Annotated in this window: 203 protein-coding genes, 13 pseudogenes and 1 riboswitch (2 of these 217 running past the window's edge); of the genes and pseudogenes, 94 read left to right on the forward strand and 122 right to left on the reverse strand. The window is 45.6% G+C overall.

Annotation, left to right across the window (positions count from 1 at the left end):
- Both pdeM and MADE_RS18135 read right to left on the reverse strand, forming a co-directional pair.
- A protein-coding gene (gene pdeM, locus MADE_RS18130) for a ligase-associated DNA damage response endonuclease PdeM (protein ID WP_023559953.1) crosses the window boundary here: on the reverse strand, positions 1-375 show its 5' portion. The gene continues 330 nt to the left of window position 1, outside the view; the window shows 375 of its 705 coding nt (coding positions 1-375); its start codon is at positions 373-375; the stop codon falls past the left edge of the window.
- Positions 376-559: 184 nt separating this feature from the next.
- The gene (locus MADE_RS18135; protein WP_023559954.1) at positions 560-3166 is read right to left on the reverse strand and encodes a ligase-associated DNA damage response DEXH box helicase; all 2607 of its coding nucleotides are present in this window, start codon (positions 3164-3166) and stop codon (positions 560-562) included.
- Positions 3167-3326: 160 nt separating this feature from the next.
- Here MADE_RS18135 and MADE_RS18140 point away from each other — a divergent pair, with 160 nt between their 5' ends.
- The 3 genes from MADE_RS18140 to efpL all read left to right on the forward strand — a co-directional run bounded on the left by MADE_RS18140 (position 3327) and on the right by efpL (position 6746).
- Positions 3327-4343 carry a ligase-associated DNA damage response exonuclease gene (locus tag MADE_RS18140; protein ID WP_041912781.1) on the forward strand — a complete coding sequence of 339 codons (1017 nt, stop codon included), beginning with the start codon at positions 3327-3329 and terminating at the stop codon, positions 4341-4343.
- A complete protein-coding gene (locus MADE_RS18145; RefSeq protein WP_023559956.1) occupies positions 4343-6073 on the forward strand; it encodes a cisplatin damage response ATP-dependent DNA ligase in 1731 nt (576 codons plus the stop codon). Before MADE_RS18140 ends, MADE_RS18145 begins: the two co-directional genes overlap by 1 nt.
- 97 nt (positions 6074-6170) lie before the next feature.
- Positions 6171-6746: an elongation factor P-like protein EfpL gene (gene efpL, locus MADE_RS18150; protein ID WP_015068333.1), complete on the forward strand. Its 576-nt coding sequence runs from the start codon at positions 6171-6173 to the stop codon at positions 6744-6746.
- Between the two features lie 188 nt (positions 6747-6934).
- Here efpL and MADE_RS18155 read toward each other — a convergent pair whose 3' ends face one another.
- Positions 6935-7903, reverse strand: a complete 969-nt coding sequence (locus tag MADE_RS18155; protein ID WP_020746740.1) for a carbohydrate kinase family protein — start codon at positions 7901-7903, stop codon at positions 6935-6937.
- Positions 7904-8188: 285 nt separating this feature from the next.
- Here MADE_RS18155 and MADE_RS18160 point away from each other — a divergent pair, with 285 nt between their 5' ends.
- Both MADE_RS18160 and MADE_RS18165 read left to right on the forward strand, forming a co-directional pair.
- Complete coding sequence (locus MADE_RS18160; RefSeq protein WP_023559957.1) at positions 8189-9361, forward strand: ROK family transcriptional regulator; 1173 nt, start codon at positions 8189-8191, stop codon at positions 9359-9361.
- 33 nt (positions 9362-9394) lie between these two features.
- Entirely contained in the window at positions 9395-10312 is a 918-nt protein-coding gene (locus tag MADE_RS18165; RefSeq protein ID WP_023559958.1) for a homocysteine S-methyltransferase family protein, read from the forward strand.
- Between the two features lie 52 nt (positions 10313-10364).
- Here the strand turns inward: MADE_RS18165 and MADE_RS18170 are convergent, their stop codons facing one another.
- The 5 genes from MADE_RS18170 to ubiG form a co-directional block, all read right to left on the reverse strand.
- Positions 10365-11024: a glutathione S-transferase family protein gene (locus MADE_RS18170; protein WP_020744459.1), complete on the reverse strand. Its 660-nt coding sequence runs from the start codon at positions 11022-11024 to the stop codon at positions 10365-10367.
- Positions 11024-11632, reverse strand: a complete 609-nt coding sequence (locus MADE_RS18175; protein ID WP_020744460.1) for a glutathione S-transferase family protein — start codon at positions 11630-11632, stop codon at positions 11024-11026. The genes MADE_RS18170 and MADE_RS18175 overlap by 1 nt, the downstream gene beginning before the upstream one ends.
- A 130-nt stretch (positions 11633-11762) precedes the next feature.
- Positions 11763-12752 (reverse strand): lipase secretion chaperone, encoded by a 990-nt coding sequence (locus MADE_RS18180; RefSeq protein ID WP_023559959.1) that lies wholly within the window; start codon positions 12750-12752, stop codon positions 11763-11765.
- Entirely contained in the window at positions 12752-13726 is a 975-nt protein-coding gene (locus tag MADE_RS18185) for an esterase/lipase family protein (protein WP_023559960.1), read from the reverse strand. The genes MADE_RS18180 and MADE_RS18185 overlap by 1 nt, the downstream gene beginning before the upstream one ends.
- Before the next feature lie 248 nt (positions 13727-13974).
- Entirely contained in the window at positions 13975-14727 is a 753-nt protein-coding gene (gene ubiG / locus MADE_RS18190) for a bifunctional 2-polyprenyl-6-hydroxyphenol methylase/3-demethylubiquinol 3-O-methyltransferase UbiG (protein ID WP_023559961.1), read from the reverse strand.
- 144 nt (positions 14728-14871) lie between these two features.
- Here ubiG and MADE_RS18195 point away from each other — a divergent pair, with 144 nt between their 5' ends.
- Positions 14872-15231, forward strand: coding sequence for a DUF2237 family protein (locus MADE_RS18195; protein WP_015068342.1), 360 nt, complete (start codon positions 14872-14874; stop codon positions 15229-15231).
- Positions 15232-15333: 102 nt separating this feature from the next.
- On the opposite strand, the gene MADE_RS18200 is transcribed toward MADE_RS18195, so the two are convergent.
- The 14 genes from MADE_RS18200 to MADE_RS18265 form a co-directional block, all read right to left on the reverse strand.
- Positions 15334-16761 carry an aldehyde dehydrogenase family protein gene (locus tag MADE_RS18200; protein ID WP_015068343.1) on the reverse strand — a complete coding sequence of 476 codons (1428 nt, stop codon included), beginning with the start codon at positions 16759-16761 and terminating at the stop codon, positions 15334-15336.
- A 32-nt stretch (positions 16762-16793) separates the two neighbouring features.
- Complete coding sequence (locus tag MADE_RS18205; RefSeq protein ID WP_020744464.1) at positions 16794-18434, reverse strand: acetolactate synthase large subunit; 1641 nt, start codon at positions 18432-18434, stop codon at positions 16794-16796.
- Positions 18435-18667: 233 nt separating this feature from the next.
- Positions 18668-19075, reverse strand: a complete 408-nt coding sequence (locus MADE_RS18210) for a DUF4112 domain-containing protein (protein WP_015068345.1) — start codon at positions 19073-19075, stop codon at positions 18668-18670.
- Between the two features lie 93 nt (positions 19076-19168).
- Positions 19169-20248 carry a ferrochelatase gene (hemH, locus tag MADE_RS18215; RefSeq protein WP_023559963.1) on the reverse strand — a complete coding sequence of 360 codons (1080 nt, stop codon included), beginning with the start codon at positions 20246-20248 and terminating at the stop codon, positions 19169-19171.
- 232 nt (positions 20249-20480) lie between these two features.
- The gene (locus MADE_RS18220) at positions 20481-22082 is read right to left on the reverse strand and encodes an AbgT family transporter (RefSeq protein ID WP_015068347.1); all 1602 of its coding nucleotides are present in this window, start codon (positions 22080-22082) and stop codon (positions 20481-20483) included.
- Between the two features lie 295 nt (positions 22083-22377).
- Entirely contained in the window at positions 22378-23259 is an 882-nt protein-coding gene (gene hflC, locus MADE_RS18225; RefSeq protein ID WP_015068348.1) for a protease modulator HflC, read from the reverse strand.
- Positions 23260-23264: 5 nt separating this feature from the next.
- The gene (gene hflK, locus MADE_RS18230) at positions 23265-24416 is read right to left on the reverse strand and encodes an FtsH protease activity modulator HflK (RefSeq protein ID WP_020744468.1); all 1152 of its coding nucleotides are present in this window, start codon (positions 24414-24416) and stop codon (positions 23265-23267) included.
- A gap of 67 nt (positions 24417-24483) precedes the next feature.
- The gene (hflX, locus tag MADE_RS18235; protein WP_015068350.1) at positions 24484-25773 is read right to left on the reverse strand and encodes a ribosome rescue GTPase HflX; all 1290 of its coding nucleotides are present in this window, start codon (positions 25771-25773) and stop codon (positions 24484-24486) included.
- A 17-nt stretch (positions 25774-25790) separates the two neighbouring features.
- Positions 25791-26039, reverse strand: coding sequence for an RNA chaperone Hfq (gene hfq, locus MADE_RS18240; protein ID WP_014951092.1), 249 nt, complete (start codon positions 26037-26039; stop codon positions 25791-25793).
- A 78-nt stretch (positions 26040-26117) separates the two neighbouring features.
- On the reverse strand, positions 26118-27071 hold the full coding sequence (gene miaA, locus MADE_RS18245) for a tRNA (adenosine(37)-N6)-dimethylallyltransferase MiaA (protein WP_023559964.1): 954 nt from the start codon (positions 27069-27071) through the stop codon (positions 26118-26120).
- A complete protein-coding gene (gene mutL / locus MADE_RS18250; RefSeq protein ID WP_023559965.1) occupies positions 27055-28881 on the reverse strand; it encodes a DNA mismatch repair endonuclease MutL in 1827 nt (608 codons plus the stop codon). The genes miaA and mutL overlap by 17 nt, the downstream gene beginning before the upstream one ends.
- Positions 28882-28981: 100 nt before the next feature.
- Positions 28982-30325, reverse strand: a complete 1344-nt coding sequence (locus MADE_RS18255; RefSeq protein WP_041703639.1) for an N-acetylmuramoyl-L-alanine amidase — start codon at positions 30323-30325, stop codon at positions 28982-28984.
- A 74-nt stretch (positions 30326-30399) separates the two neighbouring features.
- The gene (gene tsaE / locus MADE_RS18260) at positions 30400-30882 is read right to left on the reverse strand and encodes a tRNA (adenosine(37)-N6)-threonylcarbamoyltransferase complex ATPase subunit type 1 TsaE (RefSeq protein WP_015068354.1); all 483 of its coding nucleotides are present in this window, start codon (positions 30880-30882) and stop codon (positions 30400-30402) included.
- Positions 30883-30956: 74 nt separating this feature from the next.
- The gene (locus tag MADE_RS18265) at positions 30957-32456 is read right to left on the reverse strand and encodes a bifunctional ADP-dependent NAD(P)H-hydrate dehydratase/NAD(P)H-hydrate epimerase (RefSeq protein ID WP_020744471.1); all 1500 of its coding nucleotides are present in this window, start codon (positions 32454-32456) and stop codon (positions 30957-30959) included.
- A 6-nt stretch (positions 32457-32462) separates the two neighbouring features.
- On the opposite strand from MADE_RS18265, the gene queG reads away from it, so the two are divergent.
- Positions 32463-33605, forward strand: a complete 1143-nt coding sequence (queG, locus tag MADE_RS18270; protein WP_015068356.1) for a tRNA epoxyqueuosine(34) reductase QueG — start codon at positions 32463-32465, stop codon at positions 33603-33605.
- A gap of 43 nt (positions 33606-33648) precedes the next feature.
- On the opposite strand, the gene MADE_RS18275 is transcribed toward queG, so the two are convergent.
- The 3 genes from MADE_RS18275 to nudC form a co-directional block, all read right to left on the reverse strand.
- Positions 33649-34293: a hypothetical protein gene (locus tag MADE_RS18275; protein WP_023559966.1), complete on the reverse strand. Its 645-nt coding sequence runs from the start codon at positions 34291-34293 to the stop codon at positions 33649-33651.
- Between the two features lie 24 nt (positions 34294-34317).
- Positions 34318-35409, reverse strand: a complete 1092-nt coding sequence (hemE, locus tag MADE_RS18280) for a uroporphyrinogen decarboxylase (protein WP_015068358.1) — start codon at positions 35407-35409, stop codon at positions 34318-34320.
- Between the two features lie 279 nt (positions 35410-35688).
- On the reverse strand, positions 35689-36522 hold the full coding sequence (nudC, locus tag MADE_RS18285; protein WP_015068359.1) for an NAD(+) diphosphatase: 834 nt from the start codon (positions 36520-36522) through the stop codon (positions 35689-35691).
- A gap of 163 nt (positions 36523-36685) precedes the next feature.
- Here nudC and MADE_RS18290 point away from each other — a divergent pair, with 163 nt between their 5' ends.
- The 5 genes from MADE_RS18290 to MADE_RS18310 all read left to right on the forward strand — a co-directional run bounded on the left by MADE_RS18290 (position 36686) and on the right by MADE_RS18310 (position 39838).
- Complete coding sequence (locus MADE_RS18290; protein WP_015068360.1) at positions 36686-37150, forward strand: Rsd/AlgQ family anti-sigma factor; 465 nt, start codon at positions 36686-36688, stop codon at positions 37148-37150.
- A 35-nt stretch (positions 37151-37185) separates the two neighbouring features.
- Entirely contained in the window at positions 37186-37659 is a 474-nt protein-coding gene (locus tag MADE_RS18295; protein WP_015068361.1) for a transcriptional repressor, read from the forward strand.
- Entirely contained in the window at positions 37649-38113 is a 465-nt protein-coding gene (locus MADE_RS18300; protein ID WP_015068362.1) for a chemotaxis protein CheX, read from the forward strand. The genes MADE_RS18295 and MADE_RS18300 overlap by 11 nt, the downstream gene beginning before the upstream one ends.
- A complete protein-coding gene (locus MADE_RS18305; RefSeq protein ID WP_015068363.1) occupies positions 38103-38540 on the forward strand; it encodes a secondary thiamine-phosphate synthase enzyme YjbQ in 438 nt (145 codons plus the stop codon). Before MADE_RS18300 ends, MADE_RS18305 begins: the two co-directional genes overlap by 11 nt.
- A gap of 101 nt (positions 38541-38641) precedes the next feature.
- Positions 38642-39838, forward strand: coding sequence for an OmpA family protein (locus MADE_RS18310; protein WP_020744472.1), 1197 nt, complete (start codon positions 38642-38644; stop codon positions 39836-39838).
- 151 nt (positions 39839-39989) lie between these two features.
- Here the strand turns inward: MADE_RS18310 and dnaB are convergent, their stop codons facing one another.
- The 5 genes from dnaB to MADE_RS18335 all read right to left on the reverse strand — a co-directional run bounded on the left by dnaB (position 39990) and on the right by MADE_RS18335 (position 44335).
- Complete coding sequence (dnaB, locus tag MADE_RS18315) at positions 39990-41375, reverse strand: replicative DNA helicase (RefSeq protein WP_015068365.1); 1386 nt, start codon at positions 41373-41375, stop codon at positions 39990-39992.
- 115 nt (positions 41376-41490) lie between these two features.
- A complete protein-coding gene (locus MADE_RS18320) occupies positions 41491-41961 on the reverse strand; it encodes a hypothetical protein (RefSeq protein ID WP_015068366.1) in 471 nt (156 codons plus the stop codon).
- Between the two features lie 266 nt (positions 41962-42227).
- Positions 42228-43241 carry a DUF4097 family beta strand repeat-containing protein gene (locus MADE_RS18325; RefSeq protein WP_012519947.1) on the reverse strand — a complete coding sequence of 338 codons (1014 nt, stop codon included), beginning with the start codon at positions 43239-43241 and terminating at the stop codon, positions 42228-42230.
- Positions 43242-43254: 13 nt separating this feature from the next.
- On the reverse strand, positions 43255-43767 hold the full coding sequence (locus MADE_RS18330; protein WP_012519948.1) for a hypothetical protein: 513 nt from the start codon (positions 43765-43767) through the stop codon (positions 43255-43257).
- Positions 43760-44335, reverse strand: a complete 576-nt coding sequence (locus MADE_RS18335; RefSeq protein WP_012519949.1) for an RNA polymerase sigma factor — start codon at positions 44333-44335, stop codon at positions 43760-43762. The genes MADE_RS18330 and MADE_RS18335 overlap by 8 nt, the downstream gene beginning before the upstream one ends.
- 112 nt (positions 44336-44447) lie before the next feature.
- On the opposite strand from MADE_RS18335, the gene MADE_RS18340 reads away from it, so the two are divergent.
- On the forward strand, positions 44448-45092 hold the full coding sequence (locus MADE_RS18340; RefSeq protein ID WP_012519950.1) for an MOSC domain-containing protein: 645 nt from the start codon (positions 44448-44450) through the stop codon (positions 45090-45092).
- Here the strand turns inward: MADE_RS18340 and MADE_RS18345 are convergent.
- The 6 genes from MADE_RS18345 to MADE_RS18370 all read right to left on the reverse strand — a co-directional run bounded on the left by MADE_RS18345 (position 45079) and on the right by MADE_RS18370 (position 49496).
- Positions 45079-45519: a hypothetical protein gene (locus MADE_RS18345; RefSeq protein WP_020744473.1), complete on the reverse strand. Its 441-nt coding sequence runs from the start codon at positions 45517-45519 to the stop codon at positions 45079-45081. The genes MADE_RS18340 and MADE_RS18345 overlap by 14 nt on opposite strands.
- Before the next feature lie 86 nt (positions 45520-45605).
- Positions 45606-46658 (reverse strand): MBL fold metallo-hydrolase, encoded by a 1053-nt coding sequence (locus MADE_RS18350; RefSeq protein ID WP_041912978.1) that lies wholly within the window; start codon positions 46656-46658, stop codon positions 45606-45608.
- A gap of 350 nt (positions 46659-47008) precedes the next feature.
- Positions 47009-47461: a 50S ribosomal protein L9 gene (gene rplI / locus MADE_RS18355; protein WP_012519953.1), complete on the reverse strand. Its 453-nt coding sequence runs from the start codon at positions 47459-47461 to the stop codon at positions 47009-47011.
- A gap of 26 nt (positions 47462-47487) precedes the next feature.
- Entirely contained in the window at positions 47488-47715 is a 228-nt protein-coding gene (rpsR, locus tag MADE_RS18360) for a 30S ribosomal protein S18 (RefSeq protein ID WP_012519954.1), read from the reverse strand.
- A gap of 11 nt (positions 47716-47726) precedes the next feature.
- Positions 47727-48128, reverse strand: coding sequence for a 30S ribosomal protein S6 (gene rpsF, locus MADE_RS18365; protein ID WP_012519955.1), 402 nt, complete (start codon positions 48126-48128; stop codon positions 47727-47729).
- Positions 48129-48269: 141 nt separating this feature from the next.
- Positions 48270-49496 (reverse strand): GAF domain-containing sensor histidine kinase, encoded by a 1227-nt coding sequence (locus MADE_RS18370; protein ID WP_012519956.1) that lies wholly within the window; start codon positions 49494-49496, stop codon positions 48270-48272.
- 255 nt (positions 49497-49751) lie between these two features.
- Here MADE_RS18370 and MADE_RS18375 point away from each other — a divergent pair, with 255 nt between their 5' ends.
- The 3 genes from MADE_RS18375 (at position 49752) to MADE_RS18385 (ending at position 52340) form a co-directional block, all read left to right on the forward strand.
- Positions 49752-50039, forward strand: coding sequence for a YebG family protein (locus tag MADE_RS18375; protein ID WP_012519957.1), 288 nt, complete (start codon positions 49752-49754; stop codon positions 50037-50039).
- A gap of 196 nt (positions 50040-50235) precedes the next feature.
- Positions 50236-51000 carry an ABC transporter ATP-binding protein gene (locus MADE_RS18380; RefSeq protein WP_012519958.1) on the forward strand — a complete coding sequence of 255 codons (765 nt, stop codon included), beginning with the start codon at positions 50236-50238 and terminating at the stop codon, positions 50998-51000.
- Positions 51000-52340 carry an ABC transporter permease gene (locus MADE_RS18385; RefSeq protein ID WP_012519959.1) on the forward strand — a complete coding sequence of 447 codons (1341 nt, stop codon included), beginning with the start codon at positions 51000-51002 and terminating at the stop codon, positions 52338-52340. Before MADE_RS18380 ends, MADE_RS18385 begins: the two co-directional genes overlap by 1 nt.
- Positions 52341-52363: 23 nt before the next feature.
- Here MADE_RS18385 and MADE_RS18390 read toward each other — a convergent pair whose 3' ends face one another.
- The 3 genes from MADE_RS18390 to MADE_RS18400 form a co-directional block, all read right to left on the reverse strand.
- Complete coding sequence (locus tag MADE_RS18390; RefSeq protein WP_012519960.1) at positions 52364-53947, reverse strand: methyl-accepting chemotaxis protein; 1584 nt, start codon at positions 53945-53947, stop codon at positions 52364-52366.
- A gap of 155 nt (positions 53948-54102) precedes the next feature.
- Positions 54103-55608, reverse strand: coding sequence for a sensor histidine kinase (locus MADE_RS18395; RefSeq protein WP_012519961.1), 1506 nt, complete (start codon positions 55606-55608; stop codon positions 54103-54105).
- A gap of 79 nt (positions 55609-55687) precedes the next feature.
- Positions 55688-56770: a methyl-accepting chemotaxis protein gene (locus MADE_RS18400; RefSeq protein WP_012519962.1), complete on the reverse strand. Its 1083-nt coding sequence runs from the start codon at positions 56768-56770 to the stop codon at positions 55688-55690.
- Positions 56771-57065: 295 nt separating this feature from the next.
- On the opposite strand from MADE_RS18400, the gene MADE_RS18405 reads away from it, so the two are divergent.
- Positions 57066-57818 (forward strand): sulfite exporter TauE/SafE family protein, encoded by a 753-nt coding sequence (locus MADE_RS18405; protein WP_012519963.1) that lies wholly within the window; start codon positions 57066-57068, stop codon positions 57816-57818.
- A gap of 46 nt (positions 57819-57864) precedes the next feature.
- On the opposite strand, the gene MADE_RS18410 is transcribed toward MADE_RS18405, so the two are convergent.
- Positions 57865-58827 (reverse strand): cation diffusion facilitator family transporter, encoded by a 963-nt coding sequence (locus tag MADE_RS18410; RefSeq protein ID WP_012519964.1) that lies wholly within the window; start codon positions 58825-58827, stop codon positions 57865-57867.
- A 393-nt stretch (positions 58828-59220) separates the two neighbouring features.
- Between MADE_RS18410 and MADE_RS18415 the strand changes: the two genes are divergently transcribed.
- Both MADE_RS18415 and MADE_RS18420 read left to right on the forward strand, forming a co-directional pair.
- Positions 59221-61902, forward strand: a complete 2682-nt coding sequence (locus MADE_RS18415; RefSeq protein ID WP_023559968.1) for a glycoside hydrolase family 16 protein — start codon at positions 59221-59223, stop codon at positions 61900-61902.
- Positions 61903-61969: 67 nt separating this feature from the next.
- Entirely contained in the window at positions 61970-64918 is a 2949-nt protein-coding gene (locus MADE_RS18420; protein WP_012519965.1) for a TonB-dependent receptor, read from the forward strand.
- Between the two features lie 176 nt (positions 64919-65094).
- On the opposite strand, the gene nhaC is transcribed toward MADE_RS18420, so the two are convergent.
- The 3 genes from nhaC to MADE_RS18435 form a co-directional block, all read right to left on the reverse strand.
- Positions 65095-66582, reverse strand: coding sequence for a Na+/H+ antiporter NhaC (gene nhaC, locus MADE_RS18425; protein WP_012519967.1), 1488 nt, complete (start codon positions 66580-66582; stop codon positions 65095-65097).
- Between the two features lie 245 nt (positions 66583-66827).
- A complete protein-coding gene (locus MADE_RS18430; RefSeq protein WP_012519968.1) occupies positions 66828-69380 on the reverse strand; it encodes a glycoside hydrolase family 3 protein in 2553 nt (850 codons plus the stop codon).
- Positions 69381-69392: 12 nt separating this feature from the next.
- Positions 69393-70655 (reverse strand): sugar MFS transporter, encoded by a 1263-nt coding sequence (locus MADE_RS18435; protein ID WP_012519969.1) that lies wholly within the window; start codon positions 70653-70655, stop codon positions 69393-69395.
- Positions 70656-70860: 205 nt separating this feature from the next.
- Here MADE_RS18435 and MADE_RS18440 point away from each other — a divergent pair, with 205 nt between their 5' ends.
- Genes MADE_RS18440 through MADE_RS18450 form a run of 3 tightly spaced genes read left to right on the forward strand, consistent with a single transcriptional unit; the run spans position 70861 to position 74817 of the window.
- A complete protein-coding gene (locus tag MADE_RS18440; protein ID WP_012519970.1) occupies positions 70861-72219 on the forward strand; it encodes a GH1 family beta-glucosidase in 1359 nt (452 codons plus the stop codon).
- Between the two features lie 20 nt (positions 72220-72239).
- On the forward strand, positions 72240-73241 hold the full coding sequence (locus MADE_RS18445; RefSeq protein ID WP_012519971.1) for a LacI family DNA-binding transcriptional regulator: 1002 nt from the start codon (positions 72240-72242) through the stop codon (positions 73239-73241).
- A 1-nt stretch (position 73242) separates the two neighbouring features.
- The gene (locus tag MADE_RS18450) at positions 73243-74817 is read left to right on the forward strand and encodes a sugar porter family MFS transporter (RefSeq protein ID WP_012519972.1); all 1575 of its coding nucleotides are present in this window, start codon (positions 73243-73245) and stop codon (positions 74815-74817) included.
- On the opposite strand, the gene MADE_RS18455 is transcribed toward MADE_RS18450, so the two are convergent.
- The 6 genes from MADE_RS18455 to MADE_RS18480 all read right to left on the reverse strand — a co-directional run bounded on the left by MADE_RS18455 (position 74807) and on the right by MADE_RS18480 (position 82262).
- Positions 74807-76474, reverse strand: a complete 1668-nt coding sequence (locus MADE_RS18455) for an ATP-binding cassette domain-containing protein (protein ID WP_012519973.1) — start codon at positions 76472-76474, stop codon at positions 74807-74809. The genes MADE_RS18450 and MADE_RS18455 overlap by 11 nt on opposite strands.
- Positions 76467-78167, reverse strand: coding sequence for an ABC transporter transmembrane domain-containing protein (locus tag MADE_RS18460; RefSeq protein ID WP_012519974.1), 1701 nt, complete (start codon positions 78165-78167; stop codon positions 76467-76469). Before MADE_RS18460 ends, MADE_RS18455 begins: the two co-directional genes overlap by 8 nt.
- Before the next feature lie 284 nt (positions 78168-78451).
- Positions 78452-78565, reverse strand: coding sequence for a cytochrome bd-I oxidase subunit CydX (cydX, locus tag MADE_RS20390; protein ID WP_012519975.1), 114 nt, complete (start codon positions 78563-78565; stop codon positions 78452-78454).
- A gap of 10 nt (positions 78566-78575) precedes the next feature.
- Positions 78576-79712 (reverse strand): cytochrome d ubiquinol oxidase subunit II, encoded by a 1137-nt coding sequence (gene cydB / locus MADE_RS18470; protein WP_012519976.1) that lies wholly within the window; start codon positions 79710-79712, stop codon positions 78576-78578.
- The gene (locus tag MADE_RS18475; RefSeq protein WP_012519977.1) at positions 79709-81289 is read right to left on the reverse strand and encodes a cytochrome ubiquinol oxidase subunit I; all 1581 of its coding nucleotides are present in this window, start codon (positions 81287-81289) and stop codon (positions 79709-79711) included. The genes cydB and MADE_RS18475 overlap by 4 nt, the downstream gene beginning before the upstream one ends.
- Before the next feature lie 370 nt (positions 81290-81659).
- Positions 81660-82262, reverse strand: coding sequence for a Tll0287-like domain-containing protein (locus MADE_RS18480; protein WP_012519978.1), 603 nt, complete (start codon positions 82260-82262; stop codon positions 81660-81662).
- A gap of 151 nt (positions 82263-82413) precedes the next feature.
- Between MADE_RS18480 and MADE_RS18485 the strand changes: the two genes are divergently transcribed.
- From MADE_RS18485 to MADE_RS18495, 3 genes are all read left to right on the forward strand, one after another.
- Positions 82414-83736, forward strand: a complete 1323-nt coding sequence (locus tag MADE_RS18485) for a sigma-54 interaction domain-containing protein (protein ID WP_041912980.1) — start codon at positions 82414-82416, stop codon at positions 83734-83736.
- Between the two features lie 62 nt (positions 83737-83798).
- On the forward strand, positions 83799-84209 hold the full coding sequence (locus MADE_RS18490; RefSeq protein ID WP_012519980.1) for a hypothetical protein: 411 nt from the start codon (positions 83799-83801) through the stop codon (positions 84207-84209).
- Positions 84210-84279: 70 nt separating this feature from the next.
- A complete protein-coding gene (locus MADE_RS18495; protein ID WP_012519981.1) occupies positions 84280-86397 on the forward strand; it encodes a TonB-dependent receptor in 2118 nt (705 codons plus the stop codon).
- A gap of 83 nt (positions 86398-86480) precedes the next feature.
- On the opposite strand, the gene MADE_RS18500 is transcribed toward MADE_RS18495, so the two are convergent.
- Positions 86481-87251: a sulfite exporter TauE/SafE family protein gene (locus MADE_RS18500; RefSeq protein ID WP_012519982.1), complete on the reverse strand. Its 771-nt coding sequence runs from the start codon at positions 87249-87251 to the stop codon at positions 86481-86483.
- 115 nt (positions 87252-87366) lie between these two features.
- On the opposite strand from MADE_RS18500, the gene MADE_RS20745 reads away from it, so the two are divergent.
- From MADE_RS20745 to MADE_RS18535, 8 genes and pseudogenes are all read left to right on the forward strand, one after another.
- A complete protein-coding gene (locus MADE_RS20745; RefSeq protein WP_167539669.1) occupies positions 87367-87543 on the forward strand; it encodes a hypothetical protein in 177 nt (58 codons plus the stop codon).
- 320 nt (positions 87544-87863) lie between these two features.
- Positions 87864-88271 (forward strand): YybH family protein, encoded by a 408-nt coding sequence (locus MADE_RS18510; protein WP_012519984.1) that lies wholly within the window; start codon positions 87864-87866, stop codon positions 88269-88271.
- Between the two features lie 63 nt (positions 88272-88334).
- Positions 88335-88421 (forward strand): annotated as a pseudogene (locus MADE_RS21020) (hypothetical protein); the annotation flags it as partial.
- 63 nt (positions 88422-88484) lie between these two features.
- Positions 88485-89282 carry an HAD family acid phosphatase gene (locus MADE_RS18515; RefSeq protein ID WP_012519985.1) on the forward strand — a complete coding sequence of 266 codons (798 nt, stop codon included), beginning with the start codon at positions 88485-88487 and terminating at the stop codon, positions 89280-89282.
- 259 nt (positions 89283-89541) lie between these two features.
- Positions 89542-90012, forward strand: coding sequence for a GGDEF domain-containing protein (locus MADE_RS18520; protein ID WP_232362949.1), 471 nt, complete (start codon positions 89542-89544; stop codon positions 90010-90012).
- Positions 90013-90737: 725 nt separating this feature from the next.
- Positions 90738-91958: an MFS transporter gene (locus MADE_RS18525; protein WP_012519987.1), complete on the forward strand. Its 1221-nt coding sequence runs from the start codon at positions 90738-90740 to the stop codon at positions 91956-91958.
- A gap of 370 nt (positions 91959-92328) precedes the next feature.
- Complete coding sequence (locus MADE_RS18530) at positions 92329-93102, forward strand: siderophore-interacting protein (RefSeq protein WP_012519988.1); 774 nt, start codon at positions 92329-92331, stop codon at positions 93100-93102.
- 194 nt (positions 93103-93296) lie between these two features.
- Positions 93297-93488 carry a CsbD family protein gene (locus MADE_RS18535; RefSeq protein ID WP_012519989.1) on the forward strand — a complete coding sequence of 64 codons (192 nt, stop codon included), beginning with the start codon at positions 93297-93299 and terminating at the stop codon, positions 93486-93488.
- Between the two features lie 200 nt (positions 93489-93688).
- Here MADE_RS18535 and MADE_RS18540 read toward each other — a convergent pair.
- The 4 genes and pseudogenes from MADE_RS18540 to arfB form a co-directional block, all read right to left on the reverse strand.
- Positions 93689-93883: pseudogene (locus MADE_RS18540) on the reverse strand (CC0125/CC1285 family lipoprotein); the annotation flags it as partial.
- 296 nt (positions 93884-94179) lie between these two features.
- On the reverse strand, positions 94180-94896 hold the full coding sequence (locus MADE_RS18545) for a hypothetical protein (protein WP_012519991.1): 717 nt from the start codon (positions 94894-94896) through the stop codon (positions 94180-94182).
- Between the two features lie 125 nt (positions 94897-95021).
- Positions 95022-95699 (reverse strand): hypothetical protein, encoded by a 678-nt coding sequence (locus MADE_RS18550; RefSeq protein ID WP_012519992.1) that lies wholly within the window; start codon positions 95697-95699, stop codon positions 95022-95024.
- 126 nt (positions 95700-95825) lie between these two features.
- Positions 95826-96242 carry an alternative ribosome rescue aminoacyl-tRNA hydrolase ArfB gene (gene arfB, locus MADE_RS18555; protein ID WP_012519993.1) on the reverse strand — a complete coding sequence of 139 codons (417 nt, stop codon included), beginning with the start codon at positions 96240-96242 and terminating at the stop codon, positions 95826-95828.
- A gap of 207 nt (positions 96243-96449) precedes the next feature.
- Here arfB and MADE_RS21065 point away from each other — a divergent pair, with 207 nt between their 5' ends.
- Positions 96450-96674 (forward strand): alpha/beta fold hydrolase, encoded by a 225-nt coding sequence (locus MADE_RS21065; protein WP_470207101.1) that lies wholly within the window; start codon positions 96450-96452, stop codon positions 96672-96674.
- A gap of 34 nt (positions 96675-96708) precedes the next feature.
- Positions 96709-97320 carry an alpha/beta fold hydrolase gene (locus MADE_RS18560; RefSeq protein WP_250635970.1) on the forward strand — a complete coding sequence of 204 codons (612 nt, stop codon included), beginning with the start codon at positions 96709-96711 and terminating at the stop codon, positions 97318-97320.
- 17 nt (positions 97321-97337) lie between these two features.
- Here MADE_RS18560 and MADE_RS18565 read toward each other — a convergent pair whose 3' ends face one another.
- The 3 genes from MADE_RS18565 to MADE_RS18575 form a co-directional block, all read right to left on the reverse strand.
- Positions 97338-97772 (reverse strand): hypothetical protein, encoded by a 435-nt coding sequence (locus MADE_RS18565; protein WP_041912983.1) that lies wholly within the window; start codon positions 97770-97772, stop codon positions 97338-97340.
- 241 nt (positions 97773-98013) lie between these two features.
- Positions 98014-98577: a CBS domain-containing protein gene (locus MADE_RS18570; RefSeq protein ID WP_012519996.1), complete on the reverse strand. Its 564-nt coding sequence runs from the start codon at positions 98575-98577 to the stop codon at positions 98014-98016.
- Between the two features lie 44 nt (positions 98578-98621).
- Positions 98622-98945 carry a hypothetical protein gene (locus MADE_RS18575; protein WP_012519997.1) on the reverse strand — a complete coding sequence of 108 codons (324 nt, stop codon included), beginning with the start codon at positions 98943-98945 and terminating at the stop codon, positions 98622-98624.
- A gap of 273 nt (positions 98946-99218) precedes the next feature.
- Here MADE_RS18575 and MADE_RS18580 point away from each other — a divergent pair, with 273 nt between their 5' ends.
- Both MADE_RS18580 and MADE_RS18585 read left to right on the forward strand, forming a co-directional pair.
- Entirely contained in the window at positions 99219-99746 is a 528-nt protein-coding gene (locus MADE_RS18580; protein WP_080663276.1) for a cytochrome b, read from the forward strand.
- A 23-nt stretch (positions 99747-99769) separates the two neighbouring features.
- The gene (locus MADE_RS18585) at positions 99770-100336 is read left to right on the forward strand and encodes a YceI family protein (RefSeq protein WP_012519999.1); all 567 of its coding nucleotides are present in this window, start codon (positions 99770-99772) and stop codon (positions 100334-100336) included.
- Positions 100337-100402: 66 nt separating this feature from the next.
- On the opposite strand, the pseudogene MADE_RS18590 reads toward MADE_RS18585, so the two are convergent.
- Positions 100403-101696: pseudogene (locus MADE_RS18590) on the reverse strand (NAD(P)/FAD-dependent oxidoreductase).
- Positions 101697-101876: 180 nt separating this feature from the next.
- A complete protein-coding gene (locus MADE_RS18595; protein WP_023559970.1) occupies positions 101877-103946 on the reverse strand; it encodes a TonB-dependent receptor in 2070 nt (689 codons plus the stop codon).
- A 279-nt stretch (positions 103947-104225) separates the two neighbouring features.
- Here MADE_RS18595 and MADE_RS18600 point away from each other — a divergent pair, with 279 nt between their 5' ends.
- The 3 genes from MADE_RS18600 to MADE_RS18605 all read left to right on the forward strand — a co-directional run bounded on the left by MADE_RS18600 (position 104226) and on the right by MADE_RS18605 (position 105763).
- The gene (locus tag MADE_RS18600; protein ID WP_012520003.1) at positions 104226-104669 is read left to right on the forward strand and encodes a DUF2721 domain-containing protein; all 444 of its coding nucleotides are present in this window, start codon (positions 104226-104228) and stop codon (positions 104667-104669) included.
- A gap of 208 nt (positions 104670-104877) precedes the next feature.
- The gene (locus MADE_RS21025; RefSeq protein ID WP_232363076.1) at positions 104878-105162 is read left to right on the forward strand and encodes a LysR family transcriptional regulator; all 285 of its coding nucleotides are present in this window, start codon (positions 104878-104880) and stop codon (positions 105160-105162) included.
- Complete coding sequence (locus MADE_RS18605; protein WP_232363077.1) at positions 105146-105763, forward strand: LysR substrate-binding domain-containing protein; 618 nt, start codon at positions 105146-105148, stop codon at positions 105761-105763. The genes MADE_RS21025 and MADE_RS18605 overlap by 17 nt, the downstream gene beginning before the upstream one ends.
- A gap of 126 nt (positions 105764-105889) precedes the next feature.
- Here the strand turns inward: MADE_RS18605 and MADE_RS18610 are convergent, their stop codons facing one another.
- On the reverse strand, positions 105890-107245 hold the full coding sequence (locus MADE_RS18610) for an OmpP1/FadL family transporter (protein WP_012520005.1): 1356 nt from the start codon (positions 107243-107245) through the stop codon (positions 105890-105892).
- 391 nt (positions 107246-107636) lie between these two features.
- Between MADE_RS18610 and MADE_RS18615 the strand changes: the two genes are divergently transcribed.
- The gene (locus tag MADE_RS18615) at positions 107637-108635 is read left to right on the forward strand and encodes an NADP-dependent oxidoreductase (RefSeq protein ID WP_012520006.1); all 999 of its coding nucleotides are present in this window, start codon (positions 107637-107639) and stop codon (positions 108633-108635) included.
- A gap of 78 nt (positions 108636-108713) precedes the next feature.
- Here MADE_RS18615 and MADE_RS18620 read toward each other — a convergent pair whose 3' ends face one another.
- The 12 genes and pseudogenes from MADE_RS18620 to MADE_RS18670 form a co-directional block, all read right to left on the reverse strand.
- The gene (locus tag MADE_RS18620; protein WP_012520007.1) at positions 108714-109778 is read right to left on the reverse strand and encodes a GGDEF domain-containing protein; all 1065 of its coding nucleotides are present in this window, start codon (positions 109776-109778) and stop codon (positions 108714-108716) included.
- A gap of 72 nt (positions 109779-109850) precedes the next feature.
- On the reverse strand, positions 109851-111776 hold the full coding sequence (locus MADE_RS18625) for an ATP-binding protein (RefSeq protein ID WP_012520008.1): 1926 nt from the start codon (positions 111774-111776) through the stop codon (positions 109851-109853).
- A 19-nt stretch (positions 111777-111795) separates the two neighbouring features.
- A complete protein-coding gene (locus MADE_RS18630) occupies positions 111796-112818 on the reverse strand; it encodes an ABC transporter substrate-binding protein (protein ID WP_023559972.1) in 1023 nt (340 codons plus the stop codon).
- Positions 112819-112941: 123 nt separating this feature from the next.
- Positions 112942-113929 (reverse strand): annotated as a pseudogene (locus MADE_RS18635) (LLM class flavin-dependent oxidoreductase).
- A 556-nt stretch (positions 113930-114485) separates the two neighbouring features.
- Positions 114486-115004 (reverse strand): CBS domain-containing protein, encoded by a 519-nt coding sequence (locus tag MADE_RS18640; protein WP_012520011.1) that lies wholly within the window; start codon positions 115002-115004, stop codon positions 114486-114488.
- 18 nt (positions 115005-115022) lie between these two features.
- Complete coding sequence (locus tag MADE_RS20785) at positions 115023-115238, reverse strand: hypothetical protein (RefSeq protein ID WP_201767778.1); 216 nt, start codon at positions 115236-115238, stop codon at positions 115023-115025.
- A gap of 155 nt (positions 115239-115393) precedes the next feature.
- On the reverse strand, positions 115394-116188 hold the full coding sequence (locus MADE_RS18650; RefSeq protein ID WP_012520013.1) for a peptidylprolyl isomerase: 795 nt from the start codon (positions 116186-116188) through the stop codon (positions 115394-115396).
- Between the two features lie 55 nt (positions 116189-116243).
- Positions 116244-116927 (reverse strand): respiratory nitrate reductase subunit gamma, encoded by a 684-nt coding sequence (gene narI / locus MADE_RS18655; protein WP_012520014.1) that lies wholly within the window; start codon positions 116925-116927, stop codon positions 116244-116246.
- Positions 116928-116929: 2 nt separating this feature from the next.
- The gene (narJ, locus tag MADE_RS18660) at positions 116930-117670 is read right to left on the reverse strand and encodes a nitrate reductase molybdenum cofactor assembly chaperone (protein ID WP_012520015.1); all 741 of its coding nucleotides are present in this window, start codon (positions 117668-117670) and stop codon (positions 116930-116932) included.
- Positions 117670-117792 carry a hypothetical protein gene (locus tag MADE_RS21265; RefSeq protein WP_470207095.1) on the reverse strand — a complete coding sequence of 41 codons (123 nt, stop codon included), beginning with the start codon at positions 117790-117792 and terminating at the stop codon, positions 117670-117672. The genes narJ and MADE_RS21265 overlap by 1 nt, the downstream gene beginning before the upstream one ends.
- 10 nt (positions 117793-117802) lie before the next feature.
- Complete coding sequence (gene narH / locus MADE_RS18665) at positions 117803-119203, reverse strand: nitrate reductase subunit beta (protein WP_470207096.1); 1401 nt, start codon at positions 119201-119203, stop codon at positions 117803-117805.
- Between the two features lie 2 nt (positions 119204-119205).
- Entirely contained in the window at positions 119206-122982 is a 3777-nt protein-coding gene (locus MADE_RS18670) for a nitrate reductase subunit alpha (protein WP_012520017.1), read from the reverse strand.
- 332 nt (positions 122983-123314) lie between these two features.
- Between MADE_RS18670 and MADE_RS18675 the strand changes: the two genes are divergently transcribed.
- Positions 123315-125105: a histidine kinase gene (locus MADE_RS18675; protein ID WP_232363078.1), complete on the forward strand. Its 1791-nt coding sequence runs from the start codon at positions 123315-123317 to the stop codon at positions 125103-125105.
- Between the two features lie 24 nt (positions 125106-125129).
- Here MADE_RS18675 and modC read toward each other — a convergent pair whose 3' ends face one another.
- The 4 genes from modC to MADE_RS18695 form a co-directional block, all read right to left on the reverse strand.
- Positions 125130-126239 (reverse strand): molybdenum ABC transporter ATP-binding protein, encoded by a 1110-nt coding sequence (gene modC, locus MADE_RS18680; RefSeq protein WP_080663251.1) that lies wholly within the window; start codon positions 126237-126239, stop codon positions 125130-125132.
- Positions 126191-126880 carry a molybdate ABC transporter permease subunit gene (gene modB / locus MADE_RS18685; RefSeq protein WP_012520020.1) on the reverse strand — a complete coding sequence of 230 codons (690 nt, stop codon included), beginning with the start codon at positions 126878-126880 and terminating at the stop codon, positions 126191-126193. The genes modC and modB overlap by 49 nt, the downstream gene beginning before the upstream one ends.
- Entirely contained in the window at positions 126867-127646 is a 780-nt protein-coding gene (gene modA, locus MADE_RS18690; protein WP_012520021.1) for a molybdate ABC transporter substrate-binding protein, read from the reverse strand. The genes modB and modA overlap by 14 nt, the downstream gene beginning before the upstream one ends.
- Before the next feature lie 70 nt (positions 127647-127716).
- On the reverse strand, positions 127717-129330 hold the full coding sequence (locus tag MADE_RS18695) for an MFS transporter (RefSeq protein WP_012520022.1): 1614 nt from the start codon (positions 129328-129330) through the stop codon (positions 127717-127719).
- Between the two features lie 308 nt (positions 129331-129638).
- On the opposite strand from MADE_RS18695, the gene narL reads away from it, so the two are divergent.
- From narL to MADE_RS18715, 4 genes are read left to right on the forward strand one after another with little or no spacing between them, the layout of a single operon-like run.
- A complete protein-coding gene (gene narL, locus MADE_RS18700; protein WP_023559973.1) occupies positions 129639-130274 on the forward strand; it encodes a two-component system response regulator NarL in 636 nt (211 codons plus the stop codon).
- Positions 130275-130295: 21 nt separating this feature from the next.
- Entirely contained in the window at positions 130296-131531 is a 1236-nt protein-coding gene (gene moeA / locus MADE_RS18705; protein ID WP_012520024.1) for a molybdopterin molybdotransferase MoeA, read from the forward strand.
- Between the two features lie 37 nt (positions 131532-131568).
- Positions 131569-131913 (forward strand): YbaN family protein, encoded by a 345-nt coding sequence (locus MADE_RS18710; protein WP_158318457.1) that lies wholly within the window; start codon positions 131569-131571, stop codon positions 131911-131913.
- A 39-nt stretch (positions 131914-131952) separates the two neighbouring features.
- On the forward strand, positions 131953-132366 hold the full coding sequence (locus MADE_RS18715; protein ID WP_226431874.1) for a copper resistance protein CopD: 414 nt from the start codon (positions 131953-131955) through the stop codon (positions 132364-132366).
- Here the strand turns inward: MADE_RS18715 and moaE are convergent.
- The 7 genes and pseudogenes from moaE to MADE_RS18745 all read right to left on the reverse strand — a co-directional run bounded on the left by moaE (position 132344) and on the right by MADE_RS18745 (position 137094).
- Positions 132344-132808 (reverse strand): molybdopterin synthase catalytic subunit MoaE, encoded by a 465-nt coding sequence (gene moaE / locus MADE_RS18720; protein ID WP_012520027.1) that lies wholly within the window; start codon positions 132806-132808, stop codon positions 132344-132346. The two genes, MADE_RS18715 and moaE, sit on opposite strands and share 23 nt — an antisense overlap.
- Positions 132809-132810: 2 nt before the next feature.
- Positions 132811-133056 carry a molybdopterin converting factor subunit 1 gene (gene moaD / locus MADE_RS18725; protein ID WP_012520028.1) on the reverse strand — a complete coding sequence of 82 codons (246 nt, stop codon included), beginning with the start codon at positions 133054-133056 and terminating at the stop codon, positions 132811-132813.
- Positions 133053-133527: pseudogene (gene moaC / locus MADE_RS18730) on the reverse strand (cyclic pyranopterin monophosphate synthase MoaC). The gene moaD and the pseudogene moaC overlap by 4 nt, the downstream one beginning before the upstream one ends.
- A 17-nt stretch (positions 133528-133544) precedes the next feature.
- A pseudogene (moaB, locus tag MADE_RS20395) lies at positions 133545-134092 on the reverse strand (molybdenum cofactor biosynthesis protein B).
- Entirely contained in the window at positions 134079-134672 is a 594-nt protein-coding gene (locus MADE_RS20065) for an NTP transferase domain-containing protein (RefSeq protein ID WP_012520031.1), read from the reverse strand. The pseudogene moaB and the gene MADE_RS20065 overlap by 14 nt, the downstream one beginning before the upstream one ends.
- 1 nt (position 134673) lies before the next feature.
- Positions 134674-135648 (reverse strand): GTP 3',8-cyclase MoaA, encoded by a 975-nt coding sequence (gene moaA / locus MADE_RS18740; protein WP_023559974.1) that lies wholly within the window; start codon positions 135646-135648, stop codon positions 134674-134676.
- A riboswitch (molybdenum cofactor riboswitch) is annotated at positions 135637-135789 on the reverse strand. It overlaps the preceding gene by 12 nt.
- Before the next feature lie 108 nt (positions 135790-135897).
- Complete coding sequence (locus MADE_RS18745; protein WP_012520033.1) at positions 135898-137094, reverse strand: alginate export family protein; 1197 nt, start codon at positions 137092-137094, stop codon at positions 135898-135900.
- A 190-nt stretch (positions 137095-137284) separates the two neighbouring features.
- Between MADE_RS18745 and moeB the strand changes: the two genes are divergently transcribed.
- The gene (gene moeB / locus MADE_RS18750; RefSeq protein WP_012520034.1) at positions 137285-138046 is read left to right on the forward strand and encodes a molybdopterin-synthase adenylyltransferase MoeB; all 762 of its coding nucleotides are present in this window, start codon (positions 137285-137287) and stop codon (positions 138044-138046) included.
- 38 nt (positions 138047-138084) lie between these two features.
- Here moeB and ubiT read toward each other — a convergent pair whose 3' ends face one another.
- The gene (gene ubiT / locus MADE_RS18755; RefSeq protein ID WP_012520035.1) at positions 138085-138669 is read right to left on the reverse strand and encodes a ubiquinone anaerobic biosynthesis accessory factor UbiT; all 585 of its coding nucleotides are present in this window, start codon (positions 138667-138669) and stop codon (positions 138085-138087) included.
- Positions 138670-138719: 50 nt separating this feature from the next.
- On the reverse strand, positions 138720-140522 hold the full coding sequence (locus MADE_RS18760; protein WP_012520036.1) for a thiamine pyrophosphate-dependent enzyme: 1803 nt from the start codon (positions 140520-140522) through the stop codon (positions 138720-138722).
- Positions 140523-140706: 184 nt separating this feature from the next.
- Between MADE_RS18760 and ubiU the strand changes: the two genes are divergently transcribed.
- The 3 genes and pseudogenes from ubiU to MADE_RS20465 form a co-directional block, all read left to right on the forward strand.
- The gene (gene ubiU / locus MADE_RS18765) at positions 140707-141705 is read left to right on the forward strand and encodes a ubiquinone anaerobic biosynthesis protein UbiU (RefSeq protein ID WP_012520037.1); all 999 of its coding nucleotides are present in this window, start codon (positions 140707-140709) and stop codon (positions 141703-141705) included.
- 46 nt (positions 141706-141751) lie between these two features.
- Positions 141752-142645, forward strand: coding sequence for a U32 family peptidase (locus MADE_RS18770; RefSeq protein ID WP_012520038.1), 894 nt, complete (start codon positions 141752-141754; stop codon positions 142643-142645).
- 209 nt (positions 142646-142854) lie between these two features.
- Positions 142855-142983, forward strand: a pseudogene (locus MADE_RS20465) (acyl-CoA dehydrogenase); the annotation flags it as partial.
- 591 nt (positions 142984-143574) lie between these two features.
- Here MADE_RS20465 and ytfE read toward each other — a convergent pair.
- Positions 143575-144264, reverse strand: a complete 690-nt coding sequence (ytfE, locus tag MADE_RS18780; RefSeq protein WP_012520041.1) for an iron-sulfur cluster repair protein YtfE — start codon at positions 144262-144264, stop codon at positions 143575-143577.
- A gap of 150 nt (positions 144265-144414) precedes the next feature.
- On the opposite strand from ytfE, the gene norR reads away from it, so the two are divergent.
- Positions 144415-145935, forward strand: coding sequence for a nitric oxide reductase transcriptional regulator NorR (norR, locus tag MADE_RS18785; RefSeq protein WP_012520042.1), 1521 nt, complete (start codon positions 144415-144417; stop codon positions 145933-145935).
- A gap of 17 nt (positions 145936-145952) precedes the next feature.
- Entirely contained in the window at positions 145953-146324 is a 372-nt protein-coding gene (locus tag MADE_RS18790) for a SirB2 family protein (RefSeq protein ID WP_012520043.1), read from the forward strand.
- A gap of 6 nt (positions 146325-146330) precedes the next feature.
- Here the strand turns inward: MADE_RS18790 and MADE_RS18795 are convergent, their stop codons facing one another.
- Together MADE_RS18795 and MADE_RS18800 are read right to left on the reverse strand one after the other, a co-directional pair.
- Positions 146331-147533 (reverse strand): NnrS family protein, encoded by a 1203-nt coding sequence (locus MADE_RS18795; protein ID WP_012520044.1) that lies wholly within the window; start codon positions 147531-147533, stop codon positions 146331-146333.
- Positions 147534-147538: 5 nt separating this feature from the next.
- Entirely contained in the window at positions 147539-148720 is a 1182-nt protein-coding gene (locus tag MADE_RS18800; RefSeq protein WP_470207102.1) for an MFS transporter, read from the reverse strand.
- Positions 148721-149291: 571 nt separating this feature from the next.
- On the opposite strand from MADE_RS18800, the pseudogene MADE_RS18805 reads away from it, so the two are divergent.
- The 4 genes and pseudogenes from MADE_RS18805 (at position 149292) to MADE_RS18820 (ending at position 153896) form a co-directional block, all read left to right on the forward strand.
- Positions 149292-150759: pseudogene (locus MADE_RS18805) on the forward strand (NarK family nitrate/nitrite MFS transporter).
- A 67-nt stretch (positions 150760-150826) separates the two neighbouring features.
- The gene (locus tag MADE_RS18810; protein WP_012520047.1) at positions 150827-152587 is read left to right on the forward strand and encodes a bifunctional protein-serine/threonine kinase/phosphatase; all 1761 of its coding nucleotides are present in this window, start codon (positions 150827-150829) and stop codon (positions 152585-152587) included.
- A 5-nt stretch (positions 152588-152592) separates the two neighbouring features.
- Positions 152593-153033 carry a hemerythrin domain-containing protein gene (locus MADE_RS18815; protein WP_012520048.1) on the forward strand — a complete coding sequence of 147 codons (441 nt, stop codon included), beginning with the start codon at positions 152593-152595 and terminating at the stop codon, positions 153031-153033.
- 494 nt (positions 153034-153527) lie between these two features.
- Positions 153528-153896: an ATP-binding cassette domain-containing protein gene (locus tag MADE_RS18820; RefSeq protein WP_232363079.1), complete on the forward strand. Its 369-nt coding sequence runs from the start codon at positions 153528-153530 to the stop codon at positions 153894-153896.
- Positions 153897-154238: 342 nt separating this feature from the next.
- Here the strand turns inward: MADE_RS18820 and MADE_RS18825 are convergent, their stop codons facing one another.
- The 7 genes and pseudogenes from MADE_RS18825 to glmU all read right to left on the reverse strand — a co-directional run bounded on the left by MADE_RS18825 (position 154239) and on the right by glmU (position 162804).
- Positions 154239-154631 carry a hypothetical protein gene (locus tag MADE_RS18825; RefSeq protein ID WP_012520050.1) on the reverse strand — a complete coding sequence of 131 codons (393 nt, stop codon included), beginning with the start codon at positions 154629-154631 and terminating at the stop codon, positions 154239-154241.
- Positions 154632-154750: 119 nt separating this feature from the next.
- Positions 154751-156542 (reverse strand): annotated as a pseudogene (gene nrdD, locus MADE_RS18830) (anaerobic ribonucleoside-triphosphate reductase).
- Positions 156526-157005 carry an anaerobic ribonucleoside-triphosphate reductase activating protein gene (gene nrdG / locus MADE_RS18835; RefSeq protein WP_020746809.1) on the reverse strand — a complete coding sequence of 160 codons (480 nt, stop codon included), beginning with the start codon at positions 157003-157005 and terminating at the stop codon, positions 156526-156528. The pseudogene nrdD and the gene nrdG overlap by 17 nt, the downstream one beginning before the upstream one ends.
- Positions 157006-157368: 363 nt before the next feature.
- Positions 157369-159201 carry a glutamine--fructose-6-phosphate transaminase (isomerizing) gene (glmS, locus tag MADE_RS18840; protein ID WP_012520053.1) on the reverse strand — a complete coding sequence of 611 codons (1833 nt, stop codon included), beginning with the start codon at positions 159199-159201 and terminating at the stop codon, positions 157369-157371.
- A 2-nt stretch (positions 159202-159203) separates the two neighbouring features.
- Positions 159204-160013, reverse strand: a complete 810-nt coding sequence (locus tag MADE_RS18845; RefSeq protein ID WP_012520054.1) for a DeoR/GlpR family DNA-binding transcription regulator — start codon at positions 160011-160013, stop codon at positions 159204-159206.
- A 165-nt stretch (positions 160014-160178) separates the two neighbouring features.
- Positions 160179-161219 carry a Gfo/Idh/MocA family oxidoreductase gene (locus MADE_RS18850; RefSeq protein ID WP_012520055.1) on the reverse strand — a complete coding sequence of 347 codons (1041 nt, stop codon included), beginning with the start codon at positions 161217-161219 and terminating at the stop codon, positions 160179-160181.
- Positions 161220-161445: 226 nt separating this feature from the next.
- On the reverse strand, positions 161446-162804 hold the full coding sequence (gene glmU, locus MADE_RS18855; protein WP_012520056.1) for a bifunctional UDP-N-acetylglucosamine diphosphorylase/glucosamine-1-phosphate N-acetyltransferase GlmU: 1359 nt from the start codon (positions 162802-162804) through the stop codon (positions 161446-161448).
- Positions 162805-163035: 231 nt separating this feature from the next.
- On the opposite strand from glmU, the pseudogene MADE_RS21245 reads away from it, so the two are divergent.
- Positions 163036-164462: pseudogene (locus tag MADE_RS21245) on the forward strand (sensor domain-containing diguanylate cyclase).
- Positions 164463-164465: 3 nt separating this feature from the next.
- Here MADE_RS21245 and MADE_RS18865 read toward each other — a convergent pair.
- The 4 genes from MADE_RS18865 to MADE_RS18875 all read right to left on the reverse strand — a co-directional run bounded on the left by MADE_RS18865 (position 164466) and on the right by MADE_RS18875 (position 167282).
- Positions 164466-165350 carry a DMT family transporter gene (locus MADE_RS18865; protein ID WP_012520058.1) on the reverse strand — a complete coding sequence of 295 codons (885 nt, stop codon included), beginning with the start codon at positions 165348-165350 and terminating at the stop codon, positions 164466-164468.
- 7 nt (positions 165351-165357) lie between these two features.
- On the reverse strand, positions 165358-165852 hold the full coding sequence (locus tag MADE_RS18870) for a methylated-DNA--[protein]-cysteine S-methyltransferase (protein WP_012520059.1): 495 nt from the start codon (positions 165850-165852) through the stop codon (positions 165358-165360).
- A gap of 1 nt (position 165853) precedes the next feature.
- Entirely contained in the window at positions 165854-166138 is a 285-nt protein-coding gene (locus MADE_RS21035) for a DNA glycosylase family protein (RefSeq protein WP_020746814.1), read from the reverse strand.
- 187 nt (positions 166139-166325) lie between these two features.
- The gene (locus MADE_RS18875) at positions 166326-167282 is read right to left on the reverse strand and encodes a DNA-3-methyladenine glycosylase 2 family protein (RefSeq protein ID WP_232363080.1); all 957 of its coding nucleotides are present in this window, start codon (positions 167280-167282) and stop codon (positions 166326-166328) included.
- A 221-nt stretch (positions 167283-167503) separates the two neighbouring features.
- Between MADE_RS18875 and MADE_RS18880 the strand changes: the two genes are divergently transcribed.
- Positions 167504-168652, forward strand: coding sequence for a serine hydrolase domain-containing protein (locus MADE_RS18880; RefSeq protein WP_012520061.1), 1149 nt, complete (start codon positions 167504-167506; stop codon positions 168650-168652).
- 40 nt (positions 168653-168692) lie between these two features.
- On the opposite strand, the gene speA is transcribed toward MADE_RS18880, so the two are convergent.
- The 5 genes from speA to MADE_RS18905 form a co-directional block, all read right to left on the reverse strand.
- Positions 168693-170603, reverse strand: coding sequence for a biosynthetic arginine decarboxylase (gene speA, locus MADE_RS18885; RefSeq protein WP_015068415.1), 1911 nt, complete (start codon positions 170601-170603; stop codon positions 168693-168695).
- A 158-nt stretch (positions 170604-170761) separates the two neighbouring features.
- Entirely contained in the window at positions 170762-171190 is a 429-nt protein-coding gene (locus MADE_RS18890; RefSeq protein WP_012520063.1) for a hypothetical protein, read from the reverse strand.
- A 199-nt stretch (positions 171191-171389) separates the two neighbouring features.
- Positions 171390-172778 (reverse strand): NAD(P)(+) transhydrogenase (Re/Si-specific) subunit beta, encoded by a 1389-nt coding sequence (locus tag MADE_RS18895; protein ID WP_012520064.1) that lies wholly within the window; start codon positions 172776-172778, stop codon positions 171390-171392.
- An 11-nt stretch (positions 172779-172789) separates the two neighbouring features.
- Positions 172790-173071, reverse strand: coding sequence for an NAD(P) transhydrogenase subunit alpha part 2 (locus tag MADE_RS18900; protein ID WP_012520065.1), 282 nt, complete (start codon positions 173069-173071; stop codon positions 172790-172792).
- A 2-nt stretch (positions 173072-173073) separates the two neighbouring features.
- Positions 173074-174231: an NAD(P) transhydrogenase subunit alpha gene (locus MADE_RS18905; RefSeq protein ID WP_012520066.1), complete on the reverse strand. Its 1158-nt coding sequence runs from the start codon at positions 174229-174231 to the stop codon at positions 173074-173076.
- A gap of 542 nt (positions 174232-174773) precedes the next feature.
- Here MADE_RS18905 and MADE_RS18910 point away from each other — a divergent pair.
- From MADE_RS18910 to MADE_RS18925, 4 genes are all read left to right on the forward strand, one after another.
- Positions 174774-177680, forward strand: coding sequence for a TonB-dependent receptor (locus tag MADE_RS18910; RefSeq protein ID WP_023559982.1), 2907 nt, complete (start codon positions 174774-174776; stop codon positions 177678-177680).
- 84 nt (positions 177681-177764) lie between these two features.
- Entirely contained in the window at positions 177765-179333 is a 1569-nt protein-coding gene (locus MADE_RS18915; RefSeq protein WP_012520068.1) for a tryptophan halogenase family protein, read from the forward strand.
- Between the two features lie 27 nt (positions 179334-179360).
- Positions 179361-180104: a SapC family protein gene (locus MADE_RS18920; RefSeq protein ID WP_012520069.1), complete on the forward strand. Its 744-nt coding sequence runs from the start codon at positions 179361-179363 to the stop codon at positions 180102-180104.
- The gene (locus MADE_RS18925; protein WP_012520070.1) at positions 180083-180784 is read left to right on the forward strand and encodes a DUF6445 family protein; all 702 of its coding nucleotides are present in this window, start codon (positions 180083-180085) and stop codon (positions 180782-180784) included. The genes MADE_RS18920 and MADE_RS18925 overlap by 22 nt, the downstream gene beginning before the upstream one ends.
- Before the next feature lie 218 nt (positions 180785-181002).
- On the opposite strand, the gene MADE_RS18930 is transcribed toward MADE_RS18925, so the two are convergent.
- A complete protein-coding gene (locus tag MADE_RS18930; RefSeq protein WP_232363081.1) occupies positions 181003-184167 on the reverse strand; it encodes a TonB-dependent receptor in 3165 nt (1054 codons plus the stop codon).
- 212 nt (positions 184168-184379) lie between these two features.
- Here MADE_RS18930 and MADE_RS18935 point away from each other — a divergent pair, with 212 nt between their 5' ends.
- The 3 genes from MADE_RS18935 (at position 184380) to MADE_RS18945 (ending at position 186992) form a co-directional block, all read left to right on the forward strand.
- Complete coding sequence (locus MADE_RS18935; RefSeq protein WP_012520072.1) at positions 184380-184970, forward strand: sigma-70 family RNA polymerase sigma factor; 591 nt, start codon at positions 184380-184382, stop codon at positions 184968-184970.
- Complete coding sequence (locus MADE_RS18940) at positions 184963-186069, forward strand: FecR family protein (protein WP_012520073.1); 1107 nt, start codon at positions 184963-184965, stop codon at positions 186067-186069. The genes MADE_RS18935 and MADE_RS18940 overlap by 8 nt, the downstream gene beginning before the upstream one ends.
- 176 nt (positions 186070-186245) lie before the next feature.
- A complete protein-coding gene (locus MADE_RS18945; RefSeq protein ID WP_012520074.1) occupies positions 186246-186992 on the forward strand; it encodes a hypothetical protein in 747 nt (248 codons plus the stop codon).
- 108 nt (positions 186993-187100) lie between these two features.
- On the opposite strand, the gene ppiC is transcribed toward MADE_RS18945, so the two are convergent.
- The 7 genes from ppiC to MADE_RS18980 form a co-directional block, all read right to left on the reverse strand.
- The gene (gene ppiC / locus MADE_RS18950; RefSeq protein WP_012520075.1) at positions 187101-187382 is read right to left on the reverse strand and encodes a peptidylprolyl isomerase PpiC; all 282 of its coding nucleotides are present in this window, start codon (positions 187380-187382) and stop codon (positions 187101-187103) included.
- 83 nt (positions 187383-187465) lie between these two features.
- Positions 187466-188362, reverse strand: coding sequence for a heme o synthase (gene cyoE, locus MADE_RS18955; protein WP_012520076.1), 897 nt, complete (start codon positions 188360-188362; stop codon positions 187466-187468).
- A gap of 197 nt (positions 188363-188559) precedes the next feature.
- Positions 188560-188931: a cytochrome o ubiquinol oxidase subunit IV gene (gene cyoD / locus MADE_RS18960; RefSeq protein ID WP_012520077.1), complete on the reverse strand. Its 372-nt coding sequence runs from the start codon at positions 188929-188931 to the stop codon at positions 188560-188562.
- A complete protein-coding gene (gene cyoC, locus MADE_RS18965) occupies positions 188931-189548 on the reverse strand; it encodes a cytochrome o ubiquinol oxidase subunit III (RefSeq protein ID WP_014977735.1) in 618 nt (205 codons plus the stop codon). Before cyoC ends, cyoD begins: the two co-directional genes overlap by 1 nt.
- Positions 189545-191533, reverse strand: coding sequence for a cytochrome o ubiquinol oxidase subunit I (cyoB, locus tag MADE_RS18970; protein ID WP_012520079.1), 1989 nt, complete (start codon positions 191531-191533; stop codon positions 189545-189547). The genes cyoC and cyoB overlap by 4 nt, the downstream gene beginning before the upstream one ends.
- 2 nt (positions 191534-191535) lie before the next feature.
- Positions 191536-192477 (reverse strand): ubiquinol oxidase subunit II, encoded by a 942-nt coding sequence (cyoA, locus tag MADE_RS18975; protein ID WP_012520080.1) that lies wholly within the window; start codon positions 192475-192477, stop codon positions 191536-191538.
- A 149-nt stretch (positions 192478-192626) separates the two neighbouring features.
- Positions 192627-193034, reverse strand: a complete 408-nt coding sequence (locus MADE_RS18980; RefSeq protein WP_012520081.1) for a hypothetical protein — start codon at positions 193032-193034, stop codon at positions 192627-192629.
- 495 nt (positions 193035-193529) lie between these two features.
- Here MADE_RS18980 and vapB point away from each other — a divergent pair, with 495 nt between their 5' ends.
- Genes vapB through MADE_RS18995 form a run of 3 tightly spaced genes read left to right on the forward strand, consistent with a single transcriptional unit; the run spans position 193530 to position 194533 of the window.
- Positions 193530-193769 carry a type II toxin-antitoxin system VapB family antitoxin gene (gene vapB, locus MADE_RS18985; protein WP_012520082.1) on the forward strand — a complete coding sequence of 80 codons (240 nt, stop codon included), beginning with the start codon at positions 193530-193532 and terminating at the stop codon, positions 193767-193769.
- The gene (gene vapC, locus MADE_RS18990) at positions 193762-194163 is read left to right on the forward strand and encodes a type II toxin-antitoxin system tRNA(fMet)-specific endonuclease VapC (RefSeq protein ID WP_012520083.1); all 402 of its coding nucleotides are present in this window, start codon (positions 193762-193764) and stop codon (positions 194161-194163) included. Before vapB ends, vapC begins: the two co-directional genes overlap by 8 nt.
- A 1-nt stretch (position 194164) precedes the next feature.
- Positions 194165-194533, forward strand: a complete 369-nt coding sequence (locus MADE_RS18995; RefSeq protein ID WP_012520084.1) for a site-specific integrase — start codon at positions 194165-194167, stop codon at positions 194531-194533.
- Positions 194534-194782: 249 nt separating this feature from the next.
- Here the strand turns inward: MADE_RS18995 and MADE_RS19000 are convergent, their stop codons facing one another.
- The gene (locus MADE_RS19000; RefSeq protein ID WP_012520085.1) at positions 194783-195592 is read right to left on the reverse strand and encodes a DUF2971 domain-containing protein; all 810 of its coding nucleotides are present in this window, start codon (positions 195590-195592) and stop codon (positions 194783-194785) included.
- 402 nt (positions 195593-195994) lie between these two features.
- Between MADE_RS19000 and MADE_RS19005 the strand changes: the two genes are divergently transcribed.
- Positions 195995-196723, forward strand: a complete 729-nt coding sequence (locus tag MADE_RS19005) for a DUF4136 domain-containing protein (protein ID WP_012520086.1) — start codon at positions 195995-195997, stop codon at positions 196721-196723.
- Between the two features lie 380 nt (positions 196724-197103).
- On the opposite strand, the gene groL is transcribed toward MADE_RS19005, so the two are convergent.
- From groL to MADE_RS19020, 3 genes are all read right to left on the reverse strand, one after another.
- The gene (groL, locus tag MADE_RS19010) at positions 197104-198744 is read right to left on the reverse strand and encodes a chaperonin GroEL (protein ID WP_012520087.1); all 1641 of its coding nucleotides are present in this window, start codon (positions 198742-198744) and stop codon (positions 197104-197106) included.
- Between the two features lie 40 nt (positions 198745-198784).
- Positions 198785-199075: a co-chaperone GroES gene (locus MADE_RS19015; RefSeq protein ID WP_012520088.1), complete on the reverse strand. Its 291-nt coding sequence runs from the start codon at positions 199073-199075 to the stop codon at positions 198785-198787.
- Positions 199076-199365: 290 nt separating this feature from the next.
- On the reverse strand, positions 199366-199902 hold the full coding sequence (locus MADE_RS19020) for an FxsA family protein (protein WP_012520089.1): 537 nt from the start codon (positions 199900-199902) through the stop codon (positions 199366-199368).
- Positions 199903-200115: 213 nt separating this feature from the next.
- Between MADE_RS19020 and cutA the strand changes: the two genes are divergently transcribed.
- The 9 genes from cutA (at position 200116) to MADE_RS19065 (ending at position 207882) form a co-directional block, all read left to right on the forward strand.
- The gene (gene cutA, locus MADE_RS19025; protein ID WP_012520090.1) at positions 200116-200430 is read left to right on the forward strand and encodes a divalent-cation tolerance protein CutA; all 315 of its coding nucleotides are present in this window, start codon (positions 200116-200118) and stop codon (positions 200428-200430) included.
- 38 nt (positions 200431-200468) lie between these two features.
- Positions 200469-202349 (forward strand): protein-disulfide reductase DsbD, encoded by a 1881-nt coding sequence (locus MADE_RS19030; protein WP_012520091.1) that lies wholly within the window; start codon positions 200469-200471, stop codon positions 202347-202349.
- A complete protein-coding gene (locus tag MADE_RS19035) occupies positions 202333-203232 on the forward strand; it encodes a M23 family metallopeptidase (RefSeq protein ID WP_012520092.1) in 900 nt (299 codons plus the stop codon). Before MADE_RS19030 ends, MADE_RS19035 begins: the two co-directional genes overlap by 17 nt.
- A gap of 218 nt (positions 203233-203450) precedes the next feature.
- Positions 203451-203891: a type II 3-dehydroquinate dehydratase gene (gene aroQ / locus MADE_RS19040; protein WP_012520093.1), complete on the forward strand. Its 441-nt coding sequence runs from the start codon at positions 203451-203453 to the stop codon at positions 203889-203891.
- 14 nt (positions 203892-203905) lie between these two features.
- Complete coding sequence (gene accB, locus MADE_RS19045) at positions 203906-204367, forward strand: acetyl-CoA carboxylase biotin carboxyl carrier protein (protein WP_012520094.1); 462 nt, start codon at positions 203906-203908, stop codon at positions 204365-204367.
- A gap of 14 nt (positions 204368-204381) precedes the next feature.
- Complete coding sequence (accC, locus tag MADE_RS19050) at positions 204382-205725, forward strand: acetyl-CoA carboxylase biotin carboxylase subunit (protein ID WP_012520095.1); 1344 nt, start codon at positions 204382-204384, stop codon at positions 205723-205725.
- A 26-nt stretch (positions 205726-205751) separates the two neighbouring features.
- The gene (locus tag MADE_RS19055) at positions 205752-206039 is read left to right on the forward strand and encodes a hypothetical protein (protein ID WP_012520096.1); all 288 of its coding nucleotides are present in this window, start codon (positions 205752-205754) and stop codon (positions 206037-206039) included.
- Positions 206040-206264: 225 nt separating this feature from the next.
- Complete coding sequence (locus MADE_RS19060; RefSeq protein WP_012520097.1) at positions 206265-207203, forward strand: hypothetical protein; 939 nt, start codon at positions 206265-206267, stop codon at positions 207201-207203.
- A gap of 238 nt (positions 207204-207441) precedes the next feature.
- On the forward strand, positions 207442-207882 hold the full coding sequence (locus tag MADE_RS19065; protein ID WP_012520098.1) for a hypothetical protein: 441 nt from the start codon (positions 207442-207444) through the stop codon (positions 207880-207882).
- A gap of 70 nt (positions 207883-207952) precedes the next feature.
- Here MADE_RS19065 and MADE_RS19070 read toward each other — a convergent pair whose 3' ends face one another.
- Both MADE_RS19070 and MADE_RS19075 read right to left on the reverse strand, forming a co-directional pair.
- Entirely contained in the window at positions 207953-208216 is a 264-nt protein-coding gene (locus tag MADE_RS19070) for a TIGR03643 family protein (protein WP_041703668.1), read from the reverse strand.
- 95 nt (positions 208217-208311) lie between these two features.
- The gene (locus MADE_RS19075) at positions 208312-210459 is read right to left on the reverse strand and encodes an exonuclease domain-containing protein (RefSeq protein ID WP_012520100.1); all 2148 of its coding nucleotides are present in this window, start codon (positions 210457-210459) and stop codon (positions 208312-208314) included.
- A 15-nt stretch (positions 210460-210474) separates the two neighbouring features.
- Here MADE_RS19075 and MADE_RS20625 point away from each other — a divergent pair, with 15 nt between their 5' ends.
- The 4 genes from MADE_RS20625 (at position 210475) to MADE_RS19095 (ending at position 212350) form a co-directional block, all read left to right on the forward strand.
- The gene (locus tag MADE_RS20625; protein WP_023559983.1) at positions 210475-210729 is read left to right on the forward strand and encodes a hypothetical protein; all 255 of its coding nucleotides are present in this window, start codon (positions 210475-210477) and stop codon (positions 210727-210729) included.
- A 278-nt stretch (positions 210730-211007) separates the two neighbouring features.
- A complete protein-coding gene (locus MADE_RS19085; protein WP_012520102.1) occupies positions 211008-211199 on the forward strand; it encodes a zinc ribbon domain-containing protein in 192 nt (63 codons plus the stop codon).
- The gene (locus tag MADE_RS19090) at positions 211192-211821 is read left to right on the forward strand and encodes a flavin reductase family protein (protein ID WP_012520103.1); all 630 of its coding nucleotides are present in this window, start codon (positions 211192-211194) and stop codon (positions 211819-211821) included. The genes MADE_RS19085 and MADE_RS19090 overlap by 8 nt, the downstream gene beginning before the upstream one ends.
- Positions 211822-212056: 235 nt before the next feature.
- A complete protein-coding gene (locus MADE_RS19095) occupies positions 212057-212350 on the forward strand; it encodes a high-potential iron-sulfur protein (RefSeq protein WP_012520104.1) in 294 nt (97 codons plus the stop codon).
- A gap of 96 nt (positions 212351-212446) precedes the next feature.
- On the opposite strand, the gene MADE_RS19100 is transcribed toward MADE_RS19095, so the two are convergent.
- Complete coding sequence (locus tag MADE_RS19100; RefSeq protein ID WP_012520105.1) at positions 212447-214081, reverse strand: amidase; 1635 nt, start codon at positions 214079-214081, stop codon at positions 212447-212449.
- Between the two features lie 140 nt (positions 214082-214221).
- Entirely contained in the window at positions 214222-214977 is a 756-nt protein-coding gene (locus MADE_RS19105; protein WP_023559984.1) for a substrate-binding periplasmic protein, read from the reverse strand.
- 219 nt (positions 214978-215196) lie between these two features.
- Here MADE_RS19105 and prmA point away from each other — a divergent pair, with 219 nt between their 5' ends.
- The 7 genes and pseudogenes from prmA to MADE_RS19140 all read left to right on the forward strand — a co-directional run bounded on the left by prmA (position 215197) and on the right by MADE_RS19140 (position 223043).
- A complete protein-coding gene (gene prmA / locus MADE_RS19110; RefSeq protein WP_012520107.1) occupies positions 215197-216075 on the forward strand; it encodes a 50S ribosomal protein L11 methyltransferase in 879 nt (292 codons plus the stop codon).
- 330 nt (positions 216076-216405) lie between these two features.
- The gene (dusB, locus tag MADE_RS19115) at positions 216406-217404 is read left to right on the forward strand and encodes a tRNA dihydrouridine synthase DusB (protein WP_012520108.1); all 999 of its coding nucleotides are present in this window, start codon (positions 216406-216408) and stop codon (positions 217402-217404) included.
- A 30-nt stretch (positions 217405-217434) separates the two neighbouring features.
- On the forward strand, positions 217435-217728 hold the full coding sequence (gene fis, locus MADE_RS19120; RefSeq protein ID WP_012520109.1) for a DNA-binding transcriptional regulator Fis: 294 nt from the start codon (positions 217435-217437) through the stop codon (positions 217726-217728).
- Positions 217729-217810: 82 nt separating this feature from the next.
- A pseudogene (gene purH / locus MADE_RS19125) lies at positions 217811-219410 on the forward strand (bifunctional phosphoribosylaminoimidazolecarboxamide formyltransferase/IMP cyclohydrolase).
- Between the two features lie 285 nt (positions 219411-219695).
- Positions 219696-220511, forward strand: a complete 816-nt coding sequence (locus tag MADE_RS19130) for a class I SAM-dependent methyltransferase (protein WP_012520111.1) — start codon at positions 219696-219698, stop codon at positions 220509-220511.
- Positions 220512-220538: 27 nt separating this feature from the next.
- Positions 220539-221832, forward strand: a pseudogene (purD, locus tag MADE_RS19135) (phosphoribosylamine--glycine ligase).
- A gap of 626 nt (positions 221833-222458) precedes the next feature.
- A complete protein-coding gene (locus tag MADE_RS19140) occupies positions 222459-223043 on the forward strand; it encodes a glucosaminidase domain-containing protein (RefSeq protein WP_232363082.1) in 585 nt (194 codons plus the stop codon).
- A 170-nt stretch (positions 223044-223213) separates the two neighbouring features.
- On the opposite strand, the gene MADE_RS19145 is transcribed toward MADE_RS19140, so the two are convergent.
- On the reverse strand, positions 223214-223975 hold the full coding sequence (locus MADE_RS19145) for a sugar-binding protein (protein WP_012520114.1): 762 nt from the start codon (positions 223973-223975) through the stop codon (positions 223214-223216).
- Between the two features lie 157 nt (positions 223976-224132).
- Here MADE_RS19145 and MADE_RS19150 point away from each other — a divergent pair, with 157 nt between their 5' ends.
- The 5 genes and pseudogenes from MADE_RS19150 to envZ all read left to right on the forward strand — a co-directional run bounded on the left by MADE_RS19150 (position 224133) and on the right by envZ (position 229712).
- The gene (locus MADE_RS19150; RefSeq protein WP_012520115.1) at positions 224133-225068 is read left to right on the forward strand and encodes an ion transporter; all 936 of its coding nucleotides are present in this window, start codon (positions 224133-224135) and stop codon (positions 225066-225068) included.
- 110 nt (positions 225069-225178) lie between these two features.
- Positions 225179-226084, forward strand: a complete 906-nt coding sequence (locus tag MADE_RS19155) for a phosphoribulokinase (RefSeq protein WP_012520116.1) — start codon at positions 225179-225181, stop codon at positions 226082-226084.
- A 138-nt stretch (positions 226085-226222) separates the two neighbouring features.
- Positions 226223-227342, forward strand: a pseudogene (locus tag MADE_RS19160) (DUF2855 family protein).
- Between the two features lie 213 nt (positions 227343-227555).
- On the forward strand, positions 227556-228278 hold the full coding sequence (gene ompR, locus MADE_RS19165; RefSeq protein ID WP_012520118.1) for an osmolarity response regulator transcription factor OmpR: 723 nt from the start codon (positions 227556-227558) through the stop codon (positions 228276-228278).
- Between the two features lie 99 nt (positions 228279-228377).
- Positions 228378-229712, forward strand: a complete 1335-nt coding sequence (gene envZ / locus MADE_RS19170) for a two-component system sensor histidine kinase EnvZ (RefSeq protein ID WP_012520120.1) — start codon at positions 228378-228380, stop codon at positions 229710-229712.
- Positions 229713-229746: 34 nt separating this feature from the next.
- Here envZ and MADE_RS19175 read toward each other — a convergent pair whose 3' ends face one another.
- A protein-coding gene (locus MADE_RS19175; RefSeq protein WP_012520121.1) for an MFS transporter crosses the window boundary here: on the reverse strand, positions 229747-230686 show its 3' portion. 239 nt of this gene lie beyond the right edge of the window; 940 of the gene's 1179 nt are visible here — the last part of the coding sequence; its start codon lies off the right edge, out of view; the stop codon is at positions 229747-229749.

The following is a 230686-nucleotide window of genomic DNA, read 5'->3' on the forward strand; positions in this document are numbered from 1 at the left end:
TTCTACCCACATCCACTCGTTCACACTATCAACTAATCTGCATAAGTGCTGACGGTCATCAAAGGTCATGCGCGACATGCTGTGTTTATCGTGAAAACTGTCACCTAAGCTGATTACTTGCGATGGCTTATAATCATCGATGATGCTTTCTAGACGCGTCAACGTGGCGGTGGAATCTAAACTCGGCAACGGGTTCGCATAGCTGCGTAAATAACTGCCTTTTTCTAAATGCAGATCGGATACCACCAGCCAATCACATGCGGGTAAATATGCCACACCGCGCGCGTCTAACAGCCACAGGTAGTCTGCATATTTTGTAATAGTGATATGGCGCTGGCTTACTTTTTCGGTCAGCCATGTATCGCTTATTGCCAAAATTTCCTCTTTTGATCTTTGTTTGTGAGTTTTTATTACTGGTTTGAAGCTGCTCGTTCATTTAGCGGGACGAGGCTTCGAGCTTCCGCATTCTGACCGCTCTTATTGGTTGTGCAAGATGACAGGTGTTAACTGCGTTGCCAAGATATGAAAGCGAAGCTTAATGGTCGTGTTTATCTCTACCTTAGTCGACGCTAGCCCCTGATAGCAATGCACGAACTTCATCTAACATAGTTTCAGCTTCGGCATATAAATTAGCTTGCTCAATAATAGCCTGCGCCCCTGCGCCTTTCACTTGTTCGCTACGTACATCTAGTACAATGGGTATGGCCATAGGCGACGGTTTTTCAAGGTTCACTAACGTCGCTGAATCTACGTAGCGAATAAGTAAATTAGCGAGTCGTCGTAAATCCAGTAGCTCACGCTCTGCATCAGCTCGGGCCACTTTAAGTAAAATATGGTCGCGGTCGTGCTCACGCAATGTATCGTAAATAAGGTCGGTAGAAAACGTTACCTGCTTCATGGTTTTTTGGCTGGCGTGATAACGCTGCTCTGTCAGGCCGCTTACCACCGCCACTTGCCTAAAAGAGCGCTTGAGCATAGGTGCTTGTAGCATCCAATCTTCTAATTCATCACCTAAAATATCAGGCTGAAATAGCTGCTGCAGTTGCACTTGAGATATTGGATTTACCGATGCCACCGACAAGCCATAATCGGTCACGCTGAAGCTTAAAGGCTTGATACCCATTTTCTCCATTCGTCGCGTTAGCAACATACCTAAGGTTTGATTCGCTTTGCGACCGTCGAAGGTGTAGTACAAGGTGTAGTGCGCCTGTCTGAATGGAAATTGCTCCACTAGCACCTTTTCAGGGCTAGGTAACTGAGAAAACGCCTGCTGAAGTTTAAGCCATTCTTGAACTTGCGCGGGCAGTGTCTTCCACAACGTTTGCGTCGCTAAAATAGCGCGAACTCCTTCAGCCAAATAAGTAGACAAAGGCATCTGCCCACCTGCGTAGCTGGGTATTTTTGGCTCTTTGGCTTTTGCAGGCTTCGCATGAAGCTGCATGTCGCGAATAGCTTCAAAGCGCAGCACTTCTCCGCCAAAATAAAAGGTGTCTCCCGGCGTTAATTGCTGAGCGAAATACTCTTCTACTTCGCCGATAATCTTACCTTGGTTTCCCCTACGAATACGCTTTACTTTAAGTCGCCCCGCTTCAACAATAGTACCTATGTTCTGCCTGTGCCGTTGAATAACGCGGCGATTAGCTGGCGAGAAAGTGCCATCATCATTTCTTGCCAGGCGCTGATACCGCTCATAAGCATTAAGGGCACTACCGCCGTCTTGGGTAAACTGCCATAGCTTATCGAAATCATCTCTATCTAGCCCTTGATAAGGCGTGGCGGTAAGTATCTCCTGGTACAGGGTATCAGGGCTATCAGCTTTGCTACACAAACAGTTCAAGATGAATTGTGGAATAATATCTAGTGCGCCCGGCTGTGGGCTTTCACCATCTAGCTCGCCTTTTTCAATAGCGGTGATTGCTGCCTGGCATTCCAGCGCTTCAAAGCGATTTGCGGGTACTAGTAGCGCTTCGCTCGGTTCGTCGAGCCTGTGGTTAGCCCGCCCTATTCTTTGCAACAGCCTGCTCACACCTTTCGGCGCGCCCACCTGAATGACCTTATCTACGTCCCCCCAGTCGATACCGAGCTCTAGCGCCGAGGTACATACAATGGCCCGCAGCATGCCGCTGGCCATCATGGCTTCGGTTTTGCGTCTTTGCTCTTTACTCAAACTGCCGTGATACAGCGCAATGGGCAGCGCTGCTTTATTTGCCTCCCACAGCATTTGAAATAGCAGTTCAGACTGGGCACGGGTATTAACAAAAACCAATGTGGTTTGGGCATTTTCAATAGCTTGGTAGATATCGTCGATAGCATAGCGTGCCATAAATCCGCCAAAGGGCATGCGTGATTTGGAATGCAGCATTTCGACTTTCGGCTTCTCCCCCGCTTTTACTTTGATGATATTGGCAACACTGTCACTACCAGCCAGCCACGCTCCCAACGTTTCGGGAAAGGCTACGGTGGCAGACAGACCAATGCGTTTACAATGGGGAGAGAATACGCTTAATCGGGCAAGGGCTAACGATAAAAAGTCACCGCGCTTGTTTGCCATTAAGCTATGGGTTTCGTCGATAATAACCCGTTTGAGTTTACCAAATAGTTTATCAGCATCGGCGTAGCTTAACATGAGCATGAGCGATTCAGGGGTAGTGAGCAGGATGTTTGGCGGCTTTTTACGTTGACGCTGGCGCTTGTGCGAAGGCGTATCGCCAGTACGTGTTTCAGCCGTTATCGGGAGCCCCATTTCTTCAATAGGCTGTAACAAATTACGATGGATATCTTGCGTGAGTGCTTTAAGTGGCGAGATGTAAAGGGTATGTAGGCCGTTGAAACCACCTTTTTCTTTTCCTTTCTTTGCCTGTCTATCTGTAGCCTTTGTTTCGACGTGTTCGTCAGTTTCTCTCGAGCCAGAAAGCTGTCTCGTTTCAGAGACCTCAATTGGCGCCCCGTCATCTACCGTCTCGGCAAGCTCACTCATACCATATGTCTCAGCAAGTTCGATTAGGCTAGGCAAAAAGCCGGACAGGGTTTTGCCCGCTCCAGTTGGCGCTATTAATAATGTACAGTCGTGCTGGTCTTTTTCTGTCAGCATGGTTTGCTGATAGTCGCGTAATTGCCAGCCCTTTTGCTTAAACCATTTCGAAAAGGCCGCGGGAAGTGATGTCATTTACAGTTCTTGTTCACATTTTTAGCGTTTATACGACCAACCCTTAGTTAGGTTTACTCATGATCTCTTTAGTTTTTAGCGTTTGAGCGGCGTTAAGTGGTCGTTTTGGGGCCGTAAATACGTAGTAACAACAAACTTTTGTTAACGGATACGATTGATAGTGCATCCATCAACCTGGCTGAAAGCTGACGATACCGGCCTTTATTGTGAGCCTGGTGAGTTTTACATTGACCCAATGAATGAAGTGGCGACAGCGCTTGTCACACACGGCCACGCTGATCACGCAAGAGCTGGCCATAACAGTGTGTACGCAAGTTCAGAAACACTGGCCATTATGCAAACCCGCTACGGTGAAGATATGGCGATTCACCAGCACACTGTAGCAATGGGTGAAACCATTAATTTTAATGATGTAAAAGCCACTTTTTATCCCGCTGGACATATTCTAGGATCAACACAAATTTTAATTGAATACGGCGGTTACCGCGTTGTGGTCTCTGGCGATTACAAGCGCCGTCACGACCCCACATGCCCTCCGTTTGAAGTTGTCCCTTGCGATGTATTGATTACCGAAGCTACTTTTGGGCTTCCTGTCTTTAAACACCCACCTATTGAACATGAAATTGAAAAGCTGCTTCATTCATTACGCGTGTTTCCCGAGCGATGCCATCTAGTAGGCGCTTATGCACTAGGTAAATGCCAACGGGTTATATTAGCGCTACGTGAGGCGGGTTACACCAAGCCAATCTACTTACATGGTGCGCAGCTCAAGCTGTGCGATTTATACAAGCAATTAGGAATAGACTTGGGTGAGTTAATTCCGGTATCTGAGGTTGCAGATAAGAAAACACTAACCGGTGAGATAGTCATTGCGCCCCCTTCGGCACTCGCCGACAGGTGGTCACGAAGCTTGCCTAACGTGCGCCCGGTTGTGGCGTCTGGTTGGATGCAAATTCGCGCTCGCGCGAAACAAAAAAATGCCGAACTACCACTTATTATCTCTGATCATTGCGACTGGCCCGAATTGCTGCAAACCATTGAAGAAGTCAATCCGAAAGAAGTGTGGGTGACCCACGGCAGAGAAGACGCTTTAATGTATCAGGCAGAAAAAATGGGGTTTAAAGCCAGAGCATTATCGCTAGTTGGTTATGATGAAGAAGAGCAAGGAGGCGACTAGTGGAGGCATTCAGTAACTTACTTGAACAGCTTTATTACACCGCTGGAACCAAGGCAAAAGCGCAGCTTATCGCTGACTACATTACCAATACGCCAGACCCTGACCGCGGCTGGGCCACTGCCGCTATGGCAGGCACGCTGCGCTTCGATTTTTTCAAGCGCAATACGGTAAAGAAGCTTATTACCGAACACACCGACCCCGCCCTTTTTGCCATGAGCTACGATTATGTCGGTGAAGTGAGCGAAACCGTGGCCCATTTATGGCCGCATAGCGAGCCTACAGACTCGCTTCCAAGCCTTACGGAAGTGGTAGAAACGTTTGCGTCGGTGAGTAAGCAAAAGGTGTCTGACACCTTGGCCCATTATCTAACCATAATGACCCCTGCCCAGCGCTGGGCGTTACTGAAACTAGGGACGCGCGGTCTGCGCATAGGCGTGTCGGCTCGCTCTATTAAACAAATACTCGCAGATTACGGCAATAAAGATATCAAGGACATTGAAACCTTATGGCACGCGGTAACCCCGCCCTACGTGGATATGCTTTCATGGCTAGAAGGCAAAGCCGATAAACCCGATATTGAAAACGCGGTTACTTTTCACCCGGTGATGCTTTCCCACCCTATTGAAGATAGCAACATTGACGCATTCACTAAAGACACATGGCAAATTGAAAACAAGTACGACGGCATTCGTGTACAGCTCGTTGTTAAGTCAAATACAACCTTTGATGATAGACACAATAACAACCGTGCGCCCGATGAAGATCAGCCCGAAAAGGCGCTCTTCTCTCGGACTGGCGATGACATCAGCCACTCATTCCCAGACTTACTTGAAACCATAAATGGCAACATGGTGCTAGACGGTGAATTGCTTGTTATCCATAACGTGGAGGATAGCTATGACTCAACCGAAGGCTCAGCTAAAACAAGTGCAAATAATGAGAAAACGCTGAGTGATAAAAGCGGCTCACAGGTTTCGCTCGCCACACAGCCGGATGTGGACACCTTCAACGCGCTTCAGCAGCGCCTTAATAAGAAAAAACCAAGCAAAGCGCTACAGTCTTCCGCTCCTGTAGGGCTCATTGTGTACGACGCCTTAGTGCTTAATGGTGAGGATCTCACTGAAAAAACGTTGAAAGCTCGGCGCCAAGCCCTTGAAGAGTGGTTTAGCGAAAATAGTAACAACCGTTTGTTTCTATCAGAAACCCTTACCGCTACCTCCCCTCAAAGCCTTCGCAAGCTTCACACCCAAGTTTGCCAAAACCGTGCGGTTGAAGGGCTGATGATAAAGCGCCTTGATAGTAAGTACATTCCCGGCCGGCCGAAGGGCAAGTGGTTTAAGTGGAAGCGCGATCCGCTGGTTGTTGACGCGGTTATGATGTACGCGCAGCGGGGGCACGGAAAACGTTCAAGCTTCTATTCTGATTACACCTTTGGCGCATGGGAAGACAACCAGCTACTGCCTATTGGAAAAGCGTACTCCGGGTTCACTGACGAAGAGCTTAAGAAGCTTGATAATTGGGTAAGACGCAATGCCGTCGGCCGCTTTGGGCCAGTAAGAGAAGTAAAAAAAGAACTGGTGCTTGAAGTGGCCTTCGACGCTGCTCACCCTTCATCAAGACATAAATCGGGCGTCGCGCTGCGCTTTCCTCGCATTCACCGTATTCGCTGGGACAAGCCCGCTGATGAAGCTGACACGCTAGCCAACGTGAAAGCCTTGATAGAGCAATGACACTAAAAAGCTTTCTAAGTAGCGCAAAATCGCAGAGAATGGCTTAAGCAATAGAATCAGGCTTGGACCTGAAAAAACAAAACAATAGGAAGTCGCCATGCCTAAGGCCAGTGAAATTAAAAAGAATAACACCGTGGTATTTGACGGAAAAACTTGCATTGTTCGCGACATTGAACGCTCTGTTCCTCAAGGCCGCGCGGGTGGCAGTATTTATCGTATGCGTATGTACGACGTGGTCACCGGTGCAAAATACGACGAAACATTTAAAGACTCAGACACGCTGGATATGGCCGACTTAATACGTCGCCCTGCAATGTTTTCTTATATTGACGGCGAAGAGTATGTGTTCATGGATAAAGAAGACTATACACCTTACCACCTGAACAAAGACAGCATTGAAAACGAGGCGCTGTTTATCAACGAAGATACCGATGGCATTCAGGTTGTCATCGTTAGCGAAGTACCGGTTGCCTTAGACTTGCCCATGAGCGTTGAGCTTGAAGTGGTTGAAACCGACCCTTCCATCAAAGGCGCGTCGGCAACATCACGTACCAAACCGGCCACGCTTTCAACAGGGTTGGTTGTGCAGGTACCTGAATATATCAGCACCGGAGAGTGGATTAAGGTAAACACCGAAGAGCGTAAATTCCAAAGCAGAGCGGATAAGCACTAAGCTAGACTCAAACGGTGAGCGCGATAGCCTACCGCTCTTCGTGCCGTCAGCACGTGTTGTTAGAAGCAAAAGCGCGGTCTTTTGTTACTAGAAAAAATAAACCCCTCCGAAAAAAGAGGGGTTTACCATCAATCTGAAGGGTTCAAATTTGAACCCTCTTTTTATTGTGCAACCGTTTATTAAATAACTTATTTAGCGATATTCGCTTGGGTCGGCAATGCACTGAAGGCACCGTACTGGGTTACCGTGTAAGCCCCACAGCGAATGGCAAATTCGGTAGCTTCGCTTACATTTTCAAAGTTTTCTGCCCAAGCGTCGAACTCATCTGCGTTTTTCACTTTCGTTGAAAGGAAATACAGGAAACCACCAATGAACGAGTCACCCGCTGCGGTGGTGTCTTTTACATCCATTTTTGGCGATGCTAGCGTGCCGCTGAACGATTTAGTGATGTAGTGAATTGGCTCGCCGCCATCGGTAACCAGTACAACTTTAACGCCGCTATCTAGCCACTGCTGCACTTTTGTATCTGCATTTTCTTCACCATAAAGTTCAGCCAGTTCTTCACGGCTTGCCTTTAGAATAGACACTTTCTTAGCGGCTTCGTCAATGCGGCTTGGCGCGTTCGCTGTATCATCCCAAAACGCAGGGCGGTAGTTGATATCCAAACACACCATCATGCCGTTATCCTTCGCCTTGTTTAGAATAAACTCGGTACCAGGAATAAGTTCTGGTCCAGAAATTGAGCCTGAGCAGAAGTGAAGCACGGTATTTTTGTCGCAATCAATAGTCGACAGGTCTTGCTCTGAAATGTGCTTATGCGCGGCATTATCAACGTAAAAGTCGAACGAGCGCTCTCCGTCTTCATCAAGGTTTACAAACGCAAGCGCGGTATTGCCTTCTTGGGTGGTCCATACAAAGTCAGTGTTTACTTTGTAGTGCTCAAGCATCTCTTTAAGAAACGCGCCAAAAGTATCGTCGCCTACTTTCGATACCATTGCACTTTCACCGCCCAGCTGCGCTACCGCTACCGCTACATTAGCAGGTGCACCACCAGCATAGGGTTGAAAAGGTTTCATGGCTGGTATGTTGCCATCTTTGGGCGCCGCACCTTGGCTTAACATATCAATAAGCACTTCACCTAAACATAAAATTTTCATACCAGCCTCGCTTACAAAATTCAAAAAATGGGCATTTAACGTTGCGCGAAAAGCACAAGGTTAACGAATCGTTAATTAATTGGGGCATAGTATTGTCGAAAGAAACAATTAAATCAACCCAATTGATTTAACATTTTGCGCAAGAATTGTAGGATGTGATAGTGTTTGTGTTTACTTAATAAAGAAAGTTATTTCTGAACAACCACCTACACCACTTCTTATATTTGATACACGACTAGGTTGTTATTAAACTCTAACTTCACTTAACGAAAGATTGTAATTACATTGAATATTGAACCGGCTTTTCACTTGCCATCCCAAAAAACGCCATTGCTACTCGATAATCGCTCTGCAAATGAACGAGAGATTCTCACTCTTATTCGTCAACGTGCCGCACTGCCAAAAGCAGAAATTGCGCAATTAACGGGGTTGTCTGCACAATCTGCTACCGTGATTATTAAAAAGTTAGAAGCTGATGGCCTAGTTAAGAGACTAAAGCCGATTAAAGGCGGAGTTGGCCAGCCCAAAGTGCCATTTGGCCTTAATGAAAATGGGGCGTTTGGTATTGGGCTTAAGGTTGGTCGCCGTAGCTTCGATATGACGTTGCTCGATTTAAAAGGTAGCGTAAGGGCAACGCTTCACGAAAAGTTTGCGTATCCAACGGTAGGTAATTTACTCACTTTTGCTCAGCGTGCCTTTAATGTTTTGGTTAAAAATTTAAGCGATGAGCAACAAGGGCTGATCAGAGGTTTGGGCGTTGCCATGCCTTTTGAAATTTGGAGCTGGGCAGAAGAAGCCGGCGCACCTCAAAAAGAGCTAGAAGAGTGGAAAGAGTTCAACCCGCAAACCGCACTTGAAGATTTATTAACCCTACCCGTATTTATTAAAAATGATGCTGGGGCCGCGTGCAGTGCCGAGATGTCCTTTGGAAACCCTGAAAACTACAGTAGCTTTTTATATATCTTTGTTGGTACCTTTTTAGGCGGCGGGCTTGTTCTTAACAGTCAATTGGTAAATGGGAAAACGGGTAACGCGGGAGCAATAGGCTCGCTACCTTTTTTCAACGGCAGCGAACAGCGCCAGTTAATTACCCAATCTTCACTCTATTTATTGGAACGAAAACTGATAGATGCAGGCCTAAATGGCAAGCATATCTATGAATCTCCCTCTCATTGGCTTTGCGACGAAGATATTGTAAACCGTTGGATTAGCGAGACCGCTAAAGGGCTAGCATTTGCAACACAGTGCGCAATGAGCCTTTTAGATTTAGACGGCGTAATTATTGACGGCGCAGTGCCTAGCGACGTAAAACGCTTACTGGTTAAGCAAACACATGAAACTATGCAGCAGTTGGATATGCGGGGCATAGCAGAGGCTCAAATTAGCCCGGGCTACGTGGGCGGCAAGGCGCAATCTATTGGAAGCGCAAATTTGGCACTTCAAGCTAACTATTATTAATCATTCAGTAACACACATACAGTTAAGGTTTTCATGACGGCAGGTGATAAAGCAATTCAAATTTTAGACGGTGGAATGGGCCGGGAACTTAAAAAAATTGGCGCGCCTTTTAGACAACCAGAATGGTCTGCACTGGCGTTAATGCAAAGCCCTGAGTTAGTCAGTGACGTCCATACCCACTTTTTGAATGCAGGTGCCACCGTTATTACGACCAATACCTACGCATTGGTGCCGTTTCACATTGGTGAGCAAACCTTTAATGAGCAAGCATTCAAGCTTGCCGAAACAGCAGCTAAGCTAGCAAGAGATGCCGTTAACGCCCAGCAAGATAAACAAGAAGGTAATTTATCGGTGGCGGGCTGTATTCCCCCCGCTTTTGGCTCTTACCGCCCAGATCTATTTGACGCGAGCAGGGTAAGTGAGATTCTGATGCCTCTTATCGAAGCCCAAGCGCCTTATATCGACGTATGGTTAATTGAAACTGCTAGTTCAATTGAAGAGGCCGAAGCCGTAGTTTCACTGATTAAAACGCTTTCTTCCCGCCCCATCTGGCTGTCGTTTTCTCTGCACAATAGAGCGTCAACAGATGAGCCTGTTACCCTTCGCTCTGGCGAGCCTTTAGAAAAAATAGTGCCCGTGCTGCGCGATGTTGAACGTGTACTTTTCAACTGCTCACAGCCAGAAGAAATGGAAAGTGCGATTACCATTACACGCAAATTAAACCCCAACATTGCTATTGGCGCCTATGCGAATAGCTTTTCAGAGAGAAAACGTAGCCACCAAGCTAACGCACTTTTATCTGAACTACGTGATGACGTTACCCCCGCGCGCTATCTTGATTACGTTAAATCTTGGATAGCGGCAGGCGCGAGCACCGTTGGGGGCTGCTGTGGTATTGGGCCAGAGCATATCAAAGCAATTAGCGAGTTTCTTGAAACGCAAACGAACTAATTGCTATCGGCATCAGCACCGCTTAAAGGGGCGGAACATCATGATGTAAACGCTATTTCGTAACAACGTTTTTCGCCCCTTTTATCAACGCTTCTTTATCGATTTTGTTCGGCACTTCCACACCTCTGCGTGCTGCAGGCCTCGCTTCAATACTGTTCTTCCAGCGAATAAGATTGTCTAGCCCTTCGATGCTAACACCAGACCACTCGTACGTGCGCACCCAGCACCAGTTAGCCATATCAGCAATGCTGTAGTCATCGACTAAGTATGCTTTGTTTTCAAGATGGCCATCGAGCACCGTAAATAAACGCCGCACTTCGTTTTGATATCGGGCGATAGCAACGGGTATCTTCTCTTCCAAGTAGCGATGAAAGACATTCGCCTGGCCCATCATGGGGCCAATACCGCCCATTTGAAACATGAGCCATTGAATAACTTGACTCTTGCGCTTGGCGTCACGCGGTAAAAACATGCCCGTCTTTTCTGCCAGATATATCATGATAGCGCCCGATTCGAAGACTACATGCCCATCCTCTTCTCTATCAACAATGACAGGAATGCGACCGTTGGGGTTCATGGCTAAAAACTCAGGGGTTTTCTGCTCCCCTTTCATTAAGTTGACGCCATGTGCGGTGTATTTGAGGCCCATTTCTTCTAAAGCCACCGAGGCTTTCCACCCATTCGGTGTCGCTGCTGTGTATAAATCTATCATTAGGCGTTTGCACTCGCTCTGCTGCTTACCGCCTCGTACCAGCGCGTTAAGTTTACGTGCTCGTCCTTCATACGAATTTTAACCACTCGCGCAAAATCCATAGCACACAAGGCGGTAATGTCGGCTATAGAGAACCTATCGCCCGCTATAAACTCTTTAACGCCAAGTCGGCGCTCGAGAATATTGAGATATTTCGACGCATTAATACCCGCCTCTTTACCAAACTCTGGTACTGGGGTCATGCGATCTTTAAAATAGCCCGTTGTATGCTGAAAGCACATGCCAACTTGCATCATAAACGCCAACTCTACTTGTCGCTGCCACATAGAGATGGTTGCCTTTTCTACTGGCGTCGTCCCCATTAGTGGTGGTTCTGGTTGGAGTGCTTCAAAATAGGTACAAATCGCATCCGTTTCGGCAATACAGGTACCGTCATCAAGCTCTAAAATAGGTATTTTCCCTAAAGGGTTTTTAGCTCGCATTTCAGCACTTAGGTTTTCGCCTTTTTGGATATCGACCTGAACGTAATCAACATCAATGCCCTTTTCGGCTAAAAACATGCGTACTCGACGGGGATTCGGCGCGGTTTTCGTTTCGTAAATTTTCATAGTTTTTGTCTCGAGGCTTATTCACGCGTTATAGGGTGTAACAGCAAAGCTTAGAGTAGTAACTGAACTACTTGGTTTCAAATCACTCTGTATCTCAGTAAAACTATTCAGCACCTTTATGGTTATACCTCTAAAGCGACGTCAGTACTTTCAAGCGTTTTATCTCGTTTACACTAAACTTTTGGCTTTGATAGTCGGCTAATGCTTCTTCAAACGCCTGCGCCGTCAGCGACTGCTGCTTTAACGTGTCTCGGTAGCGCTCAAATTCTGCCACACGACTTTTCCATTCAGCCTGCTGCTTCCACGTCTGCGTTAATCGCTCTGCTACCTCAGGGCCAAATTCCGCTGCTACTGCATTATAGCGGTCGTTTAAACTCCCATGCGCCCGCTTTATCTCGTTAATGCGATGCATATTAAGCGTAGGCTGAAACACTGTCCTTTCTTCGCTATTGCCTGCTTTAATCGACTCGACAATCAGCCCCTTGCGCACCTCTTTGGATAAATGACTTTCCTGCGCTAGAGCAAGTCGGGCAAGGGCCGCTTCGTCTACTTTCGCATCTCGGCTAAATAAATAGTGATATTCGTTTTCTGAAAAATATGCGCGCCGAAGGTCTTCCCGCTCATCTAATTTATATGAAATATCTCGCAGGCTGTGCGTGGCTAGATCAATGTCTAATTCTGTTGACGACAACGCCACTTTATAATCGACATAGCGAGAAAACAAATCAGTGGCCACCTGCCGCGACGATACCGTAAAAGACACCTTAGCGTGCGATACATAGGCACGCTTAATAACGTCAGGTACATCACTGGTTCTTTGGAATATGAAGCGGTCAAAAAGATCTTTGGTTGTATAGCTTAGTTCAAAAGCAATAAGCCCTACATCGTCTTGCGAAACGGGGGGTCGACGAGTGCTAGTTTGCTGCTTTGCTTCAGTTTGGATAGCTGGTTGCTCACTGTCAAAAGTACTTTTGGCAAGCGAACTTTCTTTGACCGCGCGGTTTATTTGATTGCCCCTTACTTCTGGCGAACCGTCAAAATAAAAGGTATAGCTTAACGTGACAAGGAGAGCACTAAGCCCTCCTATAGCCACTATATAACGCTTACGTAAAAGCTTCACTACAGCCCTAACGCTTTTAGTCTATTTGCCTGACGAACAAACACATCTACAGGGTTGGTTTCAAACCAATGGGTGATGCCAAAGCTCTGATTCACCTCATCTAGATGATTCATTTTATAATTGTCTTTAAGCACCTTTCCTAAATGCGAACTACAGGTTGATACTAAGCCGTCGTTTGGCTCCTTAAACGCTGTGCCGGTAATAGCTAGAAAAGGGTCAACGACGTCGAGAGCATTAGTATAAGTTCTACCGCCACTCCACGAGAAATAATACACACCATTGTCTGCCAACATCTTACCGTCGTTGCGACAATACGCTGTCGGCATGCCTTCTGGATACTTTTGGTTAAACGCCACTGAACCTGATGTAGACAAAGAGTTTAACGCAGCAATTGAATCGGTTGGCTTGTCTCTTGGGTCTGAGCCTGAAGCAATTTCTATAATGTTGGCAAACGCGTCAACAACGACCCCTACGGCGCCTTCGCCCACGGAATCTTCTGCAAAAGCGTCTCTAAGCTGGTCAGCGACCTTACTTCCCCAATTTACACCCGCTACCGAGCTTACAGAGGCCACTTTATTCGGCGCAACACTCGCTGCATAGCGCGCAGTAGGACCGCCGTGACTATGGCCTATCAAATTGACTTTTTCAGCACCGGAGAGCGCTAATACTTCATCGATATATTCTAGAAGCTGCTCCCCACGTACTTCTGTAGAATTTGCCGGTGAAACTTCAGCGATGTAAACCATTGCACCGTTTCGACTGAGCTTGTGAGGCACTTTGTAAAAGTAGTCAACAAACAGGACATCTTCGAAACCGAAAAGGCCATGAACAAGGACAATCGGATGTTTTGTTTTAGCGTATGTATTCGCTTGTGCTTGCCCCGAATAGCCCGTGGCAAGAGTAAACAGTGCAATGACGCTGACCAAGGTAACAGCAAGTGTCTGTCTTGCGTGATTATAGTTATTGCGTTGCATGGTGTGTGCTCCATAATTATGTTTAGGAATGGTCTGTGGTCAGACCATTGTTATTATTATGTTAACACAGTGTAAAGATCAACCATCGTATTGCAATTTTAATATTCGGTGAGGATAGCTGGGTAAGCCGCTTGTCCTTTTTCGGTTAATAATACTTAGCAAATTCAAAAAGCTAGATTCGTTTCTAGCTATGACTTTCTATACTATTTCTTAAGGCAATAGAGGGAATAAATAGAACTAATAACCTATTATTCATGCTTAGAATACGCTTGGATAAAATTGACCGACAGGCTTGGCGTTGTTAACCATTCACCTTTAAAGGGATTGAGGCGCATACCCGTTTGGTGTTTTAGCGCAAACCTGTCACCCACCCACGCTTGTAACTCTTGGGGTTTTACAAATTTACGCCAGTCGTGAGTGCCCACAGGCAAATAGCGCATCACATATTCAGCGCCCACTATTGCAATTACATAACTTTTAATTGTTCTGTTAAGCGTTGCTAGGATGAGTAAACCACCCGGTTTAACTAGGCTTGCACACTCATTAATTAACTGACGCTGGTCAGGTACATGCTCTACCACCTCGGCGTTGATCACAACGTCATATTGCTGGCCAGTCATTACCGCTTCACTTGACAGCATATGTTTATACTCGACGTCTACGCCACTTTTTAGCGCATGACGTTTCGCAACTTCAACACTTACTGAACTGGCATCAATACCCGTCACCTTTGCCCCTAACGCGGCCAAAGGTTCACTGATGAGACCACCGCCACTGCCGATATCAATGATGGATAACGCAGAATAGTCTGGAGGAAGATTGCCTTTACCAAAGTGGTTCTCTATTTGGGTTTTAATTACAGTCAATCTTGCTCGATTAAATTCTAGCGCCGTTTTGTATTTCCCGCTTGGGTCCCACCAAGAGTCTGCAAGGGCATCAAAGCGCGTAATTTCTTCTTCGGAAAAATTACTATTACCTGTTTTTTTGCTTTTATCGAGCACGATTTTTTACCTTTAACCGTAATGACATATACACATACCTGTTGACCCTAAGTACCCAGGGCAATAAGGTAAAGCAGTGAGTACTAGCGCGTATATGACGTTGCTTTTATGCATAATTATACGTAGTTAAAGAGGGTTTTGATTTTGGCGAATGCAAAAAATGTTTATGGCCGTCCACTACAATTGTGTTGTGGCAATACGGGTTATACCCGAGAGGGTTTTTGTTACGTACCTGACGCAGATGTAGGGAATCATAGCGTGTGCGCTGTTGTTACCGATGAGTTTCTACAGTTTTCACTGCGCCAAGGAAATGACCTTATCACGCCTTGGCCTAGTATGTCGTTCCCAGGATTGTTAGACGGCGATAGATGGTGTTTGTGTGCGGCGCGCTGGCTGCAAGCTTACGAGGCCGGCGTTGCGCCCAAAGTACGGTTAGAAGCCACCCACGAGAAAGCGCTCGATATCATTCCTCTGGCCCTGCTAGAAGACTTTGCCGCCGAATAAGGATGCCGCGTATGGCGCGCCAGATTTAGCGCGCCACTCTTCATTTAATGATTATGGTCGTTTAATGATTATGGTCACTTAATTATCATGGTCGCTTAATTATTAAGGCGTGCGGATCACCATGAGACGGGTTTCTGACATATCTTCTATAGCATAGCGAATACCTTCGCGACCAAGCCCTGAATCTTTAACACCGCCATAAGGCATGTTATCTACGCGCCAGCTTGGTACATCGCCAATAACAACGCCGCCTACTTCAAGCTCATTCCACGCTTGGTGTGCTTTGTAGATATCGCGGGTGAAAACCCCTGCCTGCAGACCATAACGACTGTTATTCACTTCTTTCAGTGCTTCATCGAAGTCATCAAAAGGTACTAGAATAGACAAGGGGCCAAAAGCCTCTTCGGCGCTGGCATCGCAATCTTTCGGGACATTTTCCATCACGGTAGCGTCTAGCATAGCGCCATTTCGCGTACCGCCACAAAGAACTGCCGCCCCTTTGTCTTTCGCTTCTTCAATCCAGCTGTGAAGCCGCTCAGCTTCCCCTTCAGAAATCATAGGGCCAATGAAGGTATCTTCATTCGACGGGTCACCCGACACTAAACCTTTCACTTTCTCAACGTAGCGCGTTTTAAACTCGTCATAAATGTTGCGGTGAACGAGCAGTCGCTGAACACTAATACAGCTTTGCCCTGACTGGTAATAAGCCCCTACAATCACGCGCTCAATAGCGTCTTCGATATCGGCGTCTTCATCAACCACACACGCAGCGTTTCCGCCCAGCTCTAATACTACCGGCTTCTTACCCGCTTTAGCTTTAAGCGCCCAGCCTACATCTGGAGACCCAGTAAAGCTGAGCAGCTTCAGGCGTTCATCTGTAGTGAATAAATCTGCTCCGTCGCGGCTACACGGTAAAATGGAAAATGCACCTTTCGGTAGGTCGGTTTCGGCCAGTACTTCACCAATGATAAGCGCACCAATAGGTGTACGCGAAGCCGGTTTAAGTACAAAGGTACAGCCGGCGGCTATAGCCGGTGCAACCTTGTGGGCGGCTAAATTAAGCGGAAAGTTAAATGGCGATATAAACGAACATGGGCCGATAGGCACTTTTTTCGTCATACCTTGATAACCCTTGGCGCGAGCAGATATTTCTAAGTTGACCGTTTCACCATTTATGCGAACCGACTCTTCTGCTGCTATTTTGAAAGTATCAATAAGACGGGTAACTTCGCCTTTCGCGTCTTTAATGGGTTTACCCGCTTCAATGCAAAGGGCTTTCGCAAGCTCATCAGCGCGTTCGGTAAAGCGCTTAACACAGTGCTCTAACACCGCTTGTCTCTCATAAGGGGCCAGGGCGGCCATGGCAGGTTGCGCCTGCTGCGCAGCAGCAATCGCTTTATCAATAGTGTCAGCATCGGCCATGGCGACTTTAGTGGCTACCTCGCCGGTATATTTGTTTGTTACCTCTAAATCGGTGTTCGCGTACTCAGGCTCACTGGCTAAATAATAGGGATAGCTTTCCTTCAACATCTTTTGACTCCTTACCGTTTCAATACTGTTGCTTAAAGCTTGGCGCTAAGCTCTTTGATTGTGTGATTGAGTGTTTTGTCATTCATGCTGTAATCAACCGGGCAATCGATAATATGCACACCTTTTGTGTTCAAACACTTATCAACCAGATGAATAAGCACATCCGTGTCATCTACTCGCCACCCCTGCGCACCGTAACTTTGCGCATACTTAACGAAGTTGGGGTTGCCGTAGTCCAAACCAAACTCATCAAACTGCATGTTAGCTTGCTTCCACTTAATCATTCCGTACGCGTCGTCACGTAAGATGATCACCACTAGGTCCAGCTTTAGTCGCACAGCGGTTTCGATTTCTTGGCTATTCATCATAAACCCACCGTCACCGCATACGGCTAACACTGGGGCATCGGGTTTGACTAATTTTGCTGCAATGGCAGAGGGTAAGCCCGCCCCCATTGACGCTAAAGCATTATCTAGAAGCAACGTATTGGGGTGGTACGCAGGGTAATTCCTAGCAAACCATATTTTGTAGATACCGTTATCGAGGGTAACAATACCATTATCAGGCATCACTTTACGAATATCGCGAACCAGTCTTTCAGGTAAAATGGGAAAGCGGTTGTCGTCTTCTGCTTCGGCGCGGTGCTCAACATAGGCTTGGTGTACATCTTTGTAGAAGTCTAATTTCCAATCGTCCTGAGGCGTAATGCCTTCTTTAATCTGCCAAATGCTATTGGCAATATCGCCAACGACCTCTAACTGTGGAAAGTAAACAGGGTCGACAGCGGCCGAATCAAAGTTGACGTGTATCACCTTCTTATCGTTGTGATGCATGAAAAATGGCGGCTTCTCTACTACATCATGGCCCACATTGATAATAAGGTCCGCTCTTTCAATGGCGCGATGCACAAAGTCGCCGTCAGAAAGGGCCGTATTCCCTGCAAAGCGAGGATCGCTTTCATTGAGCACGCCCTTACCCATCTGCGTAGTCACAAACGGAATGCAGGTTTTATCAACAAACTCTCTGAGCATCTTCGCAGTGAGTTTGCGATTGGCCCCTGCGCCTATTAGCAGTAGTGGCGACTGTGCTTCTTCAATCATGGAAATAGCTGCAGCAATTGCTTTGTACTCCGCAATTGGTCTGCGCGTCATGCTGGGCGATAAAATTTGCTCGCTAGTTTCCTCGGCAGCAATGTCCTCAGGTAATTCAATATGAACGGCGCCGGGGCGTTCTTCGTGGGCTAACCTAAAGGCTTCACGAACCGTGGAAGGAATTCTGTCGCCACTTACAATTTGATTAGTAAACTTGGTTATGGGTCGCATCATGTCAACAATGTCAATCACTTGGAAGCGACCTTGCTTACTTGTTTTGATCGGTTTTTGGCCTGTGATCATGAGCATTGGCATAGCGCCAAGTTGGGCGTAAGCCGCGGGCGTGACTAAGTTTGTTGCGCCGGGACCTAGGGTCGATAAACACACGCCAACTTTTCCGGTTAGCCTGCCGTAAGTGGCAGCCATAAACCCGGCCCCCTGCTCATGACGGGTGAGTACCAATTTAATTGAGGACGCACGCAAAGACTCTAGTAAGTCGAGGTTTTCTTCGCCGGGGATACCAAAGACGTATTCAACACCTTCAGCTTCTAATGCTTTGACAAATAAGTCGGACGCTTTCATGTACTGCACGCTCCTTGTAAAGAGGTATTTCAATGTATGTGATAGGTTGTTACGACTTCAGCATAAAAAACGATTGGTATTTTTTATGACATTTCTAAGTTACAGGTGGTCTAGGACAATGCCAACCAGTATCGCAGTAATGAGGCTTCATGACCGTCGATTTGATAGGGTAAGTTGTTCAACGTAAGCCAAAGGCGGTAATACTCGCTACACAAGGTAGGTCGAAAACCGGGTTAACGGTTTTCCTCTTCCCATTGGGCGAGTTTGGCTTTCGTGGCCGCATCAACATTGGCTTTATTTTCGCTTATCCACCAGCGTTCCATAATACGCACGTTTTTCTGATTCGCTTTGTAAAACACGTCAACGATATCCCCTATGAAAGGGATAAAGCCTAAGCCAAAGTCGAGGGCCGAATTTTTTACCATTTGCGCGACAAGGGCCTTTGGCATGCCTAACGATTTACCAAGCCAAACAATTCGCAAAGAGACAAATAACATAAGGGCATCACCTGCCCCGGGAATAAGACCTACGATGGAATCGAGGCCTATTCTGATGGGAATAAAAGGGAGTTTAACGGCCGTATCCAATAAGTTAGCAAGCTTTTGCGCTTTAAGTAGTGCCTTCGGTGCTTTTACGTCCACGTCTTAATCTCCCTTCGGTTTTCAGGCCCATGCCTGGGCTAAATTTACCTTGCTTTGTGTCCGCCTTAAGCAACAGAAAGCAGGGTAAGCGAACTATTTTTCAGCGCCTAATGCTCTCGCTAAGCCTGCGCGTAAACCATTGTCTGATTCGACTGTCCAGCCGTGCAAGTTCTCTTGCACAATGTCAAAAAGCACATCGATGTGTTCTTTATCACTGTTAAGCGCCGCGATGTATTCGTATCGCTCACCTCCGGCTTCCATGAAATACTCGCGATTCTCTTCACCGATTTCCTCGATAGTTTCAAGGCAATCTGCGGAAAAGCCCGGACACATCACTTGAATCGACTTCACCCCTTTGCCGGGTAGCGATTTCAATGTTTCGTCAGTATACGGTGTTAACCACTCCTCTCGACCAAATCGAGATTGAAACGTGGTCATATATTCATCGTGTGATAAACCTAACTTCTCGGCTAATAAACGGGACGTTTTATGGCACTCACAGTGGTAAGGGTCGCCATTCATAAGGTAGCGCTTGGGAATACCGTGGTAAGACAATATTAATTTGTCCGCTTTGCCATGGGCTTCCCAGTGCGCTTTAACCTTATTCGCTAACGCAGTAATAAAATTATCACGGTCGTGATAGTGATTGACAAAGCGTAGTTCTGGCAACCAGCGTCTAGAGGTAAAGTCTTTTGCAATGGCATCGAACGTTGAACCTGTTGTTGACGCGCTGTACTGCGGGTAAAGCGGCAATACAACAAGCTTGCGAACGCCCTTGGCTAACATATCTTCAATAGTCTTACCGATGGCAGGGTTACCGTAGCGCATGGCAAAATCTACAATTACATCATCGCCATACTCAGCCTTACAACGTTGTCCAATAGCGGCCGCTTGTGCTTTGGTGATTGCCAAAAGCGGTGAACCTTCTTCGGTCCACACCGTTGAATAAGCTTCAGCAGAGCGTTTAGGACGGAAATTTAAAATAATACCGTTTAGCACAAACCACCAAATGGCTTTAGGCACTTCGACAACCCGAGGGTCAGAAAGAAACTCTTTTAAATAGGGGCGGAGCGCTTGCTTAGTTGGCGCTTGTGGCGTGCCTAAATTTGTGACCAAGACACCGATTTTATCCGCTTGTCCGTGACTAAAGCCTTTGTTCGATTTGTATTTCATCTATTCATAATCCGAGAAGTACTGCGCTATATACGTATTATACTGAATTACCTTAGTTTATGATCGCAAATGACGCCAAAAAAGTGCGATTGCATCAATAGCTTTTAACCATTAAAAAGCGGTAGCTGTTCAGTTTTAAAGAACAGCTACCGCTTCAGATAAGTCGCGTCTATATCGGGTGTTAACGTACAAAGGTTACTTTATAACCTTTAACCGTCAGCCTAACCTCCCTTTAGGGTTGGTAGTAGGTTGCTGCACCAGGCCCAACAGGCATACCAAGTAGGAACACCCAAATATAGAACAAGATTGTCCAACCTACGATGAATACCATGGAGTAAGGCAACATCATTGCGATTAACGTCCCCATACCCAAGTCTTTCTTATATCTTGCAGCCATAGCGAGTATAAGGCCGAAATAACTCATCATAGGTGCGATAACGTTCGTCACCGAGTCACCTATTCGGTAAGCCGCCTGAATAACTTCTGGCGCATAGCCAATTAGCATAAGCATGGGTACAAAGATGGGTGCCGTTACCGCCCACTGGGCTGAGGCACTGCCTAATGACAAGTTCACTACGCCACACATAAGAATAAACAGAATAAACACTGCTGGGCCATCTAATCCTGCTGCCTGCAGCAAGGCGGCCCCTTTAACCGCTAGTACGGTGCCAAGGTTCGTCCACTTAAAAAACGCAACAAACTGGGCTGCGAAAAATACCAGAGTAATATAGAGGCCCATTGCCCCCATACTTTTTGACATGGCATCGATGACGTCTTTGTCGTTTTTCATCGACTTGGTCACTTTACCGTATACAAACCCAGGAATAGCAAAAGTGATGAAGATGAAAGCCACTATCCCTTTAAGAAAGGGGGAACCGGCCACTTCACCTGTTTCTGGATGACGCAGAATTCCATTTTCGGGCACAACCGTTAACGCCAATATTGCACAAACAATAACAAACGATATGCCTGCCCAACGTAACCCTTTTTTCTCAAGATCTGTAGGTGCATCCATCGATTGCTTGCCTAAATCTATTGAGGCTTCAGCGGGGTCGAACGTGCCAAGTCGGGGCTCGACTACTTTTTCCGTCACCAAAGCCCCCATGGTCGCAACCACAAAAGTACTGATAAACATGAAGTACCAATTTACTTCTGGGCCAACCATGTAATCAGGGTCAATCATGTGCGCCGCTGCTTCGGTAATACCGGATAACAGCGGGTCTACCGTACCTAATAATAAGTTTGCACTATACCCTGCCGATACCCCTGCGAATGCTGCCGCGAGCCCTGCAAGAGGGTGACGCCCTAAAGAGTGGAAGATCATGGCCGCAAGAGGTATAAGCACTACATAGCCAAGCTCGGAAGCCGTATTAGAAATAATACCTGCAAATACCACTGCGAAGGTTACTGCACGCTTTGAGGCGTTCATCACAAGGGCACGCATGGCAGCGGAGAGCAACCCTGAGTGTTCTGCTACCGATACCCCTAGAAGGGCAACGAGTACCGTACCTAAAGGGGCAAAGCCGGTAAAGTTAGTGACTAAGCCAGTTACAATACGCTGTAGCCCTTCGGCGCTCATCAGCGATATAACCTCAATCATACCGTCTTCTTCTCTTCCCTTCGCGCCAACAGGACGAGGGTCAGCCACCGCTAAGTCAAAGTATCCAAGTATCCCACTTAGCACCACAATGAAGAGCGAAAGCAGGGCAAATAAGGTAACTGGATGGGGGAGAAGGTTTCCTAACCATTCTACCGTAGCGAGAAATCGCGAGAATAACCCACCTTGTCCGCCCTTATTATCGGCAGACACTGAATTTGTATTTTCCGTTGTCAAAATCTTCCCTCTGTCGTTTATTGACGTCTACTACATCAAAGCTAACGCTGGGAAGGCATCAACTTTGTACTTAAATAGTGACGTGTTTTAATAGTATTCAGGCGGTATTTTACCCGATTTAGTGAAAATTTGGCAGTGGATAGGGTAAATGAGAGGTTAACTTGCTGTACATTTTCCTATTCGAGCCGCAAAAATAGCGAAAATAAGCGTGAAGATTCATACGTTTAGCTTTCTTTAGCGCACAAAAAAGCCAGTCTAAAAAGACTGGCTTTTGTTACATCAAACCGGCGTTCGGTTAGTTACCTTTAGACTGATTCATGTACTTAAAGAAGTCACTATCAGGCGCAATAACCATAACGTCTTGCTTGCTGTTAAAGCTCTTTTTGTATGCGTCCATACTGCGTAGGAAGCTATAAAAATCGGCGTTTTGAGAATATGCATCAGCATAAATCTGTGCTGCAATTGCATCACCTTCACCGCGTAGCTGTCGCGCATTTCGTTCGGCGTCGGCAAGCATTACGGTTACTTTCGCATCAATGTTTGCCTTGATCACTTCAGCTTGCTCTTGACCTTCTGAGCGGTGCTCACGAGCTACGGCGGCACGCTCTGCGCGCATACGCTGGAAGATCGAGTTGCTCACCTCAGTAGGTAAGTTAATCTGCTTAACGCGTACGTCTACAATTTCAATACCAAGCTCGTCAGACGATGTAGACGCCTGTTCCATTGCTTGGTTCATTAGTGCTGAACGCTCACCAGAAACGATTTGTGCAATAGTACGGGTACCGAACTCTGAACGTAGACCGTTGTTTACTTTTTGTTTAAGTAGCGCTTCAGCCTGCAGCTTGTTACCACCCGTTGATAGGTAGTAACGGGCAAAGTCATCAATGCGCCACTTAACATAAGAGTCTACGATAAGGTCTTTTTTCTCACTTGTTACAAAGCGGTCAGGTGAGCCGTCTAGTGTTTGAATACGCGCATCGAGTACACGTACCGAATCAATAAATGGCAATTTAAAGTGAAGACCTGGTTCAAACACCTTAGTGTCGCCAGTGTCGTCATCTCTTTGAACTTTACCAAACTGAATAACAATAGCTCGCTCGCCTTCTTTAACCGCGAACAGAGAGCCTGATGCGAGTAAAACAAGAAGAACGAATGCTGCAATTAATAAATTCTTCACTGTGCTTATCTCCCCTCTCTGTAGCTATCGCCGCGTAAGCCTGAGGTCGGCGATGAGTTGCGGCTTCTGCCTTCTGCATCAGTCACCGGCGCTTGCAAACCTTCTAGCGTGTTACGAGAACGCGCTTTCGTTGTAGACTGCTGACGCTCCATGATTTTATCTAACGGTAGATACATCATGTTATTGCCGCCTTTGCTGTCCACCATGATTTTGCTGGTGCTGCTTAACACTTCTTCCATCGTTTCAAGATAGATACGCTCACGGGTAACTTGCGGCGCGCGCTCATACTGTGGAAGTAACTCGTTAAAGCGGGCTACTTCACCTTGCGCCTCTAACGTTACCTGCTCTTTATATGCTTGCGCTTCTTCGTTCATGCGATTGACCTGACCACGTGCGCGAGGCTCGATTTCTCTTGCGTAAGCTTCTGCTTCACGAATAAAGCGTTGCTCATCTTCCTGTGCGGCAATGGCGTCATCAAACGCATCTTTTACCTGCTCAGGAGGACGTGCGTCACGGAAGTTCATATCAATAATAGAAACGCCCATGTTATAAGGCTCGATAATCCCCTGAAGCTCTTCCCATACTCGCTGACGAGTCACTTCACGACCGTCTGTTAGTACGTCATCCATCTTCGAGTGACCGACTACATAGCGGATTGCACTGTCTAACGATTGGCTTAGGCTTTGTTCTGGGCTCTCAACGGCAAAGGTCCAACGGTATGGGTCAACAACGCGAAATTGCATTTCCATTTGAACACTTACTACGTTTTCGTCTTCTGTTAGCATTGAACCAGAAGATGATTGGTCGCGGATTGACTGCACGTCAACAGGGATAACTGTATCAACGAAGGTCGGCGCCCAACGAAGGCCGGGTTCTACCTGTTGGTAGTACTCGCCAAAGCGCAGTACAACACCACGCTCTGCTTCACGAATAGTGTAAAAGCCGCTGATAAACCATATCACTACAAGCAAGCCTACTAGAATACCAGCACCGATGCCGCCTAGGCTTTTGCCCGAGCCACCACCGTTACCACCTGACTTTCCAAACTTACCAAATAAGTTTTTAAACACATCGTCTAAATCTGGGGGACCTTGCTCTTTCCCGCCGCGATTCTTCCACGGGTCGTTATTATTGCCACCCGGCTCATTCCAAGCCATGCTGATACTCCATAGATTACTGTTATATTTTTAAATGTCGCATGCTCAATACAGTGATTAGCACTGCTTAATGTCGCACAACATACTCTGATATTCCGTTTTCCAGACGTTTTTCAAGCCTGTTCCAGTCGGCAGCGGGCATTCTTACATCGACTACCCAGTCACCTTGACTGTCGTATTCTTCGCTAGAAATACAGTTTAGTTCGTATAATACGCCGCGCAATCGACTTTGAGCTGGGGGAATCTTTAATGTGTAATTCACCATACTTTTACTCAAACACTCGGTTAAAGCTTGGCTTAACAACTCTGTCCCTTCCCCCGTCTGTGCAGACAACCACACGCGAACGGGCACCCCTTCGTCATTTCTTTCTATACGAGGTTTAACGTCTTCTAGTTTATCAATCTTATTACAGATTAGTAATTGTTGAATATCCCCAGCTTCAATTTCTTCAAGTACGTCGTTTACTTCGTCCATGGTTTCTCGATACTTCGCATCAGCGATATCAACGACATGGAGCAGTAAGTCAGCTTCTTGAGTCTCTTGCAGCGTTGCTTTAAAAGCCGCGACTAAATCGTGAGGAAGGTGTCGGATAAACCCTACCGTGTCGGCCAAAATAGCAGGGCCAACGTCTTTTAACTCGATTTTACGTAACGTGGGATCTAGCGTTGCGAACAGCTGGTCGGCAGCGTAAACGTGAGAGTCGGTAATGGTGTTAAACAGCGTCGATTTACCCGCATTCGTATAGCCAACTAAGGATACCGTTGGAATTTCAGCGCGTTTACGAGAGCGACGACCTTGCTCTCGCTGTTTCTGCACTTTTTCCAAACGACGAAGAATGGCTTTTATACGACCACGAAGTAATCGTCGGTCGGTCTCTAGCTGTGTCTCACCCGGTCCGCGTAGACCTATACCACCTTTTTGACGCTCAAGGTGAGTCCAGCCTCGGATAAGACGCGTTGAGATATGTCTCAACTGGGCTAGTTCAACCTGAAGCTTACCCTCGTGCGTTCGCGCTCTTTGAGCGAAAATATCGAGTATAAGCCCCGTTCTGTCTAACACCCTGCATTTACACACGGCTTCTAAGTTACGCTCCTGGGAGGGAGACAGCGCGTGGTTGAAAATAACAACGTTGGCATCGTGTGCGTTAACTGCCGCTGCTATTTCCTCTGCTTTACCTGAACCAACGAAAAACTTAGCATGAGGAGCGCTGCGCGAAGTAGTAATGACTTCTACCGCGTTCACCCCTGCCGAAGACACAAGCAATTCAAGCTCACTTAAGTCTTCTTTACTGTTCTCGTCGGAAAAATTAACATGAACAAGTACAGCCTGTTCACCGGCTTCATAACGGTCAAACAAGCGCGTTACCTTTTAAATTATTCACCTTTAGTATTTTCAGAATCTCCTGCGCTTGGCATTGTGATAGCGCGTGCTGGAACAACAGTAGAAATTGCGTGCTTATACACCATTTGGCTTACTGTGTTCTTCAGTAGAATAACGAACTGGTCGAATGACTCAACCTGCCCCTGAAGTTTGATACCGTTTACCAGATAAATTGATACTGGTATACGTTCCTTACGCAAAGCGTTTAAGAATGGGTCTTGTAAAGATTGCCCTTTAGCCATTTGATATCCTTAGTTTTTATTATTCGTGATAATAATTACACTACCACTGCACGTCTAAAATATACCACACTCAAACATTTAAAGTGTGACTTTCGCTGTAATTTTAGTCAAATTATCGTTAGCAAATGTGTCTAACCACGTAACCTGCTCCCAGCCCCTTAGCCAAGTCAGCTGGCGCTTTGCGAGTTGTCTTGTGGCGATAATGCCTCTTTCCCGCATTTCTGCGTAACTCAAATGGCCATCTAAATACTGCCACATTTGCCTATACCCTACAGAACGAATAGAAGGTAAATCTTCATGAAGATCACTGCGTTCGTAGAGTTTTACGACTTCTTTCTCGAACCCTTGCTCCAACATCATGTCGAAGCGGGTAGCAATACGGTTGTGCAACACGGCACGGTCTTCGGGCGCGATGGCAAATTGGGCAATGTTGTAAGGGCACTTTTCGCCCTTTTGCTGCTGCCAATAGGTCAACGTTTTGCCGGTGTTTCTATACACTTCAAGCGCTCGAGTAATACGCTGTGGATCGTTAGGGTGAATTCTCTCACCGCTAACCGGGTCTACACTACGCAGTTCGTCGTGTAATTTAGACCAGCCCAAGCGTTGTGCCTGCTGTGTTATTTCATCTCGTATCTTTTCATCTGACTTAGGTAGTGGCGAAATACCATTTATCAAGGCATTGAAGTACATCATTGTACCTCCAGCCAAAATTGGTACCTTGCCACGCGCTAATATATCGCCAATTAAACGATTTGTATCGTTAACAAATTGCGACACTGAATAACTTTCAGCAGGGTCGATAATGTCAATTAAATGATGTACCACTCCTGCGCGCTCTTCGATTGAAGGTTTCGCAGTACCAATGTCCATCCCTTTATACACAAGGGCAGAGTCGACACTGATCACTTCACTTTCAACCTGAGCAGCTATCTCTAGCGCTAAGCCCGTTTTGCCTGATGCCGTGGGGCCCATAATAGCAATCACAGGCAATGCAGAATTTATGCCATCGGACACCTTATTCTCCCCACACATCGAGCACTAAATTCAAGGGGCGCACTTTAGCAAATTGCTCTATAATTTCCCATTGTTTAACTGCGCTTTGCTGATCCAACCAGTACCACAGCGCTTTTGTTACTTCATCGTCTATCAAAGCTTCAGGTAAAGACAATAATTTTAGCGCGCTTTCAAGACTATTAATGGTGTCACCGAACTTCACATTTAGAAGAGATTCAAACCATTTAATCCACGGAAGATGTCGAGTTCCTGCCGGAACCTGCTGTAACCGATATTTTCCCGCAACCTTATTTATTTCAAAATGCGCTTCATTTAGCATCGAAACCAGTTTTTCTTCCACATTATCGAGGGAAACAGCCACTGGCATTAACAAAGGTTGACTGTGCTGTGCTTTTAAAAATAGTTCGCTTAACCAGATATTTACAACTTTCGTCGCACTAATAAGGTAAATTTTTTCTTCTTTTGGGTAAATTCTACACAGTGAGGAGAGATTTACACACTCAAGTATTGATGACTCATTCCCGTCACGGGTCAAATTGTCGCTATTTGGCGTCATCAAAGCATTATAGCTAGACTGATATGCAGCGCTTGGGCCCCTACTTTGTCGCTGAGTTATTCCCCCTGCTCTTACGCCTGAACTCCCAACCCCGCTACTTGCGGTTTTGCCTGACGGTGAATACGATGACGGGTACGCGCTTTGCTCATTAAACGCACGAGTACTACTTTCAGCTTGAGTTTGAAGCGGTCTGATGTAGTCGTGTTCAACTTCATGGGACATAAAGTCACTTTCTAAGTGACGCTTATTATCCATACCTGTCAGGGACGCTTCATCTGTCATCGCATGAAGCGCATCACTGACGGTTTTACAAATGAAGTCATGTACTAACCGCCCTTGCTGGAATCTAACTTCGTGTTTTGCGGGATGAACGTTCACATCGACATCTTTAGGGTCAACGGTTAAGTAGACTACAAAGCTTGGCTGCTCTATAACGGCCCATACGCTCTCGTATGCTTGACGTATAGCGTGCATGATCAGTTTATCCCGCATACCGCGCCCATTAACAAAACTAAACTGGCAGTCATTGCTGCTGCGCAACATCGCTTCATTACCTAACCACGCATCAATTTGAAGACCTTCGTAAGCAGCATGAATGTGCACCGCGTTTTGAATGAACTTTTGCCCAACCACAGCACCGATTCGCGTGGTTAGACTCCCTTCTTTATCAGCGATAAACCGTTTCGCCACTTTGTCGTTATGTTTCAACACAAAAGATACGCTAGGGTAACTTAACGCGATACGTTTAATTACCTCTTCGATGTGCTGAAATTCGGTTTTTTCAGTGCGCAAAAACTTGCGTCTAGCAGGTGTATTATAAAAAAGGTCCGCCACATCAATCGTTGTTCCCACGGGGTGTGCGGCGGGCTGTATATTTACTGCCATCTCACGGCCTTCGCAATACGCTTGCCACGCTTCTGTTTGTGCTTGCGTACGCGATGTAAGCGTTAGCCGGCTTACCGAACTAATACTAGCAAGGGCTTCTCCACGAAAACCCAAAGATAAAATTTGCTCCAAATCATCTAGCGTCGTAATTTTGCTGGTTGCGTGGCGGCTTAGCGCCAGCTGTAGTTCATTTTTCTCGATTCCAGAGCCGTTATCTTTAATACGAATTCGCTTGTGGCCACCTTTCTCAATGTCTATTTCTATCTTTGTTGCGCCAGCGTCTAGGCTATTTTCCAACAGCTCTTTAACCACAGATGCGGGGCGTTCTACTACTTCACCTGCGGCTATTTGGTTGGCTAATTGTGGAGATAAAAGCTGTATAGGCAAAGGGCTACCCTATTGATATTGGCTGAATAGATATATGGTGACTTAAAATGTAATTGCGTAAGCAAAAGGGGGCTTTCCCCTCAACCACGCCCGCGCCAGGCTATGTTCGAGGGATATTTAACACCTGCCCAACACGCACAACATCACTTGAAAGATCGTTTGCAGCTTTTATGCTACTTACCTTTACGTTGTAGCGCTGCGCCAATAAAGAAAGCGACTCTCCGCTTCTTACTTTATGCCGCCTGTTGTTCGATCGTTCTTGAGCCCATAGTGTACCATCAGGCGGAACTTGCTTGAAGTAACGCTTGGTGGCTTTGAACATTGCATTAGCCAAACGCTCGCGATGTTTTGACCAATTTAGGTTCTTTTCTTCTTGAGGATTAGAAATAAAACCAACTTCCACCAATATTGATGGGATATCTGGAGCCGTTAACACAGCGAAGCTAGCAGCTTGGGGCTTTCTTTTGTGAAGGCTCGTCACTTGTTTTAGCTCTTCTACTACCTTATTACCTAAGTCGTGGCTAGTCGCCATACTGTGATCCATTGATAGGCCGAGTATGGTTTCAGTGAGATAACGTTCACTCGACTTATCATTTATGACTTCTGCAGCCCCGCCGAGTAACTCAGAATGGCGTTCGGATTTTTCTAGCCATCGCCCTAATTCGGTATCAGCACGGCGCATTGAAAGCACCCATACCGAACCACCGCGCGGTTGAGGTTGGCTAAACGCATCCGCGTGAATAGAAATAAGCAGGTCCGCTTTTTTCTCTCGCGCTATTTCAGGGCGTCGATTAGGAGAAATATAGTGATCACCGCTTCTCGTCATGATGGCGCGCATTCCACGCTCTTTGTTTATCATGCTTTCAAGCTTTTTCGCTATGCTAAGGGTGATATGTTTCTCGTATGTACCCGCAGGCCCTACTGAGCCCGGATCGTGACCGCCATGGCCAGCATCTATAGCAACAATGATATCCCTATCCCGGGCGCTGCTTGAGTCATCCATAACGACGGTGCCCGTTGACGCCGCACGTGTAGGTGCTTTCGATGAGCCCTTATCGGGTAAATCAACCACAAGCCTGTGACCGAGTGCTCCCTGAGGCGCGACAGCGAATATAGAAGGTTTTGTATTGCGGTTTAGCTCTACCACTACCCTTGCAGATGAAGGTTTTTTCGGCGTTGAATAGCGAAGCTTTTTAATAAGATCGCCGCTATTCGCTACACCTGATAGTTTGGTTGAATTGCTGGTGTTTTTTAAATCAATAACCAGTCGTAGCGGATTTTTAAGCGTGAAATAGCTAAACTCAGGCTCGGCTTTCATATCGAAAACAACGCGAGTATTGTCAGGCGACGGCCATATTCTTACTCCGTCGATGTTATTTTGCGCGCCGTGTGCGAATTGCACCACGAAACACAATAATAATACCGAAACTATACTGCGCACCATAATTAGCCTTTGTATTCTTGTATTGCCGCCCTCGTAAACCCCGGAGCGACTGTTATTTTTAGTTATCTTTTGCGCTATACGCGCTTGCACTGCTGGAGTATCTTTGCACCGTGTACACTTTTAGCGTCCAGACTGAACTGCCTTCCAGATGGAGTAATATTTATACTAATCACTAAGTCAGGCGTTGCCAAGTATTCCCCGCCTTTTTCAGACCATTCGATAAGCGCAATGGCACCAGAACCAAAATAGTCTCTAATACCCATAAACTCGAGCTCTTCAGGGTCGGCTAAGCGATATAGGTCAAAGTGATAAATATTGACGTCATCCAACTCATAAGGTTCAACCAATGTATACGTTGGACTTTTAACGCTGCCTGAATGACCTAAAGATTGAATAAAATAGCGGCTAAACGTGGTTTTACCTGCACCTAAATCGCCATTTAGGTAAATAACGGCGTGAGCCGGGAGTTGACTTGAAACGGCTTGCGCTAAGTCTTTGGCAAGCTGCGCGGTATCGTCTAATTCATTAGCAAAAAAAGAGGTGTGCGGGTAAGACATCAACAATATTCCACAGTAATTGTAAGCCGAAAAACACAGTAGATGCCTGCCCGTTTAAGACAAAACCACGCTAACTAGTGGTTTATTAATGCACGTACTGCGTCAAACAAATCGCTCGCTATCATACCACGTTGACCATAGAGTTGGGCAATATCATCTCCCGCTTTCGCGTGCAGCACTACGCCGTATTTTGCAGCAATATCTGTTTCTACACCTTGAGCGAGCAATGCCCCTAAAATGCCACTTAACACATCTCCACTTCCCGCGGTAGCCATCCCCGGATTACCATGACGGCAAACCCAGGTTTTCTTTTCGTTATCAATAAGCGTACCCGCCCCTTTTAGCACGCAGACGGCGTGGTAACGCTGTGAACACTGCCTTGCATAGTTAAACCGGTCGCTTTCTACGTCATCGATAGAAACACCCAGTAAGCGCGCGGCTTCACCTGAATGAGGGGTAAGGATACTGTCTGACAATGTATAAGCCGTCGACTGCTTACACAGTAAATTTAACGCGTCGGCATCGATAACAACCGGCTTATTTTTGCTTTGACAGTGCTTCATTGTGGTTTCAAAGACGGTTTCAGCCCATTCATCTTGACCTAAACCTGGCCCGATAACCACACAGGTTGCCCACGCGAGCGCATCTTCCAAATTATAGTCAGTCACCATCAACTCGGGGCGCCCTGCACTAACCTGAACGACCGACGATTCATGGGTATACACGCGAACCATACCCGCACCACTTCGCAACGCCGCTTCACTGGCTAGGCGGATAGCGCCTGCTGTACCGCGGTTACCACCAATGCACAATAGTCTTCCGTAGGTTCCCTTGTGGCTATTTATATCGCGCGGCCCCATGCCTTTGAAGTGCTCAATGTTGAGCATGGTTGCACTCGCCTTCGCAAGCGCCTGAAACGCTTTGCCAATACCCAAGTCGGCATAAACCAGCTTGCCGCAAGACTGTTTACCTGCACCTGTGACAAGCCCTGGCTTGATACCTACAAAGGTCACCGTAACATCAGCCTGTACACACCGGCCCAAACTCTGCCCGGTATTAGCATCTAAGCCAGAAGGCACATCCACACTCACAACGGGGGTTGCTGATGCGTTCACCGCATCAATAACATCGGCAAATTCGTTGCGGATATAACTATTGATACCCGTGCCAAGAAGAGCGTCTATCACTACATCCGCTTTTTCTAATAAAGCAGGTTCGAAACCATCAATACTGCCTCCCGAGTCAAGCCAGCGCTGCTGCGCCGTACCGGCATCCCCTTCAAGCGTACGCTGTGGCTCTACCGCACAAAGATGAACTTGCTTACCCGCAAGTTTGGCGTTAATTGCTGCAATATAGCCGTCTCCGGCGTTGTTTCCTTGGCCTACCAATACTAAATAGGTATCCGAATTTGGCATCAGCTCTAAGCATTGCTTAAATACTACGTCCCCTGCCCGTTGCATCAAAGTAAACATATCGCAGCCAGAGTCTGCAGCAGCTTGCGCTTCATTTTCTCTAACCTGATCGGCCCGAAATAGATTGTATGATAAACTTGACGTTAATTGAGTATCTAGCATAAGCAAATGTCCGAAATTAATTCTATCGACCTTCGTGAATTAACCAACAATATCAAGGCTTGGGGTACAGCGCTAGGCTTTCAGCAGGTTGGCATCAGTGATATTGATCTACATCAGCATGAAGCCCACCTTCAAGCCTGGTTAGACAAGGGGTATCACGGTGACATGGCTTATATGGAAAGCCATGGAATGAAGCGTGCTCGGCCCGCTGAGTTAGTGCCTGGCACGTTAAGAGTTATCAGTGTTCGCATGAACTACCTTCCTCCTGATGCGTCGTTCGCTCAACATTTAAAAGCGCCCCACATTGGCTATATTAGCCGCTATGCACTAGGCCGCGATTATCACAAGGTGTTAAGAAAACGATTAAAACAGCTAGGTGAGAAAATTACCGCTTCACTTGCAGATACTCAGTACCGCCCTTTTGTAGATTCCGCCCCCGTACTAGAGCATGCTATCGCTGAAAAAGCCGGTATAGGGTGGACCGGCAAACATAGTCTTACGCTCAATAAAGACGCGGGCTCGTGGTTCTTTCTAGGAGAGCTTTTTATCAATGTGCCGCTCCCTGTGGACTCGCCAATTGAAGAAGGCTGCGGTAGCTGCACAGCCTGTTTAACTATTTGCCCCACTAACGCTATTGTCGAGCCTTACAAGGTAGACGGACGTAAATGTATTTCGTACCTTACTATCGAGTCTGATAAAGACATACCAGAAGAACTCAGACCCTTGATGGGCAACCGCATATACGGCTGTGATGATTGTCAGCTAGTGTGCCCTTGGAATCGGTTTGCTAACATTACCGAAGAGGAAGACTTCCACCCTAGAACAGTGCTTCATGGCCAAAGCTTAAATACATTATTTAGTTGGTCAGAGGAAACCTTTTTACAAAACACCGAAGGCTCACCGATAAGGCGTATAGGCTATCAAAAATGGCAGCGTAATATTGCTGTTGCACTCGGTAACGCGCCTTACAACGAAGAAAGTATTAAGCTGTTAAAAGAAAGACATGGCACGGTGAGTGAGTTGGTAGACAGACACATCGATTGGGCATTGCAGCAACAACAAAAAAAACAGGCGGCCTATGAAGCACAAAACCGACAGCAGCAGCGACTCATTCGAGTGATTGAGAAAGGTTTGCCGAGGGACGCATAATTGACGTATTACGCATCAAAGCTCTACAAGGAAGGCAACCGCTTTAACCGGCCGAAGCGACCTTTTGCTTCAGCTCTGCCTGCATATTTTCTTTGTACTTCAAATTAGCGTTAGGCTGATGCTGAGCGGCAAAAGAAACGTTAAGCTTCAAACCGCGCTGGGCTAATTGAGTAGAGACAATAGGCGAACCGAATTGCCACCATGGCTCTTGCTCAAGAGCTTTGATAACTAAAAAGAGTTCCGTTTCAGAACCATCGTACTCACCGACAACTTCGCAAAGGCCGCCGCGGCACGTTACCGAGTTTAAAACAAAAAGCTCATTGTTTGGGGGGAGGGCAAAAAACGTAGCAAGCGAGCCTTCAGTTTCTGCGTAGAAAGCAGCGGGCGCTTTTGAGGAGGAATCACTTTTCCCTGCTTGCATTGCCTCTCTAGCTTGGCTTTGTGCAAGTTGGCTGTCTTTACTTTTGTCCGCTGCTGTGTTGCCGGTTGTTGTGTTTCCCGTAGCCAGTTTAGCGGCTGGCTTAATAACTTTCAGCTCGCTCGTTTCCGTGGCGCGAGAGCGCGCTAACACTGTGGTTAGTCGCGCCTTATCTGCATTGGATTCGCTAAGTTGATGTTGATAGCCAGAGAATTTATACCCTGCTATTAACGCAAACGCTATTAGCAATATCACAAGCCACGTTTTCATTAAGCTTCCTTTATTACGGTTTGCTTATTTGTGATATTGCTTACTTAATTCGTGAACTGCATTTACGAATACGCCGGCATTCTCAGGCGGAACATCTAAGTGGATGCCGTGTCCTAAGTTAAATACATGACCACTGCCTTCGCCGTAACCCTCTAGAATTGAAGCCACTTCTTGCTCTATTCTTTGAGGCTGTGCATATAACATAGACGGGTCCATATTGCCTTGTAGCGCCACCTTATCACCAATACGTGCACGGGCTTCTTTGATATCGATAGTCCAATCTAAGCCAACTGCATCACAGCCTGTTGCTGCGATAGACTCTAGCCACATGCCACCGTTTTTAGTAAACAGTGTTACTGGCACTTTGCGGCCTTCATTTTCACGAGTTAGACCACTTACAATACGCTCCATATATTGAAGCGAGAATTCTTTGTAATCGCGAGGTGATAAAACGCCACCCCATGTATCAAAGACCATGACCGATTGCGCACCTGCCGCAATTTGTGCGTTAAGGTACTCGGTAACCGAATCGGCGAGCTTTGCTAATAGCGCATGAAGCGTGGCAGGCTCAGCAAAGGCCATCTTTTTAATTTTAGTGAATGCTTTACTAGAGCCACCTTCAATCATGTAGGTTGCGAGCGTCCATGGACTTCCCGAGAACCCGATTAGTGGCACCTCACCTTTCAGTTCGCGACGAATAGTTCTAACCGCGTTCATTACATACTGTAATTCGCCTTCTGGATCTGGAAGACCAATTTTGTCTACATCAGCTTTGCAGGTGATAGGATTCTTAAAGCGCGGGCCTTCACCCGTTTCGAAGTAAAGACCTAGTCCCATGGCATCGGGAATAGTCAAAATATCAGAAAAAAGAATGGCTGCATCAAGGGGAAAACGACGCAAAGGTTGAAGCGTAACTTCACACGCAAGTTCAGCATTTTTACAAAGCGACATGAAATCACCCGCCACCGCGCGAGTTGCTTTGTATTCAGGAAGATAACGCCCAGCTTGTCGCATCATCCATACAGGTGTGACATCTACCGGCTGTTTAAGTAACGCACGTAAATAGCGATCGTTCTTTAACGCGGGTTTATCAACACTGGGGACATTTTGCGACATATAACTCACCTGAATAACTGAAGATAATAGAGCGCCGAAGTATACCAGCATTATCTAAAAGGTGCGCTAAAACCTGTATTAAAAAATCGACGTTTAATCGACAATTCAGCGCAATGCGCCACTACCGTTAGTTCAAGTGTCGATAATTAAAGACGAACATATCTTGAAAAAGACGCTTGCACTTAAAGTAAGTGTTTGCTAATAATAGACACGTTAAAGAAAAGAAGCCCTAAATGGGACCGTGCTAAACGTATTGAAACCCTGCCTCGGCAGGGTTTTTTATTTGTCTGTGATCAGCGACACGGTTTCTGCTATTAACTGCCCGGCAATGGATATCTTCGGTGGAATAGTAGGAAGATCGTTGATATCAAACCACTGTGCATCGTCTATCTCGTTTTCCTGACAACGAATCTCCCCCCTTTCATATTCAGCAATAAAGCCTACCATCAAAGAGTGTGGGAACGGCCACGGCTGACTGCTGTAGTAACGCAGGTTTTTAACCTCTACGCCTACTTCTTCAAACACTTCCCGATGTACCGCTTGCTCAAGACTCTCTCCACTTTCAACGAAGCCAGCTAAGGTTGAGTACATATTAGACTCGCGGTGGCGAACGCCTTTGGCCAAAAGAATTTTCTCATTATTGTGAATAGAAACAATAATACACGGCGATACTCTCGGATAGCTGCGATGCTGGCAGCGGTGACAGTGCATGGCCATTTCCCAATCAACTCGTTCTGTTTTTGCGCCGCATTGACCGCAAAATTGATGGGTACGCAGAAAGTGAATGTACTGCCAAGCTCTACCAATTACCGAAAAAGCATTTTCGTAATCTGCAAAAAGAAGCTGTCGCAACGACACGCGCTCCCAGCCAGGCTCTTCAATATGCTCGGCCCCTAAATCAACGACAAAAACAGGCATATCACGCTGCGCGGTCTCATTAAGCGGCGGCAACTGATGAATATCATCTATATAAGAAGCAAGAAAAGGAATTTCACTTAAATAGGCGACAGGAATAGACTCAGATGATTCTTGGATCACGATTTTACCGCGACTAAATACCACCCACATAGCTTGCTGTGAGGTTAATTTCATTTCATCTAACTTTATCATCATTGCACAATACTCCTGTCTTCTTGCGAACCATAGTACACTATATACGCACAGTCTTGGTCTGCAACGCCGTGTTTTAACAACGAACTTTTTCGCGCAAAATTTGTGTCACTAGTGCACAGTGTTATACTGAAGCTTATTGTCGCTAAACAGGTAGCACATCGAAATGTTGCAACAGTTAGAAAGCGTTAAATCCAGATGGGGTGGAAAAAGCCAAGTAGTTGACCGCTGGTTGATGGACAGACAGGCATTATTGGTCTCGTTCTGTGAACTAGCTGGCATCAACAAGCAGAGCGAATCTTTACCCGATGCCGATGAGATTGCTAATTTTTGCAGCGCACTACTCGATTATCTGTCTGCAGGGCACTTTGAAGTTTTCGATATTCTCGTAGAAGACGACGACGAAGGCCTTGATTTAAAAGATAAGCTTTACCCCAAATTGACAAAAACCACCGACGCAGCACTCGCATTTAATGATACGTTTGCGCAAGCAGTAACACCTGAGCAGGCCGCTGGGTTTGACGCTGCATTAGCTCAGCTCGGTGAAACATTAGAAGAGCGCTTTGCCTTGGAAGATGAGTTAATTGCTCATGTACACACAAATAAACGTGATCCAGAAGTAACGCTTTAATATAACAATGAAAGTCGAGTTTACGGTTATTATCAATGAACAAAACCACACTTATTCATAAGGCACGAGCGTACTGCGAACAACGCGGCGCCAGATTTACTCCGCTTCGAGAGAAAGTATACGAAATTCTTGTTTCAAAGCACGGCCCCATGGGTGCTTATGAACTTCTCGACTCTTTAAAAGAAACAGAATCTAGTGCCAAACCAGCGACAGTCTATCGCGCCCTCGACTTCCTACTCGACTTTGGGTTTATTCATCGGCTGGAGTCTACTAACGCTTTTGTAGCCTGCTACCATTTTGGTTGTAACCACCCCGTTCAGTTCTTAATTTGTGATAGCTGCGGCGACGTAGCTGAGATACAGTCTGAAGGATTACAAGACACACTAGAGAGTCAAGCTCAGCAGCATGGCTTCAAAGTATCGAAACAAACTATTGAGGCCCATGGATTGTGCGCCGATTGTCAACAAACGGAAGATCACGCTGCCCAGGAGAGTGTAAATGAATGCTGATTTTGTGAACCCGTTTATTGGTGGGCTGTTAAATGTGCTTGAAACCATGGCACAAACCAAGCTAACGCCGGGAAAGCCGAAACGTAAGCAGAGCGATATTGCCAAAGGCGATGTCTCTGGCTTGATTGGCATGGTAGGTCCTGACGTACGGGGCTCAATGTCTATTACTTTTGATGAGTCGCTAGCCCTTACCATTATGGAAAGAATGGTAGGAGAACGCCCTGAGAAACTCGACGCAGAAGTGGGCGATATGGTGGGCGAGGTCACCAACATGATTTGCGGTAACGCAAAACGGGACCTTGCTGAACGCGGTTATGAGTTCGGCATGGCCACGCCTATTGTCGTGTCGGGAAAGCAACACACGATAAGCCACCAAGTAGACGGTGCAAAAATTATTCTGCCTTTCATGTGCGATGAAGGGCTCGCGCACTTGGAAATCTGTTTTGATAAATAATTTCTGGCAGTCTGAAAAAATTACACTCGACAGCTATCCCAGAGGTTTCCACTTAATCACACAACAAGTGGAAGCCGCGCTACCTGGTATTCGTCGTGTGGAAGTTGGGCTTTTACATTTATTTCTTCAGCACACCAGTGCGAGCTTAACCATTAATGAAAATGCCGACCCTACTGTTCGACAAGATATGGAGGCTTTCTTCAACCATAGTGTAAAGGAAGAGCTTTCTTTTTTCAGGCATACTTATGAAGGTAAAGATGATATGCCAGCTCACCTAAAATCGAGTATACTAGGGTGTCAGCTTACTATTCCTGTCCAACAAGGCGCACTTGCGCTTGGCACATGGCAGGGTATCATGCTCGGTGAACACCGAGATCATGGTGGAAGACGAACAATTATTGCCACATTACAAGGGATCGCAGCCTAACCCATATTATAAATGGCATAGTTTGTGCTAACATTTCACGTTAAGCACGATATAAAATTATCAAAAATCGATAATCACTCAACGTTAAACAGGATGTGACTATGAAACGACACTTTAAAATGGCAGCGCTATCTCTTGCTGTGCTTTCTTCAACCAGTGCGTTCGCACAAGATTCTTCTGAGCCAGAGTACAAAAACTGGTTTGGTCTATCTGGCATGTACTACAACACTGACGACTCTCGTCCACTTTCTTTAACTGAAGACGGTGTTTATGATGACGGTCGCGGCGTAGCTTTTGAATACGGTTTCCGTTTCACTCAAAGCTGGGCAGCACGTGTTGAATTTACAGCACTTGATCTTGACTACGTAGGCGGCGGCGACGAAAGCGGTGAAATGGTTGGCGTAGATGCGCTATATTTCATGCCTGACGACGCATGGTTCGTATTTGGTGGTGTTAAACGCCAAGCAGTAGGTGAGTCAACAACACTAGGTAACATTGGTATCGGTAAACACTGGGACATACATGAAGATGTTAAGCTAGTAACTGAAATCGCGGCTTACCACGACTTTGGTGAAGACTACAACGACTACAGCATCAAGTTAGGTATTGCAGTACCATTCGGTAAATCAACGCCTTCAGCGCCTAAAGACAGCGACAACGATGGTGTTGTAGACGGTAAAGACCAGTGCCCAATGACACCAGCAGGTGTTCGTGTTGATGCAACTGGCTGTAGCGTAGACAATGACAACGATGGTGTACTAAACAGTGTTGACCAATGTCCTAATACACCTGCAGGCACTAAAGTAGACGCTACTGGCTGTGCAATTAAAGATGCAGACAACGATGGCGTTGTAGATAGCAAAGACATGTGCCCAGATACTGCTGCTGGTGTTAAAGTAGACGCTAAAGGCTGTACAGTATTTGACGAAGAGACAGTAGAAATTACACTACGCGTTCTTTTCGACAACGAAAGTGCTGTTGTTAAAATGCCTAAAGATCCAGAAATTTCAGAATTTGCTGAGTTCATGAAGCAGTATCCTTCAACCACTGCGGTAATTGAAGGTCACACTTCTGCACCAGGTTCTGAAGCATACAACATGGACCTTTCTGACCGTCGTGCTGCTAACTTCAAAGAAGTAATGGTAGACATGTATGGTATCGATTCTTCTCGCTTAGATACAATCGGTTACGGCGAAACTCGTCTTCTTGACGAAGGTAACAACGCCGAAGCTCATCGTGTAAACCGTCGCATTTCAGTGACAGTTAAAGACACGGTTAAAGTACCTGAAGAGAAATAATTCATTTGATATGAATTGAGAAAGGCGCCGAACGGCGCCTTTTTTGTGTCTGTATTTTTTGACTAGCGGTATCAGTACTGCGACGGACAAACCTTACTTATTACATGTGATTTGCTAGCTAACATAGAGACTAACCGCTAGAGAGAAAAGGTTAGTAGTCGTCGGCTATCGCGGGACCCGCGTAGTTATCAAAGCGTGAAAACTGGCCTTGGAAGGTTAAGCGACAAGTACCGATAGGGCCGTTACGCTGTTTACCGATAATAATTTCCGCAATGCCTTTATATTCACTGTTTTCGTGATATACCTCATCACGGTAGATAAACATAATAAGGTCGGCATCCTGCTCAATTGAACCGGATTCACGAAGGTCAGAGTTAACTGGGCGTTTATCGGCACGTTGCTCTAGCGTACGGTTAAGCTGAGAAAGTGCCACAACCGGCACTTCTAGCTCTTTAGCCAGTGCTTTCAGTGAGCGTGAAATCTCCGCAATTTCTAGCGTACGGTTATCGCTAAGAGAAGGCACACGCATTAACTGAAGGTAATCCACCATGATAAGACTAATACCACCGCGCTCTCGTGCGAGTTTACGGGCTCGGCTTCGCACATCCATAGGCGTTAGGCCGGAAGAATCATCGACAAATAAACTATCTTTGTCTTTTAGCATCGCCATGGTATTAGAAATGCGGGCCCAGTCTTCGTCATCCAACTGAGCGGTACGAATTTTGGTTTGATCGACGCGGCTTAATGAAGCCAACATACGCATCATGATTTGTTCCGAGGGCATCTCCAGACTGAAAACAAGTACCGGCTTTTCTTCTGCCATCATCGCGTTTTCAATCAAGTTCATGGCGAACGTTGTTTTACCCATCGATGGACGGGCCGCTACAATGATTAGGTCCGATGGCTGCATACCACTGGTCATTTTATCCAAGTCAGTAAAGCCCGTTGTTACACCGGTAACCTCTTTATTGGTTTTAACTAACTCTTCAAGACGATCAATTGTCTTTCCTAGCACAGACTCGACGTCTCGAGGGCCTTCGTTCTCACCGGTTCGACGCTCGGCAATTTCAAAGACTTTACTTTCAGCAAGGTCGAGTATATCGGCACTATCCCTGCCTTCTGGGTTATACCCTACTTCAGCAATTTCATGGGCTACACCAATAAGCTCGCGAGTAATAGCGCGTTCGCTAATAATTTGCGCGTACGACACCACGTTTGCAGAGCTTGGGGTATTTTTCGCGAGTTCGCCTAGATAAGCAAAGCCACCAGCATCTTCAAGCTCGTCATGCTTTTCAAGCTCTTCAGACACGGTAATAAGGTCTATAGGCTGGCTACTGTTAAGTAAGCGAGTGATAGCCCGGAAGATAATTTGGTGTGAACGATTGTAAAAATCGTTATCGGTAACGAGCTCGGCAACCTTATCCCAGCTTTCTGGGTCGATGAGCATACTGCCTAAAACGGACTGCTCAGCCTCTATACTATGAGGTGGAACCTTCAATTTTTCGACATTATTGTCGTTTTTAGACGCAGACGCCACAAGCGAAACCTATACCAATGCACAAAAGTCAGTTGGATATTATGCGCTTTTAACGCTGATCTCTCAACAAAGGAAGCGGGTCTTTTCTCTTAAAAGCCTAAAAAGGCGACAGTGCTTAAAGGGTTTTTTCTAGCTTTAAAAATGTGCCGTCTACTAACGTATACGCTTGGCTATTTTCCTGGAATAAAATAGTAGCCCCCATGTTTGCCGTTTCTTCTGCACAAGATAAGCTTACCTCGGTCACGCTATCGTCGCTAAAGCCTAATGAAGATGGGGAGACCTTAAATGCTGTGTGAAATTCTTCGCCGCTTATTTCTTTTGACGAATAGACGGGTGAGGCACAAAGCGCCTGATCCAGCTTAGCGGAATCGGATGCGTACGTTACCGAGCGCCCTAAAAATTGCTCCGACTCAGATGACGAGTGCGCAGAAACACCTACGTTGTAAGCTTTGGTAACCACCCAAGTACCTTCGTAGTACGCAGGTTCTTGAACAGCGCAGCCTAATGTGAACGCGCATATCCCAAACGCGCCAATGATTAAGCTATGAAAGCGCCAAAACCTTTTGACGTGTCCAACAATACTCAAGTTTATCTCCATATTAAAAACATTATAAAAATCAGCTAGTTTAACGTAACAGCTCTCTAAAAGGTTCACTTAACGTCGCGTGAATATCGCGCTTTCTCGTTTCCTTATCGTTCTGATTAAACGTCCAAACATCGCCAATTGGCGCCGACATAAAAAAGCTGCGTCTTCGCGCAGCTTTTCTACTATCACTACTTCTTATGATTAAGAAATATGGACTAAATTGCTTTTTTCAAGCTAAAGCTTCAATCAGACTATCTATAGCTTATTCATTTTTGGTCTATTTCTATGCGGCCATGTACTGTAGAAATGTCTACGTTTGCATCACCACCGTTATGAATAAAGCGCAGCCAGCTTCCAGGTCCGTACTTAGGCTTTTGTGCTTTTTCATCGCTAATATTATTCACAATATTACCGCCTGCGTGAGTCTCGATATCAAACTGTACTGATACTCCCTTTTGGAAAACGAACTCCATTGCCCCACCAACCGAATTCGCTTTAATACTGCCATTTGCATTCAGCCCCAATTTCGCAAAGGTACGCCCATTAACCGTATTTATTTGAAGGCTATCAACATCTTGCAAAGAGAGGTCAATTCGTCCATTCACCGTTTCTACTGACAAGTCCGGGCTACTCGATGCGATATCAAGCTTACCATTCACAGATGTAAAACTTACCGGCGTGCTTCCTTCGTGCGTAGCTTCAATATCACCGTTAACCGTTCCTGCTTCTAGCCGACCTCTAACGTTCTTTAACACAATATCGCCATTTACAGACTCAACCTCAACGCGTTCACCAATGTTTTCAAGGGTAACGTCGCCGTTTACGACCTCTACATCTACCGCTTTGGTTATTCCTTTGGCATTTATATCTGCATTCACTGCAGTGTAGTGAAGGTCGCTCGCCGCCGGCACGTAAATAATTAGGTCATCTCCATCTCGACCTTTCTGGTACCAACTCTTTGAGTGGCGCTCTACCTCTACGTGAATAACGACCACATCGCCGCGTTTTTCAAAAATAAACTCTTCCGTTTGATCGCCAAGTTCGCCCGTCACCCGTACCTGAGGTTTATCCCACACGCGGATATCAGCCTTCCCGTCTATGTGCTCAATATCGACTTTAGGCGATGACGATGTATCGATAGTTTTATCAACTTTTTCGCCTGCAAACGCTGCTGTGGCAAAACTTAGCAGTGTAGTAGCCAGTGCAAGCTTAGCTCCAATAGACGCGTTGAACATGTGCGTAAATGTTTCCGATAATGTATTTTTCATATTTATATTCATCTTAAAGCCCTTATTAAATTTGCTGCCACTTTGGCGCGTGCACTCGCTCAATTAAGGCAATTTGTTGTTGATATACATGATGCAGCATTTTGATTAATGCTGAGTTATCTGGATCGTCTTTCAACGCCGCTTTAATAACATCTGCGGCATCGTCTAATTCTTTTAACTGCTCCTGCCAGTCCTGGGTAAGCGCAGGCGTACTTTGATAGCTTGCTAGCAGACTGTTTACTTGTTGCTGCTGTTGCATGCTCATTGCGTCAATCAGCGCATAGCCATCGCTTCGACTTTCATCAGCGTTAAACGCAAAGGGGGCAGCGAACCATAATACCGTGACTACGCAAACGCTTGCGGCTATCGCCATCCACTGTCTTGATGTAACCGTAGATGACGAAGCGTCATCGCTTGAAGGGGTGTCTTGAGCCGATGCTATACCTAGCTCTACACCTCGCCACAGGTCCCGCTCGGGTTGCTTCTCTTTGGATAACCCAGAAATATGCTGAGTAAGCTTTTGATCAAAATCACTCATCATCGACTCCCATAAAGCCTTTCAATAATTGCTTGGCACGGAAAAACTGCGCCTTGCTCGACCCCACTGCCATATTCAACATATTTGCAATATCTTCGTGGCGGTAACCTTCAAGGGCGTGCAGTACGAACACCATTCTTGCCCTTTCGGGAAAGCGAATAACCAATGCTTCTAAATCTATGTCAGTACTGCTGCTTTGTGCTGTCATCTCACTGATACCGCTACTCTCTAAATTGAACATGCGTTGCACCCAGCCCTTTTGCTTGCGCATGTAAGAAATAGTGATGTTTGCGGTTACGCTGTGCAGCCACGTAGAAAACTGACTTTGCCCATCAAAGTTATTCAGTTTTCTCCAAAGCTGAATGAAGACCTCTTGCGCGGCATCTTCTGCCATCCCTTTTTCACCGGTAAGCCGATAACACAATGCGTATACGCGCCCAATATGCTCATCGTAAAGTGCTCTAAACGCGTGTTTATCGCCACTTTTCGCTTTTAATATCAGCTCATTTTCGCTTTTGTTACCGAACACCACATTGGCGTGTACAACACGTTGTTGTGTGTGTTCCATTATTTTCTCTTTGTTATTCGTGGTGCCGATTAGCACTTGTTAGTGTTATAAGGTTAGTCGTACCCTATAGTAGAAAGGTTTAAATAGACAAAAATATTTTTGGGGAGAGACCATGTTGCCTACCTTTAGTGTTGACGCCTTATTTGCCGGAAAGCCAAAGCCACTGGGCCCTCGCGGAGCCCCAAGCAGCATTGTCAAAAGCCCGGTTAACTCGCTTACGGTTCACATAGATCGAACCAATGAAGACCAACAAGCTAATACACGCCTTCACGGAGGACCTGAAAAGGTACTGCATCAATTCAACCCAACCAATTATCTTACATTAAGAAAACATTTCCCTGAGGGCGACTTCTCATTAGGAAGTATTGGCGAAAATATAAGTGTAGAGGGCATGGACGATGCCACCGTTTATATCGGCGATATCTGGAAATTTGGCGACGTTGAGTTACAAGTCAGTGCGCCTCGGGCACCTTGCAGTAAGATTTCTCAGCGTTTTAACATTCCGAATTTAGACAGATTTGTGGGCGAGCGCGGTATTACTGGTTGGTACTACCGTGTTATTAAAACAGGGGCTATTCACGTGGGTGACGAGGTAACGTTGCTTCACCGTGAAGACGACACCGTTAACATTCACACTTTAATGCAGTGTGCTCACACCAAAGCCGACAAAGCACTCGCTGGAAAGCTGGCTCAACTCACTGTTCTGGATGATGAATGGCGTGAGAAGTGCGCGAAAATCGTGCTTAAGGCGCGTTAGTCGAGTGCTTTGGACTATAGGTATATAAGGAGTACCTTTCATTATCTTCGTTATCAATGTGATAGTGCGAATCTGTGTCCAATATTGGTGATAGTTCATTCTCTAAGCGGTAGAGAATGGGCTCTAATTTTGAAGGCGTGTTTACATACACCCAAAGCCTGCAGCTTTTTTCGTGACAATCAAGATAATATCCCACATCTGCCTCAACGTAGGATGTGAAAATTTGGTTGAGTGTATTTTTCACCATGGTGCGCTGATAGTTTTTAGACACTCGGTACTCTAGGTTCATAGTGCAATTGTCTAAGCATGCAGTGAAAGGCGCAGGCGCACGGGTAGGGTTTTGGCTAGAAAAGTGTATAAAAATCCCAGCGTAGGCGCATAAAGTCACCGAAAACACAATTAACGCCGCAGTTCTAAACTTTAACAAATTCAACCCCTGAATATAAAAGCATTCCTTATTAGATTAAAGAATAACCACTCCGTTAGAGCTACGCAAGATTATCTTGTGAACTGTTAAAAAGACACCTGCCCGCCTTCATTTAGAATAACCCACGGTATTGTTGTATTTAGCTGTTGCTTCATTTTCATCAATCGAAATAGCGCAGAATGCGAGGTTTTATCTCCCATCATCCAACTAGCATTTCCAAAGCCCCAAGGCACGACGACTTTACAGCCAAGGTCTTGGGAAGCAACAATAGCGTCCTCTGGCGTGGTGTGAACCTTGCGATACCATTTAGGTGAGGTTTCGCTGAAATAAGACGCTATGGGTAACAGGCAAACATCTATGTCACCAAAGCGGGCTTTAATATCTTTGAAATGTGGTGAATACCCTGTATCCCCCGCAAAGAACAAAGTATTCCCTTCATGTTCAAAGACCCAACCGCCCCACAATGTTGCATTGTCATCCTCGTATAAATAGGGCACCCAAATCCGGTTACTGAAGTGATGAGCGGGCACAAAATGTATAGCGGTTTTGCCGGTTTTTTTACTCGTATACCACGCCATCTCTTTAATCGTATAGCCTCTATTAGGGAAGTGCTCTGCGAAACCTAACGGAACAAGATACTCGGGCTTTGTGCCTAATTCGGCAATATCGGCTTTATTAAAATGATCATAGTGTATATGAGAATAAACCACAGCATCGGTTTGTGCGAGTTTGTCTTCACCTACCTCAGCGGGTTCGTTGCGGCTGAACCCCTCCGCCAATCGAAAAGCCCAATTAACGGGCCAATCAAACTGCCCAAACACAGGGTCGATAAGTATTTGCTCACCACTTGCGGTGTTAAGTAAAAAACTAGCGTGCCCTAACCAGGTAACGTTAAAGCCGGTGTGCGAGTTCACTGTCGGGTTGTTGCCAACGAACTGACAATTTTGCATGTCGCTTTCACATTCAATATCGGCAGACGCTGGGTAGCAATCTTCAGTACACGTGACAGGATAAGCCATGAAGCTGTCGTACATATTACTAAATCTATCCTCGTACCCGCTTTCATCGGTGTAAACGACTATCGCATTGCTATCATCAACTCTTGTTATTCGATTAGGTGTTGCACACCCAGCTAGCATGCAGATTGATATAAAAAAGATGGCGATATACTGCTTCACGTGCTTTAGTCCCTTAATTCTTCGCTCATAAAAGCTTTGTGACGGAAGTCCACAGTCTAAACAGTAAGTTGCAATTCACCACCCATTATTTGTAACAAGCCAATAAGAAGGTATCGTTGAGTGTAATTGAGTGGAAGAGTGAGTAGTGACGACTTGTCTATTTAGATAGTTGATTTGCAGAAAGCACTTTTAAAATTGTCTACCAATATACTTTCGCTTTACCCTTATTTTTAAGCAACAAGATACTCGACATGAAATTTAGGCCAAAAAAAAGCCGCTCGAAGAGCGGCTTTTTTCAAATACGTCAGCGATTACGCTTCAGCAATGATGATCACTTTAATTGAAGTGATAACGTCAGAGTGAAGTTGTAAGTCGATGTCATACTCACCAGTCTCACGAAGAGTACCAGTAGGTAGTTTAACTTCTGCTTTTTGTACTTCAACGCCAGCTGCAGTGATTGCATCAGCGATGTCACGAGTACCAACAGAGCCAAATAGTTTACCTTCGTCACCAGCAGGAGCTGCGATTGTAACTTCAGCAAGCTCAGCAACTTTTTCAGCGCGTGCGTTTGCAGCAGCTAGTTGCTCAGCGATCTTCGCTTCAAGTTCAGCACGACGTGCTTCGAACTTTTCAACGTTGTCTTTAGTTGCAGGAACCGCTTTACCCTGTGGGAAAAGGAAGTTACGAGCGTAACCAGACTTAACAGTCACTTGGTCGCCCAGGCCGCCAAGGTTGGCGATTTTATCTAGTAGGATGATATTCATCTTAGCTAACCCTTATATTCGCCAAATTACTTGTGTGAATCAGTGTACGGAAGCAACGCAAGAAAACGTGCGCGCTTGATCGCAGAAGACAGCTGACGCTGATATTTTGCGCTTGTACCAGTAATACGGCTAGGGACAATTTTACCGCTCTCAGTGATGTAGTTCTTAAGAGTAGCGATATCTTTGTAATCAATCTCAGTCACACCTTCTGCAGTGAAACGGCAGAACTTACGACGTCTGAAAAAACGAGCCATGGGTGATCTCCTTAAGCGTTGTCTTCAGTGGTTTCAGTTTTCTTTTCTGCGCGTTCTTGGCGAGGTGCAGAATCGTCACGACGCTCACGACGAGGCTCTTCTTTCATCATTGGAGAAGGCTCAGTCACAGCAGTCTTAGTGCGCATTACCATGTTACGTAGGATCACGTCGTTGAAACGGAAAGCATTTTCCAGTTCGTCAACAGCTTCTGCAGTCGCTTCAGCGTTGATTAGTACGTAGTGGGCTTTGTGCAGCTTTTCAATTGGGTAAGCCAGTTGACGACGGCCCCAATCTTCTAAACGATGAACTTGACCACCGTCTTGCTTAAGAATTGTAGTATAACGCTCGATCATACCAGGTACTTGTTCACTCTGATCAGGGTGAACCATAAATACGATTTCGTAATGACGCATTATAGCTCCTTACGGTTGTAGCCTCGACAGTACAGCCGACTGTATGGAGACAAGGAACGAGTTAGGTTGGCTGTAAGGGCGCGCATTATACGTGCACTGGCGCAATTGCACAAGTGTTAATCAACCAGTGCGTTTTCAGGCTTAGCTTTCGAAAATATTTGAAGAAACGGTTTGCAAGGGGAAACGCAGCGTGAATTCCGTACCATTGTAGTCAGAATTAACCCCCAACGTACCCTTGTGGGCTTTTGCTATCTCTGACGCTATAAATAAACCTAATCCTAAACCTTCATTCTGCCTATTGCTTTCTTTACGCCAAAACGGTTGAAATAAACGAGCCTTAGATTCATCAGAAATGGGCGTGCCGCTGTTTTGTACACTAAGAATGAAATCGTTGCTATTGGTTAGAACCTTCACGTAAACAGGGTATGACATATCGCCATGAATTAACGCGTTTTTTAATAGGTTAGATAGTAATTGGCAAATCCGTTTGTCATCACAAATTAACGGGCGCGTTATATCAACATGAATACGTATTGAGCTTTTGGGGTAAGCGGTGGCCAACTCTTCTACGGTATAATTTATCTGCTGACTAAGGTTATTAGATACTGCTAATTTGACCGGTAAGCCCTGCCCTACTCTGGTGTGCGTAAAATCCATCGTATCTTCTATCAAGCGCGACATTCTCTGCACGCTATTTTTCATGCGAGATACCGCTTTAAAAACCGGTACTTGTACCGTACTTGCAACCTCACTGTCTTTGATTAGGTCATCTAGAAAGCTTATACCAATTTGAATAGAAGACAGAGGCGTGCGGATATCGTGGCCTAGAATGGCGATATACTGCTCTTGCAGACGAGCCATATTTTTTGCGTCACTAAGCTGCGTAAGCGTTTGCTCAATATGATCGTTCAACAATATTTGATTGGATATCAGTTTCGCAAAAGCACTGACTTGGCCGTGAACCGCCTCGGTTCGCAGCTCACGGGGCTCAGGGTCTAGCCCACATAATGTGCCAAAGAATTCACCTTTCGCATCGTAAAGAGGATAGGAGAAATAGCTTTCAAACCCGTACATAATAGGAATAGGGTTTTCACGATATTCATTATCTGCAGACGCATGATTGATGACAATTTCTTTTCTGTTTGCCCGAACCGTTCGACAAAATGTGGTTTCTATTTCTAATTCATCGCCAGGCGACAGCCCAAACTCAGCATTGTCTAATACTGAGCACATAGTCCACGCCTCTTCAGTTACTCTGGCTACACAGATAAACCGTAAACGAAGCGTACTGGCTAAGATTTCCATAATATGCGGTATTGCTTCAATTGCGTTTATAGCTTGAATATCGCGCTGAATTGCTTCGTTCATTGCCATTACCTTTAAAGAAGTCCTTTTTATGGAATACGGTCAAGATTCAAGCCCGCCCCTATATACTTAATTTCCTCAGCTTACATAAGCATTCTGAAGCGTAACGTGTAAATGTGACAAGTTCACACAGCCTAGACTAAAGTATAATACGCTACCTTCGGACTAAATTTAACCTAAACATTCCCCTTAATACTGTTTATTTATACAGTTAAATGCTGTACAGTTTTTATGTCTTTAACTAATGGGGGACCTACCATGGCCATTACCACACAATATGTTGTTACGCACAAAGGGGTAGAGAAATTGGTAACTACCGATAAAAAAGAGGCTGATCAGTACGACAAAATGCTCGATGCAGCAGACAACTTAGCTGATTACATTCAGGCTAAAGGTATCAAATTAGACGATAGCACTGTGGAAGAGCTCACTATTATGCTGTCGAAGAACAAAGATAAAATTAGCAAAATCTTTAAAGGCGCAACGGCAGAAAGCGTGTTAGAAGATGAGAGCGCCGAAGTGGTAAAGCTTCAAGCTAATGGCTAACATTCCTTAAGCTAACTTGCCTAACACGTCGTTATAATGAGCAAATAACAAGAGCAAGCGCCGCTTTGCCCAAATGCTATTTGATACAATTGTGATTTGATAGCATTACTTCAAAGCGGTAACTTGCTTTTAGTACAAGTGAGCGCATCGTTTGCTTTTGCAATATATAACAACAAAGACCTAGGTTGGGCTTAGCGTGAATATAATAAATAATAAGAGCGCTCTTACTCAGTGTAAAAGCGCCATTGAAGTTAGTCATGTAAACTTTGCGTATTCGAAAGAAAGCACTCCGATACTCAATATTGAAAAATGGCAAGTATCACGCGGTGAGCATGTGTTTCTTTCCGGCCCGTCTGGTAGCGGAAAAAGTACGTTACTGAATTTACTTTGTGGCACCCTTACTCCAACGGCAGGCAGCATTGCCTTGCTAGGACAGCCGTTCTCGTCTTTATCTAATCGACAAAGAGACAAGTTTAGAGCACGTAATATTGGTGTGGTATTTCAGCAGTTCAATCTCATCCCCTACCTCTCGGTTGCACAAAACATTAGCGCAGCCGCGTATTTCTCAGGTAAAGGCAATAGTAGCCAAAAGGTTCTGGCTAATACCTGTGAGTTACTTGATAGGTTACAGCTACCTTCCCATGTTTTACATGCCAAAGCTGATGCACTAAGTATTGGACAGCAGCAGCGTGTGGCAATAGCCCGTGCGCTTATCAATAGTCCTCAACTATTAATTGTGGACGAGCCAACATCAGCGCTTGATGCAGATGCCCGTGACAGTTTTATGGCATTACTGAAAGAGGTCGCTAGTGACAGCACCATGATATTTGTAAGTCATGATAACGCGATGGAACGCTATTTTGACCGCCATTTTCGTATTTCTGAACTAAGCCTCCCATCAACGACACAACCACCGCACGCAGTAAAGCATACAAGCAAACCTAAGCAGGAGAGCCTGTAATGCTAAGCACTATTGCCATCGAAAGCTTGAAACGCAGAAAAACAACCGCGTTACTCACCCTTTTAAGCATAACCATTAGCATTAGCTTACTGCTGTGTGTAGATATTGTTCGCAGCCAAGTAAAAACAAGCTTTACACGCACCGTTTCTGGCGTTGACCTAATTGTTGGCGCCCCAAGCGGCCAGTTGAATTTATTGCTGTCTTCAGTGTTCAATATCGGTACGCCTACTAAAGGTATTGATTACAAAAGTGTGGCGTCGCTAAAATCGAATAAACAGGTTTCTTGGCTAATTCCCCTCTCATTAGGTGACACTCACCGAGGGTTCAGAGTTATAGGAACGACAAACCGCTTTTTTGAACACTTTAAATACGGTGACAAGCAAGCTTTAGCCCTGACAGAAGGGCGTGTATTTGAGCAGCCTTTATCTACCGTTGTAGGCGCTGATGTTGCGGATTCACTAGGCTACACGGTTGGCGATAAGATAATTGTTTCTCACGGCCTTGGAAGTGTCTCTTTTAATAACCATGACGATCACCCTTTTATTATTTCAGGTATCCTCGAGAAAACGGGAACGCCAGTAGATAAAGCGGTGTATGTCACATTACAAGGGTTAGAGAAAGCCCATTCAGGCCCTAAGTCTGCGCATACATCACGGTTACGTAAAAAAACGGCTTTTCTTAACGGTCACAGCACAAATGAACATGAACATGAACATGAACATGAACATGAACATGAACATGAACATGAAGAGCCTACTCAAGACAATTATGATAGTGACGCATTTACACCTGAATCTGTGTCTGTCGTCATGCTAGGACTGAAAAACCGCGCAGCCGCATTACAACTGCAATATCAAATTAATCAGAGTAAAAAAGAGCCACTAATGGCAATTTTACCTGGTATGGCACTGGCTGAATTGTGGCAGATAATGGGAAATGTAGAGGCCTTGCTATTAGGTTTGTCAGGTTTAATAGTGATTTGCGCCCTTATTGGCCTGGCAACCATGCTGTTAGCAACAATGCGAGAGCGCTATCAGGAGATTGCCGTATTGCGTACAATTGGCGCTGGCCCGTTTACTCTACTGTTACTGATCCAGCTAGAAGCAATGCTACTCACTATTGTTAGCGCAGCATTAAGCATCGCACTGGTTGCCGTATTAATGAGCATGTTCAAACCTTGGCTAAGCAGTACGTACGGGTTATTTTTATCAAGCCCACTATTTAGTCAAAGCAGTGTCATCATAGTATTGCTCATATTAGGCTGTACCTACTTGGTGTCGTTGTTCCCAGCCATCGCAGCTTACAAGCGGGGCCTGCACGCTGGGCTTAACAGTAATTAGTCACGACATTAGAAAGGGAGAAGTTACTCTCCCTCTTTCTCGTTTGTACTAAAACGAAGAATTAGCTCGTGAACTTGATTTACAGTAGCACGCAAGTCGTGACTCGCCGCCAATGAGGCCTCTGAAGAACGCTGTGTTTCCGAGGCGCCATCGGCAACTTCAACTAGCTGCTGATTGATATGTTCTGCTACCGTGCTTTGCTCTTCAACCGCCGACGACATTTCAACCGTAGCATCAGCTATCCCTTTCACCGCGCTGTTTATCTCAAATAGCGCCCCACGGGTCTCTTCAACAATAGCGCTGCCGTGTTCAGCCGATGTTAACCCTTCATTCGAGACACGTACGGCTCGCTCAGAGCGTTCTGCTAATTCATTAATAATATTGTGAATTTTGTCTGTAGATTCCCGGGTTTTTGAGGCTAGCGTTCTGACTTCATCGGCAACTACAGCAAAGCCTCTGCCTTGCTCACCGGCTCTTGCGGCTTCAATAGCAGCATTCAGCGCTAGTAAATTGGTTTGTTCTGCAATTGTAGAGATGATATTGGCTGCTTCGCCAATATCACTGGTGGACTGAGCAAGCTCAGTTACCGTTGTTGAAATTGACTCTACGGCTTCACGCAGCGCAACAATTGCCTGCATTGCCTGCTCGGCTTTTTCATTCCCCGTTGCCACGTTTTCCGCCGCAGACCGAGCACTTATAGCATTACTTTCCACCCGCTCTGCCACTTCTTGAATGGCTTGACTCATTTGTGTAACTGCCGATGCAATTTGCTGTGTTGCTTGGTTTTGCTGAACCACCGCTGCGCTTGTGCTTTCTGCTTGTTGGTGGGTGGTATTAGCGATATTTTCTAGACTTGCTGATGCATCTTTAATTCTCGTTAATGCCGTTCTGTTGCGTGCCAGTTCGCAGGCAAGCGCAAGCTTGGCTTGCGCAATATGCGTGGCGTCGTCATAGTAGGTTTGGGCCACGGTATCGTTTGCGTAACTTTTAGGGCTCAAAGAAAGCAGCGCATTCCAGTCTTTTTTACCTTTCGCTTGTTGAACAGTGACTAAAACTAACGTACCGACAAACGCAATGCCCGCAGCAGCTAAGCCATGAGTTAACCCAAGCGCGACAACTAAAAGCGCACTTATTAACAACGAGGGCGCCATATGCATAAGCATTTGCGTAAAACGCGATGTGGCAGATACCGCAGACTTTCCTTGTTGCAACCTCGCGTAAATGCCCGATGCTCGCCTTGTCTCCGCATTTGAAGCAGGAACCCTAACAGACTCATAGCCCACTATCGTCGCTCCTTCGTAAACAGGCGTTACGAAAGCAGAAACCCAGTAATGGTCGCCATTTTTTCTTCTATTTTTAACCAAGCCTAACCAGCTTTGGCCAGACTCTAATGTACGCCACATTTCCTTAAACACTGGCGATGGCATATCTGGATGTCTTATTATATTGTGATTTTTGCCGATTAGTTCATCTCTACTGAACCCACTTACTTCAACAAACTCGTCGTTACAATGCTGTATAACTCCGCGCTTGTCGGTAGAGGAAATAAGTCGATGGTGAGTAGGAAACTTGTATTCTTTTTGAGTAACCGGCTGGTTGTTTCTCATGCAGTGCTTTCTCCGTTATGCAAAGCGTTCGTCCGTCAAAGCGTACGATCATCGCTTTCCCCTAAGACTAGAACATAAACATCTGCTGTCTAGTGAAATGGAAAAAATTAGGGAATTTTATACTTTATCAGAGAGTTAGAAAAGCGATTTATACTTTAGGCTATAGGGAGTATCACCGATACTTTTGTTCCCTTCCCTTCTTCACTGGCAATAATAATTTTTCCGTTGTGCTGTTCAACAATTGTCATTGAGATAGACATGCCTAAGCCAGTGCCCTCCCCCGGCGGTTTAGTGGTAAAAAAAGGCGTAAAAATTTTGCTCAGCGTTTCTTTAGACATCCCCTCGCCTTCGTCATCTATAACAAGAATGACGTTCTGCTCATCTCTTTCTACCTTCAACGTTATGCCTTTGCCTTGTGGTGTAGCATATATGGCATTAGTTAAGAAATTCATGAGAACTTGCTGAATCTGCCCTGAGTTACCGTTAAAGAAAACGTCTTCTTTTGGCACTTCGAAAACCACATTATTGCGATAACGATGTAAGTTGTTAGTAAGTTTAATAACCGTGTTCATCGCTTCAATAGCGCTTATCTGGGTATGTTTACCAGAACCGGGGTAAGAGAAGCTGCGTAAGGCTTTAACAATTTCTATGATGCGTTCTATCCCTTCATGGGATTCATCGAACATTTGGGCTATTTCTATTGCGCTGTCTTTAAGCGAAAAACGCTTTTCAAGCGCTGTAAATTGTTCTTCTATCTCACCACCTGCCCGGGTACACAAGTTGCCAATTTCTTCAAGCGCACGTTGGTAATCGTTAAAAATGTCTTTCGCAACCACCGTATTACTTCGTACATAGCCAATAGGGTTGTTAATCTCGTGAGCAATACCTGCGGCAAGTTGCCCTAACATTGCCATTTTATCTGCACTGACTAATCGCTCTTCCAAGAAGTCACGATCTTTTTTGACGTTGCTTAGTTCAAGCTGACGATTATCTAACTCGCTTTTCTTATTTTGGTATCGAGAGGTAATATTGAGATAGTATTTAGTGGTATCTAAAACGTAGAGTGTTTCTTCTTCAAGGTTATCATCGTTAGTAAGTAGCACCAGCCACGTATATTCACCCTGTGACATTTCATGCATAAAGTGAAGTAACCGTGCCTCTTTGTGCGTATCAGGACGTATGACTGCGCTTACGCACCAGTGGGAATAGCTTTCTCGTAAATCTAACGGCGTCTCATCTAAAATTAACTTTGCAAGGTCATGAGAGGTTATCCAACCTTGGCCATTGGCAAGAACTCGATCATCATCGCCTATCGATAATTCGCCGTCCTTAACGGTGAAAGCTTTACCACAATAAGCGCCGCTAAACTCAACCGCCGATTCAAGCGCTGAAAAAATATAACTTACGCCAGATTTTGCTTGGGTTAGCTGAGAAGCGGTGCGGTTTAAGTAAAGCAGTTCGCGCTCACGCTGCTTAGAGTCGTTCAATGCTTTTCTGAGCGCTTGATTTGCAAGGTAAGCGTCTTGAGAATATGTTTCTAGAAAGGATTCGGCATTTTTACGCGCAATCTTTTGGCGCTTTAACTGGCGCTCTAAAGAGTTCACGCGGGCTTCAAGCGCTAAAATACGTTCGTGTTCTGTTGAACTTGGTATCTCACTCACTAAGCAGCCTCAAGATTCACGCGTCACACATTGTGTGACGCCGCTTAAATTTACAGGGCCCGATAATACTTAACGGGCGTTAATTTATCAGTCGGTCAAGCAATGTCATAACCCGTTCGCTTGCTTGTTCCATTTCTATGAGCTTAGCATCAGCTTCAGCATTGTTCCCATTTTGCTTAGCTTGCACTGCCGCTATACCGCTACTGTGCACCTTCGCGTGGGGAATATCGATTTCTCTGAATGCGGCTGTTTGACCGATCGCTGTACTTGCATTGCCACTGTACCACTTGCCTAGCCGACAGTTTACGTGGTCACTAAATTCCGCTGCTGTTTTACTGCTATAACCGCACATCACTGCGTAAACGTCTGATTTCCATACAACATGGTCTAGTTTTACCGTTTGGATAAAGGTAGCCATAGCTCCTTCACTGATTGTAGATTTCATACTATCGCAATGTTGAACCATGCTTTCATAGCTACCGTTAAGCTGGTTAATACCAGTTTCTAACTGCTCGTTATTGCCCCGCAGCTCATTCACACCAGAAACAGCCTTGGACGTAGATTGAATAATTCCGTTTACAAGCTCAGAAACTTCCGTGGCGGATTTGTTCGTTTCCGTTGCTAGTGCGCGAACCTCATCGGCAACAACACTAAACCCTCGCCCAGCGTCACCTGCGCGGGCAGCCTCTATGGCGGCATTGAGAGCCAGCAAGTTGGTTTGATCAGAAATACTCGTAATTGTGGTAACAAACTTGTTGATGTTATCAGCAGTAGTGGAAAGGCCGGAAATACGCTCGCTCATGCTCCCCATCTGTACATTTAGGCCACTCATATCAGAAACAATTTTATTTAATGTCGACGCTGACTCACTGAATAGTTCATTGATATTAACGATGGACTGGCTCTCAGCGTTGATGCGTTCGTAGGAATGCAGAACCGTTTCTCGAACCCCTTCTAGCTGGCCCAGTGCATCGATTAAGCACTTCACTACCACCGATTCAGTTACCGACACTTGCTGATTAGTCGCCGTTTCAATAGCAGAATGTAAATCGCTGTTTTCAGTCTCAAGCAGCTCAACTCTCTTTAGAGCCTCTTCAAGTTTCACTTCTAGTTGACGAACTTCAGCGTCTTTTTCTTCGTATTTACTGCGAGATACAAACATGTGTAGTTACCGGTAGATTTTTTATAGAATTATTTTTACCAGACTAACAGATGTTAATACCTCTTAACCATTAGTCTGAAGTAGCGTTGTATTATAAGTATCGGAAAAAAAACAAAAAACTAGAGTATTAATTAGGTAAAACTTAAATACACTAGTTTTTAGGCAGTATAAGCTTCTATCTGCGCTTTTCACTAGGCACCTTAATCAATTCAACGACGTTTTGGCACTAGCCTGAAAAACCAGACTCTTAGCGCATTTTTGGCATAAATCGCACTCACATTAGGAATTACACAGAATGCTTTTAGAAACACTGCTTCCCATGTTCGCGCTTTTAGGACTTGCAACGCTTCTTCAAACATTAAGCGGGTTTGGCTTTGGACTTATGGTGGTGTCTAGCTTTACCTTGTTTAATATTTTACCGCTTACTGCTACCACCTTCGTAGTATGCTTCCTTAGTCTGTTCAATTCCGTTAGCTTGGTTGCCCGAAATATAGACCATATAAACAAGCGTGCTTTCACCCTATTACTTGTGAGCGGCATTCCGTTTATGGCAGTAGGATATGCATTACTTGAGTACCTTTCTGCTGGCATGACTACATGGCTAAACCTATTGCTTGGCGTAGCTATTTTAAGTTGCTGCGGCCTTCTTTTAGTAAAAAGAAAGCAGGCAACGCCGTCTGAGCGAGCTTATGGTTTTTCTATAGCAGGTGCGCTAGGCGGCCTACTCGGCGGGCTTTTTTCTACGTTTGGACCACCTGTTGTTTTTCAGTGTTACCGGCAAGCATGGTCTATAAACGAAATTAGATTTACGCTATTGGCAGTATTTAGCGTCACTTCTCTTATTCGACTTGCTATAGTGCCACTAGGCACCCTCCCATCTAGCGAAGTGGTTATTTCTGCTTTATGCGCAGTTCCCGTAATCCTTGTTTTTACTCGAATAGGTCGGCTGTTGGCGGTGAGAGTTCCCGCGGCAACTGTAAGGCTTTTAGCCCTAACCATGTTGGCAATGAGCGGCGTAACGCTTATCGTGCAAAACGTTAAAATTTAAACCTTACTAGGCTATTTATAGAAGCCACCACTTCCACACATAATTGTTAGTTTATTTCTTCATGGGCGTGGCTGTGTGAATGGGTGTGTAAATGGTCTTTATCATCTCTACACGGCTCACCGGGCAGCTCAAACTCAATCGTGGTATGAGATAAACCAAACGGGGTCAGCCGCTCATTAACTTCCTGCTTTAAAGCTCGCAACTTTTCATTGTCTATTAAGCAATTAATTACCACATGAGCAGTGAGAACGTGTTGCTCGCCATCTAAAGACCAAAAGTGCACGTGATGTATTTCTTCAACGTGTTTAATTGATAATAGCTGCTTACTTATGGCATTACGTGTCGCCAAATCAGGCACTCCCTGAAGAAATAGCGACATAGTTTGCACCACATACCTGATGACGTTAATCAGTATGAAGAGGGTAAATCCGATAGATAAAATAGGGTCGAGGATGGGCCAATTTACAAAATGAAGTACAATAGCAACGATAAGAACAGCTACCCATCCCATGGCATCTTCGATGAGATGCCAGTTAAGCACCTTTTCATTCGTTGAATGCCCGCCGTGAAGCTTGTAGGCAGCAAGGCCATTTACCAAAATACCGAGTACGGCTAAGCCCATCATACCCTCAGTAACAGGCATTTCTGGGTTAACTAGTCGAGGAATAGCTTCAGAAAGTATCCACACAGCACCAACGATTAAAATGACACCATTTATCATGGCCCCCATTAGGCTCAAGCGTTTGAAACCGTAAGTGTACTTTTCAGTGGATGCCTTCTTACCTAGTTTACTTAAATACCACGCTAAGCCTATAGATAAGGTATCACCTAAGTCATGCACCGCATCGGCCATAATAGCTACGCTATTAGTTAACCACCCGCCAATAAATTCAATAATGGTGAAAGTAAAGTTAAGCCAAAAAGCCCAGCCTATACGCGTAGAGTCAGCGTTCTCTAAATCATGGCTGTGCGAGTGAGGATTATCGCGAGCGCTATGGTGGTGATGCATAATGAAGATCCACAAGTTGGGCCTGAATCAGAGCATACCTGAAGACTAAAATTCTGCGAATAGAAACTTTTACACAGCTTGTTAACAAGTGCGTTAACCCTTTTGTAAATGCTGCGTGAACACACTTACCAAAAATCTATACTTCGGTATAAGAAAACAAATAAACCATTGTATTAAAACAAAAATAAAATTTAACAGCGCATTTTTCAGCTTAAGTAGAATGTTAAATTTATGAGAACAGTATTGATCTTTACACGCCAGTAGCTTAATGTAATGTAAGCGCTTTCAAACAGCCATTTTTATTTGGCGCAAATTGTAAGCGCTTACAAAAGCTTTTTACGTGGCCGTTGCCACACATAAAAACCCAATTTCATTAGATCAGGGCTGAAAACAATGACGAAAAAAGCATCTCAACTATCGCGGATAGCTGCCGCGCTCTCAGTCACTACCCTATTTGGCTGTGGAGGCGGTTCAACAACCTCTACAGATATTGACGTTGTTGACGCATCGGTACCCGTTTCCGACTGGGAGCTGGTGTGGAGCGACGAATTCGATGGGGCTAGTATCGATGACGATAACTGGACCCATGAAGTAGATTGTAACGGCGGCGGCAATAATGAAGCGCAGTGCTATACCGACAGCGAAGAAAACGCATTCGTTTCTGACGGTAGCTTAAAAATTGTTGCGCTCCCTGCCGAAGAAGGTGCGCCAAAACCTTACACATCAGCCCGTCTTAATACACGTTACAAAGCCGACTTTAAATACGGACGCATTGAAATGCGTGCAAAAATGCCTGAAGGGCAAGGAAGTTGGCCGGCGTTTTGGATGATGCCTACTGATGAAGTATATGGCGGTTGGCCGCGCTCTGGTGAAATTGACATTGTTGAAGCAGTGAACCTAAAAGCGGCCAACGCTGAAGGTAATCCAGAAAATCACATCTATGGCACCCTTCACTACGGTCAGGAATGGCCAAATAACGATAGCTCTGGCCAAGCCTATTCATTACCAGATGGCGCAAACCCTGCCGATGACTTCCATACCTACGCGGTAGAATGGCAAGAAGGGGAAATTCGCTGGTATATGGATGGGTATCTTTATGCTACCCAGCGTCGCTCTGAAGTACGTTATAACGCCAACGGCGACGCTACCGGTCTTACACACCGCGGTTGGTATGCTGAGTACTATGAACAAGGTACTGGCGAGCTAACAACTCACTGGGATAATGCGCCATTTGACCAAGAGTTTTATCTAATTCTAAACTTTGCGGTAGGTGGCGATTGGCCAGCCAATGTAAATGAAACCGGTATTGATGCTGAAGCATTCGCAGAAGGTCAAACCTTCGAAGTAGATTATGTACGCGTATATGAATGTGCGTCAGACCCAGATACTGGCAAAGGCTGTGAAACTGTTCGCCCAGGTTATGATTCTTTAGATGACGCATTAGTTGAAGGTGCAGCGCCTGTTCCGTCTCCGCCATCTACAGGTATTCCACAAAACCTGACTATCTTTGATGGAACACCAAATCCGAATTGGCCAGCATGGGATTGCTGTGGTGGCACTACACCTGAACTTGTAGAAGATTCAGAGCAGGGACAAGTTTACGAGTTTACTATTAACGAAGCGCCAACGGTAATGGGCTTTATAAGCCGCAGTCAGTTTATTACTGACCCAGAAGGAGAAGCTTCGCCATTCGACGCCTCACCAATCGAAGAGACGGGCAGCGTTAAATTTGACCTCAAAGTGACGTCTCTTCCTAACAATGCAACGACAAACTGGCTATTTAAAGTAGAAAGCTCAGAAGGTTCGACCTTTGCTGAGCTGCCTTTGATGAACGGCTACGTAGGCCCAGCAGACACGGCCGGCGCAACACCAGAACAAGGTGTGTGGGAGTCTTATGAATTTCCATTGAGCGCGCTAGCACAAGCCGGCCTTGATACCAGTGCCATCGACGTCATTATGGTTTTCCCTGCATGGGATACAGGTAACGGTGCTGTGTATCGCATGGCGAACGTAGAAATTTCTCAGGAAGGTGGCGTTAGCTACCCTGAGTTAGTTATCTTCGAGGACGGTCAAAACCCTAACTGGCCTATGTGGGATTGCTGTGGTGGTTCTACGCCAACTGAAGAAATGGATGATGAAGCGCATGGCCTAACTGCAGAATTCCGCATTGGTGCAGAGCCAACGGTAATGGGCTTTATTACTCGCTCTGAATCTGGCGGTGGCGATACCCCATTTGATGCCACAGCGCTAACAGACGGTGGTTTACTTCAGTTTGAAATGCGGGTGTTGAGTGCGCCAACCAATCCAGATTCAACATGGCTATTTAAAGTTGAGTCAAACGGTGCATCAACCGCGGTAGAACTTCCTTTAGCCGATAGCGTTGAAGGCCAAGCCCCTGTTGAAGGTGAATGGCAAACATACACTTTCCCTATTTCAGATTTACAGGCCCGTGGTTTAGACGTAAGCGCGATTGACGTCATCATGGTATTCCCTGCTTGGAGCACTGGTGAAGGTGCAGTCTATCGCTTAGACAACGTTAAAATTTTCCACCCTGACAACGGCGCAGAAGCACCTGCTGGCGGCCTTACTCTATTTGCAGATACAGCTGCTGATCAATGGCGCATTTGGGATTGCTGTGGCGGTTCAACACCCACTGAAGAAGTAGACGATGCAGAGCACGGCACGGTAGCTGAATTCCGCATCGGCGCAACGCCAACAGTAATGGGTATTATTGCTGATGACGGTCATTCGTACGACGCATCTGCGCTACTAACAAACGGTGTAGTGCGCTTTGAGATGAAAGTAAGCTCAATGCCTAACGACGCATCGGCGCCTTGGTTATTTAAAATTGAGTCTATCAATGTGTCATCGGCGGTTGAGCTACCGATTTCAGCAAGCCTTGAAGGTGTAGATCCTGTTGAAGGCGAATGGCAAATCTATACATTCCCGCTTCAAACCCTGTACGACGCGGGCTTAGACATCAGCGCCATCAACGTCATTATGATGTTCCCGGCATGGGGTTCAGGTGAAGGCGCAGTATACCGCGTTGATAATGCAGAAATAGCCGCACAGTAACAAAGCGGATGCCGCTTTAGCACCCTAAAGCGGCACTCTCCATTTGATAAGAATTAGTAGGGCAATTATGAAAAACACATCTTTTAAGAAGACCCAGCTTGCCACATCAATGGCGTTGTTGATGGGCTCCACACTCGCACTACCTACTTACGCGCAAGACGCTGAGACAGCGACACCTGCAGAGGGCGAAGTAGAAGTTATTCAGGTTAGCGGTATTCGCGGCAGTATGATCCGCTCTATGGACTTAAAACGCAGTTCAAGCGGTGTGGTTGACGCTATATCAGCAGAAGAACTGGGTAAATTTCCTGATACTAACCTCGCTGAAGCATTGCAGCGCATTACGGGTGTAACTATCAGCCGAAGCAACGGTGAAGGTAGCCAAATTACCGTGCGGGGTTTTGGCCCAGAGTTCAACTTGGTAACCCTTAATGGCCGCCAAATGCCAGGCACAGGTTTTACCCGCTCTTTCGACCTTGCCAACCTTTCATCTGAAGGCGTAAACACGCTAGAGCTTCAGAAAACGGCCCGCGCAGAAAACCCGAGCGGCGGCTTAGGTGCAACGGTAAATATCATCACTATGAAGCCACTGGCTCAGTCAGGCCAAAATGCGACTATTTCGGTTAAGGGCATTTACGATACATCTAACGAAGCGGGTGACGATGTAACGCCAGAGATTGCAGGCGTTTATACTAATACGTTTGCAGATGACATGTTCGGATTCGGCGTGTCATTCTCACACCAAGAGCGTGACTTCCAGCAGCAGTCAGCAAATATTCAAGGGTGGGTACTGCAAGAAAACGACGATCTGCCTCAAAACATAGACCCAAGCAATGTTGTTGATAACCGCACTAACATTACTAATGCGGCGTTCTTTCCAAAAGACATGAACTACAGCATCAATGACGTGCAGCGTGAGCGTCAAAACGGCCAAGTAACCTTCCAGTTCCGTCCAGTTGACGAGTTTACCGCGACCATCGACTACACAGCATCTCGCGCAACCACCGGCACTAACAGTGTGGGTTGGGGTATTTGGAATAACTTTGGTGCAAATATCAATGCCTACGAACTCGATGAAAACGGTACGGCCGTTTATGCTGATATCAGCGGCGATGACGGTTCGTTTACAGCAAGTCGAAACACAACTCGCGTTGATGCTCGCTCATTGGGTGTAAACCTAGATTGGATGGTAAATGACGACTGGCACCTACGTTTAGACTATCACGACTCGTATAACAAAACTGACAACGGTTATGATGAAGGGCTAGGTAGTTCTGGACAGATTATTTTGGGTTCAAATCAACTGGATTCAAAAGTTTATGACTACCGTGAAGGTGAAATCCCTCAGGTCTTCGTTAACTGGAACAACGGCACTAACGAAATCATGCCGAGTGAAATTGACTCTAACTTCAGCCAGTTTATCTATTCACCGGGCCGCTCTGACATCGAGCAGCTGCAGCTTGACGGCACCTGGTACAACTCTACGTGGGACATCCCGCTTGTCAAAATCGACTTCGGTGTAGCTCGCACAGAACAGTCTTTGACTGGCTTTACCGCATGGAGCGGACTACGCGGCGGACCTGGCTTTAGCCCATCTTTCACTGAAATTTTCCCAGACAGCATGTTTGTTCGTAACGATACGTCAGGCTTCTTAGATGCCTTTGACGGTGGTGGTGCGAGCATGAACCCTGGCTATTACTACACCTTTGACTTTGATGAAGCCATTGCTCGTCAACTTCAATTCATCACTGCTGACGTGGTGGGTGAGAGCAACGCGTATTCCATCGACCCGTATTTCAGCGGCGATCCTTCAGTAAGCAACGTAGAAGAAACAACAGATTCAATCTATGTGCAAACAGAGTGGGACTTTGAAGTTAGCGATTACTATGTACAGGTTAATGCAGGTCTTCGCTACGAAGAAACCGAGGTACCTAGCACCGCGGAAGTTCGCGTTCCTATCCAAGTAAACTGGGTTGCAGCGGGTGAATGGATTACCGTATTCCAAGAGGGTGTTGAAGAGCAAGACTTCACCGGTAAGTACGACGTGCTTCTGCCTATGTTCGACGTAAAAGTCGATGTGACAGACGATATTGTTGCCCGTTTCTCTTGGGGTAAATCAATTACCCGTGCACCTATCGGCTTTTTACAAGGCGGACGTTCATTTAGCGGGAGTCCTAAAATTGGCTCGAGGGTAGTATCTGAAGGCAGTACCGACCTTAAACCTTATGAGTCGACTAACTTAGACTTATCTTTCGAATGGTACTATGACGAAGCAAGCTATGCGTCAGTAGGCCTGTTCAGAAAGTCAGTGAAGAATTATATCGACACCCAAGGTAGGCTTGAAACCTTTGACGGCCTTAACGATATTTACCAAGGCCCAAGATGGCAAGAAGCTGTTTCTGCGCTTCAGGCAGAAGGCATTCAGGCGACCGACAGTAACATTTACGACTACTTCAGAGAAGCGGGCTACGCTGATGCAGACGGCGTTGTTGAGCCTAACTCAGACGACCCGCTTATCGAGTGGAATGTGGTTAAGCCGCGTAACCTTGATGATTCTAAAACCGTTGAAGGTATCGAACTTGCTGTTCAACACACCTTTGGTGAAACGGGCTTTGGTTTTGGTGCCAACGCGACGCTGGTTGATGGTGACGTAGAGTACGACCCATACAACCTAGAGCAACAAAACCCGCTAGTAGGTATCAGTGACTCAGCTAACTTCCAAGTGTTTTACGAGAAAGAAGGCCTGTCTGTAAAAGTCACTTACGCATGGCGTTCAGACTACGTAGTAGGCATTGGCCAAGCACAAGGCTCGGCGGATAACCCAGCGACTCAGTTCGATACGTTTGGTCAGGTTGACGCCAGCATCAACTACGATGTGAATGAGCACCTAACCGTGTTCTTAGAAGGTGTAAACATCAACGACGAAACCGAGCGTGGTTACGGCCGCTTTGAAGAGCAATTCTTATTTGCTCGTCAGTATGGCCCTCGCTACACGCTAGGTGCTAGATACAGCTTCTAAGTTTAATAAGCACTTACGATAAGGGCCTTTTTAAGGCCCTTTTTTTGTGCCTGCTAAGTCTATTTGTAAATACACGTTTAGCCCCTTCACGAGGCCCGCTATTCTTACCGGTTAGGTAATACCGATCATAAGTAAGAAGGTCAACGGAAGTTTAGCTCGCCCATTCTGCAAAAACGCTAATCAGTAACCGGCGTTCCATCTTCGTTAAACTTAGCAATTGCCGCGCCCGACGCCTTCCACTGTTCACGCTCTTCGTCTGTAGCTTTAGGGGAAAACCAGCCAACGAAGGCATAGAATATACCTATTAGGGGAGCGGTCCAGCATGCAAAAGCAAGAGGGATGTACAGCAAGTTTTCCAAATTAGCGCCTGAAATACCAAGGCCGAGTGCCGATATAACAAAGGCGCCACCGGCATTCCAAGGGATAAGCGGTGACATCAAAGTTCCCCCCTCTTCAATACCTCGCGACAGGTTAAGCGTAGAGTAGCCCATACCCCGATAAACGGGAGAATACATCCTTCCCGGCAAGGCAACCGATAGGTATGGGTCGCCAGCTACTAGGTTAGTAGCAAACGCCGTTCCTACCGCCGCAACTTGCGTACCGGCAAAGGTTTTGGCTTTGCTTTTAATTGCATTAATGATGCTTCGTAAGCAGCCCGTTGTCTCTAACGCCCCACCGAAACCAAGGGCAATAAGCACCAATGAGATAGTCCACATCATAGACTGAACACCACCGCGATTGAGCAGACTATCTATTTCAATGATATTGGTATTAATGGAGTAGCCGTTATTTGCATAGTCGAATACAGCCTGCAGGCTTTGCCCCTGCATAAACATGGCAAATACACCTCCCACTACGACACCAGCAAATAATGCAGGAAGTGGCGGAATCTTCTTAAGTGCTAACCCCATAACAATCAGTGCTGGCAATAGTGCCCAGCCAGAAATGGTGAAATTATCTTCCAGTGCCGTGGTAATACCCGCAATCTTGGCAAACGACACGCTCTGAGCATCAATGACAAAAAAACCAACCCCAAGGTAAATTAAAAACGCAATTACCATGGCTGGGATGGTGGTGGCCATCATATTCTTGATATGCGAAAACACATCAGTACCAGTAACAGCTGGGGCAAGATTCGTTGTGTCTGACAAAGGTGAAACTTTATCACCAAAAAAAGCCCCGGAGACCACTGCCCCTGCCGTCCAATACATGGGTATATCGAACCCTTCGCCAATCCCCATTAGCGCAAGCCCAACCGTCCCAACGCTGCCCCAGCTTGTGCCTAACGAAACAGAGACCACTGCGCAGATAACCATGCCAGCCGCTAAAAAAATCTGAGGAGAAAGAGTCTTTAGCCCATAGTAAATAATGGTAGGTACAGTACCACTGGCTATCCAAATACCTATGATCATTCCAACAACAATAAGCACACTTACCGACGGTAAGGCCACGTGAATGACTTTAAAAATACCTGCCCGTACTTCTTCCCACGTCAGACCAAGATAAGTCCCAACAAAACTGGTCAAAGCAATGCCGATGGCAAGTGGTATATGGGGTTCAAAGACGCCGAAGTAGAATATTTGAGTACCCAAGATAAAAAGGGTTAATACAACGGGCGCAAGTGCGAGAAAGAGGTGTGGTGTAACCGTTTTTTCTTCTGTCATATTACCACCCTGTAAATAAACTGGAGAAGTGAATGAGCACGAGATTGATAAAAGCGTGCATAAACCAGCTTCATCCGAAACAAATTGTTTGTAACAATAAAATTTGCTACGCAGCGCAATAATAATTAGATCGGTAGGAAATAGGTGGGCAGAGGTCTGTCGACCCCAAAAAACAAAAGCGTCGCCAGTATTTATGTGCTGGCGACGCTTTTTCGAAGGTTTAGGTTAAGGGGTGTAACCTCAGCTTAACCTTGGCAACTTATACTCGCTGATTCTGCTGCATTTGGCGTAAACTGAATATCTGCCACGCTCAAGCTTGCTTTACCTGCACTGCCTAGTTCAAACGGTACAACAAGACCGGTGAAGTCAATGCCCTCGTCAACAAAGCACTGCAGGTCAATGCTTACGTTCGTCCACGTATCAGCAGGCATTGCTTTAAGCTGCTCGCTAATATCAATCTGCGTTGAGCAACTGCCCGCAGTATCTCCTTCGCCTTCACAGTTCATACCAACCGTTACAGGCTGCGTGATATCTGAGTGACGACTCACGTTAAAGCTTAACGCACCTTCAGTAAGTAGTTGTGCGCTTAAATCTTCGCGGAAGAAGCTCTTACTTGCAAAGCGCATAGCGGCAAATTCAGACCCATCGAAGGTAATTTTACGGGCATCTTCTTGCACTTCTTTGTCGACAGTACGATAAGTTAGGGCACCAACGGTATGTGTACTTGCATTAACCGTTAGTGAGTCATCACCCGAATAAAGCCATAGCACCCATGGAGACTGAACCGCCCCATTTAGGATTTCCATTGGCGTATTGCTGTCATTGCTCACTTTAATTTCGGTATTTAGCGTATCGCTCAATACATTTTCAGCGTCAAAGGTTAACCCAAAGCCATAAGGCAGAAGCGGTTCATAGGTTTCATCGCCTTTATTCACAATTTGCTGTGGTTCAGACGGCCATGAGAATGAAAGCTTGCCTTTAAAGTCCTGCTTACCAAAAAGCACATCTGCGACTGCCGCGCCTTCTGAGCCCGGTAGCCATGCGGCGACAAACGCATCAGAGGCATTAAGTTCTGCATTTACCCACATAGGGCGGCCGCTGATAAATACAGATACAACTGGAATACCTTGTGACTTCAGCTTTTCAAGTAGTGCTAAGTCTTTCTTGCTGCCGTGTTGGTAAATTAGCGTTTCTCTATCGCCATGCCCTTCGGCATAAGGCTCTTCACCGAATACCACAATGGCAACATCAGGCTTTTCTTCGAATGAACCGTCTACAGAAAGGATAGCGTCTCCTCCGGCGCTTTCAGCATGCTGCTTAATACCATCGTAAATGGAGGTGCCGCCCGGGAAGTCTTCGTTAGTATTGTTGGTACCTTGCCACGTAATACTCCATCCACCGGACTGCTTGCCAATGTTGTCAGCGCCGTCACCGGCAACCAATATGCGCTTGCCGGCAGATAATGGCAGGGTTTTGTTTTTATTTTTAAGTAGCACTAGCGATTCACGTACCGCCTGGACCGCTATTTCACGATGCTCAGCTTTACCAATTAAAGAACGATCGCCAGATAATGGACGATTTGCAGGGCTTGGCTTATCAAAAAGGCCTGCGCGCACTTTTACACGCAGAATACGACGCACTGCATCATCAATGCGCGACATCGCTATGGTGCCATCTTTCACCTGTGCAAGGGTATTGTCGTATAGTACCTTCCAGTCATTTGGCACCATGAAAATATCTAGACCTGCATTAATAGCTTGGGCGCAATCTTCGTTGCTACACCCTTTCACCTGCCCATGGCCGTTCCAGTCACCTACCACAAAACCGTCAAAGCCCATCTGGTCTTTCAGCACGTCGGTTAGTAGATATTTATGGCCGTGAAGCTTATCGCCATTCCAGCTGTTAAACGATGCCATAACCGACTGCGCACCAGCCGTTAGACCACCCACATAACCTTGCGCGTGAATATCAAACAGGTCTTGTTCGCTAGCCACGTTGTTACCTTGATCGTCGCCGCCAACAGTACCGCCATCACCCACAAAGTGTTTTACTGTGCTGATTACACGCTGGTCGCTTAAGAAATCTTTGTCAGCAGAACCTTGAAGACCTTTAACAACTGAAGCAGCATACTCTCTTACAATCGCAGGATCTTCAGAGTAGCTCTCATAGGTTCTGCCCCAACGGTCGTCGCGTACAACGGCAACCGTGGGCGCAAATACCCAATCAATGCCCGTTGCCATCACTTCTTTCGCGGTGATATGCGCTATTTTCTCTACTAAGTCTGGGTTATTAGCCGCGCCTAAACCAATGTTATGGGGAAATAAGGTCGCACCAATAACATTGTTATGACCGTGCACGGCATCGGTACCCCACATGGTAGGAATACTTGAACCATCTAGGCTGTCGTCCACCGAGGCTTGATAGAGTTTCTCGGCAAGCGCAACCCAATCTTCAGGGGTTGCATGCTTGTCGTTGTTAGGAAACGCACCACCGCCGTTAAGATAAGAACCAAACCCATATTTACGCATATCCTCAACAGTAATATTGCGAATTTCTGGCTGGATCATCTGCGCAATTTTCTGTTCCAGGGTCATGGTAGAAAGAATATCTGAAACCTTTTTTTCAACAGCAGAGTCTGACTTTACTTCGATATCTAACTTGGGCCAGATCTCACTGGCTTTATTCGTTTTCTCTAAGGCACTGTTAACTGAAGAAGCGTCTTCATCGGTTGCGCAAGCACTGACTAAAACACCTACTAATGCGCCTGTAACAACCTTCGCGATTAGACTTTTTCGCATGATTAATCCTCGTTACTTTTCAGTGGTTTGAAATTTAGATACGCGACTTCCTACAAGGCCATAGTAAGCAATGTAGAGATAGCACGAAGCGGGTAATAGGAATGACAATGTGACCCCAATCGAGTCGGCCAGCATTCCTTGTAATAGCGGAATAATGGCACCGCCGACAATGGCCAAACATAAAATGCCTGAACCTTGTGGCGTGTCTTTGCCCAGTTGATGGAGCGCTAAGCTAAATATGGTAGGGAACATAATTGAGTTAAACAGACCTACACCCAAAATACTCCACAGCGCTAAATCACCCGTGCTTGAAAGCGACAACAATATCAATGCAATAGCGATACACGCATTGAAGGCTAGCACGTAGCCTCCGGAAACTTTTTGCATAACGACAGCGCCAATAAAGCGACCTACCATAGCGCCGCCCCAGTAATAGGCGAGAAGTTGCGCTGCTTTCGCTTCTGTTAGCCCACCAACAGCAGGGCTAGCCAAGTAATTAACCAACATACTGCCAATAGCAACTTCAGCACCTACATACATGAATATACCAACAGCACCTAACACCAAGTGTTTGTGATGCCAGGCTCCTCCTTTAAACACACCGGTATTAGAGCTGGTGTGGTTTAGCTTTGGCAGTTTCAAGTACATAAAAATAAGCGCAATTAGCAGCAAGGTGCCCGCTAAGATAAGGTAGGGCACTTGCACATCAGAGGCACTCGGTGAGCCTGCGCCGTGTTCCCCTGTCGCGCCGTACATTAGGTACGAACCAAAGAAGGGGGCGACGGTTGTACCAAAAGCATTAAAAGCTTGTGTCATGGTTAGCCTAGAAGACGCAGTCTTGGGGCTTCCTAGCGCGGTTACATAAGGGTTTGCCGACACCTGTAAAATAGTAATACCCGATGCCAGAACAAATAACGCTAAGAGAAAAACGGCATACACTTGGCTAGAAGCAGCAGGAAAGAAAAGCAAACAGCCCACACACGCGATGCCAAGCCCTAGTACAATGCCTTTTTGATACCCTATTCGCGACACCACCATGCCCGCTGGAAGAGAGACAATAAAATAGGCGCTAAAAAAGCAAAACTGAATAAGCATTGCTTGGGTAAAACTTAAATTAAAAGCCCCTTTGAGATAAGGGATCAGAATGTCATTTAAGCAAGTGATGAAACCCCACATAAAGAATAGCGTAGTGAGAGAGATAAGAGCAAAGCGATAATTACCGTTAGAAACAGTGTTGTCGCCATCTTGCGTATTCGGTTGCGCTGGTATGTCCACGGGTAACCTCTGTTGCTATTTTTTTAGTTAATGTTACATTTACATTTGAAAGCGCTTACATCTCATCTTAAAATTTTTTGTAAGCGCTTACATAAAGTAAATAATTACATGAAGCGCTTTCTAATTCAATGTAAATATCATGTTATTTGACCAAATGATTATGCGGCCAATATGAAAAGTTTGTTAATGCCAGGACACCTCTAAGATGCAAGAAATTAACTTACCCTCCAACTCAATGATGTTGTCGAAAGACTTTTTGTTTGGTGTGGCTACCTCTAGCTTTCAAATAGAGGGCGACCGGAACGGCCGCTTAGACTGTATCTGGGACACGTTCTGCGCCCAAGAAAATACCATCGAGGACGGCACTAACGGCGATGAAGCATGTAAACACATTGAATTATGGAAACAAGATGTTGCGCTTATCGATAATTTAGGTGTGGACGCTTACCGACTCTCTATCTCTTGGCCTCGTGTGATGAACCAAGACGGTACCGTGAATGAAATAGGCATTCGTTTTTATATCAACTTGGTTGATGAGCTTAAGCGCCGCGGTATGAAAGTGTTCGTTACGCTTTACCACTGGGACTTGCCTCAGTATTTAGAAGACCAAGGGGGCTGGTTAAATCGAGATACAGCCTACGCATTCGCGCAGTATGCTGAAGTGGTAGCAAACGCGCTGGGCGAAAAAGTGCATGCTTATGCCACGTTAAATGAACCATTTTGCTCAGCCTACCTAGGTTATGAAGTCGGTATCCACGCACCTGGAATAACAGGTGTTGGCAACGGCCGAAAAGCTGCCCACCACTTGCTTCTAGCTCACGGTTTAGCTTTAAAGGTACTGAATAAGTATTGCCCTAATAGCCAAAACGGCATCGTTCTTAATTTCAGTACCTGTCATGGCGCCACTGATTCTCAAGCAGACAAGCGTGCAGCACAGCTCGCTGACGATTATCACAACCAATGGTACTTAACGCCCATTGTCGAAGGTAAGTATCCTGAGGTAATCGATAGACTTGATGATGCAGATAAGCCTGATATTCACGAAGGTGATATGGCGATCATCTCGCAACCCATCGACTATTTGGGAATTAACTACTACACCCGTACGGTGTACGAAGGTACTGATAACGATTGGTTTGAAGTGGTTCCACCAACAACCACTGAATTAACCGCAATGGGCTGGGAAATCACACCTGATGCATTTACCGAATTACTCGTAGACCTTCACCAACGTTACACCTTGCCACCTATTTACATTACTGAAAATGGTGCCGCTATGGATGATGAGCTTGTTAATGGCGAGGTAAACGATGACGATCGCACTGCATACTTTCATACCCATCTTAATGCGGTGAATAGTGCTATCGAACAAGGTGTTGATATACGAGGCTACTTTGCCTGGAGCTTAATGGACAACTTCGAATGGGCGCTAGGCTACAAAAAGCGCTTTGGCATTGTTTACGTCGATTACAAAACCCAAAAACGCACGTTAAAACAAAGTGCTTTGGCTTATTCAAAACTGGTGAAGAGCCGGATAAATGGGTACATTAGCGGTATCAAATAAGGACAAGTACTAAAAACCGTATGGCAACAATTTACCAAGTATCAGAAGCAGCAGGCGTATCTCTCGCTACCGTTTCTCGTGTTATGAATGGAAACGCGAAGGTAAGCGAACGCACCCGTAAAAAGGTAGAAGACGCAATGGCATCGCTAGGCTATCAGCCTAACGCTATTGCGCAGTCTCTGGCATCGAACCGGACCAACAGCGTTGGATTGCTTGTATCGGAACTGCATGGCTCTTACTTCGGTGATTTGATGAGTACCGTTGAAAACGTACTCAAACAAAATGGCAAACACGTCATTATTACTGCTGGGCACGTTGACGAAAAGCGAGAGCACGAGGCCATTGAGTTTTTAAAAAGCCGCCGCTGTGACGCGCTAATTTTACACGCGGAAGCCGTGTCCGATGACTACTTGAAAAAGCTTGTCGACAGTAAAATTCATGTTGTTGTGATAAATCGCAAAGTAGATGAACTAGATGAAAACTGCTTTGTCGTCGACAATGAGCAAGGTGGCTATCTAGCGACAAAAGCGGCTATCGACGCCGGCCACAAACACATTGCTTATATTAGCGGCCCGCTGTTTAAAAAAGACGCGAGCGACCGTCTCTCTGGCCACAAGAAAGCGCTAGAAGAGGCTGGAATTCCTTTTGCCAAAACTAGCATGTTTGAAGGTGACTTCCATGAGTCTTCGGGCCAAGAAGGCATGCTCTATCTACAGGAAAACTACCCTGAGTTAACTGCACTTGTTTGTGCAAACGATGAAATGGCATCAGGCGCAATGACAGCCGCACGGGAAGCGGGGTTTGATATTCCAGATCAGCTTTCCATTATCGGTTTCGATAACGTGCTTTTTTCACGCTACCTTTACCCTAAACTCACGACTATCAATAACCCTATTAACGCAATGGGCGAAATGGCGGCTTTCTGGGTGCTAGAACATGTTTACGACATTAAAAGCCCCATTCCCATTGAGCATCTATTCGTTCCAGAGATGATTGATAGGGACACATTAGGCAACTTATAAAATGAATAAAGCCCTGTCTCCGTCGCTGTATTACACACTTATTGTCTCTCTAGGAGGGTTTATATTCGGCTTCGATGCCAGTGTAATAGCAGGAGCTAATGGGTTTATTGATGCAGAATTTGGCTTAAGCGATTGGCAACAAGGCTTTGTGGTAAGTTCGCCTACGCTCGGTGCTCTTATCGCCATGTTATTTGCAGGCGGCGTTAGCGATGCTATTGGCAGACGCAAAGCACTTATTCTTGTTGCTTTTCTTTATTTGCTTTCATCGGTGGGTTCTGCCCTCGCGCCTAATTTTGAGCTGCTCGTGCTCTCTCGCTTTATTGGGGGCATCGCATTTTGCTCGCTTATTATCGCGCCACTCTATATTTCAGAAATCAGTGCGCCAAAAAACCGCGGCAAAATGGTCTCGGTCAATCAGCTTAATATCGTGTTTGGTTTTGCTCTGTCATACTTCACTAACTACTATTTATTGCAGCTTAGTAACAGCGGTGCGCCTTGGGTGAATGAATGGGGCATTGATACCCATTTGTGGCGCTATATGTTGGGCTTAGAAATTGTGCCTGCCATCGTATGGTTTAGCCTGTTGTTCACTATACCTCGTAGCCCTCGTTGGTTAGTGTTAAAGGGCAAGCACCAAGAAGCTGAGCAGGTCATAAACCGCTTGCTCGACCACGCACAGGCAAAGGTGCTGGTCGAAGACATTTCCTCGTCCCTTAAAGAAAAATCGTGGCCACTGCGCGAACGCCTCGGCTTTCTAAAAACCAAAGCCATGCGTTTTCCTTTGATGGTGGGCATCATCATTGCCATTGCCCAACAAATTACCGGCATCAACGTTATCTTTTTTTATGCCCCCACTATATTTGAGCAAAGCGGTGTAGGCACGAATGCCGCCTTTATGCAGGCTGTATTGATTGGGGTGGTAAACGTGGCGTTTACCCTTGTGGCCATGCTTACTATCGACAAGTGGGGCAGAAAACCCTTGTTGATAATAGGACTAACCGGCGTGGTTATCAGCATGGCTATTTGCACTTATGGCTTTAAACAAGCGACTTACCAAATACAGCAATCGGCCATTGATGAAATTCAACATAGCGCGCCCGCTTCAGCAAGTAAGTTAGCCCCGTTAACCAGCGATACCTATTATTCAGACGTGGCGTTTAAACGCGCTCTTAAGCGTGTGCTTTCAAGCGACGAATTCGACACTTATCAACAGCCATTACTTACCAGCAGCATTAATATGAATGCGCCGTTAGTGCTTTTTGGCATCATTGCCTTTGTTGCTTCGTTCGCTATGTCGTTGGGCCCTGTTATGTGGGCCATGCTGGCCGAGATATTTCCTAACCAAACTCGGGCACTGGCTATTTCTTTGGTGGGTATGGTGAATTCACTCACAAGCTTCTTGGTTCAAATGGTATTCCCATGGGAGCTCGCCAATTTAGGGGCTGCCGCCACTTTTGCCATATACGGCAGCTTTGCTTTAGTGAGCTTGATACTGGTCGCCAAGCTCTTCCCTGAAACAAAAGGAAGAAGCCTGGAAGACATTACAAAGGACTTCGAGCAGTTCGCTACAAAGTAGCGCGATGTTCACCGTTAACGGCAACCATGCTCGCTTCGTCTAACTGTACGTTTTTTTGCACCACAAGGGCTTTAGGGGTGACATGTGAAGCAATTACAACTAACTTATCGGTAGCATAGCGGTTTAACACGTCACACACACGTTGTTGTGTGTGAATGTCTAAGCCTTCGAACGGCTCATCAACAAGTAGTACCCGTGGTTTAGCCAAAATAGCCCGAGCTAGCGCGACGCGCTTTCTTTCACCACCAGACAATGGTCTTCCGGCTTTGCCTACCCACGTCGTTAAAGGCAAAAGCTTTTCCAACCCTAACTCTTGCATTAGCGTAATGAATTCACTGTGTGATATGCACCTTCCAGCAGGGTCTAAATTCAAGGCAAGACTGCCGGATAATATAACGGGTTCTTGCTCAACATAGCGCCAGTTTGTCACTAAGCCAGGTGGCATATTAACACCGTCAATCTCTCGTTTCCCGTCAGCAGGAAGCAACCCCGCGAGACCCTGAAGCAAAGATGACTTACCACAACCAGACGCACCTGAAACACAAACCACGCCTCTTGCTGGCAAGTTCGTATTCACCTTGCTCGTGCGACGACCTGTTACCGAAAACTCAGTTAACGTTACCGCGGTGTTTATCTCTCTTTCACAAAGCATTTTAATGGGCGTCGCTTTCATCTGCTGAAGCGCTTTTACACTTTGCTTGTATTGCGCAAACTTAGATATGCTTGAAAAAGCGTTTCCCGCCCAATCGGGCGCCGCAAGTAATACCATAGGCACGACAATCGCGATGGGTGCAAAAAGCAGCGTCTGTGTGATGGAAAAGGCCCCTGACATCGTTAGCACAACCAATAGAAACGCCACCCCTTGAAACCACCACGCCGTGCGATCCGCGGTATTTTTTTGCGCTATCTTTTCGTGCCACACTACTTTAGCACTCACGTCTTTTATATTTATATCTGGAGCGCTTACCTCTGCGGCCTCTCGGTTTGTGGCAACGTCGTGTTCTAGACCTTGCAAAGTATGACTTTCATCTGCGCAGGTCGTTTTGCCTTCGCGTGTATTCGTAAACGCTGTACTTAAATGCCAGATAGCACTGCTGTTTAGAAAGTTGGTTGACGCTTGTCTAAATCGGGCATTGGCGTGAGTCGCACGCTTAGCGATACGAAGCGCCCCTACCCCTTGTAATACCAAGGCGATTGACCACACAACAAACAGTGCAATAAGCAATCCTGCCCCAGGAAAGCCAAACCCCACAGCCACGACACAAAGACACGTAAAAATAAACGTTGCGCTAGATAGTGGCGCTATCCACGCAATCCAGCGGCTAGCAAGCTCTTCTGTGTGTTGTGCTAGCGCTTCTGTCGTTAATGCTTTTTCATTAATTTGCGTGTTTTCAAGCTGACTAAATACAGACAACCTTATATTGGCTATCCGCGCCAGCAAATCGTTATGACCTACCCACATACTGGCGTAGCCTGATGCAATGCGAAGTAGCGCGAGTGCGCGGATAACAACAGCAGGAATGACATAGTTAAAGCCCACAGGCGCAATTGCACTGACGGCAATAAACCAAGAAGAAATAACCAAGATGCTTATGCCTGCTACACCATGCAGTAGCGCGAGCAATAACGTTATATAGGCAGGTTTCGTATTATTCATTTGTTGCCTCCTGCCTTTCGTTTTGGCTAACCATTGAAGCGACTTTTACCTTACCGTCTTTAATAGCCCAGAAGTGTGTAAACCAATTGGCGGGCAGTGCTTTGTGTGAAGCCCATATAAGCGTTTTATTCTCACCTAAGCGGTTGATGAGTTGGGCCAGTCTATGATGCTGGGAATCTGGTAAATGCGCTGTTGGCTCATCCAATAGCCATATATTAACATTTCTAAGCAATGCTCTAGCCAAGGACAGGCGCTGCGCTTCGCCTCCAGACAGTAATGGGTAGTCTGTCATTACCGTGTCTAACCCATAAGGCAATAACGCTAGCCACGGCCCGAGTTCTACCGCTTGCAGTACCTCGTTAAGCGCTTCATCCGTATAGCTATCGTCAAGGCATAGGTTCTCTCGTACCGAACCTGGTGTAACCACGGGGTGCTGAGTGATCCACACAACCGGTTCGTTAAATTTGTGGGAAGCGGGGCGCTGCCCACCCAGTGCTTCTAGAAGTAGCGTCTTTCCTGAGCCTGAAGCGCCACTGAGTAAAATTTTATCGCCTTTAGAAACATTAAGGCTATCTGCGCAGAGCAGCACTGGGGTTTCGCTTTCACAAGAAGATAATGAACTATAAAGAGACGCGTCCATCTCAAAAACGTTAAAGTGAGAGGCTGCAAGCAAAGATTCACTTGGTCGTTTATTCATACTTTCAAAATAGCTTCCCACCTTTTCGTCTGAATGCGTTTTAACTTGAATAGGAATAGAAAATAAAGGATATAGTTCGTCTTGCGCGGCCTCTGCCTGTGCTTTTTGATGATATACCTGACCCAACTTTTTCATTTCACTTAATAGCAGGGGAACAGTAAGCAGCACCCACAAACCTTGCTGTAATGTTATTGCTGGCCCAATAGTTAATTCGCCCAGCAATGAAAAACCGATAAATACTGCCACTAAGGCCACGGCAAGCGTGGCGAAAAAATCGAGGACGCTGTTAGATAGAAACGCCACACTCACCACTTTCATGGTTCGCGCATTTAAGTTTTCACTGGCTTGTTTCAGCAGGTCAGTTTGTTTTTGATGGGCCTGAAAACTTGCCAACATGGGCAGTGCGGCCAAGCGGTCAGTAAACAAACTGCCCAGTCGTTCAAGCGCAACAAAGTGCTTGCGATGCAAGGCTGCCGCTCCTTTCCCCACGATGATCATAAAAAGTGGCACAACCGGCAGTGTCAGTAGCAAACCAAGCCCAATCACGGGGTTTACATAGAAAATAACGGCCAAAGCCAGCAGTGGCACTATTACAGCGATCATTTGCTGCACGCGATATTCTAGCGCCCAATCAGTAAAAGCCTGTATGTGCTGCAGCCAAAGGGTTTGCCAGTAATAAACAGAGTGCTGGCGAATTAGCGCATGCTGACGCGCCACAAACACCTGTTTCAAATGTGCTTCAAGTTTATCAAGTACCTTCACCTTCCCCCTACTGGAAAGGGCGTTAAACGCGCCTTGGAATAACCAGCACAACGCTAAACAGATAGAAAGCCCTACTATATCGCCACGGGTAGCGTGCGTTTTATTCACCACCCAGTCTTGAGCAATATTAGAAAAGTAATAAAAGCCAATAATTAAAGAAAAAAGCGACAAACACTTAACCGCTACCTGTGACATAAGCGAACGGCGCAAGCCAAGCGATTGCGCGCTATCCATTTCCTTACACCATTTAGTAAGTGTTTGTCTGCTGGCAATCTTTTCTTTAGTCACTGTTCGTTTCTATCTTTTTTGTTGTTTCGTTTATTTTTAACTTTTTTTGAAGTGGTAGGCTGGCTGCAAAAAAGCCCTCCTCCACCTCTCAATAATTCCGCGCTTCTTTTTCACTTTCTCTTCGAAGTGGTGGTGGACTGGCTGCAAGAACTCTCAGCGGCAGGGATGCCGCTGCGAAGCCCCCACGGATGGGTTCACGGCGTGTTCTTGCGGCCAGCCTACCTCCACTTCTACTCTTGGTCTTCGGGTCTATCCATGTTTTCCGTTGCTTCCAACCACATCGCATTAATAATGCCGAAAGAGCACGCCAGTAAAACACCTAATATCCAAGCGAAATACCACATAAATATCTCCTTAATAGATAGTGTGAGATTGGTCGAGGTCGTCGTTTTTGATACGACCGCGCATCACATAAAAACTATAGGCAGTGTAGCTCAGTACAATAGGCACAAAGATACAGGCAACGATGAACATAACGTTTAGCGTCATATGGCTAGACGTTGCATCCCATACCGTAAGGCTAGCTTCTGGCATGGTGATACTTGGCATTAAGAACGGGAACATTGAGAAGCCCGCTGTTAAAATTACGCCTGTGATAAATAGTGCGCTTGACACAAACGCCATACCTGCATTTCCCTTCTTAGAGAAGAACGCGCAGGCAAGGCCAGCTACTACACCTAATACAGGTGCTATCACCATGAAAGGATATTTGCTGTAATTGCTCATCCAAGCGCCCGCTTCAATAGCTACCTCTTTCTTAAGCGGGTTCGATGTAGCAATGGTGTCAATTGATGAGGTGATGACAAAGCCATCTAAACCAAATGCTACCCAAAAACCTGCAATGACAAACAATGCAACGCCTACCAGACTTAATATTACTGACACGGCGCGGGCTCTAACTTCAATAAAGCCATCGGTTTTCATTTGTAGCCAGGTTGCACCGTGGTTTAGCAATATAGCGACTGAAAGTAGGCCACTCACTAAAGCAAACGGTGTTAAAAGACCAAAGAATGACCCGGTATACGTTGACTTAAGCGTGTTATCTAATTCAAAGGGCACACCTAGCAGCAGGTTACCGAACGCCACACCAAATATGAGCGAAGGAATGATGCCACCAGCAAACAACGCCCAGTCCCACGCTTTGCGCCACTGTGGGTTTGGCAGTTTACTGCGGTAATCAAAACCAATAGGACGCATCCATAGAGCAATTAACGTCAATGCTAAAGCAAGGTAAAAACCTGAAAACGCGGTAGCATAAATCATTGGCCACGCCGCAAAAATGGCGCCACCAGCCGTAATAAACCACACTTGGTTTCCGTCCCAGTGAGGCCCGACGGTGTTAATCATCACGCGACGTTCTTTGTCATTTTTTCCGATGAGGGTAAGCAGTGCGCCCACCCCTAAATCGAAGCCGTCAGTGACGGCGAACCCAATTAGCAGTACGCCAACTAAGCACCACCAAATGACTCTTAGCAGTTCATAATCAATCATGCTTTTGCTCCTTGCTCATCAAGGTCAATAAGATCAAGTTCGGTTTCAGTCGTTTTATCTTCCGGTGGAACGGGACCTTTCTTCGCGAATTTCTTCATTAGATAGAAGCCAATGATGAACATCGCTGTGTAGAAAACGGTGTAGGCTATAATGGTGATTACCACGTCACTAATTGCCAAGTTAGACACCGAGGTATGCACTGGCAATACTTCTGCGATAGACCATGGTTGACGACCATACTCAGCAACGAACCAGCCTGCTTCACACGCAACCCATGGAAGTGGTAGGCCATACAGTGCACCTTTTAATAGCCAGCGAGGCTTGGTGATTTTGTGTTTTGTGCTGTAGTAAAAAGCACACAAGAACAATGCAAGCATAATAAAACCTGCAGCAACCATGATGCGGAAGCTCCAAAATAGCGGGGCCACCGGTGGAATGCTATAATCAACAGCTTGTTGAATTGCCGTTTCTGATGGGTTTGAAACATCGTCAGTATAGGGTTCAAGCAGCATTGCATAACCAAGACTGTCTTTGTTGGCTTCAAATGCGGCGCGCTGCTCAGCCGTTGCGGTACCATTTCTTACGTCATCAAGCACTTCATAAGCTTTGATGCCGCTTAAAATACGCTCGCGATTCTCTTCTTTAAGATCCTTAATACCTTTCACTTCTTCGGTTAACGAGCGTGTTGCGATAATGCCCATTGCCCAGGGAATTTGAAGGGCGTATTCGGTTTTTTCTTTTTCATCGTTAGGTATACCAAAAACAGTGAACGGTGCTGGCGCGGGATGCGTCTCATATTCAGCTTCAACTGCAGCTAATTTCACTTTTTGCACGTCACCTAGTTCATAGCCACTTTCATCACCTAAAACAATAACTGACAAGGTAGCCGCTAAGCCAAAGCTAGCTGCAATCGCAAACGAACGACGGGCAAACGCAATATGCTTGTGATTCAGTAGATAGTAGCTAGAAATTGCCAATACAAACATGGCACCGGTCACGTAGCCTGCTGAAACCGTATGAACGAACTTAACCTGTGCTACCGGATTAAAAATAACGTCTGCGAAGCTGGTCATTTCCATACGCATAGCTTCAAAGTTGAATTCAGCGCCTACCGGGTACTGCATCCAGCCATTAGCGATTAGGATCCAAAGCGCTGAGAAGTTAGAACCAATGGCAACTAACCAAGTAGCCATAAGGTGCTTCACCTTAGACATTTTGTCCCAGCCAAAAAAGAACAGGCCCACGAAGGTAGACTCCAAGAAGAAGGCCATCAGCCCTTCAATAGCCAGAGGCGCGCCAAAGATATCGCCGACATAGTGGGAATAGTATGACCAGTTCATGCCGAACTGGAATTCCATGGTTAAGCCTGTGGCTACGCCAATAGCAAAGTTAATACCAAACAGCTTTCCCCAAAACTGGGTCATTTGCTTGTATATCTCTTTACCTGTCATTACATAAACTGACTCCATAATGGCAAGTAGAAAGCTTAGCCCTAGTGTTAAGGGTACAAAAATAAAGTGGAACATCGCAGTTAATGCAAATTGCCACCGCGATAGTTCTATTAACGTATCGCTCATGGGTTATCTCCCTCGTCTCTCGTGCGCGATAAGCGCTTGACCTTAAGTGAATTTATTGGTTATTCAGTGGTTATCACATGAACATTCAACACAGCTAGAGCACGGTTTATGCCATTCATCACTTTTCTCGTTAATCTGAACCAACAGCTGATGAATGACAGTCTATTCGTACTGTGCAGGACAATTATTCCATGGCAAAAGTTGCGCACTTTGATCCATCGCAAGGATCTAATATGAATCTTGCGCCAATTTTGTCACTATTGGCGACAAAATTGACACAAATAAAAAGGAGACGGGGACGTTGTATCGTTGTTTAAAACGGTTGAGAAAAGAGCTCTTGCTTTAGCTGATACAAAATTAACTTAAGTTGTTACTGTGGCGAATAGGTCAGCGTGAACGCGCCGCGCAATTCACCAAGTTCAAAGCCTGTGGCCTCATCCTTAGGGTAATGCTTTAAAATGGTTTCCTTTACTGAAGGTGCAACTTGGGCGCCGTGGCACGCCATACAAACCTGGCCTTGTTGAATAGCCATCATGTACCGGAATTCGCCACTGTCACTGTCATACTTATAAGTATCTATAGGCGTAGACGGCTGTTTTTCCTCTAGCTTAGTCTTTTCCAATAGAGAGGCAAAAAGCGCTAGTTGCTCGCGCTCCCACTCGTCTGGCACGTTATTCGGGTTTCTCACTTTAAGTGCAGTACGTCCTACTTCCCACCCATTTTGGCTAAGCCCCTCGGCGATAGGCTCGGCGGCCAACTTGCACTCTTCTACACCCGCTTCCAAACCGCCAGACTGAATTGCCTGTTTTAGCCTAGATTTAAGCGCTCCACCAAGGGCTTTAGCGTGAACTCTTGCCTGCTTCACTTTTGTTTGTACTTCGCTGTCAGCCAGCTCATCGTTTTGTGCATTAGCGAAAGGGCACCCGACGCTTACGGCTAACCCTAACGCAATTAAAAAGATGCTTTTTTTCATTGTGTAACTCTCCTATTGACTGAAGTATTGGCACTCAGACATTGTGATTCAACTAAAACAATGAACAAGCTCTATGCCAATATGTTAAGTTGGCAGGATAAAAGTAGCATTAACTAATACGCTGACAATGAACATATCAATTGTACAAGCAATGATAGATGCAATAGACAAGCCCGCTATTTTCATCAATCAAAATTACATTATTGAGGCGGTCAATACGCCTTACAGAGATACTTACCCTGTCGATATAAAGCTCGGGTATAGCACCTGTTATCAGGTATCTCATCGAAACAATAAGCCCTGTGACCAATGCGGCGAGCAGTGCCCTATGCAGGAAAGTAAAAAGTCGGGCCGGGCAGCAAGTGTGGTGCATATCCATACCACCAGCGAGGGCCAAAGCTACTGCGACATTCTGATGCGCCCAATCTTCGACGGTCACGGGGATTTAATAGGTTATCTGGAGATTCTAGATAAGCTTGCCTTTGCGTCTAACCGCCCCTCTGCTGGAAAAATGATTGGCGAGTCAGAGGCATTTAAAACGATGCTGAATAAAATTAACCGCGCTGCGAACTCAGATATATCTGTTTTACTGTTTGGTGAAACCGGAACCGGGAAAGAACTGGTGTCTCAGGCTCTACACTCAAGTAGCCATCGGGCTGAAAAACCCTTCGTTGTTATTGAATGCACTGGGTTGTCTGATGCTTTACTTGAAAGCGAGTTATTCGGCTATGAAAAAGGAGCGTTTACGGGCGCAACCACCAATAAAAAAGGACTGGTAGAGGCGGCTGAGGGTGGCACTCTATTTTTTGACGAAGTAGGCGATATTCCGCTCGCCATGCAGGTGAAGCTGCTAAGGCTTTTTGAAACCCAAACTTACCGCCCTGTGGGAAGCGTGATCTCGAAGAAAGCCAATTTTCGGTTGGTGTGCGCATCGCATAAAAATTTAAAGCAAATGGTCGAAAAGGGGGAATTCAGGCGTGACCTTTACTATCGAATAGCCGGCTTCCCTATCAATCTTCCGTCCTTACGAGAAAGAAAGTCAGATATTGCACTGATTGCAGCGCATTTTTTAGCCCAGTCCCACGAGAAAAAGCGTTTTCATAAAAAAGCCCTCGAAAAATTAAGCAGCTACGCCTTTCCGGGCAATATTCGCGAGTTGCGCAATATCGTTGATCAAGCAGTATTACTTGCCGATGAGCCCGTGATCTACGAGTCGGACCTCCCCGTGTTAGACGAGTTCATCGGCGAGGATAACGCTTCAATGGAGGGTAGAAACGATCAATACCCACTAACAACAAACGGAGTTAATCTTGGCAAGGATATTATGACTCTGAACGAGGTAGAAGACACTTATCTTGCTCAGGTAGCAAGCACCTTTAAAGGCGATATAAACAGCCTCGCAGACGCACTAGGCGTGAGCACCCGCACGCTTTACCGAAAACTAAAAAAAGCCGGTGTTAAAGAACTTAATTAAAATATGGAAATATTCGTCCATAGCACGCTATGATAAAAATGCGCTCCGTAAAAAGATAAATAATGTCGAATAAACGCCTGACAGCCTTAACACTCTGCCTTTGTATGCTCTTGCAAAATGCATTAGCAATAGGCCTTGCTTCGCATACTATGCAGCATGCCCGTGGGTTCGTGAGCGATGATATTGAACTTATCTGTACTGGCAAAACCATGCGTTATATATCGGTAAGTGCAACAGAGCTTGAAGGTGAATTTGTATTTATAAGCCCCGAGCTACTAAAAGCGCCTGTTGAGCACGTAGACTGTACCAACGGCACGTTGGCCGACCTCCCTCATATTGACAACGTACCCGCAGATGCATGGGTAGTGATATCGCTTGTGCGCTATCGCGCCTTAGCGTCTCGCCTTGCAGCAGCACCCTACACATCTTTTGCCTTTGCGGCGCCGCTAGGCCGCGCCCCACCTCTCGCATAACAACACCTAAAACACACTTAACACGCATGGTTTAGCCGTGCATATAGTTCGTTTATTTAATGGAATTGTTATGGAGTATTCTTTATTGGCATTCGCTGTTACAGCTGCCTGCACATCTGCACACGTTTATGCAAACACATCTGAGTTCATTGATAGCGCTTCAACAGAAGTGATTACAGTGATTGGTTCTTCGCTTAATGATGATGTGAAGGAAATAGAGCGAGAAGCGGTAACTGCCGCAACCAACATAGACGCTGATTTTGGCGATCAGTTAGCACTACTGCCCGGAGTTTCTATCTCGCGAAACGGCCCGGTTACAGGCCTCATTCAATATCGAGGCTTGTTTGGCAATAGAGTCGGCGTATCCATCGACGGCGTCGACATAACAGGCGCTGGCCCCAACTCAATGGACTCACCATTATCCCACATTTTGCCAGAACCAGGGCTTACCGCTACCTTGTATCGGGGTATTGTACCGGTGAGTGCTGGCGTACAAACATTAGGCGGCAAACTGCGTATCAACGCCGATGCAGCATCGCTTTTTGCTTTAGATAACGATATTACTGGTAGTGTAAATGCCAGTGTAATTGCCCCAGGTAGCGGGCAACAGTATCAGGGCAATGTACTTTACAAAACGGACCAGGCTTTCTTTAGTGGCGCGTTTATGCATCAGCAGCGTGACGAACGAGAGTCTGGTAATAACATCGTTATACCCAACAGCTATTATCAGCGAAATGGCGGTAAATTTAGACTTGGCTATGAATGGGGAAAACACCAATTCGACGCCAGCTACCAACGGCTAAATACGAATGAAAGCGGTACGCCCGCCCTCGCTATGGATATAGGTTTCATCGATGCTGCATGGTACCGGGTCGGTTATCGCTACAACGCTGGGGAGTCTGAATACTTTGCTATAAATTGGTTTGGCAACAGTAACCAACATGCCATGGATAACTTTTCCCAGCGCATGGTGATGTCTGAGAGCATGGTCCGCGAAAACAACGCTGACGCTATTGCTCAAGGGTTGGATGCCAAGTACGTGACGCCGTTAAATAGTGGCGAGCTTGAATTTGGCGCTTACCTACATCACAGCCGAAACAATTCTGTAATTACTAACCCCAACAACGGTATGTTCTTTGTCGATAATTTTACTAATGCAAAAAGAGATACCGCGAGTGTTTATGCCCAGTGGACAGTAAATACAGAAGCCTATTCGTCTACTTATGGTGCGCGATACACCTTTACTACTATGGATGCTGGAGAAGCGGGTTCTAACATGGTGATGATGAATCCAGCAATTGCTACGTTAGTCAGTAATTTTAATGCTGCTGAGCGTGACGAAAACTACAACATGTTAGATATGGCCGCTACCACCCGATACCATGCGAGCGAATCGCTTGATATCGTAATTGGTATTTCTCAGAAAAATCGCGCTCCAACCTACTTTGAACGCTACACCTGGCTACCGCTTGGCATTTCCGGGGGTATGGCCGACGGATTTAATTACATTGGCAACCTTGAATTAGAAAATGAGACCGCGCGCAAAATAGAGGTAGGAATTGATTACAACTATGAAAGTTGGACCATATCACCCCGACTTTTCTACCAAGATATAGAGGATTACATCACCGGCTCACCTAGTACGAATATGGCGGCAAACATGGTGTCTTCTATGATGGCTTTTACTGAGCCGTTTCAGTGGACGAATACCGATGCTGTTATCAAGGGTGCCGACATGACAATACAAGGCCAGCTTACCGATAGCTTGAGTGTGCAAGCAGTAGCAACCGTCCAGCATGGTAACCGTGATGACATTGACGATGCTTTGTTCCGCATTGCGCCAGAGCATTTAACAACAACAGTTCAATGGAATACTCAGGTATTTGATGCGCCACTTCAAATGCAGCTTACATCTGAGTTAGTCGGCGCACAAAATCATGTTTCAGCACTGCAAAATGAAGCATCGACAGCAGGTTATGGTTTATTTCATATCTCTGGGCTTTTAGCACTTTTTGATAATGCGCACACAAATCTTCAGCTTACGGCCAGTATTCATAACCTGTTTGACAAACAGTATGCCCCACATACAGCCGGAATTAACCGCGTAATGAATGCTGGTGCAGAAGTAGGTGAGCGGGTGCCCGGTGCTGGGCGCGAGTGGCATTTGTCTTTGAGCTATCGTTTCTAAATAGTGGAAAGAAAGCGATAAACTGTAAATGACAGAACTTATTGAGCTTAAGAGGCAGGCCTCTTAAGCTCTCGTTTTTTCAATTAAAGAAAGCTCTCTGTAGCCTGCCATAAAAGACGTAGGGCTAATAGCGTCACCACGATTTTGAACGTCAGCATAAACTTCTCAGCCGGCACACGCTTTAACACTTTGAGCCCTAAAAACGTGCCAAGTGCGCCACTGACGATCATTGCAATGACAAGCCCAGCCCACTGTGCAAAGGAAAAACCCACGAAAGTAAAGACAAATGCTTTAAGGCCATGTTGGAGTGTCATGCAGCTGGCTAAGGTGCCGGTTATCTGCATTTTACTGTAGTTATTTCGGTGTACAAATGCCGCCACTAAAGGCCCTGTCGCTCCTACAAACATTGAAACCAAGGTGGTCACCAACCCCGCCAGCGTCCTTCCCGCGGGTCTCATTTCTTGTGCTTTAGGTTTGCTCCCCCACACTAGAAACAAAATAAATACCGCGACTGCAAATTGAATAACAACCAGCGGCAGTTGAATCACAATAAACGATGCCAAGAAAGCACCAGCGATTGCGCCCAAAGAAAAATACTTCAGCATACGCCAGTCGATATGCTTCACCGTCATCAGTGCTCGGTTTCCGTTTGAACCAAGCTGTACCAGACCGTGAACGGGGATCAGTGCGCTAACCGGCATAGTACCAGCCATTACTGCCAGTAATAACACCCCGCCGCCAATACCCAACGTTGCGGTCATCATTGATGTAAAGAACGACAAAACAACAAGCACCACCGACGTTGACATCGACAACGCGCCATTAGCCGTTAACCAGTTATAAAGTAAATCCAAGATTTGAACTCCATCATAATTTGTGATGCCTTTACGACGTTTTAGTGATCACAATGCCACCTTTATTCGTTCAATTAATAACCAGCAACAAAGTGTAGTAGATAAGGTTGTTATCATGCCTTCAGTTAACTACTTAAACAAAGCACTTCAAATATTGAGTAATAGGGATAGTACAAAAGATGCCAAGCTTGTTGCTAGGCAAATTCTCCATGACAGTGGCTTTACTGATAAAGATATTTGTGACTGTTTAAAGCTAGGCTCCACTATTCGCATTACCATATTTGAAGCCTAAACTAGCATCAAACCCAATTCTCACCGCTTAACCACCAAGCCAAACGGGTCTAATTTATTCACCTGAAAAACACGTTGACTTTCTTTTTCGTGCGCAGGATACTCAGGTCATTAAATACTCACTAGCAGCACACTGTTTTTAACCACTATGCCTAAAAACACTAATATACATACTGCTTTCTCAGCGTCTGCGCTGATTATTATTCTCGCTATTCTAAGGAATGGGCGGGTTAGCTAGTGCGTAAATAGAATTCACTAAACCCGCCGCAAAGGCGGGTTTTTTATTGGCTCGTCTTGCGGTTAAAAAACGGAACGACAGCCATGAACAATCCAATATCTCACGTATTACAGCAGCTTCACGACGCAGTAAACCGTGGCGATCAAGACGCCTTATCCCAATATTATGCTACCGACGCAAAAGTGGTAGCCACCCCCATGTCGACAGATAATCATCAACATGCCAGTCAACGCGACTGCATTGACGCCCTACTTAAATTTCAAAAGAAGTTTATGCCCGAACATTTTGTCACAACAGGGGATGAGCGGGTTATACAAGCCGGTGATGTGGCGCTAGTCGTCGCCAAGCTTTACCTAGTGCCAAAAGCTACGCCCAACGCCCTACCCTGCGAGGGCAAACGGGCCGTTTATGTCTTACAAAAAGATGCGAGTGGTGAATGGCGCTGTATCATCGATAACTTCTTCGGTACTGATTTGCTGGATTTTGCATAAACCTTTGGCACGGAGGATTCGGTAAGGCGACTACTTGAAGCGTTAAGTACGTATTACCAAGCACCCCATTTTCGTGTAAAAGTAGAACATCAAGAAAGTCTGCGTGCACACAATGCCGTCGCTGAAATATCAAGCTCAGTTCATCGATAAATTCAAGCATAGCTTGGGTGTTGAAACCGGTAGACAGAAGAAAGGATAAAAGGAAAATAACCATTGTTATCTTTAGACAAACTCTCTTATATCAGTAAAGCAGTGTGCATCAGCGCTGCAGTATCAGCTATCGCGGCGTGCTCGTCTACAGCATCAACCCCGCTTGCTGGTGAAAAAGCGCATACCCTTTCAAACGCCGTGGTTTATCAGACTAGCAGCAAAGAGTACCCTGTTCTTTCAAGCTTTGTGTATAACCAAGCTGTTGCAGCGCTTCCTACGCGTTTTGAGAATGGCGACGTTGTAGTCATGGATGTTGATGAAACCGTACTAGACAACAGCACCTACCAAAAAGAACGGGAAAGTGCCGGCTTGGGGTATTCTTCAAAAAGCTGGGCTGATTGGGTAAAACGTGAAGAAGCAACATTGGTTCCTGGTGTCGCTGATTTTATCGACGAGGTTATTGAGCGAAATGGCAAGGTTGCGCTTATTACGAATCGTAACAAGCAGCTTGATAACCACACGTGGAATAACCTCTTGGCGCATGGTTTGCCGCTTACCGCCAGCAATACGTGTGTTGTCGGCCGAACTGCTGAAGACAAAGAAGCGGTGGGCCACGAAGGCATGGTTAACGACAAAGACTTGCGCAGAATGCAGCTCACCCAAGGCAAGATCGCATGTTCAAATACGTCGACAGACGCGGCATCAACCTGGGCAGCGCCTCATACTATTATCATGCAAGTTGGCGATAACATTGAAGACGTGGGCGGCGTAACTCAAGAGTCTGCCGATATCGAATCACTAATGCCACGTGTAGGTACAGACATTTTCATTCTGCCAAACCCAATGTACGGCTCTTGGTAACAACACCAGAAATAGCGAGTCAGCGGATCCTCATTCGCTGACTTGCAATACTCGCTCTACGTGCTTTACGCATTGTACGGCTGAGAAAAATAATGTTGTGGCATTTATGTTAAACACCTTGATACGTCTACCACCGCTGGCTGAATAGTCACCTTATACAAAATGAGTTTTTATAAATTCTTTCTAACGCGCAAAAATGACCTATAGTTGTTATTGAAGAAAGTTGGAGAAAATCGCCACCACGGATTCATTAACTCGCTTGTTCAACAGGGGTAAGACGATAGAGCTACTTGAAGCTCGTATGAATGAATTACCGCATAAAAGCAATAAATGCGCAGTGGCAATGTTAGATATCGACCTTTTTAAAACTATTAATGATAAGTATGGCCATTGTGTGGGCGACGATGCGCTAAAACTCTTCGCTGCTACAGCAAAGCAAAACTTCTCGGCGAGTGTTGATATGGGACGGCTAGGTGGCGAAGAGTTTCTTTTTATCTTTCAAGGTGTCGATGTAAGCGAGACCGTTAAGCAGCTTGAAACCTTCAGTCAATCACTGAAAGACGCTTCTATTAAAGCACTAGGTGGGGAAATCAAACTCACTTTTTCAGCGGGTGTTTTATTACTTACAGAAGCGCAAAGCATTTCTTCTGTTTTAGAGAAAACCGACGGCGCGCTTTACGAAGCTAAAGAAACCGGTAGAGACAAAATAGTCGTATTTACCTGTTTGTAATTTCATACAACCTGATGTGAAAAAAATACACTGTCATTTGCGTTCTCGTGACCTTCACTCAGCTCACACTTCCCACCCTACGCAAAAAAACTTTTAAAAACAAAATATTAAACAATTTTAATCCTAATCTAGTTATTTGGCACAGATCACGCATACATTAGACTAACGGATAATGATAGAGTGCAGCTTGTAGCCAGGAAGGCTTTAGCGACGGAGAGGCCAAACTGCGTAAGTGAAAAAATACTGAAGGTGACGACATAGGAAGTGCATGGAATGGTCGCCAAGGATAAACGGAAACGTCAGTATTATAGCTTTAGGATGACTGTTGAAGGTTCGTTATTTGCTGGTCGATGATGAGGTTAGGGAAAAGAAAACCTAGATAAACTCGCAGGATGCATCGCACTTGTTTCATAGGGATTGCAAACAAGTTCAGGAGTACCTACATCGTAAGCACTGACAGTGATGTCTCGTGCAGCAAGGGATTGTTGACCCTATTTGGATTTGTTGAAATACATGTGTGTTGTTTCGGCAGAACCATAGTGAGGACACTGGTAACGTCGTCGACGTTATTAGTGAGTTGTCACTCGACGACTACCCTCTCCCCTCAAAGGCCCATCCCGGCCTTTACATACCTCTGATTTTGGCCCGCCTTTGGCGGGCATTTTTTTATCTGTACTTATGATAGAATACTCGGGTTCTATAGCCTTATTTTAAGAGCCGATAGCGTGCCACTGCCACCGTCTTCCACCCTTGTTTTTAAAGTGCTTTTTTGCGCCTTACTTGCCACGTCTGTGGGGCAAAGCGTTATGCTTACCACCCTGCCATCTATGGGCCGTGAAGCAAATCTTACTGAATTTCACATCGCAACGATTATGTCGAGTTCAGCATTTATTTTCGCCTTTGGTACCAATTTATGGAGCAAAGTGGCCAAAAGAGCAGGGTTTAAGCGTATTCTTATGGTAGGCCTTACCGGCTATAGCTTAGGTACGTTTGCATTCGCAAGCGCTTGGATGGCAGGGTTTTCTGGGTTAATAAGCGGCACTAACTTATTTCTTGCCTTGTTGATAAGTCGCAGCATGCAATCAACTATTATGTCTGCCACGCCCCCTTCGGCGGTGGGCTATGCCATAGCAATAAGCACACCCGAAACACGTGTGAGCGCCATCAGTAAGGTTACCTCCGCAAGTAACGTAGGCCAAATAATCGGCCCCGCTTACGCTGGACTGCTGGTGAGTTTTGGCCTACTCGCCCCCTTATACAGTATCGTGCTGTTAACGCTGTTAGCACTGACGCTTGTTTATTTTAAACTACCCGACCTACCGCCCTTAGGTGCACAAAAGACATCTGCTGATCTGAAACGCGATGAAGAAGCAAAAACTATCGTTCCGTATATATTTGTGGCGGCGTGTATTTGTGTGTTTTGCGCCATGGCAATGATGCAACAGTCCCTAGGGTTCTTCTTCATTGATTACTATCATTTTACCCCTGTAGATGCAGCCCAACAGGTTGGCTTTGCTATGATGGTGAGTGCTGCTACTTCACTTACCGTGCAATTTGGATGGGTACAAAAAGGGCGAATAAGTAAAGAAACCATGATTACCCTTGCCTTACCTTTACTAGCTCTTGCTTATTTACTTCTATTTCTACAACATTCACTGACTATTTTGTACCTGGCTATGGCTCTGATGGGCTTAGGTATGGGTATGGCCTATCCGTCACTTGCCGCTGCGGCAACCACCTTTTGTGCGCCCGGACAGCAAGCTAGGATCACGGGTCTGATTACGGCAACGACCGCCATGGGCTATATCGTAGGGCCTCCGTTCGCCGCATTTATCTACCAGATAAATATCGCTTACCCTTTTGCAGCGGCATCGCTTTTATTAGCGGTAACGGCCTGCATGACTTTTATCACGCTTAGGCACGTCAAACAATCTACTAATAACTAGTGCAATAGCAAGGGCTTGGCTATACCCATTTGGCGTCTGCTTTGTTTACAAATAAGAAAGGTATTTATTTTTTTACCTTTTATTTTTAATTAAGCGGAACCTTTTGTGATTTAGGCTATCTTACTAAGTACATGAAGTCGTTGAGTGTGCGTCTTTGTGGTGTGTAAATGTGTTTTCCAAGTTATGTTGTGGTTTTTTAAGGGGCTTCATGCCCCTTTTTCTTTGTCTCGAGTTTACTCCCAAGCCTATTAGTATTTCCTTCTATCAATCGATAAACCCGAATTTAATATTCTTTTTCGTTCCACCTTTAGATATGGTAATGAGAATCATTAACAAATAAAATAACGTTTTTAGTTTAAAGGAGAAGGGAATGGCTAAACCGCAACCACGTCAAGCTACAGTGACCAAATCTGTTCGTATAACCCCCACTATGCAGCGGATTTATTTAGGTGGTGACGACTTACGCACCTTTCCCTCTGTATCAGCGGGCGCGTATGTAAAGCTTATGTTTGATCTTAACGGGAACCCGTTACCGCACCCTACAGAAATGAGTAAAGTTGCCATGCGTACTTACACCGTTGCCAGCTTTGACGCGACAAAACCAGAAATGGTAATTGATATGGTTGTGCATGCCGACAATGGTATTACTGGCCCCGCCTCAGCATGGGCTGTTTCAACCCAGCCTGGAGATACCATTACGTTAGCAGGCCCTGGCACCAGCAAAGGCCTAAACGACCACTATGACTGGGTTTTACTCGCCGGCGATATGACCGCACTGCCGAGTATTCGAAACCACCTTGCCGAACTTCCCTCAAACGCAAAAGGGTACGCCGTCATCCAAATTGAAGATGAAAACGACAAGGTTGCGCTAAGTAAACCTAAAGGCGTCTCTATAATATGGGAACATACCCAATCACTCCCAACGTGTCTTGCAGAGCTCGATTGGCTAGACGGCACGCCGAGCATATGGGTAGCATGCGAGTTTTCAGATATGAGGGCAATAAGAACCTGGCTCAAGGATGATAAAGAAGTGGTTCATGAGCATATCTATATTAGTAGCTATTGGAAAAAAGGGCGCAGTGAAGATCAGCATAAGATAGATAAAAAGCAGGATAGTGACGCTTTTGCCAAGACATTAAACTAGTCTCGCCCCATGTAGGGTTTGCAACGCGTTGTAAATCCTGCATAAAACCACTTAAGCCTCTGCCCCTTAATTTATTAAAAACCCCGACATTTCAGTAGCCTACACATTGGAATATGACTTGCTGCAGTTAAAGTAACTGGCCGGTTTTCTATGACCAGTTTTTTAGCCAGTTGTTTAGATAAGGAGAGCACGTTATGAACAATGATCGTATTGAAGGTAATTGGAAAGAGATGAAAGGTAAGGTGCAACAGAAATGGGGCAAGCTTACCGATGACGACCTAGATGTTATTGACGGTCGCCGTGAAGAACTAGTAGGTAAAATTCAGCAAGAATACGGTAAAAGCCGTGATGAAGCTGAGAAAGAAGTGGATGCATATTTCAATTAATTGCCTCACCTACGCTTAAACTTTTAGCAAGAGGAGCTTCGATTATATGCTGCCCGATATATAGGGTAAGCAAAGGGAGCTAGAAATAAGCTAGAATTAGAAAGGGCCGCAACATGAATATTGCGGCCCTTTTTACTGCCTATCGTTCGCGCATATTAAGAAGGGGACAAGCCCGCTTCTTTTTAACGCTAACCTTTTGCTTACTCTTCTGTTTTCGGCTGTAGGTTATCGCGGACTTCCCTAGCGTCAAAACTCGTTGCCGATGACGGGCGGGTGCCTTTGCCTAATTCAATACTCAAAATACTTTCGATTTCACTTTTTTGTGAACCACCCACAAATACTCCAGTTTCAAATTGCGTAGTAGGGTGATACGAGGTACGACACGTTAGTACGCCACTTGTGTGTGAGCCAAGCGTTGGTTTATTGATGTGTGTGCATTGGGCAGATTGGTTTTTCATCGTCATTACCTACAACAAATAAATATTAATGTTCTATGGGAGCTGATTTTGGTGATGTAGTAGACCTAAGGTGAAACATGAGTGGAATAGGCTTGGCATCACTTGAGTGACAACGCAAAAGAGCGAATCGTTGCGTAGCCCCTACGAAGCTGCGGCTTGCGTCAATACCTTTGCAAGCCGCATTGAGGTTACTCAAGTCTTTCCTTTAGGTGAACCGTTGTGGTTATCCCGTACTAAAGACCAAGCGCCCCTGAGATGCTTGACGCAACGTTCTCATTAACCGTTGTAGTCACCGCGTCTTCAACCGTAGTAGATACCGTTTGCTCGACGGTGCTTGATACTGCCCCTTCAACTGAGCCAGCTACCGTACTTTGAACGGTATCCGCAACGGTTCCTTGTGCGGTGCCCCCTATTGCACCATTAACGTTAGAAGATAGCGCGTTAGATGCAGCGCCACTTGCATTTAGCGTTGAAAGTGAGCCAGAGACACTGTTTGTAAGCATTCCTGACGCAGCGGCTGCCGTCGATGTTGCAGAATTAGTTGCCGTTGATAATGTCCCGTTTAGCGCGGTTTCAGCCGTTGCTGTTACGCTAGGTGCGGTTTCAGTAGACAGCGACTGTGCGCCATTGGCTAACAGGCTGGCGTTCGACGATGAAGCTTGTGCAGCCTCTTGTGTGGTGTTATCGCCCTCTTTCTGTTCAGACGGTGCTTCATTTTCCATAGTAGCGGTTGTGGCTTGCCCATTAGCATTAGCTGAGCCCTGCGCTGATACGTTACTTTGTGTAGAGGCCTGATTAGTCGTTTCATCACTTGAGTTTGTAGCTAGTGATAAAGAGGTAGAACTTGACGCATTAACTGAGGCATTCGAAGAAATTTCGGCTTCTTGAGCCATCACTGACGTTGATGCAATACCTAAAGCAAGTGCAATTGCTGTATTTAACTTTTTCATCCGTTTATCTCCGTTTTTTCATAAAGGACGATGAGATAACGAATGAAGAAAAGGTTTTATTCCGCAGTTTAGGATTTTTTTTAGAAATAATAAAAAAAGCCCTGTAAAAACAGGGCTTTCAAAATTTATTTTTCTGCAGCAGTCATGCTCTTTTCCCACCAAGGAAGTGAGAAATCAATATTGTCTGGGTCGTAAGTTTTGGCGTATTTCATTTTAACTGAGCTCCAAAACGCTGCTTTGAATACCGGATCATAGATAACAAACTCACCCTTTTCGCGGTATTGCTCAAACAATTGTTGGTATGCGCCCACCGGCGTTAACGGGTTATCTTGCTGAAAAACCACGTCGCCACCATACGCCTCGTACAAGGCTTTAGAAACTTTCCAACTTTTCGCCATACCGTGGGCCATAGCTAGACGATAGCGCTCAAGCTCTTCACCTTGAAACTCACTATTGCCGTCCAGATCCACTGTCCACAGCTTAATTACCGAGTACGCTGACTGCACCTCGCCTTCATTTGGCTCTATGGCATTTTTGTCTGCAAAGTCAGCCAACACTGATTCTGTAATTTTATTACCAAGGGCACGCTGAGTTAAAATGGTGCGTACTTCTTTTTCAGACTTATCAGTAAGAATAGATTGAAAACGATCTACATCAGCTTGCGATGGTTGCAACTCGGTATTGGATATCGATTTATTGAACAAACGAGCGATGATCTCGTTTGCAGCTTGCGGTGTGTTAATCCCAAGCGAAATGACTATGGCAGCAAATAGCACCATAGGAATAACGTTCGAACGCGTCACTTTGTATGCTTCCCTAAGTTCCAATATTTAGCATGAACACAAGACACATTCATTTATTGTTTTAAGAATTTTCCGTTGTCTTGCGAAATGACCTTTTTTGAGCCTCATACTTTAGATTAGTTTTGACTAAAATTCCACTTTCTTACGCATTGATTTTTTTGCGCCCTGTTGTTTTTTTACATCAACCCGACGTGCTTTTGCCGCACGGCTTACCTTAGTTTTTATACGCGTTTTTTGTTCAATCGTCGCTGCTTTTATCCATTCCACTAAGCGCGCTAAAGCATCCTCTCTGTTTTGCTCTTGGGTACGATAATTCTGTGCTTTCAACACAAAAACACCTTCATTAGTCACCCTTTTATCTTTCGCTTGAAGCAGCTTTTCTTTCAATCTTTCGGGCAAAGAAGAGGCATGGATATCAAACCGCAAATGAATGGCGCTACTTACTTTGTTGACATTCTGCCCACCACTCCCTTGCGCACGAATAGCCTGCAGATCAGCTTCGCTCTCATCTATCGCAATAGTGCGGCTAATTCTTAATTCCATCTTGGTTCCTAAAATTTTGCTGTCTTTACACGCTTTGCATTAACCCGCTGTTGTTGGGGTTATCGCGCTCTATCACTATGGCTGACTTGACGCCCTTTGCGTTAGCCGCTAGGTTAAATTTCACTCTATTATGGAACATACATCATGATTGTTGCACTACTTGTTTTCATTTGTATCCTTGCGGGCCTTATTTGGTTTACTGCCAAAATGGATGGCAATATTGAATCTGCATTTACACCCGCAGGAAAACTAACGCCAGTGTCCGGCGGAATTATACACTGGCAGAAACAAGGAAGCGGCCCGTCTCTTTTGCTTATACACGGCTTACTCGGCAATAGTAACAACTTTAACGAATTGGCAAAAACCCTTGCTGACCGTTATACGGTTTACAGCATTGACCGGCCTGGTAGCNGGGTTTTCAAGCCGTTATAAGGGGACGTCGGCAAGCTTCGCTCAACAAAGTAAAATGATTTTAGAGTGGATGGACAAGGAAGGAATTGAATGTGTAAGCGTAGCAGGGCATTCAATGGGAGGGGGTGTTGCCCTGCGAATGGCCATCGATGCGCCAAGTAAGATTACTTCGGTTTCACTACTTTGCCCACTTACTACACCATTAAAAGGGGGCGCAGGCCCTTTGTCAGTGCTTTACATTCCTAATGAATTTGTACGCAGTAGCGTAGCAAAAACTATTGCCAGCCCACTTAGGGCTAGATTAGGCCGTAAACAGGTAGCGCAAATATTCCATCCCGAGTCCGTTCCCGCTTCATTCTCTGTAGAAGGCGGCGGTTTGCTAGCGCTTCATTCGCGTAGCTTTTACGAAGGAAGTAGAGATACGGTGTCAGCACAGGGGAGCTTGTATAAACAACAAACAAGATATGGCGAAATTCAATGCCCCGTAGGCGTTTTATATGGCGAAAAAGATACGATTTTAAAACCCAATGAGCACATTAATGCGGTGACGGACGCTATCGACGCAGCAGAGTATCAGATACTCCCTAATGCTGGGCACATGATCCCCGTAACCCAAGTACAGGCTTGTGCCGACTTTATCTGTGCTATCGACGCTAAGGCCCGATAAACTGCCTGCTTATGGGGTTAGTGAATGGTAGAACCTGCTCTGGTTTCGCGCTCTTTATATGGAAATTCGACAACAGTAAGTGCGCTTTCTCGGTCTTGTGAAGATTGTTTAAGCGTGCGAAGTTGATCGGCGACAGATTCAATTCCGTCGTGCTGCTTACACATATCACACGGTGACATCTCAAAGCTGACATTATAGCTTCTAAACCACACTTTCATTTGCTCACTGTCCCCATCTGACAATGAAATGAGTAAATGATACATACGGATGAACGCGAGCTGCTTTCGGTACTCAGTGGTTCCGCTTTCAAAACCTAGCAGGGTAGTTTGAGCTAGAGATGATGGAGAAATCCCTAGTATTTCAGATGCTTGCTTAATATTTAAGCCCAATTCTTGATACGCCCAAGTAAATGCTTTGGTCACAACACTGGTAGGAAATAGTGATCTCTTCATGGTATTGCCTCGCTTCATCGCATAAGGTTGTACAGTTGATATGAGATAAAGCGAAATGCATACCAACTTGAAGCAATCAAATTCAGTAACAATGAATTCGCCATAAGCATGCTGCCTAAAAAGCGCTTGTAAACTTCTGCTAAAGATTGGCGTAACCGTGTTACTGGTGGGCATAAACTTTTTACTGCGCATGCCCAACATGCGCAGTAAAAGTATGGTTCAGTATTTAAAAAAATGAAAATTAAGCGGCGAGGATAGTGATAAGTTCAGCAAATGTTGGTCGCCCTTGAATATCTAGGGGTAAGCGCAACTCTCTGGCAATGTCGCTTACACTGATAACACCACGCACTTCATGAGTGTCTCTGTCCATCACCAAGCAATGGTGCTGTCCATAGTCTTTCAATGTTTCAATAACATCGCCTACCGATGAATGGGTCAGTTCAGTAAAGTCAAAAGACATTAGCGACGTTTTAGGGCGCATAAAGTCGTGCACCGTTAACTCTTCGCGTGTCGCTTTAAGCTCACTAATACGCTTTATGATCTGCTGTTCACTGACATCATGGCTCGTGACTATACCGATAAATCGGTTGTGGCTATTAACCACCAGCATCATGCGAACGTGAGACTGCCGCATAATAGACTCAACTTTTGTCGCCGGAGTACGCGCATCAATCACGTGGGGTAAATATTGCTTGAAGTCGGTAAATACCGCCATGGCTGATGAATTTACGGTAATGGTGTTTTCAACAACTGGCCATGCCAATGTATCAATTGCTTCGGTTTTATATAGATTTAAGGCGTGCATACCTTCTCTCCTAATCAAAAAGTGATAAAACGGTTTCTTGTTGATTAAGCGTAAGAAGGTGGGCCTCTTATGATATTCGCGCGCTGTTTAATATGGTGCTTTGAACTAGCGATACGCCGTGCAAGTAAGCGGTATTTCTCAATACCATTGATAGTATTAAGAGCAGGTACCCCATCATCTATGTCGTCATCTGCGCTCTCATGAACGGACTTTTCCCATTCACTAACAAGCACAGATAACGCCGCTTCACTGGGCGATTGCCCCGCTATATTTCGTACACTCCGCCCTTCTCCTAGAGCGGAGATGGAAACCAGTGATGAAAATAAAGCTGGCAGAATTAACGCCAACAAAACGCGTGATGCGTGCAATACGTAAACCTCAGCGTACTAAAAAATTGATAATGAAACGCCACATTTGTGACTTCCTTTTTAAACTATAAGCGCATTTGCCCCGTTTAACAGGGGTGTTTAGCGCAACATATCGACCACTAAACGACAGCGCTTTCAATGCTTAATGAGTGTTAAAGGTTTATTCGCCGATGCATCGTTCTAAAAAAAAGAATAAATGCTTTCATTCTATGCGATTTTTAGTTGGCAAGAATGGCAATAGACTTAATGCAACTTATTACCAATGGACCGAACATGAATTTTAGGTGGCCGCGACGTATCGTCATTCTTCATTGGGTAAGTGCGTTTACTGTTATCGGTATGTTTGCTTCAGGGTTGTGGATGGTCGACCTCACCTATTACAGCGATTGGTATAAAACCGCCCCACACTGGCACAAGAGCGTTGGCTTACTGTTATTTGCTATCACCGCGCTTCGATTAATGGCGCGCGCAGCAACTTCACGTCCACCATCGTTCGGTAATACTGTTGAGAAAACACTGAGTCACGTTGGACACGCACTTTTATACACGCTGATGATTGCACTGTTTATTAGCGGGTATTTGATTTCGACTGCCGATGGCAGAGCTATTGATGTATTCAATTGGTTTTCTGTGCCTGCATTCGGGGAATTATTTGAGAACCAAGAAGTGATAGCGGGGGATGCTCACTTTTATATTGCATGGTCGCTTATTGTTCTATCAACGATACATGTCATAGCAGCATTAAAGCATCACTTTTTAAGCAAAGACGACACACTGAAGCAGATGTTACGGCTTCGTTGATACTTAAGGAAATAGGAGAAATTATGAAGAAGTTAACACTTGCCTTGGCTGCAGCTTTGTCACTTGGCACTGCTCAGGCCGCAGATTATGTAATTGATAGCAAAGGTGCTCACGCATCTATCAACTTCAAAATTCAGCATTTAGGCTACTCTTGGCTGACCGGGCGCTTTAACGATTTTAAAGGCACCTTTAGTTACGACGACAATGCCCCAACTGCAGCAAAAATCATGGTGACCATTGATACAGACAGTATCGATTCTAACCACGCAGAGCGTGATAAACACCTAAAAAGCGATGACTTTTTAAATACTGATGACTACCCAGAAGCTAAGTTTGTTAGTACAAAAGTGGTCGATAAAGGCGATGGAACGATGGATGTAATGGGTGATTTCACACTGCATGGCGTCACAAAACCTATCACTATTGAAGCGAAAAAAATTGGTGAAGGTAAAGATCCATGGGGCGGTTACCGCGCAGGCTTTATGGGCACAACGACCATTGCACTTAAAGACTATGGTATTGATTATGATCTAGGCCCAGCGTCACAAACCGTTGAGTTAGAGCTTCATGTTGAAGGCGTTGAGCAATAGCGTTTTTTTTTACAAACTCACATTAAAATAAAGCCCCGTCCTCGGGGCTTTTCTGCTCATGCGCAATTAGTGGAGTTTGAGTTTTGGGCTAATCGCTTGGCTTAACTTTTTCACCAGAAGCTTAAGCGCACCTTTAACTTTTCCATGTACTGCAAATTGATGCATGTTGTATAACGAAACATAGACCAGTTTTGCAAGACGCCCTTCAATAAACATACTGCTGTTAGATAACGACCCCATTAAGCTACCCACCGTACTGTACTTGCTCAAATGAANCTAGCGAGCCGTAGTCTTTATAGGTGAAAGCCTTGGTCTCTTTTTGGGTAAATAACGCAGTTATATTATGCCCCACAATATCTGCCATTTGGTGCGCAGACTGGGCGCGTGGCGGAACCCATTTACCGTTTTCTTGCTGGAAACCACAACAGTCGCCTAATACCCAGATATTCTTATTGGTTGAGCTTCGCAATTGCTTGTCGACCAGAATTTGATTGGCGCGATTCGTTTCAAAAAGGTCTAATTGTGTTATGAAGTCTGGCGCTTTAACCCCGGCGGCCCACACCATGAGATCAGCATCAATACGGCCGCCATCTTTGGTAATCAGCCCTTTTGCATCTGCCTCGGCAACCATGGTTTGCTCTTTTATGTCTACACCGAGCTTGTGCAGCGCTTTTCGTGCCGAGTTCGCTATTCGCTCGGGCAAAGCCGGCAAGATACGTTCACCTGCTTCAACAATTGTAATTTTTAAACGGGATGCCGACATCTCTGGCATGCCGTAAGCTTTAGATAAGTTTGCCACATGGTGAAGTTGAGCCGCCAGCTCAGTGCCGGTTGCCCCTGCGCCGACAATAGCAACCTCAAATCTTGCGTCTTTATCTTCTTGTTGGTTAATACGAATAAGCTGGTTAAGCAAGGCACGATGAAAACGTTCTGCCTGCTTCAACGAGTCGAGAAAATAACAATGCTCTGCCACCCCCGGTGTGCCAAAGTCATTACTTACGCTACCAATAGCCAATACTAACTGGTCATAGTGAACTTCCCGCTCGGGCAAAACCTGGGTTCCCTCTTCATCAACTAATGGTGCTAAGGAAATGGTTTGTGCGTCTGCGTTTAAGGAACACATCTCACCTAACTGAAAGCGATAGTGATGGGCCGCAGCGTGAATAGCGTAATCCACACCGTCTGAATGTTTATCTATGACACCCGCTGCCACTTCATGAAGTAGGGGCTTCCATATATGGGTTCGACTGCGGTCGACAAGGGTAATTTCAGCTTGTTTCTTTCTCCCGAGGGTGCGGCTTAAGCGACTGGCTAATTCAAGACCACCAGCACCGCCACCAACTATTACTATTTTTTGCATGGGTATACCTATTAACAATCATTCCACGTATATCACCTGCTAGAAGGGCTATACGTGGCATGACTGCACCCACGCTGACCTCTACAGACTACGCCTGAAGCAAATGCCCTACAAGCGAATCGCGGCGATAGTCTGCATTTTCGAGATTAATAGTTACCCATGACATGCGCTTATTTTAAATTACAGTGCGAAAGTAGCGCTTAGCATGAAGTTTCGAGGGCGACCAGGGAAGTAACGAGGGCCTGTAAAACTAGTAAAGTCAGCACGCTCAGCGTACTTGGTATCGAATACGTTGTTGATACGCGCGTGAAGCGTAATGTCATTATTAACGTTAAAACGCACTCGCGCATGCACTAAGTCATGGCCATCATATTCGTTTAAATTTTCAGCGTCAGTATAGTAGCTTGCCACATGCTGCCATTCTATTTGCGCCTGAATATTCCTTGTGACGTCATAGTTTAAGCGGGTGTTTAACTGCACCTTGGGCGCGGTATCCATATCGTTGCCTTTAATATCTAGCTCACCAGTGATTTGGCTGTGCTCATAGGTATGCCTTGCGTAAGTACCGGCGAAGTCTACGCGTAAAACATCGCTAATTTTTTGATTAAACGAAAGCTCTACGCCTCTATGCCACGTCTCTCCATTGCTCACGTTAAAAAAATTGCTGTCTCTATAAATCACGTTATCTTTTTCAAGGCTATAGAAAGAAAGGGTATAGCTGCCCCGGTCAGTGGTACCTGTAATACCAACTTCGATATTATCTGCGGTGACTGAATCTAAATCTGTTACTTCTTGAGCCCGCTGTAAACGGTACAATTCAGTGGCTTGTGGCGCACGGTAACCCCGCGCAAGGCCGCCAAATAATTGCGTAGACCCGCTCAGCTGATAGCGCAAAGAAAGCTTAGGGCTAAAACTGTCAAAGTCGTTACTGCTATCGGCTGGGCGAGAATAACGACAACCGCCAAAACCACATTGGGTACCATCTTCTCGCACACGCCCTACGTTCATATTGTTGGTGTAGTCGTATTGCATCGATTCAAAGCGCCCGCCAAAAGAAACATCCCATTTTTCGTGTTGCCAGTTTAAAGCGAAAAACGGCGCAATTAACGCTGCATCTACATCGTAATCGTAGTGCTTACCAGACGGTATGGTTTCAACTAAAAAAGCAGAACCTTCGGTAGCGCCTTGTTGAGACTGCACTAACTCGCCTTCGGTGTATTCGGCATCTATGCCTAAATCTAAGGAAACGTAATCGTTAACGATATAATTAAACTGCGACAGCACCCCTACGCCCTTCTGTGCGTTTTCTTCAAGGGGTTTGCCAGGTAGAAAGTGCATGCGAAAACGCATATCTTGATTGCGTAGGTAAGGGGTAATTGATAATCCATGTCCACCATCAAAGGACGTATTGAACTTACTCCATATCCTTAAGCTTTTTGCATTGCGAAACGCTTCGGGGTTTGGGTTACTTCTGGCAAGCTCGGTACTTTTATAGCTTTCAAAACCTTCTATATAACCTGCCGTTTCTTGGTCTAAGTGTGTATAGGTTAGGCCGCTGGTTATCACCGTGCTGTCCCACTCAATACGGTGGCGCAACGAGACTTTTTCTTGGTCGACACCTTCGTCATTTCGATAGCCAGTGTCACGGGTTAAGCTTGCAGCAATACCCACGCCACTGCTGCCAAAGTCTTTGCCTTGTTGAAGTTTAGCGCGGTGAAAACCATATGAGCCGTAATCCAAAGCGAGCTGACCAGTGCCTTGCGTAGTGTCTGGTGTAATTACGTTGATAACCCCGTGGATAGCATTAGAGCCATACAATGCAGACGCAGGGCCTTTAACTACATCAATACGCTCTGCAACCTCGCCATGCGCTTCAAACAGCTCATTGATGTTGCAAAAGCCGGCAGCGCGCAATGGTATGCCGTCTTCAGCGGCCAGTATGCCACCGCATGCCCCTGCACCTGTGAGAACCGGTGAGCGCAACGCAGGCAAATACTCCTGTCCATTTCCTCTTTGAACACCGGCGCCCGCAATGTAATTAAGCGACTCTTGAATATGCTGAAAAGAAAGCATTGAGAGCGTCTCTTCTGAAATAGATGATACCGCATAGCCCGTTGCTGTTATCTGGCCTTGAATTCGTGAAGATGTGGTCTCTATTCTTTCTATTTCATTGGCTTCCTGTGCAGCTGCCATTGTCGTTAAAAGCGATGCGGTAAACAAAGACATAGGAAACAAAGAGGGTAAGCGCATTATCTATCCTTATGCAGAAGAAAAAGTGTCGTAACTCAAAGTACTAGTGTACCGCTAATTGAGACTTAGATGGGTTAAAAACCGCTAAACTCATGTAAGTTGCTACATATCATTTCGTTTACCTGCTATAAGCATTGGCTTACACTTTGCTTTGTATTGGCATTAATATACCGACATGACCTATGCAAAAACCGCTACACACCGCTACTTGTGGTGGAAAGCTAGGAATGCATTGAGCCTGAAGTCAGTTTGAATCAGTCTTGTTCGCTGGAGGACCCGTTGGACACACTTATACCTAGCCTTTCACAACTTATTGAATTTGCCGTAGCGCCTGTATTTTTACTTACGGGTATAGCAGGCTTTCTTAATGTGATGTCATCTCGTCTTGGGCGTATATCTGACCGAGTCAGAGTAGCGGAGCGACAAATTCATACGCTGTCAGACCCACACATTGTAGATCGCTCCAAAAAAGAGATAAAAGTGCTGTGGCGCAGGGTAAAGGTGATCAATTGGGCGATTGGGCTATGCGTGGCATCAGGGCTTATGGTGTGCACCGTTATCATGGCGCTTTTTTCAGGGTCACTTTGGGTTGTTGACTTAAAAACCCCAATTATTGTTTTGTTTATACTGGCAATGATGTTTCTAATTAGTGCGCTTGTTGTTTTTCTTGTAGAGGTGAAGCTTGCGACTAACACCATCAATATGGTGCGCACCATTAGATAGCAGGTGTTGGCCTACTGGGTTAATAATTTAATAGGCGGGCAATTTGTACTGAGGGCGCACAAAAAGTAACGGTAAGCATTGTGTAAACGCCTGCTTAAAAACGCCGGTCAACGTGAAAATACGGTAGAATTCATCTATTTAGGCTGCTAATTTGTTACTAATAGAAGGGAACGATACTGCGGCCAATAGAAAGGATTAAACTAGCGCCATGAATACTAAATTACTTCGCTCCCTACAGGTTTTTATTTCGGTTACAGACAGTGGAAGCATGAGTGTCGCAGCCCGAGAACTTCACATGACAGTGTCTGCGATTAGCCAACAGCTGAGAAAGCTAGAGCACGACATCGGTCTTAGCCTTTTCAATCGAAATACGCGAAGCTTGAGCTTAACAGAAGCAGGACGCATCTATTACCAAACCAGTAAACAAATGCTGGAAACCGCAGAGCTAGCACAGCAAAAAATAGAAAGTTTGCAAGATGACCCTACCGGNTAAGATAAATATCATTGCCCCTGAAGGGTTTGGCGGCGGTTTACTCAGTGAGCCGCTTAAAAAGCTATGTGAAGAGTTTCCCAAAATTACTATCTCACTTACGATAACGGACGAACCGAAAGATATTATTGCTTCGAGTGCAGACTTAGTTCTCTGCTTTGCGCCTGTTTCAGATACTAACTTCAGCAGTTTAGAACTTGCTACCTGGAAGCGCATTTTATGCGTATCAGCACGACACCCTCTAGCGAATGAAGCCCTGAGTTCCCCGGCACAGTTAAATAGTCATGCCTATATCACACATCGCCATATTGAAGATTATGTTATGCAACATGATAGCGAAGGTGAATATGAATTGGATACCCAGCGTATAGACGTAAACTCGATGCAGACGCTGATTAAGCTAACGCAAGACGGGGTAGGTTACGCGGTATTACCAGAACCGGAAGTAAGACACTTACTCAAATCAGGTGAGATGAAGCAGCTTTTCACAGAATGGGAATTGCCTGGCTATACCGTTTATGCGGTTACCCCTAAGCGAGAGTTGGTACCCGCCAAAATCAGCGCAGCAATCACTTGCTTGCAAGATTTATTCGCCCAAATATAGACCTGCTAAAAAGGGTCAACGAGTTCTCATTGCTTGCGGTGGACAACACAACACGGAAACAAAAATGGCAGCGTTAAACGCTGCCATTTTTCTATTGTACTTCAGGTGCTCTACCCTAACGGCTAATTAGAAGCGCGTATTAAGCTGAACACTTAGAATGTGCGCTGTAGCTGACTGAGTACCGGTAAAGTTGGTAGTAAAGTCAGTTTCAGGCAGTACATCGCGAATGATGGTTCTGTCTTTATTAATATCTGCTTCGCGGCCATCAATAAATACATACGCAAGGTCAACTGACGTATCTTCGCTTACGGTATAAGTCATACCGCCAGAAACCCAGTGACGGTCAGTATCAGGGATACTAAGTGAGCGGTTCTCAACCGATACCACACCGTCGTCATAAGCATAGCCCGCACGCAAGGTAATTTCATCATTTAAGATGTAAGTTACACCAATAGACGCGCGCCAAGAATCATCGAAGTTTTCCTCTTTAATAAGGAAGTCTACACCATCTTCAAGGTTAGCTTCTAGCTTTTCGAAAGTGCTCCAGTCGGTGAAAGTAACACTTGCTTGAACAGACCACTGGTCATCAATCTTTTGATCAACAGCAAGTTCTGTAATAGCAGCAAGATTTAAATCAAGGCTACCAGGCTGATTTAGATTTATTGGGAATACCGGCGTTTCAGATGAAACCGCACCGTCTAGTTCCAGTTTGGTTTCTGCACGGTGTGAAAGCGCGATATTTGTCATTTCAGTTGGCTGCCAGAAAATACCCGCGTTCCAACCATAACCCCAGTCGTCGCCTTCCATGCTAAACAACGAGTTTCCAGTAGTAAGGGTAGGTAAGGTGATACCTAGAGCTTCAGCCGTTGGCGCAAGGCCTGCCACAGTACCTGCTAGCGTGTTTGATACACCAGAGCCAATCTCAGCTTCTGCATAAGTGATGTTCAAGCCAAAACCAATCATGAGCTGTTTGTTTACTTTGTAAGAAACAGCCGGGTTTAACGTAACGGTTTTAACCTCAGCAGTATCCGCAAAGTGAAGTGCACCAAAGTCGTCTGAATAGTCTGAACGAAGGCCGTATGTAGTGAATACACCAACACCAGCAGAAACTTCATCGTTAATAGGTGACACATAGAAGAAACCAGGTACAAAGGCTGTATCGGCAATATCGTCTTCTTGCGCGGCGGCGCCACCAACTGGAGTGTCGCCAAGGTTGTAAGTAACCGCACCATTGATGTCTACATTAGGGTCGATAAAGCTTACTGATGCACTGAACTCAGCTTCTTTAAATACACCAATTGCTGCTGGGTTAGTTGCTAAGATAGAGGCGTTCTCTGGTTTAGCTGCTTGACCCGCCATTGCGCGGCCAAGGCCATTTGCACTGTGTTCATTAACTTGGAAACCAGCTGCCAGCGCAGAAGAAGAGGCTAAAGTAGCAAGCGTTAAGCAAACTGAGGAACGTAAAGAAAACTGTTGCTTCATAAGATACTCATTGTAATAGGGGAAAATTGCAGCGGGCATTTTACGGATATGAGTACTTTTGTTCAATGCAAGTAAACGCTATTTACGCACTTTTATCGCATTTTTTACAATTTTAGCTACAACTTCGACGATTTTATAAGCACAATTGATAACCTTAGGTTAACTTGAGATAACAAAAATGTTAATTTCATTTTAATAATCTATAACTAGTATCTATTGGTACTACTATTATGTTGTTTCACTCAAATTTATAAAGTAGGTCTATATACGGTTGAGTTTATAACCATCAGCCCCACACTTTTATAAGCAGATAGCTGTGCCATAACAGGTGGCCTCGCTATCTAAAGTGCCAAGAAGGCAAACAATGTTTAACGTGTTACTGGAGGATACAATGTCAACTTACAAAGCGATTACGCTGGTTCAACGCCCCCACGATAGGAAAATTGGCCCTCACCTCTTTGAAACCAAAGAGTTAGAAGTCCCTACACCAAAAGACGGCCAGATCCTTATTAAGCAGACCCATATGTCGTTAGACCCAGCAATGCTTGGCTGGATGAGTGAAGACAGAGAAAGCTATATTCCTCCGGTAGAACTTGGCGATGTAATGCGCTCAAGTGGGGTTGGTGAAGTCGTTGAATCTAAGAACCCTGACTTCTCGGTTGGCGATAAAGTAATGGGCATGACCGGCTGGAGCGAATATGTGCTTAGTGACGGCTCTGGATTTAATAAGCTTCAGGACGGGGTAACAGAGGAAATGGCGCTCTGTGTCTTCGCTCTGCCGGGTTTAACCGCCACCACTGGACTTTATAACTTTGGTGAACCAAAGGAAGGCGAAACACTCATCGTAACCGGCGCTGCGGGCTCTGTAGGTTCAATGGTAGGCCAGCTTGCGAAGGCTGACGGGTTACGTGTTATTGGCGTTGTAGGTAGCGAGGAAAAAGCAGACTGGATTGTCAACGAGCTTGGATTTGACGGTGCAGTCAATTACAAGACCGATGATTTAGAAGAAAAGCTCACTGAGCTTACGCCAGACAAAATTGATGTGTTTTTCGAAAATACCGGCGGCCCCATTCAACATCACATCGTCAATAGAATGAATACGCATGGACGGATTGTAGTGTGCGGAATGATTGCCGACTACCAGGCGGACAACCCGTCACCAGGCCCGAACTGGATACCATTAATTAAAAAACGTATTAATATTCGCGGCTTCGCTATGCCTGATCACTGGGGTGAAATTCCAAAGATCCTAGAAAAACTGACGCCTTATGTGCAGCAAGGCAAAATTAAATACCGTGCACATACTATCGAAGGCCTCGATAATGCAGAGAAAGGGTTAAATATGCTTTTCGAAGGTAAGAACACCGGAAAAATGATTGTTAAGCTATAAAGGCTAAGCATAAGATATAGCGCGCATTGCATCGCGATGCGCGCTACATGCCATTGTTTAACGTTTCATCACTACACTTCAAACTTGAGTGATTACGAACTGGGCCTTGCCGTTTGCTTTGGCCTCGTACAGTGCTTTGTCGGCCTCATCAATTAACCAGTCAATTGAAACATCAGTGACCGATTCGGCGAATACAACCCCAATGGAGCAACTCATTAGCGGGTGCTTAGCGCCTTGCGCATGTTCTATTGCCGTTTCTTTCCACTTATCTAACAGTGCTTTCGCTTGCATTGTTGCTTGTGATTTTTCTATATCGCTTAGTACCACAATAAACTCTTCACCGCCGTAGCGCCCTAAAATATCGGTTTCGCGCTTGAAAACCTGTTTCATGATGCGCGCTTGTATTTTTATGGCTTCATCACCTTGCTGGTGACCAAAACTGTCGTTGTACTTTTTAAAGTCATCTAGATCGAGCATCATTACCGCCATCGACACCTTGTGACGTTGACTGAGTGCCACAAGCTTTTCGCTTTGCTCGCGCAGCGCTCGGCGGCTCAATAAATCAGAAAGTGGGTCAAACTTACTCAGTTTAAGCAGTCTCTCGTTCGTCTCTTTAAGCAGGTGTACACTGCGGTCTAACCGATATCTGGCATACACGCAGATAAACAAAGAGCCCGCAACAAAGGCTGCAGAGATGGGCACTCGATCACCATAAACAGGCGTAATCCACATTAACCCCAAAAAACCTAAAATGTTAATTACGTTTACCGAGACTGCTAGTTTGAAAGGAATGCCAAGGGCAAAAACACAGAAGAAGGCATATAAAATTGTACCCTCGTAAGGGAAAATGAAGCTGTGCTCTTGCCAGCACACAAAGATAAGCCAATAGTTGCTATAGGTGAGGGCCGCGAGTAAGCCCGCAAATACGTATGCTCTGTGCTGAATAAACTTACGCCAATAAGAGGCCACCACCACCGCAAATACAATAGGGAGTTGAAGTAATAAGCGGTCGAATATGTACAGCTCGTACATAGTACTAGGCAGCAGCATGAGATCGGCTGTCATGAAAACAACGATAAGCACAGCACCAATAATTAGCGCGATACGCAGGCGCTTTAACTCACTTGGTCTATTTATCTGCACATGCCACCCTAAGCAACAAAGTTAAAATTGAACGTAAGCCCATTGGCTTATTTGGTTTACGCTTGCATAACCTTAACTATTATCAGTAACTTCTTGCCCAATCGCCAGTTTCAATAGACTTTCTTGTAACGCTTCAATAGTCACAGGTTTCGTTACAATATCGTCCATACCCGCTTCTTTAAATGCGATATGACGCTCTTTGAAGGCTTCTGCGGTAAGCCCAATCACCGGGATCTGGCCAAGTGTACCGTCAAGCTTTCGAATGCGCTTAGTGGCCTCTATACCGTCCATAACCGGCATATGCACATCCATAAAGACCACATCTATGCCGCCCTCTTCAACGCGCGCGGTGGCTTTCAACCCATTATCAACATGCTCAACGTCACACTGAAGCTGCTCTAAAAGGGCTTGAGCTACAACAGCGTTAATTGCGTTGTCTTCTGCTAACAAAACTTTTAGCCCCGCTGGTACGCTAGCACCTTGTACATCACGCCCTTCATCTAAATGCGTAGAAGATTCAACCTTCAATCGAGACTGTACATTTGCGGTAACCGTAAAGCACGACCCTTCGCCAACTTTACTAACGACCTTAATATCACCACCTAACAGCTGTGCTAGCTGTCTTGCAATGGCAAGCCCAAGCCCGGTCCCGCCATATTCGCGGGTTATTGAAGAGTCTGATTGCGTAAATTTATCGAAAATATGCTCTAAGCGGTCTGGTTCAATACCAATACCCGTGTCTTTGACGGCAACCACCAAACGGTTTTCGCACACCTCTTCTGTGGACGGTTTTTTTAGTTTGGCAGAGATACTTACCGTACCTTTGTGAGTAAACTTAATCGCGTTACTCACTAAGTTAATAATGATTTGGCGAAGCTTCGTGATGTCACTGGTTACCGCCACCGAGTCCATATTTTTGCTGGTATAAACAAGCCTTGTATTATTAGCGCTTGCATTGGTACCTAATAGTGTAATCAAATCGCGGAGCATATTATCAAGAGCAAACTCAGTAACATCTATCTCTGACATACCCGATTCAATTTTAGACAAGTCCAGCACATCGTTAATTACCGTAGCAAGTATTGAGGCTGATGACTTGAGGTCACTTGCATATTGATGCTGCTTTTCTGTTAAAGGGGTATCAAGAAGCAGTGTTGCAAGCCCTTGTATTCCATTAAGTGGCGTACGTATTTCATGACTCATTACCGCAAGAAAATCGGTCTTCGCGCGGTTAGCTTGCTGCGCTTGTGCAACATACTGCTCAATCTCACCAGACATCGCTTCTACGTCTCTAGCAAGGCGACCTAACTCGTCATTTTGCTGTAGGTCAATATTGACCTTCTTATGATCTAAAGCAATTCGACTTGCAGCAGATTTAATTTTCTCGATGGGAGATACCACAAAGACTTGCGTCACTTTGCCCATTAAAAGGCTGACAATAACCACCGCAAACAACGTAACTAAAGAGGTGAGCGACGCGATGGTAGACAAAGAAGATTGAAGCGAATCGGCCGGCTGTAAAATCGTAACTTTCCAATTCCAGGGCGCGAATTCAGCGCAGGCAAACAGCACGTCAGCATCGTTGACGTTAGACTCTCCGAACGCCACGCTGCGATTTGCAATGGTAGCCTTATTGGCGTTTTCAACATCAAGCACCAACGGGCGCGTCATGGTGCTAAAAATTACCGTTTCAGTGCTTTTATCGGTTATTGCGAAGTGTCTATCAGTGGTTTGATGAAGTGACTTTAATTCTTCAAATACCTCTTTTTGATAGGCATCCCTAAATACCGGCACGTTCTCTAAGCCAGATTCAATAAGCAAATCACGCCGCTCATCAATGATTTCAAGTACGTTTAACGAGAGCGTTTGAGTAAGCAGCTGATACTCTCTTTCTCTTACCGAGTCGTACGCCGTTAAGTAGGCCCAATACCCTGTAAGTGCCATTCCAATTAACAAAATTGGAATGTAAATAATCAATAGTTTCGATTTAATACGCATACTTACTTCTAACTAGGCCTTATTGATACACATGTTCTTTGGAAAGCTTTAAATAGCTTGAGGGGATGGGCAATTGCAGCTGAATTGCCGTAGAGACATTTACGGCTACTGAGTAGGTGTCCATTTTCACCACCGGAATCTCCATCGCCGATTTTTTTTCTAATATCAGTTTCGCTTTTCTTGCCGCTGACTTTCCTATGCTGCTTGGCTCTGAAACCACGCCAATTAGCGCACCCTCTTTAACCGCTGCAATACTTTCTGCGAACAAAGGGAGTAACCCGGTTTCTTTTTTTACTTTTTTCACCAAATTGGAGGCTACGGCCAGTGGACCTGAAGAAAGCCAGTAACCATCCAGCTCAATCGCTTTTTCCTGTAAAATATCAGTAATTCTATCCGTCATTTCTAGAAGCCCTGCATCACCCTCTAAATATGGGGTACTGATGGGCACCAAGTTAATGTTTTTATATTGACCGTCTATCGTAAGCAGTTGATTAACCAAATTACTTGAAGATGGGTAGGTAGAATGTACTAACCCGATAGTCAGCGGTGTATCCGGTTTAGATGCTTTTAGCACACCTTCCAACATATCAAGCTTTACTTTTGCATCTAGCACGTGGGACTCACCCGTCATATTGCGCTTACTGATTGCGCCAATCGCCGGCACTATGCCCTCTTCCACCGGCGCCGAAACAACCATGAATAGTTTTGGCACATCAAGAAAGTCATCTGACGCATTTAACGCACGAGTAGCAAGTGTAGCTGCCGAAACAATAAGATCAGGTGCCGGCTTATCCGCCAGTTCTTTTAGGATAGCTTTTGCTCGAATTTCTGAACCTTCGGCGTTGTATATCGTTATATTGAGTTCATGGTCTGGCATGATACGCGCTAATTCTTTTTCGAATTCCACACGCGATTCGGTAACAATGGGGACAGGTAGGGTTTCTATTATAACAAGGTCAATCGTCTCGCTCGCCCATGCAGCCCTTGCACTTAACACGAGAGAAAAGAACGTAAACAACAAGGAAACGCTGACCTTTGTCATGATTGTGAACCTTAAACAAACAACTGAAAAACGCGACTAAAGTCGTATCATAAAGTTATTCGACGGTTATGCATAGGAGAAGTTATAACCAACGAGCGAGAACTGGTAATAACGGTCCGTGAATTAGGTAGCGATGTCCGCAAACGCCTTAACACTGAACAAACGAGCATCTATGTCGTAAATTGGCATAGAAACAATAATCTCATCAATTTGTGTCGCCTCTACGAAGTCGTTGAGCTTTTCCTTCACCGTCTCCTTGGACCCCACCAAGGCGTACCTAAGTACGTTAGCTAGCATTGCTTCATCTGATGCAGTGCAATAGTTATCAAAGTCTGCCATCGGCNTTGGCAAAGGGCTTGTTTAAGCCCCGGCGCATATTCATAAACTGCTGTTTGACCGAAGTAAATAAAAGCTCAGCTTCTTCATCAGTCTCTGCAATCACCACCATGACACCTGCCATGGCTTGTGGTGCTGACAATTGCGATGAAGGCTTAAACATATTGCGGTAGACATGCAGTGCATCGAATAGCGCATCGGGCGCAAAATGGGAGGCAAACGAATAAGGCAAGCCCATCTTCGCCGCTACTTGCGCACTGTAAAGGCTAGAACCTAGCAGCCATAGCGGTACGTGGGTATCAGCCCCTGGTACGGCCACAATTGGCTGACTGTCTTGTGGTGTGCCAAGATAGTGCTGTAGCTCTTGAATGTCTTGAGGATAATTATCCACATCGCTTTGTAAATTACGACGAAGTGCCCTTGCAGTGGCCATATCCGTGCCGGGAGCGCGGCCAAGACCTAACTCTACACGCCCAGGAAACAACTCCGCTAAGGTGCCAAATTGCTCTGCAATTACCAAAGGTGCATGGTTAGGCAGCATAATGCCACCTGCACCAATCTTAATGCTAGAGGTAGCATTGCCAATGTGGGTTAGCACGACAGAGGTAGCTGAACTCGCCACACCGTGCATGCCGTGATGCTCGGCCAACCATACACGCTCGTAGCCACTGCGCTCAGCTTCAACTGCCATCAGCTTCGAGTTGTTTAGCGCGTCTTTAACGCCAAACCCTTCAGATATTGGCGCTAAATCTAGCAATGAATAGGGTATAGCCATGTTGCCTCGCAATGTGGAAAATTGGTAATGACTTATAAGTATGAACGTGTCGTCCGTTTTACAACGGTTGTTTTAGTTATGTAAGACGGGCGGGTAGGGTTTGTCGATGAAGTGGCGAACAATAAAGAGGTGTGTAGGCACCATGCCGTTTTACTTTCTCTCAGAGACCGCAATCAATACACGAAAAAGCCTGCGATTTTGTCATTCGCAGGCTTTGTTTTTAAGCAAATAGATGTAGATTGACAAAAAACTATCATACTAAAGAGAGTATAAGTTATTGATTTTATAAATCCCAACTTATCCGATGAATCAAAAAGTATCATCCTATTCGAATAGATTGGTGTGGAGATCACTCAAATCTGATACAAAAAAGTTTCATACTATCAATTAAATATTGAAGCGCATTTTAGGACAAGCTAACGCAAAAGTTTGAAACCTAAATTTTTAGACGGACTATTTGACTAAGAAACTATATGATTTCATTGGTTCTGCGTAATCCTCTTTCAAAAACTGGTTATTAATAATAAGGCCTTTCACAGAACAACTCTATGCTTTATTAATCTGCCGCGGGGCATTGCATAACCCAGTTAAGGATATCCATGGCAGTAACCACACCAATCAGCACTGATTCACGCGTAACAAATAACCGATGGATGTCATGCGACTCGATGATGTTATACGCCTCTGAAATAGGCCTTTTCTCGTCAATTGAAAACACTTCTGGGGTCATTATAGAGTTGACCGTGCAATAATCAGATGCGCGTGACTTTATCCGATCAATTTCTGATTGCAGCACGGTACCCTGTGGCCCAATGTAGTGTTGAATGATTTTCTCAATCTCTTTTTCATCTGGGCTGCTGCCTTCAAATTTCACAACATCAGTTTGTGTAACAACACCGACAAGGGTTTCATCAGATGCAATAACTGGAGCACCAGTTATTTTATGCTTCGCAAAAAACTCTGAGAGTTTTTTGATAGACCAGCCTTCATAAACTGTCAGTAAATCTGCACTGGCAATTGCTGCTACAGGGTATTTTTCTAGCAAATCCAGCACTGTTGTACTATCACTTACCATGTTTCCATTCCTTCTCAGTTAAAGGCAGCCACCACAACTACCGCATCGCCAGTCATTTTGATTTACCGCCTCATAAAACCACTCAACATGCTGTTCATCGAATGGGATGTCGTAACGCTCAAACAGCGGCACAAGCCAGTTTGCTTGCTCCTCAATCCATTCATGGATCTCCAGTCCTTCTATGTATTCTTCATCATCAGGGAATAGCCAACTGAAAATACCGCGTGTGTCCATATGGTTCTCGGCTTTTGCCGACGGCAATTCCAAAAGTTGTTGGTTAAAGCAGATTTCCCAATGGCCCAAACAGAGCGTGTGTCCTTGCGCCGTCCATCGCGCCGTGAAGGGATTCGTCATCTTTTACCCCACCACTTTATCGAGTTTAAACAACACTACTGCATTAACATAGAATCATCGAATTCAAACTTGAAACCTTGTATATCTGCTTCGCTAACGAGTCGATGCAAATACTGCGACAGTGCTTTACGGTGAACCTTATCATTAAGATATTGTTTTATCTTCTCTCTCACCATATCGAAGGAAAGCGGTTTGCCGTCTACTTTTCTGGCAACAAGAACTACATGGTAACCATAGCGAGTCTCTACCGGCTGAGGCATCAGCCCCTCACTGGCGGCAAAAACCTGGCGTTCAAACTCCCTTACTGTCTGACCATAGGAAAGCTGACCTAAGCTGCCGTCAACATCTTTGGAAGGGCATGAAGAAAACTGTTTCGCCAACTCTCCAAGAGTAGATTCTCCGCCTTGTAACTTATGAATTAAGTTAACCGCCAATGCATGAGACTCTGCCCTGTGTTCAAGATCCTTCGGGTCTGATGCAATCAGTATGTGACTTGCTTCAATTAGCGGAGCTGTTTTGAACGTACCCTTGTTTGCGCTGTAATAGCGCTCGCATTCCTCGGTGGTTGCCTCCGGTACGCAGACTTCAGAGGCTAACAGGCTATCAATCAATTGACTGTTTTGTTCAATTGCATCTGATTTAGGGTTGAGTGGGATCCCTTTTTCCATCGCTTTTTGCGTAACCAGCTCACCGATGATCAGTGTTTCTGCCGCTTTTACCATCGCTTGTCGGCGTGATTCGGCAGGATGATACTGAACCTCAGCGTCGATCATCGCCGCGCTAATGGTTTTCCCGTTTACCGTAATATCTGGTGTGTTTGTAAGTGACATAGTCAATCCTACTTAAAAAAGGAGGCTTCCTTGCCCCAATGAGTGATTGTGGAAATTATGCTCTTGAACGAACAACCTGATAGCTTCTGCGAACATACTGCACAGGAACGCTCCAGATATGCACCAACCTGCTAAATGGGAATAGTACGAACAACGTAATACCCAAAGTAACGTGGAACTTGTAAACCGGATGAACGGTTGAAATAAACTCTACTGCTTCAACAGGTCTGAATGTCAGTAAGTACCGAGACCAGCTCATCAGGTTATACATCACAGCACCATCCATATGACCTGAAGAGATCACAATGGTAAACATACCCACGATTAACTGAAGATAGATAAGCAATAAAATGCCGGTGTCCATCTTGCTGCTGTTGGCGCGGATCCTGGGGTCAAACAGTCGGCGTTTTACCAACATGGTTAAACCAATGAAGCATAAGACACCAAAGAAGCCACCAACGCCCATGGCGATCACTTGCTTAGTTGCGAGTGAAATTCCAAGTGCGTGCCAAATCTCCCAAGGCAAGACAAGGCCGGCAAAATGCCCCAATAAGATCGCAATGATCCCGACATGGAACAAAATGTTGGCTATCCGAAAGTTTTTGCTGCTTAGCATCTGGCTTGAACCCGTTTTCCAACTGTATTGCTCTCGGTCATAGCGCAGAAGACTGCCGAGAAAGAAAATCCCGGTTGCGATATAAGGATAGATGCCAAAAAAGAACATATCTAAAAACGCCATAACTAGCTCCTTATTGCTTGCTCAGCCGCTTGGGCTGACGAAGTATCTATAAAACTGATGGGGACATCCTGGTCGCGACGTTGTGTCTCAGTAGGTCGATTGACCTGAGAGGGGCAACCGCCGTTTACTGCATCGCCACCAAAAGTAACAGCTTCTTCTTCCCAGACTTTGTCCAACGCCTTTTTGGTATCATCACGTTTTTCATCTTTGACTTGCTCACGTAATGCCTGCACATCAATAGCCGCCTCAGAAAGTGCAACTAGTGCTGAAAAGACAGCACTGTAGTTGCAGTCTCGTTTTTCTAGACGCACTTGGAGAAGAGCAAGGATCGGTGCAATGTCCTGCAACCAACCTTTGCCATTCTCGCTGCCTTGTGTGCTAACGAACTCAAGAAACAATGGGATATAATCAGGTAACTCTCTGACACCTATGTCCAGGCCTGCTGCTCGGTACTGTTCAAGCAAGTTGACCATTGCTTGGCCCCTGTCGCGCGATTCACCATGAATATGTTCATAAATGAGCAGCGAGAGTGAACGACCCCGTTCAAACAAACCATCATAGTCAGCCTGCCAATCAAGCAAGCTGTCTGAGAAGCGCTGATCGACAAATGCGAGCAGACTCGCTTTGTTGGTTTCATCAAGCGCGGCATCGTTTGCAATGATTTCTGCAACATCGATTCCGTGCTCATAAAGCGCTTCTGTCGGGTAATCAAGAAGTCTTGAAAGGACTTTTAAAGTTTCCATTAATCTTGTACCTCCACAGGGATGACTTGACGAACGGTTTGTTTTTTACCACCAAATAAGTCTGTACTGCTGTCTCCGCCACTACAGCCGTTACCGAAGCTGAAGCCACAACCTGATTTCATGTCATAGGCATCAGCTGCATACGCTTTGTGGCTTGTCNGGAATGACAAATCTGTCTTCGTAGTTGGCAAGTGCCATATAACGATACATTTCTTCAACTTGCGCAACACTGAGACCAGCTTGTTCCAGTGCTTCCAGATTTTCTTCACCGTCTACTTGTTGTGAACGTTTGAATTTACGCATTGCCATCATGCGTTTTAAAGCATGTTCAACTGGTGCTTCGTCACCTGCAGTTAACATATTGGCCAAGTACTTCATCGGAATACGCAGTGCTTTTAAGTCTGGGAAGACACCATCCATTGGCACACTACCGGCCTCAACTGCGCTCTGAATTGGGCTTAAAGGCGGCACATACCAAACCATTGGCAGAGTGCGGTATTCAGGGTGTAAAGGCAGAGCAACTTTCCAGTCCATGGCCATCTTGTAAACCGGAGACTCCTGAGCCGATTTTAACCAGGCGTCTGGAATACCTTCTTTGCGTGCTGCTTCCTGTACCGCCTCATCGAATGGGTCGAGGAAGATATCGCACTGCGCTTGGTAAAGATCCTTATCATTGGCAACACTGGCGGCTTCTTCGACGCGGTCAGCATCATAGAGCATAACGCCTAAGTAGCGAATACGACCAACACAGGTCTCAGAACAGACGGTGGGTTGGCCAGCCTCAATACGTGGATAGCAGAAAATACATTTCTCAGATTTGCCGGTTTTCCAGTTGTAATAGATTTTCTTGTACGGGCAACCACTGACACACATTCTCCAGCCGCGACACTTGTCCTGATCAATCAATACAATGCCGTCTTCTTCACGCTTGTAAATTGCCCCTGATGGGCAAGACGCCACACACGCAGGATTGATGCAATGCTCACACAAGCGAGGTAGATACATCATGAAAGTCTTTTCAAATTCGCCGTACATATCGGCCTGGATCTGATTGAAGTTGCTGTCAGCTCGACGCTTGGAAAACTCGGTACCGAGGATTTCTTCCCAATTAGGGCCCCAGTCAATTTTTTCCATCCGCTGACCCGTAATCAATGAACGAGGACGTGCGACAGGCTGGTGTTTACTTTCACCAGCTTTATGCAAATGCTGATAGTCGAAATCGAACGGCTCGTAGTAATCATCAATACCCGGCAGATCAGGGTTGGCGAAAATGTTGGCCAGAATGCGCAGCTTGCCACCCTGCTTAGGTGTCAATTTGCCATTGCTATGCCGAGTCCAACCACCGTTCCATTTTTCCTGATTCTCCCACTCCTTGGGATAGCCAATGCCCGGTTTGGTTTCGACATTATTGAACCATGCGTACTCGACACCTTCACGCGATGTCCATACATTCTTACAAGTTACAGAGCAGGTGTGGCAACCGATACATTTGTCAAGGTTGAGCACCATGCCTATTTGAGCTCTAACTCTCATGATTAGCCCTCCGCTCCAAAGTTGTTAAATTCATCTGCATTCTGTTCGACGCTGTCATCGTCCAACCAATCGACTTTCGCCATTTTTCTCACAATAACGAATTCGTCGCGGTTACATCCGACAGTACCGTAGTAGTTAAATCCGTAGGCTTGCTGCGCATAACCACCGATCATGTGCGTAGGTTTCATCACCGCTCGCGTAACTGAGTTGTGGATACCACCACGAGTCTTGGTCACCTCTGAACCAGGCACGTTTACGATACGTTCCTGGGCGTGGTACATCATACTCATACCCTCCGGTACGCGCTGCGAAACTACCGCTCTGGCCGCAATCGCACCGTTGACGTTGAAGACTTCGATCCAATCGTTGTCGACAATACCTGCGCGCTGCGCGTCAGGTTCAGAAATCCATACAATCGGGCCGCCGCGAGACAATGTAAGCATCAACAAGTTGTCTGAATAGGTGCTGTGGATCCCCCACTTCTGGTGTGGTGTTATCCAGTTCAGCGCAATCTCTGTGTTGCCATTAGGTTGTTTGTTCATCATTGGCTTAACGGTTTTGAGATTGATTGGTGGCTTATACAGGCACATGGTTTCTCCAAAATCGCGCATCCATTCATGATCCTGATAGAACTGTTGACGACCTGTGACTGTGCGCCAAGGAATGTACTCATGCACGTTGGTATAACCTGCGTTATATGAGACGTGTTCATCTTCTAAGCCTGACCAAGTCGGCGAGCTGATGATCTTGCGCGGTTGTGCCTGCACATCTCTGAAGCGGATCTTTTCCTCTTCTTTGGGTTTGGCCAGATGAGTGTGATCCAGTCCGGTAAACTCGCCAAGGGCAGACCATGCTTTCACTGCAACCTGGCCGTTAGTTTCCGGCGCAAGTGAAAGAATCACTTCCGCCGCATCAATAGCTGTTTCAATTTTGGGGCGACCTTTATTCGCGCCTTCTTCAACATGGCGACGATTTAGCTGACCAAGGAATTCAACCTCTGCATCGGTGTTCCAATTAATGCCTTTGCCACCATTGCCAAGTTTTTCAAGCAACGGCCCAACTGATGTGAAACGTGCATAGGTGTTTGGATAGTCGCGCTCAACCACAATCATATTCGGCGCAGTCTTGCCTGGGATAAGGTCACATTCACCTTTCCACCAGTGCTTCACACCAAAAGGTTGTGCAATTTCCGCTGGCGTATCGTGCAGAATCGGTAAGGTGACCAAATCTTTCTCTACACCCAAGTGGCCAACCGCCGTTTTTGAGAATTGCTTGGCGATGCCCTTGAAAATATCCCAGTCAGAACGAGACTCCCACACTGGGTCTACCGCCGCACTCAATGGGTGAATAAACGGGTGCATATCAGAGGTATTGAGATCGTCTTTCTCGTACCAGGTTGCGGTTGGTAGAACGATGTCTGAGTACAGACAGGTGGTTGACATGCGGAAGTCCAAAGTCACCAACAAGTCAACTTTACCTTCTGCTGCTTCATCGACCCATTTTATGTCCTCCGGTTTTTTACCACCGTCTTCACCGAGATCTTTGCCCATCAAGCCGTGTTTTGTACCGAGTAAATGACGGAGCATGTATTCGTGGCCTTTCCCTGAGGAACCAAGCAAGTTCGAGCGCCAAATAAACAAATTACGCGGATAGTTTTGCGGGTTCTCAGGCTCCAAGCAGGCAAAATTCAATTCACCGCTTTTGAGTTGTTCCACGGCGTAGTCTTGTGGCGACTTACCGGCAGCTTCTGCATCTCTGCAAAGCTGAAGCGGATTCATGCCGAGTTGCGGTGCGGATGGTAACCAGCCCATACGTTCGGCTCGACTGTTGAAATCAATAATCGAACCAGACCATTTGTCTTTATTTGCCATCGGAGAAATGACCTCGGTCATCTCCAACTTCTCATAGCGCCACTGGCTTGAATGATTGTAAAAGAAAGACGTTCCATTCATATGGCGCGGTGGACGTTGCCAGTCAAGACCAAACGCCAGCGGTTGCCAGCCAGTTTGTGGCCGCAGTTTCTCTTGACCCACATAGTGTGCCCAACCGCCACCACTTTGACCGATACAACCACACATCATCAGCATATTGATGAGACCACGGTAGTTCATGTCCATGTGATACCAATGGTTCATACCTGCACCAACGATAACCATAGAGCGACCTTTGGTCTTATCCGCGTTGGATGCGAATTCTCGCGCGACTTTAATCACATCTGCGCGGGGTACGCCGGTGATTTGTTCCTGCCAGGCCGGGGTGTAGGGAATGTCTTGATCGTAGCTGCTGGCAACATTCGGATCGTCATAACCATTGTCAACACCGTAGTTGGCAAGGGTTAAGTCAAACACAGTGGCAACATAGGCTTCAGACCCATCAGCAAGTTTGATTTTCTTCGCTGGCACTTTGCGCTGTAACACGTCGTCATGCTCGGTATTCTGGAAGTAGCCAAATTCATGCTCAGCACCACCAAAGTATGGGAATGCAACACTTACCAGCTCATCGTGGCTACCTTTCAGGCTTACACGCAAGTCGAGTTCATCCCCAGATTTACCATCAGTTTGGGTGATATTCCACTTACCTTTTTCACCCCAGCGATAACCAACTGATCCAGTGGGCGAAACCAATTCGCCATCCTTATCGTTAATGGAGATAGTTTTCCATTCTGGATTGTTGTCTTGACCAAGTTGACCATCTAAATCTGACGCTCTGAGGAAACGCCCCTGATGCAAACTACCGTCTTCAGCTTTGTCCAACATGACCAAGACGGGGAAGTCGGTGTAACGCTTCACGTAGTCGGCGAAGTAGGCTGATGGTTTCTCAACATGGAATTCTTTGAGAATAACGTGGCCAAATGCCATCGCTAGTGCCGCATCGGTTCCTTGTTTAGGTGCCAGCCATTGGTCGGTTAACTTCGCCACTTCGGAATAATCAGGCGTGATACCGATGACTTTCGTACCTTTGTATCGCACTTCGGTGAGGAAGTGCGCATCAGGTGTCCGTGTTTGCGGAACGTTTGAGCCCCAGCAAATAATGTAGTTTGAGTTGTACCAATCAGCCGACTCTGGTACATCGGTCTGTTCACCCCAAATCTGCGGGGAAGCAGGTGGCAAATCACAGTACCAGTCATAGAAACTTAGGCAATTGCCACCTATCAATGACAGATAGCGCGCGCCTGCGGCGTAGGAAACCATAGACATAGCTGGGATTGGTGAAAAGCCACTAATACGATCAGGGCCGTAAGTTTTTGCCGTATATACATTCGCAGCCGCGATTATCTCATTGGCCTCGTTCCACTTAGCGCGAACAAATCCCCCCAGGCCTCGTTGTTGTTTATATTCCTTGGCTTTTGCAGGATCCTCGACAATCGAGCGCCATGCCTCTACCGGATCTTTGTATTGAGCTTTAGCTGCTCGCCACAGTTTTACCAAGCGTTTACGGATTTTTGGATGCTTGAGACGATTGGCACTGTAAATATACCAAGAGTAACTTGCGCCCCTTGGGCAACCTCTGGGCTCATGGTTAGGAAGATCTGGTCGTGTACGTGGGTAATCAGTTTGCTGCGTTTCCCAGGTTACCAATCCATCTTTCACGTAGATTTTCCAGGAGCATGACCCGGTACAATTGACACCATGGGTTGAACGCACAACTTTGTCATGCTGCCAGCGACGGCGATATCCGTCTTCCCACCCTCTATTTTCATTCGTGGTAACCCCGTGACCGTTCGAAAACGGCTCCTCGTTACGTTTGAAGAACTGCAATCTGTCTAAAAAATGACTCACGCCAGACTCCTTTATTAATGGAATAGCAACGATACGATGCGCTGCAAACTCAAGCTCTATATGGATTAAAGTGTATTGTTATTCGCTCGGCAAGAGCCTGAAAATAGTGGTAAACAAGGGAGTTACCACCAAAGAGGTAGAGGCGTTTTTTAGCTTTCCCTTTGTATTAAAGGGGTCTAGACTGATGTCATTAAGAACTAATTACAAATTAAGCGTAGACTAATCTTTGTAGGTATCACTTGTGAGTCGACGTAATCTCTATATAAACCATGCAACCAATTAAAAATTTCATACATTCGACCGTTTTTAAAATCGCCGCATTAATGTTTTCGGTGAGCTTTTTGGCGATCGTTAGTATGTTTACCACCGTGTTTATGAGTGACGGTGCACAGTTCGATGCACAAGCGGTGAATGTGGCGGGTTCGTTGAGAATGCAAACGTATCGAATTCATAGCGTCATGCAGGATAGCCCAGGTGATATTGAGACCATCAATCAATTAGTTGACGAATTTGACCTCACCCTCAATACCGGTGTGCTGGTTAATCAGCAGGCGCTTTGGGATAATGGCGATATCGCAAAGCATCATGCGATTGTTGCTAACAACTGGAATGAACAAGTTAAGCAATTAATCCAAACCAATTTGGCATCTCCCAGTAATTCCAACACGTCCAGTCTGGAGGTTTTTAACAAACTGGTCGAGGACATCGAACTGCTTGTTGTTGCTTATCAGAAATATGCTGAAATAAATATTGCTAATATACGATTAGTACAGAGTTTGGCGTTGTTTAGTACCTTGATACTGATCGCTATAGCGATGATGATTGTTCATCGACATATAGAGCAACCTCTTTCGAAATTGACCTCAGTAGCCCGTCAAATAGGACAAGGAGATTTCACCGCTAGGGCCGAAGAAACAGGTAAAGGCGAGCTGGCTTTACTGGCTAGAACAATCAATAAAATGAGCGGTAGCTTGTATCGCTCAAAATCTCAACTTGAAGAACAAATTAAGCGTAAGACAAGAAAATTGACACGCTCAAATCAATCTCTTGAATTACTGTTTCAAGTATCGCGCAGACTCAATGAAGTTGAACCGGGCTCCGCTGATTTTCAGCCATTGCTTAACAAGCTGGCTGACGTAACTGGCGTAAAAGACTTAGACCTGTGCATTATGACAGCGCAAGGCACGGGCCCTTACGAACATTTGATGAGTTCAGAGAAAACCATTCCAGACAAGTGTCAGCAGCAACTCTGTCACGATTGTACTGAGCATGATTCGCTCTTCCCCCCTGTTAATGGCCAAATGAAGTATCAGTTGAATATCGGCGATCAACACTACGGAGTTTTGGTAGTGAGTTTGGATGAAGGGAGTATTCTGGAAGACTGGCAGCATCAGCTATTTGAAGCCATCGCTGAACAGGTTGCCAATGGACTGAGCATGAAACATCAAAACGAGCAGCGCAGGCGCATTGCTTTGATGAATGAACGCACGGTGATAGCCAGAGAACTGCACGATTCACTAGCGCAGGCATTGTCCTATTTGAAAATTCAGGTAACGCGATTACAACGACTGCAGCAGAAAGAGAGTGCTCAGGAGCAAATAGACCAAGTTATTGATGAATTAAAGAACGGCCTCGGTGCGGCTTACAGTGAACTGCGAGAATTGCTAACTACTTTCAGATTAAAACTCGATGGACAGGGCATCAAAGCCGCGTTAGAGCAAACGATTTCGCAATTGCAAAACCGTTCAGACGATTTCAATTTTACGCTTAATTATCACGTCAGCAATATTCCCTTCACGCCTCAAGAAGAAATACATCTATTACAAATCGCCAGAGAAGCTACCCAAAACGCCTTCTATCATTCTCAAGGGTTTAACATTGACATTAGCATCACCAGTAACTCTCTTTCCGAAGTGATATTGACGGTCAAAGATAACGGCATAGGCATCCCCGAAGATCCTAATAAACTTAATCATTACGGCCTTGCCATTATGAAGGAACGCAGCCGAAATTTGGATGGTGAATTATCAGTTAAACGCAATGATGAGCGAGGCACCACTGTGATGTTTAGCTTTATTCCAGAGTATGCGCGAACGCTTGAGGTAAAGAGTAAAAGCGCTTAATTTCCCGCGCTTTTGCCCACTTAATCAACTGTGAATTGCGACTGACTTTACCTGCAACAACACTTGGCTACCAACGTCTAAAGCCAAGTTTGCTAATGCGCGTTTGGTTACCATAACCATAAAAGCATGCTCACCAGCAGCAGCCTTAACAATTGCTTGACTTGGATGCTCACCCTCATTAATTGCCACAATCTCAGCTTTGAGCACATTCTGAAAACTGGCGTCACCTGCAGAATTAGCCAAGCCGATATCTTTGCTTAGAATCTGAACTCTTACTTCATCACCAATAGAAAGCTTGGCATCGGGGAGCCATAGCTTTTGGTCATAAATGGATAAACAGGCTAAATGCCAATGTTTGTCTATTTCAGTAACTTGCCCGGTCAGAACGGTTGATATTTCACCATTTAATTTTAGTGGTGAGCTTTCATTTGAAAGCGACGCCGCCAGTGAATCACTGGATACCACCCTGCCTTCATGCATAACAACAACATGGTCTGCAAGCATTGCCACTTCTGGCGCAGCGTGAGTAACGTATAACATTGGTATGCTCAGTTGCCGCTTAACTCGCTTTAGGTAGGGTAATATCTCGCGTTTTCGGTCATCGTCAAGTGATGCCAGAGGCTCATCAAACAACAAGATTTTGGGGTTCAACGCCAACGCGCGAGCTATGCCAACACGCTGTGCTTCCCCACCTGATAACGCTTGAGGTTTCTGATCCAATAAGTGTTCAATACCCAAGACTGCGATTGCTTCATCCAGGCTCTTCTTGCTCGCCTCAATGGTGCGTTTTATACCATAGTCGAGATTGTCTTTCACACTGAGATGACTGAACAGACTTGGCTCTTGAAAGACATATCCTATGGCTCTCTTATGCGGCTTAAGCTTAGATTTCGGGCTATCCCAAACTTCATTACCGATAGAAAAGTGTCCAGCTGCCTCTTTTTCTAAGCCAGCGACACAGCGCAGTAACGTTGTCTTACCACAACCTGAATGCCCATAAAGCACGCTAATCCCTGTTTCGGGGAGTTCAAGCTCAACATTCAGATTAAAACGCCCTTTAGAAAGCTTATAGCCCAGCTCCACAATTACTGACTCTTCACGGGGATGAATGCAAACCGTCGACGCCGGATCCATTGCAGAAGCGTCAACGTCATAAATGAAAAGACAAGCATGATCAGCGACAGTGTGTGTGCAGCGCCATAATCCATACTTTCTACATGGTCATAAATTTGAATTGAAACAACTTGTGTTTCTCCCGGAATGTTGCCTCCAATCATCAAAATAACGCCAAATTCACCAACTGTATGGGCAAAGGTCAACACTATAGCGGTAAGGATACCGCTCTTAGATAACGGCAATACGATAGAAAAGAAGGCATCGATAGGTGAGGCTCTTAATGTAGAAGCGACTTCTAGTGTTCGACCGGGAATGGCCTCAAAAGCAGACACAAGGGGCTGTACTGTAAAGGGTAAAGAATAAATAATTGAGGCTATGACTAAGCCTGAAAATGTGAAAGGGAATAAACCAATACCCAATTGCGTAGTTATCTTTCCAACCGGTCCCTCTGGGCCTAACAGCAATAGCAAGTAAAATCCGAGTACCGTAGGCGGCAAGATAAGTGGCATTGCCACCAGGGCAGTTAACAGACTTGTGAGCTTGGAGTGAGACCTGGCCAACCACCAAGAAAACGGAATTCCGAAAAACAACAGGATAATGGTTACCGTACTCGCCAGCTTCAAGGTCAGAAGCAACGCTTGCATATCACCCGCCGACATCACTTATAGCCTCCTGATTAGGTGTTTCAAACCCATATTCTGTAAGTATTTTTGCGACTTCTCCACTTTGCATGAAGGAATGAAATAGCCATGCTGAAGGGTTATCTCCGCCGCGTTGGGTGACAATAAAGCCTTGAATCAGCGGAGAATGGAGAGTCTCTGGTATCAATAAGTAGGACGCTTTTGAGGAGTTCGATGCAGACTTGACCAGCGACAAGGCTACAATACCGGCGTCAACATGCCGATTAACAATAAATTGAGCAGTATGGGAAACGCTATCACCATAGATGATTTTTGAAGTCAGCTGAGTCCACAAACCAGCTTGTTGCAGTACCTCTTTGGCTCTCATGCCATAGGGAGCGTGTCGTGGATTAGCTATAGCGATTCGCTCAAAGTTAGCATGAAGCAAAGAAGTGAGTTGGCTATTGGACATATCGTTTTTATGACTCAGTAATACCAACCTGCCCTTTGCATAAGGGATAACAGCCGACGAAGAATACCCCAACGCATTTAACTGCTGTGGAAAACTAATGTCTGCTGAAAAATACAGGTCATAAGGTGCGCCATTGCGGATTTGCGTACGAAACTTGCCTGATGAGCCAAACGAAGTTCTAACTGCTACGCCTGGATTAGCTGATTCAAATAAACTGACGATGTCTGTCATTGCAAATTTAAGATCTGACGCTGCAGCGATTAACAGCTCATCAGCATTCACATTCGAATGAACAAACAGACTTATCAATAACAAGATTAGCTTTAAACGCATGATAGTCTAACCATGGTAAAACGATAAAAGGTGCGAGTACTCGCACCTTGATATCGCTTGTTTGCTTTGCCTAAGGATTGTAGAACTCGCCATCCTTACGTAAATAGAACCAGTAATTAATCAAGACGCAGACGCCGTAGAACACTGCAAACCCAATTAATGCAACTTCCGGAGTGGTCGCCTGGATTTGCTCACCAATAACTTTGGGAATATAAAAGGCACCGTATGCCGCTACAGCTGACGTCCAACCAAGGACTGGGCCCGCTTGTTCTTTAGGGAATACTTGCGCGATGGTTCTGAAGGTTGACCCATTGCCGATGCCTGTGGCTGCAAAGAGAATCAGAAACAACACAAAGAATGGTATAAAGAACTCTTCTGGTGTTGCAGATTGATAGGCTTCCTGCATGAAGTAAGCAGCACCAAGCGCGCTACCAATCATCACAATTGAGCATATTTGTGTGACTAACGCACCGCCGATTTTGTCAGAAATCCAGCCACCTAACGGACGAATAAGTGCACCAATGAATGGGCCCATCCAGGCGTACATCAAGGCACTTGGGCCGTTCGGGTTGATGGTATCATGAGTCATTACGCCATCGACCATAACATGGCTATAGCCAAAGATAACTTTAATTGCTAGCGGGAATGACGCGGCGAAACCGATAAATGAACCAAACGTCATGGTGTAAATTACGCTCATCACCCAGGTATGCTTGTTGTTAAAGATCTGATACTGACGAGTCAGACTCTCACCAATTGAACCAGGTAGTATTTTCAAGATGACCACTGTCGCGGTAACAACCAGTACTAGTACAACTTCTTTAGGTACACCGAATCCGGAACCGTTTGCGGCCTCAGGTAGCATTAACCACAGGCCAAAAGCAGCAACAACCAGACCAATGCCGAGCATGACGCTGATCAACGCGAAAGATGTCAAAGGGTTACCAATATCGGGGGAAACTTCTGGGGTACGAATATTATTCATACCAAACCATGAGAGGAAGAATAAGGGTACAAGTAACAACAACCAAACAAAGCCGGCGTTTGAAATATAGCTTTCTGTACCTGCAGGGATTTTGCCGATCAGCGTACCTGATGCATTGATTAGCGTCATTGGGTCGCCACTAAACGCGCCAAAGGCCGCGAATGTCATGAACAGTGGCACAACGATTTGCATCGTTGTAACACCAAAGTTACCCAAACCCGCGTTCATACCCAGTGCTAAACCTTGCTGTTTCTTCGGAAAGAAAAAGCTGATGTTAGACATCGATGACGCAAAGTTTCCGCCACCGAAACCAGACAATAATGCTAGTAGCTGAAATTGCCACAAGGGTGTGTCAGGATTTTGTAGCGCAAACCCCGTTCCCATAGCTGGTATCATCAAGAGTGCCGTTGTGAAAAAAATAGTATTTCTTCCACCGCATAATCGAATGAAGAAACTGCTAGGAATTCTCAATGTTGCACCGGTTAACCCAGCTATCGACATTAAGGTAAAGAGTTCAGCCTTCGCGAAAGGGAACCCCAGATTTAGCATTTGGACGGTAATAATGCCCCAGTAGAGCCATACAGCGAAACCCGCCAGCAAGCTAGGAATCGATATCCAAAGGTTGCGATTTGCTATTTTCTTTCCCTCTTTTTCCCAAAAATCGGGGTCTTCTGGATCCCACTTGTGCAGATCAGACATAACGCTTACTCCAACATAGAATGACATTTATATGGTCACACTATGGTCGACACAGGCTAAGCTAACAATCTGCTTCAGTGGGTATTCTGGCGAAGCATTGTGGTAATAAAACACGAGATTTCTAAAGCATTATGTGCTGAAAGTGGTAGGGCTATCTTGCTGTATTCCCTACATTTAAAGGGTTTCAAGGAATATGCCTTGCTACCTCTTAAGTGGTAGATCGATTACCTCAAGTAATTTCAGAGAAGTTTTCCGGTTCGTGTATAGTTAAATGAAAAGAATGACTAAGCGTTTGTAAGGAGGCACACATGTTCGAAGACAAACCCGCCACCATCATGATGGTCGACGACCATCCTTTATTGCGTAAAGGATTAAACCAACTCATCGAATTTGAAGATGATTTAGAAGTCATTGGTGAGGCGAGCTCAGGAAAAGAAGCCATCGAAATGGCAGTGCAGTTGGAGCCTGACCTGATCACGCTAGACTTAAACATGCAAGGTATGGACGGACTCGAAACGCTTAAGCATCTTCGTGATAAAGGTGTTGACTCGCGCATAATCATGTTGACGGTATCTGACAATGATGAAGATGTTGTTGAAGCGGTGCGTTCAGGCGCCGATGGTTATCTGCTTAAAGACATGGATCCCGAAGACATTGTCGACAAACTGCGTGAAGCCGCGCTTGGCAAAATGGTGATGAGTGCAAAACTGACTGAAGTGTTGGCAACGGCATTAAGAAAACCTGAAAGAGCCGGAAGCCGTGCATTGGCCAGCCTGACCAGTCGAGAACTGGAGATCCTCAAACTTATCGCCAAAGGCATGAGTAATAAACTCATTGCTCGGGAATTGGATATTTCAGATGGCACAGTAAAAGTCCATGTGAAGCACTTTCTCAAAAAACTGAATCTACGCTCTCGCGTGGAAGCAGCGGTATGGATNGGTTAACCATCAGAAAGGAGCATAGCTATGGGGTGCGGTTGCAACGCAAAAGGCCTTATGCCAATAGAACAAGCAAAACAGATCATCTGGGACACTATCACGCCGATTAACGATATAGAGCAATGCGACCTCGATTCAGCATTAGATAGAGTGCTGGCCGAAGACGTGGTTTCCCCTATCAACGTCCCAGGTTTCGATAATTCCGCAATGGATGGCTATGCAATTCGCCATCAGGATCTGTCTTCTGCCAAGACTTTCAATTTGGTCGGAAAAAGCTTTGCCGGCAACCCATTCAACGGCGAGTTAGGCAAACATCAGTGCGTGCGAATTATGACCGGCGCGCAAATCCCAGAAGGTGCAGACGCAGTGGTAATGCAAGAAAATACGGTTGCCAATAATAATGAAATCACGGTCACGCATAGTGTAAAGCTAGGTGAAGCAATTCGCATTGCAGGCAGTGACATCGCCAAAAAATCCATCGTACTGTCAAAAGGAAAGCGACTAAATGCAATAGATATTGGGCTTCTCGCGTCCATAGGTATTAGCAATGTACCAGTTCTCCGCAAACTCAAAGTGGCACTGTTTTCAACCGGTGATGAGTTACTACAGCCGGGAGATACGCCGCAACAAGGCAAAATCTTTGATAGCAATCGCCCCATGCTTCGCGCGATGCTACGGCGTCTTGGCGCTGAGGTTCTGGACTTAGGTGTGATTGAAGATGACCCGGACAAAATCCGTGATGCCTTTATCCAAGCTGATGCAAATGCAGATTGCGTAATCACTTCTGGCGGTGTATCAGTAGGTGAAGCTGACTATACGCGCGAAATCCTCGAGGAGATAGGTCAAGTAGACTTTTGGAAGCTGGCGATTAAACCTGGCAAACCACTCGCTTTCGGCAGATTGGATAACAGTTTGTTTTTTGGCCTCCCGGGTAATCCAGTATCAGCAGCAGTAACCTTTGACCAAATTGCCGCCCCCTCCTTATCACTTTTAGCCGGCTGTACACCAGAAGGAAAAATCGCTGTTAAAGCCATTGCGAAAAGTAAGTTTAAAAAGAAACCGGGCCGAACTGACTATCAACGCGCAGTCTGTTACCGGGATGACAATGGTCAACTGATAGTCGACTCTGGAGGTTCACAAAGTTCAGGCGTACTGTCCTGTTTTACCACAAGCAATTGTTATGCAGTGCTGGAGAACAGTCGAGGAATGGTAGAGCCGGGAGAATCCGTGAACGTGCAATGGTTTGATGCGGTATTGAGATAATAACACTATGCAAACACAGCTGTATCGATCAATATACATGCTCACAGGTTTATTGGCCTGTCTTTGCGGAATTGTCGGGATAGTATTGCCGTTAGTTCCAACTACGCCCTTTCTACTTTTATCTGCTTTTTGCTTTTCTAAAAGCTCGAACGCACTGCATCAGTGGCTACTATCGCAGCCAGCGCTTGGAAGAGTGATAAACGATTGGGAGCAGTCCGGTATGATTGCACTTAAAACTAAGGTCGTTGCTAGTGCTTGCATGATGGCAATGGTAGCTGCTGCGTTACTCATTGGCGAATATGCCTATTGGATGATGACTTTGGTACTCACCATATCTATTCTCGTTTTAACCTTTATATGGAGCAGACCCAGTCAGGTTTGACTTTATCTTATGTATGGTTATTTGATACTGGCTCACATTTTGGGAGCGACCGTATGGACAGGTGGCCATATTGTATTGTCTCTTGCTGTTTTACCCAGAGTGTTGAAAGAGAATTCTCCTGAGCGTTTGCTGGAATTTGAATCGGCGTTTGAGCGTATTGGTAAACCAGCAATGCTAGTCCAAATCATCACAGGTTTACTGTTGGCGCATCGACTATTGCCCGACGTTTATTTATGGCTGGATTGGAGTAATCCTGTCTCCAGAGTAGTAGGTATGAAGTTAATGTTACTCGCGTTAACTATTTTGCTTGCTGCTGACGCGAAACTCAGAGTCTTACCAAAATTATCTAATAAAAATTTATGGGATATGGCAGCCCATATTATTGCTGTTACCTTGCTTTCTGTTCTCTTCGTAATCGTCGGCGTATCTTTCAAGACAGGCTGGCTGTATTAGCCCAGCGATCCATTGCCTCCTGATCGGAGGACCTACTGGTGACCCATTTCATGCCTTCTGAGGTACCTTCTTGTTTCCATAAAGGTGCACTGGTCTTAAGGTAATCAATAATGAACTCACACGCCTCAAATGCGTTTTTTCGATGCTTGGATGTCACGCCAACGAACACAATCTGCTCTTGTGGCCCAATTGTACCCACTCGATGGATGACTCTTATTTGCCCCAACTGCCAACGTTTTCGCGCTTCACTACAGATATGCATCAGCGATTTTTCGGTCATCCCAGGGTAATGCTCTATACGAATGCCTGACACGGCACCCTGGATATTGAAATCTCTGACCAACCCCGTAAAAGTGACTACGGCACCGTCGCCATCCGCCTCCTCCTTGAGCGCCTGGTATTGTTCACAATGATCAAAATCGCCACGCTGAACACTAATCATTGTTAACCTCCTGTCACCGGCGGGAAAAACGCGATTTCGTCGCCATCATTTACTCTTGCGTCCTTTCCACAAAGAGTTTGATTAACCGCACACAACACATCTCTTTCTTCAAGCAAACGCCACTCTTCACCACGCTCAACAAGCTCTTTTGCGACATCGGCTACAGTGCTTTCACCGGCATATTCAAGGTTTAAAGAAGATATACCTATGCTTTCTCGAAGACTTGCGAAAAATTTAATCTGTATCATGCTGAACGCCTCCACAGTCCAGTTTTACCACCGCTTTTTTCAGTAACTTTNCAAGCCATGAATAACCATTTCTGGGTCGACAGCTTTGCACATATCAAAAAGCGTCAGCGCAGCTACCGAGACACCAGTAAGCGCCTCCATTTCAACGCCAGTGTTACCATTTAACTTGCATTGACAGGTTATCCTTATTTGCTTGGATAACTCGTCAGTTTCAAAATCTACGTCGACTTTACTAAGCAAAAGCGGATGACATAGCGGCACCAAATTGGCGCATTGTTTTGCAGCTTGTATGCCTGCCACTCTGGCGACACTAAAGACATCACCTTTGGCCAACTGATTTTGTATTATTTGCTCAAGCGCACTATCTGAAACACTGACGTAGGCTTCCGCTTTTGCTATGCGCGTCGATGCCGCTTTTTCGCTCACATCGACCATGTTTGCCTTGCCCTGATTATCAATATGGCTTAGCACGGAATGGGTTGACTGAGTCATACCGCTCTGCTCGCACATCGAAGTGCTTCATTGGTTTGCAAATGCGGCACGAAATTGCAAGGGCCATGGGCACCATTTAATTGCGCTTCAATGATACCAGTCCAAGCAGTCTTGCATGCATTGGTAGACCCAGGCAGGCAAAAGATGACCGTATTGTTTGCTAACCCAGATATAGCCCTTGATTGAATCGTTGACGTGCCTATTTCCTGGAACGACAAATATCGAAACAACTCACCAAATCCCTCAACTTCTTTGTCAAACAAGGGTTGTACTGCCTCGGGGGTAGAATCTCTCGAAGTGAATCCGGTACCGCCAGTGACGATTACGGCTTGTATCGCTGGATCCGNCGATATAAGCTGAGACGCNATGCTCGAATAAGATAAATGTCATCAATAACAATGTCTCGCTTAATCACCTGATGACCCGATTCAGTTGCATTCACAGCCAGATACTCGCCAGAGGTATCTGTGCTTCTATCACGCGTATCAGATACTGTTAGAACAGCAATACCAAGTGATTCAAATTGTTTGTTAGCATGTCCCATGACGAACCTCAGTTGGTGCAGAATTGTCAGACGTTTTGAAATGTTGCATTGCAAAACGCCATTGTTCTGGTGTGTTTGAATTGAAAAGGGGTGACTGCTGACGCAGTTGCAGCTTCATTAAAGGAAAATGCGTGCAAAAGCGGTCAACGGAAAAACTGTTTGTACACCGCAACGTGTAATCCAGGGTTTGGCGGGTCGTTTCGGTGTTACGTAGGTAAAGCGGCAAACTATGCTCACCAAATCTGACATTGCTTGAGAACTTTTCGCCGCTGTCCAACAAGCGCTGAATTGTGCAAACATCCATTAGCGGCAGATCAATCGGCAGTATCAATAGATTTTTGTCAGGAAAGCGCATGGCAGCGCTGTGAATGCCAGATAATGGCCCCTTACCTGGATACAGATCTGAAATATGTCCAGCTTCGCCGTCATTACGACTGATAACAACTTTACTCACCGATGCTTCAAGTAACAGTTGGTAAGTTCTGGTTAACATGGTTGATTGCGAAATCGTTAGCAATGCCTTGTCTTGTCCCATGCGGCTAGACGCACCGCCAGCTAAAATAACGCCAATTGTGTTCATGTTAACCTCCTAGCATAGCCAGTTGCTTTGTTGCACCAGTGAACCCTTGATGCAGAAAATGCTGACTGTGTTTTTGTTGAAGATGAGAAACAATAGCCTGCTGAGCACCTGATACATCGCCGACCGACAAGAAAGAGCGGATACTGATCCCTTGCTCTGCAAACAGGCATAGATGCAGTTTGCCTTGTGCGGAAACACGCAAGCGATTGCATGACTCACAGAAATCTTCGCTATAAGGCATGATAAGGCCGATATTCCCCGCAAATTCGGGGTGCATGAATTCCTGTGCAGGCCCGGCATCTGTTTCTCTTATGATGCGCTGCCACCCTTGCTCAATGAGTCGATCCTTGATCGTTTGTCCGGCGACATGGTTTTTATCAAAAAAACCTTTGTTGTCACCGGTCTGCATAAGCTCAATGAATCGCCAGGTAACCTTGTGGGAACGTAAGTAGTCAAAAAATGCATCTAACTCTTTGTAATTGAACTGCTTGAGCATGACCGTGTTTAACTTAATACTGCTTACACCTAACTGAGCTGCCCGTTCGATACCCAGCAGTATTTCCTCCAGCTTTTGTTTGCCTGTGATCGCCGCAAACATTCGAGGATCTAAGCTGTCCGCACTGACATTTATCGCGTCAATACCAGCCTGCTTGTACCTTTCGATATCCTGATTGAGTTTGAAACCGTTGGTTGTCAGTGCGACTTTTTTAATGCCATCGACTTTCTTGCAGGTTTCGATGATTTCACACAAATCTTTGCGCAGTGCTGGTTCGCCACCAGTAATACGCACTTTGGTTGTACCCAAGCCGGCAAACACTTGCACCAAGGTTTGAATTTCTTTCACTGACAAACCACCTTTGGGTGTGTTGCAGTCGTTGCCATCAGGAAGACAGTAATTACAGCGGAAATTGCACAGCTCAGTTACTGAGAGTCTCAGGTAATTGAATCTTCTTCCGAATGAGTCTTGTAAGTTCATCTAACACCTTTCCAAATATCGAGCGTTAAAGCTCGTGGGCGGCAGGTTGATTTCTCTGGCTACCGGGCAACTTCTCAGTTGCGGCTCCAGTACCATAGTTGTTCGAACTTTAGGTATTAGAGCTCGGAGTTTTTGTTACCTTAAGTTTGGCGCAAAAGCGTGGTTATTGTTATTCCGCTGAAGGAATACTCACAAGGGGGTATAAAAAAGCCGACCCAGATTGAGTCGGCAACTAACGCGTGGATGACGCTAGAAAGTGAAAGCCATCATTGCCCACAATTTGTTGGTGTCAACCGCGAAATCATCGGCACTGTAGTTGGCATAGCGCAGTAAAAAGTTTGTATTTTTATATACAGGATAAGTGGCGTTGAAATTAAACTCATTGCCATAATCTACTGAACCTACATCTGATTCAAATTGGTGCCATACACCCAACAGTTTCAGCTTACCAATACTGCCGGACGCCTTGACGTAGAGATCGTTAATCCCCTGTCCAGGCGTGGCGAGAAACTTATCAGCGAACCCCTGAAATTTATGTAGAGTCGCCAAAGGCGTTGTGAATCCTTTGCCGTTATCGCTACCAAGTGACTCGTAACCTATACCCACGTTGACCGCTGATAATTTAGTGCTTAACTCCAATGCCAGGTAATCAGTGGAAAAGTCTGTTGGATTGTCACCGGTTTCATTTTGACGTGCATAAGCCGCGTGAATGTTGACAGCAGACACCTTGCCATCATAACTCACCCCGAGTGTGCGGGTTGCGATTGCATTGGCTGTATCAAAGTCTAGTTCATAGGCAAAGCCCGCTACTTTGTGATCAGCATTAATTTTATAAGTGACATTCAACAGATGTATGTTGCCACCTAAATCAGAATTGGGGCTATCTGTACCAAAAATCCGATTGACGTTGTGTATGTAACTGTAGTCAACATTCAGGCCAGACTGATTATCATATCTTAGACGATAGCCATCGTAGGTCTGTTCATTTTGACGCCAACCAACGCCACCCACGAATCTTTGATCATTGTGATTGATACGCTGACGACCCGCAGTAATATGCAATGACTCAGTTTTGAAACCGACATAGGCTTGGTTGAAATCGGATCCAATCGGGTCTGCAACCACAGGATAGTTGGTATTGCCATTGACGGTACTATTAAAGTTTTCGTTGCCCAAAGCGGTAACGTTATCGAACTCTAGTTGGGTGTAAAAGCCACCAAAATCGGCACTTTTGTAACTTAGTCGGGTAAGCAAGGTTGAAGCATTGGTCTCTTTGTCAATGTTATCCTGATCAACCCGCTCGTATCGATAACGCAGTTTAACGTTTGCGTCACCATCAGTAATAGCTTGTTGAAAGTCTGCGAAACCGGTTGCAACCGAAACATTTGGCATTAACAAACCTGCTGCACATATTGTAGCGATAGCCGTTGCTAATCGTGTTTTCATAGTATTCTCCTCACTAAATGCTGCTAGGAATACTACGCCCCAATGAAAATAAAACCATTAAAAATCATATAGATACCCACACTTACTCGACACTTGAAAATTGAGGTAGTCGGACTACCTCTTTTGGGGAATTGTTGACCTATGGCGGGGGTGGTAAAAAAGTATTCACTAAGCCAATGAGGGAATACTATTGAAAGATCTCACAACTGAGCAGGCTATGCGATACAGCCGCCACATTCTGCTGTCGGATTTCGATCTGGAGAGACAGGAAGCGTTGGTTAATTGCAGCGTATTAGTGATTGGCGTGGGCGGACTGGGTTGTGCTGCAAGCCAATATCTCACCGCAAGTGGAGTTGGGCATCTAACGCTGGTCGATGACGATAAGGTAGAGCTCACCAACTTGCAGCGACAGGTGTTGCATACTGAGAAATCTGTGGGCGCTAACAAAGTTGATTCAGCACAACTGGCGCTTCAGCAAATCAATAGTGAAGTCAACATAACAACACTCTGTTTACGCCCATCGGAAAAGCAACTGGATGAGCTCATTGCCAAACAAGATGTTGTGCTGGATTGTACTGACAATCTAGAAAGCCGAAACAGGATAAACCAAATATGCTACCGACAGTCTATCCCCTTAGTCTCAGGTGCTGCTATCCGCATGGAAGGACAGATACTGTGTATTGATCCACGCCAACAAAGCGCGTGCTATGCGTGCGTGAGCCATTTTTTTGGTGAACAAAATCTGTCGTGCGTCGAATCGGGTGTCATGTCACCACTTGTTGGAATTATCGGTGCAATGCAGGCGCTTGAAGCCATAAAGCTAGTCACACATTATGGCAAACCACTTTGCAACCGACTGCATCTATATGACGCTATGCAAGCAACCTGGAGTGAGTTTAAGGTGACGCGACAGCAGGATTGCCAGGTTTGCGGTAGCAAAGCCAAACTTTAATCAACGACTTTTTAGCTCTGACCGGAAACAAACGCTAGTTAAGGTGCCGTCTGCATAACATCATTGTACTTTTTGAGGGCACAAAGCACTACGCTGGGAAATGCGCTTGTATCCAATTCATCCAGAAAGTTCTTAACCTGCAAACCTAACTCCGTATTGCCAGTTACCAGCAGTTTACGTTGAAAGAAGAGGGTGTCGGGATCCTGCTCTCTTACAGCAATACTTACTAAACTATCGATATCGCCACTAAAAGTAACGTCAGGTTCTTGTTCTATCTGCGACTTCACCAAGATTGACTGCTTCCTGAGTCCTGAATGTTCGACGTCTCGGACAGAAATGAAAAACTGGTATGGAACGTCGCTAACAATTATTGCTAGCCAATGTCCTTCCAGAAAACGAAGTGATTCATCAGTTAATTGCTCCGCTAACAAATTTGAAAATGTTGTCTGTGCCACCCATGACTGAAACGAGGATGGCAATCTAGTAAATGCCTTTGTTATGTCTTTCGGTAATGCTAGCAATTGGTTTTGCAGTCGTTTTTTCGCAATGCAAATTAAAGGATTACTGCATGACTGCGAGTTTAACTTGTGCCACAACATGTCGAAAGGTGTGGTCTTATTCATTGGCAATATTCCATAAAATTGAGTAGTGGTATTTGAACTTTGTTCATTAACTATCCAGCAACAGCTAGATCCCAGGCTTCTTTTGCACCTTGCTTGCCATTTTTCATTTGTATGAATAAGTTCAGCATACTTATCTCTCGACTGAGTTTGTCTGGATTGGGGTCTACCGGTATTTCCAATAGTCTTATCCCACAATTTGATTCAACCGCGCTTTGTAAGTGAGTCCTCAATTCTCCTATTGTTTTGCACTGCAACCCTTTGCCGCCATAAGCTTTAACCAGTGTGAGCACATCAAATCTAGGGGTTGAACAATGGTACATTGTGCTTTCGCCACTTTTGCCAAGGTGGAAGATGTTGTTTCGCATATAAAGGATAACAACCGCAAGATGCTCTCGTTGAAAATGAATTAACTCATTTAATTGAAAATGAAAGCCACCATCACCGGTAATAACAACCGCAATATCGGACGAGTTAGAAGATTTCAAGGTCTTAGCCACAGCACGTGCATAGGGCAGACTACTACCCATAGCACCATACCAGGGATTAGTTAGCCAAGGCCGACAATGACTTGACCGCTTAGTCTCTAAACTGTAAGAAGCAAAATACGAATTACCAATTTCTGGCAGATAAATTAACGAAGCAGATAGCTGACTTTGCACATCATTGAGGGCATCTGCAAGATTATGGAAGTCGACGCTGTCATTATCGTCTAAAACCGGACGACGCTTTTCTTCCAGCAAAGTTTGAAAAACAGGGATATCGCTCACCAGTAATTGTTCAAAGACATGTAGCAAACCTTGTTGATTTTGAACGGTCCCTTTTACCATGGTTTTATTTTCAAATGATTGAATAACATGCGTGCCTGAACAAAAAGCATTATTCGTATCTTGACTCTGGATACTGGTATCGACTTCCAAGATGTAATCAACTTTCTGTTCAATGTAGTATCGCACGTGGTCAGGACTAAAGACGCCGTTATAGCTTCCTACGGACAGCGGATCAGACTCATCTAAAACACCTTTTGCCAGCCAGCTAGTTGCATAAGGAATATTGAATTTGTCCACAAAATTGCGCAGTTGCTCACATAATCTTGTGTTCAACTTGACATTCTCGCCAACGAACAGAAGTGGATGGCTTGATTGATTCAATTTTTCAACAATGTGTTCAGCGATATGCTGCGCACCATCTAACACATAGGTCTCATGATTTACGTCGCCAGGTGTTTGTGGCAGCTTTAATGCCTGGGTGGGTTCAAAGACTAAATCACGGGGTATCTCAATGAAAACAGGCTGTTTATTGGCATAGGCGTGAGCAACCAATTGAAAAAAACGTTCAGCCGCCATATTCGGCTGACCTTTCGATCTTGCGCCTTGCAATCTTTCGGCTCTCATACCTAATGCACGAAATGACTCCAAGGCACAATCATATTTCAACATCCATTCAGAGCTGGAGGCCACACTATGATGCAGCAGCGTGTCAGAAATTTCTTGCTCACCGGGTGCTCCGGAAATAAATACCACTGGCAGCTTCTCCGCCACTGCAAGGGCTGCTGGACTGGAACAAGGTAAACTACCCACGGTGAATGTTGTCAGCGTTGCACCTAATCCCGAAATTTGAGCTTGCGCACAAGCAGCATAGCCGGCGTGCATTTCGTTACTAGAAGGCGTAGTTTCAAGTTTTCCTTCAAAAGCGCTGATAATATTATCTGCAAAGTCACCTCCTACCCCGAACACTGTCTTACATCCAAACAGCGTCAGGATGTCAGCCATGACGTCACCAAGTAGAGGAAGACTATTAGCATATTCTGTACCCAGATTTTGCGCGCAGTGCGCACGCATATTCGCACCCACCATAACTTGCTCCTGACCATAAGACCTATTCAAATCAACCGATTGATTATGTGCCTATGAGTGGCGTTTAACAAAAGCTCTTTGTTGGTACTCACAAAGAACAACATCTACCTATTTGTTTCAATTGGCAAATGACACTGGTTTTTTAAAAATAGCGTTGGTTTTGTTTATGTAAGTAGAAGGCGCTATGGAATTACTATGCCCTGCGGGTAACCTCTCTTCTTTTAAAATGGCGATCGATAATGGCGCAGATGCGGTCTACGTGGGTTTAAAGAATGATACGAATGCCAGGCACTTTGCGGGTCTTAATTTTACTGAAGAAAGACTGGAAGAAGCCGTCTCTTACGCACACGACAGATCAAAAAAGATACATATCGCTATTAATACCTATGCGCATGCTGAACAATGGGATAAGTGGAAATTCGCTGTCGATGCCGCCGCAGCGCTCAATATTGATGCCCTGATAGTTGCCGACATGTCAGTACTTAGTTATGCAGCTGAGCGTTACCCAGATTTAGAGTTGCATTTATCCGTGCAGGCATCTGCAACCAATGCAGGTGCTATCGAATACTACCAAGAGTGCTTCAATGTGAAGCGAATCGTCCTCCCGCGCGTACTTTCAATTCATCAGGTAAAGCAGTTAGCGAGATGTACCAATATTGAACTGGAGGTCTTTGCATTTGGTAGTCTATGCATCATGGCCGAAGGACGCTGCCACCTTTCTTCGTATCTAACCGGTGAGTCACCCAATATGAATGGTGTGTGTTCACCAGCAAGTCATGTTCAGTGGCAGGAGTCGGATGGTCGTTTAACATCCAGATTGAACAATGTCTTAATTGATTCCTATCAACCACATGAGCAAGCAGGTTATCCAACTCTCTGCAAGGGGCGTTTTCAGGTAGATAGCAATACTAAAGCGTTTCATGCACTGGAAGAACCTACTAGCCTAAATACGCTGAGTCTGCTACCTGAATTGTTTAAAATTGGCGTGAACGCCTTAAAAATTGAAGGTAGGCAACGAAGTAGTGCCTATGTAAAACAGGTAACTAGAGTTTGGCGCGATGCTATTGACCACTGCAGTAGCTCCATGCATGTAAACGATCTGCATGATTGGGAAAAACGTCTGGAATCCTTATCGGAGGGAAGCTGCACTACTTTGGGTGCCTACCACAAGTCGTGGCAATAGCAACCATGCCAATACTTTTGATTATTTGATTTTGTAGGAAAACCATATGCAATACTCTCTCGGCCCAATTCTCTACTTTTGGCCTAAAGCACAGGTTGAGCAATTTTATGACAAAGCCGCCCAGAGTGAAGCCCAAATTATCTATTTGGGAGAGACCGTTTGTTCGAAGCGGCGTCAATTAAAGATGGTTGATTACATCGCTATTGCGAAGGCGCTTGCCGATAAAGGTAAGGAGGTCATACTCTCAACTATGACCTTGTTGGAAGCACCTTCGGAATTGGCTCAGGTGCGTAAATATTGTGAAAACGGTGAATTCCTCGTTGAAGCCAACGATATGGCCGCCGTGAATTATTTACGAAAATTAAAGGTGCCGTTTGTCGCAGGCCCAGCGCTCAACATATATAACCACAAAACACTGGATATATTGTTAAAGCAGGGAATGAAACGCTGGTGCATGCCCGTCGAACTCTCGAAGGATAAGCTCTCCGAAATCCTTTCAAAATGTGATGCCATAGGTATTAAAGATAGGTTTGAAGTTGAAGTATTCAGCTATGGTCATTTACCACTGGCATATTCTGCTCGTTGCTTTACTGCTCGCTCGGAAAACCGTGCAAAAGACGATTGTGAGCTGTGCTGCCTGAATTACCCGCGTGGTCGCGTTGCATCGAGTCAGGAAGGGCAAACACTTTTCGTACTGAACGGTATTCAGACGATGTCAGGGTATCGTTATAATTTAATCAATGATCTTAAGACAATGGAAGGGTTAGTGGATATTGTTCGAATCAGTCCTGAGGCTACCAGTACATTTGAAGTTTTGACAAATTTTGTGCATGCCAATTCGATATCTCTTTCCGCAGATGAAACTAACGGTTACTGGCATCAGATTGCAGGATTAACGCCTTTAGGTGCAAATCAAACGCACTCTCGCGTTATGTCCTGAGTGATATGATGACTGTGCACTACCTACCCATGGCGAGCTTTTTTATATCAATTCAGGTTACCTAGCGCAGTGGATTAGTATTGGTACTCAATCAATTTAACTGCCCGCAGGGACTGCGACGTCTGGGACGCAACGGTAATGTAAATTGAGCTTCAGCTCCACGATGAGTGGGAATAGTGTAACTTTTATAGCATGACTGAGGTAGTAAAATGGCGCGTCCACATTTTGACTGGCAAGACCCGTTTCAATTCTCCCAACTGTTAACCGAAGAAGAGCAGCTGATTCGTGAAATTATGAATGAGCTGAGCGAACTGGGCTTGCTTGGTGCGACCTTACCCGCGTTGCTGTCTTAGCCAGTAGCAGACCCAAACTGACCAGTGCTGCCGCCGTGATTGCCTCGATTGCGCCGACTTATCCCGCTTTACCGACACTGCCATTACCGCTGCCAGCTGTGCGGCAGGCGCTATTTGCCTTTGATTAGCGTAACCTGGGTAAAGGCCAGCATTTAGCCAAGCTGTTAAACTTGGCGCTCCACGATCTCTTTACGCAATATCCCCATACCCTAATATTTGGCGAGGATGTCGGCAAAAAAGGCGGCGTTTATGGCTTTGCCAGTACCCAGAGCCAGATCAGCCGTTGCCTGCGCTCGGCGAGCTGGCAGTTTATTGTGAGGGGGAGCAGTTGGCGGTCATGAGCTATGCCAATGGTTGTTACTTAAGTCGCCAGGCGTTTGCGGAATTACCGCAGCAGGCAGCGGACATCTGCTTAATTGACCTACGCTGTCTGATACCGCTGCATATCGATGCCATTATTCAGGCGCAGCAGGTAGCACCCCCCTTTGTGATCAGTATGGGGCTGTTACAGCAGCGGAGTTCAGTTGTATAAATTAAAATTCAATTTCTGAGGTCGACATTACCAATGTTCGAGTGTTACTGACAGCTTCCGCAACAGTGCTGTTCGCCGTGTCCCGGTTTAGTTGGTTCAACAAATAAAATTTCGTTTTCCAGTAGAATATGTTGCATTAAATCTTCTTTTAACTCTTTTAAACCTAAATACAATGCTGTCCAGGTGTTACAAGCGCCAAGTGGAAGCTGTTGCTCGAAACTTAGCTCATCCAGCTTTTTAAGGGCATCACCATGTTCTTGATGTTCTTCCAGCATTACGCTGATAGGGCCATAGGGATATATGCCTTGTCTTAACATCGGGAATAGAATTTGCTCTTCTTTTAACATATGGCTTTCCAGCTCTTGCTGCATATCATGTAAATGAGCCGCTAAACCGTGTGGGCAATCTGGGCTATCGCCATGTACAGTTTCAACCCGCTTAGCTAAGCGGATAAGCTCGGGCAGTTGCTGACGATGCTTCTGGTGAAAATTCACTAAAATATAATCAATTAGCTTAGGTGCTGGTTCAGCGTGCCAATTAATAGCGGGATCTTTTTGGTGTTGTAAATTCTCTAAAGCCTGTAACACTTCTTGTTGGTTTAAGCCGCGTTTGGCGATAGCCTCACCAAGACTTTGTTGCCCGCCACAGCAAAAGTCCAGTTTAAACTGATGAAAGACGGCGGTTGCACCAGCGATACGCGTAGCGAGTTGACCCAGGGGTTGCGTGAGTAACATAGTAATTCTCCAATAAACAAAGACTCATTCTCGTGAGTGCATGGACAATGCCAGAACTACCACCTTTGATTTATATCGGATTTTTACAACGAATGGTAAATTGTACCTTAATGATTCAGGGTAAATATTACCCTAAAGGTATAAATCACCATGCTTGATGCCAGTTTGTTTGCCGATTTAGTGACGGAATTGCCCGCTGCAGTGCGCTTGCAACGTTTAGTAACTACCCTGCGTAGTCATTTTGCCTGTGGTGCCGTGGCATTATTGCAGTTGCAGCATGCGCAGCTAAAACCCATTGCCGTTCATGGATTGTTAAGAGAAACGTTAGGACGGCGTTTCGACATTAGCCAGCATCCACGTTTGGCCGCAATTTTGGCAAGTCGGCAACCGGTGCGTTTTCCACCGGGAAGCGACTTACCTGATCCTTATGATGGCTTATTGGCAGAACAACCCGGTGAGGCTTTACCCGTGCATGATTGCTTGGGTATGGCGTTATACGTTGACGGACAATGCTGGGGAGCTATAACACTTGATGCACTTTCCCCTTCCTGTTTCAATGCTTTGGCGATTTCACAGATCCAACAATTAAGTTTACTAATTGAGGCTACCATTCGGCTCACTGAATTGGAAAGAATAAACCGGGCATTGCGGCAACGTGAACCTGAATCTGTTACTAATCAACTCGCTGATGGTTCTGGGCAGTTTGAAATTATTGGTCAAAGTGCCACTTTACTTAGGGTGCTACAAGAGCTGGATGTGGTTGCAGCGTCCGATTTACCGGTTTTACTATTAGGAGAAACAGGGGTAGGTAAGGAGTTATTTGCCCGGCGTTTACATCGTATGTCTACACGCTGTGCCAAACCAATGGTTTATGTCAATTGCGCGGCTTTACCAGAATCTCTGGCTGAAAGTGAGTTATTCGGGCATTGCAAAGGCGCTTTTTCTGGTGCTTTGAGCGAACGTGCTGGCCGATTTGATGCCGCGGATGGTGGAACCTTGTTTTTGGATGAGGTGGGTGAATTACCGCTGTCGGTGCAAGCTAAACTCTTACGGGTGTTACAGAATGGTGAAATCCAACGCTTGGGATCAGATCATCTGAGGCGGGTGAACGTGCGGTTAGTGGCAGCAACGAATCGGGATTTACAACAGCAGGTCAAACTGGGTGAATTTAGAGCAGATCTGTATCATCGTTTATCGGTCTATCCCATTATGGTTCCGCCATTACGAGAGCGAACTGAAGACCTGTCCTTGTTAGCTGGGCACTTTTTAGAGCTAAATCGCAGTCGACTGGGGCTGCGTAGTATTCGCTTATCTTCTGCAGCAGAAATCATGTTGTTGCACTATGGTTGGCCAGGAAATGTGCGGGAGTTAGAGCATGTATTAAGCCGTGCTGCTATAAAAGCGTTAAGTTTAGGTGCTCAAAGAACGGATATTGTCACCTTGCTACCTGAATTATTAGATTTACCCAGTGAAATGCGTCAATCACTCCCTGATACCAGCAAGCAGAATAAACCCGTATACAATTTTAAGTTGGCGACACAACAATGGCAAAAGCAGTTTATTGAGCAAGCGTTAGCGCAACACGCTAATTGTTGGGCTAAAGCCGCCAGAGCCTTAGAACTGGACGCTAGTAATTTACATAAGCTTGCGCAACGTTTAGGTATTAAGTAGCCTAATGTCTGAAACCAATGGATTACATACTTTTAAAACAAATACACATCATGTTGGCCGTGACCACACTTATAAACTTTGTTATTCGCGGCTATTGGATGATAATTGATTCAAGCCTGCTACATAGTAAATGGGTGAAAACCATTCCCCATGTTATTGATACGCTTTTACTTAGTTCCGCTGTTGCCCTGATGATAATGACAGGCTTCTATCCATGGATTTTGGACTGGGTAGCCGCAAAAATACTGTTACTCCTGTTGTATATTGTGCTTGGGACGATTGCATTAAAGCGCGGTAAAACGAAAGCACAGCGCATTGCCGCATTTATCGCCGCACTAATATGCATTGGTCTGATTTTTAAATCCGCTCTCAGCAAATTTATTCTTTAAGCACAGTTACCCTGGCCTGCCGTCGACCCTAGGTGCCGACAGTACAGGCAAGTATTTAAAGAAAAACAAACCGAATGCTAAACACCACAGGCAACCCGCCAATACCCAAAATTGAATTGTCCACTGCGGCCATATCGCTAATGCAATAGACCGCACTATCGCACTGATCACAACAGCAAAATAAGCGACGCTCATTAGCTTTCCAACTTGTAACATCCTGCCGGTATGCCCAAGTGATACGCGAGACATCATGGCTAAAATCATTCCGCCGATAGCACCAACGGTTAAGCTGTGGATTGCGGTACTTAAAGTAATATTAGCACCAAAAAAATGCAGGCTTAGCAATACAAGCCCTATTGGAATGAACAGCATAGTAAAATGCAAAGACCACACGAGTGGCACAGTGAGCGTGACCCAGATGCGCCACCGCCACTGGCGTATGGCGTGAAGCAAGGCGGCTGTCAGGCATGCAATGCTCGTCAACATGTTAAAATCACCCACATCTTTGAGCAGCAGTAAAACCAACACAACTACGAGGCTAGCCAAGGCTGATATTTCTAACCACTTAATAGGTAACACTTTGGTCGTTTTTGTGCCGTTTGCGGTAAACATCGGAATAACTCTACCGCCTAAAAAAGCCACAAGGAAGGTGACTAACAACGTCATACCGTGTGTACCGCGTGCCTGCCAGGCTGAATCAAAGCCTAAGCTGGGTAGATAGGTAAAAAGGTTCATAACCGACATTAGTACTAACACAGGAATAAAAATCAGGTTTCTATACTGGCGAATCCTCATAACCCGTTGGCCAACAAAAAATGCCGTTAACGGTAAAAATACCAAATCGGTAATCATCGCCAATGGCAACATTGACGCTGTGCCAAACAAAATCAACAGCCGTGCCAGTCCCCACAGGCAGACCAAAAACAGAAGTTGCCCTCCTTTGATACTTGGAATGTTCGTCCAGGTTTGAACAGCGGTGAGTAAAAAACCAGCGATTATCGCTGCCGTGAAGCCAAACAACATTTCATGACTATGCCACCAAAGCATGCCATTAAGTGGCTCAACTGAAACAACGCCCCTTAAAGTCAGCAGCCATAACACCATGGATAAGGTTGCAAACAGACTACCGAACAAGAAAAACGGCCGAAACCCTAAACGTAGCAATGGTGTAATTTTTTGCTCTTGTTGATTATCCACGATGTTTAGCATGCCAATTAATCCTGTTCGAGAAAATTATGTTGTTGCGCCTCTAACACTCGGTTTTTATATCGTTCGCGTTTTATTGCTAAGTGCATTAGCAGCATGCAAACTGCTAACACACCATAGAGGAGCATAAAACACGCACTGTAGACGCCAGCGATGTCGACTGCGACACCAAAAAGAATTGGGAGTGTGCAACCGCCCAATGCGCCAAGCATGGCGACCATGCCACCGACACTGCCCATTTGTTCCGGATAGTAGTCGTTAATGATTTTATATACGCTTGCACGTCCAAAGCCTTGTGCCAATCCAATCAACAAGAGCAAAACAGTAAAAACCCAAACATTCAGTTCAATGTAAAGTTTAACATCTCTGTCTACGCCATGGATTGTCATTGTCGTTGGTGGATAGCTTAAAAAGAAAAGACACACTAAACAGATCCAGAACACTCCCCAGTTGACATTTCGCGCACCAAATCGGTCGGCAAACCATCCGCCGGCTGCACGCGCCATGCTTGAGCTGAGCACGAACAGTAAAGTAAGAGCCATGGCTTGGTTGAATGGCAAGGCGTAAGCATTCACATAGTACTGANNGGTAGCCACAACAACAANCGCTAAAAAACTGCCAAAAACAAAGTAATAGTACAGACCAAATCGCCAGACCCGTGCATGAGCCAAAGGCTTAACAAAAAACGCCAACGGCCTTTGTTTATTCTGCTGTTTGAATTTCGGTGGTGATGGGGCGGCTAACCAGAACGCAAAACAAGTAATCAAAACCATGGCACTATAGGTAGGCCCTATAGTATTCCAACTCCAAACATCTCGAATATAAGGCACAATAATTAGACTAAGTGCAGCCCCAGCATTACCTGCACCGAATACTCCCATTGCTGTGCCTTGCTCTTTGCTGTCAAACCAATCGGTGAGATAGCGAATGCCGATGCTAAAAGAAACACCGGATACCCCTATCAGTAGCCCAACAGTCACGTAGCCAAAAAAACTATCAATATTGGGTAACAAAACTAACGGTGGCACGGTAATGAGCATCTGCAGGATCAGCATCATCTTTGGCGAGTATCGCTCACACATCAAACCTGCGGGCAACCTTAATAATGCACCCGTGATGATTGGAGCGGAAAGCAGTATACCAACCTGAGTACTGGACAAATTAAGCACTTGTTTCAGTTCAACGCTCATGACTGCATAAAGCGTCCAAACTGCGAAGTTGATAGCAAACACGATCGTTGCCAATACTAAGGCTCGCGTTGCCTGCCTGGAGTGTGAAGCCGTCAAAAACCTACCCGATAAAAACAAAAATCAGTGTTCAATATAGCGTTCACAAGTCGACAACTCTAGAAACTGATGCGTTTGCACAAGTATCGTCTAAACGACTAATTACCTATAAATAGGTAGATTTAAAAAGCAATTAAACCACTGTTTTCAATAGGGAAGCTGCGTTTGGGTGCGAAATTTGTACAAGCAACTTTTGAAAGTTTGCCTACCCACAAAAACTTCAAACTTACCGCCTAGATGCAATAGGAATCAAAGCGGCTTCGTTTACGCTTGTGATAAGGACAAACGGGTTGTAACTGGCCAAGTGACCGGGAAAGGTGCGAAAAATTGCTACCATAAGCATCACCGAATACCACCAAATGGGTATCCGTAAGCAATTGTAATTACTTGTTATTTTTTATTGATTCAAGTCAAAGATCACGAGCCCAGAGAGCGAATAATTAGTCACAGATAACAAATCCATGCGGAGAATCCCATGACAACTGAAAAATTCAATATTTTTAAATTTACTGGCAAGATGAAAATACTCCATCTTTCTTGGATGGCATTCTTTATTAGCTTTCTGGTTTGGTTCAACTTTGCGCCGCTACTTCAAGCGGTTAAAGAAACTTTAGGGCTAACAACAGACCAGGTTAAGACGTTACTCATTCTAAATGTAGCGCTGACAATCCCTGCCCGGGTTATTATCGGAATGCTAACGGACAAATACGGGCCGAGACTAGTCTACTCAGCTTTGTTGGCTGTTTGTTCTATACCCTGTTTCATGTTCGCTTTCGCAGATAGCTTCGTGCAGGCCGCAATTGCCCGTTTCCTACTCGGTTTCATCGGTGCTGGTTTCGTCATTGGTATCAGAATGGTGTCTGAGTGGTTTCCTCACAATGAGCTGGGCACTGCAGAAGGGATCTATGGTGGTTGGGGCAACTTTGGATCTGCTGCGGCCGCATTTACTTTGCCAACAATCGCAGTTTTGTTTGGCGGTGAAGATGGATGGCGTTATGCGATTGGCTTAACAGGTGTAATCAGCTTGGTTTTCGCTTTCGTTTATTACGCAAACGTGACCAACACACCAAAAGGTTCAACTTACTTTAAACCCAAAAATTTAGGCGCGATGGAAGTAACATCTAGAGGTGACTTCTTCTTACTTCTGCTGATGAAATTGCCTATGTATGCGGCAATTGCCCTCCTGGCTTGGAAACTTTCTCCAAGTGGTGTGGACATTCTTAGTCAAACGATCGTCAACTCAATTTATGTCGGATTATTTGCTTTGTATTTACTCGAAGTTTACAAAGTCTGGCAGGTCAACAAAGAGATTTTTAGCAAAGAAGTTCCAGAGTTACACCGCTACAATTTCAAACAAGTCGCTGTACTGGATATTCTTTACTTCACTAACTTCGGTTCAGAACTTGCGGTTGTTTCAATGTTGCCACTTTTCTTTGCCGAAACATTTAACCTCGACCCAGTGTTAGCTGGTTTGGTAGCCGGTGCCTATGCCTTTATGAATTTAATGTCACGCCCTGCAGGCGGTTGGATATCTGACAAATTTGGTCGTAAACCTNACGCTAATGATATTAACCGCAGGATTGGCAGCGGGGTATGCGTTAATGGGTTTAGTCGATGGTACGTGGCCATTATGGCTAGCAGTCGTCATTGCAATGGGATGTTCGTTCTTTGTGCAATCTGGTGAGGGTGCAGTGTTTGCAGTAGTTCCGCTAATCAAGCGCAGAATGACTGGCCAAATTGCCGGTATGACAGGTGCGTATGGTAATGTTGGTGCAGTGACATTTTTAACCATTCTTTCGTTTGTCGACTACAGTACATTTTTCTACGTCATTGCAGCGACTGCTTTAGTTGGTCTGTTCACCCTCATCTTTATGGATGAACCGCGCGGCCAAATCGCTGAAGTTGCTGAAGATGGCACTGTTCACATGATCGATGTAAGTTAGCAGTAACTCGTCAGTTAAAGGCTTCCCTAAAACACGGATGCCTTTTTCGTTAACCTAGACTATTTCAATGCAATCAGAGCACACTCAAAAAGACGACATCATAAACGATGCAACGCTTGTTGTAGCTACAGGTTGTGCTTCGATTGCAGGCGTTAAACCGGTTAATGAAGATGCAGTTGCTGTGCATACTCCGACTGACCGACACGCTATGTCGTCGAAGGGCACAGCCGTTTTAATAGCTGATGGTGTCAGCAGTGCTGAAGCGGGCAGAGAGGCTAGTGATTACGCGGTAAAACATTTTATCGAAGAGTACTTCCGCACGCCTGATACGTGGTCAGCGAAACAAGCCGGGCAAAAAACACTGACTACGATTAATTTGAACCTATTCAAGCAAAGTCACGAGTTCACTCGCCAGGAAAAAGGCTATCTATGCACGTTTAGCGGTCTTGTGCTCAAATCGAGAACCGCCCACTTTTTCCACGCCGGTGATTCTCGGATTTATCGTTGTCGAGATGGTGTAATTACACAATTGACGCGAGATCATTCAATCAACATAGGCGGTGGCAAAAACATTCTCGCTCGAGCCGTGGGTATGGATAACATCTTACAAGTGGATTACGGGAAGTCGGTACTAGAGGAGGGAGATGTATTTCTTCTTACAACAGACGGTGTCCACGATTTTATCGATGAGGAGAAACTGACCAAGCTCCTGAGTGACGAACGTAAACCTCAACAGCAGTGCGAGCGCATAATTGCTGAGGCTAAAATGGCCAACAGCGACGACAATATCAGCTGCGCGATTGCTAAAGTGGACAAACTGCCCGCTGAAAGCCGCGATGATTTTAATACCAAATTAACCCGTCTGCCGTTCCCTCCTGATCTTGAGCCAGGCATGAAACTGGATGGCTATCGAATAGATCAGGCTTTATTTGCCAGCAGTCGTAGCCAAGTTTATCTGGTTACTGATTTAGAAACCGATGAGCAAATGGTGATGAAAACACCATCACTCAACTTTCAGGATGATGTGCATTACATTGACCGTTTTATTCAGGAAGAGTGGATAGGGAAACGTATAAACAGCGAGTACGTGGTTAAAGTCATAACCCAAAATCGACCACGAACCTTTTTGTACTACCTAATGGAGTATGTTCCCGGTATTTCGCTCGATAAATGGATGATTGACCATCCATTACCTTCTCCCAAGAAGGCTATCACATTGGTAAAACAAATCGCTGCTGCGCTAGCAGCTTTTCACAATACAGAAACGATTCATCAGGATCTCAAACCCGCCAACATCATTGTTGATGATGCAATGAAAATTAAAGTGATTGATTTTGGTTCTGTATTTGTTGCAGGAATTGCTGAGATTTTTATACCTATCGAGCATCTTGGAGCGCTGGGTACAGCTACTTATTCCGACCCTTATTACTTACAAGGCAGGAACACAGGCATTCAAGGCGACATTTATGCGCTCGCCACCATCACCTACGAATTATTTACCGGCGAACTACCCTATGGCGAAAGGATAGAGCAATACGTCAACAGCCATGACTTTGACAAGCTTCGTTATATAAGCGCTACGGACCATAATCCGATCATTCCTTTATGGTTTGATCGTGCGTTGGAAAAAGGTGTATCACTCGACATACCGAAACGCTATAGAAGTCTACAAGACTATGTCGATGATATAACTCGGCCTAATCCCGAATTCTTGAAAGATGATCCCGCAATCGATAACAGCAAAGGTTTGCTTTTCTGGCAAATGATGTCGGCCTTTTGGGTTGCTATGCTGATACTGGTTGTCATTTTGTTTTCGACCACAGGATAACTGCTATGGAGTCGTCAGTAATGCAAAATCTGGTAACCCAATTTTTTAGTGTTGATCACGAACGACTTGATTTTCTTTTCCGCATGTACCGGGAAAACAAAAAAAATCAGCGCTACAAGGCTGTCTTGCTCTTCGACAAGTTTAGTGAAGGACTTAAACGACATATTCGCTGGGAAGAAGAATTGTTGTTTCCCATGTTTGAAAAAGCCAACGGTTTAAAAGGTGCTGGCCCAACAATGGTGATGCGCCAAGAGCACGATCAAATTGAAGCAATACTGGAGGAAATTGGTGAAGGCTTAAAAAATGACGACCATTCTGAGGCACTGGAAAATGCCCTGTTAGAACTGCTTCTGCTGCACAACGAAAAAGAAGAACAAGTGCTTTACGTTCAATGTGATCGTGCTTTGACAAAGGAGCAATTGCTGGCGCTCTTTTTGGATATGTAATACACGATATGCAGTTAGTGTTGTTGCCAAAATCGATTGAACTTGTATGTATGTTATGTAATTTGACTACGTCGCCAATGAGTCAAATTGGTTGAGTATGTTGGCGTTGAGAAGGAAATGAATAAAATTCGTCTTATTGGAACTTTGGCTGACAGGCTTGCAAATGTGGCAGAAANCATCCTGACGTAGTGGCGATCCCGAGATATTATTTTGCGCCAGCGTAAACTGCTAAAACACGGTCGAATCGAATCGTTAAAACGTCGTGCGAGGCCAGTGTTACCAGCTCAGTATTCGCTAAACTTTTCGGCCCGCATCGCCCCGGGCTACCTATAAGTAGTCATTTCTTCGAATACCTACGCCTATTCGTTACGTCCTAGACGACTCCATACATACCCCGTCGAGGTGACCTTTATCATTTGATTGATAGGAACCATTTTCAAGCTCCCTACTTAATACCCTTTCTTGATGTCACCGACAATGTTGCACTTCTCCCCATGCTGGCCGGACTCTCAAACAATGAAACCCGCCAGCGTGCTCTGGAATTGTTGACCGCTTTAGATGTTCAGCACAGAGCCCGCGCCATGCCATCACAACTATCTGGAGGAGAACAACAACGCGTTGCCATTGCACGAGGTTTAGTAAACCGTCCACCGGTGATCCTGGCAGATGAGCCCACTGCGCCGCTCGATAGTGAACGAGCGATGGCGGTCATTCGTATTCTCAATAAGATGGCCAGAACCTTTGAAACCGCCATTATTGTGGTAACCCACGATGAAAAAATTATTCCAACCTTTAAACGTATTTATCACATTAGAGATGGTGTGACACATGAAGAAGCGGGTGAAGGTCTAAGTTTCATATAACAGACTTATCTTTTACGTCATATGTTATTGGAACTATATGCGTATTTCGGTGAATCCATTCGCACATTTNCCCAACTGCGTTACGATCAAGCAGGGGAAATGGGCAATGAAAATAGCGCGGGCAATGGGAATCAGATAATGATTACAATTGTTAATACATGCATTTACATTCAGAAACAAACAAGAACCTGAAAACCCACATTGCTCTGTCATGACCATACTGTATACATGCTCAGTTTTAATGAGGTGTAGCTCGTGACGAAGAATCATTGCGCCAAAACACTTACACCCAGAAATCTGGCTGATGAGGCATGTGGGTAATCAGGAAAAATACTGCTTTTGTTAATTTGCAGTAATTTCTATCGGGTTTTCGTTCCTGTCAAACACCACGTAGCGAAAAATGTTATTGCCAGTCATCACATCGTTGGTCATTTTATTAAGATAGGGTTCTGCTGCCTCTGTGGTAGGAGGGGTATTTGAATCGCCCCCTAAACTGGCTATAAAAACAAAATCCCAGTCTCTGTTTATATTGTCTGCCTCCTTCACTAAAGCAGAAAACTCAGACAGTTCATCTGGCAGTTTATCGACAACCATTTTAGGCTCAATAGAACCTTTTTTGTCTTCTCGCTTTCTGCTCTTATTGGTCTCGTCAGTTTTTGCGAACAAGAACAGCAAGCGCTGTTTTTCGCTTTGCTCATGGGCTTTTAATAGAAGATCGGAAAACATACCTGACATAACAAAATGCTCCTAGGAAGTTGCTAACTCAAGCGTACACATCGTTTTCCCTTAATACCATTGTGCACAAGGGGTAATGAACTACCCCTTATTAGGTAAAAACACTGTCTTGCACCAGCTTAATTGTGAAGCCTCGCATGAGTGTGATAGTGACGCAGCGCATGCTCATCACGTCGGCCTTTGGAAAAAGCAGAAACGCGTTTTAAGTATCCAATTACGCGAGTTCCATGATCGATGTCTTCAGAGCCGCATGATGGACACGCATGTAAAGTGCGCTTGTCGATAGCTTCGCAGGTATTGCAGATCGTAATTTTCACATTCACACAAAAATAGTTGCACCCTGCTTTTGCTGCGATGTTCAGAAGATTGAGTGCGTTTTTATAGGTTAACGTTTCTTCAAGATTGAGGTGAAGTGCTGAACCACCATCAAGGTATTGATTTAACTCCTTTCCATGCAGGATAAACTTGTCGATATGGGTGGTATTCGTGTTCTCTACAAGATAGAGATAACTGTTGTAACAGTCCCTGTTAACCAGATAGCCATCTTGTCTATCCCATTTGGCGTTTTTGACGCCTAAGTTTTCAGCAGGTACAAACTCTGTGTTGAACTGACATTTAAAATGCTTAGATGCAGTCCTGTTTTGTTCGTAAATGACTTGCAATTGCGCCCTAACAAAATCTTTGTATTTCCGATTATTACCGACTTCAATACCTAAAAACTCAGCAGCTTCTGCTAGTCCGTTGACTCCCAGCGTTAAAAATTGCTTATCCAGGCTAATGAAGCCTGCGTCATAAACAGGTAGTGCTCCAGCTGCTTTATACTCCTCGATGAGTCGACGATAAGCGACTTGATACTTGTGTATCTTCTGAACTTCACTGCTTAAGTCTCTGCCATCCTGAATTAATCGGTTCATATTTATGGTGATGACATTAATGGAGCCTGTCGATACGCCGCCTGCACCTAAGCTATATGAAAACGTATTGTCGGTGATCTCGTTGCGCAATCGGCAACAAGAGGCTAATGAATCNGGCACTCTCAGATTGGTAAACAAAAAATGAGTTACCTTCACTCATCGCTTTAGCGCATGTCGCTGCGAAATTGACATCTTTGACTGCCCCGTTCTTTGTCAGCATTGCCGCTGTCACCACAGGGAACGTGAGTACTGCCCGCTTACGTTCATTATTAAACCACTCCAGAAAGAAAGCTTGTAACGATTCAATATTCTTCCATTCGGGTTTGCTCATATCTGGAAACACAAACTCACCAAACATTGAGTCAAAGTAGAATTTGTCATAAAGCGATATGTTCCAAAACACGCTTTGATAGCCGCGAGCAGCCGCTGGCTGGTTTAGGGCATAAACGACATGCTGTAGATGGTTAGCGACTTCTTTGGCATGGGTATTGAGATAGTTTTCTCCATAATCCCGACGCGCAAAATGGTCGAAGTAAATCAGGAATTCAACTGTGGCGATGGCACCCGCAAATTGTGCACTAATTGCGAATACCAAGTTTACGAAACTGCCGCAGAAAGACTCTATATGTTGTGGCGCTTTAGATTCACCGCCAAGTTCAGTCAACCCATTTAAGAGAAATGGGTACATGGTAATGGAAGTACAGTAAGGCTTTAGGCTGGTTTCATCATGCACATAGATTTCATGAGCCTCGATCTGCCGCTGGTACTCAAGAGCAAGTTCATGACCAAATAGCTCTTCGATCTTATTGCTCACCAATGCGCGATTTACCTGAATGAAATAGTCTTTCATCAGTTCAGCTTCGAGCGTAGCAATATTTTTGTGCGTCACGTTGGCGTTAGCATCTAACTTCGCGCCATCAGCAGCTGTTTCAGCATTTAAGTAACTATCGATAAACTGCAGTTTTTGTTTTATATGTTTATCATCGAGTGTTAGCACGCGTATTCTCCCAAAATTTATGGTTTAGTAATTCGCCTGTATTGACGTTTATTAATTTTTGATTGGTCGACGGAGAGTCGAGTCCGCCAAGTGAAAAAATCCACTTACCGGTTTTCAGGAATGACAGGTATTCTTGAATTTTCGGCGATATTCTGGGCAGCCCGGTATAAAGACAGGTCTTCAGTTGGGATTGTCTGGCAATACAAAGCTTTTCAATTAGCGCCTCTGCATGCCATTCACCTCCAAAGAAGAGCACACAGGTTATAAAGCCCTCATATTTTTTAAGGTAAGCGGCAAATGCTTCATTCGTTAGGGATACTCCCAAGTTGCCGTCCCAAATCTCTTCGCTATGGCAGCCTTCACAACGCAGTTTACAACCGGTGATAGTAAAGCCGAGCGACACTTCATCAGGTACTTCTTGGAAAAGCACTTGAGGTTCCAGTGTGTTAAAAAGGGGCTGCATTAGATAACCCAAATAACTATATGTTGTGTTAAATAATCACACTAGACACTATATGTTGTATTGATCCAGATCAAGGCTTGCAACTGCCAATCATTTTTTTACAGCGCAATAGGATTCAAGAAACTCGCTGACTGGGAACAAAAAACTTTTTTTGAAGGAAAAGTTAATTCTCAAGAAACATTTGAAAAGTTTCGGAATTTGAGAAAATAATTTGATAATTTTCAATATGTTACTTACATAGCTTAACTAAAAAATAAAGTTAAAATAGTGGAAGCTCAATCAGAACTTCCACTTTCCATCCTTGTTTATAACNTTTCCAACTTAGTTGGGATGTGACAATAGAGTTGCTTTAATAGCGTTGAGTTATTCCACCGTAACCGACTTCGCCAAGTTACGTGGTTGGTCAACATCCGTACCTTTAATTAACGCTACGTAGTAACTCAATAACTGTAGCGGCAAGGTGTAGATGATAGGTGCAATTGGCGCCTCGCAGTGTGGCACATCAATAACACGCATGGTTTCATCACCTGCAAAGGCTGCATCTTTATCAGCAAATACATACATGATACCGCCACGGGCGCGCACTTCTTCAACGTTAGATTTAAGCTTTTCTAGTAATTCGTTGTTCGGCGCCACCACAATAACCGGCATTTCATCGTCGATAAGCGCAAGCGGGCCGTGTTTCAACTCACCTGAGGCATAAGCTTCTGCGTGAATGTAAGAAATTTCTTTAAGCTTAAGCGCGCCTTCCATGGCAATGGGGTATTGGTCGCCACGACCTAAGAATAAGCTGTGATTTTTATCAGCAAACTCTTCGGCTAAATCTTCAATACCGCCAGTAATTGCCAGTGTTTCTTCTAGCTTCGCCGGCAGGCTGTGAAGCGCTGAAACAATGGCGTTGGTATCGGTATCTGACATCCCATTTTCTTTGCCTAACGCCAGAGTCAGCATTAAGAAAGCAGCAAGCTGTGTGGTAAAGGCTTTGGTAGACGCAACGCCTATTTCCGCACCCGCGCGGGTCATAAAAGCAAGGTCAGATTCGCGAACCAGCGACGAGCCTTGTACGTTGCAAATGGTGAGGCTCGACATATAACCAAGCTCTTTCGCCAAGCGCAGTGCGGCTAACGTATCGGCAGTCTCGCCCGATTGAGAAATGGTGATAAGCAAGCTATTTGGATGCACTACAGACTTGCGGTAGCGAAACTCAGAGGCAATTTCCACGTTACACGACACATTAGCGTATTGCTCTAACCAATAGCGAGCGGTCATCCCTGCGTGATAACTTGTACCACAGGCAATAATTTGTACGTGCTTTACCTTTTTGAAAATTTCATCAGCGCCTTTGCCGAATACATCCGCGGTAAGGCCGTTTTCATCAATACGATCTTTTAAGGCGTTGCGCACAACCGTTGGCTGTTCGTGAATTTCTTTGAGCATGTAGTGGCGGTAGCCCGCTTTGTCACCAGCGTCATGTTCTACGTTTGACTCAACCACTTCACGCTCAACAGCATTGCCGTCTTTATCGAAAATCTTTACGTCGCGACGGGTAATTTCGGCTACATCACCCTCTTCTAAAAAGATAAAGCGGCGGGTAACCGGCAATAGCGCCATTTGGTCTGACGCAATAAAGTTTTCGCCAAGCCCTAAACCAATAACGAGCGGGCTGCCTGAACGCGCTACCACCACGCGACTTGGATCTTCTTTATCCATAATCACTGTGCCATAAGCACCGTGAAAAGTTTTTACCGCGCTTTGTACTGCATCAAGCAGGGCTTTGCCCGACTTAAGCTCTTCATGCACGGTGTGCGCAATGGTCTCGGTATCGGTGTCGCTGGTAAAGGTGTAGCCTTGCTCTTTAAGCTGCCCTTTTAAGTTCACGTAGTTTTCAATAATACCGTTGTGAACCACGGCTACGCGCTCGATTGAGAAATGAGGGTGAGCGTTCGCTTCTGTCACACCGCCGTGAGTTGCCCAACGGGTATGTGCAATACCTGTAGTTCCCAAGGCTTCGCCTTCTGCAACGGCATCGGCTAACTCTTGCACTTTGCCCGTGCGGCGAATACGGGTGAGCGTGCCGTCGTTTTTAAGTAAAGCTACACCGGCTGAATCGTAGCCGCGATACTCCAGCCTTTTTAGTCCTTCAAGAAGGATCTCAACGACATTACGTTCGGCAACAGCGCCAACAATTCCACACATAATTACTCTCCAGCGGGCACGGCAACGATGACTGTCACGCCCTGATTTTCAATATTAAGTTTGTCTTCATCGCTAATGCCTTCATCAGTGATCAAAACAGAAATGCTTTTCCAGCTCAGTTCAAGATTCGGCATTTTGTGCGTTAGTTTTTTTGAACTGGCTAATACCACAACCTTACCGGCCGCCGCTGCCATAGCTCGCGTCACGCCAATAAGCTCGTTAAAAGTAGTGGTGCCTCGGTTTACGTCTATACCCGCTGCGCCAATGAACGCAATATCAAAACTATAGGCGCTCACCAGCTGTTCGGCCATGGCGCCCTGAAATGACTGTGACTGCGTATCCCACGTGCCACCTACCATTAATACGGTGGGTTCTTTCTCACTTTGGGTAAGATAATTGGCCGTCGACAGGGTGTTGGTCATGACCACTAAATCGTCGACTTGCGCTAGGTGGGGCAAAACTGATGCAGTAGTAGAGCCGCAATCTATCACTAACTTGCTCCCCGGCTTAATCAAGCTTGCTGCGCACTTTCCTATGGCATTTATTGCCGGGCTGATAGCGTGATTTACATTGGCTTCGTTGATACTAAGTTGAGCAGTGCCAGAATGAGAGGCAGTAGCTGGTACGGGCACTGCGCCACCAAACTGACGAATGAGCAAGCCTTGCTGTGAAAGTGCTGCAAGGTCTTTTCTGATGGTGACTTCAGAGGTAGCAAAACGCACGGCCAAATCTTCAACTTGAGATTGACCTTGCTTTTTCACCCACGCCACAATTTGCTGGCGGCGCTGCTCAACTGGTTTGCTACTTTTCAACGATACCTCGATGCTTTTGCGGGCTGCTTATCAAGTATTTACACAAGCACGTAACCCAACGATAAAAACTAACCGCAATATTGCTCATAACTTTCAAAACGAAAGTTATGAGTTTTAAAGTGAAAGTATCGTAAGTTAAATTGAAACTTCGATCAAGAGAATTGTTTAATTAAACGGCAACGCATTATTTAGCTCATTGGCGTTCATTGCTAATTCAATGATCTTAATAACAGGGATCACCGTGCTGGCGTCGGCAGGCGAAAAGTTACCGTCTTCAATAGTATGGGCAAGACGGTTAAAGAACGTCAGGTATTCACCTTTAAAAGTTTCAATGGTTTCTTCCTCTAGCGCACCGCTATGGTTTGCAACGACAAGAACACCATGCTGTTCTTCTTTTGTTTTCGCCCAGTTTTCATCATCAAAAGATAACCCTGCACGGAGCTGATCTTCTTGGGGGTCTAAATAGAATTTTCGAAAGCTGCCTTTTGTGCCTTGCAAGTCGTAACGCAGGGTTGCGCCAGCCTGAAAAGCTGAGCTGCCAAGCTTTACGACTTTATCGCTGTAGTGAAGCGTTATGTCAAACGTGTCGTCTGACTGCCCGTTTTCGCGCAATGCTAAAATATTGGCCGACACTTTTTCAGGCTCGCCGAAAAGCTGTAATGCTTGATCTATAAGGTGCGGGCCTAAATCCCAAAAGATCCCGCTGCCCGGCCCTGCATTTTCACGCCATCTGTCGCGAGGCATCGGGCGAAATCGGTCAAACCGACTCTCCAACCGCTTAATGTCACCAAGCTTTCCATCGTGAATTAACTGCTTAATGGTAAGAAAGTCACCGTCAAAGCGCCTATTGTGATAAACGCAAAGCTGTTTTTCTTTTGTTTTTGCAAGAGCGACTAACGCTTCAGCGTCACTGCTACTTAATGTGAAAGGCTTTTCGACTAACACATGACAGTTATGGACAAGTGCAAGCTCAGCCTGCGGTGCATGCAGGTGATTCGGAGTGGTAATGACCACCAAATCTACATCGTGAATTTTAAGCGCTTCTTCTAGTGAACTATACACTTCTGCATGAGGCAAAAGCGCTTTTACCGTGTCGGGCTTTGAGGAAATAACCACATCGACTGAGAACTGCGGCAGATAGTTGAGGAACGGTAAATGGAAAGTGGTGGCTGAAAATCCAAAACCAACGAGTAATGTAGATATCATTACAGCTCCTTGTATAAAGATTATTTTGAAGTAAGTAAATACACACTATCAGTTATAAAAGATGATGAGAAACGAAGAAGGTTCATTATTAGAAGGGGGCAGCACCTTAACGCGGCACCCGTGATAGTGGTGTGTATGACGGTATTAGGGCCAGCAACGCACAAACCGTGTTTGCTAGCCCGAACCCTTAATTAGCTAATACTCTGTGTGGATACGACAACGTGTCTTATTTTTTGGTAGGTCGTGGCCAGTTTGGAATATTGCGCTGTTTACCACGGGCAACCGCAAGAGCGGCTTCATCTACCGTAGAGGTGATGACAGAACCCGCACCGACTGTGGCACCTTTACCTATATTTACCGGCGCAACAAGCGATGAGTTAGAGCCAATGAAGGCATTTTCACCTATCACTGTTTTGGATTTGTTCACGCCGTCGTAATTGCACGTAATCGTACCTGCACCGATATTGGCTTTAGCGCCAACTTCTGCATCACCTAAATAAGTTAGATGGTTGGCTTTTGCACCTTCACCTAATACCGCTTTTTTCATTTCTACAAAGTTGCCCACTTTGGCATTTTTCTGCATTACCGCGCCCGGGCGAAGTCTTGCGTATGGGCCTACTGTACACGCTTCGCCTACACGGGCTTCTTCAATAATTGAATTGGCTTCGATAACCGCATTGTCGGCAATTGTACAGTTACGTAAAATACAGTTAGCGCCAATCTCTACGTTATTGCCAAGGGTAACGTCTCCTTCAACAATCACATTTACGTCGATAATCACATCGTTACCTGTTTGAAGGGTACCGCGTAAGTCGAATCGCGAAGGGTCGAGTAACGTTACACCATTTGTCATTAGCTCGTCAGCTTGACGGTTTTGAAGGGCGCGTTCCAAATTAGCAAGTTGTAATCGGTTATTAACCCCTTCCACTTCAACTGCAGATTGAGGCTGAGCAGACTGAATGCGTTTACCTTCAGATGCAGCCATAGCAATAACGTCAGTAAGATAGTACTCACCTTGTGCATTATCATTACTTAATTCGCCCAACCAGCGCTTAAGGTCCGCACCGGACATCATCATCATGCCGGTATTAATTTCTTTAATGGCGCGCTGCGCCTCTGTGGCATCTTTATGCTCGACAATAGCGGTAATATTATCGTTTTCACGAATAATGCGGCCCATTCCTGTTGGGTCATCTAGGTTCACCGTAAGCAACGCTAAATCGCAGCTTTCTTTTACCGCTTTTAGTGCACTTAAGGTGTCTTCGCGAATAAGTGGCGCATCGCCTACCAGAATCAATACGTCTTCGTCATCATTAATATGTGGCGCAGCCTGTTGTACCGCGTGACCTGTGCCTAGCTGTTCGGCCTGCAAGCACCAGTTTAGGTTCTCTTCAACTACCGTTGCTTTTAGCTGGTCGCCTCCGTGACCGTACACTAAATGAATGTTGTCAGCGCCAAGCGATCTCACGGTATTAATGATTCGCTGCACCATAGGTACACCGCCCACTTTATGTAATACCTTAGGTAACGAAGACTTCATACGGGTACCTTTACCCGCCGCTAAAACAACCACTGAAAAAGCCATATAATTCCTTTATTTCGCAAAGAGAATGAAAATCGACGCCTAGTGTAACCAAGCCCCAACACGTTGTCAGCGACTGATTTACAACTAACGTGGCCCTTATGGTGTTGTGCTGCGATCTTCACCTTGTTATTTAGTATAAAGTTAAGGTGAACCACCTAGTAGTTCATATTTGCAACAGGTATACTTGCAACTTGAGTTAGGTTCAGTCAGGCAAGGGAGCATGCGCAGTCTGTGAACACATTTCGTACACTACATAGAAGTATATTAGTGTTATTTGCGGTAGTGGTTATCGCAATCGTAACGCTTGTTCACTTCAGTATTTCAAAAATTGTTGCCGAGCAAAGTCGCGCGCAACAACAGTCACTTTCGCCTGCAATATCACTGATTGTAGAGCAACTGCTAAAACCATTACACATTTCAGAAGCGTTAGGTCATTCCACTGAACTCGTAGACTTGCTAGACGGCGAAACCATAGACCAGCAAGCGGTCTTCAAAACCCTCGAACGTCTGGAAAATGAGTTTGGTTTGTCGTTTTTCATTGCCAGTGAAGCGGATAGAAAGCAATACAACTCCGACGGCAGCATCATCAACTTAATAGAAGGTGAAGTTAGCTGGTACTTCAAATATCGTGACTACCCCGCCGATGCTGTTGCAGATATAGGTAAGTGGGAAGACACGCATTTCTATATTGATATTAAAATTCACGATGAAGACGGGCGATTCTTAGGCTTTTTTGGTGTAGGCAAAAGCCTGCGCAGCTTCATCGAAATTTTTGATACTTACAAGCAAGAGTACGGATACGACTTTTTATTTGTCGATGGTGAGGGAGATATCATGTTGTCCTCTGATCCCAGCCTTATTGCTTCGTATTCAGACTTTACCAATTTATCTGAATTACCTTGGTATGCCAGCCTTCCGTTAGCTATTCAAAACGAACAGGCACTGAACAATAAGCTGGTTACTATCGACCAGAAAGATTTCCTCATCGCCGAGGTGAAACTCAATCAATTTGGGTGGACAGTGTTTCTTTTAAGTCCCTTGGAAGACCGTCAGGCTGAAATTTCTCAAGCCTTTATTTTCAGTGTAGTCACATTATTAGTTGTTGTTTTCTCGCTGTTCTTGCTCATCTACAATTTACTTTATTATTTTAGAAAAGACATGCAGCCAGACCTAGTAGTGCGCCACAGCAACCGACTGCCAGAGAAAGNACAATCTGCANGCTTATTTATAAAAGCTTGTNTAGNCTGNAGCATAAGTCATTAAGCGTGATGTTGATAAGCGTGGATGAGTTTAGCGATATCGTTGATGCACATGGGCGCAATGCTGGTGATGATATTTTAGATAAAATTGTGGCTTACTTGGCTGAACAGATGCGAGAGCAGGACGTGTTAGGCAGGTGGAGCAGCGCGGAGTTCATTATTCTTTTGCCACACACGGGCCCTCACGTTGCTTTTGATATGGCACACAACCTTCGCCATGGCATTGCCACCCTACCACCTTTACAAGAATTGCCAGATGTGGTGATTACCGCCTCAATTGGTATTTCATATACGGCTTCGCCAAGAGCGATGCATGAGGTGACTGCCCATGCTGAAGACGCGCTTTACCAAGCAAAGCGCGACGGCAGCAACCTAGTTAGAATGCAGTTAATCGACTAGCCCTCAAGCAGGTTTAACTTTAAGGCGTTTTCGTTTGAGAACGCCTGTGGTTAACGCCACGCCAAATAGAATCATTAAGCCGCCAACTATCGTTTGTATTGACAAGTGCTCTTGCAGAAATAGTACGCCCCAAATAATACCAAACAGCGGGACCAAATAAGCCACCGTAATGGCTTTGGCTGGGCCTATATCGGCGATGAGCTTGAAGTACAGAATATACGCGATTCCCGTTCCGCCAACGGCCAGTGCTACCGCGTTGACCCACGCATTGGCGCTTGGCATAGTATCGGGCAAAGTGGCTAGCGCGAACGGCGCCAACATAACGCTGGCCATAGCCTGACTACCTGTTGCTACAACCAAAGGTTTAACCCCTTGCAGCCACTTTTTCATCATACACGCAGCAATGCCATACCCCGTTGTGGCAAGCAGCGCAGTGAGAATAGGCAGAAAGCTTACGGCTCCCTCTCCTAACTTCTGCTGACTAATCACTGTTACGCCTAAGAAGCCCACAAAAAGCCCAGCTACAGCAGACTTGCTGAGCCTGTCATCAAGCCATAGCCACGCCACAATAGCGCCAAACATGGGCGCGGTGGCGTTTAAAATCGCGTTTACACCGGCTTCTAAGTGCAGACTGCTGTAATTGAACAACACAAAGGGGATAGCCGTGTTCGCCATACCTACTAAGGCAATGGCCAGCCAGTGATGTTTAATCTCTTTCACCGAACCACGTAACATCAAAAGGGGGAGTAGCACTGCCGTTGCCAGTAACGTTCGAATGGCCACTAATACATAAATGCCAAATTCTGGCGCGGCCACGCGCATAAAGATAAACGATCCGCCCCAAATACCTGCTAACACCAATAGCGAGATAATATCTTTTATTGCCATTCTCTTATCACCACAGCACCCCTTGGGCTCCTTCTAAATTCAGTAAATATTGTTTACGCGATAAACCGCCCGCATAGCCCGTGAGGGTTTTGTTACTGCCAATTATACGATGACAAGGCACCACGATAGCAATAGGATTACGACCATTAGCCATCCCTACAGCACGGACAGCCTTTGGGTTCCCAATAGTTTTTGCAATGTCTAAATAGCTAGCAGTATCCCCGTATTGAACCTGTAACAGAGCCGCCCACACTCTCTGCTGAAATGCCGTGCCCTTGTGGTCTAAAGGCAGGTCAAAGTCTTTTAGCTTTTTATTAAAATAAGCAGCTAACTGCCGGCAAGCTTCCGTGGTTATGTCGTTCGTTTGTTGCTCCGCTTCTTTGACACCTGCGGCCAGTAAATTAGCGTCGTCGTTAATAAAGGCAATAGAAGTCACCCCTTTGTTATTGGCGCAGACTTCAACGAGCCCTTGGGGGCTTTTTATCGACGCTGTGTATATCATGCTAGACCTCTTTTTGTTGATTGCTAAGTTGCCACAACTGAAGGGTTAAATAGCTACGCCATGGTGCGGCCTGTGCAGGTTCTACAGGATATAGCTGCGCCATTTTTCGCACAATTAAATCGCCTTCAAGGTAAACGTCAGGGTTTCGCTCACCTCTCATTTTCAAATAATCTAACGTCCAGGGCCCCACCCCCTTTATTGCCAGTATTTCCTTGTGGTTTGGTACCTTATCATTCAAAAATAAACAGGCAAACTGCCGCACAGCCTCTTTTCTTGCTTGCGGCATACGCAGAAACGCCAAGTTATTCCCCGCAACCGCTTCGGGTGTTGGGAAGCAATAGTATGCTGTTGAGTTGGTATTGTACTTGTCGGATACAGCGCCTTTTTTCCCTAACTGATGTACCAGCAGCGTAACCTGTCCGATGGCCGCTTTAACGCTAACTTGTTGGCCTACAATAGCGCGACATCCACTTTCAAATACACTCCAAGCGCTCGGTNAGCCGTAACCCCGCAGTTAACGCATTATCAGGTAAGCCTGCTTGCTTTAAACTTTCTTCAATAAGCAGTGGGTCAGCGTGAAGGTCGAGTAATAACTTGATATTTTCAATCGTTTTATGCAGGTTGCGTAAATCTGGCATATCAATATGCAACTCAAAGCCATGGCGAGCTTCATTATGCACCGCGTTGAAATAGCCAATACTTTCACCACAAGAAAAATAGCGCCCGTAGCTGTTATCACTAACGACTTCCATACCTGAAATAGCGCGTGCGGCTAAAAACTCTCTGACGTAAGGCCAGTTGTAAGGCGGCCGATAAGAAAGAAACAATGTAATCACCTTTTGGGTAGCGGGCTCTTTTTTCCTTAGCTTAGAGGGCGTGGTAGCACAGAACTGCTCTACCGCACGCTGCAATTGTCGAAGTGACTGATAACCTGCTGTCGTAGCGATATCTGTCATAGACAAATGGGTTTGTTGAATAAGCTGTTTAGCAAATAGCGTACGCTGCATATTGTGAAACTTTTTTGGCCCCATACCTACCGCATTCACCACCAGCTTATTGAGATACCGCTCGCTTATACCAAGGCGCGTCGCAATATCACCCACGCGCTCTGTAGGAAGGGAAGAAAGAAGCGACAACGCCCGCCCTACGGTTGCTCCTACGCCTTTCCACGCGGCAGAGCTTGGCGCGCTGTCAGGCCTACACCGAAAACAAGGGCGATAACCATCTGCCATCGCTTGCGCTGCAAGCTGGTAATAAGTGACATTGTCTTCTTTAGGGAGCCTTGCCGGGCAAATAGGCCTGCAAAATATTCCGGTCGTTTTTACGCCCACAAAGAAACGCCCGTCGAATCGGGGATCTCGGCTAAGCCTTGCCTTTGAAAAGACCGATTCGGTTAATGCCTCGTTTTGGGAAGCCTTGCTGTCAGACATATACTCGCCACGCCCTGCCGCGTTGGATTATCTAAACATAGTGTATCGTGCATTAAGCAAACACGTGCGACAAAATCGGAACTCAATAAAAACAAAAAACGAAAAAGTGACCACAATTAGCGACATTTGATCATTAGGGCCGCTAAACGCATAATAATGCGATAATAATAAAGAACGCCTTGTGGTTGAGTTGGTTTTCCGCAGGCATAACGAGTGACTGTATGCTGAACTCTTTGCGCACCTTGAAGTTGTGCCTGTCTCAATGCTGGCTAGTAGTAATGCTATTCGTAGTTTCACAAAGCGCCGCCGCTGATTGGCTAGACGATTACGCAAGCCACGTAAAAAAAGAAGCGTCTAAGTATAACGTGCCTGGCTATGCCTTTGTTTTTTACGAACAAGGCAAAGCGCCAAGAGTTTATGTGTATGGCAGAACACAAAAAAAAGGCGGTGAAAGCGTTACGCAAGATACTGTGTTCCGTTTAGCCTCTGTCTCGAAAACCTTTACCGCGTTGCTTTCAGCCAAACTCGTAGAGAAAAAGCAGTTAAGCTGGGAAACCCCAATATCTACGTTATTACCCGACATTCCATTTAACGGAAAAGGGATGGGAGCGCTACAGTTACAGCATATAGTGGGCCAATCCAGTGGCTTTATGCCAAACGCTTACGACAATCTTATCGAGGCAGACTACTCATTAGAACGGGTACTTAAATCACTTGGCGAACTTGAGCCTCTGTGTGTACCCGGCGAGTGTTATACCTATCAAAATGCTCTTTTCGGTGCCCTAGAATATTACTTCAGCAACAACAATACGTCGTACTCACGACAAATGCAGGCTAATTTATTCACGCCGTTAGGAATGAATACAGCAAGCGTAGGCAAAGGTGGCCTGTTAGCGTCAGACAGCTGGGCACACCCTCATATTGCTATTGCCAGAAACAAGTGGCGTGAAGGTAAAGTTGAAAGTAACTATTACCGTTTTTCTCCCGCTGCTGGCGTAAACGCTAGCATTTCAGACATGACCATTTACTTGCAGGCATTGCTTGGTGAATTTCCTACCGTTATGTCGAAAGAAATGGTGGACTTTGTTACCACTGAGCGAGTTAGAACTAAGCGCGAAACCTATCGTCGAGGCTGGCGCGGCATGATTGACGACGCTCACTATGGACTAGGCTGGCGTATTTACGATATAAACGGTATGAAACTGAATTACCACGGTGGCTGGGTGAAAGGCTATCGCGCTGATGTTGCGTTTTCACCAGAGCGCAAGGTAGGCTACGTTATGCTGATGAACGCTGAGTCAAATATGATTAATTCCGCCACGGCTGAACTATGGAAGCGCTACTTGAAAAAAGCCGACGCAGCTAATTAATAACTGCATCGGCTTTTATTGGTTAAACCGGCTATTGCGATTACTGTTTTAAGTAGGTGTAACCGGCTAAACAGTTTTCATAGAAATCGGTCCAGCGAACACCTTCACGAGGGTTCAACTTTCCGTCCCATACTTGTCTATCAATCATGCGTTTTACATCTGATGCCATCGCACGAGGGTTATATTGCATAACATTAAGCACATCTTCTACCGAAGAGCCTTTCACTACCTCTTCAATATAGAAGTCTTCAGGGTCGTCATCGTAGCTGTAAATGTGCACTTCGTTTAGGCGACCAAACAAGTTGTGCATATCGCCCATCACGTCTTGGTATGCCCCTGTTAAGAATAGCCCAATATAGTAAGGCTCGTCTTTCTTAAGCGGGTGCATGGGCAATACGTCGGTGATCTCGCGCCCAATAGTGAACTGGTCAATTTTACCGTCGCTGTCGCACGTAATATCAACCAACGAACAGTTCACCGTGGGCTCTTCGTTCATACGAATAAGCGGCACTACCGGCAGAAGCTGGTCGATTGCCCACGTATCGGCAGCCGACTGGAAAACAGAGAAGTTACAAAGGTATTGTGATGACAAACTGTAATCCAATTCTTGTAACTCTTCCGGTACGTATTCTTCGTTGCGATACCACTTCTGTAAGCGGCCCATAATATCCCAATAAAGGGTTTCTATTTTGCCCAACTCTTCTAAGGGTAAAACGCGCAGTTTAAAGGCATCTAATGCCTGCTCTTTGTATTGAGACGCATCGTTATACACTTCGTGCATATTGGTTTGTTCGTCAAAGGTGTCGGCAAGCTCACGCATATTTTTCAAAAAGAAATGTTCACCCTCTGTTGCTGAGGTATCCATCTGTGCCGCGTTGGTTTTAATCTCTCCAACAATTTCGGTAATAACACAGCTATGGTGGGCGGTAATAGCGCGTCCACTCTCACTTACAAGGTGAGGGTGCGGCACACCTTCTAAATCGCACATTTCTTTCATGCCATATACAACATCAGCAACGTATTCTTGCATGCTGTAATTACGCGACGACTCATTCGTTGAGTTACTGCCATCGTAATCGATACCTAAGCCACCGCCCACGTCAACATAGTCTAGGGCAAAGCCCATCTTATGAAGGTCGGCGTAGATTCGCGCGCCCTCTGTAACGGCTTCTTTTACCGCTCGTATATCGGTTAGCTGACTGCCAATATGGAAATGCAATAGTTTCAAGCAGTGGGCCATGCCCTGCTCTTCTAAATAGCGCGCCGCGTTAATAATTTCAGTGATCGTTAAACCAAATTTCGCACGTTCGCCGCCAGAACTTTCCCACTTACCACGACCTTTTACGGTCATTTTTGAGCGAACGCCAATGATAGGCTCAATGCCTAATTCTTTAGCGGTTTTTACAAGCAATAGAAGCTCGGTAAATTTCTCAACAACAACGACAACCCGTCGACCGAGCTTTCTACCAAGAAGCGCTAAACGCATAACTTCGTCGTCTTTGTAACCGTTTAAAATGGTCAGCGATTCTTCGTTTGTATTCATAGCCAGAACAGTAAGCAGTTCTGCCTTAGACCCTGCTTCTAAGCCATAATTATAGGGTTTGCCTGCATCAACAATTTCTTCAACCACTTCACGCATTTGGTTAACTTTAACCGGGTAAACACCTTGGTACTGACCTTGATACTCGGCTTCTTCTATGGCGTGTCGAAATGCTTTGTTTAAGCCTGCAACTTGCGAGCGAAGAATATCGTGAAAACGCACAACAACAGGAAACTGCACGCCTTCTTTGCGAATATCTTCTATTACCGAATTAAAGTCGATTCGAATGCTAGGATCTTCAGGCACAGGGGTAATATGCACGTTGCCATTTTCACCAATTTGAAAATAGCCGCCACCCCATTGAGATACGCCATAGACGCGCTCCGCTTCTTCGATGCTCCAATCTGACAATTTATTCACCTATGTGTAAGTGGGCTAGGCCGATACCTAGCATAGTAAGTGCGAAAACAAGCCGCGTATTATAGTCAACGAAGGACTGAACGCGATAGTTGTTGCGATGTAAAATATCGATTGTCGCGACTAATTTTGTTTATCGAACGTTCAAACGATTAGTTGTAGTCTAGCGCGGTTTGAATGTATTGGACTACCGCTTCATCTGCGCAGTTTTTACCGTGTGTCATAAATACTGTGACATCATGAGTACGTTGAAGTTTAAAGCTAAGTTTATTCGACGATAAGGTAAAGAACTTTTCTGCGATATGATCGGCATCTGTCGTCTCGTCTTCAAGCCACATTTCGCTTAGTTGGTTTCGTCTATCCAACTTCAATGGCGCTTTTATTTGATTGAAGGTATCAGACTTGGGGATCTGCCACGAGCGCATGTCCACAAATAGGTGAAATGGTCTGCCCTTTCGCGTTTTTAGTATTTCAGACAGCGTGGCTAAGTACTGAATATTGGTCGTCATATTCCACTTTCCGCGCAGCGTAACGACTATACAATTTCTAAACTGTTCAATGCGAAAAGGTGCTGTAGACATTTATCGAACTTCTCTATGCGATGAAATGAACAAAATATTTAAGGGCTATAGCAAACACATATTAGTAGCGATAAAAAATAACTACAACTAAAGTTTAATATTCAGGCGATGCGCTTTCTTAATAAAGAAAAAGGCCAGCATTAGGTACTGGCCTTAAAAGACGGAGGTTTACATTATGGAGCCAAGCAAATATGCCCCCTTAATCATCTCCAAATTCCCGGATAATACTGTTGATCGTGTCTTTTGCATCACCTAATACCATGCGCGTGTTGTCTTTGAAAAACAGCGGGTTATCTACACCAGCAAATCCGGCATTCGCAGAGCGTTTTAATACAAAAACGGTCTTAGCACGGTATGCCTCAATCACCGGCATTCCATAAATGGGGCTGCCTTTCATTTCCTTCGCGGCAGGGTTAACAACGTCGTTAGCGCCAATAACAATGACCACATCGTAGTTTTCCATGCGCGGGTTAACATCGTCCATTTCGTATAGCTGATCGTAAGGAACGTCGGCTTCGGCAAGCAACACGTTCATGTGCCCAGGCATACGCCCTGCTACCGCGTGAATAGCGTAATCAACCGTACAGCCGTTTTCTTCTAGCAACGATTGAAGTTCGCGCACAGCATGCTGCGCTTGCGCAACGGCCATACCGTAACCCGGTACAACCAGCACCGCTTGCGCTGCTTCCAATACGTAGAAGGCATCTTGTGCAGCCAGTACCTTAATTTCACCTTCAATCTTTTCACCCGCCTCCACTGGCTTAGCAAAACCAGATAGCAGGACGTTCATCAAGGAGCGGTTCATCGCTTTACACATAATGTTGGTAAGAATAAGCCCTGAAGCCCCTACCAATAAGCCGGTAACGATAAGTATGGTATTGCCTGTAGCAAGGCCTGCAGCACACGCCGCTACACCCGAATAGCTATTTAGTAACGCAATAACCACCGGCATGTCTGCCCCGCCAATGGAGATAGTAGCCCACAAGCCGAAGCTTAAAGACAACGCAATCGCACAGTAAATCCATACCGGGTTACTTGGGTCGGTGGTAAAGAAGTAGCCAATAACCACCATGCCAATTAAGTGCAAAATGCTAAGTTCACGAAGTCCGGTGAAAATCACCGCTTTCGAGCTCATTTTGCCCGACAGTTTACCCCACGCCACAACCGAGCCAGAGAAGGTAACGCCCCCCACTAAAATAGTGAAAAACAAGGTAATAAAGGTAAACGCGCTTTCGGTTTTAAGGGTGATCAGACTCATGCCTGCTAACGTCGCCCAACCCAGAAGTAATGACGCTGCACCACCAAAGCCGTTAAATAGCGAGACCATTTCGGGCATCGCCGTCATTTCAACGGTCTTGGCTTTCCACGCACCAAATGCACCACCAATAACAAAGCCTAAAAGGATAAAGTGATAACTTATGATTTGCTGGTGGAGCAGGGTGACAACCACGGCTACCAGCATACCAATAGCCGATATAAAGTTACCTTTTTTCGCCGTATCAGGATGGCTAAGTAATTTAAGGCCCAGTATGAATAGTGCCGCTGCCATGACATACGCAAGATTTATTACGGTTACGATATCATTCACTTGCGCACTCCTTATTTTTGTTTTTTCTTAAACATGCCAAGCATGCGGTCGGTCACAAGATAGCCACCCACCACGTTTATACTCGCCAGCGCCACAGCTGCCGTGCCCAATATGGTAGTGAGCAAGTTATTATCGCTACCCGACGCGGCTAATGCGCCAACCAGCGTGATACCAGAAATAGCATTAGAGCCTGACATCAAGGGCGTATGCAGCGTTGCAGGCACTTTTCGAATTAACTCAAAACCCAAAAACGCTGCCAAAAGCACAATGAAAAGTAGGTAAATGATTTCCATGATTAGGCTCCTTTGTATGCATTGTTGAGCATATCGTTGGTAATATTGCCGTCGTGAGCTATCACACAGCCTGCAAGAATGTCGTCTTCTAAATTTAAACCAAAGGTTTTGGTTTCATCGTCAAAGAATTCGTCAATCAGGTTATAAATATTGTTGGCATACATATCGGTTGCGGCTTTCGCTACGTACTGACTCCAGTAACCATTGCCAATGACCGTTACACCATTAATCTCAACAGTGTCGCCTGCCACAGAACCTTCTACGTTTCCACCTGACGTCGCCGCCATATCAACCACCACACTGCCTGGTTTCATTAAGGCTAACGTTTCTTTGGCGATGAGAACGGGCGGCTTGCGGCCAAAGAGTTGGGCAGTTGTAATAACAATGTCTGAATCGGCAATAGCGTCACGCTGAGCTTCCTGCTGCTTCGCCTTTTGTTCGTCGGTCAGTTCTTTCGCGTAACCGTCTTTGGTTTGGCCGGTTTCGCCAATATCGATGTTCAAGAACTTGCCGCCCAACGACTCAACTTGCTCTGCCACGACCGCGCGGGTGTCGTAAGCAAGTACATTTGCACCCAGACGCTTGGCGGTTGCAATCGCCTGAAGGCCTGCCACACCAGCGCCAATAATAAATACTTTCGCCGGCTTTATTGTTCCTGACGGTGTCATCATCATGGGTAATATCGACGGCAATTTATTTGCCGCCTGCATAACCATCACGTAGCCAGCAAGGCTTGCTTGAGAACTTAATGCATCCATTTTTTGAGCACGTGAAGAACGGGGGATCATCTCTACAGAAATAGCGGTTAATCCCTTCTCTGCAATAGACTCTATCAGCGGTTGCTGAAAGAAAGGGTCAAGATGGCCTACCACAATGGCCCCTTTTTTCATCAACGCTAACTGCGTATCAGAGGGTTTATTCACAGCGACCAGCATATCTACGGTTGATAACGCCACATTCACATCATCAATAATAGTTACACCAACCTCTTCATATTCTTTATCTGAATAACCTGAGTGCAACCCCGCTCCTGCTTCAAGCAGTAGTGTTGCTCCCTTTTTCACCAGGCGTTGTGCGCTGCTTGGTGTAGCTGCGCATCGCTTCTCCACATTATTTAGCGGATCTGGCGCTTTTGACTCATTTAAAATTATGATTTTCATACGCTTCTCCTCACATTCCGGCTATCTGAGAATGACACCCTTTAAACACGACTAAGCCATTTTATTCACTTATGCCTAGCATTCCCTAGCGAAATTAAAAGCAGTTCAGTCAGTGTCTGCTTTTATTTCACCTTAAATAGCACCGCTTGTTTCGCTTATTTTTCAAGCTAGAGCAACGCAAAGCTACGCTATAAGGGCATACACCACTAGTATCTTTTACTTACGAGTCATAACTAATATTTATATAAAAATGGCATACAGAAGATAAATGAGGCTAACAATCATACATTCACCTTATGAATATTATTTTATTTGTGCATAATTTAAGCAACCGTAAAGGTAAGAAGTGTCTGTCTCCGGTTAAAAAACAACGCCACGTGAGTACCTTTAATTTATTAATTTAAAAAAATGTTAAATAAATTTGGGGGGATTTTACATATTGCGTCGTCTTGATGAATTAACAGCGACATGCTGCGAAATAAAGCCTTGTGGGGTGCACACCACAAAGCACACTAAAATTAACCATTAGGACACACACCATCATGTATAGGAAAACCAAGCTTGCATGCTCAATGGCAGCAGTTTTAGCGTCTGCTATTTCTGCTAATAGTGCATTTGCCCAAAACGCGCAACCCAATAACGACGTAGAAGTGATTGAGGTAAGTGGTATCCGTTCATCGGTTGCAAAATCAATGGATGTTAAACGCAGCTCTGCCGGCGTAGTTGATGCCATAAGTGCCGAAGATATCGGTGACTTCCCTGATACCAACTTAGCTGAATCACTACAGCGTATTACCGGCGTCTCTATCGACCGTTCAGGCGGTGAAGGTCAGCTAATTACCGTGCGTGGCTTTGGCCCCCAATTTAATACGGTATTGGTGAATGGCCGTCAAATGGCGTCAGAAAACGACTCTCGCGCTTTTAGCTTCGACACGATTGCTTCTGAGTTAGTAAGTAGCCTTGATGTGCATAAAACGTCAACGGCCACAATGCAGTCTGGTGGTGTAGGCTCTACTATAAATATTAATACCGCACGCCCATTTGCGTTAAACGGTTTTAAAATGGCGGGTTCTGTAAAAGGCGTGTACGACGAAAATAGCGAAGAAACCACGCCTCAATTCTCTGGCCTTATCAGCAATACTTTTAACGATGATACCTTCGGTGTATTGCTTGCCGTCTCACACCAAGAACGTGAAACTCGCTTAAATCAGGCACAAATGGACGGCTGGTTAGAAAACGTCGGCGTACCAAACCCCGTTACACAGTCAGGCGAAGCTTGGACAGGCAATGTATTTTCACCGCGCAACTACGATCACAAAGTCACCTTTGAAGAGCGCACCCGTACTAACGCCAACTTAGTATTCCAATACGCCCCTAACGATAAGCTTGTGGTTACAGCAGATGCCCTGTATTCCGATTTTGACGTAGAGTCAGAAGCGACGTCATACGGCCATTGGTTTACCGCACCTAACATTCAAGGGGTGGGTGATGACGGTAGCTTATTTGACGAAAACGGCAATCGCCGCAGTCCGACAGTTGATGCAAACGGCACCATTATCGACTTGTATCAAGAGGTGGGTTTGGCGACAGATATGCACGCCAAAACGTTCGATCGTTTAACTGATACTTATGCCATCGGTCTGAACTTTGATTATCAGTACTCAGATAACTTAAACCTATCGTTCGATTTAAGTCATTCAGAAGCCGAACGCGAAGCCAATAACGGTGGCGGCGATCAGCTATCACTTATTGGCTATGCCAACCGCGTACGCTTCCAAGTCGACGACAATATCCTGCCTGTTGCTAGCATGTTTGCCTCGCCAGATGCCAATATTTATAGCGGTCAACAGGAGTTAGATGGCGCTATTGTTACAGGTCCTGACGGCTTCCCTGCCTACAACGGTGCACTAACCCCCGATGGCGTAAGCAATCACCTTGATGAAGCTAACAGCCGTGCCCACGTAATGCTGCGCCGCGGATGGGCAGTAGAAGACGAAGTGAGCCAACTGCGATTTGACGGTGAGTACGTAACCGACGGCAGCGGCTTAACCGAAATTCGCTTTGGTGCACAATACAGCACCGAAACCAAATCACTTACGCGTTGGGACAATGAAGGTGTAGGCATACACTGTACTTACTGTGGTTATCCAGATTTACCGGAAATACCAGCAGGTAGCCAATACGTTTTTGACGCGGGTAGCGACTTCCTTTCTGACGTAAGCGGAAGCGGCCGTATGCCAACCTCTTGGCTTGCCCATGATGGCGAAGCCAACTTTGCGTTTTTAGAATCTTACTACCAAAGCGTAAACGGCGAAGCTATTAGTTTTGATGCGGTACGCCGTAATAATAGCTTTGAAGTAGAAGAAGATATTATCTCAACGTACCTTGAGTTCGATTTCGAAGGTGAAGTAGCCGACATGTTCTTAAGCGCAACTGCAGGCGTGCGCTATGAATCAACCGACGTCACGGTTAACGGAACGCAAGCCCCAATAACAGGCTTAACTATTCTAGATCAAACCGAAATGCTCGCGGGCTTTGGTGATGCCCAAAGCATTGCCACTGAGTCTGATTACGATGTTTTGTTGCCAAACTTCAGCGTACGTTTAGAAATTACCGACGATTTAATTGCGCGCTTTGCGGCAAGTTCAACCATTACCCGCCCCACGCTAAACAGCATGTCGCCGGTAACGGTAATTACGACTACCCGTCAAGGTGGCGACTTAACCTCAACCAGTGGTAATCCTGCGCTAGAGCCGTTTAAGTCAGATAACTTAGACTTGTCGCTTGAGTATTACTACGACGAAGCAAGCTATGCGTCAATTGGTTACTTCAGAAAGCTCGTATCAAACTTTATTGTTAATAGCCAAGAAGACAAAACCTTCGAGCTTGCTGACGGCAGTCTGCTAACAGACCCGTCTACAGGAGCGAACGCAAGCGCACCAGATGCGGGTGACGACGTGGCGGTGTTTACCAATACGCTACCCAATAACGGTGAAGACGCCACGGTAGATGGCTTCGAACTTGCGCTTCAACACACCTTTGATAACGGCTTTGGTGTACTGGCTAACGGTACCATTGTTGACAGTGACGCCGAGCTAGACCCGTTCGATATTAACCAAGTATTTGCGCTAACCGGTTTAAGTGATTCTTACAACTTGGTGGCATTTTATGAAACTGACGACTATCAAATTCGTCTTGCCTATAACTGGCGTGACAAGTTTGTTCAGTCGTTGACACAAGGGCAGGGTGACGGCCCAACCATTGTTGAGTCTTATCAACAGCTTGACATTAGCGGTAGCTACAGCGTGACAGACAATGTAGAAATTTTCTTTGAAGGTATTAACCTTACAGAAGAATTTGTGCATAAACGCGGTCGCTTCTCTAATCACTTGCTGTTGGTTGAAGACAGCGGCAGACGTTGGGCCTTCGGTGTGCGCGGAAACTTTTAGTTTCGCGTAATTGGGGCCGGCATTTGTTGGCCCCACATTCGTGGCTACCCTTTGGTAGCCACAGTTTTTATTCAGGAACACAGTATGACAACAGCAACTCCCATAACGCACATTGTAGTAGTCGGTGGCGGCAGCGCAGGGTGGCTTACGGCTGGTCGTATTGCAGCGCAGCATCAGTGCGCTACCCGCAAAGACATTAAAGTAACCTTAGTAGAAAGCCCCAATGTGCCTATTATTGGCGTGGGTGAAGGCACTTGGCCTACCATGCGCTCAACACTAATTGCATTGGGTATTAGCGAAACTACATTCATCAAAGAGTGTGACGCCACATTCAAGCAAGGCGCAAAGTTCGCTAAATGGACTACCGGTGAAGAGAGCGATTTTTACTACCACCCTCTTATGCTGCCCCAAGGGTTTTCGCAAACTAATTTAGGCCCTTACTGGCAGACGGTAGCACCAGAATTAAACGAATCTTTTTCCCATGCAGTGTGTGTACAAGAAGCTATATGTGAAGCAGGCTGCGCACCTAAAAGCATACGCCACGCAGAGTTTGCAGGCACCGCAAACTATGCTTATCACTTAGATGCAGGAAAGTTTACCGCCTTTTTAACCAAACACTGCACTGAAAAACTAGGTGTACACCATGTGCTGGCCGATGTTAACCACGTCGAAAGCTTTGATAACGGCGATATTAAAGCCCTTCATACCGAGCAAGGGGTAATAGTAGAGGGCGACCTTTATGTTGACTGTACCGGCTTCAAATCTATGCTGCTTGGCGAACACTACAAGGTGCCGTTTATTCCCTGCGACGATGTACTTTTTATCGACCGCGCGTTGGCAGTACACGTACCTTACGACACGCCACAAAGTCCTATTGCCTCACACACTATTTCCACCGCACAAGACGCCGGTTGGATTTGGGATATTGGTTTGCAGTCGCGCCGTGGCGTAGGTCACGTTTATTCCAGCAGGCACCAAAATAAAGATGAAGCCTATGCTCGCCTAGACACTTACGTTCGCCAAACCAGTTCTTTAAATGGTATAGACGATATAAACGTAAAAGATATCACCATTCAAAGTGGACACAGACAGCGCTTTTGGCAGAACAACTGCGTAGCCGTTGGCCTAGCGGCGGGTTTTTTAGAGCCTTTAGAAGCCTCTGCCTTAGTACTGGTTGAACTGTCTGCCTCAATGATTGCCGAACAATTGCCTGCAAATCGCGCTGTGATGGCTATTGTGGCGAAGCGATTCAACGATACTTTTTCGTACCGTTGGCAGCGAATTATCGACTTTTTAAAACTGCACTACATGTTAAGCAAGCGAGAAGACAGTGCATTTTGGCGAGACAATCGCGATAGTCACACCATTCCGGACTCATTAAAAGAATTACTGGCGTTGTGGCAATACCACCCGCCCAGTGACAAAGACTTCACCAGCAATAATGAGGTATTTCCCGCGGCAAGCTATCAGTATGTGCTGTACGGTATGGGCTTTACCTCTCAACTAGGTACGCATCAGCAATGGGTGAACGCCGACTTTGCCAAGCAACAGTTGATGCAGAACAGGAAAGCACGCAGCATGGCGGTGGAGAAACTGCCTAAGCATCGCGAGCTTATCAATAAAATTCACCAATTCGGCCTGCAGGCCGTTTAACAGTAAAACAATAAAAAGGACTGGCGTATGACAAACATGGTTGCCATTAACAACAAGCTGCATGCAGGCCTTAAAGTGACCGACGACGCATTATCCCTAGGGGCCAATCAGCACCTTGTGCCGGTAGTGGTGTCAGAGCTTAGCAAACTTATCGTGCACTACCCCGTAGTCATTACCAAATTCGATGATTCTGGACAATTTGGCTTATCTGCCTTGCTAGGGTTTGAAGAAAAGGAAAACCTATTTTGGCAGCAAGGTGAATGGGATGCAGTTTATATTCCCGCGCAGTTTGAACGCTTGCCTTTTTATGCAGGAACAGAAGCACAAGGCGCTGACAGCAGTGACCGGGTGCTGTGCATTGATATGGATAATGCCTCAGTAAGCGAAGAAAAAGGAACGCCGCTCTTTGATAACACAGGAGAGCCTAGCAGCTACCTGTTAGAGAAGCAGCAGATCCTTGCTCAGCTTCTTGACGGTGAAACGCAAAATCAGCGTTTTATTGCCGCGCTGCAACAGCATAACCTTATTACACCATTCACTCTAGATATTACCTTTGAAAACGAAAGCAAAACGTCTATAACAGGGTTATATACCATTGACGAAGACAAGCTAGCCGCGCTTAGCGCTGACGCGATTGCCGATTTACATGCACGAAACATGTTGCAAAGCATTTACACGATGGTAGCGTCAAACGCACAAATCTATGCCCTTATCGACAAAAAGAACAAGGCGAATAAAAACGCAGACGCATGGTTTCAAACTACGAATTAATAAGGGTTGGCGAGAGCGCCACCCCCGTTGTTGTAATTGATGATTTTATCCCAGACCCGCATGGCTTGGTTGAGACCATAGCCAGTCATCATCAATTCATAAAACGAGAAGGCGATTTTTACCCTGGCGTGAGAAGTCACGCACCTGTGGGGTATGAAGCACACCTAAACACCTCGTTACCCGCACTTTTCAGCCAGCTTGTTTCGCATAATGATATGCAGGATGTTGGGGTAGAAAAGCCGCCACAGATAGCGTTAGTACAACTCTCTATTGCTAATCAAGACCCAAAAACTCTATCGCCCATTCAATGTATTCCGCACATTGATACGCAAAAGGATAACGAGTGGGCATTGGTGCACTATCTTTTCAACGACCCCTTGGGCGGCACCGCATTTTACCGGCATATTGAAACCGGCTTAGAACGCGTTGATGCAGCCCAGTACGAAGGTTATTTCAAAACCTTAAAACGCCAGGCCACCACCGTCGGGCTGCCGCCTAAAGCCTATATCAATGGTGATTCCGCCATGTTTACTCAAATTGGCCGCATTGCGCCTAAATACAATCGCGCCGTATTGTACCCCGCCAACCTGCTACATAGTGGGTGTTTACCCAACGATATTTCGGGCTCTATTGATGTAAAAAAAAGCAGATTAACCGCAAATGCCAGTGTTATTTTTTAACCCTTACCGTCACTTATTTAAGGCCAAAGGCTGCTACTGAAGCCTTATTAGTAGCAGCATTCGCATCAACCTTTGTCTGTTTGAACCTGTTAAACATGAAAGTTTGTTCACGAAAAAAGGTGATCGAAAGCAACTGTGGAAAGAAATAGAAGCGTTAGAAAAGGCTTCACTGAAAAGCTAAGACGCCAAGCACTGTTAGCGTCGCATGCAAGATACACTCAGTAAGTAATGTTAACGCCTAACGCATAGCGGGCTCCAGCATCTTGCACTAGTAAAAGGTGGTTACTGAATCTGCCACGTTTATGCACGGTTTCGTTGGTAATATTTATGCCTTCAAAAAATACCGCGACCTTCGGGCTGAACTGGTATGAAAGGCTCATATCCCATTGCTCGTAAGGACTCACAAAGGTGGGCTCGGTGCTCTGCGTTTGATTAAGCGACTGTAAAAATCCCTCTCGCTGGTTCCAAGCCACACGCCACTGCAGCGCGTCCTTCTCGTAAAACAGCACCATATTTTTCGCGCCAGATAGCCCGGTAAGCGCAAAGGTTGAACGAATGTTGGCGGTGTCTAATTCAGCGTTGCTGTCTACAAAGCTCGCATTGGCCTGAATTCCCCACCCTGAGTCGCCAAACAAATGCTGCACTGCTATCTCGACCCCTTCGACCGTTGCTGACTCGCCATTGCTTGGAGATATTACGGAAAACTGCGCTAACGCATCGGCATCGTCAGCCGCGTTTGGATTTGTTCCGGTACTAGGGTCGGTCACGTTATTAAAGGTTTGCGTACTGCTTTCATTAACAATGAAATTGTCTACCGTTTTTCTAAAGTAACCTGCCGATATATAGCTATTTTCTTGGTAGTAATGCTCCACAGCCACATCAATATTTTTTGCCTCAAATGGCAATAGCTGTGCGTTTCCGATACGCGCCCGCAAATCGCCACCTTGTCGCGTTGTGGTATAGGTTACACCCGGCGCCATCTGCTCTAAGGTTGGACGGGTAATACTGTGATTGTAAGCCGCGCGAAATACCCAGCTATCTAACCAGCTGGCTTTAAAACTTACGCTAGGTAAAACATTGGTGTAGTTTGACGATTCATCAATACTTACCGAGGCGCCGAATTCTTGCCCCAGTTCGGTTTGGTCTAAAATAACTAACGCCGACAACTGTTCGTCGACACCACTTACTTTTACGTCAGTATACTCAGCCCGTAGCCCTGCATGCACATCAATAAACCAAGGCGCAAAATCCTTTTCAATAGCGGCTTGAACATATCCCGCATACACGGTTTCCTTAACCGCGAAAGAACTCCCCCGGGTTTCAGCGGCTAAACTGACATCACCAGCGTTCTCCAAGTAACGAAATAATGTATCGCCGTCGTGACGCAGCCACTGATGAGGTATGTTCTCATGCCCACTAATTGACCCAAGAAAATCGTCGCCTGCGTCAAATATGGTTTGAAAGCTATCGGGAATATCTGGTGCATCAAAATAGCCACAAAAACTACAGTGTCTTGCGTCGGCTTCGTTGTCTCTTCTTTCGTTGGCTTTTTCTCGCTGAGTTAATGCTCCGCCAACGTCAATTTTGCTAAACCAGTTATCGTCGCCAAGCACGCTTACATTGATTTTTGCTTGCCCTATATCGTCGTCAACACTCCATCCTCTGCGCAGCATCACATGAGAACGGCCGTTAGCTGGGTCTAAGTAATGGGATACCCCCACTGGCTCACCCAAAGCGTTAACTTGACGAGGGTTGGCTTGTTCAAAGCCCGATATAGCCGGCAATATATTTGACTGAGTATGGTCGAATGAAGAACGATTTAAGTAGCCGATAAGAGAGAGTGAATTGCCCTCTCCGTTGTTGTCATCGACATTAGCCATTGAATAAGACAGATCAGCATCAACAATTACGCTATCGCTCGCGATATAGTTTGCTGCAAAACCGAAGCTTTTCAAGGTCGATGAACGGTTAAATGTGCGCGCGTGAAAGTCGGTGGCGTGCCCACTGTTTTGTGAAAAAGCCACCGCCGTGCCGTTTTTATCAACCGTAACATCTTCAAGATTACTCGATGTAAACCAATGCCCCATTGAGGTTGCCGAGGTCTCCACATCGAATGTCGACCCCAGATAGTCGGCAGTAAGCTCTAGCTTGTTGTTAGGTCTATACTGTAAAACGAGTGCAGACCCCGTACGGGTCCTATCGTCAAAACGCACTCTTTGATCGTAATTTCTGGGAACGTATAGCGTAGGAACGTCTTCAGAAAGCTCACTTTCAGGTACGTTAGTATTCACCAACCATCCATCGATTTGCGCTTCTTCTAACCGCGCTTGGCGCTTGTGCTGAGTAAAAGAGGCTAGAATACCAAACGAGTTATTTAAGTAGGTGTTGCTGAACATGGCAGACGTTGAAGGCGCGTATTGTTGTGAGTTGGTATCGTACTGCATTTTGACGCTGCCAGCCGCCCGCATTCCCTTGAAGGATAAAGGTTTAGCAGTTTGAACATCGATCGTAGCGCCAATGCCACCCGACTGCATGGTCGCCTGACTTTGTTTGTGTACGGTTACACTGCTGACAATCTCAGAAGCCAGTGTATCAAAACTGAATTCGCGCCCGAGCTTATCGGTTGCCATAGGCCTGCCGTTTAATAAAACCCGATTAAATTCCGGCCCAAAGCCCCTCACCGTAACAAGTTGCCCTTCCCCTTCTGCGCGGTCGATAGATACGCCAGACACACGCTGCAGCGCTTCTGCGAGGTTCTGATCGGGGAACTTCCCCATATCCACCGACTGGATAGTATCAATGATGACATTCGCGTTGCGTTTAATCCCCACCGATTGAGCAACACGCGCTCGCAAGCCCCTTACTTCAATGTATTCAATGTCGTAACTACCTTGCTCATCCGGTACGGTCACCAAGCTATCGTCTTGTGCGGTAATGGCGTTAAACAGGCGACCTAGCAAGTGATTGTTTTCATCGCCATCGCTAGCAGGCACTATTTTTATGCGTGTGTTATCAACAATGTGAGCACTCAGACCCGTACCAGCTAAAAGCTTTTTAATTGCCTCCTGCGGCGTATAGTTACCACTTACTTCGTTGGCAAAGACGTGTCTGACTTTATTGAAGGGAAAGACAACGGTCAGCTCGGCTTGATTGGCAAACGCGATGATTGCCTCGTCTGCACTTTGTGCAGGAATAGAGAAATCAATTGCGGAGAGCGGCGATGTATTCTGTGTAATCACTTCAGCTTGTTGGTGAGGCAGCACTGGCTGTGCAATAACAGTGTGACTTGCGCCGAACGACACCATACACAGCGCAACCGTTAAAGCCTTGGGCTTAAAAGGTAGCATGATTAATGAGTTGTTTGGGTTATTAGCCACAGGCATATTTGTTCTTACGCTATTGTTATTATGATTTTGGGGGAGTTTTTGACGCGCCTGCGTCATTCTACTCTCTGTTGAATGCTGTTGTTGTAAACCAGCGACGCATTATATACAACCTATTAACAAATTTAATTTTTTAGCGATAATGTCGAAAATACTGGGGGATAATAGTGTGGCTGTCGTCTTATTAAGTAACAACGATAAAAAATAACAATATGCCCATAGAAACAGCCATACATAATGCCTATATGTCGGCGCGCGGCTCGATGGCCAAAATGCTATCGCGTCTTGTGCCGCCTAAAGAAGTCGACGACATACTGCAGGATACGTATGTTCGCTTGTGTCAGGCGAAATCTACTGAGCATATTAAAGAGCCCAAGTCGTTTTTGTTTAAAACCGCAAAAAACTTGGCCTACGATTATTTAAAGCGAGCTGACACGCGCATGGTCGACGACAGCGTAGAGGTTGCGGCAGCGTTGGAAAATGCAATTAGCGGTGTTGAAGATGAGACGTTTCACAACAACGCTACCCAGCAAGAGTTTAAGCTGTTTTGTGACGCAGTGCGCGCCCTACCCAAACAATGCAGGCGCGCATTTGTATTGAAAAAAGTGTATGGCTACTCTCTTAAAGAGATTGCCCAGGAATTAGAGATAAGCGAAAAAACCGTGGAAAAGCATATTGCTGAAGGGATAAAAAGATGCACCTTATTTATGCGACGACAAACAACGTCGTATACACGGCCGAACGCTTATCAAAATGGTGGGCAACACAGCTCGGCGGATGTAAAGAGAGACGCCCATGAATAGTTCTAAAAACGAAACTAAAACCGACAAATCAGACACCCAAAGCAACGTTGTTCAATTTAACAGCGATGAACGTGTGCTTGATGTTGCTAGCGAATGGCTTGTGAAGCTAGACGAGGGACTTGATAACGAGGAAATGCAAGCGCTAAAAACATGGCTTGCAACGCCATTGCATCGAGACACTTTCCTAGAGATGGTAGCGTTATGGGACAAAATGTCTGTGCTTAGCGAATTGGCTGATATCGTACCTCATACTCCTGAGCCTAACGCCAAACACAAAACAAACAGCACCGTGGCTTGGAAGCGCCCGCTGGCCATTGCTGCCTCGATTTTAATGGTCGGGCTGTTAAGTTATCAGGGGCTAAATTTATTCTCGCCGTCTAACCAAACCGAACCTGTTGCACAAATGGCAAGCTACTCGTTACAAGCTTCGACCAAACCGGGCGAGCACAAGAGTATTAGCTTAGAAGACGGCAGTACACTTTGGCTAAATACCAATTCACAAGTGAATATTGCCTTTACCGATACCTCGCGGATTATTCAGCTTGTTAAAGGTGAGCTTCATATCAACGTAGCAAAAGACAAGTCTCGCCCGCTCAATGTACTTGCGGCAGGTAAAGCCATTCAAGCCGTTGGAACCGCATTTAACGTGCAGTATCATCGCGGCGACCTTGAGCTTGTAGTAACCGAAGGGGTAGTTGAAGTCGCCAGCTACACACTGAACAAAGCCAATGGCGAAAGCATTGTTAACCCTATTATTAAGCCGCAGGCACGTCCATTGACGTTAGTTCAAGGTGAAAAATCGCTTTTATCTTTGCCTAACAGCACCGTTGAGACCGTGTCAGATAAAGATATCGCGAATGATTTAAGCTGGCGTGAAGGCAAGATTGTATTTCGCGGCGAGCCATTAATTGACGTGATTGAAGAAGTAAGCCGATATACGGATAAAACGGTTGTTTTAGGTGATGCTGCGCTTGCTAACATGCAAGTAGCAGGGCTATTCAACACCAATGATGTAGACGCGCTTATTGCCGCCCTTGCCGACAATTTACAGATATCTACAGACTACTCTAGCGACACTATTGTTCTTCGCCCCCGTTAACGGTGGGTTTGGCTCATAAGTTCTTACTTGGCATTATTGAGCTACAAACTAAACACAAAGCGCGTTCTAAAGCTTAACTCGCGCTTTTACCCACTCCCCCTTACAATGACGCCTTATATCAGTCTGCATGCATTGGTATGATAGATAAATGCATCAAACAATAAGGCGTCTTTGATATGCAAATAGGCAGTACTTTAACGGCAATTAAGCAGCTCACTTCCAGGCTACTATTTCTGGCAACCTGCGTGGTGCTATCTAATACAGCTTTCGCCATTGAAGCTGGCCAATATTATTATTTCATTTCTGACAAGTGCGTGGCTAAAGGCCCTCAAACGCCCGAAGAGCGAGGCGCCGTAACCCCAGATGTTATGCTATTTGAAGTGGTACCTGCGGGGATCAGCGACTATTACGTAAACATGAATACGAGCGCACTGATTCACTATACAGAGGAAGGGCAAGCGCACCTTTCTTCAATGGAAGCAGAGCAGGCCTATACTGCTGGTAAAGCACCTTCGAAAGACAGCCCTAGAAAAGATGGCAATGCCATCCAGCACGACTTCATGCTGCAGCGCGAAGCAATAGATTTAAAAACCCTGATAAACACGTTAAATGGTTTTTCCCAGCTGCAGTCTGATAAAGGCTACTTTTTTAAGAAAATCGTAGGCCTTTCTAACCCCGACGCTAAATTTAAAGCCATTACCCGGGTTCGCTTAAGCGATATGGGTTACGACAATCGCATGATGCTAACAAGCTACTCCAGCGACTACTTTATGCTGGATGAACAAGGTAAGGCCTCTGACACAGCTTTTATTACGGTAGATCACGGCGCAGCGCTACGCAATTCACTGCACGACACCAACAGCCCGTACGCCATATTTACCAAAAATTCAGTATGCGGTGAAAAGTGGGAGCCGGGCAATTAACAAAGTAATTAGCAAAGACATACATTAAACGCTTGTTGAATGGATCGGGCTTACTTCGGCTCTAGCGGCTTTGGTTTTAAAAGGCTCTGGTTTTAAAAGGCTCTGGTTTTAATTACTACGATAAAGCGTTTTAATAAGGTGGTAGCCGAAACGGGTCTTCACCGGCCCGTGTACTTTGAGCACATCTTTTTTGAACACCACATCGTCGAAGGCTTTTACCATTTGGCCTCTACGGAATTCACCAAGATCGCCGCCACGCTTGCCCGACGGGCATTTAGAATGACGCTTTGCTAACGTCGCAAAATCCTTACCCTTTTTAAGCTGCTCTAAAATAGAAAGCGCTTCTTTCTCTGTTTTAACCAAAATGTGAAGTGCGGATGCCGTTGCCATGGTGCTGCCTATTTGCATGTAATGAATAGCTGGAAATTATAAACGAGAGCATCGCTATCCGTAAGCGTAAAGCGCTTATAAAACTACAAAGCTACCGCAAATAAACTATCAACTGTGGTGTGATAGTCCAGTGACATAGCGATGGATAACAGCGTTATATTTACAATGGAGAAACCAAAAACACGTTTTGCCCAGCCTTCTACGTTGATGTCGGGTCTGTATCCGCGCAGCGCCATCAACAGCCACCAAAGGCTTGTTGCGAAAGCTACTGTTAAAAAGCCAATACCTGTATAACCGTTAAGTGGAAGCAGCATTACTACTAAAGCAAATAACGCAATATGAAGGACGATATGGCGTTTTGCTTTCGCAATACCTTGCGATACAGGCAATACTGGAATTCCAGCCGCCTTATAGTCGTTATATCTAAAGATAGCGATGGCATAAGAATGGGGCATTTGCCAAATGCTGAACATACCCAGCAAAATAGCCGCAGCCATATCAAACTGACCGCTCGCGGCGCAATAACCGACTACGGGCGGAACGGCCCCCGACAAACTGCCAACGAAGGTGCCATACACCGAGTTTCGCTTCATATACAGGCTGTAAACACCCACATAAATAACGTAGCCAAAAACAGCAAAAAATACGGCAGTAAGGTTGGTGTAAAGCGCTAACAAGCCAAACCCTGCAATACCCAGCACAGCACCATGCAACATCGCAGTAAGCAATGGCAACTCGCCTGTTACCGTAACCCGGTTGGCCGTGCGCTGCATTTTGCCGTCGATATCTCGGTCAATGCAGTTATTAATGACACAACCTGAAGCCACCACCAGCGATAAACCGATGAGCGTTACGAGCAGCAGCCAGTAATCTATATCGCCACGGGACGCTAATAAGAAACCGCCCGTTACCGAAATAGCATTGCCCATAATAATGCCGGGTTTGGTGACCGACAGGTAACGTTTATAAGTAAAGGTCATGGGTAAAATCCAAATTTAGAACGCGCCCATTTAGACGCGTATCAAGGTGTACTGAGAAGCCCCAATGTTGCCCTCAAAATAGGTTGCACCAATAGAAGGACGAAACATGAGGGCTTAACGTACTGACCGCGATGAATTAATCACATTGAAAAGCCTGACATGATCGTCAGGCTAGACCACGCATATACAGAGATTTGCTAATACATCATCATGGCGTTTGATTCGTAGATGATCCAAACGGATAACCCAACCACCATGAAAATAATAAGCGCACTGAACAAGAATGAAAACGTATTGGCTCTGCCTTCTTCAGTAACAAAGTTAAGGTGCAAAAAGTATTTAAGGTGCACCCAAATTTGAACCAAGCCCAAAGTTACCACGCTCCAAATCGTGGTAACTTTAGATAGGTCGCCATTCATCACTAGAGTGAACGGAATAGCGGTAAGTACTACAGATAGAATGAAGCCAATAATATAAGACTTCACATCGCCATGTGCGTCATCACTATTGTGGGTCGATGAAGCGTGACCGTCAGTATTTGAAGCTAATTTTGCATCGTGTAACGCCATTACATTGCCCCCATTAAATACACTACGGTAAATACACATATCCATACGATATCGAGGAAGTGCCAAAACAAGCTTAAGCAGCTAAGTCGGGTAACGGTTTGCTCACCAAGGCCTCGGCGGGTCACTTCAATAAACATAATTGTCATCCAAATAAGGCCTGCTGTAACGTGCAACCCGTGCAGCCCTACTAGCGAGAAAAACGCCGTTAGAAACGCACTTTGCTGCGGTCCGTTGCCATGCTCGATAAGGTGATGGAATTCATATACTTCCATACCGATAAAACACGCTCCCAGTGCCCATGTTACCGCCAGCCAAGCAAGGGCGCCTGACTTGTTTTGTCGGTGAGCACATATCATGGCAAAGCCAAAGGTAATACTGCTTAAAAGCAGAGCGGCGGTTTCAACTGCAACAAAGTTGAGCTCGAAAATATCTTTGCCAGACACACCGCCCGCCGTATTCATAAACAGCACGGCATAGGTGGCAAAGAAAGAAGCAAACAACAAACAGTCGGTCATTAAATACAACCAGAAACCAAACACGGTGTTGTTTTCATGATGTTCTTCGTGTGCGTGTTCATGCGGCATTGATGCGGCGCTTGATGTTGCAATAGTACTCATGAGCGACCTCCCACTGTATTGGCACTTAAGTGCGTAGCTTCAACTCGTTCAACTTCATCTACCTGCACGTAGTAATCAACATCCGAGGTATAGCAACGCTTAATAAATACTCCTATTCCTGCCACTAAACCGACAACAGCAAGCCACCAAATATGCCAGATAAGCGCAAAGCCCATTAGGGTAAAGCTCATGCTCATGAAAACTCCGGCTGAAGTATTTTTTGGCATATGAATAGGTGTGTATTTTTCAGGGCGTTGATACGACTCGCCGCGCTCCTTCATATCCGTCCATGCATCAATGTCTTTGATGTGAGGAATCTTGGCAAAATTGTAAAATTGAGGCGGTGACGCCGTTGACCACTCTAGCGTGTGACCATTCCACGGATCGCCCGTTGTATCGTTAAGCTTCTCTTTGTTTTTGAAGCTTACAAACAGCTGAAGTAGCTGGAAGAAAATACCAATTGCTATAACAAACGCACCAAATGCAGCAATGTATAACCAGATATTCCAGTCAGGATTGTCAGTGTGATTTAAGCGGCGTGTCATACCCAAAAAGCCAAGCACATATAGGGGCATGAACGCCAAAAGGAAACCAATTTGCCAGCACCAAAAGGCTGCTTTTCCGGTTTTTTCGTCAAGCTTAAAGCCCATGGCTTTCGGGAACCAAAAAGCAAAGCCAGCCAGATAGCCAAATACCGCACCACCAATAATGGTGTTGTGAAAGTGCGCAATGAGAAACAGGCTATTATGAAGTACGTAGTCAGCACCTGGAATGGCAAGTAACACCCCTGTCATGCCGCCGATGGTGAAGGTCACCATAAAGCCTAACGTCCACAGTACAGGCACACTCAAAATTAAGCGACCGCGATACATGGTGAATAGCCAGTTAAACAGTTTCACGCCCGTGGGTACGGCAATAACCATGGTCATAATGCCGAAGAAGGCATTCACATTGGCGCTCGACCCCATGGTAAAGAAGTGGTGCAGCCAAACAATAAAACCAAGAATGGCAATGGCGCCCGATGCATACACCATCGACTTGTAGCCAAACAAACGCTTAGCGGTAAACGTTGAAATAACTTCTGAGAAAATACCAAATGCAGGCAGTACCAGAATATAAACTTCAGGGTGTCCCCATGCCCAAAACAGGTTGATATACATCATAGAGTTACCACCGGCTTCGTTAGTGAAGAAGTGAAAATCCATATAGCGGTCTAGCGTTAGCATGGCCAACACAGCGGTAAGAATAGGGAACGACGCGGCGATAAGAATATTCGCCCAGGTACAGGTCCAGGTGAAAATAGGCATTTGCATGAGTTTCATGCCAGGCGCACGCATTTTAAACACGGTAACTAAGAAGTTTACGGCGGTTAGCAGCGTACCGAGCCCGGATATCTGCAGGGCCCATATGTAATAGTCGACGCCAACCCCGGGACTAAACTCCAACCCGGCTAGCGGCGGATAAGCAACCCACCCTGTTTTTGCGAATTCACCTAACCCTAAAGACACATTCACTAGAATTGCGCCACCTGCGGTTAGCCAAAAACTCAAATTATTTAAAAAAGGAAACGCCACATCACGGGCACCAATTTGCAGCGGCAGAATGATGTTCATTAAGCCAATCATAAACGGCATCGCCATGAAGATGATCATGATAACGCCATGGGCGGTGAAGATTTGGTCGTAGTGCTCGGGAGGTAGATAGCCGGGCGCACCATTGGTTGCCATTGCAAGCTGAGTACGCATCATAATAGCGTCGGCAAAGCCGCGCAGCAGCATGATCATAGCCAGCACAATGTACATAATACCAAGACGCTTGTGGTCGACAGACGTGATCCAGTCAAACCACAGGGTTCCCCACTGTTTGTGTTTGGTGATAAGCATGGCTATAACCACACCAAGCAGTGCCACTACGGCAAGTGTCACCATTATAATAGGCTCGTGATAGGGCACGGCCTCTATAGATAATTTACCTAAAAAAGACATGATTATTGTGCATCCTCTTGATGATGACGGTGTTGCATTTGAGGCATTGTGTGGTGTTCGCCGGTAGCGGCATTTTCTGGCTTGCTATAAAAGTCCATAGAGCCGTGATCTTTCATGTACTTCATCACGATGTCGTGAAAAAGGCCTTCACTAACGTTGCTGTAGTAAGTCACCGGGTTGTTTTCACTTTGCTTGGCAAGCTGCTCATAAGAAGCGGGCGTTAACGCTGTTTGTGCCTGCTTAACGCTTGCAACCCAATCGTTAAAGTCGCCCTCGGTAGGCGTGGCGATAGCGTTGAATTTCATTCCCGTAAAGCCTGCGCCACTGTAGTTTGACGAAATGCCCTTATAAGTACCTGGCTTGTTAGCAATAAGGTGAAGCTTAGTTTCCATTCCCGCCATAGAATAAATCTGACTTCCTAACTGAGGAATGAAAAACGAATTCATAGTGCTTTCGGAAGTGATTTTAAACGCCACAGGCTTATTAGCCGGAAACACCAGTTCATTGACGGTAGCAATGCCTTGCTCAGGGTAAATAAACAGCCACTTCCAATTGAGCGACACTACTTCAACAGTAAGGTGTTCTCCTTTGCCTTCTAGTGGTGAATAAGGGTCGAGTGCGTGAGTAGAACGCCATGTGATCACGCTCAACGAAATAACAATTAAGATAGGAATTGACCATACAACAGCTTCTATCTTTGTAGAGTGTGCCCACTTCGGGGTGTAAATTTCAAAGTCGCGACTAGCGCGATACTTCCATGCGAAATAAAGCGTTAGAACAATAACGGGAACAACAACAATCAGCATCAGGATGGTACAAAGAATAATAAGGTTCTTCTCATCCATGCCCACTTGCCCTTTGGGGTCAAGCACGCCACCGCTGCAACCGGCTAACGTAAGCCCAGCACCAGCAACAATCAAAGTAAAAAGGTTACGAATAGACAAAACAAGTTCCTATAACCCACAAGTTAAACGGCGATGACTGAGCAGTTCCGAAAGGAACTACGGGTTTACAGCATCGGAAAACGCACCAGAAGTGGCGTTATTACGCTTTAAGCGCAGCACTCATGGTGTTTGAAAAAAATCGGAGACGTTTAACTGAAAAGAGGGGGCGCTCGGCTGCCAACCGTTTGAACGAAAGGCTGAGGAAATGTAGGGCAAAGGTAAGGAATAGGTCGGCGCTGTTTTGTTATTTGCGCCTTTGCTATAGCCGTGGCTTTAACCAATAAACCGACTAATACCAACGCGATAGTGGGAACGATAAATTGTGAGAGCGTGTGATCAGCAAGTGCAATGAAAAAAGGCTCGAAAACCAAGCTTTCATTAAATGCACTAACAAACTCTGTAGCGTCGGCCATGGTACCACTAATCACTAGTGCAACATTCAACAACAGCACCATATTAGCTAACCACAGCATAGCGCCTACACCACTGGTGTAGTTTATTGCGGGTCTAATCGAAGAATTCAGTTCGTCTAAAAAAACGAAAGAACGTGGCGCCATAGTGGGTAGTATGCCTTATAAAAAATGCACTAGTTACCTACTTCAAAGATGAAGCAGGTGGGGCAGGTTAAAGGCAATTGTTATTGAGTACAAGTCGCTCGTTGATTACTCTCAAGCTATTCTCTTTGCATTTAAATGAAAATTTTCCATTTATTTAACATGTGAGGATTACTCTTCCAAATTATGCAGTCTGCTTTACTTACGCTGTACCTTTTGTTTTTAGGCATTTCATGATCGTTGAACGTGAAACTTGCTTCTTCTTGAAAGAAAGTAATGTAAATTTTTCGTTTATATAAACTAAGCAAAACATAGAACGCTGGAAAGTTTATGATGCGTTAAGCTTCCGATAAATACGATGAAACACAAGGTTTTTCTAGTTGGCTATAGGCATTTTCTCAATACGCCAAAGCACGTATAACATCGCTTGGTATATGCCTTTGCCATATACCAACTTTGTGTATGTAGAATGCTATATACCAATTAGGGGGTGTAAAAATGACGACAGCTAGAATTTTTATGAACAACCGCTCTCAAGCAGTTAGGATGCCCGCAGAAGCACGGTTTGAAGAATCTGTTAAAGTAGTTAACGTTCGAGTTGTAGGTAAGGATAGAGTATTAAGCCCTATAGAAAATACTTGGGATAGCTTTTTTGATTCAAGCAATTCAGTAACAGATGATTTTATGAACGAAAGGGCGAGCCAAGAACAAACTACTCGAGAAAGTTTTGATGATTAAGTACCTACTGGACACCAAAATTTGTATTTATGTAATCAAGAATCGTCCTTTGGAAGTTTTATCGAAATTCAATGATTCAGCGGGCAGAATGGCTATCTCGTCAATTACATTAGCTGAACTATTGCATGGATGTGAGAAAAGCCAAAAAGTTGAACATAATACCAGGCAGGTAGAAGATTTTTGTTCCAGGCTTGAAGTTCTTGAGTATGGCAACAATGCGGCACAACATTATGGTTCAATTAGAGCTAATTTGGAAAAGTCCGGCCAGATGATTGGTGTAAATGACCTACATATCGCGGGGCATGCGCGTAGCTTAGGGTTGACCGTTGTTACTGACAACGAACGAGAGCTTCATCGGATTGAAGGACTACGTGTAGAAAATTGGATATCTTAGTTTGAGCAACTGTCTAGTAAAGTCTGGTCGATTCAATCTGCCTTTACCTGATGCAATAGGAGAAAGGCTGTTAGCCCATATCGAGAACAAGGAAGATGACGACTTTGTTATTGGCATTGGAAGTAAGACAGCTAGCCGAACGTTCTTAAACTTTAAGGTAAAGCATGTGACTGACAACAAGCTTAAAGGCTTTCACTCTTTCAAGCATATGTACATAACAGCAATGGAGCGAGCAGGTATCGAGGAGAATATCACTGCTCAAATAGTTGGTCACGAGCGAGGAAAAACGATGTCTTATGGTTACTACTCGAAAGGACATGAGTTGAGGAGATTAAAGGAGGCTGTAGACAAAGGTACAGCGCTAATGTGAACTAGGGCATTACTGAAGACATCGCTACGGAACTAGCAGGCCACAAGCAGTTGTCCTTGACGTATAACTTGTACAGTAAGTATAAGAACAAGAACGAACTGTGGCAGTATGTCGAGAGGATTCACGAGGCTGACTGCTTGATTGCCCCGTCAAGAGAAGTAACATGATTGTTGAAGGGTAAGTGCTACAAATTAATCATTAAAACTAATGTATTGGGGCTGCTCAGGTTTCTCGTGACGTCAAAAACCGCTATTCCTTAACATATCCAGTTAAGTCACTTCTTTGTATTTTTCCATGTGTAGTGTAGCGGCTAACCAATTCTTCAATTTTTGCTACGTCTTCGCCTGTGCAAGTCGGGCCGATAGTGACTTCTACATGGTTTAAAGCGTCACCCAAGGGTGAGTCGAAATATGTTATAGGGCTATTTTTCTTTTTTTGCAAGTGCTCGTAAGTGTGTTGATAAATGGGAAAGGGATTACCAGTGCGCTTCCATGCGTCCAAGACATTCGGATTGGATGGAACAATGAAGTAAATGTACCTAAACTCCTCCTGATGCTTCCATGTACTACTCTTGTTTACTGCAAGGTCATAGTAATTAAAAAGTATTCCTCCCTTCTCGTCCTGCATCACAGGGCGAATATGCTCATCTGGCTTCTTGTAATACTTCACTGCCTGTCCGAATAAGTCTTTATGGTAAGGAGTGTTTATGATAATCCACTTCTCATTATATATTTGCTCAATAGGTAACGGGCTTATAATTTCGCCTTTTACAAAATGATTGAGTTCTCGCCGCGATTCTAGTGTGAACTCAGCGAAAGGGTGTTTTGGTAATCCAATTCGGACTCCATTGTAACCAGCATATGACTGCCACATTGCTTGAGATTCATCGGTCAGCGTGCTCCAACTGCTAACAAATAGGTACTGTGACCAATGCTTTCGAGATACCAGTTCCACCTCTTGTGCATCGTCTAGTTTGTCCAGCCTGGTAAACCGTAAAGTTCGGTTTTTCAAAATACATGCTAAGGATTGAATGTCTGTGTAGTGGTGAATTAATTCCATTTCGACCTTTGACGTTGTCAGCTTTACTCAAAGGTTATCATACAAGAGCTTTTTGACTGCAAAAACTTGAGAGGCTAAATCAAAAGTGAGAAATCCCCAATCCCCCCATTACGGGGTGTCTCCACTCGCCGCTGCACCATAAGGCTTATCTTTAAGTAAACCTTTCAGCAGGAACACGCGTTACCCATGCGTCCACCAAAGTAAGAGGTTCTGACAGTAACGAAATCTACCGTCAACAACTTTCATTTAGAAGTTTGTGACAGTGTCAGATCGAATATGTTAGATAGTGACAGGTAGATAATTATTCTTTAAATGTAAAACCACATAACATACGTTTTGCAGTATCTGATTAAAGGATGCTAGTCTAATTTAGATTGAAAAACACACTACAAGGATGTAACCATGCGTTTAGTATTACTCTTATCGGTTTTGTTTATTCAGGCTTGTGTCGTCAAAGTTGGTGACCACACTCCACGAGTTAACACTTCTGTTAGTAGCCTAGCCTCAGAAGATTCTTCTACTTTCAAAAGTTTCATCTTAATACCAAGTTCCAATAGTGTTTCAATTAACGACCTTCAGTTCAAAGAGTATTCAAGCTACGTCAAAAAGTTACTCCAGAAGAATGGTTATAAGAATTCTCAAGAGAAAGAGAATCCAGACTTAATTATCTTTGTGGGGTATGGAATAGGTGAGCCAGAACAGAGCCAGTATACTTACAGTATGCCCATCTTTGGTACAACCCCAACTGGTGTATACACTATTAATGCAACTTCAACTCATAACGGTGGGACTACACAATTAAATGGGACTTTGACTCAACAAAGAGCCTTGGCTGTCACTGGTTATTCTACACATACTAACACCAGAACTAACTACACTCGTCACCTTGAACTATATGCGGTAAACCTTTCTGAATATCAACTAACTGGCGAAGTATTACCCGTTTGGCAGTCTACTGTTGTTAGTCGAGGAAGCAATGGAGATCTTAGATACGTGTTCCCTTACCTTGTAGCTGCTCTGGATGGTTTCGTTGGAATCGATAGTGGCACTTCTGTCGACGTAACTGTTAGACAGGACAGTTTGGTTAAACGCTATGTTCAAGGTTTAGAGTCAATAATGCCTTCTGACTAAGGTTGAGTTGCGGTGAAAAAGTGAGCAAAAAGTAAACTACGTTTTTTTTGAGAATCACGGAACGCCGCAATCGCATAAGAAGGGTATTACCTCGCCCCCTCCCCCCTGTACCCCACGAGAGATCCTGAGAAGCTCGATGAGAAGACTTTGAGAGTCACTGAGCCATAGGCATACCCGACCCATTACGAGATCGTAGAGACGCTTACAGAGCTTATTTTATAGAGTGAAATTTAAGGGTAGCTAATGAGGAGCTGATGGAATATTGTAAAAGGAGATTAAGGAAATGGTGTGAAACTAACCGTGATACAAAACGTACCACAGTTAGTCTCAGAAGGCTTGTAAGCCCTTGATTTATAAGGGCCTAAAAAGCGGGGCGATTCTTACATCATGCCGCCCATTCCGCCCATGCCGCCCATATCAGGCATTGCTGGCGCAGCTTCGTCTTTAGGTAGTTCAGCTACCATTGCTTCAGTAGTGATCATTAGTGAAGCAATTGATGATGCGAACTGTAGTGCAGAGCGCGTTACTTTAGTTGGGTCAAGAATACCCATCTCTAGCATGTCGCCGTAAGTGTCGTTACCAGCGTTGTAACCGTAGTTACCGTCGCCGTTCTTCACTTCGTTAACCACTACTGATGCTTCTGCACCTGAATTGATAGAGATTTGACGTAGAGGCGCTTCCATTGCACGTAGCGCAAGCTTAACACCTACTGTTTGGTCTTCGTTGTCGCCAGTTAGCTCAGAAAGCTTCGCCGCTGCGCGTACTAGTGCAACACCACCACCAGGTACCACACCTTCTTCAACCGCTGCGCGAGTTGCATGTAGTGCATCTTCTACGCGGTCTTTCTTCTCTTTCATTTCAACTTCAGTCGCTGCACCAACTTTAATTACTGCAACACCGCCTGAAAGCTTAGCAAGACGTTCTTGAAGCTTCTCTTTGTCGTAGTCAGACGAAGACTCTTCAATTTGACCTTTGATTTGTGCACAACGGCCTTCAATTGCTTCTTGGTCGCCGTTACCGTCAACAACAGTGGTGTTGTCTTTGTTGATAACTACGCGCTTAGCAGTACCAAGGTCTTCTAGTTGAACTTTTTCAAGCTCAAGACCAATCTCTTCAGAGATTACAGTACCGCCAGTTAGAATAGCGATGTCTTGAAGCATTGCTTTACGACGGTCACCAAAACCAGGAGCTTTAACCGCTGCAACTTTAACAATACCACGCATGTTGTTAACTACTAGTGTAGCAAGCGCTTCGCCTTCAACATCTTCAGCGATGATCATTAGCGGCTTACCCGCTTTCGCTACGCCTTCAAGGGTAGGCAGTAGTTCGCGGATGTTAGAAATTTTCTTGTCAACCAATAGGATGAACGGGTTGTCTAGTTCAACGGTGCCGTTTTCTTGGTTGTTGATGAAGTATGGCGATAGGTAACCGCGGTCGAACTGCATACCTTCAACAACGTCTAGTTCGTTTTGAAGTGCTTGACCTTCTTCTACGGTGATAACACCTTCTTTACCCACTTTTTCCATTGCTTGAGCAATGATGTCGCCAACTTCTGCGTCAGAGTTTGCAGAGATAGTACCTACCTGTGCGATAGACTTGCTGTCTGCACAGTCAGTAGAAAGGGCTTTAAGCTCTTCAACAGCCGCGATAACCGCTTTGTCGATACCGCGCTTAAGGTCCATTGGGTTCATACCCGCCGCAACGCTCTTAAGGCCTTCAGTTACGATAGCTTGCGCTAGAACGGTTGCAGTAGTTGTACCGTCACCCGCTTCGTCGTTCGCTTTAGACGCGACTTCTTTTACCATCTGCGCGCCCATGTTTTCGAACTTGTCTTCAAGCTCGATTTCTTTCGCTACAGACACACCATCTTTAGTGATAGTTGGTGCACCGAAAGACTTGTCTAGAACAACGTTACGGCCTTTTGGACCTAGTGTTACTTTAACTGCATTAGCTAGTGTGTTTACGCCTTTTAGCATTTTGCTGCGAGCGTCATCACCAAAACGTACTTCTTTAGCTGCCATGATTAAATTCCTCTAAAATTCGTTTTAACGTTAGTTGTAATTACTCAACAATCGCTAGAATGTCGCTTTCGCTTAGGATAAGTACTTCTTCACCATCCAGCTTTTCTGTTTTAACGCCGTAACCGTCGTTGAAAATAACGGTGTCGCCAACTTTAACGTCTAGCGCTTTAACTTCGCCGTTCTCAAGAATGCGACCGTTACCTACTGCGATTACTTCGCCGCGTGTAGATTTTTCTGCTGCAGAACCAGTCAGAACGATACCGCCTGCAGATTTGCTTTCTTGCTCTGCGCGCTTAAGGATTACGCGGTCGTGTAAAGGACGAATTGCCATTTTCAAGTCTCCTGAAAATTCCACTATTCAAAGTTGTGTGATTACCAACACTCAGACTGCCTGAATGTTGTGTGCCTGGGTTGCTCATTGCTGAGCAGTTAAAATCGTTTCTGCACGGATAGATGGGGTAGTACCCTGATAACTTCAAGGGTTTTTAAACAAAAAAATGTAAAAAAATTGATTTTTTCACTAAATACTTATTTTTCTTAAACAAGTAAACGCCGTTTATCGTGGTAAACGACGCTAATAACGTGAGTAAAAAAGGGAAGTTGAGAAAAGCGGTGGACGCGTTATTTTAAACGCTTATCTCGGTCGTTAGTGGTATTGTCTGTGTACTCCCCCTCAATGACATCATCACCTTGTTGGTGCGATTGAGGGCCGTTGCCGAATGGACTCTGTCCAAAAGGGGATTCCCCCTGATTGAAGCCTGCGCCATTAGGGCCCATACCCGGCCCCATGCCCGGAGCCACGACGCGCATCTTCATATGCTTACTCACTTGTGCGGCGAAGAAGTGGCGAGACCCCGGCATAGCTAATAAGAAACCGAAAATGTCGGTAATAAAGCCCGGCGTAACCAAAAGAACCCCAGCCACAACCAACATTAAACCTTCTACTAACTCTTTTCCTGGCACTTCATTTCGCTGCATTTTTTCTTGCGCGGTTTGCAGCGTACTCACGCCTTCGCGTTTAACAAAATAAGCACCAATAAACGCCGATAGAATAACTAAACCCACCGTATTCCAGCCACCAATAATGCTACCTACATTGATCAATAGCGCTATTTCTAAAATAGGCAGTATGGCAAACAGTAAAAATAAAACCCGCAAAACGCTTCCTCTTTCATGTATTCATAACCTGTTATAGGGTCTTTGTACGTAATAACAAGAAAAGGTGCCCACCCTTTCGCTTAATTAGCCACTTAAAGCGACCGATAACGAGCGTGGTATACTGAGTCGTGAAAGAATAAGGCCCGTATTAAGGTCTAATAAATCGCCGTATACGCCATACCGAGGCTTGCGGAAAATCGCTAGGATTAGCCAATGACAATTAAACTTGTGTTGTGTACCACACCCGATGAAAAGTCAGCGCAAGACATTGCTACTGCACTTGTAAAGAGTAAGCTTGCGGCATGTGTGAACATAATTAAAGGCATTCAGTCTGTTTACGAATGGCAGGGCAAGGTAGAAGTTGATGCGGAATGCCAGCTGTTAATTAAAACCAATACCCAAAACGTATTGCAGGCATTTGAAAAAGTGAGTGAAATACACCCTTATGACGTGCCTGAATGGTTGGAGCTAAATGCAGAAGCAAGCAGCGCATATGGCCAATGGTTGCAAACGACACTACAACAATAATGCTTGAATAAAACACGATAAAAATGAGCTGTAACTTTATGACTACCCTTACTCAATTTTCAAGTAAATCGGCACCACTTTGGCGCCGGTTTATTGCACTGATAGTGTCGGTGTTGTGTTTATCACAACTGCTTAGTGCACCTGCCTTCGCTCAGATGCCTAGCGCCTTTGACGACCCTTTTGTAGATGAACCACAATTTTTAGACGTCGATCAGGCCTTTGTTTTCGATTTTAATCAGCAAAGAGACACACTTACCCTCACTTTTGATATCGCCGACGGTTATTACCTATACCTTAAGCAGTTTAAGTTCGTTTCAAAACAAGCAGAGATAGGCGACCCGACTTTTCCTCGCGGCGTCATGATTGAAGATGAATTTTTTGGCGAGTCTGAAGTATTTTACGACAGGGTATCTATCACTTTGCCTATCAGCTATGCCAATAGTGATGGCGTAGTAAAAGTTCGCTATCAGGGCTGCGCCGATGCGGGCCTTTGTTATCCGCCCACCATTAAAGTGGTGTACTTAAACGAGATGGGAAGTAACGCAGCAACAACGCAACCGGCAGGTGACGAGAACAACGCCGCTTCATCCCTACAAAGTGAACAGTTTAATTTAGCGCAAAAGCTTATCGATAAAGATAACCTGCCCCTTACCCTCGCCCTCTTTTTTGCCTTAGGCGTGGGCTTGGCGTTTACTCCTTGCGTGTTCCCTATGTATCCCATTGTGTCGGGCATTGTGATTGGTCAGGGTAAACCAAAAACCGCGTCCCATTCATTTTGGCTAACCTTTGTTTATGTGCAGGGTATGGCAATAACGTATTCGCTGTTGGGGTTGGTGGTCGCCGTAGCAGGCGCGCAGTTTCAGGCCGCACTGCAACATCCCGCAATATTGGGTGTGTTTATAGTGCTCTTCGTGGCCCTCGCCATCGCCTTATTTGGTGGTTTCGACATTCAGCTTCCTGCGAAGTATCAAGAAAAACTCACTCACATGAGTAACAGCCAAACGCCTGGCAGTTTCGCAGGCGTGTTTGTTATGGGTGTGCTGTCGGGCCTTATTGCTTCGCCCTGCACTACCGCCCCGCTTACCGGCATATTGTTATTCATTGCGCAAACTGGCGATATGACGCTGGGCTTCATTTCCCTTTACTTACTGAGTATTGGCATGGGCGTACCGCTTATTTTGTTTGGCATGACAGGGGGTAAGCTTTTACCAAAAGCCGGTAATTGGATGAATGTAGTTAAGGTCACATTCGGCTTTATGATGCTTGCTGTGGCTATTGTGTTTATTGAGCGCTTATACACCAGCCCATACACGGCATTTTTGTGGGCGCTACTTGGCTTTGGTTTATTCGGCTATTACTGGGTTATTAATCGCGCTTCGCCAAACTCGTTAATAAAACTTGCCCGCGCGGTTATTGTGGCCATGGGTATTATGGGCAGCGCCGGGCTTACCTATCAGGCGGGTATCAATACTGGTCTTTGGGGCGAGCACGCTGAGATAGTCCACTCGAGCCACCCAGAGTTTGTTGTGGCAAGAGATTTGACTGATTTACGCCATAAAATAGCGGCAGCCAACGGGGAAGGAAAAACCGTGATGGTCGACTTGTACGCCGACTGGTGTGTGGCGTGTAAAGAGTTTGAGAAATACACCTTCCCAGACGAAAAAGTGGTTACAGCGCTTAGCAATACGGTATGGATGCAAATGGATCTTACCGACAACACCCCTGAGCGGCAGGAGATTTTTGATACTTTTAACGTGCTCGGCCTTCCCACTATTTTATTTTTCGACGCAAACGGCGATGAACTGACTAAAGCCCGGGTGACAGGTTTTATGAAAGCAGATGCTTTTGCCCGTCACGTAAACGAATGGCTTAACGATGCCCCCGTAACTCGTGACAGCAAGCATGAGCCCGGTAACTAGGTTGTCATCACACAGTGCTTGCCATCCGGCCTTTATTGTTAGCGATAAGGGCCGCCTTAAAGCGAGCTTCTTATTTTTAGCCTTTTTGTGTGTTTCACTTTTACTGCCTTCGCCCACTTTCGCTGAAACAGAGGTGAAAACGTCGGGGTGCTTTGATAAGGCTCGGTTCTGCTTTGAACTTACCCCTTCGTCCGGTTCACTTTATTTAGTCTCAGTAAAACGAAAAATTGCGATGCCCGTCGCGCTTACTTTGTATTCAGATAAGCTGTTTCAAATTCCATCTAGCTTAGAAGCCCTTAAGCCCAAGGCTCACGTAAATGCATTTTTAAATACGGATGATGCGGTGCCTTTAGGTGTGGTAAAAAAAGCGAACGCTTTCTGGCACACTATGCGCGTTAAGTGGACGGCAGGGCAAATTGATGCCCAGCATGACCGCGATTATGCTTATTACTCCCCTTTACAGCCAGCGAGCGCATACCGCATTGTTCAAGGCTTTAACGGCAGCTTCAGTCATTCGGGAGCATCGCGGTATGCATTAGATTTTGCCGCGCCCGTGGGTACGCCTATTTTGGCCGCGCGAGCCGGAGTGGTAATAGATACCAAAGACGATGGCACGAAGGGTGGGCCGCACAGTCGATTAGCTAAACACGCCAACTATGTCGCCATTTTGCATAGCGATGGCACTACGGGTGAGTATTACCACCTCAAGCACGAAGGCGTCGTGGTAGAACGAGGGCAAACCGTACAGCAAGGCCAGTTGATTGGCTATACGGGAAATACGGGCTTCTCTTCTTTGCCTCACCTTCACTTTGGTATTTATGTAGCCAAATTCCACGGTAAATACGTCAGTGTTCCCTTTTCACTCACCGACATCTCTCAATAAGGCAGCATGCTGCGCTTTCAGGCCAAATCCGCACACAAACTTTGCGGCGAAAACACCTGATTAGACCAGTATTTTGCTGCGAAATCTTTATCTATCACTATAATCAGCAGTTAATCTAATAAACGAGCAAATAAATTGGCTTTTTTTCGTGCAACTGTCATAAAAGTTTGTTGAAATGGCAATAACAATGACATTTTCCCGAAGATAGCAGCAAACTAATGAATATTTTGTTATTAAACGGCCCTAACCTAAACATGTTAGGCCAAAGAGAACCCGACAAATACGGCACACAGACCCTGCAAGACATCGTGGATGATTTGCAGGCGCAAGCTGAGTCGAGCAACGTGACGTTAACGCATTTTCAGTCTAACGCGGAACACGCGCTGATCGAACGTGTGCACGCCGCTATGGGTTCTGTCGACGCCATTATCATTAATCCTGCTGCCTTCACGCACACCAGTGTCGCCCTTCGCGACGCGTTGTTAAGTGTCAATATCCCGTTTATTGAAGTGCATTTGTCGAACGTTCACGCCCGTGAGCCGTTTCGTCACCATTCCTATTTTTCTGATGTTGCAGCCGGCGTCATTGTTGGCCTTGGTGCCATGGGTTACTCGCTCGCGCTAACTGCAGCAATCAATTTAACGAAATCGCAAAAATAACGCAGAGACAGAACATGGATATTAGAAAGATTAAAAAACTCATCGAGCTAGTTGAAGAATCTGGCATTGCCGAGCTAGAGATCACAGAAGGCGAAGAGTCTGTACGCATCCACCGTGGTCCTACTGGTGTTCAGGCACCTATGAATTACAGCTTTGCTGCCCCTGCTGCACCACAAATGGCGCCAGCTGCGGCTGCAACTACCGCGTCAGAAGCGCCCGCTGCCGAGCCTGCTCAGCCAGATGGTCACGTAGTTAAGTCTCCAATGGTAGGTACATTCTACCGTGCGTCTTCTCCTACGGCTAAACCGTTCGCAGAAGTAGGCCAGCAAGTAAAAGTTGGCGATACGCTGTGTATCGTTGAAGCAATGAAGATGATGAACCAAATTGAAGCAGATAAAGCAGGTGTGGTTAAGGCAATCTTGGTTGAAAACCAAGACCCTGTAGAATTCGACCAACCTATGTTCATCATTGAATAAGCGAGTGCTTAACTATGCTAGATAAAGTACTTATAGCTAACCGTGGCGAGATTGCCCTACGTATTTTGAGAGCCTGTAAAGAACTAGGCATCAAAACCGTAGCCGTGCACTCTACGGCGGATAAAAACTTGAAGCACGTGTTGCTAGCTGATGAATCAATTTGTATTGGTAAAGCATCGGCAACCGAAAGCTACCTTAATATTCCTCGCATTATTGCGGCGGCCGAGGTCACAAATTCAATCGCTATTCACCCTGGTTACGGTTTCCTAGCGGAAAACGCAGACTTCGCTGAAGCGGTGGAAAAGAGCGGCTTTATTTTCATTGGCCCTAAAGCTGAAACTATTAACCTTATGGGCGACAAGGTTTCTGCTATCAACGCCATGAAAAAAGCTGGCGTACCTTGTGTACCTGGCTCAGACGGCCCGCTAACAGACGACGCCGAGCGCAACAGAGCCATTGCAAAGCGCATTGGTTACCCAATCATCGTTAAAGCCGCTGGCGGCGGCGGTGGTCGTGGTATGCGCGTAGTTCGCAGCGAAAGTGAACTTGTAAAGGCCATTGAGACCACGCAAGCGGAAGCTGGCGCAGCCTTTGGTAACGCAACGGTTTACATGGAAAAGTTCCTTGAAAACCCGCGTCACGTAGAAATTCAGGTACTAGCCGATGGACAAGGTAACGCCATTCACCTAGGTGAGCGTGACTGTTCAATGCAGCGTCGTCACCAGAAAGTGGTTGAAGAAGCACCGGCACCGGGTATTTCTGAGCAAATGCGTGCAAAAATAGGCGATCGCTGCCGTCGAGCCTGTATCGAAATTGGTTATCGCGGCGCAGGTACTTTCGAGTTCCTATACGAAAACGGCGAGTTTTATTTCATTGAAATGAATACCCGTATTCAGGTAGAACACCCAGTATCTGAAATGATCACTGGCGTTGACCTTATTAAAGAGCAGCTTCGCATTGCCGCAGGTCAGCCACTGTCAATTGATCAGTCGCAAATTCAAATTCGTGGCCACGCTATTGAATGTCGAATTAACGCAGAAGACCCACAAACCTTTATTCCTAGCCCTGGTCCTATCGATATGTTCCATGCGCCGGGTGGTTTAGGTATTCGCTGGGAGTCGCATATTTACGCGGGCTATCACGTACCGCCTTACTACGATTCAATGATTGGTAAGCTTATCACTTATGGTGAAAGCCGCGACGAAGCGATTGCTCGTATGCGCCACGCCCTTGAAGAGATTGTGGTTGAAGGTATTAAAACGAATATCCCGCTTCAGCGCGCCATTATGGCCGATGAAAACTTCTTCGCAGGTGGAACCAACATCCACTACCTAGAGAAGAAGTTAGGCTTAGCCTAATCCCCCTTTGGGCTACACGGTGTTTTTTGTGTAGCCCAATTTTCTCCCTTTCATACCCCTATTCGCTATTCGCTATTCGCTATTCGCTATTCGCTATTCGCTATTCGCTATTCGCTATTCGCTATTCGCTATTCGCTATTCGCTATTCGCTATTCGCTATTCGCTATTCGCTATTCGCTATTCGCTATTCGCTATTCGCTATTCGCTATTCGCTATTCGCTATTCGCTATTCGCTATTCGCTATTCGCTATTCGCTATTCGCTATTCGCTATTCAGCGTGTTCTATTTTTCCGATTAGCACAATCAAATTTTAACGATTTTACTATTTAATATACCGCTTTATACTGCATACAAGTTTTAAGACATCTCCCTAAGTTCAATCTTTTTGTGTGTTTACCCTTATTGGAGTCCCACTCCACTTGTGCCGGCATCCCTGCCGGCTTTTTTTTGCAATTTTTGCGTTAAACGACGTTGCGTATGCACTAATTAATTAGATTTAATGTATAAACCAATTAATTACGTTGTTTAGGGCTAGGCAGATGCGACCCCCTTTCTTATTTGTTTTACTGCTCATCACTATTACTGGTACCAAAGCGTTTGGAGAACAAATAGCGCCCACCTTCTCACAGAAACTCGATATTCAGGTACGCTACGACAATCGCTCCAACCGCCCTAGCCGCGAACAATATCGACTGCGCTATTACCCGTCTATTGCGCTAAACGCTTCATGGTCTATCAATAGCTTTATCGTTACAGGTGAAGATTTTTCTTCTAGCCACAATACTTTTGGCAAAGAAAGTACGGGTTACTTTTACGCAAGGCGCCTTTACTTAAGGCACGAAACCCATTCTGGAAAAACCGAGCTAGGTGTTATTCCTACTTACAAAGGCAGGGTTTCTTCTACCGGCCTATCAAAAGACGGCTGGATAACTGGAGTTCGCCATGTAAAGCAGTTGAAAAACGACTCGGCCATAGAAGTGGTGTTGGGCCAATTAGCTAATGCACAAGCCAATGAGGCATTAAGTGTAGGCGGGGAAGATCAATACTTTGAAGTGGAATACTCGGCGAATATGGGGCAGCGCCATAGCTATGAAGCCAGTTTCGAACGCATGCTAGACGGCACGTTTGTTAGAGGAGAGTATCGCTTTCGTATCAACCAACAAGACACTGCATTTATAGAGTGGGTACAGCGCACCGATAAAGGTGCTGCAAAAATTGTGGTAGGCAAAAGTGGCGTGTTTAGCACGAACGTTCTCGATACAGCCTACCCCATTGAATACTTCGCCTATTACTCGTATATCAATAGAAATTTCGGGGCCCGAGCGGAACTTATCGAAGACTTTCTTGGTACCGGCCATGGCGGCTCACTTGAATTCAGCGGCTTAATTTTACAAAAGCATGAAGTAGAGTGGTTTGTAAGGGCCGATGTCGTAGATAGCATAAGCCGCTTACTTGCGGGCGTTAAAGTGGCGTTTTAAGCGCAATTTTCAACAAATAAAAAAGGCCCATCAAACGATGGGCCAAACAGCAAGAACGCGTACACACTTTAACAGTGCATAATAGATTACGGGTGGTCACTTCAAGGGGTTCAAACGTAGTGGATTACGTATTTTTAATGTCCCTGGCTTTATTCGCCATGCGGCTTTTATTACAATCAAAGTGTAGGGCTGATATTTTCAGCGCGTAGATAGTGATTTACCCAAAAAAGGTGTTTTTATGCCTAGCCGATACGCCCAATTTAAAGAAAAGCTTCCCATTTCCCTTCTTTCAGATGAAACTCTGCTCGCTTTTAGGGTGCTCTTAGATGAGCCTTTGGATATTGTTGACTTTGCCCAAGATATTGCAGATCTAGCCCAATATCCCGAACGATTGAAAGACAGCTATCGAAAAGAGTGGGAAGCCTACGTCATTAAAGCATTGGCTTTCGAGATAAGGCAGCACGACGATCTTTCACCGGCCGAGTTTATCGATTTGATGATGGAGAAAGTCGAAGACGTTCAGCAAAATAACGACACCTACCACAATTTATTGCGTCAGGTTCATCATGCTAAAGGTATTTTGCAGTCAGAAAATACCATCGTATTTCCGACGCCACTGCGCCAACAGCTTACTGCCTTTCTGCTGCCAATCACCACAATCCCGACGCCTAAAAAGTAATTTTAATAAAGGCATGCCCGAATATTACGCTGCGAAAATAAGTAAGCATTGCGGCGGCGCTATTTGCGCGCTACTTATTTGCACTTTTATATTTATACTGTGAAGGGCAATAACCTCTGTCTACGCCTTCAGGACGCAAGCTTGCGTGTTTGGTTTTTCTGCCAGATACACGCTCTCGCCAATTCTTAAACGTTTTTTGCTTAAGATTTTTGCGCATGAGCTTGATCACCTCTTTTTCGGGTAGCCCGAACAGGCGCTCGATTGCTTCAAACGGCGTGCGATCTTCCCACGCCATTTCAATAATGCGTGATTCTTGTTCTTCTGATAATGCCATCTCTAACGTCTCAACATACATGCTTAACCCCAATAAATACTATATTAAAGGTCATTTCGTTCAGTTATGGCCCGTGAAAAGCGCCTGCGATAAAGCTAAACATTATCACCAACACTGAAGCCTTCATCATCTTTCTCAAATGCTAGCTTAAGAAGCTCTGCAGCCGCTTTAGCGTCGCTTAGCGCGCGGTGATGTTGCTCCATGTCGATATGAAAATGCTTAGTCAGGTTTGCCAATGAATAAGAAGATAACCCCGGGTGGGTGCGGCGCATCTCCCGCACAGTACACATTTTAGGCCGCCTGAACGACTGCTCTAATCTCGCAAATTCCTGTTTAATAAACCCATAGTCAAAATTTACGTTATGCGCGACAAACACAGCATCTTCGGTAAAGCTGGCGATATGATCGGCTACTTCTGCGAAAAGCGGTGCATCGGCAACCATATCGTCAGAGATACCCGTAAGACGCGTGATACTACTTGGTATTCGTCGCTGTGGGTTGAGTAAGGTTTGAAACCTATCTACCTCTTTTCCCCCAACTAGCTTAACCATGCCTATTTCAGTAATACGGTTATAGCTGTTATTCCCGCCCGTAGTTTCAATGTCTACCACAACATAGGGCTGCGCTGGGTCGCGAACCCAATTTACCGTGGTAACAGCCACGTCGAATCCGGCTTGCTGTAGACGCTGAATAGAAACCAATTGGTTCCGGCGCAGTTGATCGCCCGGCGCCTTTATTTCTTCAAAGCGAAGCGAATCATCCAATACCATAATATCGGGAAAACCGTCTCGCAGGCTTTCAAAGTCTTTGCTCATCATGCGAAGTAATGCGTATATCGCACTCAGCGAACCGTGCTCTATAAGCGCCTCAATAGGAGTCAGCAAATGGCTCGACCACATAAATAAGCTGTTTACTTTACCGTAGTGTTGGGTCGCCATTTTATGTATGTGAAAGCGCAGCTTTTCTTTGCTATCAAGCGCATCGAGTAAAGTCTCGATGCTATCTTCAAACTTTGCATAAAAATTATTTTGCTTCAGCGACAGCGGCCTTCTATCAAATTCCGTGACCAGAGTATCTTCTTCATAAAGCTGCTTCCAAAAAGTGAGGCCAAACAAACTGCGCCATAAACGGTTCTCTGTTCGCCACCCTTGAACTCCCTGTCTGGCATAATGCGCCAGCACTCCCCGCTCTACCTGCTGATTTTGACTAACATCTATGGCTAAGGTTCTACTTGCGTTTCTCAGCATGTCGGTAACGGTGCTGGTGCGCTTTTTATGATATTTGCGGGCATAAAAGTCTTCCGCAAAAGCCAGCAAGGTATCTGACTGGGGATTATCTATGATGTGCTCTAAAGCGCGTCGAACTTCACCGTCGTTACCGTCTTTATAGCTTTCTCTTAGCCACTTTTCTTTTGCTTTATCGCTTTGCGCTAATGCCAGTATGTTAAGCCCCTTATCGCGGTTAACCTCAAGTACTTTAAGCCCTAGTGCGTAAAGTAGCTGGTCGCGATAAAAACTGGCTGACACCCCTTCTGTTTCTGGGAATTCGCTATCTGCAAGCGATAACAATGTCTCATGGTTATAGAAGGCAAGCTGGCTTGAATGATTGGCATAAAACCACGCGGCCAGTGCATCGTCTTTACTTTCAAAGCGCGCGGTGTCGGTAACAGAATCAGAGCGTGTTCTCATTACCCCAAGGTCGCGCATAGAAAACTGATTTAAACGGCTTTTTGTGTTACCAAAATAAATAAACAATAAGAAGCGCAGGGCACTATCGAATAAACACACTAAGTAGCTTTCAAGTGAAAAACTTTCTGGCCATCCTCGGGCAGTAATTTGCTCACTCAGTAAGTTGACGAGTTTAGGTTTTCTCTGAGAAGCAAGACCTTGAATGCTGCCGTATTCTGACAAAAGCGCGAGCAGGGCATCTTTTGTCAAAACCCCAGCAATGTCATTAAGCGTAGCGTGAGTTAAATCGCCAAACCAGCCGTCCTTAATTAAACAGTCAATTTGATGTTGAGGGGCAACAATTTCACCATAATTGAACTGCATTCTATCTATCACTGCATATTTGCGATTAGCCGCGCGAACCACAATACACTGCTTGTCCTCATCAAGGGCTTTGAAACGCTGGATAAAGCGCACAGCTTCACTGCTTAATAACGACTGGCTCGCCCCTTCAAAGAACGCGAGAAATTCATGAAAATGTGTCAGGTAATAACGGGGCGGTAAATCTTTTCGCATGGTGCATCTTTGGCTATGAAATCGGCAATAGTGTATATTTATACAGCCCAATTAATCAAATTAAATACGCCTATTTTAGTTATTGATTCCCTGTTTAAACTCGCACTCGCTGTTTCGATACCCATTGAAAAAAAGCCGCAAGCTGCGAATCGTCTAATAGATGCTGTAAACTATTGTAGTGTTTGGCCAGCGCCATTTCATCGTAGAATCGGTGGACACCGCTATGACATTGCCGGCAAATATATATGCCGGATTGAAGCTCTGCTTTAGTGTAATGCTTTTTGAAATAGTTACGCCGATGCATTTTTTTGGGGATGAGGTGATGAAACGTTAAACGGGTCTGTCTTTTACAGCACGGGCATACGCCTATCTTATTCACCACAATTCACCTTTAATAAAATCTACTTCCGTCTGCATCTAGCTTGCGTATGCCTAATCTCGCTCTCGTTTAGGCGCGCCTATCGCTTACACTTCTATGCCAGTGAGTAAATCCAGTCTTCTTTGCATTACGTAATAACACCAAATAATGATTACGAAGGCGAACTATTATGAGCTTAACCCGTTCTATGGGCTTCTCTTGCCCCTACTGTATGGCACCAAACGATGTGGAAATAGATGAAGTTAACGACGTAGGTCAAGTACAGGTTCTTGATTGTCAGGTATGCTGCCAACCCATAGAGTTAACCGCATACCAAGACGCCGACGATATACACATTGAGGCAGAACGAGAGAATGACTAAGCAGTTTACTCGCAGTGATATAGATGCACTAGCGCAGCGCTATCGGGCCAACCTAATTAACAGCCTATCAGGCTTTAAGTCAGCTACCTTAGTTGGGACGAGTGACGGACAAACCAATAACCTGGCTATTGTCAGCTCTGTTGTTCACGTAGGCGCAAACCCTCCTCTTCTTGGCATGATCATGCGACCTCACACAGTAACGCGCGATACACTTAGCAATATTAAGCAACAAGGTTTCTACACACTCAATCATGTCTCAACTGATTGGGTAGACAAAGCGCACCAAACCTCTGCACGCTACGCGCCAGAAGACAGTGAATTTGATGCCGTAGGCTTAACGCCTGTGTTTAGCGAAACGTTCAGCGCCCCTTATGTCAAAGAGAGTGAGATAAAAATGGGGCTTAAGGTAGCGCAACACTTTACCTTACTAAATGAAACCGAAATGGTCATTGGTGAGATTCAAGAACTTTTTTTACCTGAAGCAATTATTGATACCGAAGGTTACGCCGATATCGAACAAGCGAAAACAGCGTGCATCTCCGGGCTAGACAGCTATCACGGTACCTCGCGTATCGCACAGTTTGCCTACGCTAAGCCGGGTGTAGATTTATCGCAAAAATGAACCTTTTAGCGCAACTTCGGTCTTATTTGCATCAATAAGAGTTGCTACTGCCATATCGAACTCTGAAGTTTATTTAATCTAGATCAAAGGAAAATACGACTTTTCGTTCGATCTTTTTTCAAAAAGAGATAGTATTTAGATATGTAATAAAACCTGCCTCTTTGGGCAGGTTTTTGCGTTTAAAGCGCCGAATAAAAAAGAATCATTATCGTTTCTATCTCTTAAGGAGAATGTTATGAAATCTGTAAACCGCCGAGATTTCTTGAAGTTATCAGGCTCTACAGTTATAGGTCTGACGCTAGGTGGTGTAGCGTTGCGCGCACAAGCTCAAGAACAGCTAAGTGCCGACGACCCAACAGCGAAAGCATTAAACTACACACCGTCGTCTACCGTTGAAGGTTCAAAGTGCGCTAACTGCATGTACGTGCAGGGAGCTGATGGTGAACAATACCGTCCTTGTAACATTTTCCCTAATAAGCTGGTAAATGCGGATGGCTGGTGTAGTGCTTGGGTTAAAAAGCCGGGCTAAGATAGCGGCCACGCTGATAGACGATTGAAAGCCCTCGATATTATCGAGGGCTTTTTTATTGCTTGAAGGATGTATTCACTCCCTTGCGGCAAATGCTTAACGAGGGTCGCTAAGGCCTGCTTCTATACCTTTTAAACGCGGGTTATCAAAGCGCGTGGGTAATAAACCGGGCTTGATAAAAAAGCCGTGTTTTGCTTCAAAAATGCTGCCTATTTCTAGCACTTTCTTATCTTGCCATTTGCCGCCTATGAAACTAATGCCTACCGGAAGATCTTTTACTTGCCCAGCAGGCACAGTTAAATGCGGATAACCGGCAATAGCGGCCAAATACCCAATCCCGATGAAGCCCACTGGTGAGTGGTCGCCATACACGCCATCAATTAAAAATGAAGGGCTATTCGATGGCGCAACCAATACGTCAACATTGTGCTTCGACAATAAGGCGTCTATACCGTTTTCCCCAGCGGTATCTCGGATAAGGCGCAGTGCATGTTTGTATTCGTCACTGTCGATAGCAGAAGAGGCTAAGGACTTCTCAAAGATATCTTGGTCAAATAACGCTAACTCTCTGGGTGTAGCCTGGTTGAACTCGATGAGCTCAGACAGGTTTTTAGCGGGAAGCGATGCAGGAGAGTTCGACAGGTACTCGTTAATGCTGTGATGGAACTCGCTTAGCAACACATTGTATGAATCTGCCCAAAAGGAATCCGGCTGAGAAAAATCACTGATATCTACGAGGGTTGCACCAGATGCTTCCAACTGCTTTAACGCTTTTTCATAAACAGCCAATACGTGAGGGTTATCACCTTGTCGGTAGCGCACCACACCAATACGCTTACCTTTTAAGTCTGTGGCAAGCAGCGACGAAGAGGGGATTTCAAGAAGGTAGTCGTCAGCGTTTTTAGTTGCGCTATCGTTTTTATCGGCGCCAGCCATAACTGAGGCCATTAACCACGCGTCTTGTACACTCGATGTCATTGGCCCTGCGGTGTCCTGGCTAAGTGAGATAGGTACAATATGGGTTCTAGAAAGTAAGCCTACGGTTGGTTTGAAACCTACCACTCCGTTAATAGAAGCTGGGCAGATAATAGAGCCATTGGTTTCCGTACCCACGGCGAGGGACGCCAAGCGCAGCGACATAGCCGCTCCCGAGCCCGACGAGGAACCACAGGCACTTCTCGATAGCATGTGCGGGTTACGAGTAAGCCCGCCTACCGCGCTCCAACCACTTATTGATGATTCAGAGCGAAAATTTGCCCACTCCGATAAATTAGTTTTACCCAGAACAATGGCACCGGCTGCTTTCAGTTTTGCCACAATGGGTGCATTTCGCCCAGTGTTATTGTTAAGTAGCGCCATCGAGCCCGCCGTTGTAGGCAGTTCATCGCTTTCGATATTATCTTTCAGCAAAACAGGTATACCTGCTAACGGGCCCAGCGTCTTGCCGTTCGCCAGTTGCTTATCAATAGCATTCGCTTCTTCTAGCGCATTGGGGTTCACTGACAACACACTATTTACCTTGCCATCTAGCTGTTCAATACGCGCTAAATAACCTTTTACCAAGGCCGCAGACGTAATCTCGCCACTGGCAATAGCCTGTGCTTGCTGATGTGCGGGTTTACCCAAATAGTATTGCGTTTCGTTCGCTTGGTTTGAGTTAGAGGGGGTTGAGTGAGAAACACACGCCGTACAAATTACGGCAGCGACCAGTAAATACCACTGCTTCAACATAAATCTTTCCTTAACGCATAATCCCACTGCCTGTTTTTTTACTGTTAAACAAAAACAGCAAGTCACAGACGTTAGAGTAATGATAGTTTGTTATACGTTGTATCAGAAATAGTTCACTGGCTACACAATAAAATGTGTATTTACTGAGTTACTGGGGTTGGCAGCTTATAAAGAAGATTATCCAGTTTATATTTATCTAGCAGCTTCTGATAACGCCCATCATCAATAAAAGCGTGAAGCGTGGCGTTAAATGTTGCTCTTAATTCTGGGTCAGGAATGGCGGCACTATAACTAGAGATAGGAAACAGTTCGTGAAAAACAATGTCGTCATCGGCATAGGCACGACTTTCAGACTTAAAGAAATTAAAGATATTTCTATCGAGAATAGCCACATCTACACTGCCTAGCATCAACATGTCTACTTGCCTATCTTGTCTTGCCATCTCTATATAGGTGGGCTGCGCTGAAACAATCTCACCAAAAGCTTCTCCAAGAAGTGACTGAGCGGTTTGAAAAGCAATAACACTTTTGCCACGCAAATCTTCAATACTATTTATTTCAAGCTTTCTATCAGCCCGAGTCACCGCGACGTTTTGATAAATAATATAGGGGTCTGTCAAGATAGCTTCATCTACGCTATGCGCTGAATTTAGCGTTAGGCCAATATCTACCGTGTTATCTTTAAGCAACCTACTCGTTCGCCCAAAGGGAACATAAATAGGAGACAGGCTATGGCCCATATCGGCCAAAATAGCGCGAATTAAATCGACTTCAAACCCCGAGTGCTCTTGTGAAATAACGTAAGGAGGCTTATTCCATCCAACCACCATGTCGACGTCCCTTGCGCTAGAAGGTATGACGGTAAACACTAAACACAGTAAAAAAAGTATACGCATACGGTTCCTATTGGGTTGAAAACCACACAGCCCGCTTCACTATAGGCGTTTTTTAACATCGCACAACTCGACAAAAGATTAACATTTTAATTATTTTTATTTATTAAGAATATGGCCTTGCCTCTTCCCTTACCTAACTTGTATCTTTTGGCTTACTTGCATTTTGTTTCATGCAATCCAAAGGTACAATAGCCTCAAAGGTCTCAACGAACGATAAATATGGCTTGGCTACAACTTAGAATAAACACCTCATCTGAATATGCAGAATCAGTTGGCGATATGCTTAGCGCCAATGGTTCTCAAGCTGTCACCTATGTCGATGCGAAAGACACCCCCATGTACGAACCCAAGCCGGGTGAAATAATGTTGTGGCCGGATACTCAGGTGGTAGGGTTATTTGAAGCGGATGCGGATATGAAAAGCATTCTGCAGCGCTTAGGGAAAGCGAAAGTGCTTGGGCCTGATTTCAAATACAAGCTAGAACCACTTGAAGACAAAGACTGGGAGCGGGAGTGGATGGACAACTTTCATCCAATGCAGTTTGGCGAGCGTTTATGGATTTGTCCAAGTTGGCGTGATGTACCCGACCCCGATGCCGTAAACGTTATGTTAGATCCAGGCCTTGCCTTTGGTACAGGTACACACCCTACCACGGCCCTTTGCTTACGTTGGTTAGACGGCATAGATATGGCCGGTAAAACAGTAGTCGACTTTGGCTGCGGCTCAGGTATTTTAGCCCTAGCAGCATTAAAGTTAGGTGCCGAGCGTGTAGTTGGAGTCGATATCGACCCTCAAGCGTTACAAGCAACGAAAGAAAATGCCCGCCGCAATGGTGTCGAAGACAGGCTCGATGTTTACCTTCCACAAGACCAGCCCGAGCTTGAAGCCGATGTGGTTATGGCTAATATATTGTCGGGCCCGCTTTTAGAGCTTCAAAGCGTGATTACCAACTACTGTAAATCTAAAGGGTTGCTTGTGCTCTCTGGCATACTTGCTGAACAAGTATCAAAGATAGAAGACGCTTACTCACAAGATATTGTTCTAGAACCAAGCGCGATTGATGGCGAATGGGCCAGAGTCTCGGGTTCGAAACGCTAAACCCTCTCGTTAATTCGGCAAATTTTTACACTACCGCCTTTTGCGAAAGGCGGCTTGTATTGAAAAAAACATTCAGAAAAAACAAACCCGCCCTGAATAATTGTTAATTTTTTTCACATTACAGCCCTTTTAGCACGTGGGCTGTAAGACCTTCGTACAATAATTAAACTAAAAAATGCCGTTAGCTTACTAATGTGGCAGTTTTTTTTCACTGTCAAGACCACCAAGTGAAATTTTGTGTGATTTTTAGCAACACGTACACTTAGCGCCCCGTTTTAGCCGGGTGTATAATTTCTGTGCAGTTTTAGATGGCGAGCTATACAACTAACAATGCGAATTGGACCTTACGAGTTAGAAAACAATTTGATGTTGGCCCCCATGGCTGGCGTGACTGATAGACCGTTTCGTCAACTATGCAAACGCTTGGGTGCAGGGCTTGTTGTTTCCGAAATGCTTTCGAGTAATCCGAAGGTTTGGAACACTGCCAAGTCACAAGCGCGCATGAACCATGAGGGCGAAGAAGGCATTCGCTCTGTACAGATAGCTGGGGCAGACCCTGAGCTTATGGCTCAAGCAGCACAATTTAATGTAGATAACGGTGCGCAAATCATCGATATCAACATGGGTTGTCCTGCGAAAAAGGTCAACAAGAAGCTGGCAGGCTCTGCTTTGCTTCAGTACCCAGATACGGTGGAGGCAATCGTCAAAGCAGTCGTTAATGCTGTTGATGTACCCGTAACACTGAAAATTCGTACCGGCTGGAATCCAGAAAATCGCAATGGGGTAGAAATTGCCCGCATTGCAGAGCAAAACGGCATACAGTCGCTTGCTGTTCACGGCAGAACGCGAGCTTGTATGTATAAAGGAGAGGCTGAATACAGCACCATACGTCGAATAAAGGCGGCAATTTCAATTCCTGTTATTGCAAATGGTGATATTACCTCTCCACAGAAAGCACAAGAGGTGCTGAATTACACTGGTGCAGATGGCGTAATGATAGGTCGCGGCGCGCAAGGTAAGCCTTGGATATTCAACCAAATCCAACATTATCTTGAAACGGGCGAGAACCTAGCACCACCGCCGCTGTCAGAGCAATATGAGATTTTGCACGAGCACGTAGCCAATGTGCAGGATTTTTATGGCGACATAGCCGGTGTAAGAATTGCCCGTAAGCACGTGGGCTGGTATCTCTCGGAGCACGATACGGATCGTCAGTTTCGTAAAACGTTTAACGCTATCGATGATGCAAATGAGCAACTCGATGCACTAAATGCATATTTTCAAGCGCTGCAGACTCGAGAAACCCGACAGATTTCTCCCGCAGCATAGTGATGACTAACTTAAGAGCAACACAGTATTATGTTCGATCAAAACGTGACTTCACCTTTTACTACGACAGTAACTACGCCTTCACAAACGCAAGCGCAAAAGCCATTGCGTGACTCTGTAAAGCAAGCGGTTAACAAGTACCTAAAGCAATTAGATAACGCAAACATCGACAACCTGTACGAAATGGTACTGGCTGAAGTAGAAGCGCCGCTTCTAGAAGAAGTCATGACTTACACTCGCGGCAACCAAACACGCGCCGCTATCATGATGGGCATCAACCGTGGCACACTTCGCAAGAAGCTTAAGCAATACGGCATGAACTAAGATTCCAAGGGCTTCGCCCACCAAAGAGCACCAATCGGTGCTCTTTTTGTTTCAACACTACAACATTAGAAACTTAAAATTTATGCAAACACCAAAACCAATTAAACGTGCTCTTCTTAGTGTCTCTGATAAAACCGGTATCCTCGATTTCGCGACAGCGCTGCATAACGCTGGCGTTGAGCTTCTGTCGACGGGCGGTACCGCAAAACTCCTTGCTGAAGCTGGTTTACCTGTAAAAGAGGTGTCTGATCATACAGGTCACCCAGAGATTATGGCTGGTCGTGTTAAAACGCTTCACCCGAAAATTCATGGCGGTATTCTTGCTCGTCGCGGTGTTGACGAAGCGGTGATGGAAGAAAACAACATTGCGCCTATCGACCTTGTGGTGGTTAACCTTTACCCGTTTGCTGCTACCGTGGCAAACGAAGACTGTACGCTAGAAGATGCGATTGAAAATATTGATATCGGTGGGCCAACGATGGTTCGCGCGGCAGCGAAAAACCATAAAGATGTCACTATTGTTGTTAATGCGGCGGACTACTCTCGCGTTTTAGCTGAAATGANACGACAACAACGGCTCATTGACATACAGCACCCGTTTCGACCTAGCCATTAAAGCGTTCGAACACACGGCTGAATACGACGGTATGATTGCCAACTACTTTGGTGCGCGTTTAGACAGCACAGGATGCGAGGCAGACTGTGACCACCAGCACAGTGAATTCCCGCGCACCTACAACATACAGCTGACTAAGAAGCAAGACCTTCGCTATGGTGAAAACAGCCACCAAGAAGCGGCGTTCTATGTTGAAAACAACATTCAAGAAGCGTCGGTTGCTACTGCTACACAGCTTCAAGGTAAAGAACTGTCGTTTAACAATATTGCTGACACCGATGCAGCGCTAGAGTGCGTTAAAGAATTCGAAGAGCCAGCATGCGTTATCGTTAAGCACGCCAATCCATGTGGTGTTGCTATTGGCAACGATATTCTAACTGCCTACGATCGCGCGTTTAAAACAGACCCAACGTCAGCATTTGGCGGCATTATCGCGTTTAACCGCGAGCTTGATGCAAAAACGGCACATGCCATCGTTGACCGTCAATTCGTAGAAGTCATTATTGCCCCAGCGGTAAGCGATGAAGCAAAAGAAGTAGTAAGTGCGAAGAAAAACGTACGTCTTCTAGCGTGTGGTGACTGGGCTGGTCAGCTAACTGAAGGTTATGACTTTAAGCGCGTAAACGGCGGTTTATTAGTACAAGAGCGCGACTTCGGCATGGTTGAAATGGAAGACCTTGAAGTAGTGACTAAGCGTAAGCCTAGCGAAGAAGAACTGCGCGACCTTATGTTCTGCTGGAAGGTAGCAAAATACGTGAAGTCTAACGCGATTGTTTACTGCAAAGACGGTATGACGGTAGGCGTGGGCGCAGGTCAAATGAGTCGCGTTTATTCTGCAAAAATTGCAGGTATTAAAGCAGCTGATGAGAACCTTGAAGTGGCTGGTTCTGTTATGGCGTCTGACGCTTTCTTCCCATTCCGCGATGGTATAGACGCTGCTGCACATGCCGGTATTAAAGCGGTTATTCAGCCAGGTGGCTCTATGCGCGACCAAGAAGTGATTGATGCCGCTGACGAACACGGCATTGCCATGGTGTTCACAGGTATGCGTCACTTCCGTCACTAAGAAGCATAGAAAGCATCTTGTGAGGGGTGATTAACGCTTTACTAAACACGCAGTATGCCAATATTTTAAAGCATACTGCGTGCTTTATTCCCCCTCATCAAACCAACGCGTGTATTTCAAATTTTCTGGTATCTTAGCGACAAAATCGCGAATTTCTCTGCTAAGGCGTAAGTGCAAATAAGGGTTAGCTGATAGGCTTGATCTAACCTGTGGTAATTTGTAGTAATAGTGTTACTAATAGATGTTATGTTATTTGCCTACCCTCGACAGAAAAAGGAAATAAGAATGAAAAAGTTAGCCCAAATTGTGTTAGCTGCAACACTTGGTGTAACAGCAACCTATGCCAGTGCCGATGCTATTTCTGACGCCGTGACGAGCGATATCCGCTCTGATAAAGCCAAAGTGCGCGACGAATATCGCAATCCGCAGCAAACCTTGCGCTTCTTTGGCCTTAAGCCAAACATGACCGTTGTGGAAATCTCGCCAGGCGGTGGCTGGTATGCAGACATTCTTTATTCTGTTGTAAAAGAAAGCGGTAAATACGTTGCAGCACACTTCTATGTTGATGAAGAAACCAGTGGCTACTACAAAAAGTCAGTGGAAGGCTTTAAAGAAAAAATGAAGCCAGGCATGAAGTACGAAGGTGCAGAACTTACTGCGTTCGACCCTATGAAAGCGCTAGATATTAGTGAAGCTAGAAGTGCTGATATGGTGCTAACCTTTCGCAACGTACACAACTGGTACATGCGTAACGGTGACGAAGGTATCGACAACGCATTTGGCGCTTTCTTCAAAGCACTTAAGCCGGGCGGTGTGTTAGGTGTAGTAGAGCACGAGCTGCCTGAAAGCGCTGATGATGAAGCGATGAAGAAAAGTGGCTACATGAAGCGTTCATACGTTGTGGCTGCTGCAGAAAAAGCAGGTTTTGTACTTGAAGCAAGTAGCGATGTAAACGCAAACCCAATGGATAGTGCCGACCACCCGAAAGGTGTGTGGACGCTTCCTCCGCGTTTGGCGCTTGACGATGAAGACCGCGAAAAGTACATGGCGATTGGCGAGAGCAATCGCATGACGCTAAAATTCACCAAACCAAAATCATAATATTAAACACTCAAAACGGAACAGTTAATGAACGTACTTGTAATTGGCGGCGGTGGCCGCGAACACGCGCTAGCGTTTAAAGCAGCGCAGTCTTCTGATGTTTCAACAGTATTTGTAGCACCGGGTAATGCCGGCACCGCTACAGAGCCTAAGCTTGAGAACGTAGCGATTGATGTAAACGACATCGCGGGCTTGGTTTCTTTTGCGCAAGGCAATGATGTTGCACTTACTATTGTAGGCCCAGAAGCGCCGCTAGTTGCAGGTGTAGTAGACGCGTTCACTAACGCGGGTTTAATGATTTTTGGCCCCACTCAAGCTGCCGCGCAGCTTGAGGGTTCAAAAGCTTTCACCAAAGACTTCTTGGCTCGCCACAGTATTCCTACGGCTGAGTATCAAAACTTCACGGAAATTGACCCTGCGATTGCCTATGTTCGCGAGAAAGGCGCGCCTATCGTAGTAAAAGCTGACGGTCTTGCTGCCGGTAAAGGCGTTATCGTTGCGATGACCCTTGAAGAGGCTGAAGAGGCTATTCGCGATATGCTAGCGGGCAATGCCTTTGGCGAAGCGGGCAGCCGCGTAGTTATTGAAGAGTTCCTAGACGGCGAAGAAGCGTCGTTTATTGTTATGGTAGACGGTAAGAACGTCCTGCCTTTTGCCACCAGCCAAGACCACAAACGTGCAGCTGACGGCGATAAAGGGCCAAACACGGGCGGTATGGGTGCCTATTCACCGGCTCCGGTTGTAACACAGGACATTCACGACCGCATTATGCAAGAAGTGATTATGCCAACGGTTGATGGCATGGCCGCTGAAGGCAACGATTATGTTGGCTTTTTATATGCGGGGCTAATGATTATGGCCGACGGTACACCAAAGGCCATTGAATACAACTGCCGCTTTGGCGACCCAGAAACCCAGCCTATTATGCTTCGCTTAAAATCTGATTTGGTTCCACTTTGCCAAGCAGCGTGTAAAGGCGAACTTGCAGGCAAAACCATTGAGTTTGACGAGCGCGCATCGGTAGGTGTTGTACTTGCCGCNGGGCGGCTACCCGGGTAGCTACGACAAAGGCGACGTGATTACCGGCTTTGAAGAAGCCGCTAAGTTAGACGGAAAGGTTTTCCATGCTGGCACCGCCCTGCAAGATGGCGAAGTGGTAACCGCAGGTGGCCGCGTACTTTGCGCTACAGCTTTGGGTAACAACGTTACCGAAGCGCAGCAAAAAGCCTACGAGCTACTTAAAGCCATTCAGTTTAAAGATGTGTACTACCGCACTGATATTGCGCACCGTGCGATTGCGCGTGAAGCTGAAGCCAAGTAGCCGAAAGCCTCATAGAAAGTGCTAAATGAACGCAGCTTAACGCTGCGTTCTTACACAATTACATAAAGCCAGGGTGTGAATTCTACGCCCCCACTTCTACATTTACCACTTACTCACCATGCTAACGTGCAGTAAACGCAGAAATTGTAGTTTCCCAGCTACATATCACTGTTTAACCTGATACTAACGCTCAACACAAAAGAAAACTCGCGCTCAGTACATAAGCAATAAGGTATTGAATTTCACATCGAGTCTGATTTGGTACTTGCCGATAGTACTGTATACATTATAAATCTTTAATTTACTGGCTCTCTCCATATGTTGCAGCGCATACAAGAACCTGTATGGTATTAATATCAATCCGCATAGATGATTAACCACTTAGCGAGATTTAATAAGCTCAGGTAGTCCGCTTAAAAAGCGTATTATTTCATTCTAATAAAAGAGGTATCACCTGATGTCGAACACTAAACTTATTGCTGTGTTGCTTGTAGCAGTAGTGGCGAGTACCGCAGCNGTGGTTCGCCTTTTTTGCCAAAGAGTCTGCTCCAGACTTTACTGCTTATGCCGCAGGCCCTGACCGAAAAGCGGCATTTTTTGAGTATTTCACTCCCATTGTGGTCGAGGTGAACAAAGAGCTAGCCGCCGACAGGGAGCAAATTAAAAGCTTTTGCAACGCGGATGAAGCAGACAACCTAGACCAGTTCCTAACAAAGTTTCGTGTTGACGATGCTGACCTTGAACAAGAGTCAGCCTGCGAGGTTTTGTTAAGACGTGCCGACATTGTTCCTGCGTCGTTAGCTATTGCACAAGCAGCGAATGAAAGTGCATGGGGTACCTCTCGTTTTGCAAAATTAGGGAACAACTTTTTTGGTCAGTGGTGCTTCTCTAAGGGCTGCGGTATCGTTCCAAAATCGCGGGACACTGACAAAAATCATGAAGTTGCTGATTTCCGTTCGCCTGCCGACTCAGTAGAAAGCTACATGCTAAATTTAAACACCCACGATGCTTACAAACCATTGCGTAACATTCGCCAATCCTTACGTGAAGACGACAAGGCTGTCACCGGGGTTGCGCTTAGCTATGGCTTAGGGAAGTATTCTGAGCGTGGCGATGAATATGGAAAAGAAATACGTGAGATGATCAGTTTTAATAAACTTGCAGTGCTGGACAAGTTAGATCTGAGTAAGCAGGAAGGCGAAGACAATTAACTCAACCAGCTAGAGCGTGACGAGCTCTGTTGCGCATTTTTTTATCGCCAAATGGCATGGCTTTTAGCCAAGGTGAGTGATTGCAGATTAAAAAGGAGTGGCATTTCTGCGACTCCTTCCAATTACGCGCAGCAAGTCAATCAATTAAAGTAGCGACAAATTATGGTTCACTACTTTGTCAGCTTCACCTTTCCAAACACCGACGCATCCTTATACCCCAAGTTTTTGTCGCCGTTTGCGTGGGTTATCTCGTGGGAACCTAAAAAATGTTCTCTGTCGCCGCCATCTGCATCGCAATAGGCAAGCATAAAGCCCAGTGTCATGCCGTCTTTTAAGGTTACTGGTGAATTGTCTTTCCCGTACTGATAGCTGTCATCAAACACACGCACCGCTGCTTCCCAATGAATCTTATAAGGCGCCAATATATCTCGCTGCCATTTGTTCTCTACGTGATCATTGTAGAGTTGTGGTACAGCCTCTCCTGCTTCGTTTGGACCTATATCAACAACCTGATTATCTAACGCTAAGTGATAGGCAAACGCATTGTAGTTATTAAAGTGATCGCCACCAGAGGCGTCTGCATCAATGAAAATTTCTAAACAGTCATCATCCCAATAACGTTCAAGGGGATTGGCATAGGTATCTGAGAGGTGATCGTCTTGTATTTCTGCCAACAGATACAGCGCATCCTTGTTCCATCGCAGTTTATATCGACCAGAAAAATCACCGGACTCAGGAGCCGAGCCCCACATAAGCGACGTCATATCATGCCAATCGCCCCCTTTCCATGCAGCGTCATTGGCTACACCATCTATAACAGGTGGCGTTGATGAAAAAAGTACGCTGTCAGACTTAGCTTGTGCTGTGGGCACAGACATAGCCACAAGCAGTGCCGAGGTTAGTACTGACCCTAAATGTTTTGCACTTTTCAATTGGATACGCTCTTTGTTTGCTTATTTGTATTTTAAACTACCACGTTTTGACCCCATCCGCGCTTGAAAATAGCGCCGAACACCTCCTTCTTTTTTAGAAGCATTACCAATTTGCAACGGTAATTGGTATAAAAAGGACATTCATTCCCTGACTACCATGGCTATGTCATTTCGAAACGCGTGCTATCACATTCTCGCTCCTGCTAGCGAAGCTCACGAGTACAAAAAACGAAGCCAGTTGTTTGATGTACTTCTTATTGCGCTAATTATCGTAAATGTAGCGGCCATGATGCTAGAAACCGTACCGGGCATCCCTGCTGTTTGGCAGCATGAGCTTCATATTATCGAAATAGTGTCGGTACTGATATTCACCGTTGAGTACTTGCTTCGCCTATACAGCAGCGCTTCGGCGCCGAATCGCCCTTCCCGCGAACAAACTACGCCTTGGCAAAAGCGTTGGGCTTATATAAAAAGCCCTATGGCGCTGGTCGATTTAATGGCGATTTTGCCTTTTTACCTAAGCGTGTTCGTGGCCTTTGATTTACGTATTTTACGGGTATTTAGGGTGCTGCGAATTTTGAAAATTGGGCGCTATTCCCGTTCAATGCAAACCCTTGTCACCGTTTTGCGCAACGAATCTCATAGCCTTATTGCTGCAATCAGCGTACTCCTGCTGTTTACCGTCATTGCGGCAACCTGCATTTACTATATCGAGCACACCGCCCAACCCGACGTTTTCAGCAGTATTCCTGCCTCATTGTGGTGGGCTCTGGTCACGCTCACTACGGTAGGCTATGGCGATGCCGTTCCCGTTACAGCGTTAGGCAAGGTATTTGGCGGGCTTATTACCATTTTGGGCATTTGCTTTTATGCACTGCCCGCAGGCATCTTATCGTCAAGCTATACCACCCAAATGCAGTTAAAGCGCGACCGGTTTAAAGACACGGTAAGAAGCGTATTGGACGATGGAAAGCTTAGTGAGCACGACGTACACCACCTTGAACACGTGCGAGCGCTACTGGATTTAGATGAAGAGGAGGCAAAGCTAATTGTGCGCTTATTGCAGCATCACCATAAAGGGCTAGACAATTGATTATACGCAGGCTCACACAGCATTTGCGAGGTGAGCGTTCATACGCCCCCCTTGATTCTTAGCGCACATCAGCTTATAACTAGTACCCGTCATTTCCAAAAAGAATTTCTATGTCTGTCAAACACCCTATTATTGCTATAACAGGTTCTTCTGGCGCGGGTACTACCACCACGACCAATGCTATTCGCCATATATTCAGGAACTTAAATGTTAATGCTGCAGTAGTCGGCGGTGATAGCTTCCACCGTTTTACCCGTCCAGAAATGGAAGTGGAAATTCGTAAGGCCCAAGAGCAAGGCAGGCATATCAGCTACTTTGGCCCCAAAGCCAACGACTTCGAGTTACTCGAGACGCTGTTTAGAGAATACGGAAGTTCAGGTACTGGCCAGTTCAGACAATACCTACACACCTTCGATGAAGCTGTACCTTTCAACCAAATGCCAGGTACCTTTACACCGTGGCAAGATTTGCCTAATAACACCGATTTACTGTTTTATGAAGGGTTACACGGCGGCGTTAAAACAGAAGAAAATGACGTTGCAAAACACGTTGATTTACTGGTAGGCATGGTACCCATTGTAAATTTAGAGTGGATCCAAAAAATTGTGCGCGATACCACTGACCGAGGTCATTCCCGAGAAGCGGTAATGAGTAGTATTGTGCGAGGGCTTGATGACTACTTCCACTACATCACGCCGCAATTTTCGCGCACTCATGTTAACTTTCAGCGCGTGCCTACAGTCGATACCTCCAACCCGTTCAGCGCCCGGGAAATTCCAACCCAAGACGAAAGCTTTGTTGTAGTGCGTTTCAGACGGGAAATGAAAACCGTCGATTACCCCTACTTGCTTCAAATGATTGATGGGGCTTTCATGTCTAGGATCAATACCCTTGTTGTGCCCGGCGGAAAAATGGGGCTAGCCATGGAGCTTATCTTAACCCCGCTGCTTGAAGACATTTTGAATAAAAAACGTCGAGCCGGTCATCAGATGGATTGGCTAAATAGCGACGGCTAATTACCCGCTTTTACCTGCATACCCCCTATACGTTTCTTCTATAGGCATGTATTTAAAACCGTAAGTCGTAATACTTTTGAGCCTGCGCCAATCTAGTTTTGTTGAATTCGCTATTTTTCACTAAAGCAGGCCTTAATAATGACCACAATACACAGCCAACAAATTTGGATAAATCAGCAAGACCTTGCCGATACCAAAGTCGTCGAACGGGAATTAAGTACTAGTGACTTACAGCCAGACGAGGTATTGCTAGAAACAGACAGCTTTGGCTTTTCTGCCAATAACATTACCTATGCGGCACTCGGCTTTAAAATGGGGTATTGGGGGNTTCTTTCCCGCCACAGATAGTCACGACAGCAGCGATACTGGCTTTGGTATTGTGCCTGTATGGGGTTTTGCTACTGTGAAGGCGTCTCGTCATAGCGGAATCAAAGAAGGTGAAAAAGTATTTGGCTATTTGCCCATGGCAAGTCACTGGGTAATAAAAGCCGGTAAAGTTGCACCCCACGGTTTTTCAGATATACACGAAAAGCGCAAAAGTATCAGCCCGGTTTACGACCAATACCTTCGCTGCTTTGCCGACCCCGGCTACGACGCTAGCCGTGAAGCATGGCAACTTAACTTCAGGCCACTTTATATGACGTCGTTCGTTCTGGATGACTTTGTCGCCGAAAAGGCTCGCGATGAAACCTTGTTACTTTCTAGCGCTTCAAGTAAAACAGCGTTAGGAACTGCGCAACTTCTCAAAGATAAAAAAGCGCCACGAAAAGCCAGTTACCGCGTTGTTGGGCTAACCTCAAAAGCGAATGTGGATAAGGTAAAAGCCTCTGAATGCTACGATGCGGTTTATAGCTATGATGACCTATCTGAACTTGGTCACGATTCTCGCTATTGGCTACTCGACTTTGCTGCCAATGGCACGCTTATCAATAACCTCGCTAAACAGCTTGGCGATAACTTAAGCGCAGTAACGCTTATCGGCGCTACCGATTGGAAAGCACAAGAAAAACCCAACCCCAAGCTACTAGATGCAGAGATCTTCTTTGCGCCGGCGCGGGTGAAATTACGTCAAAGCGAATGGGGACACGATGAGTTCTTGACCAAATATGCCAACGCCTGGCAGCGCTTTGCAAGCAAAGTTAGCGATCAGTTTTTCGAGCAGTCTCATTGCGGCACTGAGGCTATAACACAGTTATATTTAGACACGCTTAACGGTTCTGGCCAAGCGAGAGCCCTTAACGTGGCGTCCTTCGATTAACATTGTCTTAATGCCGTTGTAATTGACGTCAAACCACTTGTGAGCACAAGGGCTGACTAACGCTTCAGCCTTTGCCTTCTAAGCGAAGGAGTAAGAACGTGTTTCTTTAGACACTATTTGTAACAAACATACCGCCCCTTTTGCCGCTTTCTCGCTTTTGTATTTCACATCTAGTGGTTATAGTGAAACAAAAGTAAAACTAAAGGTATGACTATGGGTCAGGAAACCTCAAAAATTCTCGTTGTTGATGATGATATGCGCTTACGTAGCCTGTTAGAGCGTTATCTGCTAGAGCAAGGTTATCAAGTGCGCAGCGCGGCAAACGCTGAGCAAATGGACAGATTGCTAGAACGTGAGAATTTTCATCTTATGGTTTTAGACCTTATGCTGCCCGGTGAAGATGGCCTGTCTATTTGTCGGCGCTTGCGCCAGCAAGAAAACGACATGCCTATTATTATGCTTACCGCCAAGGGCGATGAAGTAGACCGCATTATCGGCCTTGAAATGGGCGCAGACGATTACTTACCTAAGCCCTTTAACCCTCGTGAACTGCTGGCGCGCGCTAAAGCGGTGTTGCGCAGACGCAGCAGCGAAGCGCCCGGCGCGCCTTCAAAAGATGTTCAAATAGTCGAATTCGGTGACTATAAGCTTAATTTAGCCACCCGCGAAATGACCGCTGGCGATAAACCGCTAACCCTGACTAGCGGCGAGTTTGCCGTATTAAAATCGCTGGTGACTCACCCCCGCGAGCCGCTTTCGCGAGATAAGCTAATGAACCTAGCTAGAGGCCGTGACTACAGTGCATTAGAGCGAAGCATCGACGTTCAGGTTTCTCGTTTGCGTAGAATGCTAGAAGAAGACCCTGCTAACCCACGCTACATACAAACCGTATGGGGCTTAGGCTATGTCTTCGTTCCAGACGGTGAGCAAGTATAGGTATTTATGCGTGATGCAGCGGGTGTTAAAGGCTTAATTACAACGATAAGCCTTTTTTTTNAGAAAAGGCTGTCTTATGACGCAACGAAACGGTGAGCTATGCGTTTAATTCCCAAAAGTGCATTTGGCCAGACCGTTATGCTGATTGGTGTGCTTCTGCTCATTAATCAGATAGTGTCCTACATCTCTGTCACCTATTACTTTATTCAACCTAGTTACCAACAGATCAATAGCCTATTAGCGACGCAAGTTAAGTCAGTATTGGCCAACGACTTACTCGTCACTAACCAAGAAACCCGTGACCGGTATTTTCAAAAAACCCAGGTGCACGTCTTCGATGAAAGTGTTGCTAAACAAAACGGGTTAGAAAGTGCCGTTTACTATGGCTATATATCATCTCAGGTTAGTGAACAACTTAGTCAGTTAGCTGACGTACGCATTAGCACTACCACACAGGCCAGCGACGAAAACGCCCCTTACATTGTGTGGATATCTTTAAACCGATATCCAGATACATGGATTTCAATACCGATTTCAGGGTTAAACGAAGCCAATATTTCACCGCTTACCATGTATTTAATGGTAATTGGTATATTAAGCGTAGCCGGCGGCTGGCTGTTTGTACGACGTATGACCCGCCCCTTATCTGCCCTTCAAAAGGCAGCTATTTCCGTGGGTAAAGGTGAACACCCGGCGCCGCTTCGCGAGCAAGGCAGCACCGAAATGATTCAGGTTACCCGCGCGTTCAACCGCATGAATCAGGGTATTAAGCAGCTAGAGAACGACAGAAACATTATGACGGCGGGTATTTCACACGATTTGCGCACCCCACTTACCCGAATTCGCCTTGCCTCTGAAATGCTGCCTGAAGACCAGGACTGGATAAAAGATGGCATTGTAAACGACATTGAAGACATGAACGCTATCATCGATCAGTTCATTGATTATGCCCGCTATGACACCGAAGAAGTAACCCAAGAAACCGATTTAAACACCATTATTGCTGAGCTTGTTCAAGCAAGGCACCTTGACGACAAGCACCATATTGAGCTGAAACTCAATACTATTCCCCCGTTGCCCTTAAGACGCATTGCAATGAAGCGGGTAATAGATAATCTAATTGAGAATGCATTTAAATATGGGTCTGATGAAATTGCGATTAGCAGCTTTTATAACCGCCATGAGAAACGGGTTTATTGCAAAGTACGTGACTTCGGGCCGGGCATTCCACATGAAGAATTAGCAGGTGTATTCATGCCGTTTGCCCAAGGCGATAAGGCGCGTAATTCGTCCGGGTCTGGGTTAGGGCTTGCCATTATAAGACGTATTATTGAAGCCCACGACGGGGAAGTCACCTTACGCAACCATCCTCAACAAGGCCTTGTCGCTGAGTTTTACCTGCCCTATTTGGCGGAACTACCCGATAAAAAATAAGCCCTGGTCGCCCACTTATTTTAAAACCCCAGCGTTAAGCTGGACTGTTGCGGTACTTAATTTTGCGACTATAACCGTAAGACGCTAACCACAGCAAACACCCGCCAATAGGAATAACCCAAAACGCCGTGGTAAGCGGCGCAAAGTTTGCCCATAATCCAGTAGAAAATGACGCCACCTGTACACCTGTTGAGTTGCCAATAATAGCTATACCGGAAAGGACCGGCCCATTATCACTATCGATATTCATTGCTGCAGATAACATTAACGGGAACAAGCCGCCAAGCCCCAACCCAAGTAAAAGGTTACCCGCGCCTATGCCGTACAAACTAGGCATAAGCTTAAGCGTAAACACACCGGCTAAAGACGCCGTCGCCATTAAAACAATTAAGCGATGCACAGATACAAAGCGCAGTAAAAAAGGAAACGTTAAGCGGCTAATCACCATGCCCGCTGTAAAACAGGCCAATAAGTTACGAGACTGCTCACCGCTAAACCCTAATCCGTTTTGCGCATAGCTAACAAACCAGTTCGCGTTACCAAACTCTACCGCACCATACCCAAACGCAAGTAGCGCCATAAAAATAAACACGGGCTGCTTGATAATGACGCCAAACGCCAGAGTCTTTTTGGGCGCTTTCGGTTGCCCTTTAAGTACTTTAGCCTGAGAGCGCGCCGCAATATAGGTATAACAAGATAAGATCATCATAACACCGGCGAGTACTTGGATTGGCAAGCGCCAGTTGTGTTCGACAAGATATAACAGCGTTACAAAAAACGAGGCTGCAAAGGTACCTAAGCTAAACATAAAGTCCATTAAGCCCATCATGGTGAATCGCTTTTCAGCGTACATACGTGCGATAAGCGTGTGGCCTATAGTAAAAATAGTTGAACTCACCACACCTATTAATACTGCCAATACTAAAAACCACTGCCATGACGACAACACCGACACTAAAAGCAGTAGCACGGTA

The organism is Alteromonas mediterranea DE (assembly GCF_000020585.3).
In the GTDB taxonomy this organism is placed as follows: Bacteria; Pseudomonadota; Gammaproteobacteria; order Enterobacterales; family Alteromonadaceae; genus Alteromonas; species Alteromonas mediterranea.

Coding starts and splice junctions, on each gene's coding strand:
- MADE_RS18135 (WP_023559954.1), bottom strand. CDS start 3,166: ATGACATCACTTCCCGCGGCCTTTTCGAAATGGTTTAAGCAAAAGGGC.
- efpL (WP_015068333.1), top strand. CDS start 6,171: ATGCCTAAGGCCAGTGAAATTAAAAAGAATAACACCGTGGTATTTGAC.
- MADE_RS18155 (WP_020746740.1), bottom strand. CDS start 7,903: ATGAAAATTTTATGTTTAGGTGAAGTGCTTATTGATATGTTAAGCCAA.
- MADE_RS18165 (WP_023559958.1), top strand. CDS start 9,395: ATGACGGCAGGTGATAAAGCAATTCAAATTTTAGACGGTGGAATGGGC.
- MADE_RS18170 (WP_020744459.1), bottom strand. CDS start 11,024: ATGATAGATTTATACACAGCAGCGACACCGAATGGGTGGAAAGCCTCG.
- MADE_RS18175 (WP_020744460.1), bottom strand. CDS start 11,632: ATGAAAATTTACGAAACGAAAACCGCGCCGAATCCCCGTCGAGTACGC.
- MADE_RS18185 (WP_023559960.1), bottom strand. CDS start 13,726: ATGCAACGCAATAACTATAATCACGCAAGACAGACACTTGCTGTTACC.
- MADE_RS18200 (WP_015068343.1), bottom strand. CDS start 16,761: ATGTTGAAGGAAAGCTATCCCTATTATTTAGCCAGTGAGCCTGAGTAC.
- MADE_RS18205 (WP_020744464.1), bottom strand. CDS start 18,434: ATGAAAGCGTCCGACTTATTTGTCAAAGCATTAGAAGCTGAAGGTGTT.
- hemH (WP_023559963.1), bottom strand. CDS start 20,248: ATGAAATACAAATCGAACAAAGGCTTTAGTCACGGACAAGCGGATAAA.
- hflK (WP_020744468.1), bottom strand. CDS start 24,416: ATGGCTTGGAATGAGCCGGGTGGCAATAATAACGACCCGTGGAAGAAT.
- hfq (WP_014951092.1), bottom strand. CDS start 26,039: ATGGCTAAAGGGCAATCTTTACAAGACCCATTCTTAAACGCTTTGCGT.
- miaA (WP_023559964.1), bottom strand. CDS start 27,071: ATGTGTGGGGAGAATAAGGTGTCCGATGGCATAAATTCTGCATTGCCT.
- MADE_RS18255 (WP_041703639.1), bottom strand. CDS start 30,325: ATGGTGCGCAGTATAGTTTCGGTATTATTATTGTGTTTCGTGGTGCAA.
- tsaE (WP_015068354.1), bottom strand. CDS start 30,882: ATGTCTTACCCGCACACCTCTTTTTTTGCTAATGAATTAGACGATACC.
- MADE_RS18265 (WP_020744471.1), bottom strand. CDS start 32,456: ATGCTAGATACTCAATTAACGTCAAGTTTATCATACAATCTATTTCGG.
- queG (WP_015068356.1), top strand. CDS start 32,463: ATGTCCGAAATTAATTCTATCGACCTTCGTGAATTAACCAACAATATC.
- MADE_RS18275 (WP_023559966.1), bottom strand. CDS start 34,293: ATGAAAACGTGGCTTGTGATATTGCTAATAGCGTTTGCGTTAATAGCA.
- hemE (WP_015068358.1), bottom strand. CDS start 35,409: ATGTCGCAAAATGTCCCCAGTGTTGATAAACCCGCGTTAAAGAACGAT.
- nudC (WP_015068359.1), bottom strand. CDS start 36,522: ATGATGATAAAGTTAGATGAAATGAAATTAACCTCACAGCAAGCTATG.
- MADE_RS18290 (WP_015068360.1), top strand. CDS start 36,686: ATGTTGCAACAGTTAGAAAGCGTTAAATCCAGATGGGGTGGAAAAAGC.
- MADE_RS18295 (WP_015068361.1), top strand. CDS start 37,186: ATGAACAAAACCACACTTATTCATAAGGCACGAGCGTACTGCGAACAA.
- MADE_RS18300 (WP_015068362.1), top strand. CDS start 37,649: ATGAATGCTGATTTTGTGAACCCGTTTATTGGTGGGCTGTTAAATGTG.
- MADE_RS18310 (WP_020744472.1), top strand. CDS start 38,642: ATGAAACGACACTTTAAAATGGCAGCGCTATCTCTTGCTGTGCTTTCT.
- MADE_RS18325 (WP_012519947.1), bottom strand. CDS start 43,241: ATGAATATAAATATGAAAAATACATTATCGGAAACATTTACGCACATG.
- MADE_RS18330 (WP_012519948.1), bottom strand. CDS start 43,767: ATGAGTGATTTTGATCAAAAGCTTACTCAGCATATTTCTGGGTTATCC.
- MADE_RS18335 (WP_012519949.1), bottom strand. CDS start 44,335: ATGGAACACACACAACAACGTGTTGTACACGCCAATGTGGTGTTCGGT.
- MADE_RS18340 (WP_012519950.1), top strand. CDS start 44,448: ATGTTGCCTACCTTTAGTGTTGACGCCTTATTTGCCGGAAAGCCAAAG.
- MADE_RS18350 (WP_041912978.1), bottom strand. CDS start 46,658: ATGCTAGCTGGGTGTGCAACACCTAATCGAATAACAAGAGTTGATGAT.
- rplI (WP_012519953.1), bottom strand. CDS start 47,461: ATGAATATCATCCTACTAGATAAAATCGCCAACCTTGGCGGCCTGGGC.
- rpsR (WP_012519954.1), bottom strand. CDS start 47,715: ATGGCTCGTTTTTTCAGACGTCGTAAGTTCTGCCGTTTCACTGCAGAA.
- rpsF (WP_012519955.1), bottom strand. CDS start 48,128: ATGCGTCATTACGAAATCGTATTTATGGTTCACCCTGATCAGAGTGAA.
- MADE_RS18370 (WP_012519956.1), bottom strand. CDS start 49,496: ATGAACGAAGCAATTCAGCGCGATATTCAAGCTATAAACGCAATTGAA.
- MADE_RS18375 (WP_012519957.1), top strand. CDS start 49,752: ATGGCCATTACCACACAATATGTTGTTACGCACAAAGGGGTAGAGAAA.
- MADE_RS18385 (WP_012519959.1), top strand. CDS start 51,000: ATGCTAAGCACTATTGCCATCGAAAGCTTGAAACGCAGAAAAACAACC.
- MADE_RS18390 (WP_012519960.1), bottom strand. CDS start 53,947: ATGAGAAACAACCAGCCGGTTACTCAAAAAGAATACAAGTTTCCTACT.
- MADE_RS18400 (WP_012519962.1), bottom strand. CDS start 56,770: ATGTTTGTATCTCGCAGTAAATACGAAGAAAAAGACGCTGAAGTTCGT.
- MADE_RS18405 (WP_012519963.1), top strand. CDS start 57,066: ATGCTTTTAGAAACACTGCTTCCCATGTTCGCGCTTTTAGGACTTGCA.
- MADE_RS18410 (WP_012519964.1), bottom strand. CDS start 58,827: ATGCATCACCACCATAGCGCTCGCGATAATCCTCACTCGCACAGCCAT.
- MADE_RS18415 (WP_023559968.1), top strand. CDS start 59,221: ATGACGAAAAAAGCATCTCAACTATCGCGGATAGCTGCCGCGCTCTCA.
- MADE_RS18420 (WP_012519965.1), top strand. CDS start 61,970: ATGAAAAACACATCTTTTAAGAAGACCCAGCTTGCCACATCAATGGCG.
- nhaC (WP_012519967.1), bottom strand. CDS start 66,582: ATGACAGAAGAAAAAACGGTTACACCACACCTCTTTCTCGCACTTGCG.
- MADE_RS18430 (WP_012519968.1), bottom strand. CDS start 69,380: ATGCGAAAAAGTCTAATCGCGAAGGTTGTTACAGGCGCATTAGTAGGT.
- MADE_RS18440 (WP_012519970.1), top strand. CDS start 70,861: ATGCAAGAAATTAACTTACCCTCCAACTCAATGATGTTGTCGAAAGAC.
- MADE_RS18445 (WP_012519971.1), top strand. CDS start 72,240: ATGGCAACAATTTACCAAGTATCAGAAGCAGCAGGCGTATCTCTCGCT.
- MADE_RS18450 (WP_012519972.1), top strand. CDS start 73,243: ATGAATAAAGCCCTGTCTCCGTCGCTGTATTACACACTTATTGTCTCT.
- MADE_RS18455 (WP_012519973.1), bottom strand. CDS start 76,474: ATGAATAATACGAAACCTGCCTATATAACGTTATTGCTCGCGCTACTG.
- MADE_RS18460 (WP_012519974.1), bottom strand. CDS start 78,167: ATGGATAGCGCGCAATCGCTTGGCTTGCGCCGTTCGCTTATGTCACAG.
- cydX (WP_012519975.1), bottom strand. CDS start 78,565: ATGTGGTATTTCGCTTGGATATTAGGTGTTTTACTGGCGTGCTCTTTC.
- cydB (WP_012519976.1), bottom strand. CDS start 79,712: ATGATTGATTATGAACTGCTAAGAGTCATTTGGTGGTGCTTAGTTGGC.
- MADE_RS18475 (WP_012519977.1), bottom strand. CDS start 81,289: ATGAGCGATACGTTAATAGAACTATCGCGGTGGCAATTTGCATTAACT.
- MADE_RS18480 (WP_012519978.1), bottom strand. CDS start 82,262: ATGAAAAAAAGCATCTTTTTAATTGCGTTAGGGTTAGCCGTAAGCGTC.
- MADE_RS18485 (WP_041912980.1), top strand. CDS start 82,414: ATGATAGATGCAATAGACAAGCCCGCTATTTTCATCAATCAAAATTAC.
- MADE_RS18490 (WP_012519980.1), top strand. CDS start 83,799: ATGTCGAATAAACGCCTGACAGCCTTAACACTCTGCCTTTGTATGCTC.
- MADE_RS18495 (WP_012519981.1), top strand. CDS start 84,280: ATGGAGTATTCTTTATTGGCATTCGCTGTTACAGCTGCCTGCACATCT.
- MADE_RS20745 (WP_167539669.1), top strand. CDS start 87,367: ATGCCTTCAGTTAACTACTTAAACAAAGCACTTCAAATATTGAGTAAT.
- MADE_RS18510 (WP_012519984.1), top strand. CDS start 87,864: ATGAACAATCCAATATCTCACGTATTACAGCAGCTTCACGACGCAGTA.
- MADE_RS18530 (WP_012519988.1), top strand. CDS start 92,329: ATGGCTAAACCGCAACCACGTCAAGCTACAGTGACCAAATCTGTTCGT.
- MADE_RS18535 (WP_012519989.1), top strand. CDS start 93,297: ATGAACAATGATCGTATTGAAGGTAATTGGAAAGAGATGAAAGGTAAG.
- MADE_RS18545 (WP_012519991.1), bottom strand. CDS start 94,896: ATGAAAAAGTTAAATACAGCAATTGCACTTGCTTTAGGTATTGCATCA.
- arfB (WP_012519993.1), bottom strand. CDS start 96,242: ATGGAATTAAGAATTAGCCGCACTATTGCGATAGATGAGAGCGAAGCT.
- MADE_RS18560 (WP_250635970.1), top strand. CDS start 96,709: ATGATTTTAGAGTGGATGGACAAGGAAGGAATTGAATGTGTAAGCGTA.
- MADE_RS18565 (WP_041912983.1), bottom strand. CDS start 97,772: ATGAAGAGATCACTATTTCCTACCAGTGTTGTGACCAAAGCATTTACT.
- MADE_RS18570 (WP_012519996.1), bottom strand. CDS start 98,577: ATGCACGCCTTAAATCTATATAAAACCGAAGCAATTGATACATTGGCA.
- MADE_RS18580 (WP_080663276.1), top strand. CDS start 99,219: ATGAATTTTAGGTGGCCGCGACGTATCGTCATTCTTCATTGGGTAAGT.
- MADE_RS18585 (WP_012519999.1), top strand. CDS start 99,770: ATGAAGAAGTTAACACTTGCCTTGGCTGCAGCTTTGTCACTTGGCACT.
- MADE_RS18595 (WP_023559970.1), bottom strand. CDS start 103,946: ATGCGCTTACCCTCTTTGTTTCCTATGTCTTTGTTTACCGCATCGCTT.
- MADE_RS18610 (WP_012520005.1), bottom strand. CDS start 107,245: ATGAAGCAACAGTTTTCTTTACGTTCCTCAGTTTGCTTAACGCTTGCT.
- MADE_RS18615 (WP_012520006.1), top strand. CDS start 107,637: ATGTCAACTTACAAAGCGATTACGCTGGTTCAACGCCCCCACGATAGG.
- MADE_RS18625 (WP_012520008.1), bottom strand. CDS start 111,776: ATGCGTATTAAATCGAAACTATTGATTATTTACATTCCAATTTTGTTA.
- MADE_RS18630 (WP_023559972.1), bottom strand. CDS start 112,818: ATGACAAAGGTCAGCGTTTCCTTGTTGTTTACGTTCTTTTCTCTCGTG.
- MADE_RS18640 (WP_012520011.1), bottom strand. CDS start 115,004: ATGGTAAGTGATAGTACAACAGTGCTGGATTTGCTAGAAAAATACCCT.
- MADE_RS20785 (WP_201767778.1), bottom strand. CDS start 115,238: ATGGACACACGCGGTATTTTCAGTTGGCTATTCCCTGATGATGAAGAA.
- MADE_RS18650 (WP_012520013.1), bottom strand. CDS start 116,188: ATGTCACTTACAAACACACCAGATATTACGGTAAACGGGAAAACCATT.
- narI (WP_012520014.1), bottom strand. CDS start 116,927: ATGGCGTTTTTAGATATGTTCTTTTTTGGCATCTATCCTTATATCGCA.
- narJ (WP_012520015.1), bottom strand. CDS start 117,670: ATGGAAACTTTAAAAGTCCTTTCAAGACTTCTTGATTACCCGACAGAA.
- MADE_RS21265 (WP_470207095.1), bottom strand. CDS start 117,792: ATGAAATCAGGTTGTGGCTTCAGCTTCGGTAACGGCTGTAGTGGCGGA.
- modC (WP_080663251.1), bottom strand. CDS start 126,239: ATGGATCCGGCGTCGACGGTTTGCATTCATCCCCGTGAAGAGTCAGTA.
- modB (WP_012520020.1), bottom strand. CDS start 126,880: ATGTCGGCGGGTGATATGCAAGCGTTGCTTCTGACCTTGAAGCTGGCG.
- modA (WP_012520021.1), bottom strand. CDS start 127,646: ATGCGTTTAAAGCTAATCTTGTTATTGATAAGTCTGTTTGTTCATTCG.
- MADE_RS18695 (WP_012520022.1), bottom strand. CDS start 129,330: ATGTCTGATCTGCACAAGTGGGATCCAGAAGACCCCGATTTTTGGGAA.
- moeA (WP_012520024.1), top strand. CDS start 130,296: ATGGGGTGCGGTTGCAACGCAAAAGGCCTTATGCCAATAGAACAAGCA.
- MADE_RS18710 (WP_158318457.1), top strand. CDS start 131,569: ATGCTCACAGGTTTATTGGCCTGTCTTTGCGGAATTGTCGGGATAGTA.
- moaE (WP_012520027.1), bottom strand. CDS start 132,808: ATGATTAGTGTTCAGCGTGGCGATTTTGATCATTGTGAACAATACCAG.
- moaD (WP_012520028.1), bottom strand. CDS start 133,056: ATGATACAGATTAAATTTTTCGCAAGTCTTCGAGAAAGCATAGGTATA.
- MADE_RS20065 (WP_012520031.1), bottom strand. CDS start 134,672: ATGAACACAATTGGCGTTATTTTAGCTGGCGGTGCGTCTAGCCGCATG.
- moaA (WP_023559974.1), bottom strand. CDS start 135,648: ATGAACTTACAAGACTCATTCGGAAGAAGATTCAATTACCTGAGACTC.
- MADE_RS18745 (WP_012520033.1), bottom strand. CDS start 137,094: ATGAAAACACGATTAGCAACGGCTATCGCTACAATATGTGCAGCAGGT.
- ubiT (WP_012520035.1), bottom strand. CDS start 138,669: ATGAATAAGACCACACCTTTCGACATGTTGTGGCACAAGTTAAACTCG.
- MADE_RS18760 (WP_012520036.1), bottom strand. CDS start 140,522: ATGGTGGGTGCGAATATGCGTGCGCACTGCGCGCAAAATCTGGGTACA.
- ubiU (WP_012520037.1), top strand. CDS start 140,707: ATGGAATTACTATGCCCTGCGGGTAACCTCTCTTCTTTTAAAATGGCG.
- MADE_RS18770 (WP_012520038.1), top strand. CDS start 141,752: ATGCAATACTCTCTCGGCCCAATTCTCTACTTTTGGCCTAAAGCACAG.
- ytfE (WP_012520041.1), bottom strand. CDS start 144,264: ATGTTACTCACGCAACCCCTGGGTCAACTCGCTACGCGTATCGCTGGT.
- norR (WP_012520042.1), top strand. CDS start 144,415: ATGCTTGATGCCAGTTTGTTTGCCGATTTAGTGACGGAATTGCCCGCT.
- MADE_RS18790 (WP_012520043.1), top strand. CDS start 145,953: ATGGATTACATACTTTTAAAACAAATACACATCATGTTGGCCGTGACC.
- MADE_RS18795 (WP_012520044.1), bottom strand. CDS start 147,533: ATGCTAAACATCGTGGATAATCAACAAGAGCAAAAAATTACACCATTG.
- MADE_RS18810 (WP_012520047.1), top strand. CDS start 150,827: ATGCAATCAGAGCACACTCAAAAAGACGACATCATAAACGATGCAACG.
- MADE_RS18815 (WP_012520048.1), top strand. CDS start 152,593: ATGGAGTCGTCAGTAATGCAAAATCTGGTAACCCAATTTTTTAGTGTT.
- MADE_RS18820 (WP_232363079.1), top strand. CDS start 153,528: ATGCTGGCCGGACTCTCAAACAATGAAACCCGCCAGCGTGCTCTGGAA.
- MADE_RS18825 (WP_012520050.1), bottom strand. CDS start 154,631: ATGTCAGGTATGTTTTCCGATCTTCTATTAAAAGCCCATGAGCAAAGC.
- nrdG (WP_020746809.1), bottom strand. CDS start 157,005: ATGCAGCCCCTTTTTAACACACTGGAACCTCAAGTGCTTTTCCAAGAA.
- glmS (WP_012520053.1), bottom strand. CDS start 159,201: ATGTGTGGAATTGTTGGCGCTGTTGCCGAACGTAATGTCGTTGAGATC.
- MADE_RS18850 (WP_012520055.1), bottom strand. CDS start 161,219: ATGATATCTACATTACTCGTTGGTTTTGGATTTTCAGCCACCACTTTC.
- glmU (WP_012520056.1), bottom strand. CDS start 162,804: ATGGCTTTTTCAGTGGTTGTTTTAGCGGCGGGTAAAGGTACCCGTATG.
- MADE_RS18865 (WP_012520058.1), bottom strand. CDS start 165,350: ATGGCAATAAAAGATATTATCTCGCTATTGGTGTTAGCAGGTATTTGG.
- MADE_RS18870 (WP_012520059.1), bottom strand. CDS start 165,852: ATGATATACACAGCGTCGATAAAAAGCCCCCAAGGGCTCGTTGAAGTC.
- MADE_RS21035 (WP_020746814.1), bottom strand. CDS start 166,138: ATGCCGCAAGCAAGAAAAGAGGCTGTGCGGCAGTTTGCCTGTTTATTT.
- MADE_RS18880 (WP_012520061.1), top strand. CDS start 167,504: ATGCTGAACTCTTTGCGCACCTTGAAGTTGTGCCTGTCTCAATGCTGG.
- MADE_RS18890 (WP_012520063.1), bottom strand. CDS start 171,190: ATGTCTACAGCACCTTTTCGCATTGAACAGTTTAGAAATTGTATAGTC.
- MADE_RS18900 (WP_012520065.1), bottom strand. CDS start 173,071: ATGGAAATCATTTACCTACTTTTCATTGTGCTTTTGGCAGCGTTTTTG.
- MADE_RS18905 (WP_012520066.1), bottom strand. CDS start 174,231: ATGAAAATCATAATTTTAAATGAGTCAAAAGCGCCAGATCCGCTAAAT.
- MADE_RS18910 (WP_023559982.1), top strand. CDS start 174,774: ATGTATAGGAAAACCAAGCTTGCATGCTCAATGGCAGCAGTTTTAGCG.
- MADE_RS18915 (WP_012520068.1), top strand. CDS start 177,765: ATGACAACAGCAACTCCCATAACGCACATTGTAGTAGTCGGTGGCGGC.
- MADE_RS18920 (WP_012520069.1), top strand. CDS start 179,361: ATGACAAACATGGTTGCCATTAACAACAAGCTGCATGCAGGCCTTAAA.
- MADE_RS18925 (WP_012520070.1), top strand. CDS start 180,083: ATGGTTTCAAACTACGAATTAATAAGGGTTGGCGAGAGCGCCACCCCC.
- MADE_RS18930 (WP_232363081.1), bottom strand. CDS start 184,167: ATGCCTGTGGCTAATAACCCAAACAACTCATTAATCATGCTACCTTTT.
- MADE_RS18935 (WP_012520072.1), top strand. CDS start 184,380: ATGCCCATAGAAACAGCCATACATAATGCCTATATGTCGGCGCGCGGC.
- MADE_RS18940 (WP_012520073.1), top strand. CDS start 184,963: ATGAATAGTTCTAAAAACGAAACTAAAACCGACAAATCAGACACCCAA.
- MADE_RS18945 (WP_012520074.1), top strand. CDS start 186,246: ATGCAAATAGGCAGTACTTTAACGGCAATTAAGCAGCTCACTTCCAGG.
- ppiC (WP_012520075.1), bottom strand. CDS start 187,382: ATGGCAACGGCATCCGCACTTCACATTTTGGTTAAAACAGAGAAAGAA.
- cyoE (WP_012520076.1), bottom strand. CDS start 188,362: ATGACCTTTACTTATAAACGTTACCTGTCGGTCACCAAACCCGGCATT.
- cyoD (WP_012520077.1), bottom strand. CDS start 188,931: ATGGCGTTACACGATGCAAAATTAGCTTCAAATACTGACGGTCACGCT.
- cyoC (WP_014977735.1), bottom strand. CDS start 189,548: ATGAGTACTATTGCAACATCAAGCGCCGCATCAATGCCGCATGAACAC.
- cyoB (WP_012520079.1), bottom strand. CDS start 191,533: ATGTCTTTTTTAGGTAAATTATCTATAGAGGCCGTGCCCTATCACGAG.
- MADE_RS18980 (WP_012520081.1), bottom strand. CDS start 193,034: ATGGCGCCACGTTCTTTCGTTTTTTTAGACGAACTGAATTCTTCGATT.
- vapB (WP_012520082.1), top strand. CDS start 193,530: ATGACGACAGCTAGAATTTTTATGAACAACCGCTCTCAAGCAGTTAGG.
- vapC (WP_012520083.1), top strand. CDS start 193,762: ATGATTAAGTACCTACTGGACACCAAAATTTGTATTTATGTAATCAAG.
- MADE_RS19000 (WP_012520085.1), bottom strand. CDS start 195,592: ATGGAATTAATTCACCACTACACAGACATTCAATCCTTAGCATGTATT.
- MADE_RS19005 (WP_012520086.1), top strand. CDS start 195,995: ATGCGTTTAGTATTACTCTTATCGGTTTTGTTTATTCAGGCTTGTGTC.
- groL (WP_012520087.1), bottom strand. CDS start 198,744: ATGGCAGCTAAAGAAGTACGTTTTGGTGATGACGCTCGCAGCAAAATG.
- MADE_RS19015 (WP_012520088.1), bottom strand. CDS start 199,075: ATGGCAATTCGTCCTTTACACGACCGCGTAATCCTTAAGCGCGCAGAG.
- cutA (WP_012520090.1), top strand. CDS start 200,116: ATGACAATTAAACTTGTGTTGTGTACCACACCCGATGAAAAGTCAGCG.
- MADE_RS19030 (WP_012520091.1), top strand. CDS start 200,469: ATGACTACCCTTACTCAATTTTCAAGTAAATCGGCACCACTTTGGCGC.
- MADE_RS19035 (WP_012520092.1), top strand. CDS start 202,333: ATGAGCCCGGTAACTAGGTTGTCATCACACAGTGCTTGCCATCCGGCC.
- aroQ (WP_012520093.1), top strand. CDS start 203,451: ATGAATATTTTGTTATTAAACGGCCCTAACCTAAACATGTTAGGCCAA.
- accB (WP_012520094.1), top strand. CDS start 203,906: ATGGATATTAGAAAGATTAAAAAACTCATCGAGCTAGTTGAAGAATCT.
- accC (WP_012520095.1), top strand. CDS start 204,382: ATGCTAGATAAAGTACTTATAGCTAACCGTGGCGAGATTGCCCTACGT.
- MADE_RS19060 (WP_012520097.1), top strand. CDS start 206,265: ATGCGACCCCCTTTCTTATTTGTTTTACTGCTCATCACTATTACTGGT.
- MADE_RS19065 (WP_012520098.1), top strand. CDS start 207,442: ATGCCTAGCCGATACGCCCAATTTAAAGAAAAGCTTCCCATTTCCCTT.
- MADE_RS19070 (WP_041703668.1), bottom strand. CDS start 208,216: ATGGCATTATCAGAAGAACAAGAATCACGCATTATTGAAATGGCGTGG.
- MADE_RS19075 (WP_012520100.1), bottom strand. CDS start 210,459: ATGCGAAAAGATTTACCGCCCCGTTATTACCTGACACATTTTCATGAA.
- MADE_RS20625 (WP_023559983.1), top strand. CDS start 210,475: ATGAAATCGGCAATAGTGTATATTTATACAGCCCAATTAATCAAATTA.
- MADE_RS19085 (WP_012520102.1), top strand. CDS start 211,008: ATGAGCTTAACCCGTTCTATGGGCTTCTCTTGCCCCTACTGTATGGCA.
- MADE_RS19090 (WP_012520103.1), top strand. CDS start 211,192: ATGACTAAGCAGTTTACTCGCAGTGATATAGATGCACTAGCGCAGCGC.
- MADE_RS19095 (WP_012520104.1), top strand. CDS start 212,057: ATGAAATCTGTAAACCGCCGAGATTTCTTGAAGTTATCAGGCTCTACA.
- MADE_RS19100 (WP_012520105.1), bottom strand. CDS start 214,081: ATGTTGAAGCAGTGGTATTTACTGGTCGCTGCCGTAATTTGTACGGCG.
- MADE_RS19105 (WP_023559984.1), bottom strand. CDS start 214,977: ATGCGTATACTTTTTTTACTGTGTTTAGTGTTTACCGTCATACCTTCT.
- prmA (WP_012520107.1), top strand. CDS start 215,197: ATGGCTTGGCTACAACTTAGAATAAACACCTCATCTGAATATGCAGAA.
- dusB (WP_012520108.1), top strand. CDS start 216,406: ATGCGAATTGGACCTTACGAGTTAGAAAACAATTTGATGTTGGCCCCC.
- fis (WP_012520109.1), top strand. CDS start 217,435: ATGTTCGATCAAAACGTGACTTCACCTTTTACTACGACAGTAACTACG.
- MADE_RS19130 (WP_012520111.1), top strand. CDS start 219,696: ATGAAAAAGTTAGCCCAAATTGTGTTAGCTGCAACACTTGGTGTAACA.
- MADE_RS19150 (WP_012520115.1), top strand. CDS start 224,133: ATGGCTATGTCATTTCGAAACGCGTGCTATCACATTCTCGCTCCTGCT.
- MADE_RS19155 (WP_012520116.1), top strand. CDS start 225,179: ATGTCTGTCAAACACCCTATTATTGCTATAACAGGTTCTTCTGGCGCG.
- ompR (WP_012520118.1), top strand. CDS start 227,556: ATGGGTCAGGAAACCTCAAAAATTCTCGTTGTTGATGATGATATGCGC.
- envZ (WP_012520120.1), top strand. CDS start 228,378: ATGCGTTTAATTCCCAAAAGTGCATTTGGCCAGACCGTTATGCTGATT.